The organism is Streptomyces sp. NPDC027663 (assembly GCF_055566415.1).
Window position 1 is genome coordinate 546,809 of the sequence record NZ_JBVHSK010000001.1, and the last position, 230,686, is coordinate 777,494.

The following is a 230,686-nucleotide window of genomic DNA, read 5'->3' on the forward strand; positions in this document are numbered from 1 at the left end:
CCGGCTGCCGGGACCGGCGCTGTCGAGGCTGCTCCGGCCGTTCAGGAGCCGTCGGAAGGGGTCGCCGAGGAGGCTGCCGTCGAGGAGGCCGCTCCGCGCCGTACCCGCCGCCGTGCCACCCGCCGGGTCTCCGCGCCCGCCGGTGCCCCTGTGACCGAGGAGGCCGCCGTGGCCGACGAGAACGCCGGCGAGGCGGAGGAGTCCGCGCGCGCCCACACCCCGGAGGTCCCCGCGACCACGCACACCACCGAGCCCGCCCCCGCCGCGCAGACCCCTGCCGCCGAGCCCGCCCCCACCGCCGAGGCCGGCGCGCCGCGCCGTGCCCGGCGCCGGGCGGTGCGGGCCGCGTCCGGGTTCTCCGAGCCCGCCCGCTCCGCCGAGGCCGGCGAGTCCGCCGAGGGCGATGCCCCACGCCGGCCCGCCCGCCCCGCCGTCGCCGTCTTCCAGGCGCCGGTGTTCGCCGAGCCCCGGTTCCAGACCCCGGAGCGCGCCGCTGCCGAGGCCGCCGCTGAGGCCGCCGAGCCGGGGGAGCCCGAGGAGACCGAGGAGTACGCGGAGGAGCGCGCCGAGACCGGTTCGCGCCGCCGCCGACGCCGCCGTGGTGCCGCCGCGGAGGAGTACCGGCCGGCCGAGACCGCCGCCGGGACCGCGGAGACGGAGGAGGCCGCCGAGGCCGTCGAGTCCGCCGAGGACCTCGCCGAGGGCGAGGAGGGCGACGAGACCGAGGGCGCCGAGGGCTTCGAGGAGGCCGGCTCGCGCCGCCGTCGCCGCCGTGGTGGCCGCCGTCGCCGTCGCGGTGAGTCCGCCGAGGGCGAGGCCGGCGAGGGCGTGGACGCCGAGGCCGAGGACCTGGCCGCCGAGCAGGCCGCGCAGGACGCCGAGGACACCGCCGAGCAGGAGGAAGAGGACTCCGAGGAGGCCCACGGCGAGGAGGGCGCCGGGTCCAGCTCCAGCAGCCGCCGTCGCCGTCGCCGCCGTCGCCGGGCCGGTGACACCTCCGGCGAAACCGAGCCGTCCGCCGACGACCCGGAGCGCACGGTCGTCAAGGTCCGCGAGCCGCGCAAGCCCAGCGAGCCGTCCGACGAGGTGCAGTCCATCAAGGGCTCGACCCGTCTGGAGGCCAAGAAGCAGCGCCGTCGGGAAGGCCGTGAGCAGGGGCGCCGTCGCGTCCCGATCATCACCGAGGCCGAGTTCCTGGCCCGCCGCGAGGCCGTCGAGCGCGTGATGGTCGTGCGTCAGCACGGCGACCGCACGCAGATCGGCGTCCTGGAGGACGGCGTGCTCGTCGAGCACTACGTCAACAAGGAGCAGTCGACCTCGTACGTCGGCAACGTCTACCTGGGCAAGGTCCAGAACGTGCTGCCGTCGATGGAGGCCGCCTTCATCGACATCGGCAAGGGCCGCAACGCCGTGCTGTACGCCGGCGAGGTCAACTTCGAGGCGCTCGGCATGGCCAACGGGCCGCGCCGCATCGAGTCCGCCCTGAAGTCCGGCCAGTCCGTCCTCGTCCAGGTGACGAAGGACCCGATCGGGCACAAGGGTGCGCGTCTGACCAGCCAGGTCTCCCTGCCGGGCCGTTACCTCGTGTACGTCCCCGAGGGCTCCATGACCGGTATCAGCCGCAAGCTGCCCGACACCGAGCGGGCCCGGCTGAAGACCATCCTCAAGAAGATCGTCCCCGAGGACGCGGGCGTCATCGTGCGCACCGCCGCCGAGGGCGCGAGCGAGGACGAGCTGCGCCGCGACGTCGAGCGGCTGCAGGCGCAGTGGGAGGACATCCAGAAGAAGGCCAGGAGCGGCAACGCTCCGACGCTGCTGTACGGCGAGCCGGACATGACCGTCCGGGTCGTGCGCGACATCTTCAACGAGGACTTCTCCAAGGTCGTCGTCAGCGGTGACGACGCCTGGTCGACCATCCACGGGTACGTCGCGCACGTCGCCCCGGACCTGGCCGGCCGGCTGTCGAGGTGGACCTCCGAGGTCGACGTCTTCGCCACCTACCGGATCGACGAGCAGCTCGCCAAGGCGCTGGACCGCAAGGTCTGGCTGCCCAGCGGCGGTTCGCTGGTGATCGACCGGACCGAGGCGATGGTCGTCGTCGACGTCAACACCGGCAAGTTCACCGGCCAGGGCGGCAACCTGGAGGAGACGGTCACCAGGAACAACCTGGAGGCGGCCGAGGAGATCGTGCGCCAGCTGCGGCTGCGCGACCTCGGCGGCATCATCGTGATCGACTTCATCGACATGGTCCTGGAGTCCAACCGCGATCTGGTGCTGCGCCGCCTGCTGGAGTGCCTGGGCCGGGACCGTACGAAGCACCAGGTGGCCGAGGTCACCTCGCTGGGCCTGGTCCAGATGACCCGCAAGCGGGTCGGCCAGGGCCTGCTGGAGTCCTTCTCGGAGACCTGCGTCCACTGCAACGGCCGCGGTGTCATCGTCCACCTGGACCAGGCCACCGTGAACGGCGGTGGCGGCGGTAAGCGCAAGAAGCGCGGCCGGGGCGGTGACGTGCAGGAGCACGTGCACGAGACCGCCGCCGTGGCCGTGGAGACCGGCGAGGCCGTCGAGCCCGAGGCGGAGACCGCCGCGGAGGTGGCCGCCGAGGCCGCCGAGCCGGTCGCGCTGCCCGCGCCCGACTTCGCGCCGGACGAGGAGCTGTACAGCAGCGTCGCCGAGGCGGAGGCGGCGGCCGGCCGTGGCCGTACGCGCCGCCGGGCGAGCCGCCGCGCGTCGGCTCCGGCGGGGGCGCCGAAGGCCGAGGCCCGCAAGGGCGAGAAGGCTTCCCGGGCCGAGCGGGCCGCCGAAGCCGGGCAGCCCGCGGAGGCCGCGCCGGCCGAGGTGCCGACCGCACAGGAGGTCACCGCCGAGGAGGCGGCGGCACGCCCGGTGCAGCCGGAGCCGGCCGCCGAGGCGCTGGCCGAGCCCGTGGCCGCCGAGGACCAGGTGGTTCCGGCGCCGCAGGCCGAGGCCCCGGCCGCCGAGGAGGCCGCGCCCAAGGGCCGTACGCGCCGCCGGGCGACCCGGAAGGTGTCGGCTCCGGCTGGTTCCCCCGAGGGTGCCGAGGCGGCCGTGGTGACGGTGCCCGAGGCTCCCGTGCAGGAGGCTCCGGCCGCCGCCGAGGCCGAGCCTGCCGCCGAGGCCGGGCGGCCCGCCGAGGCGCCGGCCGCCGAGAGCGCCGCTCCGGCCCGTCCGCGTCGCCGTGCCGTGCGCAAGGCCACCGCGCCGACCGCGTCAGAGGAGGCGGCCGTCGTGGTCGTCCCGTCGGCCGCGCCCGAGGCGGCGGAGGCCCCGGCGGGCGAGGTGACGGCCGAGGAGGTGGCCGAGGTGACGGCTCCGGCCAAGAAGGCGGCCCGCAAGACCGCCGCCAAGAAGGCCACGGCGAAGAAGGCCACCGCCAAGAAGACCGCGGCCAAGAAGACCACGGCCAAGAAGACCGCCGCCAAGAAGACGACGGCCAAGAAGGCGACGAAGACCGCCAAGACGGCCGCCGCGAAGTCGACGGCGAAGAAGACCGCCACGGTCCCCGCTGCCGGCGACGAGGGCTGACGCCCGCGGTGTGCGGCCCGTCCCGAGTGACGGGCCGCACACCCCTGGGGCCCGGTTTGACCCCCTCGGCCGTGGCCCCGTAACCTTGACCGTCGGCGTGTCCACTGAACACGCCACATCCCCGTAAACCTCTTCCTCCCGGACGCACGGCTGGCCGGGAGAGGTCGTCCCCGGTGTTCCTGGGCGACTGGCCTGCGGGGGTGCCGTTTCTTCGAGCGAAAGTGAGATCCGCGTGTACGCCATCGTGCGCAGCGGTGGTCGCCAGCACAAGGTTGCTGTCGGCGACATCGTTGAGGTTGACAAGATTTCCACTGCCAAGGTTGGCGACACGGTCGAGCTCTCGACCCTGCTCGTTGTCGACGGCGACTCCGTGACCAGCGACCCGTGGGTGCTGGCCGGCATCAAGGTCCAGGCCGAGGTCGTGGACCACCACAAGGGCCAGAAGATCGACATTCTGCGCTACAAGAACAAGACCGGCTACCGCCGTCGTCAGGGCCACCGCCAGCAGTACACGGCGATCAAGGTCACGTCGATCCCCGCGGCTGCGAAGTAAGGGACTGAGGAGAAATGGCACACAAGAAGGGCGCATCGTCCACCCGGAACGGTCGCGACTCCAATGCCCAGCGGCTCGGCGTGAAGCGCTTCGGCGGTCAGGTCGTCAACGCGGGTGAGATCCTGGTCCGCCAGCGCGGCACCCACTTCCACCCCGGCGCCGGTGTCGGCCGTGGCGGCGACGACACGCTGTTCGCGCTGCAGGCCGGTGCGGTGGAGTTCGGTACCCACCGTGGCCGCAAGGTCGTGAACATCGTCCCGGTCGCCTGAATCGTCTGAATTCACGGCGTCGACCGAGCGATTCGTTCGAACCTTTCGCGAGGCGGACCTCACTTCCCGGTCGGGAAGGCGGGTCCGCCTTTCGCGTGTTATGCAGTAGACATTCCCGCATTATCTGGAGGCACTGAACCATGACCACCTTCGTGGACCGCGTCGAACTGCACGTCGCCGCGGGTAGCGGAGGCCACGGCTGTGCCTCCGTCCATCGTGAGAAGTTCAAGCCGCTCGGCGGCCCCGACGGTGGTAACGGCGGCCGTGGCGGTGACGTCATCCTGACCGTGGACCAGTCGGTCACCACGCTTCTGGACTACCACCACTCCCCGCACCGCAAGGCCACCAACGGCAAGCCCGGCGAGGGCGGCAACCGCTCCGGCAAGGACGGCCAGGACCTGATCCTGCCGGTGCCGGACGGCACGGTCGTGCTGGACAAGGCGGGCAACGTGCTCGCCGACCTGGTCGGCCACGGCACCTCGTACATTGCCGCGCAGGGCGGCCGGGGCGGCCTCGGCAACGCGGCGCTGGCGAGCGCCCGCCGCAAGGCGCCCGGCTTCGCGCTGCTCGGCGTGCCCGGGGACCTGCAGGACATCGTCCTGGAGCTGAAGACGGTCGCCGACGTGGCTCTGGTGGGCTACCCGAGCGCCGGCAAGTCCTCGCTGATCTCCGTGCTGAGCGCGGCCAAGCCGAAGATCGCCGACTACCCGTTCACCACGCTGGTCCCGAACCTGGGCGTGGTGACCGCCGGCTCCACCGTCTACACCATCGCCGACGTGCCCGGTCTCATCCCCGGCGCCAGCCAGGGCCGCGGCCTCGGCCTGGAGTTCCTGCGGCACGTGGAGCGGTGCAGCGTACTGGTGCACGTGCTCGACACCGCCACGCTGGAGTCCGACCGTGACCCGGTCTCCGACCTCGACATCATCGAGGAGGAGCTGCGGCAGTACGGCGGCCTCGACAACCGGCCCCGGATCGTCGTCCTGAACAAGGTCGACGTCCCGGACGGCAAGGACCTCGCCGAGATGGTCCGGCCCGACCTGGAGGCCCGCGGCTACCGCGTCTTCGAGGTGTCGGCCGTCGCCCACATCGGCCTGCGCGAGCTGTCCTTCGCGCTCGGCGATCTGGTCGCGAGGGCGCGTGCGGCCAAGCCGAAGGAGGAGGCGACGCGGATCGTCATCCGGCCCAAGGCCGTGGACGACGCGGGCTTCACCGTCGTCCGCGAGGAGGTCGGCGGCGAGCCGCTGTTCCGGGTGCGGGGCGAGAAGCCGGAGCGCTGGGTCCGCCAGACCGACTTCAACAACGACGAGGCCGTCGGCTACCTCGCCGACCGGCTCAACCGCCTCGGCGTGGAGGAACAGCTGATGAAGGCGGGCGCCCGGGCCGGCGACGGCGTCGCCATCGGCCCCGAGGAGAACGCGGTCGTCTTCGACTGGGAGCCGACGGTCATGGCCGGCGCGGAGATGCTCGGCCGACGCGGCGAGGACCACCGCTTCGACGCCCCGCGTCCTGCGGCCCAGCGCCGCAGGGACAAGGAAGCGGAGCGGGACGAGGCACTGCACGCGTACGACGAGTTCGACCCGTTCGAGTAGGAGGCACGGCCGCCGCCTCCCCTCCGGCAAGGTGAACGCCGGGAAAATCGGCGGCGGCTGTGAGGGCAACCCAGCCCCGCCCCGGTGAGTCGAACAGTGCGGCACGAAGAGGATCTTGGTCCTTTTCGTGCCGCATCTCTGTTTCCCGACTTCCGGAGCCGACGTGCCTGACCAGCCCCGTTCCTTCCCCCGTCGCACCCTGGCCCTCGCCACCGGCATCGCCCTGGCCGCCGGTGCCCTGCTGGCGGTTCCCGCGGCGGACGCCGCCCCGCAGCCGCCCGCCGAGCAGGTGCGCGCCGACTTCAACGGCGACGGGTACGGCGACCTGGCCGTCGCCGCGCCGTACGCGACCGTGAGCGGCAAGACCCGCGCCGGGTACGTGGCCGTGCTGTACGGGTCGCCCCAGGGGCTCACCGCCAAGAAGGTGTACACGCAGGCCTCCCCCGGCGTACCCGGAGCAGTGGAGAAGTCCGACCTCTTCGGGACCCGGCTGGTCGACGCCGACCTGGACGGCGACGGCTTCACCGACCTGCTGGTCGGCTCCGGCGGTGAGCGGTGGACGCAGGACGGCATCGACCGCGAGAGCAGCAGCACCGTGCTGTGGGGCGGCCCGAAGGGATTCGTCTCCGGGACGGTGCTGCCCGCCCAGGACACCGGCCGATACCAGGACGCGCTGACGGCCGCCGGTGACTTCGACGGCGACGGACACCAGGACCTCGCGCGCAGCGGGCGGGTCCTGTTCGGCCCGCTCGGCCGGGACGGCCGCCCCGCGCGCACCCAGGAGGGCGCGGAGTTCGGGGACGGCGACGTGAACACGATCGCGGTGGCGGCGGGGGACACCGACGGCGACGGCACCGACGACATCGTGGCGCTGACCCGCTCGTGGGACCGGGACGACGAGGGCGACTACGGCCAGGCCGTGTTCTCCGTGCGCGGCAGCCGCGAGGGACTGCGCACCCCGGTCGGCCTGAGGGACCTGAGCGGACCGGAGGGCGACGACATCGCGCTCGGCGACCTCAACGGCGACGGCCGGGCGGATCTGGTCGTCGGCGGCCGGACCCTGCGGATCGCCTACGCGGGCAAGCAGGGCCTCGGCCCCGGCAGGCCCCAGGTGATCAGCCAGGACACCCCCGGGGTGCCCGGCACCCAGGAGGCCGGGGACGGATTCGGCCACGCCCTGGCCGTCGGTGACGTGACCGGCGACGGCCGCGCCGACATCCTGGCCGGCGTCCCCTTCGAGGGCTTCGGCGGGCTGCGCAGCCCCGGCACCTTCGCCGTCGTACCCGGCGGGCCCTCCGGGGTGACGGGTGCCGGGACCAAGGTGTTCAGCCAGGACAGCGCCGGTGTGCCCGGAACGGCGGAGAAGGACGACTGGTTCGGTGCCGCCGTGCACCTCGTCGACGGCAACGGTGACGGCAGGGCCGAGCCGGTGGTCGGTGCGCCGTTGGAGGACACCCGCGCCGGTGCGTTCTGGGTGTTCCCGGGACGGACGAGCACCAAGGGGTCCTTCACCGTCGGCGCCCGGGCCCTCGGCACGACCGCGACCGGCGCCGAACTCGGCTCCGTCTTCCCCAACTGACTCTTTCGTACTCACGATTCCAGGACATTCATGAACTCCTCCTCCCAGCGCCGCGCTCTGCTGGCGACGGCCACCGGCCTCACCCTCGCCGCCGGCGCCCTCGCGGTTCCCGCCGCCGCGGTCCCCGCGCAGGCGGCCGCGGCCGCGAGCAGCAAGCACCTGCACGACGACTTCAACGGCGACGGCTACGCCGACGTCGCCGTCGGCGCCCCCGGCACCGCCCTCGGAAGTCAGCGCGGCGCGGGCGCCGTCACCGTGCTGTACGGCTCGGCGAAGGGCCTGTCGACCGCCCGCAAGCAGGTGCTGGCCTGGCCGGGCCGGAAGAACGCGGAGTCGCCGGAAGGCGGTTACGGCAGCAGTCTGCGCACCGCGGACCTCGACGAGGACGGCTACGCCGATCTGCTCTCGACCGTGTCGTGGACCCCGATGGACGGCGATCACGGCACTTTCATCGAGGTCAACTGGGGCGGACCGAAGGGCCTTTCGGCAACACCGACGCTGCTGTCGGGACTGCCGGACGCCACCGCGATGAAGGACTTCACCGTCGCCGACGTGGACGGCGACAAGCACCCCGACCTCGTGCGGCTCGGCGTCCACCCCGAGACCGACCCGAAGGCGGACGGAGCCGTGCAGCACGGGCCGTTCACCCGCACCAACCCCGCGGGGACCAGCACGACGTACTTCACCGTCGACCCGGACCGGATGGAACTGACCCAGTCCCTGACCGCCGGCGACGTGAACGGTGACGGCATCGCCGACCTCGCCGTGCGCACCCATTTCATGGACGAGTCGGATTCCCGGGGCGTCGCCCTGCTGCTCGGCGGACCCGGCGGCTTCACGAACAAGGGCTGGCTGTCCGACACCGAGCACCGCTCGATCGGCGGCGAGCAGGTGGTGATCGGCGACCTCAACCACGACCGCTACGGCGACATCGTCGTCGGCCACTCCGCCGACGGCTACGACAGCGACGCCTGGATGCCGACCAAGGGCGGGGCGCTGGGCGTGGTCTACGGCGGCCCGCAGGGCACCTCCACCACGCTGAAGCCGGTGTGGATCAACCAGGACACCGCGGGGGTGCCCGGTGCCGGCGAGTTCCACGACGGCATGGGCGCCGCCCTGTCGATCGGCGACACCGACGGCGACGGATACAACGACCTCGCCACCGGCCTGCCCGGCGAGGACTTCGACGGCCTGACCGACGCGGGCACGGTGCTGGTGCTGCGCGGCAGCGCCAAGGGCCTGACCGCCAAGGGCGCCAAGGTCCTCCACCAGAACACCGCGGGTGTGCCCGGCACCGCCGAGAAGGGCGACCGGTTCGGCCGGGCGACCGCACTGGTCGACGCCGGCGGCGACAAGAAGGCCGAGCTGATCGTCGGCGACCCCGACGAGAACACGGGCGAGGGCGCCGTCTGGGCCTTCCCCGCGGCGACCGGCGGCATCACCACGAAGGGTGCCTTCTCCTTCGGTCCCGCCACCGCCGCCCTGCCCATGTGGCAGGCCTTCTTCGGCACGTCGCTCGGCGACTGATCCACCGGAACGGTCAAGGAAGCGTGAGCGGAAAGAAGGGGCTGTCCGGCGGGGCGACGCCGGGAGGCGGGGCCCGGTACGACGGGCTCGGCGACCGGGGGCACCTGACGGTCGGGGACGTGAACGGGGCGTGGCGCTTCCGTGCGGTCCGGCTTCGGTTTCTGAGGTGTGGGCGGACGGCTGGGGCCCGTTTCGCCTCCTGAGGCGTAGGCGGCGGGACGGATTCCGATCTACCGTCAGACCCGTTGTGGCGCAAAGGTTTTGCCGTGCCGCAACGGGTCTTCTGTTGTCTGCCCACTTGTCATGCCCTTGATGGAGGTCGTTCAGCAGGCGGACCGTCCGGCCGTGGGAACTTCCGAATGTCCGACAGACCAGTCCAAGTGGCCACTGTGGCAAGGGAGTCAGCGCATGACCGCACCATCGCCCGACCGCCGCCGCATCCTGACCGCCGGAGCCGCCCTGCTCGGCGCGGCCGCCTCCGCCCAGCTGTGGCTGCCCGGCACCGCCCGCGCCGCCGACACCCCGCTGCCCGACGGGGTGTTCACGCTCGGCGTCACCTCCGGCGATCCGCTGCCCGACGGCATCGTGCTGTGGACCAGACTCGCGCCCGACCCGCTGAACGGCGGCGGCATGCCCGACGCGGTCTTCCCCGTGGAGTGGGAGATCGCCGAGGACGAGCGGTTCCGCAGGATCGCCCGCAGCGGCACCGCCCAGGCCCGCCCGGAACTCGGCCACAGCGTCCACGTCGACGTCCGCGGCCTGCGCCCGGACCGCTCGTACTGGTACCGCTTCCGGGCCGGCGGCCAGCTCTCACCCACCGGCCGCACCCGCACCGCACCCCACCCGCACCGGCGCGGCGGCTCGCTGCGCGTCGCCCTCGCCTCCTGCCAGAACTGGCAGCACGGCTACTTCACGCCGTACGCCGACATGCTCGCCCAGGACCCCGACTTCGTCCTCTTCGTCGGCGACTACATCTACGAGTCCGGGCCGTCCGCCACCGCCGTACGGCGGCACGAGGGCAAGGGCGAGCCGTACACCCTCGCGCAGTACCGCAACCGGTACGCCCAGTACCGCACCGACCCCGACCTCGCCGCGATGCACGCGAACGCCCCCTGGGTGGTCACCTTCGACGACCACGAGGTGGACAACGACTGGGCCGGCGAGATCCCGCAGGACCCGGACAAGCAGCCGCACGACAAGTTCGTGGCGCGGCTGACCGCGGCCTTCCAGGCGTACTACGAGCACATGCCGGTGCGCGCCGCCTCGGTCCCCACGGGTCCGCACATCCAGATGTACCGTCGCCTGGAGTTCGGCCGGCTGGCCCGGCTGAACGTCCTGGACACCCGGCAGTTCCGCAGCGACCAGGCCACCACCCAGGAAGGTGCCGAGGCGCCCTCGCAGACCATGCTGGGAGCCGAGCAGAAGCAGTGGCTGCTGGACGGGCTGTACGACTCCCCGGCCCGCTGGAACCTCATCGCCTCACAGATCATGATGGCCGAGACCGACCTGCTGCCCGGCGACGGCAAGCTCTGGTACTACGACGCCTGGGACGGCTACCAGGTCGAACGCAACGCCCTGCTGGAGGAGTTCGCCGACGTCCGCAACCCGGTCGTGCTCAGCGGCGACCGCCACCTGACGATGATCAGCGACCTGAAGACGGACTACGCCGACCCGGACTCCGACGTGGTCGGCGCCGAGTTCGTCGGCACCTCCATCTCCAGCAGCGGCGACCAGGACCAGGACGAGTTCCACCGGCAGTGGGACCCGCTGAAGGCGGACAACCCGCACTGGAAGTTCATCGACGCCCACCGCGGCTACCACCTGTTCGACATCCGGCGCGACGGCATCGACGCACGGGTCCGGGGCGTCGACACCGTGCTGAGGCCGCAGGCGACGGCGAGCACCCTGGCCCGGCTGCGGGTGGAGTCCGACGAACCGGGCGTCCGGCTCGTGTGATGCCCGAGGAAGCCCCGGACCGCCGGCTCGTGCGCTGATCGCCCGGCTCGCGGAGCGGCTCGGTGGCGGTTCGTACACGTCTGGTCACGTTGCGTTCACGCATGTTCGCGTGGTGGCCGGGGTCCTGGTCCACGACCCCGGCCACGACCGGGGCGGCCGATGCGCATCTTCGAGACACTGCTCGGCCTGCCCGGGAATCCCCTTCGGTCGCCCCCGGACACCGCAAATCGGTCACTCGCCCTGGCCGAGACCGAAATGCTGCGGAATCTTTATGTGGAATTCCGTGACAATGGACTCACGGACGAGCTGCATTCCCGTCTCGTCCGGTGCGGTGCCGCACCGGATATGAAGAACACGTGCAGCGAGCAGCCGGCGTGACCCCGGTGTGCCGCGTGCACCGGACGTCGCCGAAGGGTCCGGTGCGGGTACCGGGGCGCCGGTGCCCGAAGCGGCTGCGGCGGCGCTGGCACCCCGCTCGCGGGGACCTGTGGACTTACTCACAGCAAATTCACGGGGGTTCACACCGCCCCCCGCCAATCACCAGGAGCGCAAGGTGAATGACAGGTTGCGCTCACATATGCATGGGACGTCACTCACCTTGCACTGCGGTTACCCGAGGTGGGACCATTTCACGGTTCCCTGTCGCCGCAAGGTAGGTCAGCCTGTGTCCCAGCACATAGCCAAGCCCCGAACCACCGCAGTGATCCTGGCCGGTGGCACCGGTCAGCGGGTGGGTCTGTCGATCCCCAAGCAGCTGCTGAAGATCGCCGGCAAGGCAGTCATCGAGCACACCCTGACCACCTTCGAGAACGCCGACTCGATCGACGACATCATCGTGCTGATGGCCCCAGGCTATGTGCCGGACGTCGAGAAGATCGTCGCCAAGGCCGGCTTCACCAAGGTGAAGAAGGTCATCGAGGGCGGCTCGACCCGGAACGAGACCACCGAGCGCGCCATCTCCGCGCTGCGTGAGGGCCTGGCCGAGGGCGAGGACCTCAACGTCCTCTTCCACGACGCGGTGCGTCCGCTGCTCTCGCAGCGCGTCATCGACGACTGCGTGACCGCGCTGGAGCGCTACCAGGCGGTGGACGTCGCCATCCCGTCCGCGGACACGATCATCGTGACCCGCACGCACGGCGAGGACGGCGAGTTCATCACCGAGATCCCGGACCGCTCCCGGCTGCGCCGCGGCCAGACCCCGCAGGCCTTCAAGCTGTCCACGATCCGCCGCGCCTACGAGGTCGCCTCCGGCGACCCCAACTTCCAGGCCACGGACGACTGCTCGGTGGTCCTCAAGTACCTGCCGGACGTGCCGATCCACGTAGTCGCGGGTGACGAGTACAACATGAAGGTGACCCAGCCGGTCGACGTCTTCATCGCCGACAAGCTCTTCCAGCTCGCCTCCACCGCTGCGCCCGAGCAGAACGGTGAGGAGGCCTACCGCGAGCTGCTGACCGGCAAGACGATCGTCATCTTCGGCGGCTCCTACGGCATCGGCAAGGACATCGCCGAACTCGCCGGGTCCTACGGCGCGAACGTCTACGCCCTGGGCCGCTCCACCACCGGCACCCACGTGGAGAATCCGGAGGAGGTCGACGACGCGCTGTCCAAGGCGTACGCCGAGACCGGCCGGATCGACTACGTCGTCAACACCGCGGGCGTGCTGCGCATCGGCAAGCTCGCCGAGACCGACAACGCCACCATCGAGGAGGCACTGAAGGTCAACTACCTGGCCCCGGTGCAGATCGCGCGCTCCTCCTACAAGTACCTGTCCGAGACCAAGGGCCAGCTGCTGCTGTACACCTCCAGCAGCTACACCCGCGGCCGTGCCGAGTACTCCCTCTACTCCTCCACCAAGGCCGCCATGGTGAATCTCACCCAGGCGCTGTCCGACGAGTGGGCCGGCGACGGCATCCGCGTCAACTGCATCAACCCCGAGCGCACCGCCACCCCGATGCGCACCAAGGCCTTCGGTCAGGAGCCGGCGGGCTCGCTGCTCTCCTCCGAGGCCGTGGCCCGTACCTCCCTCGACGTGCTGCTGTCGGAGCTGACCGGCCACGTCATCGACGTTCGCCAGCAGGACCCGACCGCGGGTGCCGCCCAGGCCTCCGGCTTCGAGCAGGCGCTGGCCGCGGTGCTGGACCGTCAGGACGGCGTGTAATAATCGGGAGTCATTAAGACTTTGGGAATTCAGGCCTCTGTGGGTGCCCGTTCACCGGGCATTCGCAGAGGCCTGAATCCGTACCCCGCATAAATTTCCGGTGCCTTCCGGCATTTCTGTACAAAACCGGCACTCCCCCTCCCAGAGCAGGTTCTCCGTGATATCCACCGCTATTCGCGTCGCCCGGGTGGGCAGCGCGGCCGAGCTGGCCGCGGCGGCCCTCGTGATGCTGGGCTTCCCGGCGCTCATGCTGGCCGCGCTCGTCCCGAGCGTTCCCGCCTTCGCGGCCCTGGCCGCCGTGACGTACCTGGCGGACCACTATCTGCACCGCAAGGGCAGCTACCTGATCAACCGCCTGAGCAAGGTCCGGGCGGGGCTGTCGATCCGCTTCCTGATCCGGCAGCTGCTGCTGATCCTGCTGCTGGCCCGCCTCTCTCTCGCGGGCGACCTGATCTTCTACGGCGCGGTCGCCTGCTTCATAGCCTTCTACGGCCTGCAGGCCCCGCACGGTGCCCTGGTCACCCTCATCCGCAACCGCCGCCGGATGCCGGTCGCCACCCGCAACATCGACCTGAAGTCCCGCATCCGTATCCCGGACGCCCCGCCGCGCCGCCTGCTGCACCGCTCCGCGGAGAAGATGCTGCACCTCGACCTGTTCGCGGTCGTCGGCATCCTGGTCTCCGCGGAGCTGGAGTCGGCCGGCTTCGGCTTCCTCGGCATCGGTCTCACCGTGGGCCTGGGCACGGGGTACGTCCTGCGCCTCCTGCCGTACGTCCGCAGCAAGAAGATCCCGCCGCGGGCCGACGCCGTCCTCGCCGCCGTCGACGACTGGCTGGCCGTCTACCAGCCCGAGACGGTCCTGTACTTCTCCGGCTCCAAGGACTCCGCCTACCAGGTCAACATGTGGCTGGAGACGATGGAGCAGCTGGACACCCGGCCGCTGATCATCCTCCGCGAGCGCGCCATCCTGAACAACCTCGCGCCCACCACGGTCCCCGTCATCTGCGTGCCCGGAGGGGTGCACCTGATGAACCTGGACCTGTCGACCGTGCGCGTCGCCCTGTACGCGGCCAACGTCGGCAAGAACATCCACCTGCTGCGCGTGCCCACCATGAAGCACGTCTTCATCGGCCACGGCGACAGCGACAAGCTGGCCAGCGTCAACCCGTACAGCAAGGTGTACGACGAGGTGTGGACCGCCGGCCGGGCCGGCCGCGACCGCTACGCCATCGCAGACGTCGGCGTCCGCGACGAAGACATCGTCGAGGTCGGCCGCCCGCAGCTCGCGCCCATCCAGACCTGGCAGGGCGTGCCCGAGGACCGTGTCCCCACGGTCCTGTACGCCCCGACCTGGGAGGGCTGGGACGGCAACCCGGGCAACACCTCGATCGTGCTCGCCGGCGAGAACATCGTCACCCAGCTGATGAGCGCCGACCCGCCGGTCCGTGTCCTGTACAAGCCGCACCCGTTCACCGGCACCGTCAGCAAGGAGGCCGGCGCCGCCCACAAGCGGATCACCGCGCTCGTCGAGAAGGCCGCCGCCGAGCGCGCCGCCGACCCCCGCTTCACCGTCGACACCGCCTCCCAGGAGGCGGCCAAGGCCGAACTCGCCCGCATCGAGGGCCGCCTGGCGGAGCTGGCCGGCACCGGCGGCACCCGGCGCGACGAGGCCGAGGCCACCCGCGACGGCATGGTGGACGTGCACAAGCACGAGGAGATCGCCCGCCTGCGCGCCGAGTGGAACACCGCCTACTGGCGCTCCTTCCCGTCGTACGAGCACCGCGTCATCACGGGCGCCCAGCCGCGCCTGTACGACTGCTTCAACGTCTCCGACGCGATGGTCTCCGACATCTCCTCGGTGGTCTCCGACTTCATCGCGAGCGGCAAGCCGTACGCCGTCACCGACTCCGCCGAGGTGGGTGCCGAGGAGTTCAAGCGGCACAACACCGCCGTGCGCGCCGCGGTGATCCTGTCCAACAGCGCCGCCGAGCTGGGCGGGGTGCTGGACGCCGTGCGCGATCCGTCCGGTGACCCCCTCGCGGACGCCCGCAAGGAGCTGAAGCAGTACCTGCTGGGTCCGGACGAGCCGAAGTCGATCGACCAGTTCAACACCGCGGTCGCCGACCTGGCCCGCAAGGCCGAGACCCGCAACGTCGGCCAGCAGGCCCGGCTGGGCGCGGCGAACGCCGACCCCGCCGAGGCGGCCGAGCTGACCAACGCCCTGCCGGGCCAGCGCACCGCGTCGGCCGGTGACACGGCCGGTGACACGGACGGCGTGAGCGCGGGCTGACCGACAGGCGTCCGTCCGGCCAGGTCCAGTGAAGGGCCCCCGAGGAGCAGTTCCTCGGGGGCCCTTTCTCGTGCGCCCTCTCTTGCCCCCCTCTCAACCGGACCTGAACGGCTCTTACCCACGCCGCGTACTGTCGGTGACATTCGCGTGTGAGGTACGCCACTCATTACGGTGGGTGAGGCAACCGCTTCCCCTGGGTGTCCGTCTAACACATTGCGATTGAGGCGATAACGGGGGAAATAGTCCGTGGACAAGGGGGAAGAGTGACCGTCGTGACGCAGCCTGATGTCAGTGTGATCATCGGGGCGTACGAAGCGATGCCGTACCTGGTCGAATGCCTGGCATCCGTCGAGGCGCAGACCATCGACCCGGCCCGCATGGAGGTCATCGCAGTCGACGACGGCTCGACCGACGGCACGGGGGAGTGCCTGGAGGAGTTCGCGGCCCGCGTCGCCATGCCGGTCACCGTCATCCGCCAGCAGAACTCCGGTGGCCCCAGCGGCCCCCGCAACGTCGGTCTGGCCACAGCGACCGGCCGCTACGTCTTCTTCCTCGACGCCGACGACAGACTCGGCCCCGAGGCTCTCGAGCGCATGGTCGCCATGGCCGACAAGAACGGCACGGACGTCGTCCTCGGCCGGGTCGAGGGCGTCAACCGCACCGCTCCCAAGTCCATGTGGGGCAAGACGCTCGACCGGACCGACCTCTACACGTCCAACATCAAGTTCACGCTGAGCGCGCAGAAGCTGTTCCGCCGCGCCCTGCTGGACGAGCACGGCATGCGCTTCGACGAGTCGCTGTGGACCGGCGAGGACGCGCTGTTCACGATGGAGGCGTACCTGCGGGCGAACGGCGTCTCCGTGATCGCCGACTACACCTGCTACTACCTGGTCGGCCGCGACGACGGCAAGCACGTCACCAAGACCGGCGGCTACACCCTGCGCTTCGACTCCGCCCGCGCCCTGATGAAGCTGATCGCCGACATGGTCCCGGCCGGCGACCAGCGCGACCTCCTCATGGTCCGGCCGTTCCTCATCACGCTGCTGCCGCAGTTCGGGCCGAAGTTCCTCACCGACAGCGAAGAGGTGCGCCGCCACAAGCTCGAGCTGGCCAAGCCGCTGATGGAGACGTACTGGACGCCCGGTGTGGCCCACCGGCTGAAGGTCCACGAGCGGCTGCGGCTGCACCTGGTCGCCATGCAGCGGTCCGACCTGCTGCTCGACGTCGTCAAGTTCGTCAAGGCGAAGAAGCAGGCCGCCGCCGTCCTGGAGAAGCGCGGCACGCGTCTGTACCTCGTCTACCCGCACTTCCGGTCCAAGGCGGCCCGCATCCCCGACGAGATCTACCTCGCCGAGGCGCGCGAGGCCCGCGCCTTCGACGGCTACCGCGAGGCGGCCGCCAACTCCTTCCTGCGCCGCGCCCTGCGCAAGATCCGGCGGACGCTGCGGGCCAAGGGCTTCGGGACGGCCGCGGCCTGAGCCGCCCGCCCGGCGCGGTCACGGGTCCCGGCGGGTGCGCCCCGAACCCGCGGCCACAGCAGACCACTGCCTGCATGACGGGTCCCGGCCGGATGAGCCCGGGACCCGTTGCCGCCGGAGGCTACTGCCGGCCGGACTGCAGCGCGCGCCGCAGGGGACGGCCCACCACGCGCCGCGCGCGGCGGTAGACGGACGCGGCGGGGGCCGGTATCGCCGCCGCGGCCTTCTGCCGCACCTTCTGCGCCTTCGCCAGCTCACGCCGCAACTGGGCGTTGTCCTGGGTGAGTTCGCTCACCTGGGTGTGCAGCCAGCCGAACCGGCTGCTCAGCGAGGCGAGGTCGGTGTCGTTCCACGGCCGGATGCCCGGCGGGAACGCCAGCGACCGCATGCGCTCGTCGAAGTCCGCGCCACCGTCTCCGTGCGTGAAGGTGTTCCGCAGTCCGTTCTTGTCCAGGAACCCCACGAACCGGTCGAAGCGTTCCTGGTGTCCCCCGACCAGCCCGCTCAGGTCCGCCTGCTCGTACAGCCGGACCGGATCCGCCGCTTCCGGGTCCTTCGCGACCTCGTTCAGCCGCCGGTGCGGGATCTCGAAGTAGCGGCACAGCTCCAGCGTGCGCGAGTCCCCGCACAGCACCGTCGCGGGCGTCCCCGCGAGCAGCGCCGCGATGTTGCCGTGGATGCGGGAGCCGAAGGAGAAGTCGTAGGACCGCAGGTCGTCGATCCAGGTGACCGGATCGACGTACACCCGCACCTTGCCCTCCCGGTACATCGGGTGTTCCGGGTGCGTCGGAATCACCGTCACACGGGCGTTCGGGTCGCTGAGGTCGCGCCAGTGCAGCTGCCGTGCGTCGCTGAGGTTCTGGCCGATGAAGCACAGGTTCGGGTGGCGGGCGTGGGCACGGGCGATGATCCGGTCCAGGCCCTGCTTCTGCACCGCACTGTGTGAACCGTTCACCGCGATCCGCGCGTCCGCGGTCAGCTCGGGCACCCGCTTGCGTACGTCGAGCTCGCGGCCGTACAGGAACAGGGACGGGCAGCCGATGACCTCCACATCGCGGAAGCCCATGTCACGCAGGTACTGCTCGGTGAACTCACCGCGCACCCCGATGGAGGCGCTGTGGTCCAGCACCGCCGCACAGAACTCGCGCACGGTCTGTTCCATCGGCTTCAGCCGCGCCGGATCGTAGCTCAGCCCGGTCTGCGCACCGACGCCCAGCACCACCACGGGGATCCGCAGTTTGCCGATCAACCGGGTCAGCCGCTTCAGCCGGCCCTCGAACGACGGCCGGAAGGCGTTGGCGAGCGGCACGACGAACGCGTCGAACTCCTCGTTGATCCGCGCCGCGGCCGACAGATCCGTACCGATGCCGTTGGAGACGACCTCGGTGTCCGGCGTCTGCAGGATCTTGTGCGCGGCATCACTGAAGATCAGGTTGCCGGAGTTGGTGGCGATGACGTCCCGGTGGAGTGCCTCCTCGGTGGACAGCACGTCGTACGGGCTCTTGCCCGAGCGCAGCAGGATGCGCTGCACGGGGCGAACGGGGCGAACGGTAGGTGACACAAAGTTCAACTTATGTTGGGACAGGTTTTAATTTCTACAAGCAACCAATACAACCTTTTTGCCGTATGCGAACGGTGAGCGAACAACTACGCACCGCCTGTCCGGGAACTGGACCGGCGCGCACCGGCCGATCCACTTCGCGTAGATTGCCGGACAGGCAGCCGGCAGCGCACGCGAGGGGACAGAGGACACGGTGGCAAGGGCAAGGCAGGCCGTGGGCGAGGCCCGCAGGATCGTCGTCAAGGTGGGCTCGTCATCGCTGACAACCGCCGCGGGCGGCCTGGACGCCGACCGCGTCGACGCGCTGGTCGACGTCCTCGCCAAGCTGCGCAGCGGAGGAGAGAAGGAGATCGTCCTGGTCTCCTCCGGCGCCATCGCCGCCGGTCTCGCCCCGCTGGGCCTGCGCCGCCGCCCCAAGGACCTCGCCCGCCAGCAGGCCGCCGCCAGCGTCGGCCAGGGCCTGCTCGTCGCCCGCTACACCGCCTCCTTCGCCCGGTACGGCGTCCGCGTCGGCCAAGTCCTGCTCACCAGCGACGACATGAGCCGCCGCGCCCACCACCGCAACGCCTCCCGCACCCTCGACAAGCTGCTCGCCATGGGTGCTTTCCCGATCGTCAACGAGAACGACACCGTCGCCACCGACGAGATCCGCTTCGGTGACAACGACCGGCTCGCCGCCCTCGTCGCCCACCTCGTCCACGCCGAGCTGCTGGTCCTCCTCTCCGACGTCGACGGCGTGTACGACGGCGACCCCAGCAAGCCCGGCACCTCCCGGATAGCGGAAGTGAAGAGCCCGGAGGACCTCGCCGGCGTCGAGATCGGCAGCGCCGGCAAGGCGGGCGTCGGCACCGGCGGCATGGCCACCAAGGTCGAGGCCGCCGCCATCGCCGCCGCCGCCGGCATCCCGGTGGTGCTGACCAGTGCCGTCCACGCCGCCGACGCGCTCGCCGGCGGCGACACCGGCACCTACTTCCACCCCACCGGCAAACGCTCCGCCGACCGCCTCCTCTGGCTCCAGCACGCCTCCACCCCGCAGGGCGCCCTGACCCTGGACGACGGGGCGGTGAATGCGGTCGTGAAGGGCCGCAAATCGCTGCTGCCCGCCGGGATCGCCGCCGTCGAGGGCGAGTTCAGCGCCGGCGACCCCGTCGAGCTGCGGGACGCGACGGGCCGCCCGGTGGCCCGGGGGCTCGTCAACTTCGACGCCAAGGAGATCCCCCGGCTGATCGGGCGTTCGACCCGGGAGCTGGCACGCGAGCTGGGCCCCGCGTACGAACGCGAGGTCGTACACAGGGACGACCTGGTCCTGCTGCACTCGCAACTCTCGCAAGACCACTCGCAAAACGGGACCCGAGGAACGCCTCCGGTGGGGGACGTTCCGTAAAACCGCCACGCGGAGCCCTGCGGCCTGCTCAACTTTGTCTCAGGGACATGTTGAAGGGACACGTTCCGTCAAGGGGCCATGCGAGGGCATGCGAGGCATGCGTGAAGGAGGCCGTCGTGAGACGAGTGCGCCCTGGGGCGACGTCCCGCGGTGCTCTGACGAGCGTCGCGGCCGGGGACACCTATGAGGAGCCCAAGGACCTGCCCCGGCTGTGGCACGTCACCCTCAGCGTCTCCGGAAGGAAGGTCCCCCTGCCGGAGCTGCGGAGGGCCCTGGAACAGCTCGCCCACGACCACCCCTTCCTGCTGACCAGCAGATACGCGACCGACCACGCGGAGATCCGGTACTGGGAAGAGGCCCGCGACCTGCACGATGCCGCCGCCGTTGCGCTGCGACTGTGGGGCGAGCACCGGCAGAGCGCCGGCCTGCCGCCCTGGGAGATCGTCGGCCTGGAGGTCATCGACCGCGAGACCTACCACCACCGCATCGCGGAGGGCTACGGGCCACGGCCGGCTACGCCGGTGGGCGTGCATCCCTTCTGAGCCCGGGGAGGACGAGGGGCACCGGGGACGGGAAGAGCAAGGTCACGAGGGCGGGCGCCGCCCCCGCCCCGGGAGGTTCACCCCTTTTGTGGTGTCTCGGGGTGTGGGACGACCGCTGAACCGCCACGCCCCGCGCACTACCCTTCCCTCATGACCTCGCTCTCGCCGTACGACTCGATGTCCCCGGTCACCCAGGCCGCCTACCGGGCCAAGGCCGCCGCCGCCGACCTCGCGCCGCTCCCGCGCGCCGTGAAGGACGACGCGCTGCTCGCCATCGCCGACGCCCTGGAGGTCCGGACCGCCGAGATCGTCGACGCCAACGCCAAGGACGTGGCCAAGGCCCGGGAGAGCGGCACCAGCGAGGCCATCGTCGACCGGCTCACCCTCACCCCCGAGCGGGTCCGCGCCATCGCCTCCGACGTCCGCGACGTCGCGAAGCTGCCCGACCCGGTCGGCGAGGTCGTCCGCGGCTCGACCCTCCCCAACGGCATCGACCTGCGGCAGGTCCGCGTCCCGCTCGGCGTCGTCGGCATCATCTACGAGGCCCGCCCGAACGTCACCGTCGACGCCGCCGCCCTCTGCCTGAAGTCGGGCAACGCCGCCCTGCTGCGCGGCTCCGCCTCCGCCTACGAGTCGAACACCGCCCTGGTCCGGGTGATCCGGGACGCCGTCGGCGGCGCCGGGCTCCCCGCCGACGCCGTCCAGCTGGTCCCCGGCGAGAGCCGCGACTCGGTGCGCGAGCTGATGCGCGCCCGCGGTCTGGTCGACGTCCTCATCCCGCGCGGTGGCGCCTCCCTGATCCGGACCGTGGTCAACGAGTCCACCGTCCCCGTGATCGAGACCGGCACCGGCAACTGCCACGTCTACGTCGACGCCCGGGCCGACATCGACATGGCCATCGAGATCCTGATCAACTCCAAGGCCCAGCGGGTCAGCGTCTGCAACGCCGCCGAGACCCTCCTGGTCCACCAGGACATCGCCGCCGAGTTCCTCCCGCGCGCCCTGGACGCCCTCGCCGAGGCCGGCGTCACCGTCCACGCCGACGAGCGGGTCATGGCCTACGCCAAGGACTCCAAGGCCACCGTGGTCGAGGCGACCGCCGAGGACTGGGAGACCGAGTACCTTTCGTACGACATCGCCGCCGCCGTCGTCGACTCCCTCGACCGGGCCGTCGAGCACATCCGGCTGTGGACCTCCGGCCACACCGAGGCCATCGTCACCACCTCCCAGCAGGCCGCCCGCCGCTTCACCCAGCTGGTCGACTCCACCACCGTGGCCGTGAACGCCTCCACCCGGTTCACCGACGGCGGCCAGTTCGGCTTCGGCGCCGAGATCGGCATCTCCACCCAGAAGCTGCACGCCCGCGGCCCGATGGGCCTGCCGGAGCTGACCAGCACGAAGTACATCGTCACCGGCGACGGGCACGTACGCCACTGATCGTCACCCGTCCGGCCGCCCGCCCGGTGCCCGCACGCCCTGCGCCCGGCGCCGCGGCCGAAAGGTGTCTCACCAGTCAGACGAATTTCCATACCGTCTGCCCAAATTGACCCCCCAGGTCTACTCTGGACCCGTGCCGGAGGACGTGGGGGGCACGCCGTTCCCTGACGGCTGGGAGCCCGACGACGACCACGACCGCGGGGTGTCGGACGAAGAGTTCGCCTCCGTGGTCTTCGACGAGGCCTTCGTGCAGGCGGCCACGGTCCACGAGCCGACCGCCGTCGAACGCCTCCTGGCCGCCGCGCAGGCCAGAGCCGAGGCCTCCGAGGCGGAGGCCCGCCGCTCCCACGCGCGGGGCGAGCGCTACGAGGACGGCTACGGCCCCGAGGGCAGCGCATTCGGCCAAGATCCGGACGACGACGAACTGGACGACACCTACGTCCTCGGTGACCACCGCGGACCCTTCGGCAAGCAGGTCCGCTGGCACCGTCCCGTGGCCTGGGTCCTCGCCGTCGTGATGGGTATCGGCATGGTCGCCCTGGCCTTCGCCGCCGTCTACCGGGGAGGCTCCTCGGGCACCCGCGACCGGGTCCCCGCCACCACCTCGACCGGCCTGGAACAGGGCAGCGCCTCCGCACCCGGCGCCTCCGCGGACCACCCCCGGCCGGCCGTCTCGGCCACCCCGCCCTCCCCCTGAGAGCGCCGCGGCGCTTGGTGAGAACCTGTCAGAAGTTGTCGCACAGCAGGGCGTTTACCGGGGGCCCACGAGACCTACTCTGAAAGTATGGGCGGGCCTGGAGACCCACCGGAGGGGACACCCGAGGGCGGCCCCGGCGGTGCGGAGGACGAATACCGATCCGTCGTCTTCGACGAGTCGTTCGTTCGCGCTGCCCGCCTCCAGGAGTACTCCGCCGCGGAGCGGATGACCGACCACGCCCCCGCCGTACGCCGCCGCCCGCCCCTGTACCGCGGACTCACCCGGCAGCTCCTGATCCTCGCCGTGCTGATCGTCGTCGCCTTCGGCACCGCGATCTACCTGGGCGTCCGCCAGAACTACAACAGCTCCCCGCAGGCCCGGCGCGCCGTGGAGCCCCTGCGGATGACCGTCATCCCGCTCGCCCCGCAGGGCAAGGTGCCCGGCGCGGCCGATGCCGAGAGGCTGTACGCCCGCAGCCCCGCCGCCCCGTACGAGATCGGCGCCGAAGGCATACCGCTGCCCGCCTCCCGCAGCACCGCCCACTTCTCCGACAGCCAGGTGGTGACCGCACTCACCACCGTCAAGGACTACCTCGTCCGCTCCTCGCTCGACCCCGAGGTGCTGACCGGCCGTGAGGTGCACCCCGCCCGGGCCCTGCTCGACCCCGACCAGCTCGACCAGTTCGACCAGAGCTTCGACCACCCCGCGGCGGACGGCCGGCACGCCCCCACGGGCTGGGTCGTCCGCCTCGACCCCGCCCGGGCCCAGCTCGCCGACCGCAGGATCCGCGTCCAGGGCAGCATGCACGTGGCCGAGACCGGCCCGGCGCTGCTCGAGGTCACCGCCGACCACACCTTCGTCTACGCCCTGCGCCCCACCGGCGCCGCCTCCGACGCCCCCGCCTCCCTGTTCACGGTCCGCCGCGAGCTGACGTTCCGCTTCGACCGCGACGATCTGCGCACCCACCAGGTCCAGCTGGTCTCGTCCTACGTCCAGGCGGGCCCCCTCACCTGCTCCGAGGACTCCACGTCCTACCTCCGCCCCCTCCTGGCCGGCCAGACAGCCAGGTCGGGCGGCCCCGCAGGCACCGACCCGTACGAGGCGGACAGCGCGACGGCCCTGTGCGGGACGCTGGCCACGGGGGCCCAGCCGAAGGTGTGAGCGCGGGCCTTTCCGGGTGAGGTGCTCCGGTCCTTGCCGGCCGGCTCCTACTCGCCGTCCCCGTCGGGTGTGGCCCCCTTGCCGGGCGGGGTGTTGCGAAAGCCGTCGAAGCCTCGCCGGACCCGGCCGCCCAGGTCCCCCGCGCCGCCCGCGAGGTCGGTGACCAGCTTCATCAGCGGGTCCTTGGAGGTCGTCACATCGCTCGCGTAGCTGGCCGCCGACTCGCGGAAGGAGTCGCTGACGGAGGCGTCCTTGTCCTCGCTGCGCCGCGGGTAGTGCCCGTCCATGATCCGCTGGTAGTCCCGGGACTCGGCCCACTTCTTCAGCTCGGCCGCCCGGATGGTGGCGAACGGGTGCGAGCGGGGCAGTACGTTCAGGATCTTCAGCACCGAGTCCCGCAGGTCACCCCCGGACTCGTACTCCTCGGCCTGCTCCAGGAACGCGTCCACGTTCATCTCGTGCAGATGGTTGCCGCCCGCCATCTTCATCAGGCCCCGCATCGAGGCACGGACGTCCTGGCCCACCAGCAGCCCGGCCCGGTCGGCGGACAGCTCGGACTTGCGGAACCACTCCCGCAGCGCCGTGACGATCGCCATGATCGCCAGATTGCCCAGCGGGATCCAGGCGACCTTCAGCGCTAGGCTCGTCAGGAACAGCAGGACCGTGCGGTAGACCGAGTGCCCGGACAGGGCGTGCCCCACCTCGTGCCCCACGACCGCCCGCATCTCCTCCTCGTCGAGAAGCTCCACCAGCCCGGTGGTGACCACGATGATCGGCTCGTCCAGGCCGATGCACATCGCGTTCGGCTGCGGGTCCTGCGTGACGTACATCGGCGGGACCTTCTCCAGGTCCAGGATGTAACAGGAGTCCAGCAGCATGTCGTGCAGATGCGAGAACTGCCGCTCGGAGACGCGCACCGAGTCGGACAGGAACAGCAGCCTGAGACTCCGCTCCGGCAGCAGCCCGCTGAGCGCCTTGAAGACGGTGTCGAACCCGCTCAGCTTGCGCAGCGCGACCAGAGCCGAGCGGTCGGCCGGGTGCTCGTAGGCACGTGAGGAGATACCGGGGAAGCGCCTGCGCTGCCTGCTGGGTACGCGCTCGTACCCCGTGTGCTGGTGGCCGTCGTCGGACATGTCTTCCCCCATGTGCGTGTGAGTGCCCTGTGCTCCCGAGGCGGGGCCCAGCCTAGGCCGAGATACCGTGGACGAGCAGTACACCCCAAGGAGTCCGCGTCATGGAGCACCACCCCACAGCCTCCTGGCTGAGCGAGGCCGCCACCAGTGCCGTCCAGCAGCACGGGGCGGGAAACCTGCTCCGCGTCGTCCTCGTCGTCATGGTCCTCGGCTGTGTACTGACCGCATGGTTCCTGCTGCGCGGCTACAAGCGGAAGGACGACTGACGGGCGGCGAAAGTTCCCCGCCGGCCGGTGAGGAACAGGCGCCGCCCACGGGCGGCCCCCGGCGCCGCCCGTCCCAACGGCGGAGTCGGCGTGATCGCCGCAGTGCCGTCCGCTTACGATGAGCCGACATCTTTATCCCGCCCACACGCGATAGGTCCTGACGAGATGAGCTTCCACAGCGCCGCAGCCCAGTTGGTCACCCTTGCCGCCGAGGGCGAGGAGCACGGCGGAAACCACAACAGCCTGAACCCGGCCCTCACCGGCGGCGGCGCCCTGGTCATCCTGCTCCTGCTGCTGTGGATCACCACCCGCTTCAACCGCGACCGCTGAGCGGGAGCCCGTCCCCGGCCGGACGCCCGAGACCGGGCCGGTAGGGTCTGCACGCATGGGAGAGCAGGACATGCCTACCGGTCCGGCGCACGAGGCCGACGACGCGGTGAAGCACCGGCAGTACGGACCGGGCAACGGCCCTGCCCACACGGGCAAGCGGCGCCTGGGCGTCATGGGCGGGACGTTCGACCCGATCCACCACGGGCACCTCGTGGCGGCCAGCGAGGTCGCCGCGCACTTCCAGCTGGACGAGGTCGTGTTCGTGCCGACCGGCCAGCCGTGGCAGAAGTCCCACCGCAAGGTCTCCCTGGCCGAGGACCGCTACCTGATGACGGTCATCGCGACCGCCGAGAACCCGCAGTTCTCCGTCAGCCGCATCGACATCGACCGCGGCGGCCCCACCTACACCGTGGACACCCTGCGCGACCTGCGCGCCCTCAACCCCGACACCGATCTGTTCTTCATCACCGGTGCGGACGCCCTCGCCCAGCTGCTGACCTGGCGCGACTCGGAAGAACTGTTCTCCCTCGCGCACTTCATCGGCGTCACCCGCCCCGGCCACCAGCTGACCGACCCGGGCCTTCCGGAGGGCGGCGTCTCGCTCGTCGAGGTGCCGGCGCTCGCCATCTCCTCCACGGGCTGCCGTGCGAGAGTCGCCAAGGGAGACCCCATCTGGTACATGGTGCCGGACGGAGTCGTGCGCTACATCGACAAGCGCGAGCTGTACCGCGGCGAGTGAGCCGAGAGGGGCACCGGTGAACGACCGATACGACGCGGGGGACGCCAGCTACGGCGCCGGCCCGTACGAACTCGTCGGCTACGACGAGTACGGCCGGCCCGTGTACCGGCAGGTCCCGGCGCAACAGGCTCCGGTCCAGCAGAACCCGCAGGCTCAGCAGGCGGCCTACGACCCGTACGCCCAGCAGCAGGGCTACGGCTACGACCCCTACGCCACCGGCCAGCAGCCGCCGGCGCCCTCCTACGACTCCGCGCAGCAGCCGGCCGCGTACGACCCGTACGGCTCCCCGGCGCCGTACGACCCGTATGCCGGCGGCAGCCAGGGCGCCACGGGCTACGACCCCTACGGGCAGGCGGCCAGCAGCGGGCAGCAACCCCGGGTCGCCGAGCAGACCGCCTACATCCCGCAGCAGGCCGGCCCGGCCGAGGACCGGCGGACTGCGGAGGACACCGAGCCCGTCGCGGATGAACGGGACCACCGCAGCGAGCAGTTCGCCTTCGTCGAGGAACCGGACGGCGACTCCGAGGACGTCATCGACTGGCTGAAGTTCACGGAGAACCGCACCGAGCGCCGCGAGGAGGCCCGCCGCCGTGCCCGCAGCCGGGTCATCGCCCTCCTCGTCGTCCTCGCCCTCGTCGCGGTCGGCGGTGTCGGCTACCTCTGGTACGCCGGAAAACTGCCCGGTCTGTCATCCTCCGGCGGCAAGGCCGGCACCGGCACACCCGTCGGCGCCCAGAAACGCGACGTGATCGTCGTCCACCTGCACAACACCGCCAAGGGCGGCACCTCCACGGCGCTGCTGGTCGACAACACCACCACTGAGCAGGGCACCACCGTCCTGCTGCCCAACTCCCTCGGACTGACCGGCGACGACGGTTCCGCCACGACGCTCGCCAAGTCCGTGGACGACGACGGCGCCTCCGGCACCCGCGACCAGCTCGACACCGTCCTCGGCACCCGCATCCAGGGCACCTGGCGGCTCGACACCCCCTACCTGCAGAACCTCGTCGACCTCGTCGGCAACATCGAGATCGACACCAACGCCGATGTTCCCGACCCCGGCTCCAAGAAGAAGGGCAGCGCGCCTCTCGTCCACAAGGGCCAGGACCAGACCCTCAGCGGCAAGATGGCCGTCGCCTACGCGACCCACCGCGCCGCCGGCGAGGCGCAGAACGCCCAGCTGGAGCGGTTCGGCCAGGTCATGCAGGGCGTGCTGCGCAAGATCTCCTCCGACGCGTCCTCGGCCACGGTCACCGTGCAGACGCTCGCCCAGATCCTGGACCCGCCGCTCACCGACAAGGATCTCGGCGCCTTCCTCGCCAAGCTCGCCGACCTCGCCAAGAGCGGCGACTACAGGACCGCCCTGCTGCCCGTGCAGTCCGACGGCACGCTGAGCGCGCAGACCAGCGACAGCGTGGTCAAGGACATCCTCGGCGGCACCGCCAAGAGCCCCGACGCGGGCTCCGCGGTCCGGGTCTCCGTGCAGAACGCCACCGGGGTGAAGGACGACACCGAGAAGGCCCGCGTCGTGCTCCTCAACGGCGGCTTCACCTTCCTGGAGGGCGGCAGCGCCTCCGGCTCCCGGGCCACCTCGAAGGTGATCTACGCGGACGCCGCCCACAAGGCGACCGCCGCCGAGGTCGCCAAGACCCTCGGCCTGCCCGCAGGCTCCGTGACCAAGGGCACCGTCTCCTCCGGTGCCGATGTCTCGGTGGTCCTCGGCCTCGACTACAAGCCGTCCTCCTCCTGAGCGGACCGCCTTCGCGCCGGAGGGACCGGGCACCCCGCGTAATCACGTGGGGTGTGCCGGGCGGTCCGTGAGACCCTTGGTGTCAAAGTCCGCCGACGGAAAGCCATGTAGTGACCGCCACCGACCGTTCCCTTGAGCTCATCAACACCGCCGCCCAGGCGGCGGCCGACAAGCTCGCCCACGACGTCATCGCCTACGACGTCAGCGACGTGCTGTCGATCACGGACGCCTTCCTGCTGGCATCCGCGCCGAACGACCGCCAGGTCAAGGCCATCGTCGACGAGATCGAGGAGCGCCTGCAGAAGGAACTCGGCGCCAAGCCGGTCCGCCGCGAGGGCGACCGCGAGGCCCGCTGGGTGCTGCTCGACTACGTCGACATCGTCGTCCACGTACAGCACAGCGAGGAGCGGGTCTTCTACGCCCTGGAGCGGCTGTGGAAGGACTGCCCGGAGATCGAGCTGCCCGCCGACGCCAAGGCCACCCGTGGCAAGGGCGAGGAGCACGCCCGGCTGCAGGAGGCCGAGGCCGACCAGGAGCCTGGCGGGGTGTGGTGATGAGCGCCACAGGAGAGGTGACCGACCGCAAGGGCCGGGACCGCCGCATCATCCTGTGGCGGCACGGCCAGACCGCCTGGAACGTGGAACGCCGCTTCCAGGGCTCCACGGACGTCGCACTGACCGAGACCGGCATCGGCCAGGCCCGCCGCGCCGCCCGGCTGCTCGCCTCCCTGCGGCCCGACGCGATCATCTCCTCGGACCTGCAGCGCGCCGCGCACACGGCCGCCGAGCTGGCCACCCTCACCGGCCTCGACGTCACCCGCGAGGAGGGCCTGCGCGAGACCTACGCGGGCGTCTGGCAGGGGCTGACCCACGACGAGATCATCGCCCGCCACGGCGAGGAGTACGCGGCCTGGAAGCGCGGCGAGGCCGTCCGCCGCGGCGGCGGTGAACTGGAGACCGAGGTCGCCGACCGTGCCGCTCCCGTCGTGCTGCGGCACGCCGAGAAGCTGCCCGAGGACGGCACCCTCGTCGTCGTCAGTCACGGCGGCACCATCCGCACCACCATCGGCCGGCTCCTCGGCCTGGAGGCCCGGAACTGGGAGAGCCTCGGCGGCCTGTCCAACTGCTGCTGGTCCGTGCTCGGCGAGGGCGCCCGTGGCTGGCGCCTGCTGGAGCACAACGCGGGCACCCTCCCGGAGCCCGTCCTCGGTGACGACGACTGACCGTCCCGACCGCCCCCGGGGCCCCGGATTTCACTTTCCGGCAGGTCACAGGCTAAAGTTCTTCTTGTTCGCCCCGCCGAGCGGGAAGAACACCAGGGGCTATAGCTCAGTTGGTAGAGCGCCTGCATGGCATGCAGGAGGTCAGGAGTTCAATTCTCCTTAGCTCCACTGATCGACACTCTGTTGAGTTGTCAAAGATCGGTGAGGAAGATCCCGCCCCCTCAGGGGCGGGATCTTCCGTTTCTACCGGAGGATGCCTGCGGCGGCGGCCTCCTCCTCCGTCGGCGGCCACAGTCGCTGTCTGCGCTCCCTGAGCGCCGCGATCTTCTCGCCCGTCTCCACGTCCTCCGGGGTGTAGACCACGATCCGGCACTCGGGCATCCCATCGACGGACAGCGACTGCGAGGTCATCCGCATCTCGCCCACCGCCGGGTGCCGGAAGGTCTTCACCCGCGGCCCCGGAGGCGTCACCTCACCGCTCGCCCACAGCGCGGCGAAGCAGGGGCTGACCGCGGACAGCGCGCGTATGTACTCCTCCCAGGCCGGCTCACCCACGTGTCTGCCGTAGGCGGACCGGAGCGTCGCCACCATGACGGGCAGCTCACGCTCCCGGTGCACCACCGGGCAGTCCTCCTCGGCCAGCGTGAACAGGGTCCACAGCACGTTCGGAACGCCGAGCCCGCGCGTCCTGGGCACCACGAACAGGTCCCGGTAGGCCGGGTTGGCGGCCAGGACGTCGTACCGCGCGTTGTAGACCACCGCCAGCAGGGGGTCCAGGGCGTCGATGATCCTCTGCACCTCCGGGCCGGTCTGCCGCGTCAGGCCCTCGGGAGCCGGCTCGAACGGCACCTCCGCCAGCCGGTACAGGTGCTCCCGCTCCGGCGGATCGAGTCGCAGCGTGCGCGCGACCGCGTCCAGCACCTGCGGCGAGGCGTTGATCGGCCGGCCCTGTTCCAGCCAGGTGTACCAGGTCACGCCCACGCCCGAGAGCTGTGCGACCTCCTCCCGGCGCAGGCCGGGCGTGCGCCGCCGCAATCCCGGCGGCATCCCCACGTCGGCCGGTGTCACCCGCGCCCGCCTGCCGCGCAGGAAGGAAGCCAGCTCGGGCCTGCGTCGCTGTGTCCCCGTCCCCATCGTCCTGCCCCCCGTCGTCCCCGTCTCATCGTCGGCACCCGGGCCCGCCCCTGCCAGGTGCTGGCAGTACCAGCATCGGCGGGCACTCGGCACTGGTACCGCACCCTCGCCAGGCTCGACGCCATGACGACGACATCCCGAACCCGGCCGGGCGCCGAGCCCGGTCCCCTTCCTGCGATCAGTGAAGCATCCGCCACTGACAGTGACGCCCGAGGCGCCGTCCGTGCGGATTCCTCCGTCACCCACAGTGAAGCACCCGCCACTGACAATCCGCCCCGGCTGCTGCTCGGCGTCCTGCTCGCCGCCCTGTTCATGGCGGCGCTCGACGTCTTCATCGTGAACGTCGCGGCCCCCTCGATCGGTTCCGGTCTGCACGCCTCCGGCGCCGACCTGCAGCTGGTGATCGCCGGCTACACCGTCACGTACTCCGTGCTGATGATCACCGGGGCCCGGCTCGGTGACCGGCTGGGCCATGGCCGGGTCCACGTGGCCGGCCTGGCCCTGTTCACCGCGGCCTCGCTCGCCTGCGGGCTGGCGCAGGGCTCGACCGAGCTGATCGTGTTCCGGCTGGCGCAGGGCGCGGGCTCGGCGCTGATGATCCCGCAGGTGCTCAGCCTCATCCAGCGTTCCTTCACCGGAGAGGCCCGGGCGCGGGCGCTGGGCGCCTACTCGGCCGTCCTGGCCGTCGGCGCGGCGGCCGGGCAGGTCGCCGGCGGGGTGCTGGTCAGCGCCGACCTGTTCGGTACCGGCTGGCGGCCGGTGTTCCTGGTCAACGTGCCGGTGGGAGCCCTGCTGCTGGTGCTGGGCCGACGGGTGCTGCCGCTCGGCCGTACGGGCGGGCGGGAGCGGGGCCGGGCGCTCGACCTGCCCGGACTGGTGCTGCTCGGTGCCGCCGTCTCACTGCTGACGGTGCCGCTGGTGCTCGGACAGGAGGAGGACTGGCCGCTGTGGTCCTGGCTGTCGCTGGCCGCTGCCGCGGTGCTGTTCGCACTGTTCTGCGGCTACGAGGCCGGGCAGGCCCGGCGCGGCGGCACCCCGCTCATCACGCCCCGCGTGCTGCGCCACCCCGGCATCGGGACCGCCGTCTTCCGGATCCTCGCCGTGATGTCGGTCAACGCCGGCTTCCTGTTCGCGCTGACCCTGCACGCCCAGGGCGGCCTCGGCTACAGCGCCCTGCGGGCCGGACTGAGCTTCGCGCCCACCGCTGCCGTCTTCGGAGCCGTCAGCCTCACCTGGCGCAAGTGGCCCGCCGCCTGGCAGCGGGTCCTCGCCCCGGCCGGGTTCACGCTCACCGCGCTGTCCGTCGCCGTCGTGGGGCTCGCGTTCCACGGCGGCGGTGACGGGGGAGTGGCCCTGTACGCGGGGTACGCGGGCACGGGCGCGGGTCTGGCGCTCGCCTTCAGCCCTACGCTGACCGGAGCGCTTGCTACGGTGCGCCCCGAGGACGCGGCGGACGCCAGCGGGCTGCTGGCCACGGTCGCGCAACTGGGTCAGCTGATCGGCGTGGCGGCTTTCGGCACACTGTTCCTGAACCGGCTTGAGTCATTCGGGGCGCCGGGGTCGTATACCTCCGCGGAGGCGTTCTCGGTGTGCGCCTGGGCGCTGGCCGGAACCGCTGCGCTGGGGGCCGTGTCCGGAATGGTACTGAGGCGTCGCTGACCGTATTGGTCCGGGCGTGGCAGAATCAAACGGCCGGAAGGGGGCGCGGCCCGACGGGAGGAGTAGCGATGCCTGCGAGCATCCGCGAGGAGGTCGGCCACCTCCTCGGTGCGGCGTTGATACGGGACACGACCACCCGGCTGAGCTGCCCTTCCTGCGGTTCCGCGCATGTGGCGCAAGTTCTCGGCGACAACGGCGGAATCTCCTACGTGTGCACGGCCTGCGGCCACAGCTGGAGCTGATCGATGGGTGCACACAGGCGAAAGTGCGACTGGTGCGGGAGCGGTACCCCGATCGTCCGCGACATGGAGCCGATCAATCCCGATTACCAGTACTGGTGCGAGGAATGCGCGCGGGCGCTGATCATAAAAGGCGACCCGATCGAGACGTACCGGGAACTGGAGGGCGAGCCGATCTACGGCCGGCTCCTGGAGGAGCACTGCACGCTCAAGCGGTTCTACCAGTTCGTCACGGCTTGACGCGGAGCGCCGCGGAGCGGGTCCTCGGCAACGATGTCCGGGGCAGCGCCAGGAAGAGGGCACCGGCTCCTGCGTAGAGGGCCGAAAGCGGCAATTCCACCGCTCCGAGGTGCAGTTCGGGCCGCCCGGCGCCGTGCGGCACCCCCCACGGGGCGTACGAGCAGAAGACCAGCAGCGTGCCCAGGGCCGCCGTGCGGTGCCCGCGCGTCCACAGGAGGAGCACCAGTGGCACGCACCACACCCAGTGGTGGGTCCAGGACACCGGGCTGATCAGCAGGGCGGTGATCGCACAGGCGCACACCGCCCACGCCCGGCGCCCCCGCAACTCCGCCCGTACGGCCACCCCGAGGCCCAGGACGGCCGCCAGGGCCGCGCAGACGACCCAGAGGGCACCCGGGTCGGGTGTGTGCAGAACGCGGGCCAGGACACCGCGCAGGGCCTGGTTGGCGGTGTCCTCGGGGCGGCCCACCCGAGCCGCACGGAACACCACGTCCGTCCAGAACCGCCGGGAGTCGTACGGCAGGACGGTCGCCGCGAGCAGCGTCGCTCCGGCGAACGCGACGGCCGCCCCGCGCGCGTGCCGCAGCCACGGCCGCCCGTCCCGTCCCGCCAGCCGGGCCGCGAGGCCCGTGGCGAGCAGGAACGCCGGGAACAGCGCGGGCGTCAGCTTGACGGCCGTGGCCAGCCCCAGCCCCAGCCCTGTCCAGCGGTCGTACCCGCCGGCGGGGCGGCGGGTCAGGTCCCACAGCACCAGGACGGCCAGCAGCAGGTTGACCTGGCCGTAGCGCAGCGTCGTCCACACCGGCTCGCACCAGACGGCCGCCGCCGCGGCCCACCAGACGCTCTCCACGCGCGCGTGGCCGACGAGTTTCAGCGACAGCCGCACGAACAGCACCAGCAGCACGAGATTGGCTGCCGTCGCCAGCGCGCGCAGGAGCGCGACGTCCAGCAGGGGCAGCGGGGTGAACAGCAGGGCCGCGAACGGCGGGTAGGTCGGGGGCAGCCGGGCCGCCGTCGCCCGCAGGGCGTACAGGTCGCCGCCGGCGCGCACGGCGGCGCCCTCGGCCCGGTAGACCATCAGGTCGATCATCGACACGTGCGCGGCCCGCTGAGCGGCCCAGAACGCCGTGAACGACACCAGGCAGACCAGCAGGGCGACCGAGACCCGGCGGTGGGCTGCGGGCGGCACGATCACGGTCATGAAACCGACATTAGCTGTCATACCGACGCGAGGCTGAAACCGATTTGGTGCTGCGTCCCCGGGCCTGTAATGTTTACGTCGTCGCCGGGGGAACCGGGCGGAACAACAAAACAAGGGGCTATAGCTCAGTTGGTAGAGCGCTTGCATGGCATGCAAGAGGTCAGGAGTTCAATTCTCCTTAGCTCCACAGAAGTCGAAGGCGGATCATCCGATGGATGGTCCGCCTTCGGCGTGTTGTACGAGAAGTCACAGGGAAACGCGGGGGCGGGTCACCCGGTCCGGGTGACCCGCCGTACTGGTGGGCTCAGCGGCCCAGAGCGCGCCGGCCGCGGCCCTGGGAGAGGACCGGCAGATTGCGCGTCGGCGCCTGCCCGCGCGTGTCCTCCTCGATGCGCAGGGCCAGTGCCGGGCAGCGGCGCACCGCGCGCAGCGCCTTCGCCTCCGCATAGCGCGGCACCTGCGCCTGGGCGACGGTCGGGAAGCCGTCGGCGCCCAGTTCGAACACCTCCGGGAGGATGTCCGCGCACAGTCCGTGGCCCCGGCACAGCGTCCAGTCGACGTAGATCTTCTGGCGGCTGCCGCCGGTCTCCTCGGGCTCCGAGCCGCCCGCGATGCCTGCTGGGGCCCTGCCCCCCTCGAAGAGCGGCAGAACGCCTTCCACGGGCCTTCCGCAGCCGTTTCCGAGGACGTGGGCGGCCAGGTCGTCGGTGAACGCCTTGATGGTCGACTCCAGGAACATCGCCGAGCCGTCGGGGTGCGAACACGCCCCGCGCCGCTTGACGTTCTTCGCGACCTGCTTCAGCGCCTCCAGGGCGGCCGGTCCGCCACCGTTGAGGATGTCCTCCAGCCCGCGCGCGGCGGCGGGCAGTCCGAGGTAGCAGGGCCCGCACTGGCCGGCGCTCTCCTCGGCCAGCCACTGCGCCACCCGCAGCGACTCGCCCAGCGGGCAGGTCTCCTGGCTGATCGGCAGGATGGCGCCCGCACCCAGCGAACCGCCCACCGCGTCGAGCGAGTTACGGGAGACGACCGCCTCGTCGACGGTCGCCGCATCGATCCACTTGCCGTGATAGCCGCCGGTCAGCACGCCCTGCGGCATCGGCGGGGCACCCGCCAGCTGCAGTACGTAGCGCAGCGGCACGCCCGTGGGGACCTCGAGCACCATCGGGCGGGCGACCGCGCCGGACACGGTGAGCATGACGGTGCCCGGCTCGTCGTACAGGCCGGTGTTGCCGTAGCGCTCCGGGCCGATCCGGGCGGCGATGGCCAGCTGCGCGAACGTCTCCGCGTTCGACAGCAGAGTGGGCGCCCCGCCGACGCCGGTCTGCGAGGCGCTGATCTTGCGGCCGGGCGGGATCGCCGGGCCGCCGTCGATCGAGCGGATCAGGGAGGCGGCGGCGCCGGTGACCATGCGTACGGGATTGCGCTGCACCCACGCGCGCAGCGCCGATCTACGGCTGTTGCTCAGACCTCGTTCGGCGAGCGCGGCCTCCATCGAGCGCTGCGTGGACTCCCGGGTGACGCCGATGACGAGCGTGCGGGCGCCGAGCGCCTCGGCGCACAGCAGCGCGCCGTCCAGGATCAGGTGCGGGGCGCGGTTGATGAGCACCGTGTCCTTGCGGCAGGCCGGTTCGTCCTCGCTGCCGTTGACCACGACGACCGGCCGCACCCCGCGCTTGATCGCCGACTCGGCGACCGAGCGCAGTTTCTTGTGAAAGGGGAAGCCGGCGCCGCCGCGGCCCTTGAGGTTGATGCGTTCGGCGAGCTGGGCGAGCTGCTCGCCGCCGAGCGGGTCGAGTGGCCCGTGCACCTTCAGGTGCATGGGCAGGTCGAGTCGCTCCACAAGGTCGAAGCCCGACGTGAGCTGGGGAAGTCCGACCACACGGACTTCTGGGACGTCGGGCAGGGCCTCGTTCACTTAAAGCCTCCGGAAGGCGTGTTCCAAGGTTCGCCCGAACCCGGTGCCTCGTAGGACGAGCCGGGCAGCGTTTCGGTGGCGGGACCGCTGTTGTACGTGTCACTCGGGTTGTACGTGCTGTAGAAGCCGTTTGTCTCACCGGTGTCGTACACGTCACTTCCGGCGTATCCGGCGGCGCCCGGATTGCCGTAGGCAGGGATGGTGTATCCGGTGTCCTGCAGCGGGTCGTACGCGGACGGCGGGGCCTCGCCGACCGGCGGCGGAGACGGGATCGGCCAGCTGCCCGAGGTGCTGGAGGGGCCGTCCACGCGCGGGATCGCCTCCGTGGCCTGGAGGTCCAGTGGCAGGTCCATCCGGGTGGTCGGGGCAGCCGCGAAGGACTGCTGGGGGCGGCCCGGCGTCGACACCGCGCGGTAGGCCGCCGCGAAGCCGGAGGGGGGCTCGGCGGCCGGGGTCTGGTAGAGGGGGTTGGAGGCCGTCTCGGCGGGGCCCGGCCTCGGCTCCCGCCGGGCCTCGAAACCGGACAGTCCCGCATCGGCCACCCGGGAGCGGCTCGCGTCCAGCTCGTCGAGCCCGGGCCGCTCGGAGCTGCCGAACAGCGCCACCAGCCGGTCGGCGACCTTGCGCTTGACCGGGCGCGGGGCCGCGCGCAGGGCGAGGGCGCCCATCACACCGAGCAGGGAGAGGCTGTAGAGGATCACGAAGACCGGCTTGGCCGAGCGACCCGCGTAGAGGCCGTGGATCAGCGCCGCACACCAGGCCGGGTAGGCCAGCATGTGCATGGCCCGCCAGCGGGCCGCGACCGGGGCCGGCGTGGCGAAGTTGCTGCGCAGGGCCCCGGTGATGCCCACGAAGATCATCAGCAGGCCGGCCAGCGAGCCCAGTCCGATCAGACCGCCGAGTCCGGTGAGGCCGAGCGAGAACGGGATGATCGCGGCGATCAGCTGGGTGTGGTCCAGCGCGATCTTGGTGGTGATGTGCAGCAACAGGAACGCGATCGAGGCGACCGCGGTCGTCCGGTGCACCGCCTGGCCGATGATCCGCTGGCGTGTGTTCAGGAAGATCCGGTCCTGGGCGAACAGGCCCCAGATCACCGAGCAGCTCAGCGAGACGAGGGACAGCACGCCCGCGCCGAAGTTGAGGAACTCGCGGAACTGGCTGCCTCCGACCAGCACGATCACGGGTATCAGCAGCAGGACGACAGCGGACGCAACCCCATAGGCCGACCGGCCGGGTTTGGGGAGCGAGCTGGTACTACGACGAGGGTTCATGGGGGCAACTCCGAGCAGTTTCGGGAAAGCGGTCCCGCTGCCGCACTCTAAGTGGCGCCATACCGATCAGTACGGGGTTTGAGTTATTGCGTTGTTATCAACAGACAATGCGACTGGGGCGGTGTCCCTTAGGGGACGGTACGCGAAGTAATTGTTGACCTCTGTTCAGTTCCGGCGGGCTTCGTGACATGTCCATCAGGGATACGGAAGCGCGTCGCGGCTTGCTCAAGGGCTGCGGTACCCTACCGACATGCGTGCCGTACGCCTTCTGCTTAGCGGGCCGCGCTGATCAGTACCGACCCTCCGGTCAGCCGTGAGGTCGGCATCGGCGCGGCGTCCCCTCCTGTGCGAGGGGATTTTTCGTTTCCGCAGGCAGAGACGATCGATGGAGCTTTGAGGATCATGAGCGAGACGAACCCCGCTGCCACCGCCGAGGTGGCGGCGCCGCACCGCTACACGGCCGCCATGGCAGCCGACATCGAGGCACGCTGGCAGGACTTCTGGGACGTCGACGGCACCTACGCGGCGCCGAACCCCACGGGCGACCTGGCGGGCGACGCCGATCTGGTCGCCAAGCCCAAGAAGTTCATCATGGACATGTTCCCGTACCCCTCCGGTGCGGGCCTGCACGTCGGCCACCCGCTGGGCTACATCGCCACCGACGTCTACGCCCGGTTCCAGCGCATGACCGGCCACAACGTCCTGCACACCCTGGGCTTCGACGCCTTCGGCCTGCCCGCCGAGCAGTACGCCGTGCAGACCGGCACGCACCCGCGCGTGTCCACCGAGGCCAACATCGAGAACATGAAGGCCCAGCTGCGCCGGCTGGGCCTGGGCCACGACAAGCGCCGGTCGTTCGCCACGATCGACCCGGAGTACTACAAGTGGACCCAGTGGATCTTCCTGCAGATCTTCAACTCCTGGTACGACGAAGAGGCGAAGAAGGCCCGCCCGGTCTCCGCGCTGATCGCCCAGTTCGAGTCCGGTGAGCGCGCGATTCCGGGCTCCACGCGCGCGTGGAACGAGCTGACCGCCGCCGAGCGTGCCGACGTCCTGGGCGAGTACCGCCTGGCCTACGCCTCCGACGCGCCCGTCAACTGGTGCCCCGGCCTGGGCACCGTGCTGGCCAACGAGGAGGTCACCGCCGACGGCCGTTCCGAGCGCGGCAACTTCCCGGTCTTCAAGGCCAAGCTGCGCCAGTGGAACATGCGCATCACCGCCTACGCCGACCGGCTGCTGGAGGACCTGGAGGAGCTGGACTGGCCCGAGGCCATCAAGCTGCAGCAGCGCAACTGGATCGGCCGCAGCGAGGGCGCCCGCGTCGACTTCCCGATCGACGGCGAGCGCATCACGGTCTTCACCACCCGCCCGGACACCCTGTTCGGCGCGACCTACATGGTGCTGGCGCCGGAGCACCCGCTGGTCGACAAGTTCACCCCCGAGGCGTGGCCCGAGGGCACGCACGAGGTGTGGACCGGCGGCCACGCCACCCCCGCCGAAGCCGTCGCCGCGTACCGCGCGCAGGCCGCCTCGAAGTCCGACGTCGAGCGGCAGGCCGAGGCCAAGGACAAGACCGGCGTCTTCACCGGCACGTTCGCGACCAACCCGGTCAACGGCGAGCAGGTCCCCGTCTTCATCGCCGACTACGTCCTGATGGGCTACGGCACCGGCGCGATCATGGCCGTCCCCGGGCACGACAGCCGCGACTTCGCCTTCGCGCGCGCCTTCGAGTTGCCGATCCGCTGCGTGGTCGAGCCCACGGACGGCCGCGGCACCGATCCGGCCGGCTGGGACGACGCGTTCGTGTCGTACGACGCGAAGATCGTCAACTCCGACAGCGACGACGTGAGGCTGAACGGCCTGGGCGTGGTCGACGCCAAGGCGCGCATCACCGAATGGCTGGAGCGCAAGGGCATCGGCGAGGGCACCGTCAACTTCCGGCTGCGTGACTGGCTGTTCAGCCGCCAGCGCTACTGGGGCGAGCCCTTCCCGATCGTCTACGACGAGGACGGCACCGCCCACGCGCTGCCCGAGTCGATGCTGCCGCTGGAGCTGCCCGAGGTCGAGGACTACAGCCCGCGCACCTTCGACCCGGACGACGCCGACACCCAGCCCGAGACCCCGCTGTCGCGCAACGAGGAATGGGTCAACGTCACCCTGGACCTGGGCGACGGCCCCAAGAAGTACCGCCGCGAGACCAACACCATGCCCAACTGGGCCGGTTCCTGCTGGTACGAGTTCCGCTACCTGGACCCGCACAACGACCGGCAGCTGGTCGACCCGGAGATCGAGCGGTACTGGATGGGCCCGCGCGAGGGTCTGCCGCACGGCGGTGTCGACCTGTACGTCGGCGGCGCCGAGCACGCCGTGCTGCACCTGCTGTACGCGCGCTTCTGGTCCAAGGTCCTGTTCGACCTGGGCCACGTCTCCTCCGCGGAGCCGTTCCACAAGCTGTTCAACCAGGGCATGATCCAGGCCTACGTCTACCGCGACAGCCGGGGCATCGCGGTGCCCGCCGCCGAGGTGGAGGAGCGCGACGGCGCCTACTACCACGAGGGCGAGCAGGTCAGCCGCCTGCTGGGCAAGATGGGCAAGTCCCTGAAGAACGCGGTGACTCCGGACGAGATCGCCGCCGAGTACGGCGCCGACACGCTGCGCCTGTACGAGATGGCCATGGGCCCGCTGGACGTCTCCCGGCCGTGGGACACGCGCGCGGTGGTCGGCCAGTTCCGGCTGCTGCAGCGGCTGTGGCGCAACATCGTCGACGAGAACACCGGCGAGGTCACCGTCACCGACGCCGAGGCCGACGACGACACCCTGCGCGCCCTGCACAAGGCCATCGACGGCGTGCGCCAGGACCTGGAGGGCCTGCGCTTCAACACCGCCATCGCCAAGGTCACCGAGCTGAACAACCACCTGACCAAGGCCGGCGGCGCGGTGCCGCGGTCCGTGGCCGAGCCGCTGGTGCTGATGGTCGCGCCGCTGGCCCCGCACATCGCCGAGGAACTGTGGCGCAAGCTGGGCCACACCGACTCGGTGGTCCACCGGGACTTCCCGGTCGCCGACCCGGCCTACGTGGTCGACGAGACCGTGACCTGCGTCGTGCAGATCAAGGGCAAGGTCAAGGCCCGGCTGGAGGTGCCGCCCGCCATCTCCGAGGAGGAGCTGGAGAAGGTGGCGCTGGCCGACGAGAAGGTCGTCGCGGCGCTGGGCGGCGCGGGCATCCGCAAGGTGATCGTGCGGGCGCCGAAGCTGGTGAACATCGTCCCGGCCTGATCATCGGGTGCCGGGTGCCGGGTGCCGGGTGCCGTCGGCGTCGGGTGCCGGGTGCCGTCGGCGTCGGGGTCGGGGTAGTCCCCTACGGGCAGGTTCGGGGTTCAGCTGGAACTCCGGGCCTGCCCGGTGCGTTTACCGTGGAGAGCGCAGCGGCTCGGGCCGTACCGGAATCGGAGGATGAGCGTCATGGAGGTAGTGCTGACCGTGTTCGCCCTGCTCTTCCTGGTCTTCGTCGTCCTGGGGGCGTACGCCACGGTCAAGGCCGTCGGCGCCGCCAAGCGCGGTGTGGACCGGACCGTCGCGCAGGCCCGCCGCACGGTCGAGGACCACACCCTGCGCGCCAAGTCCTTCGCCCAGGTAGGACCGGCCGGCGAGATCGCCCAGCTGCGGCTCGCGCTGCGCACCTCGATGCGCGCCACTCAGGACGCGTTGCACGCCGGCGCGGCCGAGGACGAGTCCCTGAAGGAGTCCCTCGGCCTCTTCGAACGGCTCAGCGCACATGGTCACGAGCTGGACGCCGACCTCAAGCGCCTGGAGTCCGAGCCGGACCGGGCCACGCTCGCCGCGCGTCTGCCCGAGCTGCGCAGCCGCACCGAGCGCATCACCAAGTCCGCGGACTCCCTGCGCTGGGCCGTCCGCGACCGCGCCCACCGCTTCGCCGACGACGACCTCGGCACCCTCAGCGCACAGATCGACATCGAAGCGGACGCTCTGCGCCACTGGACCGATTCCGCCCAGGCCTCCCCGCAGCAGCCCGGCGCTTCCGCCGCGCACACCGCAAACGCCCAGGCTGCGCAGGAGAAGCGGCCGAAGGCCCCCGGTCCCCGGCCCGCCGAGGAGCCGCCCCCCGAGGCGATCGCCCCGCCGTCCTGGCGCCCCACCTCTCCCTGGCAGAAGAAACCCCGCCCAGAGAGCACCACATGAGCAGGCCGCTCCAGGGCTGCACATCAGGGGCCGGGCTGCCGCGCGAGCAGTACGCCAGGTAACCTCCAGGTCATGTCCCGCCATGTCGCGATCGTCACCGATTCAACGGCCTACCTGCCGCCCCGGACGATGGAGCGCCACGGCATCACCACGGTCCCGTTGACCGTGGTGCTCGGCGACCGGGCCCTGGAAGAGGGCACCGAGATCTCGACCCGCTCCCTCGCCCAGGCGCTGCAGAAGCGGCGCTCCGTCACCACCTCCCGCCCCAGCCCCCAGGTGTTCGCCGAGACCTACCGCCGGGTCGCCGAGTCCGGCGCGGGCGGCATCGTCTCCCTGCACCTGTCGGCCGAGCTGTCCGGCACCTACGACGCCGCGGTCCTCGCCGCACGGGAGGCACCGGTGCCCGTGCGGGTGGTGGACACCGGGATGGTCGCGATGGCGCTCGGTTTCTGCGCGCTCGCCGCGGCCGAGACCGCGGAGGCCGGCGGAACGGTCGACGAGGCCGTCACGGCCGCCGAGAAGCGAGCCGCGGGCACGTCCGCCTTCTTCTACGTCGACACCCTCGACTATCTGCGCCGCGGCGGCCGCATCGGAGCCGCTCAAGCCTTGCTCGGCTCCGCCCTGGCCGTCAAACCCCTGCTCCAGCTGGACGGCGGACGCATCGAGTTGCTCGAGAAGGTCCGTACGGCCTCCAAGGCGATCGCACGCCTGGAGGAACTGGCCGCCGAGCGGGCGGGCAGCGGTGAGGTCGACATCGCCGTCCACCACCTCGCGGCCCCGGACCGTGCCGCCGCACTCGCGGACCGGCTGCGGGAACGCGTTCCGGGCCTGACCGACCTTCATGTCAGTGAGGTCGGAGCGGTGATCGGGGCGCACACCGGGCCGGGGCTGCTGGGCGCGGTCGTCTCACCTCGCTGACGCGGGGGTTGCCGGCTTTGGCCGTCCGTCGGGTTCCGTCGTGCCCGGGGGCTGCGTCAGCTTACTGCCGTGGCGGCCCTCGCTCGTTCGGGTGGCGGAGTTTTCCACAACTCTGGGACTCTCCACCGGAATTGACCAAGATCATCGCCATTCGGTGGAATGATCCATCCTCGTCCTATGGCTCTTCGATCACGTTCACGCACAGCAATTCCCACCAGCGGCCCGGGCCGTGGGCCTGCCTCCGACAGCCGGTCCCGTCACCGTCGGTCCACCGAGCACCGCCGGTTCGCCGCACATCGTCGGTCCACCGAGCGGGGCCGGTCCACCGAGCGGGGCCGGTCCACCGAGCGGGGCCGGTCCACCGAGCAGGGCCGGCCCACCGAGCAGGGCCGGTCCACCGACCGCCGCGCCCGGCACCGCTCGCCCGCAGCCGGGGACGAACTGCGCCGACGGGCGGAACTCCTCTTCGGTGAACGCGCCGTGCAGTGGCGGGAGTCGGGGAACGCGCCGCCGGACATCGACGGTTGCCCCGAGCCGGCCATGACACCGGCCGAGGCGACCACACACACCTCGGCACACGGCAGCACACCAGAACCGCAACGGGCCGGTGAGGTGTGGTCCCGGAAGTCGCGAGGACCCGGGATCCCGGACTGGCGGGAGCGGGCCGGACTGGCGCTGCGCGAGCGGATGCCGGTGTGGCTGCATGCACGGTGCGGGGTGGAGCGGCGGGGCGCCCTGGCCCTCGCCGTGGTGCTCGTGGCCGCCGCCGCCTTCGCCGTGCAGCACTTCTGGACGGGGCGGCCCCAGCCCGTGAGCGCTCCTCAGGTGGTGCGCGCCGGGGCCCCGTCGGCCAAGGAGAACGAAGTACGCAGGGGCGGTGCGGCGGTCGGCCCGTCGGCGACACCGGGCGCGTCGGTCGTCGTGGACGTCAGCGGCAAGGTCCGGAAACCGGGGATCCGGCAGCTGCCGGCCGGCGCACGGGTGGCCGACGCGCTGCGGGCGGCGGGCGGAGTCCGGCCGGGCACGAGCACGGAAGGACTCAACCGCGCCCGCTTCCTGGTCGACGGCGAACAGATCCTCGTCGGCGCCTCCGCCGGAGCCGCCGCTCAGCCCGCCCCCGCGGCGGGACCGCTGTCCGGAGCGGCAGGCGCGGGCCCCACGGCGCCGGTCTCCCTCAACACGGCCACCGCTGAGCAGCTCGACGCTCTGCCCGGAGTCGGCCCGGTGCTGGCCCAGCACATCATCGACTACCGCACCCGGCACGGAGGCTTTCGCTCGGTGGACGAACTACGCCAGGTCAACGGCATCGGCGACCGCCGCTTCACCGATCTGCGTGACCTGGTACAGCCGTGAACCGCGCGTGGGACGAGACGGCCCCGCGCTCGGACCCCGAGGAGCACGCGACCGCGCGCACCGGCCGCACGGACCCCATGGACCTGCGCCTGGTGCCGCCTGCACTCGCGGCCTGGGCCACGGCGGCCCTGACCCTGGACGCACCGGTGGCCTGGACCGTCGGGATCGTGGTGGTGTGCCTGGCCGGGGGAGTGACCCTGCTGGTGGTGCGGCGGCCGGGAGGGGGCCGGCGGAGCCGCCGGTCCGGGTCGGGTCCGTGGGCGTGCGAAACGGCAGGGGCCGGTGGAGCGGTGCCGCTCCGACGGGCGGCAGGGAGAGCCGCGCCGGACAGCAGGGTGGCGTGGGGCACGTGGGCGCGTGGCCGGTTCGGCTGGGCTCGGGCCGCCGTCGCCGCGATGTTGCTCTGCATCGCCGCGGCAGCCGGCTCCGCAGGGCTGCACGGGGCAGACGTCCGCCGCGGGCCGGTGCCCGAGCTGGCCCGGAGGTTCACGACCGTGGCCGCCGAGGTGGAGGTGACCGGCGACCCCTGGCTGAGCCGGCCGCGGGTGCTCGGCGACCATGCGGCGCCCGTCGCCGTGCTGGTGCGGGTGGAAGTGCGCAGTATCGAGGAGGCCGACGGGAGTCGGGTGCGGACGCGGACTCCCCTGCTGCTGATCGTCGACGCGGACGTGCCGGCGCCCGCGGGCGGTGCCACGGGCATCCGGAGCGCCGAGCCACCAACGGCCGGTGCCGGACAGAAGAGGGCGCACGGGCGTGCGGCCTGGCTCGGACTGGTGCCGTCCACGCGGCTGCACATGGGCGGGCGGCTGGCGCCCGCGCTGACGAGCGGTGACCGGACCGCAGCCGTGCTGCGGGTGCGCGGTCGGCCGCAGCCGCGGATCGTGGCGGGGCCGAACGGGCCGCAACGGCTGGCGGCGCGGCTCAGGGCCGGGCTGAGGGAAGCGACCGAGGACCTGCCGGGAGACGCACGGGCGCTGCTGCCCGGGCTGGTCGTCGGGGACACCTCACGGATCACGCCCGAACTGGACCGCGCCTTCCAGGAGACGGACCTCGCGCACACGCTCGCCGTGTCCGGCAGCAACCTCACCATCCTGCTCGCGCTGCTCATCGGGCCGTCCGGCCTGGCTCAGCGGGCCGAGCGCCGTGGCCTGGCCCCACGCCTGGGCCTCTCCCTACGAGCGACGGCCCTGCTCGCGGGAGCGCTGACGCTGGGATTCGTGGTCGTCTGCCGGCCCGACCCCAGCGTGCTGCGGGCCGCCGCCTGCGGCGCGGTCGCCCTGCTCGCCCTGGCCACGGGACGGCGCAGGTCGCTCGTCCCGGCGTTGGCCACGGCCGTCCTGCTGCTCGTCCTGTACGACCCGTGGCTGGCCCGCAGTTACGGCTTCCTGCTGTCCGTCCTGGCCACCGGCGCGCTGCTGGTGCTGGCGCCGGGCTGGAGCGAGGCGTTGCGACGGCGCCGGGTGCCACCGCGGCTCGCCGAGGCGCTGGCGGCGGCTGCCGCGGCGCAGGCCGTGTGCGCGCCGGTCGTGGCGGTGCTGTCGGCCCGGGTGAGCCTGGTGGCGGTGCCGTGCAACCTGCTGGCCGAGGTGGCGGTGGCACCGGCCACGGTGCTGGGGTTCGCGGCGCTCGCGACGGCACCGGTGGCCATGCCGGTCGCCAAGGCGTTGGCCTGGTGTGCGAGGTGGCCCGCCGGGTGGATCACAGGGGTCGCCCGGACCGGGGCGGCGCTGCCCGGCGCCGGAGTGGACTGGCCGGGGAGCCAGCTCGGCGCCGTGGCGCTCGCGGCGGTCACCGTGGCCTTCGTCCTGGCCGGACGGAGACTGGTGCGGCACCCCTGGTGGTGCGGGGTGCTCGGGGTGCTGCTCGTGCTGCTGGTGACCCGGCCGGCGCCGCTGACCCGGGTGATCACGGGCTGGCCGCCGCCGGGCTGGCGGTTCGCGATGTGCGACGTCGGACAGGGCGACGCGACCGTGCTGGCGGCAGGCGAGGGCACCGGAGTGGTCGTGGACGCCGGACCCGACCCGGCGCTGGTCGACCGGTGTCTGCGGCAGCTGGGCATCACCCGCATCCCTCTCCTGATCCTCACCCACTTCCACGCCGACCATGTGGCGGGCCTGCCCGGTGTTCTGCGGGGACGTTCGGTGGCCGCCATCGAGACCACGGGGTTCGCCGAACCGGCGGACCAGGCAGCGTTCGTCGCGAGAGAGGCCGCCGCACGGCGCATCCCGGTCACGGCGGCAGCCGCGGGGGAGGAGCGGCGCGCCGGACCGCTCGCCTGGCGGGTGCTGTGGCCGCCGCAGGGCGCACCGCCGTCCTCCGGCGCACCGCCGTCCTCCGGCGCGCGGGCGTCCCAGGCCGCGCCCGCGCCCTGGCCGGGCGGCGCCGGCTTCGCGCCGGAAGGGCCGAACGACGCCAGCGTCACGCTGCTGGTGCGCACGGGCGGGCTGCGGCTGCTGTTGCTCGGAGATCTCGAACCTCCCGCCCAGCAGGCACTGTTGCGGTCCCCGGGGGCGGCCGAGCTGACCGGAGTGGATGTGCTGAAGGTGGCCCATCACGGCTCGGCCTACCAGGACCCGGAGCTGATACGCCTCACCGCTCCCCGGGTCGCACTCGTGTCCGTCGGCGCAGACAACCCGTACGGCCACCCGGCGCCGACGACCGTGGCCGCGCTGCGGACAGGTGGCGCGGTGGTCCTGCGCACCGACCGGGACGGGCCGCTCGCGGTGACCGGGACCGGGGGCAGGAACGGCGACATGCAAGTGACGAGAGGGAACTGGCCCGAGCTGGGAGCACCGGAAAGAGAGGGCGGAGAGTAGGGACTGGAGAGAACGGACTGAGAAAGGGACCGGAGAGGAAGGACGGCCGAGAACGGACCGCAGGCGGCTGGGGAGGAAAAAGACCAGGACACGTTCCCCGGCTGCGGCCCAGACTGGGATCATGACATCAGCACAGGTTGACGCCTATCTCCGGCGACTCGGTATCGCCCGCCCGCAGCGGCCCACCAGCGAGGCGCTGCGCGAACTGCACCTGCGCCATCTGCGCACCGTCCCCTTCGAGAACTTGTCGGTCCACCTCGGTGAGGAGATCGCGCTGGAGGAGAAGCGGCTGCTGGACAAGGTGACCGAAGCCCGGCGGGGCGGCTTCTGCTACGAACTGAACGGCGCGTTCGGGACGTTGCTCACCGCCCTCGGTTACGAGGTGGAGCTGCTCGCGGGACGTGTGTACGGCGATGAGGGGCGGCTCGGGATCCCCTACGACCATCTCGCGCTGCGGGTGCGGACGGCGGACGGGGACACCTGGCTCGCCGACGTCGGGTTCGGGGCGCACAGCCACTACCCGCTGGCTTTTGCGGAACGTGGCGAGCAGGACGACCCCGCTGGCACCTTCCGGCTGGTTCAGGCCGGGCCGGATGCGGCCGGGGTACGCGGCGGTGATGTGACGGGCGCCGGGGACCTGGACGTCGTGCGAGATGGCACGCCGCAGTACCGGCTGGAGATCCGCCCCCGGGCGCTCGGAGATTTCGCGGCCGGCGCCTGGTGGCACAGCACCTCGCCGCTGTCGCACTTCACCCGGTCACTGATCTGCTCACGGGTCACCGAGGACGGAGGGAGGATCACGCTCAGCGGACGCAGGCTGAAGACGACTGCCGCGGACGGTACGCACGAGGCGCGGGAACTGGCGACGGACGACGAGGTTCTGACGGTCTACCGGGAGTGCTTCGGTATCGAGCTGAGCCGCGTGCCGACCGTACGAAGCCCCGAGCAGGCCGCGACCTGACGCTGCGAGCCCTGCCCCGGCGCTTCGGGCCACGACCAGCTCCCGGGTCCCGCGATACTGACCAGCCCTGCGAGCCCTGATCCGGGGCATCGGGCCACGACCAGTTCCCGTGAGTCCTGCCCCGGCGCTTCGATCCACGACCGGTCCCCCCGCGAGTCCTGACCTGCCGTTTCGGCCCCGCTGCGGTGCCGGAGAATGGGCGCGTGAGCGATGTGAGACACGTGCTGGTGCTGCCCGACCGCGATGCCGCCGAGGAGGCGGCCGAGGCGCTCGGGCAGCGGTTCGGGATCGACGAGGAGCCCCGGCTCGTCCGGGACGCGCTGGCCGGCGAGGACGACGCCGAGGACGCCCAGTGGCTGGTGGTCCTGCGTGACGAGGCCGAGCGGCTCGATCCCGCCGAACTGGACGCGTTCGCGGGGGAGTGGGACGGCTGGCGCGAGGAGCCCTGACCCCGGGACCGATCCGGGCCGCGCTCCGGGACCGACCCAAGCCGCGCTCCGGGACCGACTCGGGGTGCGCTCCGGGGTCGGTCAGGGTATGTAGGCCGGTTCGTTGTCAGTGTCCCGTGGGATGCTTTGGTCGATGGCCAGGAAGACTGCGAATGACGACCCTCTCGCCCCGGTGACGCTTGCCGTGGGCCAGGAGGACCTCCTGCTCGACCGTGCCGTGCAGGAGGTGGTGGCCGCCGCCAAGGCCGCCGACGCCGACACGGACGTACGTGACCTGACCCCGGACCAGCTGCAGCCCGGCACGCTCGCCGAGCTGACCAGCCCGTCGCTCTTCGCCGAGCGCAAGGTCGTGGTCGTACGCAACGCGCAGGACCTGTCCGCGGACACGATCAAGGACGTGAAGGGGTACCTCGGTTCGCCGGCCGAGGAGATCACGCTCGTGCTGCTGCACGCCGGCGGCGCCAAGGGCAAGGGGCTGCTGGACGCCGCGCGCAAGACGGGGGCGCGGGAGGTGGCCTGCCCGAAGATGACCAAGCCGGCGGACCGGCTGGCCTTCGTCCGGGGGGAGTTCCGCTCGTTCGGCCGGTCGGCGACTCCTGAGGCGTGCCAGGCGCTGTGCGACGCCATCGGCAGTGATCTGCGGGAGCTGGCCTCGGCGGCCTCGCAGCTGGTCGCCGACGTGGAAGGGACCATCGACGAGGCGGTCGTCGGGCGGTACTACACCGGGCGGGCCGAGGCCTCCAGCTTCACGGTGGCCGACCGGGCCGTGGAGGGGCGTACGGCTGAGGCGCTGGAGGCGCTTCGGTGGTCGCTCTCGACCGGGGTGGCACCCGTGATGATCACCAGCGCGCTCGCACAGGGCGTGCGGGCGATCGGGAAGCTGTCCTCGGCGCGGGGCGGGCGGCCGGCGGATCTGGCGCGGGAGCTGGGGATGCCGCCGTGGAAGATCGACCGGGTGCGGCAGCAGATGCGGGGTTGGACGCCGGACGGCGTCGCGGTGGCGCTCAGAGCGGTGGCGGAGGCAGACGCAGGGGTGAAGGGGGGCGGGGACGATCCCGAGTACGCGCTGGAGAAAGCGGTCGTGACGATCGCCCGGGCCGCGCGGTCCAGGGGCCGCGGCTGATCGGGTCGCCCCGCAGCCGTCGGCGAGGAAAATCGTACGTATCAGCCGTACATCGCCGACGCACTGGAAAGGTGGCGATCATCATGGCTGAACACCCGCACGCGACCCTCGTCCGCAGGGGCTACGAGGCTTTCCTCCGCTCCGACATGGACACCCTGCGCGGACTGATGACGGCGGATGTCACCCATCATGTGCCGGGCAGCCACCCATTGTCCGGGGACTTCAAGGGCCAGGACGCGGTCATCGGGATGTACGGCCGGATGTTCCAGGAGACCGGCGGCAGCTTCCGGGTCGAGCTGCGCAGTGTGTACGTCGATGGCCGGGGGCATGCCGTGGCCCTGCACCACGTCACCGCGGAGCGGGAGGGCAGGCGGTTCCGCGGGGACGGCTGTCTCGTCTTCCGGATCGTCGGAGACAAGATCACCGACATCGACGAGTGTGTCGAGGACATCGACAAGCAGGACCGGTTCTGGGGCTGAGTCCGGGCGCATGCCGAAGGCCCCGGCACCTGCCTTGGGGAAAGGAGGGTACCGAGGCCTTCGGATCAAGCTGATGAGCCCGCTCCCGCGTGGCGAACGCAGGCCGCGAACAGGCTCGTGGGTGCCGGACGGGAGCGGATGAGAGAGGGCCCGCTCTGGGTCCTTCCGGCGGTCAGATCAAAAAAGGGGTTCAGCCCTTGAGGGACGTGACCTTGGAAGCAAGCGCCGACTTCTTGTTGGCGGCCTGGTTCTTGTGGATGACGCCCTTGGAGACGGCCTTGTCGAGCGCACGCGCGGCAGCGCGCTGCAGCTCGGTGGCCTTCTCGACGTCACCCGCGGCAGCAGCCTCACGGGCCTTGCGGATCGCGGTCTTCAGGGAAGACTTGACGGCCTTGTTGCGCTGCCGGGCCTTCTCGTTGGTCTTGATCCGCTTGATCTGGGACTTGATGTTCGCCACGAAGGAGCCTTTTCAGGTTCTGGTGCGGGGCCGCACGGGTCCCGTACCGATGATCCAAACTTTCCGGTCGCGCCTCGCGCTGAGAGGGCATGAGGCACAGCCATCTACAGTACCAGTGGCTTTCCGGGCGGCCCAAAACGGTCCCCGGTCCCTCCCCGTGGGACCATGGAGACTACGTAACGATCCGACCCGAGGCATAAGGCGCCTCAAGAGACAGGACCCTGCGTGCCCGCGACCCCTAACCATGTGCCCGAGCCGAGCCGTACCGCCCCGGCTCTGATCCGCAATTTCTGCATCATCGCGCACATCGACCACGGCAAGTCCACTCTCGCCGACCGGATGCTCCAGCTGACCGGTGTGGTCGAGCAGCGGCAGATGCGTGCTCAGTACCTCGACCGGATGGACATCGAGCGCGAGCGCGGCATCACGATCAAGTCCCAGGCGGTGCGTCTGCCCTGGGCCCCGACCGAGGGCCCCGACCAGGGCACGACGCACATCCTCAACATGATCGACACCCCGGGGCACGTCGACTTCACCTATGAGGTCTCGCGGTCGCTGGCCGCCTGCGAGGGGACCATCCTCCTCGTCGACGCCGCCCAGGGCATCGAGGCGCAGACCCTCGCCAACCTCTACCTGGCGATGGAGAACGACCTCACGATCATCCCGGTCCTCAACAAGATCGACCTTCCGGCGGCCCAGCCGGAGAAGTTCGCCGAGGAACTGGCCAACCTGGTCGGATGCGACCCGGACGACGTGCTGAAGGTCTCCGCGAAGACCGGTCTCGGCGTGGACGCGCTGCTGAACAAGGTCGTGAAGGAGATCCCGGCTCCGGTCGGTGTCGCCGACGCCCCCGCCCGCGCGATGATCTTCGACTCGGTCTACGACTCGTACCGCGGTGTCGTGACGTACGTCCGTGTCATCGACGGCCAGCTCAACAAGCGCGAGCGCATCAGGATGATGTCGACCGGCGCCACGCACGAGCTGCTGGAGATCGGCGTCAGCTCTCCGGAGATGCTGCCGGCGGACGGCCTCGGCGTCGGTGAGGTGGGTTACCTCATCACCGGAGTGAAGGACGTCCGCCAGTCCAAGGTCGGTGACACCGTCACCAGCCAGAGCAAGGGCGCGACCGAGGCGCTCGGCGGTTACAAGGACCCGAAGCCGATGGTCTTCTCCGGTCTGTACCCGCTGGACGGCTCCGACTACCCGGAGCTGCGCGAGGCCCTGGACAAGCTGCAGCTCAACGACGCCGCGCTGGTCTACGAGCCGGAGACCTCCGCGGCCCTCGGCTTCGGTTTCCGCGTCGGCTTCCTCGGCCTGCTGCACCTGGACGTGATCCGGGAGCGGCTGGAGCGCGAGTTCGGCCTCGACCTGATCGCCACGGCGCCGAACGTGGTCTACCGCGTGGTCATGGAGGACGGCTCCGAGCACACCGTCACCAACCCGAGCGAGTTCCCCGAGGGGAAGATCAACGAGGTCTACGAGCCGGTCGTGCGTGCCACCATCCTGGCGCCGACCGAGTTCATCGGCTCGATCATGGAGCTGTGCCAGACCCGGCGCGGCACCCTGCTCGGCATGGACTACCTCTCCGAGGACCGGGTCGAGATCCGCTACACCCTCCCGCTCGCCGAGATCGTCTTCGACTTCTTCGACCAGCTGAAGTCCAAGACCCGCGGCTATGCCTCCCTCGACTACGAGCCCACCGGCGAGCAGACCTCCAGCCTGGTCAAGGTCGACATCCTGCTGCACGGCGACAAGGTGGACGCCTTCTCGGCGATCACCCACAAGGACCAGGCCTACGCGTACGGCGTGCGGCTCGTCGCCAAGCTCAAGGAGCTGATCCCGCGGCAGGCGTTCGAGGTGCCGGTGCAGGCCGCCATCGGCTCCCGGGTCATCGCCCGCGAGACCATCCGTGCCATCCGCAAGGACGTCCTCGCCAAGTGCTACGGCGGTGACATCTCCCGTAAGCGGAAGCTGCTGGAGAAGCAGAAGGAAGGCAAGAAGCGGATGAAGATGGTGGGTTCCGTGGAGGTTCCGCAGGAAGCCTTCATCGCCGTCCTGTCCAGTGATGACAGCGCGGGGTCGGCCAAGGGCAAGAAGTAACCAGAGGTAACACCCGGTTACGTCCGCAAATCGGTCATGTGGGGGCCCGTCGTGCGAAAGCGCGGCGGGCCCCCGTGCGCGCGGAGCGTCGCTCCGAGGGGAAAGTGACAGGCCGAAGCCCCTTACGCAGCGGGCGGTCGCGCCTTACCCTGATCCCTGCTCGATAGTTACTCGCGAGTTAAACAAGAAGCCCGAACCCCCACCGTGAGTTAACCCAGCCGCACCGAGTACAGCCGCACTGTCGCGGGCCCCCGGAGGATGTCGTGAGCCACACACAGACCCTGATCGAGAACCGTCCGCCGTCCGTGGCGGCCCTCTTCCTGGAGCGCGTGGCGGCCACACCGGACGCGGAGGCCTACCGCTACCCGGTGCCGCCGTCCCCCGCTGCCGGGAGCGCGGGCGGTGCCCCCGCCGGCCAGGGCCCCGACGGCTGGAAGTCGCTGAGCTGGGCGCAGGCGGCCGACCGGGTGTATGCGATCGCAGCCGGACTCATCGAACTGGGCATCCAGCCCGAGCAGCGGGTGGCGCTCGCCTCCTCCACCCGGGTCGAGTGGATCTTCGCCGACCTCGGCATCATGTGCGCCGGCGGTGCCACGACCACGATCTACCCGCAGACCAACGCGGACGAGTCGGCGTTCATCCTCTCCGACTCCGAGAGCCGGGTGCTGATCGCCGAGGACGCGGCCCAGCTCGCCAAGGCGCAGGAGAAGCGCGCCGAGCTGCCCGGCCTGAGCCACATCGTGGTCGTCGACCCGGCCGGCGTGGTGACCTCCGACGACGTGCTCACCCTCGCCGAGCTGGAGCGGCGCGGCGCCGCCTATCTGGAGCAGCACCCGCAGCTGATCAAGGAGCGGGTCGGCGCGATCACCAAGGAGCAGCTCGCCACCCTCATCTACACCTCCGGCACCACCGGCCGCCCCAAGGGCGTGCGCCTGCCGCACGACAACTGGGCGTACATGGCGAAGGCGATCGCCGCGACCGGGCTGATCAGCGGCGAGGACGTGCAGTACCTGTGGCTGCCGCTCGCGCACGTCTTCGGCAAGGTGCTCACGTCCGGGCAGATCGAGGTCGGGCACGTCACCGCCGTCGACGGCCGCGTCGACAAGATCATCGAGAACCTTCCGGTGGTGCAGCCGACCTACATGGCGGCCGTGCCGCGCATCTTCGAGAAGGTCTACAACGGCGTGGCGGCCAAGGCCCGCGAGGGCGGCGCGGCCAAGTACAAGATCTTCCAGTGGGCCGCCGAGGTCGCCCGCGAGTACGCCAAGGCCAGCCAGGACAACTTCCGCCGCACCGGCACCGCCTCCGTGCCGTTCGGCCTGGCCACCAAGCACAAGGTCGCCGACACGCTCGTGTACGGCAAGCTCCGCGAGGCCTTCGGCGGCCGGCTGCGCGCCTGTGTCTCCGGGGCCTCCGCGCTCTCCCCGGAGATCGGCTACTTCTTCGCCGGCGCCGGCATCCACATCCTGGAGGGCTACGGCCTCACCGAGACCTCCGCAGCCTCCTTCGTGAACCCGGGGGAGGCCTACCGCACCGGCACGGTCGGCAAGCCGCTGCCCGGCACCGAGGTCCGCATCGCCGACGACGGCGAGATCCTGCTGCGCGGCCCCGGCGTCATGGAGGGCTACCACCAGCAGCCGGAGAAGACCGCCGAGGTGCTGGAGTCCGACGGCTGGTTCCACACCGGCGACATCGGCGAGCTGTCACCCGACGGCTACCTGCGCATCACCGACCGCAAGAAGGACCTCATCAAGACCTCCGGCGGCAAGTACGTCGCACCGGCCGAGGTCGAGGGACAGTTCAAGGCGGTGTGCCCGTACGTCTCCAACATCCTCGTGCACGGCGCCGACCGGAACTACTGCACCGCCCTCATCGCCCTGGACGAGCTCGCGATCCAGGACTGGGCGAAGGAGAACGGCCTGGAGGGCCGGCCGTACGCGGAGATCGTCGCCGCCCCGCAGACGGTGGAGATGGTCGACGGCTACGTGCGGCAGCTGAACGCCGGGCTCCAGCGCTGGCAGACCATCAAGAAGTTCCGGCTGCTGCCCCGGGACCTCGACGTGGAGCACGGCGAGATCACGCCGAGCCTGAAGCTGAAGCGACCCGTGGTGGAGCGGGAGTACCGGCACCTCATCGACGAGATGTACGCCGGAGCCAAGGAGGCCTAGCGCCTTTTCGAGCGGGCCGCGCCGACACCAGTGGGGCGGCCGGGGACCGCCGGCGGCTGTGAGCCGTCTGTGGCCCGCCGCGCCCGGTCGGCGGAGCCGCATATCGACAGAGCCCCGCGCCCCTTGGGGAGATTGCGCCCGGCCCCGCTCGAAACGTTCCGACTTCTGTTCACTTCGGTGACTCCTCGCTTCTGGTCGCCTCCTGTCTGTCACCCTGAGCCGCATGGAATGGGCGGCCATACCGACGCAGCGGGAGGGTGAGCCCCGGGGCCGGCAGACCCGGGGGCGGGCCACGCTGCCCGGCAGTCCCCTCGCGCCGGGCTCGGCGCGCGGGCTGCTGCGGGCTGCGCTGGCCGAGGCGCCCGGGGTGTCGGCCCGGCTCGCCGACGACGCCATGGCCGTGGTCAGCGAACTGGTCACCAACGCCGTCGTGCACGCCGGTACGGACGTGGAGGTCGACTGGCGCCTGGAGGAGACCGGCGCGTTCGTCGTGGAGGTGTGCGACCGGCATCCCTCGCGTGCCCCGCGGGACGCGACGAGCGGCGAGGGGACGTACGACACCGCCGAGTACGGGCGCGGCCTGCGCCTGGTCGCCACGCTCGCCGAGGCCTGGGGCGTCACCTACCGCACGGGTGCCAAGACCGTGTGGGCCAGGCTGCCCCCGGGCGGCAGCGAGACCCTGGACGCACCGGCCGCCGACCCCGCCCTGGAGGTCGCCGAGAACCTCGCCCCGCAGCCGCACCGCGCCGAGGGCGACCGGGACTGGCTCGGCCGGGGCGCGCTGTCCTTCCTCGCCGAGGCCTCCGACCTGCTCGCCGGACAGCTGGACGAGAACCTGGTCGCCGCGCTCACCGGCCAGCTCATCGTGCCCCGGCTCGCCGACTGGTGCGCGGTGTGGCTGGAGGACGAGGCGTCCGTGCGCGGCGGCGCCGGCGGCGGGCCGGCGCGCGTGTGGCACGCCAGCGAGGCCCGCATCGAGGATCTGCGGTGCGCCCTGGAGAAGGAACCGCCCTGTCCGCCGGACGGGCTGCGTTCCGGCCCCGAGCCGTACACCTGGCCCGGCCATGCGCTCGGCCCGCAGGGCGCCCACGGGACGGCGCTGTCGTACCGCCTGATCGCCGGCGGCCGGCCGCTCGGCACGCTGGTCATCGGCCGGTGCGGGCCGGCCGGCTTCCCCGACGAGGTCACCGGGCTGGTCGAGGACCTCGGCCGGCGGGTCGCCCTGGCCATCGGCGCGGCCCGCCAGTACGCCCGCCAGGCCACCATCAGCGCCGTCCTGCAGCGCGGTCTGCTGCCCGGAGCGGTCGCCGAGATCCCCGGGATGTGCAGCGCGCTCGTCTACGAACCCTGCGACAAGGGCGGCCCCAGCGGCGACTTCTACGACCTGTTCCCGGCCGGCGACGGCCGCTGGTGCTTCGCCGTCGGCGACGTCCAGGGCAAGGGCCCGGAGGCGGCCGTGGTGATCGGCCTCGCCCGGCCCTGGCTGCGCCTCCTCGCCCGCGAGGGCTACGGCGTCGCGGACGTCCTGGACCGCCTCAACCAGCTCCTCCTGGACGACGCCACCGAGGCGGCCGACGCCGCCGCGCGGGCCCTGGTGGCCGCCGGCGGCCGGGCGCTGGCCTCCGCGGACGGCACCCAGACCCGCTTCCTGTCCCTCCTGTACGGCGAGCTGACGCCCCACGACGGCGGGGTGCGCTGCACGCTGGCCTCCGCCGGCCACCCGCTGCCGCTGCTCCTCAGCCCCGACGGCACCGTGCGCACGGCCGCGCGCCCGCAGACCCTGCTCGGCGTGGTCGAGGACGAGACCTACACCAGCGAGACCGTCGACCTGCTCCCCGGCGACAGCCTGCTGTGCGTCACCGACGGGGTCACGGAGCGGCGCTCCGGATCCCGCCAGTTCGACGACGGGGACGGGCTGGCCCGCGCCCTGTCCGGCTGCGCCGGGCTCGGCGCCGAGCTGATCGCTGAAAGGATCCGCCGCCTGGTCCACGAGTTCGGCGGCGGGCTGCCCGACGACGACCTGGCCCTGCTGGTGCTCCAGGCGGAGTGACCTCCGCGGTACGGGACAATGGGGGCATGCCTTCCGCACTCCCCGACGGCGAGCCCGTCCCCGCCGACGGTGCGCTGCCCGCGCACGCGCTCGCCGGGGCCGCAGGCCGCCCGCTCGGCTTCTACCTGCACGTCCCGTACTGCGCGACCCGCTGCGGCTACTGCGACTTCAACACGTACACCGCGACCGAGCTGCGCGGCACGGGCGGGGTGCTCGCCTCCCGGGACAACTACGCGGACACGCTGGCGGACGAGATCCGGCTGGCACGGAAGGTGCTGGGCGACGACCCGCGCGAGGTCCGCACGGTCTTCGTCGGCGGCGGTACGCCGACGCTGCTGGCCGCCGAGGACCTGGTGCGGATGCTGGGCGTGATCCGCGACGAGTTCGGGCTCGCGCGGGACGCCGAGGTCACCACAGAGGCGAACCCGGAGTCCGTCGGCCCGGCGTATCTCGCCACTCTCCGCGAGGGCGGCTTCAACCGGATCTCCTTCGGCATGCAGAGCGCGAAGCAGCACGTGCTGAAGGTCCTCGACCGCACCCACACCCCCGGCCGCCCCGAAGCGTGCGTCGCGGAGGCGAAGGCGGCGGGGTTCGAGCACGTCAACCTGGATCTGATCTACGGCACGCCCGGGGAGTCGGACGACGACTGGCGGGCCTCCCTCCAGGCCGCCCTGAGCGCCGGCCCCGACCACGTCAGCGCCTATGCGCTCATCGTGGAGGAGGGCACCCAGCTCGCCCGCCGGATCCGCCGGGGCGAGATCCCGATGACCGACGACGACGTGCACGCCGACCGGTACCTGATCGCCGAGGAACTGCTGACCGAGGCGGGCTTCGACTGGTACGAGGTCTCCAACTGGGCCACCTCCGCGGCGGGCCGCTGCCTGCACAACGAGCTGTACTGGCGGGGCGCCGACTGGTGGGGCGCCGGACCGGGCGCGCACTCGCACGTCGGCGGGGTGCGCTGGTGGAACGTCAAGCACCCGGGCGCCTACGCGGCCGCCCTCGCCTCCGGCCGCTCCCCGGGCGCCGGCCGCGAGCTGCTGTCGGACGAGGACCGGCGAGTGGAGCGGATCCTGCTGGAGCTGCGGCTGCGGGAGGGGGTGCCGCTGGCCCTGCTGAAGGAGGAGGGCCTCGCGGCTTCCCGGCGGGCGCTGGCGGACGGGCTGCTCCAGCAGGGCCCGTACGAGGAGGGACGGGCCGTGCTGACACTGCGCGGGCGGCTGCTGGCGGACGCGGTGGTACGGGACCTGGTGGACTGAACCGGCCACCGGGGGCAACGGCCTCGTGGCCCGGCGTGCCGGCCACCGGGGTCAGCGCCTGCTGGCCCGACGTGCCGGCGATCGAGGGCAGCGCCTGGTGGACTGAACCGGCCACAAGGGCAGCGCCTGGGTGCTGAACCGCCACGAGGGCAGCGCCTGCTGGCATGACGTGCCGGCCGCGGGGGCGGCGGACGCCACGTGGGTCAGGCCGCGCCGCCGCCCGTGACGAAATCGATCAGTTCCTCCACCCGCCCGAGCAGCTCGGGCTCCAGGTCCTTGTAGGACCCCACCCGCTGCAGGATCGCCTGCCAGACCGCCCCGGTGTTCTCCGCCGGCCACCCCAGGGCCCGGCAGACGCCCGTCTTCCAGTCCTGGCCCTTCGGGACGGCCGGCCAGCCCGGGATGCCGAGCGAGGCCGGCTTCACCGCCTGCCAGACGTCGATGTACGGATGGCCGACCACCAGCGCGTGCTCGCTCGTCACCGACTGTGCGATGCGCCACTCCTTCGTGCCCGGAACCAGATGGTCCACGAGCACGCCCAGACGGGCGTCCGGCCCGGGGGCGAACTCGGTCACGATCGCCGGCAGGTCGTCCACGCCCTCCAGGTACTCCACGACCACGCCCTCGATGCGCAGGTCGTCGCCCCACACCTTCTCGACCAGCTCGGCGTCGTGCCGGCCCTCGACGTAGATACGGCCGGCGCGGGCCACGCGCGCGCGTGCGCCGGGGACGGCGACCGAACCGGAGGCCGTGCGGGCGGGCCGCGCCGGGCCGCCGGACGAGGGCCGGACCAGCGTCACGACCCGTCCCTCCAGCAGGAAGCCGCGCGGTTCCAGCGGGAACACCCGGTGCTTGCCGAAGCGGTCCTCCAGGGTGACCGTGCCCGCCTCGCAGCGGATCACCGCCCCGCAGAACCCGGTGCCGGGCTCCTCCACGACCAGGCCCGGCTCGGCCGGTACCTCCGGCACGGACTGCGGCTTCTTCCAGGGCGGGGTCAGGTCGGCGGAGTACACACGAGGGCGCGGGCCCGAAGGGCCCTCGTGGGAAGGGCGGCGGCGGGAGGCGGGTGGGCGCATTCGGATGACGATAGGAGAAGCCGCACGCCACCGCTCACGACACGCCGTGCAGGAGCCGCCCCGGCGGCTCAGCTCACACCGAACCGCGCTGCCAGGGCGTCCCGTTGGCGACGGACGAACCCCGCGTCCACCACCGCACCGTGACCGGGTACGTAGAGCGCGTCCTCGCCGCCGAGCGCCAGCAGCCGGTCGAGCGCGTCCGGCCAGCGGGACGGGACCGCGTCCGGGCCCGCCTGGGGCTCGCCGGACTCCTCCACCAGGTCGCCGCAGAAGACCACCTCCGGATCCCCCGGCACGAGGACCGCCAAGTCGTACGCGGTGTGACCGGGGCCCACGTTGGCCAGCAGCGCCTGCCGGCCGTCGCCGAGGTCGAGGGTCCACTCGCCGGAGACCAGGTGGCCGGGCGGGACCAGCGTCTCCACCGCCTCCTCCACGGCCGCGGGCGGCAGGCCGTTCCTGAGCGCGTCCAGACGCAGCTCCGCCCGCTCGTACGCCAGCACCGCGTCCAGGCCCACGGCCGCGTACACCTGCGCGCCGGCGAAGGCGGGCGCACCGAAGACGTGGTCGAAGTGGGGGTGGGTCAGCGCGAGATGGGTCACACGGCCGCCGGCCAGTTCCTGGGCCTGCGCCCGCAGCCGCGCCCCCTCGGCCAGGCTCGACCCGGCGTCCACCACCAGCGCCGTACCCGCGCCGACGACCAGCCCTGCGGTGCAGTCCCAGCCGGGCAGCCGGCACCGCCCCACCCCGGCCGCCAGCCGTTCCCAGCCCAGCTCTTCCCAAGTCACGGTCATACCGGCGACGCTAGCGGTACGACCCGGTACGGGGGCCGGACCTTGCCCAGGGTGTACCCGACAGCCGTACACTGGGCCGGGGAACGCTGGCACTCCCAAGGGAAGAGTGCCAGGTGGGCGACCCGAAAGGGACCGAGGGGACGGACGGACGTGCTGGAGGTGCGCGCGAATGCTGAGTGAACGCAGGCTTCAGGTACTGCGCGCCATCGTCCAGGACTACGTGGGCACCGAGGAGCCGGTCGGTTCCAAGGCGCTCACCGAGCGGCACAACCTCGGCGTCTCCCCGGCCACCGTCCGCAACGACATGGCGGCCCTGGAGGACGAGGGGTTCATCGCCCAGCCGCACACCAGTGCCGGGCGCATCCCCACCGACAAGGGCTACCGGCTGTTCGTCGACAAGCTCGCGGGCGTGAAGCCGATGACCGCGCCCGAGCGGCGGGCGATCCAGAACTTCCTGGAGGGCGCCGTCGACCTCGACGACGTCGTCGCGCGGACCGTGCGGCTGCTCGCGCAGCTCACCCGGCAGGTCGCCGTCGTGCAGTACCCGTCCCTGACCCGGTCCACCGTCCGGCATGTGGAGCTTCTCTCACTCGCCCCCGCGCGCGTGATGCTCGTGCTGATCACGGACACCGGCCGGGTCGAGCAGCGGATGGTCGACTGCCCGGCGCCGTTCGGCGAGTCCTCGCTGGCGGATCTGCGGGCGCGGCTCAACAGCCGGGTCGCGGGCCGCCGGTTCACGGACGTGCCGAAGCTGGTCGAGGACCTGCCGGAGGCCTTCGAGCCCGAGGACCGCGGTACGGTCTCCACCGTGCTCTCCACTCTCCTGGAGACACTCGTCGAGGAGAACGAGGAGCGGCTGATGATCGGCGGCACCGCCAATCTCACCCGCTTCGGGCATGACTTTCCCCTCACGATCCGGCCCGTCCTGGAGGCACTGGAGGAGCAGGTCGTGCTCCTCAAGCTCCTGGGCGAGGCGAAGGATCCGGGCGTGACCGTGCGCATCGGCCACGAGAACGCCCACGAAGGACTCAACTCCACCTCCGTGGTGTCGGTGGGCTACGGTTCGGGCGGCGAGGCGGTTGCCAAGCTCGGCGTGGTCGGACCGACCCGCATGGACTACCCGGGAACGATGGGAGCGGTACGCGCAGTGGCACGGTACGTCGGACAGATCCTGGCGGAGTCGTAAGTGGCCACGGACTATTACGCCGTTCTCGGCGTGCGCCGCGACGCGTCGCAGGATGAGATCAAGAAGGCGTTCCGTCGGCTCGCGCGCGAGCTGCACCCGGACGTCAACCCGGACCCGAAGACCCAGGAGCGGTTCAAGGAGATCAACGCCGCTTACGAGGTGCTGTCGGACCCGCAGAAGAAGCAGGTCTACGACCTCGGCGGCGACCCGCTCTCCCAGTCCGGCGGCGCCGGCGCGGGCGGCTTCGGTGCCGGTGGCTTCGGCAACTTCTCCGACATCATGGACGCGTTCTTCGGTACGGCGTCGCAGCGCGGGCCGCGCTCGCGCACCCGGCGCGGCCAGGACGCGATGATCCGGATCGAGGTGGAGCTGGACGAGGCGGCCTTCGGCACGACCAAGGACATTCAGGTCGACACCGCGGTCGTCTGCAACACCTGCAACGGCGAGGGCGCTGCCCCGGGCACGTCCGCCCAGACATGTGACATGTGCCGCGGCCGCGGTGAGGTGTCCCAGGTCACCCGGTCCTTCCTGGGCCAGGTCATGACCTCCCGGCCCTGCCCCCAGTGCCAGGGCTTCGGCACGGTGGTCCCGACCCCGTGCCCGGAGTGCGCCGGCGACGGCCGCGTCCGCTCGCGGCGCACGCTCACCGTGAAGATCCCGGCCGGTGTCGACAACGGCACACGGATCCAGCTCGCCGGCGAGGGCGAGGTCGGCCCGGGCGGCGGTCCGGCCGGTGACCTGTACGTCGAGATCCACGAGCTGCCGCACCCGACGTTCCAGCGGCGCGGTGACGACCTGCACTGCACGGTGACGATCCCGATGACGGCGGCGGCCCTCGGCACCAAGGTGCCGCTGGAGACCCTGGACGGCCTGGAGGAGGTCGACATCCGGCCCGGCACCCAGTCCGGCCAGTCGATCCCGCTGCACGGCCGGGGCGTCACGCATCTGCGCGGCGGCGGCCGGGGCGACCTGATCGTGCACGTCGAGGTCACCACCCCGACCAAGCTCGACCCCGAGCAGGAACGCCTCCTGCGCGAGCTGGCCAAGCTGCGCGGCGAGGAGCGCCCGCAGGGGCAGTTCCAGCCGGGGCAGCAGGGGTTGTTCTCGCGGCTGAAGGACGCGTTCAACGGACGCTGAGGTCACCCTGTCCGGTCGGCCGAGAAGTGGCATGTGCCATGGGGAAGACCCGATTCGGACTTGTTCGGAGGACGTGACACCATGCGGTCATGTCCTCCGCGCTGACCGATCTCTTTCCCCACCCGATCGTGCAGGCCCCCATGGCGGGCGGCGTCTCCGTGCCGCAGCTCGCCGCCGCCGTCTCCGAGGCCGGCGCTCTCGGGTTCCTCGCCGCCGGATACAAGACCGCCGACGGCATGTACCAGGAGATCAAGCAGCTGCGGGGGCTCACGAGCCGTCCCTTCGGCGTGAACGTGTTCATACCGCAGTCCGACCATCCCGGTGCGGGCGCCGACTCCACCGGAGCGGTTGCAGCCGCGCCCCCGGATGCCGGTGCCGTGGAGGTCTACGCCCACCAGCTGGCCGGGGAAGCCGCCTGGTACGAGACCGAGCTGGGCGACCCGGACAGCGGACGGGACGACGGTTACGAGGCCAAGCTCGCCGTCCTCCTCGACAACCCGGTGCCGGTGGTCTCGTTCCACTTCGGTGTGCCGGGCCGCGAGGTGTTCGAGAGATTCCGCCGGGCCGGCACGTTCACCCTGGTCACCGCGACCACCGCCGAGGAGGCCCGCGCGGTCGAGCGGGCCGGGGCGGACGCGGTGATCGCCCAGGGCGTGGAGGCCGGCGGGCACCAGGGCACCCACCGGGACCTGCCGGAGAACGACGGCTCGGGCATCGGACTGCTGTCGCTGGTCGCGCAGATCCGCGAGGCGGTGCGCATCCCGGTCGTGGCCGCCGGCGGCATCATGCGCGGCAGCCAGATCGCCGCCGTCCTCGCCGCCGGTGCGAGCGCGGCCCAGCTGGGCACCGCGTTCCTCGCCACCCACGAGTCCGGCGCCCACGCCCTGCACAAGCAGGCGCTGACCAACCCCCTGTTCGCGCGCACCGAGCTGACCCGCGCCTTCTCCGGCCGCCCGGCGCGCGGCCTGGCCAACCGCTTCCTGCGCGAGCACGGGCCGTACGCCCCCGCCGCCTATCCCGACATCCACCACCTGACCGCACCGCTGCGCAAGGCCGCCGCCAAGGCCGGGGACGCACAGGGCATGGCGCTGTGGGCGGGCCAGGGGCACCGGCTGGCCCGGGAACTGCCGGCCGGGCAGCTGGTGGAGACGCTGGCGGCCGAACTCGCCGCCGCCCGGACAGCGTTGTCGGCCGGGGGTGACGTCCGATGACGGCCCCCGTCTTCGTCGTCGGGCACTTCGACCCGGACGGCCACCGGTACGTCCTGGACGGCCCCGAGGGACGCCACGCGGTCTCCGTGAAGCGGCTGCAGCCCGGCGAGGAGGTCGTACTCACCGATGGCGCCGGGCGCTACGCGGTGTGCGAGGTGATCGGCAGCGAGGGCAAGGACCGGCTGATCGTCCACATGTCGGGTGTGTCCGAGGAGCCGGAGCCCCGCCCCCGGATCACGGTCGTCCAGGCGCTTCCCAAGGGCGACCGGGGAGAGGTCGCCGTCGAGACCATGACCGAGGTCGGTGTCGACGCGATCGTGCCCTGGCAGGCCGCCCGCTGCATCACCCAGTGGAAGGGCGACCGCGGCCTGAAGGCCCTCGGCAAGTGGCGGTCCACCGCCCGGGAGGCCGGCAAGCAGTCGCGCCGGGTCCGCTTCCCCGAGGTCGCGGACGCGGCGACGACCAGACAGGTTGCCGCACTTCTGGCCGAAGCCGACTTCGCCGCCGTACTGCACTCGGACTTCGAGCACGGCAGTGAAGCGCTCGCCACCGCGGAACTGCCCGCCGAGGGTGAGATCATGCTGGTCGTCGGCCCCGAGGGCGGGGTCTCCCGGGACGAGCTGGCGCTCTTCGTGGAGGCGGGCGCCAAGCCGTACGTCCTCGGCCCCACCGTGTTGCGCACATCCACCGCCGGCACCGCCGCCGCGGCCCTGCTCCTGGGCCGCACCGGCCGCTGGTCCTGACCCGTCGGAAGGACATCGTGGAACTCGCTCAAGTCCGGCTCCTCGTCACCGACTTCCCGGCCTGCTACCGCTTCTACGCCGATGTCCTCGGCCTCAAGCCGCAGTCCGGGGCGGCCGTGGGCCCGTACGAGAAGTTCAGCCCGCACACCGGCTCCGCCGGGATCGCGCTGCAGGACCGGGCGATGATGGCACAGGTCCTGAACGAGCTGGAGGAGACCGCCACCGGGCACCGTTCCCTGGTCGTCCTGCGCGTCGACGACCTCGGCTCCTACTGCGCGGAGATCACCTCCCGGGGCGCGGCACTGCTGCACGGCCCGGCCCTGATGACCGACCGCATGCGGGTGGCCCACCTCAAGGACCCCGAGGGCAACCTGGTCGAACTCCAGGAGTGGCTGCTGATGGGCGGCTGACAACGCGCTCCACCGGGGGCGGCGAGACGGTGCCGCTCGGTGTGGCCGGTCGGTGTCGTCGGTCGTCCGCGGTGCCGTCCGTGCTCCGCCGTGGGCAGCGAGGTGTCGTCGGTCGTCCGTGGTGCCGTCGTGGCCGGGCGCGCAGTTGCCCGTGCCCCGTCCGGCGCGCGACCGGTGCCTCGAACGGGTGAGTGGCCGTATGCGGTCTTCCGTGTCGTCCGGGCCGGTGGGACGCTGCTGGTATGGGGGCATGGAGACGGATACCGATACGGATACGGCGTGGGCCGCGGGCGGTGGCCGTGGCGGCGTTCGTCGTGGTGGCCGCGGGGGCCGCGGTGGCGTGCCAGCCGGGCGGTCTCGGATCCGCGACCGTCGCCTACACCACCGACCAGACCGCGACGGCCGCGCTGGAGCGGCGGCACGTGAACGTCGCCTGGCTCACCTGCACCGGCAGTTACGGCGACGACGCGCGCGGCAGCGAGCCCTCGCCGACCGAGACCACGGTCGTGTCGGTCGACTGCCAGGGCGAGACGGACGACCGGCGGAAGATCGTCGTCACCGGGCAGGTCACCAAGGCCGTCGACGGCGCCTGTGTGCGCGGGGACCTGACCGCGAAGGTCGACGGCAGGCAGGTGTTCCATGTCGACGGCCTCGGCAACTGCGATGCCGGTCCGCGACCGACGTACCAACCGCCCACCCCGGGACAGCCGAGGCCCACGGTGACCGTCACCGTCACCCGGACCATCTGGCCCGTGCAGGGCAAGTGATCGGAACCGGGAGCGGGCACGCCGGGGCGCTGCGTAGAGTGACGGCGTGACTCAGGGTGCTTCGACGGGAACCGCGCAATCCGCCGCCTATCTCCGATTTCCGCATCTGCACGGCGACTTGGTGGCCTTCGTCGCCGAGGACGACGTCTGGCTCGCGCCGCTCGACGGCGGCCGGGCCTGGCGGGTCAGCGCCGACAACCGGCCGGTGACCCTGCCCCGCATATCGCCGGACGGCAGACACCTCGCCTGGACCTCCACCCGGGACGGCGCACCCGAGGTGCACGTGGCGCCGCTCGACGGCGGCCCCGCCGAGCGCCTGACGTACTGGGGCAACCGCCGCACGGAGGTGCGCGGTTGGACCGCGGACGGGCGGGTGCTCGTGCTCGGTGCGCAGGGCCGGCACAGCCTCCGGCACACCTGGGCGCACGCCGTCCCGCTGGACGGTGGACCGGCCGAGACCCTGCCGTACGGCCCGGTCGGCGACGTGGCGTTCGGCCCGGCGACCGTGCTGCTGTCCGCACCCATGGGCCGCGAGGCCGCCTACTGGAAGCGCTACCGGGGCGGTACGGCGGGCAAGTTGTGGATCGACCGGGACGGCAGCGGGGAGTTCGTGCGGCTGCACGAGGACCTCGCCGGGAACATCGAGTGCCCCGTGTGGGCGGGTGACCGGATCGCGTTCCTCTCCGACCACGAAGGCACCGGAGCCCTGTACTCCTCCCTCGCCGACGGCTCCGACCTGCGCCGGCACACCCCGCTCGGGGGCACCTCCCGCTCATCGGGGTCCCCCCGCTCTGGTGGAACCGGGAGCGGGGGAGAAGCCGGCAGTGGGGGAGAGGCCGGGAACGGGGGAGGGTTCTACGCCCGGCACGCGGCCGGCGACGGCACCCGGGTCGTCTACAGCTCGGCCGGTGAACTGTGGCTGCTGGACGACCTGGAGGGCGCCGAGCCGCGCCGGCTGGACGTGCGGCTCGGCGGGCCGCGGATCGATCTGCGCCCCCGGCCGGTGAACGCCGCGCACTGGTTCGGTGAGGCGTCCCCCGACCACACCGCCCGTGGCAGCGCCGTGTGCGTGCGGGGCGGCGTCCACTGGGTCACCCACCGCTCCGGGCCCGCCCGCGCCCTCGCCGCCACCCCCGGCGTCCGCGCCCGGATGCCGCGCACCTTCCGTGCCGAGGGCGAGGAGTGGGTGGTGTGGGTGACGGACGCCGAGGGTGACGACGCCCTGGAGTTCGCCCCCGCGACCGGTACCGTCCCCGGTTCCCCGCCCCGCCGGCTCGCCGCCGGACAGCTCGGCCGGGTCCTGGAGCTGGCCATGGCCCCCGACGGCAGCCGGGCCGCCGTCGCCGCGCACGACGGCCGGCTGCTGATCGTCGAGCGGGAGACCGGCGAGGTCCGCGAGGTCGACCGCAGCGACGACGGCGAGGTCTCCGGTCTTGCCTTCTCGCCCGACTCCGCCTGGCTCGCCTGGGCCCATCCCGGACCCCGCCCGCTCTCCCAGCTGCGCATCGCCCACACCACCGACCTCTCGGTCACCGAGGCGACCCCGCTCCGCTTCCAGGACTACGCGCCCGCCTTCACCCTCGACGGCAAGCACCTTGCGTTCCTCTCCAACCGCGCCTTCGACCCGGTCTACGACGAGCACGTCTTCGACCTCGCCTTCGTGGTCGGTGCCCGCCCGCACCTGATCACCCTCGCCGCCGTCACCCCCTCACCGTTCGGCCCGCAACGCCACGGCCGGCCGTTCGAGACGCCCGACAAGGACGAGACGCCCGACAGCGAGGGCACCCCCGCCACCCGCATCGACCTGGAGGGTCTCGCCGACCGGATCGTGCCCTTCCCGGTGGAGGCCGGCCGCCACTCCGGTCTGCGCGCCGCCAAGGACGGCGTGCTCTGGCTGCGCCACCCCGTGCACGGGGTCCTCGGCGCGTCCCGCGCCCACCCCGAGGACCCCGCCCCGCACACCGAGCTGGAGCGCTACGACCTCGCCCAGCGCCGCCTGGAACACCTCGCCTCCGATGCCGACCACTTCGAGGTCAGCGGCGACGGCAAACGCGTCCTGCTGTGGAGTGACGGGCGGCTGCGGGTCGTGCCGAGCGACCGCCGTACCGGCTCCGACGACGACGGCGACACCAGCGTCACCGTCGACCTGGCCCGCGTCCGGCAGACCGTCGACCCGGCCGCCGAGTGGCGGCAGATGTACGACGAGACCGGCCGCCTCATGCGCGACCACTACTGGCGGCCCGACCTCGGCGGCGTCGACTGGGACGGCGTCCTCGCCCGTTACCGCCCGCTGCTCGCCCGGCTCGCCACCCACAGCGACCTGGTCGACGTGCTGTGGGAGGTGCACGGCGAACTCGGCACCTCGCACGCCTACGTCACCCCGGGCGGCGGCTCCGGCGGCGCCCGGCACGGCCTGCTCGGCGCCGATCTGTCCCGTCACCGGGACGGCAGTTGGCGCGTCGACCGCATCCTGCCCGCGGAGACCTCCGACCCGCACGCCCGCTCCCCGCTCGCCGCACCCGGAGTCGCCGTCCGCCCCGGCGACGCGATCATCGCCGTGGCCGGCCACCCCGTCGACCCGGTGACGGGCCCCGGCCCCCTCCTGGCCGGCACGGCGGGCCACCCCGTGGAACTGACCGTCTCCCCGGCCGCCGGCGGCGAACCCCGGTACACGGTCGTCGTCCCCATCGCCGACGAGGAGGCCCTGCGCTACCACGCCTGGGTCGCCGACCGCCGCGCCCACGTCCACGCGGCCTCCGGCGGCCGGCTCGGCTACCTCCACGTCCCCGACATGCAGGCCCCCGGCTGGGCCCAGATCCACCGCGACCTGCGCGTGGAGGTCGCCCGGGAGGGCCTGGTGGTCGACGTCCGCGAGAACCGGGGCGGCCACACCTCCCAGCTCGTGGTCGAGAAGCTGGCCCGCCGGATCATCGGCTGGGACCTGCCGCGCGGCATGCGCCCCACCAGCTACCCCCTGGACGCACCCCGTGGTCCCGTCGTGGCCGTGGCCAACGAGTTCTCAGGCTCCGACGGCGACATCGTCAACGCGGCCATCAAGGCCCTCGGTATCGGCCCGGTCGTCGGCACCCGCACCTGGGGCGGCGTCATCGGCATCGACAGCCGCTACCACCTGGTCGACGGCACCCTGGTCACCCAGCCCAGGTACGCGATCTGGCTGGAGGGGACGGGCTGGGACGTGGAGAACCACGGGGTCGACCCGGACGTGGAGGTGGTGCAGCGGCCGCAGGACTGGGCGGAGGGGAGAGACGCCCAGCTGGACGCGGCGATCGGGCTCGCGCTGGAGGCACTGGAGGAACGGCCTGCGAAGACTCCGCCAGGTATGCCGGTCTAGGAGGGGCGCGGGGCTGCATCCATGTGCGGCTGCGCCGCATGGGCGCGATCAACCACAGACGACCCGCACCCGAACGACTACGATTGCCCCCCGTATTGATCATCGGCGAAAGCGAGCGCACACGCGATGTCAGGCGAACCGCAGGACGACTGCCTGTTCTGCAAGATCGTCGCGGGCACGATCCCGGCGACGATCGTCCGCGAGACCGAGACGACCGTGGCCTTCCGGGACATAAACCCCCAGGCGCCCACCCACGTCCTGGTGATTCCCAAGGCCCACTACGAGAACGCGGCGGCCCTGGCGGCCGGCGCCCCGCAGCTCGCGGCGGACGTCCTCGCGGAGTCCCAGGCCGTCGCCGACGAGGAGAAGCTGGACAGCTACCGCCTCGTCTTCAACACCGGCGCCGGCGCGGGCCAGACCGTCTGGCACGCCCATGCGCACGTCCTCGGTGGCCGTGGCCTCCAGTGGCCGCCCGGATAGCCGGAGATGTCCGTCCGTGAACTGGTGGTCCTCGGCACCGCCAGCCAGGTCCCGACCCGGCACCGCAACCACAACGGCTATCTGCTGCGGTGGGACGGCGAGGGCATCCTGTTCGACCCCGGCGAGGGCACACAGCGGCAGATGGTGCGCGCCGGGGTCGCCGCGCACGACCTGAACCGGATCTGTGTCACGCACTTCCACGGCGACCACTCCCTGGGCCTCGCGGGAGTCATCCAGCGCATCAACCTCGACCAGGTGCCGCACGAGGTCACCGCGCACTACCCGCGCTCCGGGCAGCGCTTCTTCGACCGGCTGCGGTACGCGACGGCCTACCGGGAGACGGTCGGCGTCACCGAGGCGCCGGTCGCCGCCGACGGCATCCTCGCGGTGACCCCCTCGTACACCCTGGAAGCCCGCAGGCTCTCCCACCCCGTGGAGTCCTACGGCTACCGGCTGATCGAGCCCGACGGCCGCCGGATGCTGCCCGGCCGGCTGGCCGCGCACGGCATCACGGGCCCGGACGTCGGCCGCCTCCAGCGCGAGGGCCGGCTCGGGGACGTGACGCTGGAGGACGTCAGCGAGGTGCGCAGCGGGCAACGCTTCGCGTTCGTCATGGACACCCGGCTCTGTGACGGCGTGTACGCGCTCGCGCAGGGCTGCGACCTGCTCGTCATCGAGTCCACGTTCCTCGACGAAGACATCCGGCTCGCCGTCGAGCACGGCCATCTGACTGCCGGTCAGGCGGCCGCGGTCGCGCGGGACGCCGGTGTACGGCACCTCGTCCTCACCCACTTCAGCCAGCGCTACACCGAACCCGAGGAGTTCGAGCGGCAGGCGCGGGCCGCGGGCTTCGAGGGAGAGCTGACCGTGGCGTACGACCTGCTGCGGGTGCCGGTTCCGAAACGGCGATAAAACGCCCGTACGATGCTCTGATGCCCCTCCCGAAAGCTGAACTGCACCTCCATGTCGAAGGCACCCTGGAGCCGGAGCTGGCCTTCGAGCTGGCTGCCCGCAACGGCGTGACCCTTCCGTACGCGGACACCGAGGAACTCCGCACGGCCTACCGGTTCAAGAATCTGCAGTCCTTCCTGAACCTCTACTACCAGCTGATGGCCGTGCTGCGCACCGAGCAGGACTTCGCGGACCTGGCGAACGCCTACCTCGCCCGTGCCGCGGCCCAGGGCGTACGGCACGCGGAGATCTTCTTCGACCCGCAGGCCCACATCGCGCGGGGCCTGAGCCTCGGCACGGTCGTGGAGGGACTGTGGCGGGCGCTGGGCAGCAGTGAGCGGAACCACGGCGTGTCCACGAAGCTGATCATGTGCTTCCTGCGGGACGAGTCCGCCGACTCGGCGCTGGAGACGTTGCAGGCCGCGAGACCGTACCTGGACCGGATCACCGGAATCGGCCTGGACTCCGCCGAGGCCGGGCATCCGCCGCTGAAGTTCCGTGAGGTCTACGAGGCCGCCGCCGCGCTCGGACTGCGCCGCGTCGCGCACGCCGGTGAGGAGGGTCCGCCGGCGTACATCACCGAGGCCCTGGACGTGCTCGGCGTGGAGCGTGTCGACCACGGTCTGCGCTGCATGGAGGACCCGGCGCTGGTCGAGCGGCTGGTCCGGGAGCGCGTTCCGCTCACCCTGTGCCCGCTGTCCAACGTCCGGCTGCGTGCCGTGGACACCCTGGCCGACCACCCGTTGCCGGCCATGCTCGACGCCGGTCTGCTGTGCACGGTCAACTCGGACGACCCGGCCTACTTCGGCGGGTACGCCGGTGACAACTTCGACGCCGTGCAGAAGACCCTGCACCTGAGCGAGGACCGGTTGCGCGAGCTGGCCCGCAACTCCTTCCTCGCCTCCTTCCTGGAGGACGACGAGGAGCGGCGGGCGCGGTACCTGGCCGAGGTGGCGGCGTACGAGTTCTGAGGCGGGGGGCACCCCCTAGGGGGCAGTTGTGGCGGCAGCCTTCCCGTACGCGCGCCGGGCGGGCACAGCAGGGCTGTCCACCGGGATCTCCACCACCGGCGGCACTGCCCGCCCGGCCCGCAGCGCGACCGCGGTCAGCGGTGCCGCGATCACCAGGAGCCCGGCCGCGAGGACCGCGCCCATGACCGGGAAGCCCGCCTGTGCGGCGAGCACGCTGCCGGTCAGCGGGCCCGCCGCCGTGCCCAGCGAGGAGGCCGAGCCCACGAGCACCGCCCAACGGCCCTGCGCGTCCAGCGAGGCGGCGAGGCCGATGAGATATGACAGCACGACCGGGTAGAGCACGTTCCAGGCGATCTCACCCGCGGCGAAGGACGCCAGGCCGGTCGCGGACGCGCTCAGCGCGACGCAGACGGCGATCAGGGCCGTACCTGCGCCGATGGGCAGCGCCCGGCCGAACCGCGGGCCGATCGCCCCCGCGCCCGTCACCCCCAGCAGTCCCGCGCCCAGCGCGACGGCGAACACCGCGCCCACCACCGACTCCGTCAGCTGGGCCTGGGCCAGGCCGATCCGGCCGCTCACCCCCCACAGGGCGTTCTGCGCCAGGGACCAGCAGGGCATCGCGACGGCGAGGACCAGTCCGGAGCCCAGGTGGGGCAGGCGGGCGCCCCGCTGCCGGCCGGGGCCCGGGGCGGCCGTCCGCCGGCCGGCCGGCGCGGCGCCGGCCCTGCGGCCGGGCAGGCGGCCGGTGAGCGGCCACACCGCGCATGCGGTGAGGGCGAGCGCGGCCGGCGGCTGGGCGTGGCCCGGCCCGAGGTGCGGTACCACCAGACAGATCGCACCGGCGAGCGCGGAGACGCCGAGGAGGCCGAGGGTGGTGACCCGTTGCGGGTCCATCCCCCGGGACCCCCGCTCCGCCCGGGCCGGGTACGCCCCCACGGCCGCGATGCCGCTCGCGGCGACCGCCGTGACCGTGCCCGAGCCGAATCCGCCGGTCACCGCGCCCGCCACGACGGCCGGTACGACGTCGGTGAGGGCCGCGCCGCCATAGCCGAGGGCGGCGAGCGTGAGGCCGGCGCGGGCGAGGGTGCGGGGTCCGATGCGGTCGACCCGGGACGCCAGCAGGAAGCCGGCCGTCGCCGAACTCAGCAGCAGCGCACTGCCGATGGCTCCGGCCTGGGTGGCGGTGAGCGGAAGCCCGGTGTCGAGTCTGCCGACGGTGGTCGGCAGGAGGTACGGGGCGAGGTACCCGGCCGTGAACAGGGCGACGAGGGGCCAGGGCAGGGGGCGGGGGGCGGACACGGGCGTTCCCAGGGCAGGCGAAAGGTGCGGCTCGGAAAGGGGGATGGGGCGACGACCGTCGACGGACAGGAACGCGCGAGCAAGTTGTATCAAGCACGCGGTTCCCGAAGAAGGCCGGCAGGGGTGATCCAGGTCACGATTCCGTTTGGAGATGGCAGCAGGGGGTAACAACGTCTAGCTCTGTTCTCATATGTGGACGCTATTCATAAGGGGAGATGGTCAAGTGGGCGGCGACCCAGCTCCGCAGAACGTGGCACGGCGACTGCGGGAGGGGATGGCGCACGGCGTGCTGTCCTTCCCGCTCACCGCGTTCCACGACGACGGCACCCTCGATCCCGACGGCTTCCGGGCCCATGCCGCCGACCGGCTCGCCGCCGGGCCCGGCGCGCTCTTCCCGGCCTGCGGCACCGGCGAGTTCTTCTCGCTGGACGAGGACGAGTACCGGACGGTGGTCACCATCGCCGTCCAGGAGGCGGCCGGAAAAGTGCCCGTCGTGGCCGGCACCGGATACGGCTGGGCGCAGGCCGCGCGGTTCGCACACATCGCCGAGGAGGCCGGCGCCGACGCCCTCCTCGTGCTGCCGCACTACCTGACCGACGCCCCGCAGGACGGCCTCGCCGCCCAGCTGGAGCAGCTCGCCGCCCGCACCCGGCTGCCGCTGATCGCCTACCAGCGCGGCCAAGTCGCCTATACGATCGCCTCGTTGCGGCGCATCGCGCGCGTCCCGAACGTCATCGGCCTCAAGGACGGCCACAGTGACCTCGACCGGCTCCAGCGCCTCACCCTCGCCGCACCCGACGGCTTCCTCTTCTTCAACGGCGCCGCCACCGCCGAGATCCAGGCCCGCGCCTACGCCGCCGTCGGCGTCCCCGCCTACTCGTCCGCCGTGCACGCCTTCGCCCCCGAGATCGCCGGCGCGTTCTTCGCCGCGCTGCGCGACGAGGACCACGGCACCGTGGACAAGCTGCTGCGCGCCTTCTACGTCCCCTTCGTCGAACTCAGGGACCGCGCGCCCGGATACGTCGTGTCCCTGGTGAAGGCGGCGGCCCGGCTGCGCGGACAGCGCGTCGGCCCCGTACGTGCCCCGCTCGCCGACCCCGCACCCGCCGACCTCGCCGGCCTGAAGGCCCTGCTCGCCACCGGACTCGATCTCGTAGGAGCCTCGCTGTGACCCGTGACCTGACCATCGCCGAGGTGTGGCTGACGCCGATCCTGGTGGCCGACGCGCCCCTGCTCAACACCCAGGGCGTGCACCAGCCGTACACCCCCCGGCTGATCGTGGAGGTGGTCACCGCCGACGGGATCACCGGGCTCGGCGAGACGTACGGCGACACCAAGTACCTGGAACTGGCCCGGCCGCTCGCCGGGTGGCTCATCGGACGCTCGGTCATGGATGTGAACCAGATGTTCGGGATCGACCTCGCCGTGGACGCCTCCCGGGTCGAGGGCCAGGCGGACGCCGGCGGACTGCGCGGCGTGCAGAGCGCCGCCAAGCTGCGGCTGTCCGTGCTCTCCGCCTTCGAGGTGGCCTGCCTCGACGCCCAGGGCAAGGCGCTCGGGCTGCCCGTGCACGCCCTGCTCGGCGGCAGGGTCCGGGACGCCGTCGAGTACAGCGCCTACCTCTTCTACAAGTGGGCCGGGCACCCGGCGGGCGTCCCCGCCGAACCCGACAAGTGGGGCGCCGCGCTCGACCCGGCCGGGGTGGTGGCACAGGCGTCGAAGCTCCGGGAACGGCACGGGTTCGGTTCCTTCAAGCTCAAGGGCGGCGTCTTCCCGCCGGACGAGGAGATCGCCGCCGTCCGCGCCCTCGCCGAGGCGTTTCCCGGACACCCGCTGCGGCTCGACCCCAACGGCGCCTGGTCGGTGGAGACCTCGCTGAAGGTGGCGAAGGAACTCGGCGATGTCCTGGAGTACCTGGAGGACCCGACGCTGGGCACCCCCGCGATGGCCGCGGTGGCCGCGGGCACGGACGTCCCCCTCGCCACCAACATGTGCGTGACCACCTTCGGCGAGATCGAGGAGGCGTTCACCAAGGGCGCCGTCCAGGTCGTCCTCTCCGACCACCACTACTGGGGCGGCCTGCGCAACACCCAGCACCTCGCCGCGATCTGCGCCGCCTTCGGGGTCGCGGTGTCCATGCACTCCAACACCCATCTGGGCATCAGCCTCGCCGCGATGACCCAGGTGGCCGCCACGGTCCCCGGCCTGCACCACGCCTGCGACTCCCACTACCCCTGGCAGTTCGAGGACGTCCTCACCGAGCGGATCGCTTTCGCGGACGGCCGGGTGGCCGTGTCCGACGCGCCCGGTCTCGGCGTCGAACTGGACCGGGACGAACTGGCCCGGCTGCACCGGCGGTGGGCCGAGGACGACGGCACCTTCCGGGACCGCGACGACGCGGCGGCGATGCGGGCGGCCGAACCGGGCCGGCGGACACCGGTGATGCCCCGCTGGTGACCGCCGTCGTGGGGGGGCGCTGGTGGTGTGCCGTTGGTGACCGCCGTCGTGCGGAACACCGGTGATGTGCCGCTGGTGACCGCCGGCGTACGGGATCCCGGGGCGCGGCCTGGTGCACACTGGCCAGAACCCGCACCACGTCAGGGAGCGCACCGTGACCCCGTCGCACACCCTCACCGGAGAGGAACCGGAACACCTCACTCAGGCAGCGCGCTGCCAGGCCCAGGTCGACCCGCTCGTCACGCTCCGCGCCCCGGGTGACCCGCCCTGGGACGTCTACCTCACCGGCACGGTCTTCCTCGACATCATCTTCACCGGCCTGGACTCGGCGCCCGTGCGTGGCACCGAGTCCTGGGCCCGGGGCATGGGCTCCAGCCCCGGCGGGGTCGCCAACATGGCCGCCGCCCTGGCCCGGCTCGGCCTCAGGACGTCCCTCGCCGCGGCCTTCGGGGACGACCACTACGGCGAGTACTGCTGGGACGCCCTGGAGCAGGGCGAGGGCATCGATCTGTCGGCCTCGCGGACCGTGCCGGGCTGGCACTCACCGGTGACCGTCTCCATGGCGTACGAGGGGGAGCGGACCATGGTCTCCCACGGGCACGAGCCGCCGCCGGAGGCCGTGCTGCTCCAGGTGGACGCGCAGGAGTGCACGCCCCGCGCACGGGCCGCCGTCGCCTCCCTCACGCCCGGGACGCAGGCGCCGTGGATCGCCCGGGCCGCCCGCGACGGCACCCGGATCTTCGCCGACGTCGGCTGGGACGACACCGGGGCGTGGAGTCTGTCGGGGCTCGCCGACCTGCAGCACTGCGAGGCGTTCCTGCCCAACGCGGAGGAGGCCATGCGGTACACCGGGGCGGACTGCCCGCGGGCGGCTGCGCATGCGCTGACCGAGCACGTGCCGGTGGCCGTGGTGACCCTCGGCGCGGAGGGGGCGTACGCGGTGGACCGGCGGACCGGGGAGACGGCGGAGGTGCCGGCGATCGCGGTGGAGGCGCTGGACCCGACGGGGGCGGGGGACGTGTTCGTCGCCGGGTTCGTGACGGGGACGCTGGCGGGGTGGCCGCTGGCCGACCGGCTGGCGTTCGCGGGGCTCACGGCGGCGCTGTCGGTGCAGGAGTTCGGGGGGTCGCTGTCGGCGCCGGGGTGGTCGGAGATCGGGGCGTGGTGGCGGAAGGTGCAGTCGGTGCAGGAGCCGGCGGCGCTGCGGCGGTACGCCTTTCTGGAAGGGCTTGTTCCGGAGGAGCTGGACCGGCCGTGGCCGTTGCGGCGGGCGGTGCCGACCATCGGGTTCCGGCGGTCCGGCTGACGTCCCAGGGGGCTCCGCCCCCTGGACCCCCGGATGCTTTCCCACCCACCCACCCGACTCGGTCCGCCGAGAAGTGGTCCCCGGGGGGTGCCGGCTCGGTCCGTCGGGAAGTGGTCCCCGGGGGGTGCCGGCTCGGTCCGCCGAGAAGTGGCCCCCCGGGGGGTGCCGGCTCACTCGGCCGGAAAGTGGCCCCCGGGGCGTTGCGGCTCGGGCTGCCGGGAGGGGGACCCGGGGGGTGCCGGCTCGCTCGGACGGGAAGTGGTCCCCCGGGGTGTTGCGGCTCGGTCTGCCGGGAGGGGGACCCTGGGGCGGTAAAAAGGCCTACTGGGTTGTCTGTGGCGCGTCGTACCCTTGAAGCGCGAGGCCGCCGCCCTCAGAGTGCGGCCGTGACGAGGAGGAAGCGCAGGCCTTAGGCGCCGGCCCATGACAGAGACACCCACAGCTCACAGCCCCACGCAGGAGCAGGCGAGAGCGCAGTTGACCGTCCCCGCCCAGCACCCCATGGTCACCGTGCTGGGTTCCGGCGATTCCCTCCTGCGCGTGATCGAAAGGGCCTTCCCGGCGGCCGACATCCATGTCCGGGGTAATGAGATCAGCGCAGTGGGCGACCCCGCGGACGTCGCCCTGATTTCGCGCGTGTTCGACGAGATGATGCTGGTGCTCCGCACCGGGCAGCCGATGACGGAGGACGCAGTGGAACGCTCGATCGCCATGCTCAAGGCGAGCGAGAACGGGACGAGCGACGGGCCGGAGACCCCGGCTCAGGTACTGACGCAGAACATCCTGTCCTCGCGAGGCCGCACCATCCGGCCGAAGACCCTCAACCAGAAGCGGTATGTCGACGCGATCGACAAGCACACGATCGTCTTCGGTATCGGCCCCGCGGGCACCGGCAAGACGTACCTCGCCATGGCCAAGGCCGTGCAGGCCCTGCAGTCCAAGCAGGTCAACCGGATCATTCTGACCCGGCCGGCGGTCGAGGCCGGCGAGCGGCTCGGGTTCCTGCCCGGCACGCTCTACGAGAAGATCGACCCCTACCTGCGCCCGCTGTACGACGCGCTGCACGACATGCTCGACCCGGACTCCATCCCGCGGCTGATGGCGGCGGGGACCATCGAGGTGGCGCCGCTCGCGTACATGCGCGGCCGTACGCTCAACGACGCCTTCATCATCCTGGACGAGGCCCAGAACACGAGCCCCGAGCAGATGAAGATGTTCCTCACCCGGCTGGGCTTCGACTCGAAGATCGTGATCACTGGTGACGTGACGCAGGTCGACCTGCCGAACGGCACCAAGAGCGGTCTGCGGCAGGTGCAGGAGATCCTGGAGGGCGTGGAGGACGTCCACTTCTCCCGGCTGTCGTCCCACGATGTCGTCCGGCACAAGCTGGTGGGCCGTATCGTCGACGCGTACGAGGTGTACGACAGCAAGCACGGAACCGAGAACGGCGGCCACAAGGGCGGCCGGGGCCGGTCCGGGCACAAGGGGAAGTAGAGACACGGCACCACCATGTCGATCGACGTCAACAACGAGTCCGGAACCGAGGTCGACGAGCAGGCGATCCTCGACATCGCCCGCTACGCACTCGCGCGGATGCGCATCCACCCGCTCTCCGAGCTCTCGGTGATCGTCGTGGACGCCGATGCCATGGAGCAGCTCCACATCCAGTGGATGGACCTGCCCGGGCCCACCGATGTCATGTCGTTCCCGATGGACGAGCTGCGGCCGCCGTCGAAGGACGACGACGAGCCGCCGCAGGGTCTGCTCGGCGACATCGTGCTGTGCCCGGAGGTCGCCGCCAAGCAGGGCGCCGAGGCGCCGACGCAGCACTCCATGGACGAGGAGCTGCAGCTGCTCACCGTCCATGGCGTGCTGCACCTGCTCGGGTACGACCACGAGGAGCCCGACGAGAAGGCCGAGATGTTCGGGCTCCAGGCCGCCATCGTGGACGGCTGGCGGGGCGAGCGCGGCCTGACCGGGCCGTCCCCGGCGCCGACCGTCTCGTAAGCGCGTCCATGAGTCCGCAGATCGTGATCGGCGCGATCGCGCTGGTCGTCGTCGCCTGGCTCGCCGCCTGCGCGGAGGCGGGCATCGCGCGGGTCTCCAGTTTCCGCGCCGAGGAGGCGGTCAAGTCCGGCCGCCGGGGCAGCACCCGGCTCGCCCAGATCACCGCCGACCCGACCCGCTATCTCAACGTGGCCCTGCTGGTCCGCGTGACCTGCGAGATGGCCGCCGCGGCCCTGGTGACCTATGCCTGCCTGCAGGAGTTCGACGCCACCTGGCAGGCCCTGCTCGTCGCCATCGGCGTGATGGTGCTCGTGTCGTACGTCGCCGTGGGCGTGTCCCCGCGGACCATCGGCCGCCAGCACCCGCTCAACACGGCGACGGCGGCGGCGTACGTGCTGCTGCCGCTGGCCCGGGTGATGGGGCCGGTCCCGTCCCTGCTGATCCTCATCGGCAACGCGCTCACGCCCGGCAAGGGCTTCCGGCGCGGCCCCTTCGCCTCCGAGGCGGAGCTGCGCGCGCTGGTCGACCTCGCCGAGAAGGAGTCGCTGATCGAGGACGAGGAGCGCCGCATGGTGCACTCGGTCTTCGAGCTGGGCGACACGCTGGTCCGCGAGGTGATGGTCCCGCGGACCGACCTGGTGGTCATCGAGCGGTACAAGACCATCCGGCAGGCCCTCACCCTCGCGCTGCGCTCCGGGTTCTCGCGGATCCCGGTCACCGGCGAGAGCGAGGACGACATCGTCGGGATCGTGTACCTGAAGGACCTGGTCCGCAAGACGCACATCAGCCGGGACGCGGAGGGCGACCTGGTGTCCACGGCGATGCGCCCGGCCGTCTTCGTGCCCGACACCAAGAACGCCGGCGACCTGCTGCGCGAGATGCAGAAGGAACGCAACCACGTCGCCGTCGTCATCGACGAGTACGGCGGCACCGCCGGGATCGTCACCATCGAGGACATCCTGGAGGAGATCGTCGGTGAGATCACCGACGAGTACGACCGGGAACTCCCGCCGGTCGAGGACCTCGGCGACGACCGCTTCCGGGTCACGGCCCGGCTGGACATCACCGACCTCGGCGAGCTGTACGGCCTGGAGGAGTACGACGACGAGGACGTGGAGACCGTCGGCGGACTGCTCGCCAAGGCACTCGGCCGGGTACCCATCGCCGGTGCGTCCGCCGAGGTCGAACTGCCCGACGGACGGCGCCTGCAACTGACGGCGGAGGCCGCGGCCGGCCGCCGGAACAAGATCGTCACTGTGCTGGTGGAACCGGTCCTGGTGCCGGTGGCCGAGGAGGAAGAGCCCGAGTGACCCCCCAGGAGCTGCGCGCTCTCTGCCTGTCCTTCAACGCGGCCGTGGAGGACTTCCCGTTCAACCCGGAGACCTCCGTCTTCAAGGTGCTTGGCAAGATGTTCGCCCTGACGAACCTGGGCGCGCGGCCCCTGACGGTCAACCTCAAGTGCGACCCGGAGGACGCGGTCCGGCTGCGGACCGACCACGAGGGACTGATCGTCCCCGGCTGGCACATGAACAAGCGGCACTGGAACACCGTGACAGCCGACGGCGACCTCCCCGACCGGCTCCTGCGGGAACTGGTCGAGGACTCCTACGACCTCGTCGTCGCCGGCCTGCCGAGAGCGGAGCGACTGCGGCTGGACCGGCCGTAACCGCCTTGCCGGGACGGCCTGACCCCGTGTCAGAATCCGGCATGACTGTTCGATACCCGCGCCCGCTGCGCCCTGGTGACCGCATCGGTGTGACCTCGCCGTCCAGCGGAGTGCACGAGTCGATGAGCGCGCGCCTCGACGTGGCACTGAAGGATCTCGAGGCCCGCGGCTACGAGGTGGTCGTCGGCCGGTGCATGGACGGCTCGACGCACATCAGCGCGCCGGCCGCGGAACGCGCGGCCGAGCTGACCGACATGCTCACCGACCCTTCGATCCGGGCCGTCGTCCCGCCGTGGGGCGGGGAGACCGCGATCGACCTGCTGCATCTGCTCGACTTCGAGCGGATCGGACGGGCCGAGCCGACGTGGATGGCCGGCTGGTCCGACATCTCCACGCTCATCACCCCGCTGACCCTGCTCACCGGTGTCGCGACCGTGCACGGCAACAACCTCATGGACACCCCGTACCGGACGCCCGGGGGCCTGCTGTCCTGGCTGGACATCGTCACCGCCCCGCAGGGCGAGCCGTTCGTCCAGACCCCGCCCGGGCGGTACCGGTCGGGCGGCTTCGACGACTACCGGTCGTATCCGGAGGTGCGCGACTTCACGCTGGACGCCGAGGGCACCTGGACCCGGCTCGACGGGACCGGGGACGTGGACGTCGAGGGCCGGCTGATCGGCGGCTGCATCGAGACGCTCGCCGGCCTTGCGGGCACGCCGTATCTGGACACGTCCGGGTTCGCGGGGCGGGAGCCGCTGCTCGTCTACGTCGAGGCCTGCGAGGACAACGCCTTCACCATCTGCCGCAATCTGCACGGCATGCGCCTCGCCGGGTTCTTCGACCGCGCAGCCGCCGTCCTCGTGGGCCGCACGCATGCGCCCGACGGCCGGACCCTCACCCAGCACGAAGCCGTCCTGGACGTGCTGGGCCCGCTGGGCGTGCCGATCGTCGCCGACGTCGAGTGCGGGCATGTCGCGCCCTACCTCCCGCTGGTGAACGGCGCGCGCGGCCGTGTGGTGCACACGGCCGCGCGGAGCGAGATCGTTCAGGCCCTGGACTGAGCCGGGCGCAGGCCCAGGCCGATCAGGACGGCGGAGGCGAGGACGATCGCCGCGTCCAGGGCGAGGACCGTGTGCACGCCGGTCAGCAGGTCACCGGAGGTGGTGGCCAGGACACCGAGCAGCGGGATGCCGACCGTGAGGCCCACCTGCTGGGTGGACGTCACCAGGCCGGTGGCCAGGCCCTGTTCCTCGTCCGGGACACCGGAGGTGACGGTGACGCCGTACGAGATGATCGCGCCGAGGTGGCACATGCTCGCCAGGGACACCGCGGCGGTGGCGAGCCACACCGACCAGGTGTGCGCGTTCAGCAGGAGCATCGTCGCGACCAGGGCGCCCTGGCCGGTGAGGGCCCCGACCAGGGTGCGGCGGGCGCCGAAGCGGCCGATGACCTTGGCGGCACGGGCGCCGGCGACGGCCGACAGGATGCCCTGGACGCCGAAGACCAGGCCCGTCTCGAAGGCGGACAGGTGCAGGACCTCCTGCAGGTACAGGGTCAGGGCGAAGATCACCGTCGACATCATCGAGAAGGTGACCAGACCGCCCACGTTGCCCCACGCCACCGTGCGGCGGCGCAGCATGGGCAGCGAGACGAGGGGTGCCGCCGAGCGGGACTCGATCACGGCGAACGCGGTGAGCAGCAGCAGGCCCGCGATCAGCGTCGTGATGACGTCGGTACGGCCGAAGCCGTGGTCGGCGGCCGTGGACAGGGCGTAGATCAGCGACAGCAGACCGGTGGTGACGGTGACCGCGCCGGGCACGTCCAGACGCGGGCGGTCCGGGGTGCGGGACTCCGGCAGCAGGCCGGGCGCGAGGGGCAGCACGATCAGCGCGGACACCGCGAGCAACGCCATCGTGGCGCGCCAGCCGAGGACGTCCGTCAGCACACCGCCCGCGATCATGCCGAAGGTGAAGCCCAGTGACAGCAGCGTGCCGGAGATGCCGAGGGCGCGGTCGCGGGCCGGGCCCTCCGCGAAGGTGGTGGTCAGCAGGGACATGCCGGTCGGTACGATCGCTGCCGCGCCGAGGCCCTGCAGCGCCCGCCCGGTGAGGAAGGACGCCGGGTCCCAGGCCAGCGTCGCCAGCAGGGAGGCCGCGCCGAACAGGGCCAGACCGGCGAGGAACAGCTTGCGGCGGCCGTACAGGTCGCCGATGCGGCCGAAGAGGAGCAGGAAGCCGCCGGAGGGCAGCGCGAACGCGGTGATCGCCCACTGCAGGGCGGAGCGGCTCATGCCGAGGTCGGAACCGAGGTCGGGCAGGGCCACGTTGAGGACGGAGAAGTCCAGCGCGACCATGAACTGGGCGGCGCACAGCACGAACAGCACGAGTTTGTCGCGCCTCGACAGCCGCGGGGCGCCGAGGGGTTCGCCGAGCGGTTCGCCCGCGGCGGTGGTGGGTCGGGTGGTGGAGTCGATCGCCATGACAATGAGCTTCGGGCGATCGGAATACGGCTGGGGAGTCGGAACTTATGGTGGTGGTGGTACCACCAGACAGCACGAGGGGGAGCGGTACGTGCCGGTTGTCGACGCGACGAAGAGCCCGCGGCGGAGCGAACTGCGCGAGTTCCTGATGAGCCGGCGGGCCCGGGTGAGCCCCGAGGAGGCCGGACTGCCGGCCGGCGGCGGCCGGCGCAGGACGCCCGGGCTGCGCCGGGAGGAGGTCGCCGTACTCGCCGGTGTGGGCGCCTCCTGGTACCAGTGGCTGGAGCAGGGGCGGGACATCTCGGTCTCCCCGCAGGTCCTCGACGCCGTAGCCCGGGTGCTGCGGCTGAGCGACGCCGAGCGGCGGCACCTGTATCTGCTGGCCGGACTGAACCCGCCCACGCCCCAGGTCGTCCCCGGCCGGCGGGACATGTGCGACGGGCTGCGGCGGCTGATCGACACCTGGATGCCGTATCCGGCGCACATCATGGACATCTACTACAACTGCGTGCTGTACAACGACGCGGCGGCCATGGTGCTCGGCATGCGGCCGGAGATCACGCAGAACTGCCTGATCGACTTCTTCACCGACCCTCTGTACCGCTCGCGCAGCAGCAACTGGGAGCAGAACGCGCGCACGGTCGTGGCGCAGTTCCGGGCCGCGTGTGCCGCGCGGCCGGACGACGAGGGGTTCCGGTCGGTGCTCGCCGAGGTGTCGGCGCGCAGTCCCGAGTTCCTGGCGCTGTGGGCCGAACGGGACATCGAGGACCAGGGGCAGGTGCGCAAGGAGCTGGACCATCCCGTGGTGGGGCTGCTGGCGGTGGAGGCGACGGTGCTGAAGGTGCCGGTCCGGCCGGACCTGATGATCGTGCTGCACGCTCCGCTGGACGAGGCGAACACCGCTGCCAAGCTGGAGTGGCTGGCGTCTCCGGAGGGGCGGCGTGGCGCGATGTACCCCGTGGCCGGGTGAACCTGCCGGGGCTTCGTATGCTCTGGGCATGACCGAGAGCAACGCGCTTGACCCCGAGGACCGCAAGATCGTCACCCTGGCCCGTTCCGCGCGGGCCCGCAACGGTGTGCCCGAGGGGGCGGCCGTACGGGACGACACCGGGCGGACCTATGTCGCCGGGTCGGTGGAACTCGCGTCGCTGAAGCTGAGCGCGTTGCGTACGGCCGTTGCCATGGCCGTGGCGTCGGGGGCGAAGTCCCTGGAGGCGGCGGCTGTGGTGAGTGACGCGGAGTCGGTGCCTGCGGAGGACCTGGCTGCCGTGGCCGACCTCGGTGGTGCGGGGACGCCTGTGCTGCTCGCCGGAGCCGACGGGGTTGTCCGGCTGACCGTTCCCGCAGCCTGACGATTCCGCCCGCCCGCCCACCCGACTCACTCGGCCACGAGGGCACCGCCCGGGCCGGCTCGGTCGGCTGTGAGGGCGCCGTCCGGGGTGGGCTCGGGCGGCTGTGAGGGTGCCGTCCGGAGTGGGCTCGGGCGGATGTGACGGTGCTGTTCGGGGCCGGCTCGGTCGGGTGTGGCGGTGTCGTTCGGGGTGGGCTCGGGCGAATGTGACGGCGCCGTTCGGAGCTGGGGCGGTCGGCTGTGGAGGTGCCGTCCGGGGTCGGGCTCGGTTCATCGGGAGGTGACCGAACAAAAGGTCGGCTGGAATTCAACCTTGTTGGTCTCCCACCCCCGCGCATCAATGGAGCCGTACCATCCGACGGCCCGTCAGATCCGCACCGCCGTGCAGTGTGCCCGCATCCGCCTGCTCGGGCCTCCGCGTCCGTCGGCGTCCCCACATGGCACTCCCCCCACAAGGAAAGGGAAGCGGATCCCCATGAGAGGCAAGCGCACGGCAACAGGCGCGGCGCTGGTCGCCGGGGCCCTCGCGGTCACCGGACTGGCCTTCGCGCCGACCGCGGCCGCCGTCACCCCACAGTCGGCGACCATCACCGCGAGCTGCGGCATCTTCGGTGGCGGCACGGCCACGCTCACCGCCACCCAGAGCGGCACCTCGGCCACCATCACCCTCACCTCCTCGGCGATCAAGGCGCCGGTCGCGGTCGCCCAGGACTCGATCACCTCCACGCTCACCCTGGTCAAGGCCGGCGGCGGCACCACCGTCTTCAGCGGGACCAAGAACCCGGCCATGCCCAGCGGCTCGCCGGTCAGCGTCGGACCGCTGCCCGGCACCGTGGCCTCCGGCGACAGCCTGGAGGCGTACGGCGGCTCGCTGAAGATGGTGATCTTCGGGGTCACCGTGACCTGCAAGGCCACCGCCAAGCAGTCGCCCGGCCCCTTCGTCTTCGACTGAGCCGACCGGCCGACTGAACCGACCGACTGGGCTGACCGGCCGGCTGATTCGGGCGACAGGGCTGACCGGCCGGCCGGACCGACCGAGCCGACCGGTCGGCCGGGCGGTGCTGCTGGGGCGATCCACCGGGAACTGAGCGATCTGTTCCGGATCGTGCCGTAACCCCTGGGATGCCGCAGAAACTGATGATCCGTCAGATTTCTGCGGCATCTCCATTGACTTCTCACCCCCGCTCCACATCAATGCCCCCTGTCGGCGCAGACGAGCCGCTGCGCCAGCAACCCTCAGGAGGGGGCCCATGGGTTCCACACCCCGAAGAGCCCGACGGTGGCGCTGGGCGTCACTGTTCGGGGCGACCGCACTCGCGGTCACCGCGGGCGGCGCGCTGGCCTGTCCGGCCGGCGCCGCCGGCACGAACGTGGACTTCGCCACGCACTGCATTCCGCCGGCCGTCTCGGGTCTACCGCCGATCGACGGCACCACCACCGCGAACGTGTCGGTGGACAAGACCAGTCCCAAGGTCGGCGACACGGTCACCGTGACCTACACCGTGGTCACGGCCGCCGCCAGCAACCCCACCGACCTGGCCCTGCCGGCCGACATCATGACCCCGACCGGCAAGGTCGCCCTCGGCGGCGCCCAGACCGGTGCCGTCACCGTCGCCGGACCGAAGAAGAACCCGCCGGTGCCGGGGAAGGCGGCGTTCCCGTCCTTCTCCATGACCGGCACGTTCACCGTCACCAAGGCCGGGCAGATCACCCTCTCGCCCGGCGACTACAACATCCACACCAGCTACATCCTGGAGCTGGACACCCCCTGCACGGTCATCACCCCGCCCGCCCCGGTCTCGCAGACCGTCACGGCGACCGACGGCACCCCGTCCAACACCCGGGCCATCTCGCTGGGTTCGGCGTCCGGTGACCCCGGCGCCGGCGTCACCGTCAGCGGGACGAACTTCACGCCGGGTGCGACCGTCACGCTGGCCGGACGGGCCGGTGACAAGCAGACCGCGGACACCGCGACCGTGACCGCGAACGCCCAGGGCGCCTTCAGCGGCTCCCTCGTCGTCAACGACAAGACGACGACCGGGATCGTGGCCTACGAGGGTGGCTCCTGGAACCCGGACAAGGGTGCCGGGCCCGCGGCCTACGTCGTCAACGACAACACGCCCGTCCCCGACGGCAGCCAGAAGCTGACCACCACCGTCAAGGCGGGCACCCTGTCCATGTCCCAGGCCGGGGACTCCGTCGCGCTGTCGGCGGTCGACTTCGGCCAGGGCGGGGCCTCGACCGGCAAACTGAACACGGTGACGGTCAAGGACTTCCGCGGCGGACCCGCAGGCTGGTCCCTGACCGGCAAGGTCACCGACTTCACCGGCCCCGGCGCCAAGATCGACGCGGGCAAGCTCGGCTGGACCCCCGCCTGCGCGACCAAGGCGGGCAGCCCCAGCACCTGCAAGGCCGGTTCGGCGGGCACCGTCGGCACCTCGGGAGCGACGCTCGCGTCGACCCCGAACGGCACGCTCACCGGCGGTGAGTTCACCGTCGACGCCGGCCTCTCCCTGGACGTACCGGCGTTCACGCCTCCGGGCTCCTACTCCGGTGTCCTGACCCTCACCCTCACCTGACCGGCCGAACCGACGACACCGGTGGCCGGGCGCCCCGCCGTACGACCGGGGCCGCACCCGCCCGACCGCCACCACCCCGAGCCCATGGGGGGTCCGCACCCATGCGCAAGCCCTACGTCCTCCTCCTGAGCCTGACCGGCCTGCTCCTCGGTCTCACCGCGCTCCCCGCGCGGGCCGCCGACAACGGCAGCTGGTCCGTCTACCCGGTCGCCTCGAAGATCGCCGCGCGGCCCTACTTCACCCTCTCCGCCGAGCCGGGCCAGACCCTCACCGACAAGGTCGCCGTCCAGAACAAGACGGCCCGCCCGCTCACCTTCCGGCTGTACGCGGCCGACGCCTACAACACCGCCCGGGACGGCGGGTTCGCCGTGCGCACCCGGAAGGAGAGGATGCGCGGGGTGGGCGCCTGGGCGAAGCCCGCGAAGTCCCGGATCACCGTGCCCGGGCACAGGACCGTGACCGTGCCCTTCACCCTGCGCGTCCCCGACGGGGCCGAGCCCGGCGACCACCCGGGCGCGATCGTCGCCCTCGACGAACGGGTCGACCCCGGCGGCGGGAAGCTCGCGCTCGGTGTGCAGCGGGCCGTCGGCGCCCGCGTCTATCTGCGCATCAGCGGGCCCACGCTCCCCGCGCTCTCCGTCGAGCAGGTGCGGTTCGGCCATCATCAGCCACTGCTGCCGGGCCTCGGCGACAGCACGGCGACCATCTCCTACACCCTGCGCAACACCGGGAACGTGACGCTCAGCCCCAAGGTGGAGCTGAAGGCGCGCGGGCTGTTCGGCCGGACCCTGCTCGACCGGGACCTGACCCGGGTTCCCTCCGAACTGCTCCCGGGGCAACGGGTGCGGCTCACGGAGACCTGGCACGGAGCGCCCCAGCTCGACCGGGGGAACGTGACCGTGACCGCGACGGCACCGGGCACCCGGCAGTCGGCCGGCGCCTCCTTCCTCGCGCTGTCCTGGCTGCTGGTGGTGCTGGTGTTCGCCGTCGGTGTGCTGACCGGGGCACTGCTGGTCAGAGCGCGTCGGGTCCGCGCTCGCCGGTCCGTACCCGGACGACCGTCTCCACGGGAACGGACCACACCTTCCCGTCCCCGATCTTCCCCGTCTGCGCGGCCCTGACGACCGCGTCGATCACGTCGTCGGCGACCGCGTCCTCCACCACGACCTCGATGCGCACCTTCGGTACCAGATCGACGCGGTACTCGGCCCCCCGGTACACCTCGGTGTGGCCGCGCTGCCTGCCGTAGCCGCTCGCCTCGGTCACGGTCAGACCGTGCACCCCCAGCTCCTGCAGGGCGGTCTTGACCTCGTCCAGACGGTACGGCTTGACGATCGCGGTGATGAGCTTCATGCCTGGGTGTCGACCTTCTGCGTGCCGGCTGCGGTGAGAACGGAATGGGAGACCGGGGCGCCGTGGCCCAGGACGCCGTGATCGTATGCCGTCTCGGCGTGCACCGTAAGGTCCAGGCCGGTGTGCTCCTGCTCCTCGCTCGCCCGGAAGCCCAGCGTCTTGTCGATGAGCTTGCCGAGGCCGTACGTCACCGCGAAGGCGTACAGCGCGACGACGACCACGGCGAGCAGCTGCCTGCCGAGCGGGGCGAGCCCGCCGCCGTAGAACAGGCCCTCGGTGCCGCCGGTCATCGCCTTCTCGGCGAACAGGCCGATCAGCAGGGTGCCGATGATGCCGCCGACCAGATGGACACCGACGACGTCCAGGGAGTCGTCGTAGTTCAGCCGGAACTTCCAGCTCACCGCGTACGAGCAGACGACGCCGGCGGCGAGGCCGACGACGAGGGCGCCGAACAGCGAGACGGTGCCGCAGGACGGGGTGATCGCGACCAGGCCGGCCACCGCGCCGGAGGCGGCACCCAGCGTCGTCGGGTGGCCGTCGCGCCGCTGCTCGACGAAGAGCCAGCCGAGCAGGCCCGTGCAGCCGGCGGCGAGGGTGTTGAGGAAAGCGGCGGCGGCCAGGCCGTTCGCACCGAGCGCGGAGCCCGCGTTGAAGCCGAACCAGCCGAACCAGAGCAGACCGGCGCCGAGCATCACCATGGGCAGGTTGTGCGGGCGCATGGCGTCCTTCTTGAAGCCCAGGCGGGGGCCGAGGACCAGGCAGAGGGCAAGCCCGGACGCACCGGAGGTGATCTCGACGGGCAGACCGCCGGCGAAGTCCAGCGCGCCGAGCCGGTCGAGGATCCAGCCACCCGGACCCCACACCCAGTGGGTGACCGGAACGTATACGAGGAGCGTCCAGACCGGCACGAGGACCAGCCAGGCCGAGAACTTCGTGCGGTCGGCGACCGCACCGCTGATCAGCGCGGCGGTGATGACGGCGAAGGTCAGCTGGAAGGTGGCGAACAGGAGGGTGGGGACCGTGCCGTGGACGCTGCCCGGGCCGATGCCGCGCATCCCGGCGTGCCCGAGCCCGCCGATCAGCCCGCCGCCGGCGTCCTCGCCGAAGGCGAGGGAGTAGCCGGCCGCCAGCCACACCACCGTGACCAGGGCGATCGACACGAAGCTCATCATCAGCATGTTCAGGACGCTCTTCGTGCGGACCATGCCGCCGTAGAACAGGGCGAGGCCCGGGGTCATCAGCAGGACGAGGGCGGTCGCGGCGAGCAGCCAGGCGGTGTCGCCGGTGTCGATGGGGGTTCCCCCTGTCCGAGCGGAGCCGAGAACTTGGGGGAGCGCTGCGGCGAGGGTCACGGGCGCCTCCAACGGTGCGGTGTGTGCGTCAGAGCGTCACGGGTGTGGGTTTCCGGTCGCGTACGGGTGTGTTTCCGTGACGTTTCGTTGCGTGCGGGTTTCCGGAAGCTCACCGGGAGAAGAGGTGGCGGCCGTTGGTACGGCAGGGCTCCGTGGATCAGGGAGAATGGGCGGCATGAGTGTTCGTACCCAGTCATCCGAGCAGCCGGCCGAAACCGTCCACCGCGCCGGCTTCGCCTGCTTCGTGGGCCGCCCCAACGCGGGCAAGTCCACCCTCACGAACGCTCTGGTCGGGCAGAAGGTGGCGATCACGGCGAACCAGCCGCAGACGACGCGGCACACGGTGCGCGGCATCGTGCACCGGCCCGACGCCCAGCTGATCCTGGTGGACACCCCCGGGCTCCACAAGCCGCGCACGCTGCTCGGTGAGCGGCTCAACGAGGTGGTGCGCACGACGTGGGCCGAGGTCGACGTGATCGGTTTCTGTCTGCCGGCGAACGAGAAGATCGGTCCCGGTGACCGCTTCATCGCCAAGGAACTGGCGGGGATCAGGAAGACCCCGAAGATCGCGATCGTCACGAAGACGGACCTGGTCGACTCCAAGACCCTCGCCGAGCAGCTGATCGCGATCGACCAGCTGGGCAAGGACCTGGGCATCGAGTGGGCACAGATCGTGCCGGTCTCGGCGGTCGGCTCCAAGCAGGTCGATCTGCTGGCCGACCTGCTGATCCCCCTTCTGCCCGAGGGCCCGGCGCTCTATCCCGAGGGTGACCTCACGGACGAGCCCGAGCAGGTCATGATCGCGGAACTCATCCGTGAGGCCGCGCTGGAAGGTGTCCGGGACGAGCTGCCGCACTCCATCGCGGTGGTCGTGGAGGAGATGCTTCCGCGCCCGGACCGCCCCGCCGACCGTCCCCTTCTGGACATCCACGCCAACCTCTACATCGAGCGTCCCAGTCAGAAGGGCATCATCATCGGGCCCAAGGGGAAGCGCCTGAAGGACGTCGGCATCAAGTCCCGCAAGCAGATCGAGGCGCTGCTGGGGACGCCGGTCTTCCTGGACCTGCACGTGAAGGTGGCCAAGGACTGGCAGCGCGACCCGAAGCAGCTGCGCAAGCTGGGCTTCTAGACCCCGGCCCACCCACCCACCCGACTCGGTCGGCCAAGAGCCCACCGCCACGGGGCTCCGCCCCGGACCCCGGGGAGTTCGCTTCGCCCCGGGCCCCGGGCAGCCGGTTTCGTCCCGGGCCCCGGGTGGTGTGCTCGGTCGGTCAAATCCTCACTGTCACGGGGCTCCGCCCCGGACCCCGGGAGTTCGCTGTGCCCCCGGCCCCAGGCAGCCCGCTTTGCCCCCGGCCCCGGGCAGGTCACTTCGCCCCCGGCCCCGGCAGGTCACTTAGAACTCCTAACGAAATGATCTTTGTGTTGGTAGGAGCCTTCCAATACTGAGTGCTGAGCTGAGACCGCCCGACGGCACCTGCCGCAAGGAAGTTGGCCAGATCGCCGCTCGGGCACTGAGCATTGGGTTATGTGGTTGCGGTGAGCCCGGTGGGTGGGGCGATGATGCAGCGGTGCGTGCTGAAGCGAATGAGGTCGAAGAGGTAATCAGGGGGGAACTGCGGCTCATGGATCCCACCGTGCGAACGTCGCGGGCGGAGGCCAGGCAGCTGTTGGACCCGGAGTTCGTAGAGGTCGGCGCCTCGGGCCGGCGGTGGTCGTACGAGGAGATGCTGGCCCAGTTGCCGGAGATGCCCGGCAACTCGGAGGAGGGTCCTCGGTACGTGCCTTCAGGTATGACAGGTGTCGTCTTGGCTCCTGGTGTGGTGCACCTGACGTATGAGACCACGATCGAGGGACGGCGGGCGCGCCGGAGCTCGCTGTGGCGGAGGTTGGGCGAGGAGGCGGGTTGGCGCATGTACTACCACCAGGCCACGCCCGTCCCGTCCCAGGGCGACTGACGGTGCGGGTCACCAGCGGCGACGGAGTCCGGATCGCCTTCGAGGTTGTGGGCAGCGGGCCGCCGTTGGTGCTGCTGCACGGTTTCTTCGGGGACCGCACGACGTGGCGGTCGGCTGGCTATGTCGACGCACTTGCCGGGGGCCATCGCCTGGTTCTTATCGATGCCCGTGGCCACGGTGGGAGCGATGCACCCCACGATGTGGACAGCTACCGGATCGACCGTCAGGTGGGTGATGTCGTGGCTGTACTCGACGCACTCGACATCCCCCGGGTGGCCTTCTGGGGTGCGTCGATGGGCGGCATCATCGGCCTCAACCTGCTGGCGGGGCACCCGGAACGGCTTACCGCACTGGTTGTCGGCGGGGCACATGGTGGCCGTGTCGCGGCTTCTCCGGCGGAGGTTCAGCAGGAGGTCGGACTGCTCCGCTCTCGGGGAACGTCTCCCTTCATCGAGATGCTGGAACGTCAAGGACCACTCCCGGCGTGGATGCGCGCGGCGATGCAGGCAGCCGACCCGCATGCGCTGGCAGCGCTGACCGCCGCCCTTGATGCCCGCGACGGCGTCATGGAAAGGCTCGTGCACACTCCTGTACCGGTGCTTCTGCTCGCTGGCGACCGTGATCCCCGGCTACGGTCGATCCAGGACACCGCTACTCGGATCTCGGGCGCGACCTGCGTCGAACTGCCCGGTTGCGGGCACTTCGACACATTCTTGCGTCTCGACCTCGCCCTGCCGGTGGTGCGTCCGTTTCTCGCCGCGTACGCGGCTGGGTGAGCCGGTCAAGGCTTCTTGGTCGGCTGGCCTGCTCAGCGCCATCCACGCCCCCTTGAATGCTGACTCGCGCCTGGCTGCCTGGGCGTCGTCTGAACTGCCGCCAGTCGACGCCAGCAGATCAGCGAGCATCCGAGGCTCAGGAAGGCTTCGTGGATGTCGTCGCGAATCTCCCATCGGATGCGCAGGCGGCGGAACCAGTGCAGGTGAGCGAAGGCGCGTTCCACGCCCCAGCGCTGGGTGCCCAAGCCGGGGCCGTGCCCGGTGCCCCGGCGGGCGATGAGCGGCTTCACGCCGAGGTCCCAGACCAGTCGGCGGTACTTGTCGTGGTCGTAGCCTCGGTCTCCCAGCACCACGTCGGGGCGGCTCCGGGGCCGGCCTCGCCTGCCCCGCACCGGTGGCACTGCCTGGAGGAGCGGGATCAGCTGAGTGACGTCGTTGCGGTTGCCGCCCGTCAGGGTGACGGCGAGCGGAATGCCGGTGGCGTCGGTGATCAGGTGATGCTTGCGGCCCGTCCTGCCCCGGTCAACGGGACTTCGTCCCGTCTTCGAGCCCCCTTTAACGCCCGGATGTGTGAGCAGTCGACCGCCGCACGGGAGAAGTCCAAGACGTTCGCGGTGCGGAGCTTGGCCGGGAGGGCCTCGTGCAGCCGGGGCCAGACTCCAGCCTCGGTCCACCCGGCCAGGCGGCGCCAGCAGGTCATGCCGGAGCCGAAGCCGAGCTCCTGCGGAAGATGTTCCCAGGCGATCCCGGTGTGCAGGACGAACAGGATGCCCTGGAACACCAGCCGGTCCGGATGCCGCTTGCGCCCGGGATGCCGAGTGCGACGCTCCACCTTCGGTAGCAGCGGTTCGATCACCGACCACAGCTCGGCGTCGACTTCCCACGGCTTCGACCGAGTCACCCCACACCCCCGAATCACCAGTCCAGGAGGGATCCAGCCACCTCGAAGATCATTTCGTTAGGAGTTCTTAGCCGCTCGGGGAGTCATGTCCTGCATGCCCACCACCCGTAGCAGCCGGAGTCTCTCGTGGGAGTCCGTGCCCGGGCGGGCCGTGTGGATGATGAGGTGGTGGTGGGCCTCGTGGCTGAGGAGGACCTCGCAGTCCAGTTCCAGCAGGCCCACCACGGGGTGCAGGAAGCGTTTCGTGGCGGGGCGGCGCAGGGACACCTCGTGTGCGTCCCAGAGGCGGGCGAACTCCTCGCTGGCCGCGCGCAGTTCCGACGCCAGCGCGGCCGGCACCGGGTCGGCCGGGCGGGCCGCGGCCACCGCGCGGAGTGAGGCCACGTGATCGCGGGCATGGCCCGGGAGATCCTCGGATGGGAAGAGGGCACGGGCCGTGGGGTCCAGGAAGAAGCGGCGGGTCAGGTTCCGCTCGTGCGGCGGGCGGGCCGACGCGTCGCCGACCAGTGCCTTGGCCAAGGCGTTCTGCGCCAGCACCTCGCCGTAGTCCGTGACCACCTGTGCCGGTGAGTCGTACAGCCGGTCCAGGACCAGCAGCAGGCCGGGCCTGACGTGGGCCGAGGCCATGTCCCGGCGCGGCGGCTCCTCGCCCACCAGGTGGAAGAGATGGTCCCGTTCGTCGTCGGTCAGGCGCAGCGCGCGGGCCAGTGCCGTGAGCATCTGGCGGGACGGGCGCGGGCCGCGGGACTGTTCCAGGCGCGTGTAGTAGTCGACCGACATTCCGGCGAGCGCGGCCACCTCCTCCCGGCGCAGTCCGGGCGTGCGACGGCGGGCGCCCGGTGCCAGGCCCACGTCGGACGGTTCCAGGCGGGCGCGGCCACGGCGCAGGAAGTCGGCAAGTTCGGCTCGGTCCACCTCTCCAGGCTGCGGCAGCGCGGCCCGCTTATCCAGGGACTGTCGATCCCCCGATCAGGAGGTCTCTCCCGCCCTGCCCGCCGGAGGCCGAGGCTGGGTGCACCGAAACGAGTTCGATCGAGAGGAACAGCATCATGCTGACCCTGGTCACCGGTGCCACCGGACAGGTGGGACGCGGCTTCGTCCCCCGGCTGCTCGCCCAGGGCCGACCGGACGAGCGTGTCCGGGTGGTCGTCCGCGACGAGTCCCGCGCCGCCGCCCTCGCCGAGCGCGGCGCCGAGGTCGTCGTGGGTGATCTGCGCGACACCGACGTCCTCGGCAAGGCGCTGACCGGAGTGGACGCCGTCGTCAACATCGCGGCCTCCTTCCGGGGCGTGCCCGACGAGGAGATGCGGGCCGTCAACCGGGACGCCGCGCTGGAGCTGGGCCGCGCCGCCGTCGCCTCCGGGGTACGACGGTTCGTGCAGGCCAGCACGGTCCTGGTGTACGGCGTCGGGCGCGGCCGGCCGCACGTCGAGGACGATCCGACCGTGCCGGGCGGACCGCTGTGGATGACGTACCCGGAGTCCAAGGAGGAGGCCGAGCGCGGGCTGCTGGCGCTGGACGGTCTGGACGTGCGGGTGGGCCGCCTCGGCTTCGTCTACGGCGAGGGCGATCCGCACCTGCCGGGCATCACCCGCTGGACCGTCCGGCAGCCGGCCACCAAGCGGCACCACCTGGTGCATGTCGCCGATGCCGCCCAGGGCCTGCTGCGCCTGCTGTACGCCCCCGGCGCCGACGGCCGGATCTACAACATCGCCGACGACGCCCCGGTCACGGTGCTGGAGATCCACCAGCTCCTCGGCGTGGAGCCGCCGGCGGACGGTCCCGACACCGACCCCTGGTACGGCATCGCCTCCACCGACCGCATCCGCCGCGAACTGGGCTACCGGCCGCTGTACCCGACCCTCTGGTCCGCCCGCGATGCCGGGGCGCTCTGAACCAGGGGATGCCGTTCGGATGAAGCCGGATCAGGCCGTGGCGTCCGGTGCGGTGCACCGCAGGGCGGAGGATCTCGCGCTGGGCGGACTCGGGTGACCCGACTGCGCGGCGAGGTGCCGTGCCGGGCGTCGCGGGCCCGGGCTGATCCGTACGGCGCCCCTTAGTCGACCCCCCTGATCCGGCCCACCAGCACCGACCCGCCGAGCCCGATCACCGCCGCCACCAGGTAGAGCACGCGGTAGCCGCCGAGATGGGTGACGATCGGCGCGGCCAGGGCGGGGGCCGCGACCTGGGGGAGGGCGTTGGCGATGTTGATCACGCCGAGGTCCTTGCCCCGGTCCGCCGCCGTCGGCAGGACGTCCGTCATCAGCGCGAAGTCGACGGACGTGAAGACACCGAAGCCGACACCGAGCAGGGCCGCCGCCACGATCGCCCCCGGCCAGGTCTGCCAGCCGGCCAGGGCCGCCGTCGCCACCGCCATCAGCACGCCCGACCAGACCACGAACGGCTTGCGCCGGCCCACCCGGTCCGACCAGATCCCGCCCACCACCACCGTCGCCGTCAGCGTCAGGCCGTTGACCGCGGTGAGGATCAGCACGCCCCTCTCGGGGTCCGAGTGGTGCAGGCGGTCGCGCAGATAGTAGAGGAGGTACAGCAGGACCAGCGCGTTGCCGAGGTTGATGAGGAACCGGGTCAGCCAGGCCCAGGCCAGGTCGGGGTGGCGGCGCGGGCTGAGCCGGAACCCGGCGAGGAACCCCCGCCAGGACCAGGGCGGCCGGTCCGCTCGGGCCAGCGGCAGATCCGCGTACCGCAGCACGTAGGGCAGCACGCCCACCACCGTGAACACCGCGCACGCCGCGTACCCGGCCCCGGTCCCGCCGGCGACCGTGGCCAGACCGGTGCCGCCGACCACGCCCAGCATCTGTGCCGCGCCCAGCCAGCCGCCCACCGTCCCCCGCTGGAGCCGTGGCACCCGGTCCGGCACGGCCGCGGTGACCGCCGCGAAGGCCGCGTTCAGCGTCAGCTGCACCAGGCACCAGCCCAGCGTCATCGTCCACGGCCCGCCCGCGTCTGCGAGCAGCAGCAGTGACAGCGCACCGCCCGCCGTCCCGGCCACGATCCACGGTGTACGGCGGCCCCGGCGGGCGGTGGTCCGGTCCGAGAGGGCGCCGAAGAGCGGGTTCGCGAGCAGGGAGACCACCGCGCCGGTGCCGGTCACCCACGCCAGCAGCGTCTCCTTGGGCATCCCGGTGCCGGGCGCGAAGTCCTTCGCCTGGGCGGCGAGCAGGATCTGCAGCGGGCCGAACCAGCCCGCCCAGATCGCCCCGTTGGCCAGCGACAGAGCCGCCGTCCAGCCCCGGCCGACGGGTTCGACGGGTTCTGCCAGGGCGGCGGCCGAGGCGCGGGCGGTGGTCATCTGCGGTCCCGCAGCAGATCCCGGAACCAGTGGTAGGAGGCCTTCGGGGTGCGCTCCAGCGTCGCGTGGTCGACGTGCACCAGGCCGAACCGGCGGGCGTACCCTTCCGCCCACTCGAAATTGTCCAGCAGGGACCACACGAAGTAGCCGCGTACGTCGGCCCCGGCCTCGATCGCCCGGTGCAGGGCCCGGATGTGGCCGTCGAGGTAGGCGATCCGCTCCTGGTCGTCGATGCCCTCGTAGGAGCAGCCGTTCTCGGTGATGACGACCGGCGGGAGCCGTTCGCCGTACCGTTCCCGGAACCCGGTGAGCAGCTCGGTCAGCCCCTCGGGCACGACCGGCCAGCCGAAGTCGGTCTTCGGCCTGTCCTCGATCTCCCGAAGTGAGAAGGGAAGTTCGGCGGGGAGCGTCAGTCCCCCGTACTCGGCGTCACCGCCGCCGGGAGCGGCCACGCGGGTCGGGGCGTAGTAATTGATGCCGTACCAGTCGACCGGTTCGGAGATGACCTTGAGGTCGTCCTGCACGTCGCCCGGCATCAAGTCACCCATGCCGTCGGGGTATTCACCCAGGACGACCGGCTCGGCGAACAGCCGGTTGAGCAGGACGTCGTAGAAACCGGCCGCGTCCAGGTCCGCCTGCTCCTGCGAGGCGGCCCAGACCGGGCCGTGGGAGTTGGCGATGCCGATGTCACCGGCGCCGGCCGCGCGCAGCGCCCGTACGGCCAGGCCGTGGGCCAGCAGCTGGTGGTGGGCGACCGGGAGCGCGTCGAAGAGCAGCTGCCGGCCGGGGGCGTGGGCGCCCAGGGCGTGTCCCAGCAGTGTGTGCTCCGCGGGTTCGTTGAGGGTGATCCACTTCTTGACCCGGTCACCGAGCCGCTCGGCCACCACGGACACGTACTCGGCGAACCGGGCCGCGGTGTCGCGTTGCAGCCAGTCCAGGGAGGCGGGCAGGTCCCAGTGGAAGAGGGTCGGCACCGGCCGTACGCCCGCCGCGCACAGCTCGTCCACCAGGCGGTCGTAGAAGTCGAGGCCGCCGGGGGAGTTCACGCGGGGCCAGGAGATCGAGAACCGGTACGCGTCCACGCCGAGGCCCGCGAGGAGGGCCACGTCCTCGGGGTAGCGGTGGTAGTGGTCGCAGGCCACCGCCGCGGTCGAGCCGTCCTTCACCCGCCCGGGCTCGGCCGTGAACGCGTCCCACACGGACGGCTCGCGCACGTCGGCCGCCCCTTCGATCTGATGGGCCGAGGTCGACACACCCCACAGGAAACCGGCCGGGAACCGAGGGATCGGATTGACTGCGTCAGTCGCCATGGCCGGATCATCCGTACCGCCGGTAACGGAAGTCAACGCCCGTGCGGGAACCGCCGGTTGCGGCGCCGGTCTATGATCACCGGGTGATCGAAGGCAAGCTGGTACGACTCCGCGCGCTGCGCGCCGACGACCTGGAGTCCCATCTGCGCTGGCGCAACGACCCCGAGGTGGTGCGCTGGGCCACCGGGGCCCATCCCGGCTTCGGTCCGGTCACCCGGGAGGCGCTGGAGCTCTTCCACGAGGCGCGGCTGCGGGAGGACCCGCGCCAGGGCGGCACGTTCACCGTCGAGGAGCGGGAGGGCGGGCGCCCGATCGGTGTGGCCGACTACCGTGATCTCGACCCCTTCGCCGGCCGGGCGACCGCCGGCATCACCATCGGCGAACGCGACCACTGGGGCGGCGGCTACGGCTCCGAGGCCCTTGGTCTGCTGGTGGACCACCTCTTCGGCGCCTGCCGGCTGCACCGGGTCGACCTGGACACCTGGAGCGGGAACGAGCGCGCCGTGCGGGCGTTCCGCCGTCTCGGCTTCGTGGAGGAGGGGCGCCGGCGGGCCGCCGTGCGGGTGGGGGATGAGTGGTACGACTCCGTGGAGTTCGGCCTGCTGCGCGAGGAGTGGGCGACTGCCGCCCCTCGCCAGGCACCCTGATCCGCCACCCGCCGGGCCCCGCGTCCGGCCACCCGTCGGGCCGCGCATCCGGCCGCCCGCCGGGCCGCGTTCCGGCACCCGCCAGGCCGCTTCTGCCGGGCGGTAGCCAGGGCGCCGGTCCGGCCGTCCGCTAGGCGCCCTCCTTCAGTACCCGCGACACCAACTCGCGTTGTTCCGCGCTCAGTCGGGGGTCCGCCGCGTACACCGTGCGGCCGTCCACCGTGATCTCGTAGGAGAAGCCGTCCGGGACCCCCGCCGGAGGCGTGTCCCGGCCGGACGCGAGGGCGCGTTCGGCCAGGGTCTGCCACTCGTGGGCGTCGGGCCGGCCCGAGGTGTCCACCTCGGCCCGGCGCTCGATGCCCGCGAAACCGCCCGTGCGCCGTACTCGAATACGCATGGGTCTCTGTGTAGTACGGAACTACAGCGTCCGCACCCCGACCTGTTCCCACGCCTTCTGCACGGCCTGGAGTTCGTCCCCGGCGCCGTACCGCTCACGGGCCGCCTTCACCGTCAGTGTGGCGAAGTCGGCGAACAGAGCCTTCTCCTTCAGGTCGCCGCCGGTCAGCACGTCGTACCAGATCTGGCCGGCCTTCTCCCAGGCGTAGCCGCCGAGGGCGGTCGCGGCCAGGTAGAAGGCGTGGTTGGGGATGCCGGAGTTGATGTGCACGCCGCCGTTGTCGCGGCCGGTGCGGACGTAGTCGTCCATGGTCGCCGGCTGCGGGTCCTTGCCGAGGACGTCGTCGTCGTACGCCGTGCCCGGGGCCTTCATCGAGCGCAGGGCGGTGCCGGTGACGCGCGGGGCGAGGAGGCCGGCGCCGATCAGCCAGTCGGCCTCGGCGGCGGTCTGGCCCAGCGTGTACTGCTTGATCAGCGAGCCGAAGACGTCGGAGAGGGACTCGTTGAGCGCGCCGGGCTGGCCGAAGTAGGTCAGGTTGGCGGTGTGCTGGGTGACGCCGTGGGTGAGTTCGTGGCCGATGACGTCGACCGGGATGGTGAAGTCCAGGAAGATCTCGTTGTCGCCGTCCCCGAACACCATCTGCTCGCCGTTCCAGAAGGCGTTGTCGTAGCCCTCGCCGAAGTGCACGGTGGCGTCCAGCGGCAGCCCGCCGTCGTCGATGGAGTGCCGGCCGTACGCCTTCAGGTACAGCTCGAAGGTGGCGCCGAGACCGGCGTAGGCGCGGTTGACGGTGGCGTCTGAGCCGGCCTCGGAGCCCTCCTCGCGGACCTTGGTGCCGGGCAGGTCCTGGGTGTGCCCGGCGTCGTAGATGGTGCGGTGCGGCCGGTCGGCGGCGGCGCCGGCCGGCGGGGCGACGGCGGGCGCACCGATCACCGTGGTCAGGCGGCGCTTGGTGCGCTGGTAGGCGTCGTGCTCCAGGGACCGGCGGGCCGGACCGGAGAGCGCGGGGTCCTCGTCGCGGGCGAGCTTGTCGAGGACGTGCGGCGGCACGATCATGCAGAAGACGGGCTGGGAGCCCCCGTTGGTCGTCATGCCCGGCACCTTCGCACTGTGTGACGCACGTGTCACTAGCTGCCACCATGATTGGTGAAATACCGGGACACGGAACGCGACGCTCCGTGACTCTGTGCTAGAGGGATGTGGTGCGGCGCACTTTTTGTCCCTATTCATCCCCTGGTCCCGCATACTGGGACAGGCCCGCGCACCCGGAACGGCTCGGCTAGGCTGCGGAACATCATGCGTTTCTGGCTGCTTCTTCTTAGCTGCCGCGGCGAGGGCCTGTAGACGAGGCCGACTCCCTCCCCGCGGAGCTCGGCGTTGCGTCGTCGGCCGTCCTTCCGGACATCCTGAGGAGCCTTACGCGTCATGGCCAACCGCCAGCAGCCCAGCCCCATGCCGATCCACAAGTACGGCCGTTACGAGCAGGTCGACATCCCCGACCGCACCTGGCCCGACCAGCGCATCACCGTCGCCCCCCGCTGGCTCTCCACCGACCTGCGCGACGGCAACCAGGCCCTGATCGACCCGATGTCGCCCGAGCGCAAGCGCCGGATGTTCGACCAGCTGGTCGCCCTGGGCTACAAGGAGATCGAGGTCGGCTTCCCCGCCTCCGGCCAGACCGACTTCGACTTCGTGCGCTCGATCATCGAGGAAGAGGGCGCGATCCCGGACGACGTCACGATCTCCGTGCTGACCCAGGCCCGTGAGGACCTGATCGAGCGGACCGTGGAGTCCCTGAAGGGCGCCAAGCGGGCCAACGTCCACCTCTACAACGCCACCGCCCCGGTCTTCCGCCGGGTCGTCTTCCGCGGCTCCAAGGACGACATCAAGCAGATCGCCGTCGACGGCACCCGCCTGGTGATGGAGTACGCCGAGAAGCTGCTGGGCCCCGAGACGGAGTTCGGCTACCAGTACAGCCCCGAGATCTTCACCGACACCGAGCTGGACTTCGCGCTGGAGGTCTGCGAGGCGGTCATGGACGTCTGGCAGCCCGGCCCGGGCCGCGAGATCATCCTCAACCTGCCGGCCACCGTGGAGCGTTCGACGCCGTCGACGCACGCCGACCGCTTCGAGTGGATGCACCGCAACCTCTCCCGCCGTGAGCACGTCTGCCTGTCCGTCCACCCGCACAACGACCGCGGCACGGCCGTCGCAGCCGCCGAGCTGGCCCTGATGGCCGGCGCCGACCGCATCGAGGGCTGCCTGTTCGGGCAGGGCGAGCGCACCGGCAACGTCGACCTGGTCACCCTGGGCATGAACCTGTTCTCGCAGGGCGTCGACCCGCAGATCGACTTCTCCGACATCGACGAGATCCGTCGTACCTGGGAGTACTGCAACCAGATGGAGGTCCACCCGCGCCACCCGTACGTGGGCGACCTGGTCTACACGTCCTTCTCCGGCTCCCACCAGGACGCCATCAAGAAGGGCTTCGACGCCATGGAGGCCGACGCGAAGGCCAAGGGCGTCACGGTCGACGACATCGAGTGGGCGGTGCCGTACCTGCCGATCGACCCGAAGGACGTCGGCCGCTCCTACGAGGCCGTCATCCGCGTCAACTCGCAGTCCGGCAAGGGCGGTGTCTCCTACGTCCTGAAGAACGACCACAAGCTGGACCTGCCGCGCCGGATGCAGATCGAGTTCTCGAAGATCATCCAGGCGAAGACCGACGCCGAGGGCGGCGAGATCACGCCGAAGGACATCTGGGCGGTCTTCCAGGACGAGTACCTGCCGAACCCCCGGAACCCGTGGGGCCGCATCCAGGTCAGGACCGGCCAGTCGACCACGGACACCGACGGCATCGACACCCTGACCGTCGAGGCCACCGTCGACGGCGAGGACACCGTCCTGACCGGCTCCGGCAACGGTCCGATCTCGGCCTTCTTCGACGCCCTGCAGTCCATCGGCATCGACGTACGCCTGCTGGACTACCAGGAGCACACGATGAGCGAGGGCGCCTCCGCACAGGCCGCGTCCTACATCGAATGCGCGATCGACGACAAGGTTCTGTGGGGTATCGGCATCGATGCGAACACGACGCGTGCATCGCTGAAGGCGGTCGTCTCCGCGGTGAACCGCGCCGCCCGCTGACCCTGCCTGACCGGCCCTTTCGGTGCCCTGACCGCTGTACCCGGCGGTCAGGGCACCGTCGCTTATCGGCCATCGTGCCCCTCAGGTCACGGAAAGGTCTCTTACGAGGTACTGACTCAGCCTCCGGGATGTGGCTAACATCACGCCAGCGCGGCGATGTTGCCGTGCGGTTACGGAGGTGCGACGTGCTGCCAGTACGGGGACGAGACGACCGTGCCGCCAGGGCTGCGCGCATCCTGGGCATCCGCACCGCATGGACACCCGTCGGGGACGGCGAGTTCTTCTGCCCCGGCTGCGGCGGAGACCGCAACTACCAGCGGCTCACCGGCCGCCGCCGGCTCACCCTGCTCGGCGTGCCCCTGCTGTCGCGCGGCGCCACCGGACCGGTCGTGGAGTGCGCCGCCTGCCGCCGCCACTACGGCACCGAAATCCTCGACCACCCCACCACCCGCCGCTTCTCCGCGATCCTCCGCGACGCGGTGCACACCGTCGCCCTCGCCGTGCTCGCCGCGGGCGGCACCGGCTCCCGTACGGCCCTGGAGACCGCCGCCACCGCGGTCCGCGCGGCCGGCTTCGCCGACTGCACGGAGGACCAGCTGGCCGCCCTGGTCGAGGCGCTCGCAGCGGACACCGGCCGGTTCTTCGAGCAGCCGGGCGGCGCGAGCCTGACCATAGAGCTGCACGAGGCCCTGGACCCGCTCGCCCCGCACCTCGCCCCGGCCGGCCGAGAGTCCCTGCTCCTGCAGGCCGCCCGCATCGCCCTCGCCGACGGCCCCTACACCCCCGCCGAACGCGACGCCCTGCGGACGGTGGGCGCGGCCCTCACGATCTGCTCCGACGACGTGACCCGCCTGCTGGCGGCGGCACGTACTCCGTCCTGATACTCCCGCGGGAGTAACACCGCGGGCGAGTCACCCCCGGCAGTAGCCCCCGGCTCGCCCCCGAGCCCGACGAACCGGCCCCCGCGCCACGGAAGTCTGGAACCGAACCGGACGACCGACCGTAGGGAGACACGTTCATGGGGGCCGCGAGGACAGACGCACGGCGCAGGCGGGCCGTGCCCTGGGTGGTGTTCGGGCTGTGGGTGGCCGCGCTCGTGCTCGTCGGGCCGTTCGCCGGGAAGTTCGGCGACGTCCAGCAGAACCGGTCGGTGGACTACCTGCCCGACAGCGCCGACTCCACCCGAGTCGCCCGCATCCAGGACGAGTTGCCGGGCGGGCAGGCCACCGACCTGGTCCTCGTGTACCACCGCGACGGCGGGCTGACCGCCGCCGACCGCGCGAAGGCCGCCGGGCAGGTCGCCGAGATCCGGCGGACGTACCGGCTGACGGGCAGCCCCGCCGCCGTGCCGTCCCGGGACGGCAGCACGCTCATGTACCCCGTCTCCAGCACCCTGCCCGGCCAGGACGACGACAAGCGGGACGCCTTCGTCGACGGGGTCCGGGACATCGCGGACGGCGGGGCGGGGCTGAGCGTCCAGGTCGGCGGGTCCGGGGCGCTCAGCGCCGACATGGGCAAGGTGTTCGGCACCATCGACGGCACCCTGCTGTACACCACCCTCGGCGTGGTCACCGTCCTGCTCGTGCTGATCTACCGCAGCCCCTTCCTGTGGCTCGTACCGCTCGCCGTCGCCGGGGTCGCCGCGGGCCTGGCGATGGCCGCCGCCTACGGCCTCCACGAGGCCTTCGGTGTCACCGTCACCGGCCAGAGCGGCGGTGTGATGACGGTCCTCGTGCTCGGCGCGGGCACCGACTACGCCCTGCTGCTCATCTCCCGCTACCGGGAGGAGCTACGGCGCCACGAGCGGCCGTACGACGCCATGCGGGCCGCGCTGCGCGGGTGCGGGCCGGCGATCCTCGCCTCCTCCGGCACCGTGGCGGCCGGGCTGCTCTGCCTGCTCGCCGCCGACCTCAACAGCAGCAGCGGCATGGGCCCGGTCGGCACGGTGGGCGTGCTCGCGGCGCTCGTCGCGATGACCACGCTGCTGCCGGCGCTGCTCGTCCTGCTCGGGCGCCGGGTGTTCTGGCCGCTGGTTCCGGCCTGGGGCAGCGAGCCCAAGGCCCGGCGGTCGCTGTTCGCCGCGATGGGCAGCTCCGCCACCCGGCGGCCCGCCGCCGTTCTGGCCGGCGGCGCCGTGCTCCTCGGCGCGCTCGCCCTGGGCGCGCTCGCCCTGCCCGGCACGCTCCGGCAGGAGGACTCCTTCACCGACAAGCCCGAGTCGATCACCGCCACCCAGACCCTGGGCCGCGCCTACCCCGAGCGCAGCAGCCAGCCCATCACCGTCATCGCCCCCACCGCACAGACCGACGCCGTCCTCGCCGAGGCCCGGGCGACTGCCGGCATGGCACAGGTGAAGGCCGGCCGCAGCGGGTCCGGCTGGACCGAGATCTCCGTCTACGCCACCGCCGCCCCCGAGACGGCGGGCGAGACCCGCACCATCGAGGCCCTGCGCGACGGACTCGACGGCAGCCACGGCGCCTACGTCGGCGGCCCCAGTGCCCAGCAGCTCGACCTGACCGACAGCCAGGCCCGGGACCAGGAGATCGTCGTCCCGCTCGTGCTCGCCGCGGTGTTCGTGATCCTGGTGGGGCTGCTGCGCAGTCTCGTCGCGCCGTTGCTGCTGCTCGCCGCCGTGGTCGCCGTCTGGGGCGCAGCGCTCGGCATCGGAGGGCTGGTCTTCGGGCCCGTGCTCGGCTTCGACGGCACCGACTCGGGGCTCGGACTGCTGTCCTTCGTGTTCCTGGTGGCGCTGGGCGTCGACTACGGCATCTTCCTGATGCACCGCATGCGCGAGGAATCCCTCGCCGGCGCCGAACCGACGACGGCCGCGCTCACCGCCCTGCGCACCACCGGCGGGGTGATCGCGTCGGCGGGGGTCGTCCTCGCGGCCACGTTCGCGGTGCTCGCCACACTGCCGCTGGCCGGGCTCGTCCAGCTCGGGTTCGTCATCGCGGTCGGCGTGCTCCTCGACACCTTCCTCGTGCGGACGTATCTGGTCACGACGGCGAGCGTGCTGCTGGGGCGCAGGGTGTGGTGGCCGGGGCGGCTGTCGCGGACGCCGCAGCCGGTACGGCCCGAGCGGCAGCCGGAGCCGGTGTGAAGCGCCGGGCGCCTGCTGGAGGATGAACCCCGTGCAGCACACCAGGAGACCCGAGCGGATCATGGCCGCGATCAACCGCGACCCGCGGACCGCCCCGCACGGCACCCGTAACGACGCGATCCTGGCCGCCGTCCTCGCGACGGCGGCCGTGGCCCTCGCGCTGCTGACCGACCCCGGCCGCCGCCCCGACGCGCTCGGCTGGGCACTGCTGCTCGCCGCCCACGTGCCGATCGGGTGGCGGCGGCGCCGTCCGCTGCTTGTGCTCGCCGCGGTCGTGGCCCTCGTGCTGCCGTACCACGCCCTCGACAACAACCACCATGCAGCGGCCCCGGTCGCCGTCACCGCCCTCTACACGGTCGCCGTCACCGGCCGCCCCCTGCGCACGATCCTGACCGGCGTCACCGTCCTCACGGCGGCCATCTCCGTGATGCTGCTGGTCGACACCCGCCAGGCCGTGGAACTGCTGCGCATCTCCGGCTGGGTGATCGCGGTGCTCTGCGGCGGCGTCGACGTCCGCTACTACCGGCGCTATGTCGCCGGGATCGTCGAACGCGCCGAACACGCCGAGCGCACCCGCGAGGAGGAGGCCCGCCGCCGGGTCGCCGAGGAACGTCTGCGCGTCGCCCGCGACCTGCACGACCTGCTCGCCCACAGCATCACCCTCATCGGCGTGCAGACCTCGGTCGCCGCGCACGTCCTGGCCGCCGACCCCGAGCGGCTCGACCGCGAGACGGTCGCCAAGGCGCTCGACGACATCGCCGAGACCTGCCGCGCCGCGCGCGGGGAACTGCGCACGACGCTGGAGGTGCTGCGTGCCGACGAACACGGGGACGCCCGCGGCCCCCTCCCCGGCCTCGACGGCCTGCCCGACCTCGTGGAGGCCGCGCGCCTCGCGGGCGCCCGCGTCGAGCAGACCGTGCGCGTCGGGCAGGCCCCGCCCGCCGTGGGCGCCGCCGCCTACCGCATCGTCCAGGAGGCGCTGACCAACGCGGTACGGCACGCCGGACCGGAACCGGGCGTGCGCCTCGACCTGTACGAGGCCGACGGCGCCCTGCATGTGTCGGTGACCGACGACGGCACCGGGCCCACCCCGGGCGGCACCCCCGGATTCGGGCTGGTGGGGATGCGGGAGAGGGTCCGCAGCGTGGGTGGCACACTCGACGCCGGGCCGCGCACGGAGGGCGGCTTCGCGGTGCGTGCCGCACTGCCGCTGACGACCCGGGAAGGGACCCGATGACCATCCGCGTGCTGCTCGCCGACGACCAGACGCTGGTACGGGCCGCGTTCGCGATGCTCGTCGAGTCGGCGCGCGACATGGAGGTCGTCGGGCAGGCGGGCACCGGCCGCGAGGCCGTGGAGCTGGCCCGCGCCGAACGGCCCGACCTGGTGGTGATGGACATCCGCATGCCCGAGCTGGACGGCATCGAGGCGACCCGGCTCATCGCGGCCGACGAAGCGCTCGCCGGGGTGCGGGTCCTCGTCCTCACCACCTACGACACCGACGAGCACATCGTGGAGGCGTTGCGCGCCGGCGCCTCCGGGTTCCTGGTCAAGGACACCCGGCCGGCCGACCTCCTGGACGCCATCCGCACGGTCGCGGCCGGTGAGTCCCTGCTGTCGCCCGGGCCGACGGCACGGCTGATCGAGCGCTTCCTGCGGGCCCCGTCGGTGCCGGCGGCGGGCGGACCCGAGTGCCTGTCGGAGCGTGAGCGCGAGGTGCTCGCACTGGTCGCCCGCGGCCTCAACAACACCGAGGTCGGCGAGGCGCTCGGCCTCAGCCCGCTGACCGCGAAGACCCACGTCAGCCGCATCATGGGGAAGCTGGGGGCACGGGACCGGGCGCAACTGGTCATCGTGGCGTACGAGTCGGGGCTGGTGACACCGGGGACGGTCTGACAGCTGGACGAACGCGGACGGCGGACGAACGCGGACGGCGGACGAACGCGGACGGCGGACGAACGTGGACGGCGGACGAACGCGGGCGGACGTGGACGGCGGACGAACGCGGATCGCTGGACGAACGCGGATGGCTGGACGAACGCGGGCGGACGGACGTGGCGGGCGGGCGTGGACGTACAGGCGGGCGGACGGACGGGTGTTCGGCGGCCCGGGAGGGAGATCGCCCGGACGGAGTAAGAGCGCCCCGGCCGGAGCGGGGAGTATCAGGGCGTGACCCCGCGCAGCCGCTCGCTCCTCACCAGCCTGGCGCTCCTGACCTCGCTCACCGTCCGGATGCCCGCGCACGCGGCGACCGGCGCCTGTACCTCCTCCGTGCCGTACGAGTCGGGCCGCGGCGGCTACGCCACCTACCGGATCCCGGCCGTGGTCGGCACCCGGCACGGCACGGTCCTCGCCTTCGCCGAGGGCCGGCACGACGGCGCCGGCGACACCGGTGACATCGACGTCGTCCTGCGCCGCTCCGCCGACGGCGGCTGCACCTGGGGCCGGATGACCGTGGTGGCCGCCGGGCAGGGGAACACCCGGGGCAACCCGGCACCCGTGATCGAACCGCTCACCGGCACCGTCGTCCTCGTGACGTGCGGCAACAGCGGGGCCGTGACGGAGGGGCAGATCATGCGCGGCGAGGTCACCCCGGAGCAGGGCCGCCGGGTGTTCGTGCAGCGCAGCTGGGACGACGGGCGGCACTTCTCGCCGCCGCGGGAGATCACGGCCGAGGTGCGCCTGCCGGGCTGGCGGTGGTACGCCACCGGACCGGGCCACGCCGTCGCCCTCACACAGGGCCCGCACTCCCCCGCAGCGGGGACCCCCGGCCGCCTGCTGATCCCCGCCAACCACTCCGCCGCCCCGCCCCCCGGCTCCCGCGACACCGGCCAGGAGGCCAGGTACTACGGCGGCCACGTCCTGTACAGCGACGACATCGGCCGCACCTGGCACCTCGGCTTCGTGGACACCACCTACGACGGCAGGACCAACGCCAACGAGACAAGCGCCGCCCAACTCCCCCACGGCCGCGTCTACTTCAGCGCCCGCGACCAGAACGGCACCGCCCCCGGCAACCGCCTCGACACCTACTCCTCCGACGGCGGACGCACCCTCGACCGCCCCTACACCGTGCAGCCGGCCCTGAACGACGTCCCGGTGGTCCAGGGCAGCGTCCTCCAGCTCCGGGGCCCCGACGCCCCGTTGCTGTTCTCCGGGCCCTCGGTGCCCACCTCCCGCCGTGCCCTGGCCCTGTGGTCCAGCACGGACGCCGGCCGCACCTTCACCAGAGTGCTCACCCTCGGGGACCGCCCGGCCGCCTACTCCGACCTGGTCCAGCTCGGCCCCGACACGGTCGGCGTCCTCCACGAGACGGGCACCCGGGGTCCCTACGAGTCGCTGGAGTTCCGCAGGCTGCCGCTGCCCTAGATGTCACAGGCGGGGCCGCCGTCTCGTCGTACGGGGTGCAGACGAACCCCGATCAAGGAGCGGATGATGGCCCTCGTACTGTGGATCGCCGCCGGACTGCTGGCCGCAGTGGCCCTGCTCGGCGGCATCGCCAAGACGTTCGTGCCGATCGAGAGACTGGCCGCCGCGCACGGCGGGGCATGGACGGGGGACGCCGGAGCGGGCTTCGTCAGGACACTCGGTGTCCTCGAACTGCTGGCCGCGGCAGGCCTGGTACTGCCCGCCGCGCTCGGCATCGCGCCGGTCCTGGTGCCGGTGACCGCCGGGTGCTGGGTGCTGCTCATGATCGGTGCGATGATCACCCACGGCCGGCGCGGCGAGTCCGCGTTCGTGCTGCTGAACCTGGTCTATCTCGCCGTTGCGGCATTCATCGCATGGGGGAACCTCGTATGAACAGGACCGAGGAGTTCCAGGAGCTGAGGCCCCTGCTGTTCTCGATCGCCTACCGGATCCTGGGGAGTGTCAGCGAGGCCGAGGACGCCGTCCAGGAGACCTGGCTGCGCTTCGACGCCTCCCCGGCCGAACCCAGATCCGTCAAGGCCTTCCTCTCCGCCACGGTGACCCGGCTCTCGATCGACGTGCTGCGCTCGGCCCGGGTCCGCAGGGAGGAGTACGTCGGGCCCTGGTTCCCCGAGCCGCTGCTCGCCGACCCCTACGAGGATCCGGCGCGCGCCGCGGAGCTGGCCGACTCGGTGTCGATGGCGGCCCTGCTGCTGCTCGAACGGCTCAGCCCGCTGGAGCGGGCGGTGTTCGTGCTGCGGGAGGTGTTCGACTTCGGCTATCCCGAGATCGCCTCGGCGGTGGGGCGCTCGGAGCCGGCCTGCCGCCAGCTGGCGGCCCGGGCACGACAGCACATGACCACGGGCCGGCCCCGCTTCGAGGCGGACCGCTCCGCGCGGGAGGAACTGGCGTCGCGGTTCTTCGACGCCCTCCGCGAAGGTGATGTCACCGGGCTGCAGGACCTGCTCGCCGCCGATGTGTCGATGGTCGGTGACGGCGGCGGCAAGGCACCGCAGCTGGCCCGGGCCGTCATGGGCTCCGCGAACGTGGCCCGGTTGCTCGCCGCCGTCCTTCCGCGACTGGCCCTGGCCGAGGTGACGTTCGAGCGGCACGAGGTCAACGGCCAGCCGGGCGCGGTCTTCCGAGACCGGGACGGCAAGGTGCTCCACACCCTGGCGCTCGACGTGCTCGACGGTCAGGTCCAGGCGATCCGCATGGTGGTCAACCCCGACAAGCTCGGTCACATGGGCCCGGTGGCCGACGCCTGGGCGGTCCACCGGGAACTGCGGGAGTCACGCGGGAACACACGGTGAGCCGTCTCGGAACGAGCACGCGGGAACACGCGGTGACCCGTCTCGGAACGAGCACGCGGGAACACGCGGTGACCCGTCTCGAAGCGACGTCTTCAGCGCCGCTGCTCGCAGGGTCCGAGCAGCCCGGCCCCGGCCAGGAACTTGCCGACCCTCTCGACCTCCTCGCCGGACAGCGGTACCTGCGGCTCGGCCGTCACCGGGCAGTCGATGATCCCGCGCAGATGCAGCGCCGCCTTGAACGCGCCCAGCGCCGCCGAGCTGCCGCCCATCCGCGCGGGGTCCCCGACACCGGTCAGCCCGAACAGGGTGCACAGCCGCTCCTGTTCGGTCCGCGCGCCTTCCAGGTCGCCGGCCCGGCACTGCCGGTAGAGGCGGACGTAGCCGTGCGGGTCGACGTTGGCCAGGCCGGGCACGGCCCCGTCGGCGCCCAGCGCCAGCGCCGCGTCGGTGATCAGCTCGGAGCCGGTCAGCACGCTGAACCCGGGGTGCGCACGGGCGCCGGTGACGAGGCTCCGGAAGGCCGCCAGGTCCCCGCTGGAGTCCTTGATCCCGGCCAGCACCCCGTCCCCGGCGAGCCCCAGCACCAGCTCGGCGGGGAGTTTGGTGTGCACGGCGACCGGGATGTCGTAGGCGATCACCGGGACCGGGCTGGCGGCGGCGATCCGGCGGTAGTGGTGGACGATCTCCGAGGGGTGGGTGCGGGCGTAGAAGGGTGCGGTGACGACGACGGCCCCGGCGCCGGCCGCGGTGACCGCCGCGACGTGGTCCAGGACCCGAGGGGTGGTCATGTCGATGGCGCCCGCGAGGACGGGCAGCTGACCGCCGACGTGCGCGGCCACGGCCCGCACCACCTGGGTGCGCTGCGCGTCCGTCAGGAAGGCGGCCTCCGAGGTCGAGCCGAGCAGGAACAGCCCGTGCACCCCCGCCTCGACCAGATGGTCCACCAGGCGCAGCAGTGACGGCACGTCCACCTCCCGCTCCGGTGTCAGGGGGGTGCACACGGGCGGGACGACACCGGTGAGGGGGGCGGGGAAGGTCATCTAGGGCTCCGGGCGGGCTAGGTCTCGCGTCGACTGGTCCTCCCCCACAGGATGGTGACACCGGTAGCGGTGTCCCGGCTGCGACGCGGCCGAGAAGCCCGGCATCACCTGGGCGCACGTCTCGTCGGCCTTCCAGCAGCGGGTGCGGAACGGGCAGCCGCTCGGCGGGCGGGTCGCCGAGGGCACCGGGCCGCTCAGCGGGATGGGGTCGATGGGGTCCAGCAGCCCGGGCGTGGCCGAGAACAGGGCACGGGTGTACGGGTGCCGGGCGGCGTCGGTGACCCGGCCGGCCGGGGTCTCCTCCACGATCCGGCCCAGGTACATGGTGATCACCCGGTCGCTCATCCGCCGCACGGTCTGGATGTCGTGCGAGACGAACACCAGGGCCAGGCCGAGGCGTTCCTTCAGGTCGAGCAGCAGGTTGAGGATCTGTGCGCGGACCGATACGTCCAGGGCGCTGGTCGGCTCGTCGGCGACGACCAGCGCCGGGTCCAGGGCGAGCGCGCGGGCGATGGCGACGCGCTGCCGCTGGCCACCGGAGAGCTGCCCGGGCAGGGCGTCGGCCAGCGCCCGGGGGAGACCGACGAGGCCCATCAACTCCCGTACCCGCTCCTCCCGTTCCGGCCTGCTGCCGCGCTGGTGGACGTCCAGGGGGTCGCGCAGGATGCGGCGGACGGTCAGCCGGCGGTTCAGGGCGGTCGACGGGTCCTGGAAGATCATGCCGGTGCCCGCGCCGACCGCGGACCGGCGTTCGGCGGGCGGCATCGCCCACAGGTCCCGGCCCCCGAACGCCACCGTCCCGGCGACCGGCCGCTGGATGCCCACCAGCACCTTCGCCAGCGTGGACTTCCCGCACCCCGACTCGCCGACCACGCCGACCGTCTCGCCGGCCGCGACGCAGAGGTCGGCGCCGGTCAGGGCGTACACCCGGTCGCGCCGGAACAGGCCGCCGCTGCGCGCCTTGTGGACTACGTGGGCGCCGCGCACCTCCACGACAGCGGTCACTGCAGGGCCTCCCAGTTCTCCGCGGACGTCAGCTCCACCGCCGGGTGGTGGCAGGCGGCCGTGTGCACGGGGGTGCCGGTGAGGACCGGCGCGGTCGCGTGGCACACCTCGGTGGCGAGCGGGCAGCGGTCCGCGAACCGGCAGCCCGCCGGGAAGTCGGCGGGGGACGGTACGACCCCCTTGATCTGCGTCATCCGCTCCTCGGCCGACTCCAGCGAGAGCACGCTGCCGAGCAGCCCGCGCGTGTAGTGGTGGGCCGGTGCCGCGACCAGGTCGGCGGTCACCCCGGTCTCCACGATCTGCCCGCCGTACATCACCACCACCCGGTCGGTGACGTCGGCGACCAGCGCCAGGTCGTGCGAGACCAGGACCAGCGCGAAGCCCAGTTCCGCGCGCAGCCTGAGGAGCAGCTCCATGACCTGGGCCTGCACGGTGACGTCCAGGGCGGTGGTCGGTTCGTCGGCGACGATCAGCTTGGGGTCGCGGGACAGGGCCATGGCGATGAGCACGCGCTGGCGCTGCCCGCCGGACAGTTCGTGCGGATAGCTGCGCAGGGTGCGTTCCGGGTCGAGCCCGACCAGCGACAGCAGTTCCCGCGGGCTGCGGCGGCCACCGCGCCGGACGAGCTGCTTAAGCTGGGCGCGGATGGTCATGGCCGGGTTCAGGGAGGACAGGGCGTCCTGGTAGACCATGGCCATCTCGTGGCCGAGCAGCCGGCGCCGCACCCGCATGGGCTCGGCGAGCAGGTCCCGCTGGTGGAACCGCACCTGGCCGCGGACCCGGGCGTCCTTCGGCTGCAGGCCCATGACGGTGAGCGCGGTCAGTGACTTGCCGCAGCCCGACTCGCCCACCAGACCGAGGACTTCGCCGGGATACACCTCGAAGCTGACCCCGTCCACGATGTCCACGCCCCGGTGCCGGTCCGGGAAGCCGATGGCGAGGTTCTCCACGGCGAGCACCGGCTGCCCGCCGCGGTCGGGCAGCGGCCGGGCCCGGGAGCGCAGCCGCCGGGCGGCCTCGGCGAGACCGGGCAGCGGCAGCACCTTGCCGGTGCCGGGCTCCGGGGTCTCCAGCCGGTCAGCCGGCGCCCGCACCTCCCGCGGGGCGGGCGCGGCCCACGCGTCCGAGACGCCCTCGGAGAGGATGTTCAGCGACAGCACGGTGAGCAGGATCAGCAGCCCGGGGAAGACGGTCGCCCACCAGCCGCCGGTCAGCACCATGTTCTTGCCGTCGGCGATGACACTGCCCCAGGAGGGGTCCGGAGGCCGGACGCCCGCGCCGATGAAGGACAGCGAGGCCTCGAAGACGATGGCCTCGGCGACCTGGACCGTGCAGAACACCAGCACCGGGGCGGCACAGTTGACGGCCACGTGCCGCAGCACGATGTGCGGGGTGCGGGCGCCGATGACCCGCTCCGCGGTGACGTAGTCCTCGCCGTACTGGTCCAGCACATTGGCCCGCACGACCCGGGCCACCGGCGGCGTGAACAGGAAGGCGATCGCACAGATCAGCACGCCGATCCCGCCGCCGAACACGGCGACCAGCACGGCGGCGAGCGCGATGCCCGGGAACGCCATCACCACGTCCAGGCAGCGCATCAGGGTCTCGTCGACGGCCTTGCGGGAGGTGGCGGCGAGCGCCCCGACGACGGCCCCGACGACGAGCGCCAGCGCGGTCGCGCCCAGTCCGATCGCGAGCGACCACCGGGCGCCGTACATCAGCCGGCTGAGGATGTCCCGGCCCAGGCTGTCCTGCCCCATCCAGTGCGCGGCGGACGGCGCCCCCGTGCCGCCGGCCGGGTCCTGCTGGTCGAGCGGATCGTCCGGGGCCAGCACGGGGGCGAGTACGGCGACCAGGACGACCAGGGCCAGGAAGCAGACGGCGACCTTGGACAGCAGCGGCAGCCGGCGCCGGCCGCGCAGCCGGACGCCGGGCCGGGAGAGCCGCTCGGTGAGGCTCGCGCGCGTGACCATCAGGCAGCCCTCAGTCGTGGGTTGACCAGCAGATACAGGATGTCGATGACGAGGTTGACGACGACGAACCCGGTGGCGGTGGTGAGGACGACGCCCTGCACGACCGCCGGGTCGCCGTTCTGCACGGCATCGATCATCAGCTTCCCCATGCCGGGCAGCGAGAAGATCGTCTCGATGACGACCGCACCGCCGAGCAGGTAGCCGACCCGCAGGCCCAGCACGGTCAGCGGATTGACCAGGGCGTTGCGCAGGACGTTCCGGCCGACCACCACCCGCGGCGGCAGCCCGCTCCCGATCGCCGTCCGGACGTAGTCCTTGTCCAGCTCCTCCACCACCGAGGTCCGCACGATCCGGGTCAGCTGGGCGGCGACCGGCAGGGACAGGGCGAAGGCGGGCAGGGCCATGGTCTTCAGCCAGCCGGTGACCGAGTCGGCGGGGTTGATGTAGCCGCCGGTCGGGAACCAGCCCTGGTCCACGGCCAGGTACTGGATCATCAGCAGCGCCAGCCAGAACCCGGGCGCGGCGACCCCGACCAGCGAGACGACCCGGATGGCCTGGTCCGGCAGCCGGTCCCGGTACACGGCCGCCGTGACCCCGCCTGCCAGAGCCAGCACGACCGCGATGGTGAGGCCGAGGAAGGTCAGCTGGAGGGTGAGCGGCAGGGCGGTGGTGACCTGGTCGACCACCGGCGCGCGGGTCAGGGCGCTGGTGCCGAGGTCGCCGTGGAGCACGTCGCCGACGAAGTGGACGTAGCGCACCGGCAGGGGGTCCAGCAGCCCGTTGCGCTCCCGGAAGTCGTGCAGCTGCTGCGGGGTCGGGTTGGCGCCCTGGAAGAACGCGGAGGCGGGGTCGACGTCCGAGAACCGCATCACCAGGAACACGAACAGCACGATGCCGAGGAGCAGCGGCACGAGCAGGGCGATGCGGCGGAGCAGGATCCGTACGACGGCGGTCATGCCGTCAGATCCACTTGGCCTGGAGGAGATTGACACCGGGGTACGGCTGTGCCCTTATCCCGCTGAGCTTGCGTGCGTCCCAGGCGGTCATCAGCTCGTTGTGGACGACCGGGTAGAGCACGGCCTGCTCCGCGACGACGTCGATGTAGTCCTGGATCATCGCCTTCTTCTTCGCGGGATCCGGTTCCCGGGTCGCCCGGTCCATGTCCTTGAAGAGCTGCCTGGCGACGGGGTCTGCGGCCCACCGGGTGTACTGCATCCACAGGTTCTGCGGGCCGTAGTTGTAGTGCATGATCAGGTCGGCGTCGAGCCCGAACTGGTTGGGGTTGGAGGCCGCCGCCACCACCTGGTAGTCCTGCTTCTGGTCCATCTTGGTGAAGACGGCCGTGGTCTCCTGCGGCGCCAGGGTGGTCTGCACGCCGATCGCGTCCCACGAGGCCTTGACGGTCGGCAGACAGTCGACGATCCAGCTGACGTTGACCGCGAGGATCTCGACCTTCAGGTTCTTCACCCCGGCGGCCTTCAGCAGTGCCTTCGCCTTCGCCGGGTCGTGGTCGTACACGGTCCTGGCCCGGCGGTAGCCCGGATTGTCCTCGTTGAGGAACGAGGACGCGGGCTTGCCGTGGCCCTTGAGTGCGACCTGCACCATCTTCTCGCTGTCGATGGCGTAGTGCAGCGCCTGCCGCACGCGTACGTCGTCGAAGGGCTTGTGCCGGGTGTTGAACATCAGGAACAGGTTGTTCATCCCGGCGCCGCCGGCGACCTCCAGGCCGCCCTGCTCCAGCCGGGGGATGTTGGCGTAGGGGATGTTGTCGGCGATCTGCGCGCCGGCACCGGTTCCGGAGATCTTCGCGACGCGCGGCGCCGCGTCCACGATGGTCAGCCAGTTCATCCTGCGGAAGGCGGGCTTGCGCGGGCCGTTGTAGGCGGCGAACGCCTCGAAGGTGGTGTTCGACTTCGGGTGGTGCGCGGCCTGGCGGTACGGCCCCGAGCCCACGGCCAGCCCCTTGATCGCATCGTCCCAGGCACCGGGCTTCGAGAACACGTGCTTCGGCATGATCTTGGCGAGGGTGAGCCGGGAGAGCCCCTCCGGGAACGGGAACTTGAGCTTCAGCTCGACGGTCCGCGCGTCGACCTTCCGCACGGACTCGAGCCAGGAGACGAAGAAGCCCTTGACGAGGGTCTGCGTCTTCGGGTCCAGGATCCTGTCGAAGACGAACACGACGTCGTCGGCGGTGACGGGCTTGCCGTCGTGGAAGGTGGCCCCGGAGCGGAGCGTGAACCGCCAGGTGGTGGCGTTCGGGTCCTTCGGCACCTCGGTGCCCAGCGCCGGATACGCCGCCCGGGTGATCGGGTCGGTGTCCAGCAGGCCCTCGTAGACGTGGTTGTTGGCGGCCATCGCGAACGCCGACGCGGTCTGGGTCGGGTCCCAGCTGCCGTCGTTGCCGTAGCCGATCACGGCGGTCAGTGTCCGGTCCTTGCCGGTGCCGCCGTCCCCGGTGTCGTTCGTGGACTCCGGGCCTGCGGAACAGCCCGCCAGCGCGGCCGGGAGGGCGGTGGCCGCGCCCAGCACACCGGTGTACTTCAGGAACGACCGGCGGCGCGGTGCCGGTACGTCGGGGGTCACGTCGTCGCGCACGGGTCCTCCAGCAAGTCGGTGGGGGGAGGGGGTGGGAGATACGACGTCCTACGTCCTACGTCCGGTCGGTAGCGCGACCATAGGAGGGCCCCCGGGGGCGGTCAAGACGGCACACACGAATGGCCGAGCCGCCACAGGTCGCACCAATGACGCCGACATGCGAGCGCCGGACCTGGCCCTGACGATGATGAGCAACAGGATCATCGACCCTTTGGACGGCCCCATGTCCGTGACCCGAATCGACGGTTCCCGAAGAGCCGGACGCCGGATCGCCCTGGTCGGCGCTCTCGGCGGCCTCCTCCTCGCCGGCTGCGCCGACGGAAGCAGCCAGGATGGACGTACCTCGGCCTCGGCCAGCGGTCCCGGTACGCCGAACGCCTCGTCCTTCTCGGGGCAGCCGCCGTCGGCGCTGGAGTCCGCGGCGTCCGCGGCGATCAGCTCCGCCCAGGCCGCAGCCTCCGCGGCGGCGCAGTCCGCCTCGGCCCGCGCCTCCGAGTTCGCGGCCTCGGTGGATGCCGAGACGCACCGCAGAAGCGCGACGGCGGAGAAGGAACTGAAGAACGTCGAGGGCCGGGGCAACGCGCTCTCCGAGGTCGGCATGACCGGGATGCCCAGAGCCCAGACCGGCGGAGTGCTCGCCGTCCTGGTCACGATCACCAACAAGACCCGTGAGGAAGCGTCCTACGCCGTGCAGATCGACTTCAAGGACGCCTCCGGCAAGGTGGTGGAGACGCGGTACGTCGGCGCGGAGCACCTGAAGCCGGGGCGCAAGGAACAGCCCATCGCGTTCAGCCACCAGCCACCGGAGCCGAGGCTGACGCCGGTCCTCGCGAAGGCCCAGCGGTACTAGCGCCCCACGGCGCGGACGAACTCCGTCCAGGCGGCGGCCCCGATCACGAGCACGGCACCGTCGGCCACCTTGCTGTCCCGGACGGGCACGACACCGGGGACTCCGTCGGCGACCTCGACGCAGTCCTCCCCGCCGCTGCCGCCGCTGTAGGTGCTCCTGCGCCAGGCGGCGCCGGGGAAGTCGTGGCCGACCTCGACGCAGCTGCCGCCCTCGCCGTTGCTGTAAGTGCTCTTGAACCAGCTGGCGTTGCTCAGGTCGTACTGGTGCATCGTCTGTGATCCTCAGCCGCCGACTCGACCAGGGAGAGGGACGCCTCCGGCGACAGCGCGGCGCCCCTGAGCAGATCGTATGCGCGCGCTGCCCGCTTCACCACAGCCGGATCATCCATCAACATTCCCGAAAACGACGTCTCTGTATAGGCGACCGGCGGCGCGTCCTCGAAGTCCATCAGCTGGAGCAGCCCGTTCACCGTTCCGTATGCTCCGGCCGCGTACGGCATCACCGTCACCCACACCGTCCGCTCGCGCATCAGCCCGGCGATCTGGTCCAGTTGGGCGGCCATGGCCTGCGGGCCGCCCACCGGGACGCGCAGTGCGTTCTCGTGCAGGATCACCCAGTACTCGGCCTTGTAGCGTCCTTGAGGATCCGCCCTCGCTCCATCCTGGCCGTGACGATCTCCTCTACGTACTCGTCCGTCACGAACGGGTTGGCCGCAATGGTCACCGCCTCCGCGTACGCCTTGGTCTGCAACAGACCCGGCACCGCGGTGGGCGCGAACTCGCAGATCTTCGTGGCGACCCGCTCCAGCTCCACGACCTCCGCGAAGTACTCCGCATACCGTCGGTCGTCAATCAACTTCCTGCACAGGCGCTCGAAAATACCGTCGGTTTGCAGGACTTCGTCGATCCGCTGGGCGATATCCAGCTGAGGTTTTCGAATTGCCTGCTCGAACTGTCCGATGTAGGCACCGGAGACGAACACCCGCGCCCCCAGCTCCACCTGCGTGATTCCCGCATCTTCCCGGCGCCTCTTCAGCTCCGTGCCGAAGAACTCCCAGACCGCCTGCCGTGAACCGCTGGCCATAGCCAACCCCCTTTACCAGCCATGCACTTGTAGGGCGCAGACAGCTGCCGAGTGTAGAGGCGGAGCGTCACTCTTGGTGCACGAAGAGTGAAACTCGGAAAGGAAGGGGAGCAGGGTGAAGGCGCGACGTAGCACCCACGCGGCGCTGTGTGTCGAAGAGGCGGAGGAGACCTTGAAGGAATTGCGGTCGGCGCTCGGAAAAGCCGGAGTCGTTCTCCCGTCGCTGGGGCTCGATCCGGTGAGCCTCGCGAGGGAGGCGCCCTGCCCGCTCGTGGAATTGGGGCGCTGTTCCGTGGCGACCGCGCGCCGGCTCGCTGTGGTGCTCGCGGGGGTGGCGCGGTGAAGCCTGCCGTCGGCAGCCATGTGATGGACACCGACACCGGCAGGGTCGGCATCGTCATGGGGCACGAGGGGCCGTACGTGCAGCTGAGACCGTACGGCGGAGGGCGGGAGTGGGACGCCGAGCCGGGCGCGCTGCGCAGTGCCACCGACGCCGAGCGGCTGAGCGCGGCGACCGCGCACGCCAACGCCCGCAGCCGCGGAGAGGCGCTCTGACCCTTCTGTGCCCGCAGTCGCTCCATGGTGCCAGATTTCAAGACATGGGCGCCGAGTGCGCCCTACCCTGGGCCGGTCGCGGACGTTCGCGGCCAAGAGGGGGGTCCTCACATGGAGTTACGAATCAGAGTTGCGCGGATCCGGCCGTCCGGTGACGGCTCGACCGGCGAGCGGGCAGACACCGAGGGGTGGACGGAGTCGTTCGCCGAGTGGATGACCGAGGACCGCAGGCTGGGCCGGTCCGTCCGCGAGCGGCAGGAGCGGGTCTCGCCCGGCGACGGCGGGATGTCACCGGACCCGGTGGCGTGGATCAGCCTCGCCGTCGCCTCCGCCTCGCTGCTCACCGACCTGATCGGCCTGTTCGGTGACTTCCGCGCCTCGCTGCCCCGCCGGGAACAGCAGTCCGCGGGACTGGTGGTGGAACGCGGGGGCACGCGCGTCACCGTGCACGGGGAGACGGCGGAGGATGCCGCCCGCGCGGCACGGGAGCTGGGCCTGCTGCCGGGGGACGACGGGGAGGCGCCCGGCCGTGCCGCTTCCTGACCCGTCACGAAGCCACGCCGTCCTCATCGGCGTGCACGACTACCGTCACCTGGCTCCCCTCCCGGGTGTGGAAGCAGGCGTCAGCAGACTGGCCGAGCTGCTGCGCGACCCGACGGTCTGGGGCCTGCCCCATGGCAATGTCACCGTTCTCCCCGGTGACGCCTCCGCCGACGACGTCCTCAGGGCGGTGCGCGGCGCCGGGCGCGCGGCGACCGACACGCTTCTCGTCTACTTCGCGGGGCACGGACAGCGGGAACCCAGAAGCGAGCAGCTGTACCTGGCGCTGGCCGACGCCGACAGGTACGACGTGACGATCGGGGCGCTGCCGGAACGCGAACTGCGCCGCATGGTCAGGCGGGAGGGGCGGTACGCACGCCGTCACATCACGCTCATCGACTCCTGCTACAGCGGCCTGGCCATCCCCATGGGCGGCTCCGCGGCCGTCCTGGCACGCCCGGACCAGGTCCGGCTGCTGGTCGAGCCGAGGGCGGGGGACGCCCGCGGCCCGGACGACGGCGAGGACTTCGGCGGCTATGTGCTGACGTCGGCGTCGGGCACCCAGCGCTCGTTCACCCTGCCCGGTGGCTACCCGGAGTTCACCGGTGCGCTGATCGAGGTCCTCGAGAAGGGCATCGCCGGGGCGGGCCCCACGCTGAGCGTCCCCCGCGTCTGGCTGCGCGTCCGGGAGCAGCGAGCCAGAGCCACGCCCCAGCTGAACGGGCTCAACATCGCGGAGGACGAACCCTGGGTCCGCAACCGCGCCCACGAGGCAGGGCGGGACGCCGTGCCGCCCCGGCCCGTCGTCCGCGCCGAAACGGCCCCGGCGTCCCCTGTGGCCGCCCCCGCCGCGGGCTTCCCGTTCGACACCGTCCAGGGCGGCGGATACCGGATCAGGGCGGTCAAGGAGCAGCTGGACGACGTCCTCGCGAAGGTGAGGGATCCCCGCCGCGGATGGCAGGCCCAGTCACCCCATTTCCGCACCGTGTCCGGCAGGTGGTTCTGGGGGTACGACACGCGGCAGGTCGACGCCCACATCGAGCGGCAGCGCGCCGAGCCCACGGAGCCGGCCGATGCCCTTCGCCTGCTGCTGGCGCGTCAGGGCATCACCGTCGTACCCGGCGCCGAAGGCAGCAGCCGGGTGAGGGAGAAATGCGGTGTCCTCGGAACGGAGCCGCTGATCGGGCATCACCCGTCCCGCTTCGCCAAGTCGGGGACGATCGCCTTCACGGACACCCACCTGTGTCTGTACTCCTCCGACCTGCTGAGGATCCCCTACTCCGCGCTGGACAGCATGGTCGTGGACACCTCGTACAAGGAGGTCGACACCGGTGTCGTCAATGATCAGGCCGTGATCCTGGACAAGACCTGGGTCGGCGTCACCCAGGTCACCTTCGGACACCGCACCCTGAGGTTCACAGGGGGACGCCCGGAGCCGGTACAGGCGGCACTGTGCGCCTTCCGGCCGGCGATGGCCGATCTGCGCAGGCGCCACCCCGAGTGGTTCCGTTAGGCGGCCCGAGCGCCCCTTCGGCATGGGCGAGAATGGTGCCATGAGTCTGTTCCGCGACGACGGCATCGTGCTGCGCACCCAGAAGCTGGGTGAGGCGGACCGGATCATCACCCTGCTCACGCGCGGTCACGGGCGGGTACGGGCCGTGGCGCGCGGGGTGCGGCGCACCAAGTCGAAGTTCGGGGCCCGGCTGGAGCCCTTCTCCCACGTCGACGTGCAGTTCTTCGCGCGCGGGAGCGAGCTGGTCGGGCGCGGACTGCCGCTGTGCACACAGAGCGAGACCATCGCTCCGTACGGTGGCGGGATCGTCACCGACTACGCGCGGTACACCGCCGGGACCGCCATGCTGGAGACGGCCGAGCGGTTCACGGACCACGAGGGCGAGCCGGCCGTCCAGCAGTACCTGCTGCTGGTCGGGGCCCTGCGCACGCTCGCCCGCGGGGAGCACGCACCCCACCTCGTCCTCGACGCCTTCCTGCTGCGCTCCCTCGCCGTGAACGGGTACGCGCCCAGCTTCGGCGACTGCGCGAAGTGCGGGATGCCCGGTCCGAACCGGTTCTTCTCGGTCGCCTCCGGCGGCTCCGTCTGCGTCGACTGCCGGGTGCCCGGCAGCGTCGTACCGTCCCCGCAGACCCTGGTACTGCTGGGCGCGCTGCTTACGGGAGACTGGGAGACGGCGGACGCGTGCGAGGCGCGGTACGTCCGCGAGGGCAGCGGGCTGGTGTCCGCCTACCTGCACTGGCATCTGGAGCGCGGGCTGCGCTCCCTGCGGTACGTAGAGAAGTAAGCACGGCACGGTCGAGGAGACGAGAAGGACATGGTCGTACGCGGGATCCTGGGGCGCCAGCGGCGCGAGTACAAGGCGCCGGAGCCGCATCCGTCCGGTGCCCGCGCACCCAAGCTCCCGGGCGAGCTGGTGCCGAACCACGTCGCGATCGTCATGGACGGCAACGGGCGGTGGGCGAAGGAGCGCGGCCTGCCCCGTACCGAGGGCCACAAGGTCGGTGCCGAGCGGGTGCTGGACGTCCTCCAGGGCTCGATCGAGATGGGTGTGCGCAACATCTCGCTGTACGCCTTCTCCACCGAGAACTGGAAGCGGTCGCCCGACGAGGTCCGCTTCCTGATGAACTTCAACCGCGACTTCATCCGCAAGACCCGCGACCAGCTCGACGAACTCGGCATCCGGGTGCGCTGGGTGGGCCGCATGCCCAAGCTGTGGAAGTCGGTCGCCAAGGAGCTGCAGATCGCCCAGGAGCAGACCAAGGGCAACGACCTGCTCACCCTGTACTTCTGCATGAACTACGGCGGCCGTGCCGAGCTCGCCGACGCGGCACAGGCCATCGCCGAGGACGTGAAGGCGGGCCGGCTCGACCCGTCCAAGGTCTCCGAGAAGACCATCCAGAAGTACCTGTACTACCCGGACATGCCGGACGTGGACCTGTTCCTGCGCCCCAGCGGGGAGCAGCGCACCTCCAACTACCTGCTCTGGCAGAGCGCGTACGCCGAGATGGTCTTCCAGGACGTGCTGTGGCCCGACTTCGACCGCCGTGACCTGTGGCGGGCCTGCATGGAGTTCGCCTCCCGGGACCGGCGGTTCGGCGGGGCGGTCCCGAACGAGGAACTGCTCGCGATGGAGGCCGCGATGAAGGGCAAGTCCACCTCGTAGCCATCGCGGGTTCACGCGGGGCGCCGAGTATGCGGGACTCATGAGACGTCTGACCCCTGTCCTCGCCCTCGGCGCCCTGCTGCTCACCGCGCTGCCCGCGCACGCGGCCGACGGCCCCGCGCACCGCGAGAGCTACGGCACCAAGGCGCCGTACGCGCCCCAGCAGCACCCGCACGGCTACCAGAAGGTCCCGGCGGGCTTCGTTCCCGTCTTCACCGAGAACGTCTCCCGGCACGGGTCGCGCTCGGCCACCGACAGCGAGGACGGGGACCTGATCCTCGCGCTGTGGGACAAGGCCGTGGCGGACGGCGAACTCACCCGGCGTGGCGAGGAGTTCGGGCCGAAGGTCCGCGCCCTGCAGGCCGCCATGGCGAAGGTCGGCTACGGCAACCTCAGCGGGCGCGGCAAGCAGGAGATGGCGGACACGGCCGTACGCATGGAGCGGCGGCTGCCGTCGCTGTTCGAGAAGATCGCCGACGACGGGCAGAAGATCGACGTCGTCAGCTCCGGGCAGGGGCGGGCCGTGGACAGCGGCAACGTGTTCGCGGGCGCCCTCGCCGAGGCCGAGCCCGAGCTGGAGCCGCTGATCGGGCCGACCCGCACCGACAAGGACCTGCTGTACTTCCACAAGGCGGCGGGCGGTGCCGCGTACCGCGACTACATCGAGAACGACCAGCGCCTCAAGGACACCCTGAAGGGCATCACCGATCAGCCCCGGACGCAGCGGGCCGCGCACAGCGTGCTGCGCCGGATCTTCACGGAGTCCTTCGTCGCACAGATCCCCGACCAGGCCGGCGCCGCCCAGGCCGTCTACAACCTGTACGCCATCGCCCCCGCGATGACCGAGGAGAGCCCCGAGGGCGCGGGCTGGGGGATGGAACGCTTCATCTCCCGCAAGGACGCGGCCTGGTTCGGCTACCTGTCCGACGCCGAGGACTTCTACGAGAAGGGCCCCGGCTTCGCGGACAGCGACATCACCTACAAGATGGCGGGCGTTCTGCTCGACGACCTCTTCCAGCAGGTCGAGGCCAAGCGGGCCGGCACCAGCGGCCTCGGCGCCGAACTCCGCTTCACCCACGCCGAGGAGATCATCCCGCTGGCCGCGCTGATGGGCCTGCCGGGCAGCACGCGGCCGGCGACGCCGGGTGAGCCGTACACCTACGCCGACAACACCTGGCGAGGGTCCTCGGTGGCACCCCTCGGCGCGAACATCCAGTGGGACGTCTTCAAGAAGGGCAACCGCTACCTGGTCCGCATGCTCTACAACGAGAAGGAGACGGCCTTCAAGGCAGGCTGCCGCCCCCTCACCAAGGGCAGCGCCTTCTACGACCTGGACGAACTGGAGCGCTGCTTCGGCCGGGCCTGACCTGGAGCGGAGCCGGAGCTGGGGATCGGGGCTGCAGGGGTGGGGCCGGGGGCTTGCCCGCGCCGGCGGGGTGCCGCTGCGCCCACCCGTGCCGCCCCAGCGGCACGACTGCCCGCAGCGGCGGCGGTGCCTCGAAGCGGACGGCGCTGCAGTTCCCCAGGGGCGCGGGGAACTGCGCGACCGGCCACGACGGACCCGCACCGGGCGACGGCGGCCGGCGCCGTGAAGGGGCGCGGGGAACTGCGCGACGGGCCACGGCGCACCCGCAGCCGGCCCGCAGCCGTACGGCGCTAACCGGCCGGGCTCTCCGCGCAGTCGGAACACGTGCCGAAGATCTCCACCGTGTGGGCCACGTTGACGTAGCCGTGCTCCGCGGCGATGGCCTCCGCCCACGTCTCGACGGCCGGGCCCTCCACCTCCACCGCCTTGCCGCAGGCGCGGCAGACCAGGTGGTGGTGATGGTCGCCGGTGGAGCAGCGGCGGTAGACGGACTCCCCGTCGGACGTGCGCAGGACGTCGACCTCACCGGCCTCGGCGAGGGACTGGAGCGTGCGGTAGACCGTGGTGAGCCCGACCGAGTCGCCCTTGTGCTTGAGCATGTCGTGCAGTTCCTGCGCGCTGCGGAACTCCTCGACCTCGTCCAGGGCCGCCGCCACGGCTGCACGCTGGCGGGTCGCGCGGCCCTTCACGGGCGGTCCAGCGGTCGTCACCGGTTGCCTCCTCACGTCTCGCTACTGCCCGGGCCATTGTGCCAGCCCGGACTGTGAGCGGTCAGACGCCGACCTCGTCCCCGGCCCCGCGCGAGGCCGGAATCGAGCACTCCGCCGGATCCCCGGCAGGCTGTGCCGCGACCGCCGCGCGGGCGCGTCGCCGGGCCAGCGGAGCGGCCAGAGCCGTCAGCGCGATGAACGCGCCGATCGTCAGCAGGACGATCGTGGCTCCGGGCGGGACGTCCTGGTAGTAGGACGTGATCGTGCCGCTGACGGTCACGGCCACCCCGATCGCCACCGCGATCACGAACGTCACGGCGAAACTGCGGGTGAGCTGCTGCGCCGCCGCCACCGGCACGACCATCAGCGCGGACACCAGCAGCAGACCCACGACCCGCATGGCGACCGTCACCGTCACGGCCGCGGTGACCGCCGTCAGCAGGTTCAGGGCGCGCACCGGCAGCCCCGTGACCCGCGCGAACTCCTCGTCCTGGCTGACCGCGAACAGCTGCCGGCGCAGGCCCAGCGTGACCAGCAGCACGAAGGCGGCCAGGACACAGATCGCGGTCACGTCGGACTCGGACACCGTCGAGAGCGAGCCGAACAGGTACGACGTCAGGTTGGCGTTGGAGCCGCCCGGCGCGAGGTTGATCAGCATCACACCGCCGGCCATGCCGCCGTAGAAGAGCATGGCGAGCGCGATGTCGCCGCGCGTCCTGCCGTACCAGCGGATCAGTTCCATCAGGACCGCACCGAGCACGGAGACGGCCGTCGCCATCCACACCGGGGACGTGGACAGCAGGAAGCCGAGGCCGACGCCCGTCATGGCCACGTGGCCGATGCCGTCGCCCAGCAGGGCCTGGCGGCGCTGGACCAGGTAGATGCCGACCGCGGGGGCGGTGATGCCGACCAGGACGGCCGCGAGCAGCGCCCGCCGCATGAATTCGTAGTCGAGGATGTCCATCAGCTCAGCAGTCCCGTGCGGATCGGTTCGGCGCCCGCCGGTGCGTGCGGGTGTACGTGGTCGTGGCCGGGCAGTGCGTGCTGGCCGACCGCCTGCGGGGGTGGGCCGTCGTGCAGCACGCAGCCGTCGCGCAGGACGACCGCCCGGTCGATCAGGGGCTCCAGCGGGCCCAGTTCGTGCAGCACCAGCAGGACCGTCGTACCGGCCTCGACCTGCTGCCGCAGGGTCCGCGCGAGCACCTCCTGGCTGCCCAGGTCGACGCCCGCCATCGGCTCGTCCATGATCAGCAGCTCGGGCTCGGCGACCAGCGCGCGGGCGATCAGCACCCGCTGGTGCTGGCCGCCGGAGAGCGCGTCCACCGAGTCCTTGGCCCGGTCGGCCATGCCGACCAGCTGCAGGGCCCGGTGCACGGCCTCCCGGTCCGCCTTGCGGAAGACGCCGAAGCGGGTGCGGGACAGACGGCCCGAGGAGACGATCTCGGTCACCGTCGCCGGGACCCCGCCCGCGGCCGTCGTGCGCTGCGGTACGTAGCCCACGCGCGCCCAGTCCCTGAAGGACCGGCGCGGGGTGCCGAACAACTCGATCGTGCCCCCGCTCACCGGCACCTGGCCGATGATCGAGCGGATCGCCGTGGACTTGCCGGAGCCGTTGGCGCCGAGCAGCGCGACGACCTCGCCGCGGCCGACGGTGAGATCGATGCCCCGCAGCACGGGACGGGCGCCGAGTTCGGCGGTCACCCCGCGCAGGGATATGACAGGCTCACTGATCTCGTGGGTCATCTCGTCTCCCGTCACTTGGCGCCCAGGGCCTGCTGGAGTGCCTTGAGGTTGGCCTCCTGGACGGCGAAGTAGTCCCTGCCACGGGACCTGTCGGTGATGCCCTCGATCGGGTCGAGGACGTCTGTCTTCAGGCCCGTGTCGTGCGCGATGGTCTTCGCGGTCTTGTCGCTCACGAGCGTCTCGTAGAAGACGGTGCTGACGCCGTCGGCCTCGGCCATCTTCTCCAGGTCCCTGACCCGGGCGGCGCTCGGCTCCGACTCGGGGTCGAGGCCGCTCACCGCCTCCTCGGTGAGGCCGTAGCGCTCGGCGAGGTAGCCGAAGGCGGCGTGCGTGGTGATGAAGACCTTGTTCCGGGTGTGCGCGAGGCTCTGCTGGAACGCGAAGTTCAGCGCGTCCAGCTTCCCGGCCAGCGCCGCGGTGTTCTTCCGGTAGTCGGCCGCGTGCTCGGGGTCGGCCTTCGCGAAGGCCTCGCCGACGCCCGCGGCGACCTGGCCGTACTTCACCGGGTCGAGCCAGATGTGCGGGTCCGCGCCCTCCTCCTCCCCGTGCTCGTGGCCGTCGTGCTCGGCCGCGTGGCCGCCGACCTCGGTGCCGTGGTCCTCCAGTGTGGTCAGCGAGGCCGCGTCGATCTTGGTCTTGACCGGGGACTGGGCCACCGCGTTGTCGACGGAGGGCTGCAGGCCCTTCAGGTACAGGACCGCCTCGGACTTCTCCATCGAGGCGATCTGCTGCGGGCTGATCTCCAGGTCGTGCGGCTCCTGGCCAGGGGAGGTGAGGGTGGTGACGTGGACGTGTTTCCCGCCGATCTGCTCGGCGAGGAAGGCCATCGGGTAGAACGACGCGACGACGTCGAACTTGCTCGTGCCGGCCGCGGCGGCCGTGTCGCCGGAGCAGGCGGAGAGCATGCCGATCCCGAGGCTGGTGGCCGCGGCGACCGCGGCGGCGGGTATGAGGCGCCGCGCGCGGGGCCGGGTGGGTCGTCGTACGTTCATGACAGTCATTTTCAACAAATATGGAAACCGTTGTCAACAACGCTCATCAGGTGGTCTGAGCGGGGGCCGATTTGGTTGTGGGGGAGCCTGCGCCGGTAACCTGAATCATTCGCTGGAAGCATCTCGCTTCAACGCCCGTCGTCGTAATGAAGAGAGCACCGTGGCCGCCGACAAGATCGACACCATCGTCAGCCTGAGCAAGCGCCGTGGCTTCGTTTTCCCGTGCAGTGAGATCTACGGCGGACAGCGTGCCGCCTGGGACTACGGACCGCTGGGTGTCGAGCTCAAGGAGAACATCAAGCGTCAGTGGTGGCGCTACATGGTGACGTCGCGCGAGGACGTGGTCGGTATCGACTCGTCCGTCATCCTGGCCTCCGAGGTCTGGGTCGCATCCGGCCACGTCGCCACGTTCACGGACCCGCTGACCGAGTGCACCGCGTGTCACAAGCGGTTCCGCGCCGACCATCTGGAAGAGGCGTACGAGGAGAAGAAGGGCCACGCCCCGGCGAACGGCCTGGCCGACATCAACTGCCCGAACTGCGGCAACAAGGGCCAGTTCACCGAGCCCAAGCAGTTCTCCGGCCTCCTCTCCACCCACCTCGGCCCGACCCAGGACTCCGGCTCCGTCGCCTACCTGCGTCCCGAGACCGCCCAGGGCATCTTCACCAACTTCGCCCAGGTCCAGACCACCTCGCGCCGCAAGCCGCCGTTCGGCATCGCCCAGATGGGCAAGTCGTTCCGCAACGAGATCACGCCGGGCAACTTCATCTTCCGCACCCGCGAGTTCGAGCAGATGGAGATGGAGTTCTTCGTCAAGCCGGGCGAGGACGAGCAGTGGCAGGAATACTGGATGGAGCAGCGCTGGAACTGGTACCGGGGCCTGGGTCTCCGTGAGGAGAACATGCGCTGGTACGAGCACCCGAAGGAGAAGCTCTCCCACTACTCCAAGCGCACCGCCGACATCGAGTACCGCTTCCGGTTCGGCGGCAGCGAGTGGGGCGAGCTGGAGGGTGTCGCGAACCGGACGGACTACGACCTCGGTGCGCACTCGAAGGCTTCGGGCCAGGACCTGTCCTACTTCGACCAGGAGGCCGGCGAGCGCTGGACCCCGTACGTCATCGAGCCCGCGGCCGGTGTCGGCCGCACCATGCTGGCCTTCCTGCTCGACGCCTACGTCGAGGACGAGGCGCCGAACGCCAAGGGCAAGATGGAGAAGCGGACCGTGCTGCGGCTGGACCACCGCCTCGCCCCGGTGAAGGTGGCCGTCCTCCCGCTGTCCCGCAACCCGGAGCTGTCCCCGAAGGCCAAGGGTCTCGCCCAGGCGCTGCGGCAGAACTGGAACATCGAGTTCGACGACGCCGGTGCGATCGGGCGTCGCTACCGTCGGCAGGACGAGATCGGTACGCCGTACTGTGTGACCGTCGACTTCGACACGCTCGAGGACAATGCGGTGACCGTGCGCGAGCGGGACTCGATGAAGCAGGAGCGGGTGTCTCTCGACCAGATCGAGGGGTACCTGGCCGGGCGCCTGCTGGGCTGCTGACGCCGGCTGCCGGAGCCGTACCAGGGGGCTCCGCCCCCTGGACCCCCGAAAACCCCGCCCACCCACCACCCGACTCGATCGGCTGGTGGGTGGGCGTTCTGGTGGGCTCGGTCGGCCGTATCTCGCCTGCCCGTCACCGGACTCGGTCGGTTGGGCCGGTTGCATCTCGCCTGCCCGTCACCCGACTCGGTCGGCTGGTGGGTGGGCGTTCTGGTGGGCTCGACCGGCCTCGGGGCGGGTGTGTGGGGCTCCGGTGGCGGGGCGGGTGTGCTGGTGGGTGGGGCTCGGGCGGGTGTCGGGTGGGCGTGGTTGTCATGCCTCTATGTCCAGGTCCACGTACAGCGCCGCGTGGTCCGAGGCCTCATCGGTCTTTCCGTGCACGCTCGCGAAGTGGTTCGCGTGTGCGGAGATGCCCCGTGTCTCCAGGCCGACCCTCCGCACCTTGTCCCACAGTGCGGGCGGCAGCATGAGGTAGTCGAGCTTGTCCCGCTTCTCCTTGCAGTCCCCGTGGGTGCCGGGGTCACCGTGGTAGGCGGGGTGGCTCATCACGTCGCGAAGACCGGTGTCCAGCAGTACGCCGACCGGCTTGCTGTCCGGGAAGTCGTTGAGGTCGCCGGCGACCACGACGTTCTCGGTGCGCTCCAGTGCCGTCCGGTAGATCTCCGCGACTCGCTCCGCCTGGGCCAGGCGCAGGTCCGGGTCGTCGCCGGACTTGCTCTTGAGGTGGTTGCCGAGGACCACCAGGCTCTCCCGGCCGAGCTGGATCTCGTACTCCGGGCAGTCGCGGCTGAACAGTGGCTTCGTCGGGTCCGCCGGGTGCGGGTCGAAGATGTGCGTCCGGACCGAGGTGATCGCGAAGCGGCTGAGGATCCCGATGTCGATGCCCCGCGGGTCGTTGCCGTCGATCAGCAGATTGAAGGGGAACGGCTGCCAGCCCAGGCTCAGGACCTGCTGGTTGAAGCGGTCCAGGGTCAGCCGGTCCTCGACCTCGGGCACCAGCAGGACGTCGGCGTTGACTTCCCTGACCACCCGTCCGGTGTTGTGGACGGCGGCCATGTCCAGGTCGTCCTGCCCGAGTTCGGCCCAGCCGGCCCACGCCCTCCGGCCCTCGGCGAGGATCGGCAGCTCCGTCGGCGTCGTCCCCGGCGGAGGCGTGGGGAAGAGCCCGCTCGACTTGCCGGGCCGGTTCTGGTTGACGTAGATCAGCGGCGGGTTCTCGGGATCGCTGCTGTATGCCCGGTGCTTCAGGACGAGCGCCGAGATCTGCTGCTTGTCCCTGGGGGTGTACGTCTCCTTGTCCAGGAGGGTGACCAAGTCGTTGAAGTCCTTGAGGACTCCCTTGCGTGTCGCCGGTTCCGGGAGGCGGAAGACGGAGGGACGACGGAAGAGGTTCTCGGTGTTGAAGGTGCCGATACGGACGGCCATCGCGGCCTCCTCGGGCGGCGCTGGAACACCGCGCGGCCGACGGCAGGCGCCGCCTGGGAGACTGCGCGCCGGCACATCCATTCTCCGAGCGGTCACGCTCGGTGTCCAACGGAGCGGCCCGGTCAACGGCCCTGCAGCGCCCTGACGTTGTCACCGAAGGTCCAGTTCTTGGCGCCGTCCCAGTTGACCGACCAGGTCATCAGGCCCTTGAGTGACGTGCCGTAGTGCCTCCAGGCCTGGGAGACCAGGGACGGGGACATGTAGCCGCCGCCGGCGCCGGACTGGGCGGGCAGGCCCGGTACCTGCTTGTCGTACGGCACCTTGATCGTCGTACCCTGCACCACCAGGCCCTTGGCGAGGCAGTCGGTCTGTGCGGTGAAACCCTGGACCGTGCCGGCCGAGTAGGAGTCGCCGGAGCAGCCGTACATGCTGCCGTTGTAGTACTGCATGTTCAGCCACCACAGCCGGCCGTTGTCCGCGTACTTCTTGATGACCGGCAGGTAGGCGCCCCAGATGGATCCGTAGGTGATGCTGCCGCCGGTGACGTACGCCGTCTCGGGGGCCATCGTCAGGCCGAAGCCGGACGGCATCCGGGCGAGGATCCCGTCGATGATGCGGATCAGGTTGGCCTGGGACGTGGACAGTTGGCCGATGCTGCCGCTGCCGACCAGGCCGGTCTCGATGTCGATGTCGATGCCGTCGAAGTTGTACTTCTTCAGGATCGGGACGATCGTCGCGATGAAACGGTCCGCCACGGCCGAGGAGTTGAGGTCGATGCCGGCCGCGGCGCCGCCGATCGACAGCAGGATGGTCTGGCCGGAGGCCTTGGCCGCGCACATCTCCGACGGCGTGGCCACCTTCACTCCACTGTCCATGCCGTCCTCCCAGAGGGCCGTCCCGTCCGAACGGATCACGGGGAAGGCCGCGTTGATCACGTTGTAGCCGTGCGCGGCGATGCGGGAGTCCGTGATCGGGGTCCAGCCGAAGGGCGGGTGGACGCCATTGGCGGAGCCGTCCCAGTTCTCCCAGTACCCCTGGAGCACCTTGCCCGCGGGGCGTGACTTCACGGCGCAGGTCTCGGCGGCGGAGGCGGTGGGGGCGGTGGCGATCGCGAGCGGGGCGGCCAGGGCGGCCGTGGTGAGGGCTGCGGTGAGCAGGCGCAGGGTACGGCGGAGCATGCGGGCCTCCCGGTGGGGGTGCGGTGAGGTGTCGTAGGCATGACAGTTCGCGTCCCCACACGGTGCTCTGGTCCAGACCTCTCGTCAATAGGTCTGGACCAATACGTTTCCGCTGGCAGTATGCCGCACTGACATATATGGAATGACAGATATTGAAATCTGTCAGCTACCATGGCAGTCTTGAAGTCATGACGATGCGAACCCGAACCCTCGGAACCACCGGCCCCCAGGTCTCCGCCCTCGGCCTCGGCTGCATGGGCATGTCCGCGCTGTACGGCGACGCCGACCGCGCGGAGTCCGTGGCGACCGTCCACGCCGCCCTGGACGCGGGCGTGACCCTGCTCGACACCGGCGACTTCTACGCCATGGGGCACAACGAGATGCTGATCGGCGAGGCCCTGCGCACCGCGCCGCCGGCCCTGCGCGAGAAGGCGCTGACCAGCGTCAAGTTCGGCGCCCTGCGCGACCCGGAAGGCAACTGGAGCGGCTACGACGGCCGCCCGGCCGCCGTGAAGAACTTCGCCTCCTACTCCCTGCAACGCCTCGGCGTCGACCACATCGACGTCTACCGGATCGCCCGCCTCGACCCGGACGTCCCGATCGAGGAGACCGTCGGCGCGATCGCCGAACTGATCGAGAAGGGGTACGTACGGCACGTCGGCCTCAGCGAGGTCGGCGCCGAGACCATCCGCCGGGCCGCCGCCACCGCCCCGATCGCCGACCTCCAGATCGAGTACTCGCTGATCTCCCGGGGCATCGAGCGCGAGATCCTGCCGGCCACCCGCGAACTGGGCATCGGCATCACCGCGTACGGCGTCCTCTCCCGCGGTCTGATCTCCGGCCACTTCTCCCGCGACCGGCAGCTGGCCGCGAACGACTTCCGCGCCCACTCGCCCCGCTTCCAGGGCGAGAACCTCCGGCACAACCTGGACCTGGTCGAGGCGCTGCGCAAGATCGCCGAGCAGAAGGGCGTGACCGTCGCGCAGACCGCCATCGCCTGGGTGCTCGCCCGTGGCGAGGACATCGTGCCGCTGATCGGCGCCCGCACCCGCGAGCGGCTCGACGAGTCGCTGGGCGCGCTGGACGTGACCCTGGACGCGGCCGACCTGGCGGCGATCGAGGAGGCCGTGCCGGCGGACGCGGCGGCCGGCGAGCGCTACCCGACGGGGCAGATGGCACACCTCGACAGCGAGCGCTGATCCCGCCCCCGGGTACGGTCTATGGCATGGCACCGACCACCGAGACCCTGACCGCCGAGCGCATCCTCGAAGCCACCGAGGAGGTGCTGCGCCGCCACGGCCCGGCCAAGGCCACCGTGGTCGACGTGGCCCGCGCGCTCGGCGTCAGCCACGGCAGCGTCTACCGCCACTTCCGCACCAAGGCGGCGCTGCGCGAGGCGGTCACCAAACGCTGGCTGGACCGCACGGCGGAGAAACTGGCCGGCATCGTCACCGGCGACGGCGACCCGGAGACCCGGCTGCGGGCCTGGCTCGCGGCCCTGTTCGAGGCCAAGCGGCACAAGGCGGCCGACGACCCCGAGCTGTTCGCCACCTACACGGTGCTGACCGGCGAACTCGGCGGCGTGGTCCACGAGCACGTCGCCGACCTGACCGGGCAGCTGACCCGGATCATCGCCGAGGGCACCGGGTCCGGCGCCTTCTCGGCACCCGACCCGGCCACCGCGGCCCGCGCCGTCTTCCAGGCCACCGGCCGCTTCCACGACCCCGGTCACGCCCACGAGTGGACCGCCCCCGGCATCGAGGAAGAGTTCACGGCGGTGGTGGACCTGCTGGTCCGCGGCCTCACGACGCCACGGTAGCCCCCGACAGGCACACGGAACCCCTCACGCCCCCCCGCGCACGGCGCTGCACCCCCTCCAGGAGCGCGACGAACCACGCGCCCAACCCCCACGCACCGAGAGCCGGGTACGGCGCTGCACCCCTCCAGGGGCGCGGGGAACTGCGCGACCAACCACCGTGCACCCGCGGTCGAGCATGGCGCGGCACCCCCCGAGGGGAGCGGGGAACTGCGTGACCAACCACCGTGCACCCGCGGTCGAGCATGGCGCGGCCCCCCCCCGAGGGGCGCGAGCCGCCGCGCACCCGCGGATGAACACGGCGCCCGACCCGCCACGGCGCTACCTCACCGCCCCGCCGGATCGACCGTCGCCTGATGGGCCAAGACCAGATGCTCCTCCGCCTTCAGCCACGGCAGAAACTGCGCGCCCTGCCGCCAGCCGCAGGTGTCGCAGCGGATCGTCCGCTGGACCCCCCTGCGCAGCACCTGGACCACGTGTTCCCGGCCGTGCTGGTCCCAGCGGCTGACCTTGCTCGTACCTCCCGGCATCGCGCCCTCCCTCCCCACGCCGGTCCACCCGGCCGCAAGGAGTGTGCAGCAGGACCGGCGCCCACGGGGCACATTTCACGCCGAGTTGGGCAAGCCGTGCCCTCGGCTCAGCCGACCGTGCGGGGCAGCCGCAGGCTCAGCAGGCCGGTCAGCACGATCCCGGCCAGCTGCACCAGCAGCGTGGTGACCAGCGCGTCCCGCATGCCCAAGTGCGGTACGAGGGTCAGGAACAGCGTGCCGAGGGTGGCCACTCCCAGGGCCAGCGCCGACTGCTGGGTGGTCACCATCACACCGCCGCCGACACCTGCCCGGGCGGGCGGCACTTCGGACAGCACGAGCCGCATGATGTTGGGCAGCTGGAGCGCCTGGCCCGCGCCGGCCACGGCCGCACCCGGCAGCAGCGAAGCGAGGTCCAGGTGCGGCCAGTCCCGCCACGCGGCCAGCACGATCAGCAGGATGCCCGCGCCCTGGACGACGGACCCGGCGGTGATCACCCGGGTGCCGTACCGGGCGATCAGCCGGGGCCCGGCGAGCGAGACGAACAGGAACGCCACGGCCATCGGCGCGAGCGCGAGCCCGGCCGGCACCGGACCGAGCCCGGCCCCCTGCTGCAGCGCCAGCGCGATCACGAACATGAACCCGCTGAAACCGATGGAGAACGGCACCATCAGCACCAGACCGCGCCGCATCGACGCCACCGCGAACAGACTCGGGGGCACCAGCGGGGTCCGCCCCGCCCGGTCCGCCCGCCGCTCCACCGTCCAGAACGCGCCCGCAGCGAACGGGAACGCGGCCAGCGACAGCCACGTCCACAGCGGCCAGCCCGCGGCCCGCCCCTCGGTCAGCGGCGCGAGCAGGGTCAGCAGCGACACCGCGAGCAGCACCGTCCCCGGCCCGTCGACCGGCTCGGGGTGGTGCGACCGCGTCTCCGGCACGTACCGCGCGGCGAGCACGAGCCCCAGCACGACCACCGGCACGTTGACGAGGAAGATCGACCGCCACCCGGTCCCGGCGACATCGGCCGCGACCAGCACGCCGCCGAGTATCTGCCCGGCCACCATGGCCAGCCCGGCCGTGGCGCCGTACAGGCTCATGGCCTTCGCCCGCCGGCCGCCGCTCGTGGCGGCCTGGATGGTGGCGAGCACCTGCGGCAGCATCGCGGCGGCCGAGGCACCCTGCGCCACCCGGGCCGCGACCAGGCTCCAGGCGCCGGGCGCGAGCCCGCACGCCAGCGAGGTGAGCCCGAAGGCGGCCATGCCCCCGAGGAACAGCCGCCGCCGGCCGAACAGGTCACCGAGCCGTCCGCCGAGCACGAGCAGGACGGCGTAGGCGACGCCGTACCCGGCGACGACCAGCTCCAGCACGGCCTCGCCCGCGGCGAGGTCCGTGCCGATGGTCGGCAGGGCCACGTTGACGATGAAGAAGTCGACCAGCGGCAGTGCCGCGGCCAGGAGAACGGTGAACAGCCCGAGCCCGCCGAGTGCGGGCGGCGCGGCCGTCGTGGGAACGACGCGGGTGGCGACGGTTTCACTCATGCCGTCGAGCCTGCACCCACCCTCAGGCTGGTACCAGAGTCTCCTCATCCTGGTAGAAGAACTACCTGGCAACAGGATGAAGATGCGGGCAGTCTGGAACCATGACGACCACGGCCACCGCCCGGGAGACCGCCCAGCAGCCGGCCCGGGACGCGGAGATCCGTCGGCACGAGCTGGCCGCGTTCTTGCGCAGCAGGCGGGAGCGGATCACGCCGGAGCAGGTCGGGCTGCCCCGCGGCGCCCGCCGCCGCACCCCCGGCCTGCGCCGGGAGGAGGTCGCCCAGCTCTCCGCGGTCGGGGTCACCTGGTACACCTGGCTCGAACAGGCCCGCGACATCCAGGTCTCCGTGCAGGTCCTGGACGCCCTCGCGCGCGCCCTGCGGCTGGACGCCGGCGAACGGGCCCACCTCTTCCAGCTGGCCGGCGCGATCGATCCGACCCCCGCCGCGAGGTGCCCGGACATCACCCCCGCGCTGAGCGAGATGCTGCACCGCCTGGGGCCGATCCCGGCCTGCATCCAGAACAGCCGGTACGACATCCTCGCCTACAACCGCACCTACGGCCGCCTCCTGGGCGACCTGGACGCGGTCCCGCCCGAGGACCGCAACTGCATGCTCCTCATCCACACCGACAAGGACTGGCAGGCGGCGGTCGTCCACCTCCAGGAGACCCGACGGCTGATGGCCGCCCGGCTGCGCGCGAGCCTCGCCGGCCATCTCGGCGAGCCGGCCTGGAAGATGCTGGTCAAACGCCTGGAGGCGGAATCCCCGGAGTTCCGCGAGAACTGGCGGCGCTACGAGGTGGTCGGCACCCGCACCAAGATCAAGGAGTTCCTCAACCCCTACGTCGGCCATCTCACCCTGGAACACACGGACCTGTGGCTCGGCCCCGGGACGGGCGCCCGCATGGTGACGTACACCCCGGTGAACGACGAGACCCGGGAGCGGCTGGACCGGCTCTACGAGATCGCGTCCGGCGTACCGGCGCGCTGACCCTCAGCCCTCCACTCCCGTGGCGGTGTGCGGGGCGCCGACCGGCTTGGACTCCGGGGAGCCGCGCTGGCGCAGATAGACCGAGAGGATGGCCATCGAGGCGACGGCCAGCAGCTCGGACTGCCAGTTCTGCAGGGTGCGGCTCCAGAAGTCGGCGGAGCCCAGGTACGCCCCCCAGGAGATGGGCGCCTGGAGCTGACGCAGGTGTTCCTCGTTGTAGGCGGCGACGCCGTTGATCGACTGGGCCAGCCAGGACCAGGCGAAGACGACGCCCATGACGAGGCCCAGGGAACGGGAGTAGAGCCGCTGCCGCCAGCCCTTGTCGGCGGCCCAGCGCGGCGAGGACGGCTCGGCGTGGTCGCCGACCTTCTGCTCCCGGTCGCTCTCCACACCGGCCCTGTGCAGCTCCTTCGACTCGGGGGAACCGCGCTGGAGCAGCCAGATGGTGCCGAAGATGTACAAGGAGAACTGCAGGTACTCGGACTGCCAGTTCTCGGTGACGTCCACGGCGAAGTCGGAGGTCGCGAGGTAGGGCAGGAAGCCGACCGGGTGCAGGCCGTCGGTGACGAGCTGGTTGTTGAAGTCGGCGTGGCCGGCCACCGCCTGCCCGGCGAGCGTGATCAGGAAACCGGTGTAGAAGGCGAGGGTCAGGCCGTTGTTCCGCAGGAAGCGGGCGGGGCGGGTCACCGGTGCATCAGCCCCACGGCGGTGAAGTAGCCGAGGCCGGCGCCGACGGTCAGCAGCACCACGGTGAACAGGGTGCGCACGGCCTGCTCAACCCCCTTTGACCTTGCACTGGTACGGCTGCCGGGGCTGCGGCACACAGCCCGCCGCGGTGACCAGCCATCCGGCCGGGAAGGCCGAGAGGAACAAGGTGTCGCCGTCCAGCACCACCTGCGCCTGCCGCCCGTAGACCTGGACCTGCCGCACGGCACCTCCGTGCGGGAGGTGCTCCTCGCGGAGGGCCTCGGCACAGGCCGATCCGGCCGACTCCTCGACCTCACGCCGCGTCTGCGGCGCGAGCCCCGCGCACGCGTGCGGCCCGTCGTCCCGCCGGACGCTGGCCTCGAAGCGCATGGCGGCCCGGGACGCGGCCGTCTCCCGCTCACCGAGCGTGCTGCACCCGGCCAGGCAGACGGCACAGACCAGAACGGCCGGGCCGGTACGCCTCCAGCACGGCAAGAAGACCTCCACGGGTACGGCGAGTCCACTGCCGCACATGCTGGAGCCGGGCCCACCCGGGACGCGGCAGCCGCGCCGTGTCCCGGCCGGAGACCGGGCGTTCGGGCTATCCGCGCGCCGGACGGAGTGCTTCGCGGCCGGGCCGGGATCCGCCGAGGACGAGTTGCTCTTCCACAGCTGACGCGCCGCTTGCGCCGCGCGCTCTAGGCCCGCCCCGACACTCCCACGGTCTGGCGTACTTCCGACGACTCCAGCTGCCCGGCCGTCCGCTCGGCGGTGCGGCGCGCCCAGCGGCCGCTGGTCAGCAGGCCGAGGAGCAGGACGGCCAGACCGCACGCGGTGAGGATCCACCAGCCCGGGCGTGCCGCCGGGACGAACACCTGCCGGTACGAGGACGAGCCGACGCCGGATGCCAGGACCGCGCCGACCACCGCGACACCGAGCGTCTGGCCCAGCTGCCTGCTGGTGGAGGCGACGGCCGCGGCGACACCGGCCTGGGCCCGGGGCATGCCCGACACGGCCGTGTTGGTGATCGGCGCGTTCACGAAGCCGAAGCCGATGCCGAACAGGACGTAGCCGAGCAGGAGGGTGGCATTCGACGTCTCCGCCTCGAAGGCCGCGAACAGGACGCCGCTCGCCGTCATCGCGGTGCCGGCCACCAGCAGGGGAAGACGCGGGCCGCGGCTGCCGACCAGGCGGCCGGACAGCGGCGCGCACAGGAACGTCGGCACGGCCATCGGCAGCATCCACAGGCCCGCGTGCAGGGCGTCGAGTCCCCGCACGTTCTGCAGGTACAGGGTGGAAAGGAACAGGAAGCCGCCCAGCGCCGCGAACGCGCTGACCGCGATCACCGTGGCCCCGCTGAACGGCGCCGAGCGGAAGAAGCGCAGCTCGATCAGGGGCTCGTCGCGCCGGGGCTCGTACCGGAGGAGGCCGAGCAGGGCGGCAGCGGCGATCACGGCGAACGGCACCACCGGGCCGGCGCCCGACTCCGGCGCCTCGATGATCGCGTACGTCAGCGATCCGAACAGGGCGATGACCAGCAGCTGGCCGACCGGGTCGGGGCGGCGGGCCCTGGGCGCGCGGGACTCGGGGACGAAGCGGAGGGTGAGCAGCAGGGCGGCGAGGCCGACCGGCAGGTTGACCCAGAAGATCGCGCGCCAGCTCACCGACTGCACCAGCAGGCCGCCGACCAGCGGGCCCGCCGCCATGGAGATGCCGACCACCGCGCCCCAGACGCCGATCGCGCGGGCACGCTCCCGGGCGTCGGTGAAGGTGTTGGTGATGATCGACATGGCGACGGGGTTGAGCATCGAACCGCCGACCGCCTGGACCATGCGGAACACGATCAGCAGTTTCAGATCGGGGGCGAGGGAGCACAGCAGCGAGCCGGCGGAGAACACCACCAGACCGGCGATGAAGACCCGCTTGCGGCCGATCCGGTCGGCGGTGGAGCCCGCGAGCATCAGCAGCGAGGCCAGGACCAGCGTGTAGGCGTCGATCGTCCACTGCAGGCCGGAGGTGGTGGCGTGCAGATCGCGCTGCATGGAGGGCAGCGCCACGTTCAGCGCGGTGACGTCGAGGCTCACGATCAGCAGGCTCATGCAGCAGATCGCGAGCACCAGCATGCGTCTGCGGTGACTCGGCTCGGGCATGCGTTTCATCGTACGCCGATTTCAATAGTGCGTCTAACTAATGAGTGATACATGATCTTTGCCGATGGGTGACAATGGGGCAATGCCCATGCCCGAGTCCTCTTTGCAGATCGGCCCGCACACCGTGCAGCCGCCCGTCGTGCTCGCACCCATGGCCGGGATCACCAACGCACCCTTCCGCACCCTGTGCAGGGAGTTCAGCGGCGGCAAGGGGCTGTTCGTCAGCGAGATGATCACGACCCGGGCGCTGGTCGAACGCAACGACAAGACCATGCAGCTGATCAAGTTCGACGCGACCGAGCAGCCCCGCTCGATCCAGCTGTACGGCGTCGACCCCGCGACCGTCGGCAAGGCCGTCCGCATGATCGCGGAGGAGGGCCTGGCCGACCACATCGACCTCAACTTCGGCTGCCCGGTGCCGAAGGTGACGCGCAAGGGCGGCGGATCCGCGCTGCCGTACAAGCGGAACCTGCTGCGGGCGATCCTGCAGGAAGCCGTGTCCGGCGCCGGTGACCTGCCGGTGACGATGAAGATGCGCAAGGGCATCGACGACGATCACATCACCTACCTCGACGCCGGCCGCATCGCCGTCGAGGAGGGCGTCACGGCGATCGCGCTGCACGGCCGTACCGCCGCCCAGCACTACGGCGGCACCGCCGACTGGGACGCCATCGCGCGGCTGAAGGAGCACGTGCCGGAGATCCCCGTGCTCGGCAACGGCGACATCTGGTCGGCCGAGGACGCGCTGCGGATGGTGCGGGAGACCGGCTGTGACGGGGTGGTCGTGGGCCGCGGCTGTCTGGGCCGGCCGTGGCTGTTCGCGGACCTCGTGGCGGCGTTCGAGGGGCGGGCGTCCTTTGCCCGGCCGACTCTCCGGGAGGTCGCCGATGTCATGGTCCGGCACGCCGGTCTGCTCGGCGAGTGGATCGGCGACGAGTCCAAGGGCGTGGTCGACTTCCGCAAGCACGTCGCCTGGTACCTGAAGGGCTTCGCGGTCGGCTCCGAGATGCGCAAGCGGCTCGCGATCACGTCGTCGCTGGCGGAGCTGCGGGCAGGGCTGGACGAGCTGGACCTCGACCAGCCGTGGCCGGCCGGTGCGGACGGGCCGCGTGGGCGGACGTCCGGCAACAACCGGGTGGTGCTGCCGGACGGCTGGCTCAAGGATCCGTACGACTGTGCGGGCGTGAGCGAGGACGCGGAACTGGACACGTCCGGAGGCTGAGCCGCGCCTCCTCGCCCGCCCGCCGCCCGGCTCGGTGGGTTGGGTGGTCGCCGCCGCGGGGCTCCGCCCCGGACCCCGGCCTTGCCCGCCCGCCGCCCGGCTCGGTGGGTTGGAAGGTCGCCGCCGCGGGGCTCCGCCCCGGGCCCCGTGGGGTTTGCGGGCTTCTCCTCGGACCCCGTGGGGCTTGCGGGCTTCTCCTCGGGCCCCGTGGGGTTTGGGGGCTTCGGCTCGGGTGTCGGGGGGTTGCTCAGTTTTTCTTCGGGTGGGGTGTGGAGCCGTATGCCGTCAGGAAGCGGTCGCGGAAGGAACTCATCTTCCAGACCGGGGCGTCGTGCGCGGGGCGCAGGCCGTCCGTCCAGTTCCAGTCGGCGATCTTGTCCAGCACCTTGGGATCCTTGGCCACGATCGACACCGGGACGTCACGGCTGGCGTGGTTGCCGCTGACCCGGGCGATCGGCTGGTGGTCGCCGAGGAAGACCAGCACGGTGTCCTTGCTGCCGTACCGCTCCAGCCACTGTGTCAGCGCGGTCACCGAGTACTGGATCGACTTGCCGTACTCCTCGCGGGACTTGGTGGTGTCGGCGATGACGTCGGCCGGGTCGTTGCCCGCCGCCTCGATGGGCTTGAAGACCGAGCCGTCACCCAGTTCGTCCCAGCCCACCATCTTGGGGACGGGCGCCCACGGCTGGTGGCTCGAGGTCAGGATGAGCAGCGACATCCGCGACTTGCCGCCGGCGGGCTGCTTGCTGTGCACCCGCTCCTGGTACTGCTGGAGCGCGTACTGGTCCGGCATGGTCGACCAGCTGAACTTCGGCCCCCGGTAGCCGAGCTGGAAGGCGTTGTACACCTTGTCGAGGCCGTACCACTTCTGCTCCGGCCAGCCCTTCTGCACACCCGGCATGACACCGACCGTGTCGAACGCGCCGGTCTTCTCGAACGCCTCCGTCAGGCTCATGTGGTCGCTGGCCATGACCGTGCGGTAGCGCTGCTGGTTGCTGATCCACAGGCCCGACATGGTGGTGGAGTGACCGAGCCAGCTGCTGCCGCCGTACGTCGCCGACGTCAGCCAGCCGCTCTTCGCGTGGAAGCCCGCCTTCGCCAGCGCCTCGGTGCGCGCGTCGAGGGTCGCGTCGACGCCCGGGGCCATGATCGGGTCCTCGATCGCGCTACGGCCGTAGCTCTCGATGAACGTGAAGATCATGTCCTTGCCCCGCAGGTCGGGCACCAGCTGACTGCCCGGAGTGCCCCCGAACGCGTCGGTCCGGGCCACCTTCCGGAACTCCGCCTCGTCCTTGAGTGTGTCCGAGACCCGCCGGGCCTGGACCTTCAGCGCGGTCGCGGTGCGGTCGGCGGCGATCGGCACACCGAACATCTGCAGGCCCAGTGAGGAACAGGTGATCCAGACGACCCCGGCGACCAGGGTGCCGCGGGTCGCCGTGGCGGGGTGCCGGGCGAGCACGTTGCTCAACCGGACCATGGACAGCGCCAGCAGCGTGAAGAGCAGCAGGACGAGGGCGACCAGCCCGGCAGCGGCGGCCAGCGTGGTCGTACGGCCGAGGGAGTCCTCCAGGTACGACTCCGCGTCGCCGATCAGACTCCAGTCGAGCACGACGTTGAAGCCACGCCCGAGGTACTGGTTGAAGCCCATGTCCAACGCGTTCAGCACGGTCATCGCCCCGAGCAGGACCCCCGACACCGCAGCCACGGCCACCCGGGGCCGGCGCGGCAGCGCGAGCAGCACGGCGGCCCCCACGACGGCTTCCGCCGGTATGCGCAGAAACTTCTCGGGCCCGAGCCGGACGACCGTGTTGGGCATCACCAGCGCGGCGACGACGAGCGCGGCGGCGAGCAGGGTCACGGTGACGGACAGGACCCGGGCGCCCTGCGGGTGCCGCTCCTGCCATCCCCGCCGCCATTGCGACCAGACGGTCCACGGCGCCCGGCGAGAGCGACGCGGGACGGACACGGGGCCGGAAGCCTCCTCCGGCTCAGCTTCCCCAGCCCCGGCTCCGGCGCCGGCCTTTGCGGCCCCGGCCGCTTCCGCTCCAGCTCCGGCTTCGGCCTCTGCGGCCCCGGCCGCTTCCGCTCCAGCTCCGGCTTCGGCCTCTGCGGCCCCGGCCGCTTCCGCTCCAGCTCCGGCTTCTTCGGCTCCGGCTTCGGCCTTTTCGGCTTCTTCCGCCCCGGCTCCGGCCTCTTCCGCTTCGGCCTCCTCCACTTCCACCATTGCCGGCTGGCGCGTGCTCGTGTCCTGAGACAACCCGGCGTCCTTCCCTGCGAGACCCGTTCCGCGCTCCGGTACGGCTCACCGGCGGGCAGCGTTCACGCCCGCTGGGCAAACACCTGGTCAATACAGCCGAGGGCAGGATGAGAAGGGGCGCGGGGAACTGCGCGACCAGCCACAGACGGCCCGCGCTTCCGGTACGGCCCGCGCTTCCGGTACGGCCCGCGCTTCCGGTACGGCCCGCCTTCCGGTACGGCCCGCGCTTCCGGTACGACAGGACCTGCACGGCGCCCCACGGAGTGCTACGCGCCCCCGACCGCCGTCAGCAGAGCGAGCGGCGCAGCGGCAGACCGCGCCTCCCGCCCGCACGCATGCGGATACGGCACCGGCTCCCCGTGCGGAGCACGCCCGTACCCGGCCAGCACCTCCGGCAGCCGGTGCCCCGCCGCCGTCGCCGCGTCGACCAGCCCGTGCGCGACCGTACGGGCCTCGTCGTGCAGCCCGTACCGCGCAAGACCCAGCGTGATCAGCGCGTTGTCGTGCGGCCAGACGGAGCCACGGTGATAGGAGAGCGGATGGTAGGCAGCCTGGCCGGAGGCCACCGTGCGGACGCCCCAGCCGGAGAAGAAGTCCGGCTCCAGCAGCCGTCGGCCCACCACCTCGCCGTACTCCTTGTCCAGCAGTCCCGACCACAGCAGGTGCCCGGCGTCGGAGGCCAGCGCGTCGATCTGCCGGCCCCGCCCGTCCAGGGCCAGCGCCGGGAAGGAGCGCTCCGGCATCCAGAAGTCCCGCTGGAACCGGTCCCGCAGGTCGGCCGCCGCCTGTTCGAGCAGGGCGGCGTACGTCTCGTCGGCCCACACCGCACGCGCCACGGCCGCCGTGCGGCGCAGCGCGTCGTACGCGTAGCCCTGGGCACCGGCCGCCATCACCGCACCCGTGGGCCGGGTGCCGTCGGCGCAGCAGATCGCGCCGGGGGAGTCCTTCCAGTTCTGGTTGGCGAGGCCGCCCTCGTCGGCGCGGTAGACGAGGTAGCCGCGCGAGGTCAGTCCGCCGTGGTCGAGCATCCAGCCGACGGCGGCCCGGGCGTGCGGTTCCAGACGGCGGGCCAGGGCCGTGTCGCCGGTCTGCTCGACGTACGCACCCAGCAGGATCAGGAACAGCGGGGTGGCGTCGACCGAGCCGTAGTAGCGGCGGAACGGCACCTGGCCGAAGTGGGCCAGCTCGCCCTGCCGTACCTCGTGCACGATCTTGCCGGGCTGGGCGACCGGGGACCCGCCGGTGCCGGTGGCCTGGGTGGCGGCCAGGGCGAGGAGGGTGGCGGCGGCCGGCCCGGGACGGTAGGGGAGGGCGAAGAGCGAGGTGAGCAGGGCGTCGCGGCCGATGAGGGTGAGGAACCAGGGGGCGCCGGCCGCCGGTACCCGCAGCTCCTCGCCGTCCGGTCCGGTGGCCACGACCTGGAGCGCCGCCAGGTCGGCGAGCCCGCGGGCGCACGCGGCGGCCAGCTCCGGCCAGCCGGTCGGGAAGGCCACGCCCTCCACGAACTCGCCCTCCAGGGCGATGAGCTGCCGCTGCACGGCGGCCGGGTCGCGGGGCACGCGCACAGCGCGCTTCTCACCGTGCGGGCGGGCGATCACCCGCAGCAGCAGCTCCGTCGTGGCATGCGGCGCGAGGTCGAGGGTCCACACCAGGCGGCGGGCTCCGGTGCCGGTCTCCTCCACGGCGTCGGGGGCCGGGTCGGCCGTGATCGTCGTACAGGACCGCCATTCGGCGCGCCGGTAGGTGAACTCGATGCCGTCGTCGAGGACGTTGCGGGAGCGCAGGGCGCCGGCCTTGACGTAGGTGCGGTAGTCGGAGCGGAGTTCGAACTGGTCGGTGAAGTCGGCGTCGACGGTGAGCGCGAGCCGGACGGTGGTGGGCACCGGGCGGTTGCTGGTCACCTTCAGGGACTCGGTGAACGAGCTGTCCGCGACGGCCTGTTCCCGGAAGAGGGTGTGGGCCGGCGGCTCCTGCCGGCCGCCGCGCGGGACCAGCACACACCGTGCCGCGTCCCCGTCCGTGACCGGGGTGAGCACCTCGGGCACCGCGCCGTCCACTGTGAGCTGCCAGCGGCTGAGGTGCCGGGCGTCCCGCACGAACAGTCCGTCCGGCAGGCTGTTGCCCCGCACCCCGCTGATGTCGCCCCGGTCGCCCACGGCGGCGAAAGTGGCGCCGTACACGAGCAGATGATGCCGGTCCGTCATCCCCGGTCCCCTCCTTTGTCACTCCTGTCGAACGTGCCGGTGTCCGCGGGGGACACGCCCTTTTGGCGGCTCTTGTCCAGCGTTTGACGATCGCGGGGCGTGGGCCGCTGGTGGAGCAGATCGAGCGCGAGCGCCGCCGTCCAGCTGAAGCCGGTCGCGCCACAGGCCTCGCCGGTGAACGGGTCGACGTACTCGGCGAAACCGCTCGCCTCGGCCAGCTGCAGCACCGCCGCGCGCAGGGCGTCGGCCGCCGCCGGCTCGCCCTGCACCCGCAGCCCCCGCTCCACCAGCCAGTTCGTGTTGAACCAGGCCGGGCCGCGCCAGTACCGGTGCGGGTCGAAGGCCTCGCCGAGCAGGTCGTAGCTCGGGACCAGCCGGGTGCGGTCGCCGAGCGAGAAGTGAGGACCGCGCAGGGTGCGCAGGAGTGCGGCGGCGATGCCGCGCGGGAGTCCGGGCAGGAGCAGCGGGACCAGCCCGGAGACGCTGCGTTCGGGCACCAGGCCCCCGCCCCGCAGGTCCCGGCACAGGAACATCCCGGCCTCCGCGTCCCACAGCCGCGCCACCAGGGCAGCCGTGAGCTGCTCGGCGCGGGCCCGCCGGGCGGTGCCGGCCGCGCCCAGTTCCCCGACGATCCGTGCGAGGGCGTGCTCGGAGGCGATGAGCAGGGCGTTGAACGCCGGGTCCTCCACGGCGAATCCCCCGTCACCGTCCCCCGGCCTCCCGCCCGGTCCGTCCCCGTGCCTCCCGCCCGGCTCGTCCCCGTGCCGCTCGCCTGTCCCGTCCCCGTGCCGCTCGCTCGGCCCGTCCCGGTATCCGCGGTCCCGGTAGTCGGCCGCCAGTCGCACGTACCGCCCGTAGTCCAGATCCGTCGGCCGGTCCTCCGGTGCGCTGTGGTCGAGGTCGGCGCGGCGGAAGGAGCGGGCCGGGGCGGGAGTGATCCGGGCGAGCGGGGCGTCCCAGCAGGGGCTGTTGTCCATACCCTGTTCCCAGGGGTGGACGACGGACGCCAGACCGCCGCCGCCCAGGTCCCGCCGGTGCAGCAGATACCGGTGCCAGGCGGCCAGCCGCGGGTACACCCGGGCCAGGAACCCCCGGGCCCGGGAGAGCCCGGGGTCGGCGCGGTGCACCAGCCAGGCCGCCAGCGCATGCACCGGTGGCTGCACGATCCCGGACGTCTGTACGGTGCGCGGAGCGCCCACGGTGCGGCCGGACGTGGCGGAGCGCCAGAAGTCGGGGCTCGGGAAGTACGCGTCGAGCGGTACGGAGGGGTTGAAGACGATGTGCGGGATCCGCCCGTCCGCCCACTGGGCCGCCAGCAGCGTCTCCAGCTCGGTCTGGGCCCGCAGCGGCGAGACGTGCCGCAGACCGATGGCGATGAACGCGGAGTCCCAGGACCACTGGTGCGGATACAGGTTCCGGGAGGGGACCGTCGAGCTGCCCGTCCAGTTCGCGTCCAGCACCCGGGCCGCCCCGGCGTGCAGGGACGTCGTCGTGTCCGGTGGATCGTATGCGATCTCGTACTCCGTACCTCGGACACTGAGCTGGGCAGAGCGATCCACTCGGGGCTCCCCGGAGACGTCCGGCCGACCGGCTTCGCCGGCGACCACCGTAGGGTTACGTCTATTTAACACGCAAAACTCACTATGTAATGCAGACTTGAGGAACACAAGGGGGTGCGCATGAGCGGGCGTCCGGGAAGATCGGGCAGAAGCGGGAGCCAGGCCGGCGCCGGCGATCTGCTCGAACTGGTGCGCAGCGGCCGGGCGGTGACGCGCGGTGCGCTCCAGCAGGCGACCGGACTGTCCCGGGCCACCGTCGGCCAGCGCCTGGACCGGCTGTTCCGGGCCGGCTGGCTGCGCGAGGGCGCCGGCGGCCCGGTCGGTTCGCCGCTCGGCGGCCGCCCCTCCATCACCCTGGAGTTCGACGACTCCCACGCGGTGGTCCTCGCAGCCGACCTGGACACCCGGCACGCCCGCGCGGCCGTCCTCACCCTGACCGGCGAGATCCTCGCCGAGCACTCCGGCACCCTGGTGGTCGAGGACGGTCCGGAGACCGTCCTCGGCGAACTGGGCCGCTGGTTCGCCGAGCTGCTGACCAAGGCCGGGCGCCGGGCCGGTGAGGTGTGCGGGATCGGGCTCGCGGTGCCGGGCCCGGTGGACAGCGAGACCGGCCGGGTGGTCCAGCCGCCGATGATGCCGGGCTGGGACGGCTACGACATCCGGGGGCGCCTGTCCCGTGCCTTCACCGAGCACACCGGAGCCGCCGCGGTACCGGTCCTGGTCGACAACGACGCCAACCTCATGGCCTACGGCGAACAGCGCACCGGTCACCCCGGCTGCAGGGCCTTCGTCCTGGTCAAGGTGTCCACCGGCATCGGCGCCGGGGTGGTCGTGGACGGCTCTGTCTACCGGGGCGTGGACGGCGGGGCCGGCGACATCGGGCACATCCGGGTCGGCGCCGACGCGCTGTGCCGGTGCGGCTCGTACGGCTGCCTCGCCGCCGTCGCGAGCGGTGGTGCCGTGGCCCGGCGGCTGGCCGAGTCCGGAGTGCCGGCCGCCTCCGGAGCGGACGTACGGGACCTGCTGGCGGCCGGGCATCCGGAGGCCGCCGCGCTGGCCCGGGAGGCCGGCCGGCAGGTCGGGGACGTGCTGGCGACGGTCGTGACGTTGCTCAACCCGGGCGTGCTGATGATCGCGGGCGACCTGGCGGGAACGCCCTTCCTCACCGGCGTACGCGAACTGCTCTACCAGCGGGCGCTGCCCCGCTCCACGGCTCACCTGGACATCGTCACCTCCCGGCTCGGCGAGCGGGCCGGGCTGACCGGCGCGGGAGCGCTCGTGGTGGAGCACTTGTACGCGCCGGAACGGGCCGAGGAGCGGCTCTCGGCCATGGGCGTGTGACAGGCGCGTTTCCCTCTCGGAGCGTGCCCGGAAGAGGGTCCGCAGAGGGTCCGCATGGTGGAACACGGCGGTCTGTGGCAGCGTGATTCTCGCCACCCTTGATAAGGGTTGCGCTCAGATGAGCGGATCTTGGGCGACTGCACTTCTCCAAGGGGTGGCACTGGGTGCCACCCCTTGATCGTTCATCGATCGAAATCAGACGTGCCGAGGTCTGCTCATCTGAGCGAAAAACCGCACCGGTGGGCGGTCATGTCTTCAAGAAGTGAAAACATAAACGCCGCTTCGCTTGCCAAGCTTTGACTTTCGATCCGCTGGCGGACGAGTGGTTACAGGCGCATGACGGGCAAGTGGACATACCCATAGACCTTCGATCTGGGTATGTTCCTGGCCGTCAGGGCAGCCACCGTGGCCTCAAGGAGTCGAGACCCGTGTCGGAAAACAAAGAACCCCACGTAGCGAAGTTCGTTTACGACTTCACCGAGGGCAACAAGGACCTCAAGGACCTTCTCGGCGGCAAGGGTGCCAATCTCGCCGAGATGACCAACCTCGGTCTGCCGGTCCCTCCCGGCTTCACCATCACCACGGAGGCCTGCAAGGTCTACCTGGAGAGCGGTGCGGAGCCCGCGGCACTGCGTGACGAGGTGAGCGCGCACCTGGACGCCCTCGAGCAGAAGATGGGCAAGAAGCTCGGCCAGGCCGACGACCCGCTGCTGGTCTCCGTCCGCTCCGGCGCCAAGTTCTCCATGCCGGGCATGATGGACACGGTCCTCAACATCGGCCTCTCCGACAAGTCGGTGCAGGGCCTGGCCAAGCAGGCCGGCGACGACCGGTTCGCCTGGGACTCCTACCGCCGCCTCATCCAGATGTTCGGCAAGACCGTCCTCGGTGTCGACGGCGAGCTGTTCGAGGAGGCCCTCGATGCGGCCAAGGAGGCCAAGAAGGTCACCGTCGACACGGACCTCGAAGCGGCCGACCTGAAGAAGCTGGTCACCAAGTTCAAGAAGATCGTCAAGACCGAGGCCGGCCGGGACTTCCCGCAGGACCCGCGCGAGCAGATGGACCTCGCCATCAAGGCGGTCTTCGACTCCTGGAACGGCGACCGCGCCAAGCTGTACCGCCGCCAGGAGCGCATCCCGCACGACCTGGGCACGGCCGTCAACGTCTGCTCGATGGTCTTCGGCAACCTCGGTCCCGACTCCGGCACCGGCGTCGCCTTCACCCGCGACCCCGCCTCCGGTCACCAGGGCGTCTACGGCGACTACCTGCAGAACGCCCAGGGCGAGGACGTCGTCGCGGGCATCCGCAACACGGTTCCGCTCGCGGAGCTGGAGCAGATCGACAAGAAGTCGTACGACCAGCTCATGCAGATCATGGAGACGCTGGAGAACCACTACAAGGACCTCTGCGACATCGAGTTCACGATCGAGCGCGGCCAGCTGTGGATGCTCCAGACCCGGGTCGGCAAGCGCACCGCCGGCGCGGCCTTCCGCATCGCCACGCAGCTGGTGGACCAGGGCCTGATCGACGAGACGGAGGCGCTCCAGCGCGTCACCGGCGCCCAGCTGGCCCAGCTGATGTTCCCGCGCTTCGACGACAGCGCCAGGACCGAGCAGGTCGGCCGGGGCATCGCGGCCTCGCCGGGTGCGGCGGTCGGCAAGGCGGTCTTCGACTCGTACACCGCCGTGAAGTGGTCCCGCTCCGGCGAGAAGGTCATCCTCGTCCGCCGTGAGACCAACCCCGACGACCTGGACGGCATGATCGCCGCCGAGGGCATCCTCACCTCCCGCGGCGGCAAGACCTCCCACGCGGCCGTCGTCGCGCGCGGCATGGGCAAGACCTGTGTCTGCGGCGCCGAGGAGCTGGAGGTCGACACCAAGCGCCGCCGGATGACGGTCCCCGGCGGACACGTCGTCGAAGAGGGCGACCTGATCTCCATCGACGGCTCGTCCGGCAAGGTCTACCTGGGCGAGGTCCCGGTCGTCCCGTCCCCCGTCGTGGAGTACTTCGAGGGCCGGATGCACCCGGGTGCCGACGACGCGGACGAGCTGGTCGAGGCGGTCCACCGCATGATGGCCTTCGCCGACCGCAAGCGCCGCCTGCGGGTGCGCGCCAACGCCGACAACGCCGAGGACGCGCTGCGCGCCCGTCGCTTCGGCGCCCAGGGCATCGGCCTGTGCCGCACCGAGCACATGTTCCTCGGTGAGCGCCGCGAGATGGTCGAGAAGCTGATCCTCGCCGACACCGAGGAGGAGCGCGAGGCCGCCCTGCGGGAGCTGCTGCCCAAGCAGAAGACGGACTTCGTGGAGCTGTTCGAGGCGATGGACGGCCTGCCCGTCACCGTCCGTCTCCTCGACCCGCCGCTGCACGAGTTCCTGCCCGACATCACGGAGCTGTCGGTCCGCGTGGCCCTGGCGGAGTCCCGTCAGGAGCCGCACGAGAACGACCTGCGCCTGCTCCAGGCGGTGCACCGCCTGCACGAGCAGAACCCGATGCTGGGTCTGCGCGGTGTGCGCCTCGGCCTGGTCATCCCCGGCCTGTTCACCATGCAGGTCCGCGCCATCGCGGAGGCCGCGGCCGAGCGCAAGTCGGCCAAGGGCGACCCGCGCGCGGAGATCATGATCCCGCTCGTCGGCACGGTCCAGGAGCTGGAGATCGTCCGCGAGGAGGCGGACCAGGTCATCGCCGAGGTCGAGGCGGCGACCGGTACGCAGCTCAAGCTCGCGATCGGCACGATGATCGAGCTGCCACGCGCCGCGCTGACGGCGGGCCAGATCGCCGAGGCGGCGGAGTTCTTCTCCTTCGGCACCAACGACCTGACCCAGACGGTGTGGGGCTTCTCCCGCGACGACGTCGAGGCCTCGTTCTTCACGGCGTACCTGGAGAAGGGCATCTTCGGTGTGTCGCCCTTCGAGACGATCGACAAGGACGGCGTCGGCTCCCTGGTGAAGGCCGCGGCGGAAGCGGGCCGGCGTACCCGCCCCGACCTCAAGCTCGGCGTCTGCGGCGAGCACGGCGGTGACCCGGAGTCGGTCCACTTCTTCCACCAGGTGGGTCTGGACTACGTCTCCTGCTCCCCGTTCCGCATCCCGGTCGCCCGCCTGGAGGCCGGCCGTGCGGCGACCCAGTCGGAGGGCAGCGACCACCGCTGACCCACCCGGAACCCCGGAGCCGCCGTTGGTCCCCGACCCTCACCGATCGGCGGCGGCTCCGGCGCACGAAAGAGAAGGGGCGGCACCCTGTGCGGGGGTGCCGCCCCTTCGGGCATCATCTGCGGAGACTGTCACGGTACGTCGCTGACCAGGCGAGTGGCACGCTGTGGACTGCCCGCAGTTGTGAGAGTCGGTGAGCGGGGACCGAGCCGGCCGCCGGGTCTGAGGAACGGACGCAGGACCAGACAGATCGTTCCCGGCTACGCGCCCCCGGACTGTTGAGGCGGGATACTCCCGCGGCGCAGCGCATCAGCAGCAATCGACGGCCGGGAGTCCGCTGCCGGTGGAGGCGCCAGACTGATGCCGGCATCCGTCAGGATGGACAGGTCCAGCTCGTAGCTGCGCTCGGAACGGGCCCTCCAGACTGTGAAGGCCTCGGCAACGTGCGCGCGGGCCTGCTCTTCCGTCATGCCAGTGACGTCCATCAGATGCAGCAGCGCATCTGGAGCCAGCCCACGAAGCTGGGCCAGCCCGAAGTGGGTGACTGTGTGACAGTCAGTACACAGGCAGATCAGCCGGCCCAGCCTCTGTACGAGCCGGTCCTCGTCGTACACCCACCGCTCGTGCGCTTCCAACCAGCGCTTCACATCACGGTCCTGCGTGGCGCCGCACACCTCGCACCGCTGGCCTGCCCTACCAGTGATCATTCGGCGGAGACGTTCCCAGTCCCTTGGCGAGACGCAGGAGCGGACGTTGGTGAACCAGCAGGAAGACGGCACCAGGTCGACGAACAGGCCCTGTCCCAGTGTCCGGTCCTCACCTGGGAGAAGTTCCGGTACGGCGGGGCCGGCGAGCCAGCGCTCCAGGGTGGTTTCGCGACCCGGCGGGGCGTACCAGCGCCGTGCAGTGGCGTCCCATCGGGCGCCGGCCGCCTTGGCCTCGTCCTTCTCCTGGTAGCTCACGTCCAGCCACGTACGCGAGACCCCCATGTCCCCTCCCCCTGCCGCAAGTTGCTGACTTCGGGATCTTATGGGGCGTCAGAGGGCGTAAGCGGGCTTGTTTCAAGAATTACGACAACCGGATCGTGAGGCTGTCGTACCTGTGCGAGGCAGAGGAAGACCGGACCGCCGCCATGATGGATGCCGCGCTGAGCGATGTGCCCCAAGAGTGCCTTCTGAGGGGCGGCAGACCCCGAGTTCCCTGTGCGGGGCGTTGGTCTTGCAGCCTGTGCGGGGGTGCCGCCCCTTCGCGTAGTCCGGCGCGGTCGAGCCGGCGGATCAGTCGTCCCTCCTCGGGTGGAGGGCCGCGTATCGCGTGCTCCCCCGGTCCAGCAGATCCCGGAGTTCGGGGCCGCTATCCCGACGCGGGATACAGAAGCCCGTTCAGCAGCGCCCGCAGTCCCCGTTCGTAGGTGTCCTCCGCCGTGAGGGGTGCCCAGCGGGCGGCGGCCCGGGACAGGTGGGGGAGTTCGGCCGGGTCGAGGCCGGCGAAGACCTGGTCGCGGTAGGTGGGGCGGTCGTCGGTCGTGCGGCGGCGGGCCGAGGTCGCGCGGACCAGGATCTCCCCGGCCGTGTAGTACCAGATCGCCCGGTAGCCGTGCACGGCCTGTTCGAGGGTGAGCCCGCAGTCCGTCAGGCCGGCGACGATCTGCTCAACGAACCAGAGGGCGGAGGCGGACATGAGGTCGTCCGCCGTCAGGACCTCCACGATCCAGGGGCACGCGGCGAGTACGTCGTGGATGGCCAGAGCCGCTGTGAGGATCCGTTCGCTCGGGTCCGTGGGCGCAGCTTCCGGGCGGTGCAGGGACTGGGCCGCGTAGTCGTCCAGCAGGAGGATCAGCAACTCCTCCTTGTCACGGACGTGGTGGTACAGGGCCATCGGCGTGCTGCCGATCTCCGTGGCGAGCCTGCGCATCGTCAGCCGGCCCACCCCCTCCTGCGCCACGATCCCGCGCGCCGTCCGGATGATCTCCTCGCGGGAGATACGGGCAGGTCGGCCGGTGGTTCTGCGGGGGGCGGGCGGCTGTGGCATGGGGTCATCATCCCTCAGCCGGCGAGGAGTTCGGGCGGCGGGTGTCGACATCGGCCACCGGCGCCCGCTAGTTTTCTTACATGTATAAAAACTTACGAGGCCGTCCTGGGGCGGTGCTGGCCGCGGCTGCCGTCGCCCAGTTCGTCGTCGCCCTCGACATGGCCATCGTCAATGTCGCGCTCCCCGCGGTCCGCTCCGCACTCGGATTCGCCCCGCTCGACCTGTCCTGGGTCGTCCACGTCTACGCGCTCACCTTCGGCGGGTTTCTGCTGCTCGGCGGCAGGGCCTGTGACCTGTACGGCCGGCGGCGGCTGTTCGTGGCGGGTCTGGCCGTCTTCGGGCTCTGCTCGCTCGCGGGCGGACTGGCCCAGGAGCCCTGGCAGTTGGTGGCCGCCCGTGCGGGACAGGGGGCCGGGGCGGCCGCGACCGCGCCGGCCGCACTCACCTTGCTGACCAGAACGTTCACCGAGGGCCCCGGGCGCGTGCGTGCCCTCGGGGTGTGGAGCGGGATGAACGCCGCGGGCGGTGCGCTGGGGGTACTGGCCGGCGGCGTGCTGACCGAGTACGCCGGCTGGCGCTGGGTGATGCTGGTCAGCCTGCCCATCGTGGCGGTGGCGCTCACGCTCGCGTACGCGGCCGTACCCGCCGATGTGCCACCGGCCCGGCGGGGGCGGCCGGACGTGCTCGGCGCCCTCCTCGCCACCGGCGGCATCGGGCTGCTGGTCCTCGGGGTCGTACGCACCGATGCCAGGGGGTGGGCGTCCGCCGCCACATGGGGAACGCTCGCTCTCGCGGGTCTCCTGCTCGGTGCCTTCGCCGCCGTCGAAGCGAGGGCCCCGGCCCCGCTGCTGCGGCTCGGCCTGCTGCGCAGCCGCTGGGTCGCCGGTGCTGGTCTGCTGGTGTTCCTGGCGGCGGCCGGGCAGTTCACCGCGTTCTACTTCGTCTCGCTGTACCTCCAGCAGGTGCTGGGCCTCGGTGCAGCCGCGACCGGCGCCGCCTTCCTGCCGTTCTGCGCGGGCTCGGTGGCGGCCACCGTCGTCGCGACCCGCATCACCGCGAGACGGTCGCCGCGCGCCGCGCTGGTGCCCGGCGCGCTGTTCGCCGCCGCGGGCATGGCCTGGTTCGCCGGTATCAGCCCGCACGGCAGCTTCCTCACCGACGTGCTCGGCCCGTCCGTCCTCACCAGCCTCGGCATCGGGCTGATCTTCGCTCCGGCGGCCACCGCCGCGACGACAGGCGTCCGGCCCGGCGAGGCCGGCATGGCCTCGGGCGTGTTCAACAGCGCCCGGCAACTCGGCGGCTGCATCGGCCTGGCCGGCCTGGCCACGGTCGCCGCGCACCGCACCAGCACGGCCGCCGACCCCACCGGCTCCGCCGCGCTCACCGACGGCTACGCACTGGGCCTCGCCGTCGCCACGGCTCTCTTCGTGCTCGCGGCGGCGGTCGCGATCGGTGTCCTGCCCCGCCGCCGGGCCGCCGGAGCCACGGCACCCACACCTACCGAACAACCCCGGCTGGAAGGAACCCCGTCATGACCATCGCCCCCGTCGATCTGTTCGGCTCGGCGCTGCAGTTCCTGCCCGACGGTGACGTCCGGGCCGCTGCGCGGCGGATGGCCGACGGCGACCCCGGTGTCTGGCAGATCGCCACCTTCCACGTGGAGACCGACGCCGACGTGCACGCCGACCACTGGGAGACGCACCCCGACGGAGAGGAGGCCGTGTGCTGTCTGTCCGGTGGTGTGCGCCTGTACCTCCGGCCCGCCGTCGAGGGCGGCACGGAGGAGATGGTGCGGCTGCCGGCCGGTACTGCGGTGATCGTGCCGCGCGGCCGCGCACACCGGCTGGAACTGGACGGCCCCAGCGACCTCATGTCGGTCACCCGCCGCCGCGGCACCCGCCAGGAGCGGCGCGCCGAGCCGCGCTGAGGGCGGCTCGGGTACGGCACCGGCCGCGGTGCCGTACCCGGAGCCTCGGTCTCCTCCGCTCAGAAGGCGCCCTGGACGTTCACCGGGCCGACCTGGAAGGTGCTGGAGCAGATCGTCCAGGGGGCCGGGACCAGGACCGCGGTGCGGGACGCCGGGGGGTAGACCTGGAGATAGGCGCCGGTGCGCAGGCAGGGGCCGCCCACCGGGCCGTTGGTGGTGCGGACGACCGCCGAGGCCGAGCGGGCGGGGTTCAGTGTGACGGTGCCGTAGGTCCGGCCGCTGTGGGTGGCGGCCGGGCCGATCCGGTGGTGCGCGCTGTCCAGGACGCTGACGCCCGGGTAGCCGCGCAGGGCACAGCTGGTCGTACTGGTGTTGGTGAACCGGATCGGCCAGTACAGCGAGCCTGCCGCGCCCTCCTTGGTGCCCATGGACAGATACAGGTCGCTCACCGCGCAGGTCCGTACGGCGGCCGTGGTCCGGGCCGCCGCCGGCGTCGCGCTCCACGCGGCTCCGGCGGCCGTGACGCCCACGAGGGCGGCGCCCAGCACGGCCGCCGGGCCACGCCTGCGGAGTGTCCGGAGGAACCTCGGGGATTTCGGATTCGGATACGGGAACATGGCGCATCCCCCTCCATCGGGCGAATGGGTGGATGAAGGTCACTGGATTGGATGCGTCCCGCCCGGGAAAAGTTGTGCATCGCCGCCAGGAAAATCGCGTACGGCCGCACGCCGCTGCCTGACACACGGCTGCAATGCCCCTTTCGTAATCACCGTGCAGGGTTGATCGTTGGGCTGTGCATCGATGACGAACGTCAGGGGGCACATGATGGGGAGTTTCCGGCGCAGGACGCTGCTGGCCGCGGGCGCGGGTGCCGCGTTCCTCACCGCCTGCGGGTCGAACACGGGCCGCGGGGGCGGCGGTTCGGGGCCGCAGCTGTCCCACTGGTACCACCAGTACGGCGAGGCCGGCACCGAGCAGGCCGTGCAACGGTACGCCGCCGCCTACAAGAAGGCCCAGGTCAGGATCGAGTGGCGGCCGGGCAACTACGACCAGCAGACCGCCGCCGCACTCCTCACCGACTCCGGGCCCGACGTCTTCGAGGTCAACGGGCCCACCCTCGATCAGATCCAGGGCGGCCAGGTGCTCGACCTCACCGACCTGGTGGCCGGGGTGAAGGACGACTTCTCCGCGGCGGTGCTCGGCCCGAAGACGTACGACGGGAGGGTGTGGGGCATCCCGCAGGTCATCGACATGCAGCTGCTCTACTACCGCAGGAGTCTCCTGAAGGACGCGGGAGCCGAGCCGCCCACCACCCTGGACGCCCTGGTCGATGCCGCGAAGAGGCTCACCGACGACAAGGTCAAGGGGCTCTTCCTGGGCAACGACGGGGGAGCGGGCGTACTCGGCGGAACGCCGCTGTACGCGGCCGGACTTCAGCTCGTGACCGACGACGGCAAGGTCGGTTTCGACGATCCCGCGGCCGCCCGCACCCTCGGCAAGCTGCACCGGCTGTACGCCGACGGCTCCCTGCTGCTCGGCGCCCCCACCGACTGGTCCGACCCGGCCGCCTTCGTCCAGGGGCTGACCGCGATGCAGTGGTCCGGGCTGTGGGCGCTGCCGCAGGTGAGGAAGGAACTCGGCGACGATTTCGGGGTGTTGCCGTTCCCCGGGGACGGCGGCGGCGGCCGGCCCGCCGTACTCGTCGGCGCGTACGGGGCCGCCGTCAGCGCGCGCAGCCGGAACAAGGAGGCCGCCAAGGAGTACGTCCGCTGGCTGTGGGTCGAACGCAAGGACTACCAGCGGGACTTCGCGCTGTCCTACGGCTTCCACGTCCCCGCCCGGATCTCCCTCGCCGAGCAGGCGGCCGAGCTGCGTGAAGGCCCGGCCGCGGACGCGGTGCGGTTCAGCACCGAACACGGGTACGCGCAGCCGTTGCTGTGGACCCCGGCCGGCCAGACGGCCTACCAGGACGCGCTCAGCCGGATCATCAGGAGCGGGGCGAGTCCGGAGAGGGAACTGCGGTCCGTCGTACGGAAGGTGTCGGCCGAACTCGACCGTGTGAAGAACGCGAAGAGGACCTCGTGAGGCGCCGCCGAACCCTGTGGTTCTGGGTGTTCGTCGGGCCGTTCGCGCTCGGGCTGGCCCTGTTCACCTACGTCCCGCTGCTGTGGAGCCTGGCGCTCAGCTTCTTCGACGCGCACAACACCGTCACGCCCACGGACTTCGCCGGACTCGACAACTACACGGCGATGCTGCGGGACGACGCGTTCACCGACAGCCTGCGGACCTTCCTCGTCTTCACCGCCTTCATCGTGCCCGTCACCTACGTGTTCTCCCTCGCCCTCGCCCTGATGGTCAACCGGGTGCGGCGGGCCCGGGCCTTCTTCCGGTCGGTGTTCTTCCTCCCGGCCGCGTGCAGCTATGTCGTGGCCGCGCTGATCTGGAAGATGTCCATCTTCAGCGGGGTGCGGTTCGGGCTGGCCAACACGGTGCTGGGATGGTTCGGCGCGGATCCCGTCGCCTGGCTGGCCACCCCGGACCCGCCCTGGTACTGGCTGGTCATCGTGACCGTACGGCTGTGGCTGCAAGCCGGGTTCTACATGATCCTCTTCCTTGCGGGGCTCCAGCGGATCGACCCGGTGCTGTACGAGGCGGCGGCCGTGGACGGGGCCCGGCCCGGCTGGACGGTGCTGCGGCACATCACCCTGCCGCAGCTGCGGGCCACCTCGGTCGCGGTGGTGCTGCTGCTCGTCGTCAACGCCTTCCAGGCCTTCGACGAGTTCTACAACCTGCTCTCCGACGCCAGGGGCTATCCGCCGTACGCCCGGCCGCCTCTTGTCTACCTCTACTACACCGCACTCGGGCAGGGGCAGAACCTGGGGCTCGGCAGCGCGGGAGCGGTGATCCTCGCGCTGGTCATCGCCGTGGTCACGGCCGGGCAGGCGCGCTGGCTGAAGCTCGGGAGGACGGACGGCGATGGATGACGCCCTGGTGCGGGCCGGGAGGGCGCTGCGGCTGGTGCTGCTGATCGTGCTCGCCCTGTTCTTCCTGATCCCCTTCTACCTGCTCGTGCGCAACGGACTGGCGAGCGAGCAGGACATCACCTCGCCCGAATGGACCTTCTTCCCGGCCGAGTTGCGGTGGGGGAACGTCCGGGAGCTGTTCGACGACCCGTCCGTGCCGTTCGCCCGGTCCCTGCTCAACTCCGCGCTGATCGCGGTCGCGACGACGCTGGGCACCCTGTTCCTGGCGTCCCTGGCCGGGTACGGCCTCGCCCGCATCCCCTACCGGCACGCGAACAAGGTCTTCTACGGCATCCTCGCCACCCTGCTGGTCCCGGCGGCCGTCACCTTCGTGCCGAGCTTCGTGCTGGTCTCGTCGCTGGGGTGGATCTCCACGCTCCGGGGACTGATCGTCCCGACGCTGTTCCCGGCGTTCGCCTGCTTCGTCTTCCGTCAGTACTTCCTGGGCTTCCCGCGGGAGCTGGAGGACGCGGCGCAGGTGGACGGGCTCGGGTACTGGCGGACGTACTGGTATGTCGTCGTGCCGGGTGCCCGCCCGGTGTTCGCGGCCGTCGGGACGATCGTGTTCCTGGGCGCCTGGAACTCCTTCCTGTGGCCGCTGGTGATCGGGCAGGACCGGAACGCCTGGACGGTGCAGGTGGCGCTGTCGTCCTTCACCACCTCCCAGGTCGTCCGGCTGCACGAGCTGTTCGTCGCGGCGGCCGTGTCGATCCTGCCGCTGCTGCTGGTGTTCCTGTGCTTCCAGCGGTGGATCGTGGCCGGGGTGGAGCGGTCCGGGATCGACTGACGCGGCGGCCGGACCGGTTCAGGCCGTGGAGCCGCCGTCGATCACCAGGTCCGCGCCGATCACCGAGGCCGCGTCGTCCGAGGCCAGGTACAGCACCGCGGCGGCCGGCGACGACGACCCGGGCGCCCTCCCGGGCCAGGGCGAGGGCCACCCCGCGGCCGATGCCGGAGCCGGCGCCGGTGACGAGAGCGGTACGGCCGCAGAAGCGGTGCGTCATGGTGAAGTCCCTTTTTTCTTGACCGATCGGTTCAGTATGAGGGCCGCGAAAACGCGCCTCCGCAGAGGCGCGTTCTCAGTCCAGCAGGGCCAGGGCCGCTTCCGCCGCGCCCCGGACCCGGGCCGGGTCGGCGGACGCCTTGCCGACCACCCGCAGGCCCTGGAGCAGGACCAGCAGCAGTCGCGCGAGGGCCAGTGGGTCGCGGTCCGCGGGCAGCTCACCCTGGGCCCGGGCGCGCACGAGGGCGGAGTGCAGCAGGGTCTCCAGGGTGTCCCAGCTGCGCTCCACCCGGCGGGCGGCGTCCCGGTCGTGCGGGGCCAGTTCGACCGCCGTGTTGGTGACCAGGCAGCCCTGCTCCCGGGTCGTCTCGGCGGCGGCCTCGGCGGCGAACCGGCGGACCAGTGCACGCACGGCCGGGAGCACCGGACCGGGCGCGGACAGCTCCCGCGTCAGCCGCGGGTCCCGCGTCCGTCCGTACCGGTCCAGCGCCCTCAGGTACAGCTCGTGCTTGCTGCCGAAGGTGGCGTACAGGCTTGCCTTGCCGATGCCCAGGTGCTCGACCAGGTCGGCCATCGACGTCGCCTCGTAGCCGCGCCGCCAGAACAGCTCCAGGGCTGACTGCAGTGCCGCGTCGGGGTCGAACGCCTTGGTCCTGGCCATGTGAGGCAGCCTAGGTTTTTCTGGAACGATCAGTCAAGCAATGGTGCGCGTGTCAGGCCGTACGGATCTCGTACGCGGCGATCCGCACCGACTCGTCGTCCAGGCACTGCCCGCCGGCCAGGTCGAAGCGCTGCTTCAGCAGCGGGGACGCCACGAACGGGCGGCCCCGGTCGGTGCCGGTCAGACCGCGGGACAGGACGGCCGCGCCGGTGAAGGGGTCGCGGTTGTCGACGGCGAACAGACGGTCGGAGCGGTCGCGGAAGACGGCCACCTGCCGGCCGTCCGGCAGCAGGGCGGCCACCCCGCGACCCGGCACCAGCGCGCTCAGGTCGCAGACCGTGAACCAGCCGTCCGCCAGCTGGAGCTGGACCTTCAGGTCGGTGGTCTCGAGTGCCAGGGTCATCGCTGGGCGCTCCCTTCCAGGACGTCGTCGGCGGGCCGCAGACCGATGTTCAGCAGCGGCAGGTCGGGCTTGATCTGGTCGCGCTCGGGGACGAAGGAGACGACCGGGTCCGGGGTGTCCGGGGCGTTCACGAAGGACACGAACCGGGCCAGCTTCGCGGGGTCGTTCACGGTCTCCGCCCACTCGTCGCGGTAGTGCGCGACATGGGCCGCCATCAGCGACTCCAGCTCGTCGCAGATGCCGAGCGAGTCGTGCACCACCACGTCCCGTACGTGCTCCAGGCCGCCCGGGATCCTCTCCAGCCAGGTGCTGGTGCGCTCCAGCCGGTCGGCCGTACGGATGTAGAACATCAGGAACCGGTCGATCAGCCGGACCAGTTCGGCGTCGGACAGGTCCTGGGCCAGCAGGTCGGCGTGGCGCGGGGTCGCGCCGCCGTTGCCGCCGACATACAGGTTCCAGCCGTTCGCGGTGGCGATCACCCCGAAGTCCTTCGACTGCGCCTCCGCGCACTCGCGCTGGCAGCCGGAGACCGCCGACTTCAGCTTGTGCGGCGACCTCAGGCCCCGGTAGCGCAGTTCCAGGTCGATCGCCATCCGGACCGAGTCCTGCACGCCGTAGCGGCACCAGGTGGAGCCGACACAGGACTTCACCGTGCGCAGCGACTTGCCGTACGCGTGCCCCGACTCGAAGCCGGCGTCCACCAGCCGCGCCCAGATCAGCGGAAGCTGCTCGACGCGGGCGCCGAACATGTCGATCCGCTGGCCTCCGGTGATCTTCGTGTAGAGGCCGAAGTCACGGGCGATCTCGCCGATCACGATGAGCTTCTCGGGCGCGATCTCGCCGCCGGGGATCCGCGGGACCACCGAGTACGAGCCGTTCTTCTGCAGGTTGGCGAGGAAGTGGTCGTTGGTGTCCTGCAGGGCCGCCTGCTCGCCGTCCAGGACATAGCCGCTCGCGCCGATCGACGGGGCGAGCGAGGCGATGATGGAGCCGACGGCCGGCTTGCACACCTCACAGCCGTCACCCCCGCGGGCGCCCTCACGGCCGTGGCGGTCGAGCAGCTCACGGTACGACGTGATGCGCAGGGCCAGGACGATCTCGTACAGCTCCTCGCGGGTCTGCTCGAAGCATCCGCACAGGCCCTTGTCGACCTCGACGCCGGACGCCTCCAGTTCGGCGGTGACCAGCTGGCCCAGCACCTTGACGCAACTGCCGCAGCCGGTACCGGCCTTGGTGCACTTCTTCACCTCGGGCACGGTCACGCAACTGTGCTCGGTGACCGCGCCGCGGATCGTGCCCTTGCTGACGTTGTGGCAGGAGCAGATGATCGCCTCGTCCGGCAGGGCGGACGGGCCGAGCTGGGCCCCCGAGCCCGCTCCGACGGGCAGGACGAGCGACTCGGGGGAGACGGGGGGCACCGAACCGGTGAGCGCACGCAGAGTGCCGTACGCCTCCGCGTCACCGACCAGGACACCGCCGAGGAGCGTGCCGTCCGGGCCGATGACCAGCTTCTTGTACAGACCGGCGCGCGAGTCCGCGTAGACGACGTCCAGGCAGTTCTCGGTGGTGCCGTGGGCGTCACCGAAGGACGCGACGTCCACGCCGAGCAGCTTCAGCTTGGTGGAGAGGTCGGCACCGGTGAACGTCGGCTGATCGGTCTCGTCCGCGGCGATGGCCGCGGCCGCGGTCTCGGCCTGCTCGTAGCCGGGCGCCACCAGGCCGTACACCCGGCCGTCCGCCGCCAGCGCGCACTCGCCGATCGCGAACACGTGCGGGTCGCCGACCGTACGGCACTGCTCGTCCACGGTGATGCCGCCGCGCTCGCCGACCGTCAGCCCGCAGTCCCGGGCCAGCTGGTCGCGCGGGCGGACTCCGGCGCTGAACACCACCATGTCGGTGGCGAGCGCGGAGCCGTCGGACAGCTTCATGCCGGTGACGGCACCGTCGTCGCCGGTGATGATCTCCTGCGTGCCCACCCCGGTGTGGACGCTCAGGCCCATGTTCTCGATGGTGCGCAGCAGGGCCGCGCCGCCGCCCTCGTCGACCTGCACCGGCATCAGCCGCGGCGCGAACTCCACGATGTGGGTGTCGAGTCCGAGCCCCTTCAGCGCGCCCGCGGCCTCCAGCCCGAGCAGACCGCCGCCGACGACGGCACCCGTGGTGGCCCTCGTCCGTGCGTACTCCTCGATCGCGAGCAGGTCCTCGATCGTGCGGTAGACGAAGCAGCCGGTGGCGTCCTTGTTCGGGACCGGCGGCACGAACGGGTAGGAGCCGGTGGCCAGGACGAGGATGTCGTAGCCGACGACGAGTCCGGAGCGGGCGGTCACCTTCCTCGCCTCGCGGTCGACCGTCTCGGCCGGGTCGCCGAGGTGCAGCTCGATGCCGTGGTCCTTGATGAACTCCAGGTCCGTGAGGGAGAGGTCCTCCGCGGTCCTGCCGGAGAAGTACGAGGTCAGCTGCACGCGGTCGTATGCCGGACGCGGCTCCTCGCACAGCACGACCACGCGGTGCGTGGCGGTCAGGCCGCGTTCGGCGAGCGCCTCCAGGAAGCGCTGGCCGACCATGCCGTGGCCGACGAGCACGATCGTGGGGGTGGCCCCCGGGGTGGCGGTCATTCAGGAGCCTCCATCGTTGGTGAGCAGGTGGAGCAGGGGGCCGTCGTCGGGGAGCGGCTCTGCTCCCTCCCAGGCACGGGCGAGCGCGCCGACGGTGCCGAGTTCGCCGACGAGGACCCCGCCGACCAGGCGGTCGTCGCGGACGACGACCTTGCGGTAGGTGCCCCGGGTGGCGTCGGCGAGCCGCACCACGTCGTCGCCGGGGCGCGCCTCGGTCTCGCCGAACGCGGCGAGGTCGAAGGGGGAGCCCGGGCCCGTGAGGGTCAGCCGGGTCAGGGAACGGGTGCCCGAGTAGCGGGCGCCCGAGTCGCCCGCGAGCAGCTCGGCGAGGGCGTCGGCCTGTTCCAGTGCGGGGGCGGCCAGGCCGTAGACCGTGCCGTCGTGCTGGGCGCAGTCGCCGACGGCGTGGATGTGCGGGTCGGAGGTGCGCAGCGCGTCGTCGACCAGGACGCCCTTGCGGACGGCGAGCCCGGCCTGCTCGGCGAGGCCGGTCCGGGGGCGCACCCCGCAGGCGACCACCACGAGGTCGGCGTCCAGGGCGTAGCCGTCGGCCAGCTCCACCGAGCGGACCGCGCCCGCGACACAGCGCACGTCCCGCACCCGGCACTCGGTGTGCACCTCGACGCCCAGATCGGTCAGGTGCCGCAGGACCAGCCGGGACGCGTCCGGGTCGAGCTGACGCTCCATGAGCCGCTCGGCCTGCTGGGCGAGGACCACCTGTGCGCCGCGTACGGCGAGCGCACGGGCGGCGGAGACGCCGAGCAGCCCGCCGCCGATGACGACCACGCGCACCCCCGGCCGGACCGCCTCGGCAAGGCCCAGGCAGTCGTCCATGGTGCGGAACGCGTGGACGCCCTCGGGGAGGCGGTGGTCCGGGGTGCCGTACCTCCCCTTGGGGTGACCCCCGGACCCCCGGCCGGACGAGCGGGGCCCGGCCGCCCGGCGTGCGGATGCGGGGTAGGCGTCCGGGAACAAGCCGCGCAGCGGGGGCAGCACCGGGTTGGAGCCGGTGGCCAGCACCAGCGTGCCGTAGGCGATCGAGGTGCCGTCGGCGCAGGTGACGGTCCGGGCGGCCCGGTCGATGCCGGTGACCCGGGTGCGCAGCAGGCCGGGCGGTGGCGGGAGGGCGATCACCTCCGGGGCGTACCGGCCGGCCAGTACCTCGGCGAGCAGGACCCGGTTGTACGGCGCGTGCTCCTCCTCGCCGACGAGCAGCGCGGGCGTGCCCAGCTCGCCGAGCCGCCGGGCGAGCCGCACGCCCGCGAGGCCGGCGCCGATCACCACCACACGCGTATTCGAGGTCATGCCCTTGAGCGTGCGGCCAGGAGGTTACCCGGCAGCATCACCTCTGTTTCCCATGAGGAACGCTGCCCTCAGCGGGCGGGAGGCGGAGGTGTGAGGGGTTGTCACCGGCCGGCGGCAGTCCTGTGCGCCGCAGGCAGCGGCCGTGCCCGCCGCAGGCCGTGCCCGCCTCAGCCGGGCCTGTGGTCACCCGGCGCGCAGCAGGTCCACCAGGCCGCTGGTGTCCTCCTCGCCGTGGCCGTCGGCCAGGCGGCGCTGCATGAGGTCCAGGAACGGGGCGAGCAGCTCGGTGCTCACACCCTGCTCCGCGGCCGTGCGCAGCAGGGTGCCGGCGCCCGCGACCTGCATCGCCAGGTTGGACACCACCCCGGTCGTGTGGTCGCCGGACACCAGCCGTTCGGCCGTGGAATGCGCCGCGCCGGCCATCGCGTCGAGCCACGGCACGAGCAGCGCGGCGAACTCGTCGAGGGCCACGTCCGCCCCGCGCACCAGCGCGAAGGCGTGCGTGATGCCCGCGAACATGCCGTACATCCCGCTCAGCAGCGCCACGTCGTGCAGCGCGGCGAGGCCGGCGTCGGAGCCGACGTACCGGGTGGCGGCCGGAACGGCGAGCGTCTCCCCGTGTTCCTCGAACATTTCCGGGTGACCGCTGTAGAGGACGAGGGCGCCGGGTGTGCCGATCATCGGCGGTACGGCCATGATCCCGCCGTCGAGGAAACGGGCGCCCCGCTTCTCGGCCCAGGTGGCGCGGGCCCGGGCGTCGTCCGGGGTGCCCGTGGTGAGGTTCACCAGGTCCCGGCCGGCCAGGTCGGCGCCCTCCAGGGCCGTGCCCACCGAGTCGTCGTCCAGCAGGCAGGCCACGACGAGCCGGTTCGCGGCCACCGCGTCGGCCGCGCTCTCGGCGGCCACCGCCCCTTCGGCGGTCAGCGCGGCCGTGCGCTCCGGCGTGCGGTTCCAGACGGTCAGCGGGTGCCCGGCGGCGAGCCAGGCCCGCCCGAGCGCGGTGCCCATGGCACCGGTGCCGAGCAGGGTCAGGGGCGTACGGGAGTCACGGGGAAGGGAGTTGTCGGTCATGGCGACTAGGCTCGCCCGTGGAACCGCCGGGCAGAAGTACGTACTTCCGAGTGGGTGGCTTCCGGCGGGTAAGAGTGCAGGTCGGAAGGGGGAACACCATGCCGGTGGGACGACGGCCGGGGGCGTACGTCTGCGGGACCGATGCGGCCATGGACATCATCGACGGCAAGTGGAAGGTGTCGATCCTGTGGGCGCTGGGCCGGCGCACGTGCCGCTTCGGCGCGCTGCGGCGCGAGCTGCCGGGCGTCACCGAGAAGGTGCTCGCCGCGCAGCTGCGCGAACTGGAGGCCGACGGCATCGTGCACCGCGAGGAGTACGACGAGGTGCCGCCCCGCGTCGAGTACTCGCTGACCGAGATCGGCACCCAGCTGAACGAGGCCCTGGCGCCGCTCGGGGTCTGGGGGGAACGGCACGTCCTGGGTGGGGTCCCGGCAGCGCACTGAGCTTCAGCGGCTCCCGGTCAGATGGGCGAACACCACCACGTTGCCCTGGTAGCCGGTCGTCTTCGAATAGCCGCCGCCGCAGGTGATGACCCGGAGTTCGGGGCGGGGGGCGGCGCCGTAGACCTTGTCGTCGGGGAAGTCCCGGGCCGCGTACACCTCCACCGCGTCCACGGTGAACACGGCCACCGTGCCGTCCCGGCGGTCCACCTCGATGGTGGCGCCCCGCTTCAGCGCACCGAGGTCGTAGAAGACGGCGGGGCCCTCGGTGTTGTCGACATGTCCGGCGACGACGGCGGTGCCGGTCTCGCCGGGCAGGGTGCCGGCCTGGTACCAGCCGGCCAGGTTCTTCTCCTTGGCGGGCGGCACGTCCAGGCTGCCGGAGGGGGTGAGGGCCAGGCCCATCAGGGGGGCGTTCACGTGGATCACGGGGATGCGGATGCGGACCGGCGGGGACGGCGCGAGGGCGGCGGCCGCGAGCCGTCCACCGCCCGGCTCGAAACGGCTCTCGGCGACCGACGGCTGCGGTGGCGTGTGCTTCCCGGCACCGCTGCCGAGCAGCCACACCCCCGCACCGAGGGCCACGACGGTGACTGCGGCTATGGCGGTGTCGCCGAGCCTGCTGCGCCTGGCGCTCCTGCGCATACGAACCCCTCTCCCGGGGGCGCACCCCCGAACGGGACGCTTCGAGCGGGCCGGCCTTCTGGGGCCGGCCCCCTCCCCCTCCGGGCCGCGAGGGGCATCGGACCCGGAGGGGGCGGGACGTGCGGTACCGGCGGACGGACAGCGGAGGGTGTCCGTCAGATCCCGTCGCCTCTCGCCCGGCGATGCAGGAGCCAGGTACCGCCCGCGGCGGCGACGGCCAGTGCCGTCACGCCCGCCGCGGTCTGCACGGGGTCGGGGCCGAGTCCGCCGCCGACCCCCGTCTTCACGCTGCCCCGCGGCTGCACCTGGTCGTGCACCGCGGTCAACGCCACCACGAGATCGCCCGTCACCTGCTTGTCGCCCTCGGCGCACCGGGCGACGATCTCGTACGTCCCCGGCTGCGCGCTCGGCGGCACCCGGAACTGGCCGATCGCCTCGCCGGCGTGTGCGCTGGGCGCCAGCGTGAAGGTGCCGGCACCAACCGCGCCCGCGTCCCCGGTCGCGGAGCCCTTCTCCCCGCAGGCGGCCGTGTTCACCGTGACCTGGCCGCCGGGCGCCACGGTGGAGGGGTACACGTCCAGGCGGCCGGCCGTGGCCGCGGCGGCGACCGCGTGGGCGGGTGCCGCGGCTGCCACGGCGAGCGCCGTGCCGGTCAGCAGACGGGCGGTGCGTCGCATGGTGCTCCCCAGAGCTTGTCCGAACTCGTGCTCTACCGAGGTAAGTGGCTCCGGGGCACGCCCGCTTCCTGACCGACCGTCAGAATTGCGGAGAACGGGTGTCGGCCGCGCCCCCCACACGGGCTAGCGGCTGCCGGGTTCCGGCAGGTCACGGACGCGTGCAGGGGTGCAGGCGGATAGTCGTACGAAGAGAACACGAATGGAGCGGTGGCCGCCGGTGAACGGGTGACGGCACGTCACCGGGCCGCCGGCCGCCCGGTCCGGGAACGGAGAAGGCCGGTGCCCGCCCGGGGCACCGGCCTTCCGCTTTCACCGCAAGGTCAGTTGACGTTGACCGCGCTCCAGGCCGCGGCCACCGCGTTGTACTCCGTGCTGCCCGCGCCGTAGAGGTCCTTCGCCGCGTTCAGGGTGGCCGTCCGCGCCCCCTTGTAGTTCGTCGAGGACGTCATGTAGACGGTCAGCGCCCGGTACCAGATCTTGCCGACCTTGTCCCGGCCGATCCCGGTGACCGTGGAGCCGTTGGACGTCGGCGAGTCGTAGCCGACCCCGTTGATGGTCTTCGGGCCGCTGCCCTCGGCGAGGAGGTACGCGAAGTGGTTGGCGACACCCGAGGAGTAGTGGACGTCCAGGTTGCCGACCGAGCTGCTCCAGTAGTCCGCGGAGCTGCCGTCCTTGGACGGCTTGTCCATGAAGCGCAGGGCCGCCTTGCCGAAGCCGGGTTTCACGATCTTCTCGCCGATGAGGTAGTCACCGGTGTCGGAGGAGTTGTCCGCGTACCACTCGACCATCGTGCCGAGGATGTCGGACGTGGCCTCGTTCAGCCCGCCGGACTCGCCCGAGTAGGTCAGCGCCGCCGTCTTGGACGTCACGCCGTGGGACATCTCGTGCCCGGCGACGTCGAGGGCGACCAGGGGTCCGAACGTGGTGCCGTCACCGTCGCCGTACGTCATGCAGAAGCAACTGTCGTCCCAGAAGGCGTTGTTGTACTTGTTGCCGTAGTGGACGCGGTTGTACGAGCCCTTGCCGTCGCCGGCGATGCCGCTGCGGCCGTGGACGTTCTTGTAGTAGTCCCAGGTCTCGTCGGTGCCGTACTGGGCGTCGACGGCGGCCGAGGCGCGGTCCGCGGTGGTGCCCGACCCCCAGTGGTTGTCGGCGTCCGTGAACAGGGTCGCGGGGGCCCGGCTGAAGCAGATGCCGAAGATGCACAGGTCGGTCTTGTTCTCGGCGTCGCCGGTGTAGGTGTTGCCGCGCGTCGGGTCCTTGAGCTGGTACGACGCCCCCGACTGGGTGGCCTCCAGCGGTACCGTCCCGCTGTAGAGCGACTTTCCGTCGCCGGTGGCCGTCTCGATGCTGTCCCAGGCGTCGATCTGGACGCCGGTGCGGGCGTCGGTCAGCACGGTGCGGGCGACCGGGTTGCCGAGCGAGTCCAGGCCGACGGCGTTGGTGCGCCAGGCCAGCTTCGGGCTGCCGTGCAGGGCGTCGACCACCAGCTCCGGCCGGGCCTTGACCTGCTTCAGCTTCGTGCCGAGGTTGGCCGCGCGGAGCGCGTTCAGGGCGAGGCCGGCGGCCTTGGGGGCGGAGACCTCCGGGGTGACGGAGGGAACGGAGATCGCCTGCCGGGTGGCCCGGTCGGCGCTGCGGTAGCTGCCGTCCTTGGCCAGGTGGACGACGAAGTCGCCGCCCAGGACCGGAAGTCGGTGATAGGTGCGGTCGTAGCGGACGTGCTGGGTGCCGTCCTTGTCGACGATCACGTCCCGGACGCCGGCCTCCTGGACGGAGGTGAGGCCCAGGCCGGTGGCGTGGGCGAGAAGTGCCGACGCCGCGTTCTCGATCGCGGTGGCCCGGGTCGGTCTGCCGTCGGCGTGGGCGGCGGGGGAGAGGCTGACGGCCAGCAGGGTCGCGGTGGTGACGGCGACCCCGGCTGTGGCTGTGCGGCGGGTTCCTCGGACGTGCTGCCGTATCCGGCTCATCTGTCTCCTCGGGGAGGCGCCAGGCTAGGCGTGGGGGTGGCGCGCTGATGCCGAAGATTTAAGGGGCCATGACATGTCATGTCCATAGCTTGTTCATGGAGATGTGTGGGGAGGCGGAGGGGGTACAGAATCGTTTCCGTGATCGCCGAGGACCCCCGACCCCTGCCCTTCTTCGTCTACGGCACGCTCCGCCCCGGCGAGGTGAACCACGACCTCTTCCTGCGCGGCCGCACCCTCGCCGAGGAACCGGGCCGCCTCCCGGACGCCGAGCTGTACGACGGGCCCGGCTATCCGTACGCCGTCGAGCGGCCCGGAGGAGAGGTGCGCGGCGAGCTGGTGACCGCCCGGCCCGAGGGATACGCCGGACTGCTCGCGGAACTCGACCGGCTGGAGGAGTACGTGCCGGACGACCCCCGCAACCTGTACGTACGCGTCGCCCGGGACGTCGTACGCGCCGACGGCAGCGCCGTCCGGGCCTGGGTGTACCTGGCAGCGCCGGACGTCACCGCCCGGCTGCGCACGGCCGGCACCCGGATCGAGGGCGGCGACTGGCTCGCCCGCCGCTGAGCCGGCCCGGCAGCGCCAGCCCCTCGGGCACCTCGGTCCCGGACTCCTCCGTCACCCGCCGGCGCGCCTCCCTCTCGTCCGCCGGCCCCGCCGCCCCGGCTGCGCACCGGGGACCGAACCGCACTACCGCGCCGGTCCCAGGACCTCCACCCGTACCGCGCACGACTTGAACTCCGGCATCCGTGAGGTCGGATCGAGGGCCGGGTTGGTGAGGGTGTTGGCGCGGCCCTCGCCCGGCCAGTGGAACGGCATGAAGACGGTGTCCGGGCGGATCGCGCCGGTGATCCGCGCGGGCGCCACGGCCCGGCCCCGCCGGGACACCACCGCCACCGGGTCGCCGTCGGCCGCCCCGAGGCGGGCCGCCAGCCGCGGATGCAGCTCCACGAACGGACCGGGCGCCGCCGCGTTCAGCTCCGGCACCCGCCGGGTCTGCGCGCCCGACTGGTACTGGGCCACCACCCGGCCGGTGGTCAGCAGCAGCGGGTACTCCGCGTCCGGCTCCTCCGCCGACTCCCGGTGGGCCACGGCCACGAACCGGGCCCGGCCGTCGGCGGTCGCGAAACGGTCCAGGAAGAGCCGCGGCGTGCCGGGGTGGACGGCCGTCCCGGCCGGCGCCTCCGGGTCCTCCGGGCACGGCCAGAAGACGCCGTTCTCCTCCGCCAGCCGGCGATAGGTGAGGCCCGAGTAGTCGGCGGGCCCGCCCGCGCTCGCCCGGCGCAGCTCCCCGAAGACCTCCTCCGGGTCGGTCGGGAAACCCTTTTCCACCCCGAGCCGGCCGGCCAGCTCGTGCAGGACGTACAGGTCGCTGCGGACGCCCGGCGGGGGAGCGACCGCCCGGCGGCGCAGCAGCACCCTGCCCTCCAGGCTGGTCGTCGTGCCCGTCTCCTCCGCCCACTGGGTGACCGGCAGCACGACGTCCGCCAGTTCCGCCGTCTCGGAGAGGACGACATCGGCCACGGCCAGGAAGTCCAGCGACCGCAGCCGTTCCTCGACATGGGCCGCCCGCGGAGCGGACACCACCGGGTTGGAGCCCATCAGCAGCAGCGCCCGCACGTCCGTGCCGAGCGAGTCGAGGAGCTCGTACGCACTGCGGCCGGGCCCCGGCAGGCTGTCCGGGTCCACGCCCCACACCCCCGCCACGTGCCGCCGCGCCTCCGGGTCGTCCAGCTTGCGGTAGCCCGGCAGCTGGTCGGCCTTCTGGCCGTGCTCGCGCCCGCCCTGCCCGTTGCCCTGCCCGGTCAGACAGCCGTACCCGGACAGCGGACGGCCCGCCCGGCCGGTGGCCAGGCACAGGTTGATCCACGCGCCCACCGTGTCGGTGCCCTTGGACTGCTGCTCCGGCCCGCGCGCGGTGAGCACCATCGCAGCCTCCGGCTCGCAGAACATCCGTACCGCTTCCCGCAGGTCCGGAACGGACACCCCCGTGATCCGCTCCACGTACTCCGGCCAGTGCGCCATCGCCGCGGCCCGGGCCTCGGACCACCCCGTGGTCCGCGCCCGGATGAACTCCTCGTCCGTCCGCCCCTCGGCCACCACCAGGTGCAACAGGCCCAGCGCGAGGGCGAGATCGGTGCCCGGCCGCGGTGCCAGATGCAGATCGGCCTGCTCGGCGGTGCGGGTCCGGCGCGGGTCCACGACGATCAAAGTGCCGCCGTTCTCCCGCAGTTCCGTGAAGAAACGCAGCGACGGAGGCATGGTCTCGGCCAGGTTGGAGCCGACGAGGATCACACAGCCGGTCCTCGGGACGTCCTCCAGCGGGAACGGCAGCCCCCTGTCCAGCCCGAACGCCTTCGTGCCCGCCGCCGCGGCCGACGACATGCAGAACCGGCCGTTGTAGTCGATCTGCGAGGTACCCAGCACCACCCGCGCGAACTTCCCGAGCGCGTACGCCTTCTCGTTGGTCAGCCCGCCCCCGCCGAACACCCCGACCGCATCCGGGCCGTACCGCTCCCGCGTCGCCCCGAGCCGCCCGGCTATCCGGTCCAGCGCCTCGGCCCAGCTCGCCTCCACCAGCCGGCCGTCCTCCCGCACCAGCGGCGCGGTCAGCCGCACCCCCGGCGACAGCACCTGGGCCGCCGTCCGGCCCTTTCCGCACAGCGCGCCCCGGTTGACGGGGAAGTCCGGGCGCTCGGTGACCTCGACGCCCCCCTGGGGCAGGGGCGTGATGTTCATCCCGCACTGCAAGGCGCAGTACGGGCAGTGGGTGGGCGTCGAGGTCGTCTCCATACCGTCCAGCGTGCGCCGGGCGTGTTACGGCACCGGGCAGCCTCCGGTTACACGCCCGGCACGGCGACCTCCCCGCGCCCCCGCGGGCGCCGTGAGGCGGTGTCGCACCGCCCGGCCGGCGGCCTCCGCGCCGCCCCGCCCGTGGTGAGGCGGCGCGTCACCGCCCGGCGGCCAGCGCCCGCGCCACCCCCGGCTCCTTCGGGCCGAGGAACCGCGGATCCGGCCTGAGCACCGCGTCCAGCGCCGCCTTGCCCGCCGCGAACACCTCGCGCGTCCCGCCGTAGTACCAGGTCGCATCGTGCTTGGCGTCGACCCCGACCCCGTACGAGTCCACCCCCGCCGCCTCGCACAGCGCCACCGCCCGCCGGATGTGGAAGCCCTGGCTGATCAGCACCGCCCGGTCCACCCCGAAGATCTTCTTGGCCCGCACACAGGAGTCCCAGGTGTCGAACCCGGCGTAGTCGCTGACGATCCGCGCGTCCGGCACCCCGTGCTTCGTGAGATAGGCGCGCATGGCGTCGGGCTCGTCGTACTCCTCACGGCTGTTGTCACCGGTGACCAGGACCACCTCGATCCGCCCCGTCCGGTACAGCTTCGCCGCCGCGTCCAGCCGGTGCGCGAGATACGGCGACGGCTCCCCGTTCCACAGCCCGGCCCCGAACACCATGGCGACCTGCGTCCGCGGGACGTCCGCCGTCGTGCGCAGCCGGTCCGCCGTGGACACGTACAGCCAGGTCGACGGCAGCAGCGCCAGCACGCAGCCGGCCATCACGGCCTGCACCAGCCGCCGCTGCCCGGCACGCGTGCGCGGCAGCCGCGGTCGACGGATCTTCATACGGTCCCCCAGTGGTCGGTTCCGACCAAGGAGGACGCCGCCGGCACCGGTCCGGTTCGCTCACCACCCCCACCCGCCCGCGGTGAAGGCGTGGAAAACACCCGTGACGGCCCGGCAACGGCGGCGCAATATCCGGCCGCCAGGATCCTTCCATGACGGCGTCCCACCCCAGCGGCGACGAGCCCCGCATCCACCTCGGCAGCACGGCGCAGCTCATGCACGGCATCAGCAGCCGCCTCGCCGGGCAGCTCCGGCTGGTCACCCCGCCCGGCCGCCGCCCGGCCCGGCCCGCCCTCGTCCTGGTCGCCCACGGCAGCCGCGACCCCCGGGCGCTCACCACCGTACGGGCCCTCATGGCACGGGTACGGGAGCTGCGCCCCGCCCTCCCCGTCCAGCTGGGTCACATCGAGCTGAACGAGCCCCTGCTCCCCGGCACCCTCGCCGCCCTCGGCGACAGCCCCGCCGTGCTCGTCCCCCTCCTCCTCGGCCGCGGCTACCACGTCAGACAGGACATCCCCGCGATGGCCGCAGCCGCACCGGCACGCGCGCGCGTGGCCGCCCCGCTCGGCCCGCACCCGCTCCTCGTGGAGACCCTGTACGACCGGCTGCTGGAGGCCGGATGGCCCCCGGCCACGGACACCGCCGTCCGCCGCACCGGCGCGGTCGTCCTCGCCGCGGCCGGCTCCCGCGACCCCGACTCGGCCACCGACACCCGCCGCACCGCCCGCCTCCTGTCCGACCGCCTGGGCGTCCCGGTCGTCCCCGCGTACGCCTCGGCGGCGACGCCCACCGTCCCCACGGCAGTGCGCGCCCTCATGGCACGCGGCAGGCACCGGGTGGCGATCGCGTCGTACTTCACCGCGCCGGGGCGTTTCGCCACGCAGTGCGCGGCACAGGCCCCCTGGATCGCCTCGGCCCCGCTGGGAGCCCACGAGGCGATGGCCCGCCTGGTGCTGCATCGCTACGACCAGGCGCAGACGGAAGCGGCGCTGGCCTCGGCGTGAGCCCAGGGGTGACGGCGGCACCGCAGCGGCGCGGGCCTGTGCCGCCGTGCGGCTCCGCCGGGCGGGCGCGACCGGCCACGTGCCCCGCGCACTCGCCCGGAAGCAGAACCCGGCGGACGACCGGGCGCACCGCCGCCACCCGATTGTCACTGCCGACCCGTACTGTCGAATCATGGAAGGCACCGCACTCCTCGACAGCTACGACCCGGCTGCCCTCGAACGATGGGCCCCCGAACCCGACAAACGCCCAGGCCGCACCGCCTTCCAACGCGACCGCGCTCGCATCCTGCACTCCGCGGCCCTGCGCCGCCTCGCCGGCAAGACCCAGGTCGTCACCCCCGGCACCCGCAGTCGCGTCTGGGACGCCAGCCCCCGCACCCGGCTCACCCACTCCCTGGAATGCGCCCAGGTGGGCCGGGAACTGGGCGCGGCCCTCGGCTGCGACCCGGACCTGGTGGAGGCGGCCTGCCTCGCACACGACCTCGGCCACCCCCCCTTCGGCCACAACGGCGAAACCGCGCTGAACGAGTTCGCCGACGACTGCGGCGGCTTCGAGGGCAACGCCCAGTCCCTCAGACTCCTCACCCGCATCGAGCCCAAGCGGTTCACGCCGGAGGGCTCCGTCGGCCTCAACCTCACCCGCGCCACCCTCGACGCCGCCACCAAGTACCCCTGGCCGCGCGGCGCCCACCCCACGGACCCGGCGTCCCGGAAGTTCGGCGTGTACGAGGACGACCGCCCGGTGTTCGACTGGGTCCGGGCCCACGCCCCCGGCACCCGCACCTGCTTCGAGGCACAGGTCATGGACTGGTCCGACGACGTGGCCTACTCGGTGCACGACGTCGAGGACGGCCTGCACGCCGGCCACATCGACCCCGACTGCCTGCACGCCGCGCCCGAACGGCAAGCGGTGTTCGCGGTCGCCATCGGGCGGTACGTGCCCGCGGACACCGACCCGGCCGAACTCGCCGCGGCCCTGGACCGGCTCCAGCACCAGGAGTGGTGGCCGCACGGCTACGACGGCACGGCGGTCGCCCAGTCCCGCCTGAAGGACGCCACCAGCCAGCTCATCGGCCGGTTCTGCCTGGCCGCCGAGGGCGCCACACGCGCCGCGTGGGGCACTGGCCGGCTCACCCGGTACGGCGCCGAACTCGTCGTACCCCGCGAGACCCGCATGGAGTGCGCGGTCCTCAAGGCGGTCGCCGACCGGTACGTGATGCAGCGCGCCGAGCAGGAGCAGCTGCGCGCCGACCAGCGGGTGATCGTCGTGGAGCTGGCGCAGGCGCTCACCGCCCGCGCGCCGGACGGGCTCGACCCGCAGTTCCGGGCGCTGTTCGACGAGGCGGCCGGCGACCATGACCGCAAGCGGGTGATCGTCGACCAGATCGCCTCCCTCACCGACGCCTCCGCCCTGTCCCTGCACGCGAGACTGACGGAATTCGACCGCTCCGCTCCCTGACCGGAGGGGATCGCCGGCCCGGACGGCCTCCGGGAGCAGCGCACGCCGGACGGTGCCCCGGAAACGGGCCGGGAGCGGGGCATACTCCGGGATGACTCGTGCGAGGAATATGCCCCCGGCTGGCCTGATCGGGTCACACCCTCTTCCCGCAGCACGCCGGGTGCGGGACGCTCGCATGTGGCGGCACCCTTACGAGGAGGCATCAAGTGGTCGACGCGGATCAGACATTCGTCATCGTCGGAGGCGGTCTCGCCGGTGCGAAGGCGGCCGAGACGCTCCGTGCGGAGGGCTTCAGCGGCCGCGTGATACTGATCTGCGACGAACGCGACCACCCGTACGAGCGCCCGCCGCTGTCCAAGGGTTACCTGCTCGGCAAGGAAGAACGCGACAGCGTCTTCGCGCACGAGCCCGCCTGGTACGCGCAGAACGACATCGAGCTGCATCTCGGCCAGACCGTCGACCGCATCGACCGTACGGCGAAGACGGTCCGCTTCGGCGACGACGGCACCCTCGTCCGCTACGACAAACTGCTCCTGGCCACCGGCTCCGAACCGCGCCGCCTCGACATCCCGGGCACCGACCTGGCCGGCGTGCACCATCTGCGCCGGCTCGCCCACGCCGAACGGCTCAAGGGCGTGCTCACGGCACTCGGCCGGGACAACGGGCACATCGTGATCGCCGGCGCCGGCTGGATCGGCCTGGAGGTCGCGGCGGCGGCCCGCGAGTACGGCGCGGAGGTCACGGTGATCGAACCGGCGCCGACCCCGCTGCACGGCGTCCTCGGCCCCGAGCTGGGCAACGTCTTCGCCCAGCTGCACCGCGAGCACGGCGTCCGCTTCCACTTCGGCGTCCAGCTCACCGAGATCATCGGCCAGGACGGCATGGTCCTCGCGGCCCGCACGAACGACGGCGAGGAACATCCGGCGCACGACGTCCTCGCCGCCATCGGCGCGGCGCCGCGCGCCGCTCTCGCCGAGGCGGCGGGGCTGGAGATCGCCGACCGGGCGCACGGCGGCGGGGTCGTGGTGGACGAACGGCTGCGGACCTCCGACCCGGACATCTACGCGGCCGGTGACGTGGCGTCCTTCCCGCTCGCCCGGTTCGGCACCCGGGTCCGCGTCGAGCACTGGGCCAACGCGCTGAACGGCGGCCCGGCCGCGGCCCGCTCGATGCTCGGCCAGGACGCCGTCTACGACCGCGTGCCGTACTTCTTCACCGACCAGTACGACCTGGGCATGGAGTACAGCGGGTGGGCGCCGCCCGGGTCGTACGACGAGGTCGTGATCAGGGGGGACGCGGGCAAGCGTGAGTTCATCGCGTTCTGGGTGAAGGAGGGACGCGTGCTGGCCGGGATGAACGTGAACGTGTGGGATGTCACAGAGCAGATCCAGAAGCTGGTGCGGGCCGCGGCGCCGGTGGATCTCGAAGCCCTTGCCGATCCGCATGTCCCTCTGGATTCGCTCGCCTAGGCGCCGGCCGGATCGTGCCGTCCCGCGGCCGCGGGACGCTCGTGGCCGCTCGCGCAGCTCCCCGCGCCCCTTCCGGGGCGCCGCACGTGCCCCATGAGTGTCGGTCGGCCCCCGTAGAATTCACTCGTGGCAGGACGGATCAACGACGAGGACGTGAAGGCGGTACGGGACGCGGTCCCGATCGACGCCGTGGTCTCCGAGTACCTCCAGCTGCGCAACGCGGGCGGCGGCAACCTCAAGGGCCTGTGCCCGTTCCATGACGAGAAGTCGCCGTCCTTCCAGGTCAGCCCCGGCAAGGGGCTCTTCCACTGCTTCGGCTGCCAGGAGGGCGGCGACACCATCACCTTCGTGATGAAGGTGGACCACCTCTCCTTCTCGGAGGCGGTGGAGCGGCTGGCCGCCCAGGCCGGGATCACGCTGCGGTACGAGGAGGGCGGGTACAACCCGGCCCACCAGCGCGGCGAGCGCATCCGCTTGGTCGAGGCGCACAAGATCGCCGCGCAGTGGTACGCCGAGCAGCTCGCCACCAGCCCCGAGGCCGACACCGGCCGGATCTTCCTCGCCGAGCGCGGCTTCGACCAGGCCGCCGCCGTCCACTTCGGCGTCGGCTACAGCCCCCAGGGCTGGGACCACCTCACGCGTTTCCTGCGCGGCAAGGGCTTCACCGACAAGGAGCTGATCCTCTCCGGACTGTCCCAGGAGGGCCGCCGCGGCCCCATCGACCGGTTCCGGGGCCGCCTGATGTGGCCCATCCGCGACATCGGCGGCGAGGTCGTCGGTTTCGGCGCCCGCAAGCTGTACGAGGCGGACAACGGTCCGAAGTACCTGAACACGCCCGAGACGGCGATCTACAAGAAGAGCCAGGTGCTGTACGGCATCGACCTGGCGAAGAAGGACATCGCCAAGGCCAGCCGGGCCGTCGTCGTCGAGGGCTACACCGACGTCATGGCCTGCCATCTGGCCGGTGTGACGACGGCCATCGCGACCTGCGGTACGGCCTTCGGCGGCGAGCACATCAAGATCCTGCGCCGGCTGCTGATGGACAACGGCTCGGCCCGTGTGATCTTCACCTTCGACGGAGACGCGGCCGGGCAGAAGGCTGCCCTGCGCGCCTTCGAGGACGACCAGAAGTTCGCCGCCGAGACGTACATCGCGATCGCGCCCGACGGCATGGACCCCTGCGACCTGCGCCTGGCCAAGGGCGACGAGGCGGTCGCCGACCTGGCCGAACCCCGCACCCCGCTCTTCGAGTTCGCGCTCCGCCAGATCGTCGACCGGTACGACCTGGACACCCCGGCGGGCCGCGCGGCGGCTTTGGACGAGGCCGCCCCGATCGTCGCCCGCATCAAGAACAGCGGCGCCCAGCACGAGGTCGCCGTCGAACTGGCCGGCATGCTCGGCATCCTCGACACCCAGTTCGTGGTCCGGCGGGTGGCCCAACTGGCCCGCTGGGCCCGCGACCGCGGCGGAAAGGCACCCCAGCAGGACCGGCCGCGCGGCGCCGACCAGCAGTGGGCCACCACCCCGCGCCCCGCGAACTCCGGCCCGGCCCTCACCCTGCGCAACCCCGTCCACGCCGCCGAACGCGAACTCCTCAAACTCGCCCTGCAGCGGCCCGAACTGGTCTCCCCGGCCTTCGACGCATACGGCATGGACGAGTTCACGGCCCCGCCCTACGCCGCCGTACGCCAGGCCGTCGCGGAGGCGGGCGGTGCCGAGTACGGCGTCCCGGACCCGCAGGAGTACCTGGTCCGGGTGCGCGAGGCCGCGCCCGACGACACCGTCCGCGCGATGGTCACCGAGCTGGCCGTCGAGCCGATCCTGCGCCGCACGGTCGACGAGGTGTATGCCGGCACGGTCCTGGTGCAGATCCGCCGCCGGGCCGTGGAGCGCCGCATCCGTGACATCCAGTCCCAGCTGACCCGCCTCGCCGCCGGCGGCGACCCGGCCCGACTGGCCGCCGTGCAGAACGAGCTGTGGGTGCTCCAGCAGTACGACCAGGCACTGCGGGAGCGGGGCGCGGAGGCACTCTGACCGGGCCGGCCCTCTTCGCCGGGCTGCTCGGGGGGCGTGCTGCCGAGGTGGCCGGTGATGGCTCCGGCCTGTGGGGCGAGCGACCCCGGCCGTTCCATCCCGTCCCCCCTATTCTGCGGCGACCTCATGGCCCGCAGTTGCCGATCGCACGGTCCAGCGAGCCGGGTAACCGCCCCGTCACGGACCGGACGCAAAAAGTCACCGCACGCCCCTCGTGGCGGAGTTGTGTCGTACCCCACACTGGGGGCGGTGCCCGAGTCCTCGGAGCGCAGGCCGTCGACTCTCCACTCCCGAAGTACCGCTGCCGCCACACCTTCGGCAGCGATCATCCTGGAGGTCGCCCTCGTGCAGACCCAGACCCTCGCCCAGACCGACAGCAGCACCAGCGCCACCAGCACCAGCGCGGACGAGCCGGACGCGGAGACGAGTGTCCTGGAGGCCGTGCCGCCGCAGAGCCGAGCCGTCCTGCAGCCGGAGGCGGTGACCGTGGAGCCGACGGAACCGCCCGCCGAGGCGCTCGAGGCGGAACCCGAGGAGGCCGCCGAGCCCGTCGAGGCGCCGGTCGCCGCCCGGGCCGACTCCGGGGGACCCTCCGCCGACCTGTTCCGGCAGTACCTGCGCGAGATCGGCCGCATCCCGCTGCTCACCGCCGCCGAGGAGGTCGAGCTGGCCCGCCGGGTCGAGGCCGGCCTGTTCGCGGAGGAGAAACTGAGCAGCACCCCCGACGTGGACAGCCAGCTGGCGCTCGACCTGGACCGGCTCGTGGTCATGGGCCGGATGGCCAAGCGGCGGCTCATCGAGGCGAACCTGCGGCTGGTGGTGTCCGTCGCCAAGCGGTACGTCGGCCGCGGCCTGACCATGCTCGACCTCGTCCAGGAGGGCAACCTCGGGCTCATCCGGGCCGTGGAGAAGTTCGACTACGCACGCGGCTACAAGTTCTCCACGTACGCCACCTGGTGGATCCGCCAGGCCATGTCCCGGGCCCTGGCCGACCAGGCCCGCACCATCCGTGTCCCGGTCCATGTCGTGGAACTGATCAACCGGGTCGTCCGCGTGCAGCGGCGGATGCTCCAGGAACGCGGGTACGAGCCGACGCCGGAGGAGGTCGCCGCGCACCTCGACCTGCCGCCGGAGCGGGTCGGCGAGGTGCTGCGGCTGGCCCAGGAACCGGTGTCCCTGCACGCCCCGGTGGGCGAGGAGGACGACGTCGCCCTCGGCGACCTCATCGAGGACGGCGACGCGGCGAGCCCCGTCGAGTCCGCCGCGTTCCTCCTGCTCAGGGAGCACCTGGAGGCGGTCCTGTCCACACTCGGTGAACGGGAACGCAAGGTCGTCCAACTCCGCTACGGCCTGGCCGACGGCCGCCCGCGCACGCTGGAGGAGATCGGCCGCATCTTCGGGGTCACCCGGGAACGGATACGGCAGATCGAGTCCAAGACGCTGAACAAGCTCCGGGATCACGCGTTCGCGGACCAGCTGAGGGGCTATCTGGACTGATGCCGGCCGCGGGTGCGTGGGACCCGGTCGCACCCGCGCGCGGAGCCGTACGTCGATACGGCCCCGCGCGCCTTACGGGGCGCTGCCCGCCCCGGCCGGTCCCCGGCCTCGGGCAGCGGACTCAGTCGACCTCGGCCACCGCCTGCGCGAACTGCGCGTTGTACAGCCGCGCATACGCCCCGTCCGCCGCCAACAGCTCCGCATGCGCGCCCTGTTCGACGATGGACCCGTTCTCCATCACCAGGATCGTGTCCGCGTCCCGGATCGTCGACAGCCGGTGCGCGATCACGAACGACGTCCGGCCGGCCGCGAGCTTGGCCATCGCCTTCTGGATCAGCACCTCGGTGCGGGTGTCGACGGAGCTGGTCGCCTCGTCCAGCACCAGGATCACCGGGTCGGACAGGAACGCCCGCGCGATGGTGATGAGCTGCTTCTCGCCCGCGCTGACCCCCGTGCCCTCGTCGTCGAGCACGGTGTCGTAGCCGTCGGGGAGCGTACGCACGAACCGGTCGGCGTGCGCGGCCCGCGCGGCCTCCTCGATCTCCCCGCGGGTGACCTCCCTGGACGCGCCGTACGCGATGTTCTCCGCGATGGTGCCGCCGAACAGCCAGGTGTCCTGCAGCACCATGCCGATCCCCGACCGGAGTTCGTCCCTGGTCATGCTGCGGATGTCCACCCCGTCGAGGGTGATCCGGCCGCCGGAGACGTCGTAGAACCGCATCAGCAGGTTGACGAGCGTGGTCTTGCCCGCGCCGGTCGGGCCGACGATCGCCACCGTGTGCCCGGGTTCGACCGTGAGCGACAGGTCCTCGATCAGCGGCTTCTCGGGGTCGTAACGGAACGACACGTGCTCGAGCCGCACCCGGCCGCTCAGCTCCTCCGGACGCCGGCCCGGCACCGGATCGGCCTCCTGCTCCTCCGCGTCGAGGAGTTCGAAGACGCGCTCGGCCGAGGCGACACCGGACTGCACCAGGTTGGCCATCGAGGCGACCTGGGTCAGCGGCATCGAGAACTGCCGCGAGTACTGGATGAAGGCCTGGACGTCGCCGATGGACAGGGCACCGGACGCGACCCGCAGACCGCCAACGACCGCCACCAGCACGTAGTTGAGGTTCGACACGAACATCATCAGCGGCTGCATGATGCCGCTGTTGAACTGCGCCTTGAACGCGGCCTCGTACAGCGCCTCGTTCTGCTCGGCGAACTGCTTCGCCGACTCCTCCTGCCGGCCGAACACCCTCACCAGCGTGTGCCCGGTGTACATCTCCTCCACGTGCGCGTTCAGCTTGCCGGTGGAGCGCCACTGCTGCACGAAGTGCGGCTGCGACCGCTTGCCGACCCGGGTGGCGACCACGAACGACAGCGGCACGGTGACGAGCGCGACCAGCGCCAGCAGCCAGGAGACCCAGAACATCATCACGAGGACGCCGATGATGGTCAGCACCGAGTTGATCAGCTGGCCCATCGACTGCTGCAGCGTCTGCCCGATGTTGTCGATGTCGTTGGTCGCCCGGGACAGCACCTCACCGCGCTGGCGCTTGTCGAAGTACGACAGCGGCAGCCGGGACAGCTTCGTCTGCACGTCCTCCCGCAGCCGGTACATCGTGCGGTTCACGGCCCGGTTGACCAGCCGGGTCGCGATGGCCATCAGCAGGCCGGCGACCAGGAAGGTGCCGAGCGCGAGCAGCAGGACGTCACCGACGGCGTCGAAGTCGATGCCCTTGCCGGGGGTGAAGTCGGTGCTCCCCAGCATGTCGGCGATCCGGCCCTGGCCGCGTTCGCGCATGGAGGCGAGGACCTGTTCCTTGGTGGCCCCCTCCGGCATCTGCCGGCCGATGATGCCGGCGAACACCAGGTCGGTGGCCTTGCCGAGGATCTTCGGGCCGATCACGCTCAGGCCCACGCTGACCACCACGCACATGAGCAGGGCGTAGATGGTGAGCCGTTCCGGTTTGAACTGGGCGACGAGCCGTTTGCCCGACCCCTTGAAGTCCATCGAGCGCTGGTCGGGCCCCCCGGCCATCATGCGTCCCATGGGCCCGGCCATCAGGCTGCCTCCGCTTCCGTCAGCTGGGAGAGCACGATCTCCCGGTAGGTCTCGTTGGTCGCCATCAGCTCGGCGTGCCGGCCGGAGCCGACCACCAGGCCCTCGTCCAGCACGACGATCCGGTCGGCGTCCCGGATGGTCGCCACCCGCTGGGCGACGATGACGACGGTCGCCTCGGCGGTCTCCCGGGCGAGTGCGCCGCGCAGGGCCGCGTCGGTGGCGTAGTCGAGGGCCGAGAAGGAGTCGTCGAAGAGATAGATCTCCGGGCGCTGCACCAGCGTGCGGGCGATGGCGAGCCGCTGCCGCTGACCGCCGGAGACGTTGGTGCCGCCCTGTGCGATCGGTGCGTTCAGGCCGCCCTCCAGCTTCTGCACGAAGTCCTTGGCCTGCGCCACCTCCAGCGCGTGCCACAGCTCCTCGTCGGTGGCGTCGGGATTGCCGTAGCGCAGGTTGGTGGCGACCGTACCGGCGAACAGGTACGGCTTCTGCGGCACGAGCCCGACCGTCCGCGCGAGCAGCTGCGGATCGACCTCCTGCACGTTCACGCCGTTCACCAGGACCTCACCCTCGGTGGCGTCGAACAGCCTGGGGACGAGTCCGAGCAGCGTGGACTTGCCGCTGCCGGTGGAGCCGATCACGGCGGTCGTCTCACCCGGCCGGGCCACCAGCTCGACGGACTTCAGCACCGGCTCCTCGGCACCCGGATAGCGGAAGCCGGCGCCCCGGATCTCCAGACGGCCGTGCGACCGCAGTTCGGAGACCGGCGCGAGCGGCGGCACGACGCTCGAGTCGGTGTCCAGGACCTCCCGGATGCGCTCGGCGCAGACCTCCGCGCGCGGCACCATCATGAACATGAAGGTGGCCATCATCACGGACATGACGATCTGCATGAGGTAGGCGAGGAACGCGGTCAGGTCGCCGATCGCCATCCCGTTGCTGTCGATCCGGTGGGCGCCGAACCACACCACCGCGATGGACGACAGGTTCACCACCGTCATGACGATCGGGAACATCAGGGCGAGCATCCGGCCCGTGGCCATCTGCATCTCGGTCAGCTCGGCGTTCGCCTTCCCGAACCTGCCCTGCTCGTACTCGTCCCGGACGAACGCGCGGATCACCCGGTTGCCGGTGATCTGCTCGCGCAGCACCCGGTTCACCGTGTCCAGCCGGACCTGCATCGCCCGGAACAGCGGGCGCAGCCGGCGCACGATGAGCGTCACGGAGACGCCGAGCACCGGCACGACCGCGACCAGCACCGTGGACAGCGGCACGTCCAGGCCGAGCGCCAGCACGATGCCGCCCACGCACATGATGGGCGCCGACACCATCAGCGTGAACGTCATCAGGGCCAGCATCTGGATCTGCTGCACGTCGTTGGTCGTACGGGTGATGAGCGAGGGCGCCCCGAAGTGACCCACTTCACGCGCGGAGAAGGACTGGACCCGGTCGAAGACGGCGCCGCGCACGTCCCGGCCGAACGCGGAGGCGGTCCGGGCGCCGTAGTAGACGGCGCCGATGTTGCACACGACCTGCGCCAGCGAGATGCCGATCATCAGGCCGCCGAAGGACATGATGTAACCCGTGTCACCCTTCACGACACCGTTGTCGATGATGTGCGCGTTCAGGGTGGGCAGGTAGAGGGTGGCGCAGGTCTGCAGGAACTGCAGCACCACCAGGATGGCTATGGGTTTTTTGTAGGCACGGAGATAGGTCCGCAGGATTCGTATGAGCACGCTACGTCTCTCGGGTGGTCGGCAGGGGCCGGTCGGTTGCCCTTGGCCCCCATCGTCGAACACTCCACCCGCGTTACCTCAACCGAATAACCCGACGGCGCCGCTTCCAGGAGCCGTTTCGGTATGCGGTGTTGCTCCGAACGAGTCACCTACGACCTGAACGCACCCGGGTGGGTCTGCTCCCGCACCGCCGTGAACTGCTGCCGCACCGCCTGGCCCACGGCCAGCTCCTCGCCCGGCTCCAGCACCTGCGCCGCCGCACCCTGCCAGGCCGGCGGGGTCCGCGGATCGAGGGTGCCCTGCGACACGCCGAGCGCCCAGGCCGCCTGCCGTGCCGCGCCGATCGCCGCGTAGTCCGCGGGCTGCGGTACGACGACCTGCGCGCCGAACAGCGAGGGCGCCGCGGCCTGCACGGCGGGCAGCTCGGCGGCCGGGCCGAGCAGGAAGATCCGCCGGACGTCCACGCCCCGCCCGCGCAGCACGTCCAGTGCGTCCGCGAGCCCGCACAGCATGCCCTCGAACGCGGCCCGCGCCAGATGCTCCGGCTTCATCGACTCGCGCCGCAGACCCGCGAGCGTCCCCGCGGTGTGCGGCAGGTTCGGTGTCCGCTCGCCCTCCAGATAGGGGAGCAGGACCAGCCCGTGGGAGCCCGGCGTGGACTTCATCGCCAGGTCGGACAGGCTCTCCAGATCCGCCAGGCCGAGGAGTTCGGCGGTGCCGCGCAGGGTGCGTACGGCGTTCAGGGTGGTGACGACCGGCAGGTGCATGCCGGTGGCGTCGGCGAGCGAGGTGATCATTCCGGACTGGTCGGCGAGCGCCTCCGGATGCACGGCCATCACGGACCCGGAGGCACCGAGCGAGACGACGGCGTCCCCCAGCCCGATGCCGAGTCCGAACGCGGCGGCCATGGTCTCCCCGGTCCCGGCGGAGATCAGCAGTCCTTCCGGGGTGGTGCCGGCCGCGTCCGACGGGCCGATCACCTCGGGCAGCATCGCCTGGTGCCCGAGGGCCAGCTCGACCAGGTCGGGGCGGTAGGCGCCGGTGGCCGCCGACCAGTAGCCGGTGCCGGAGGCGCCGCCCCGGTCGGTGGTCCGGCGCACCGGCCGCCCGAGCAGCTGCCAGACGAGCCAGTCGTGAGCCTGGAGCAGGACGGCCGTGCGCCGCGCGTTCTCCGGCTCGCTCTTCGCGAGCCAGCGCAGCTTCGTGACGGGCTGGGCCGCCTGCGGCGCACAGCCGACCGCCTGTGCCCAGGCCTCCCGGCCGCCGAGCGCATCCACGAGATCGGCCGCCGCGACCTGGGCGCGCTTGTCGGCGCCGACCATGGCCGGGCGGACGGTGTTGCCCTGGGCGTCCAGCGGGATCACCGCGTTCTGCTGCGCGGACACGCCGATGGCCTGCACGCCCTCCAGCAGACCGCCCCCCGCGGCCTCGCCCAGGGACAGCAGCCAGGCCTGCGGGTCGACATCGCTCGGGCGTACGCCGTCCGGCGTCTCGACCGGGTGCGGTGCGTATCCCTGCCGCAGTACGGCACCGGTGTCTGCGTCGCAGACCACGATGCGAGTGAAATCGGACGAGCTGTCCAAGCCGGCGACTATCCCCATGCGGAGAATTTTGCCGCATCGCTGCGGTGGGTTCGGCCGACGGTGCTCAGTCGACGCGGGGGCCTGCGGTGCGGCGGGTGCGGATGGGGGCGGGCGGCGGGTCGCTCGCGCCCCCGGCGGCGGAGCCGCACCTCGGCACGGTCCCGCGTCCCGGTGCCGGACAGGCCGCCCGGCACCGGAAAGTCCGCTTACGTGTTGCTCGTGCCCCAGTCGTCCTCGGGTGTGCCGTTCAGGTTCCGTTCCCGAAGTGAGCGCACACGCTGGGCCACGGACTCCGGGACGCGGTCGCCGACCTTGTCACTGACCGTGTGGAAGGCCTTGCCGGCGTAGACGCGGCCCTGCTGGGCGGCCGACTCGGCGGTGTTGCGGACCGCGGGGTTCTGCGCGATCTGGCGGGCCGATTTCTTCAGCTGCTCGTAGCGCTCGCGTCCGGCCCGTGTGCCGAGGACGTAACCGAGGGCCACTCCGGCGAGGAACGTGAGCCGGTAGCGCATGGCTGCCACCCTTCCCGTGCGTAGGTATCTGGTGCGGCGCTGGCGTCGAGGGATACCGATTGGCGGAGCACCCCCCTGCTTGCGCTAATGTATGTGTCGCAGCGAGCGCCCGCCCCCTGGCGAATACCCAGGTAGGTACGTTCGATGCAACGAGGCGATCCTCCGTAGCTCAATTGGCAGAGCAGCCGGCTGTTAACCGGCAGGTTACTGGTTCGAGTCCAGTCGGGGGAGCTTCGGTCCTCCGTAGCTCAATTGGCAGAGCAGCCGGCTGTTAACCGGCAGGTTACTGGTTCGAGTCCAGTCGGGGGAGCGCTGAACGAGGACCCCTCAGGGGTCCTTTTTCATGTCCGGGGAACCGTCGCGCCTGCGGTGATGTCCTCAAGGTCATGAGCAGCGCAGAAGCCGACCATCCGAAGCAGGAGATCGTATGAGCGGCTATGCTGCGGCAGACGGCGCGCACACATGTACGCGACACGCCGCTATGGGGCGGTAGCTCAGCCGGTTAGAGCAGCGGACTCATAATCCGTCGGCCGTGGGTTCGAGTCCCACCCGCCCCACCAAGCGCAGGTCAGAGAAACGTTCTGACCTGCGGAAACGTCTCTTCGGGTGGCCGGATTCGGCGCTCTGGGGCAACGGATTCCACTCCGTTGGCCGTTACTTCGATGAACGCATGGGGCTGGGGGCGCATCTGTGCTGTGACCTGCGGTGATGAAGTGACTGGAGAGGCAGTGGGATCGCATGGAGCCGAGGCCAGGGGACACTCAGGGGACACGAGGCTTCGGGAACTTCAGCTCGGTTCGTCGTGCAGTGCCCGGCGGTAGGCCTCTTCTTGTGACCGGTCGGCTTCCATCGGATCTGTCGTGACGGAACAAGCCGTCGAAGCGGGCGGGGCCTACAGTCAGGCGGCAGGGGGCGCGTCAGGTCGCTGGCAGAGGCGGAGAGCATCGTTCGGTCCGCCTCGGCGCGCAGGCTCGCTTCGTGGGCCGGGCTCACCTCGACGGGGCGGATCTCGAACCGCAGCGTGTGTGTTCTCGCGCGCTGGGCTGCCGCAGTTCTGGGGGCGTCGCCTCAGCGTTATGCGCGCTTCGGGACCGGCGAAGGCTCTTCGGGCTGTGTCAGTAGTGGTATCGAGCCTGGACGATGATCAACTCATCGTCGGTCGGCCTGTACACGAGCCGGTGGGTGTCGTCGATTCTCCGTGACCAGTAGCCCGACAGGTCCCCTTTCAAGGGCTCCGGCTTGCCGATGCCCTTGAAGGGGTCGCGCGTGGTGTCGTCGATCAGCTTGTTGATGCGCTTGACCATCTTGCGGTCGTTCTCGGCCCAGTAGGTGTAGTCCTCCCAGGCGTGCGACGTGAACGAGATCTTCACGCACGCTCCGCGTCGGGGTCGATCAGCTCACGATGCCGGGCCTCGCCGGCCTCGGCCTCGGCGATCGAGTCGAGCAGGCGGCGGGCGTTCTTGGGGGAGCGCAGGAGGTGCACTGTCTCGGTCCAGGAGCTGAAGTCCTCTTCGGACATCAGGACGGCGTTCCCCTTGCGGGAGGTGATGTGAACCGGTGCGTGATCCTCGTTGACCTGTTCGATCAGCGGGAACAGGTTCTGGCGCGCCTCGCTGGCGGTGATGGACATGCTTGCCGCCTCCCTTCTCGACTTGTACAAGATATAGTACGAGTCTTGAGCGAGTCCACAAAGCAGCCCCTGTCGAGCCCGAGGCACGTCAGCTCGGAATGGGGAGCCGAGGGCATCGCTTGCGGCCCCTCATAGGGGGACGACCGAGATCTTCGGGCTCCCCAACCCGCCTTCCGCGGTTGAATGCCGATGTGGCACGGAAAGTGGTGGGTTTCGGCGAGGACGATCTGAGGGCGCTGGCCGGGACTCGGTCCTTCGAGCGAGGGCTGGGGTATCTGAACGCGGTCACCGGCGGCGTGGTGTTGCACATGCGCGTCCGTTGGCCGCCGCCCGCTGCGACGCGTCGCCGCCTGTGGGTCTGATCCCAGGCTCCGGTTCCTCCCCCGCGACCCGCTAGGCGCCGGAGGCATGGCCGGTCTGCGCCGCCGCCTCACCCAGGCCGCCGAGGCATCCGCCCGCCTCTGCCGGTTGCCCCACATACAACGCTCCGAGGACAGGGTTACCGCCTGGAGTGTGGCTCCTCGTGTCCTGGTCTCGAGGTCTGGTTTCGCCACGTGAGTCGTGTTGTTCCAGATCATGGTTTCGGTGGGCGTGGTAGCTGACGCGGTCCTCAGCGGCAGCGAGGCCGCCGTCCAGGATCTGCAGGGCGCTGACCGCGAGTTCCCGTGTGAGGTGCCCTTTGGTCACAGCTTCCTGGGGCAGATGCGCGTCACACGTGGGCGGTGCTGATACGGGCTCGCCGCAGTGGCGCTCCTGCTCGGTGGAGGCTGGCGAGTGCTTGCCGGTAGGAGGTGATCAGTCCGGTTTCCAGGTAGTCCACGCCCAGGTCCTGGCAGTAGTGGCGGACGATGGACCGGGCCTTGCGCAGGTGGGGGCTGGGCATGCTGGGGAACAGGTGGTGTTCGATCTGGTGGTTCAGTCCGCCCAGGGCGAGGTCGGTGAACCAGCTGCCGCGTACGTTGCGTGCGGTGAGGACCTGGCGGCGCAGGAAGTCGGGGCGGTCGTTGCCGGTCAGGATGGGCATGCCTTTGTGGTTGGGGGCGAAGAGGCAGCCGAGGTAGAGGCCGAACAGGCCCTGGTTGACGGCCAGGAACACGATCGCCATGCCGGGCGGGAGGACGAGGAACACTGCGGTCAGGTAGGAGGCGATGTGCCCGTAGAGCAGCGTGCCGTCCAGGGCGCGGTTCTTCAGGGCGCGGTTGCCCAGTGCCCGCGCGCTCGAGACGTGCAGGTTGACTCCTTCCAGAGCGAGCAGGGGGAAGAAGAGGAACGCCTGCCAGTGGCCGATGACCCTCGGCAGTCCGGTCGCGGCGCGGGCCTGGTCCTGGGACCACACCAGCAGGTCGGGGGCGATGTCGGGGTCGAGGTCCTCGTGGTTGGGGTTGGCGTGGTGGCGGGTGTGTTTGTCCTGCCACCATCCATAGCCCATCCCGATCGCGGCCCCGGCGATGCGGCCGGACGTCTCGCTGGGCCGGCGCCGGCGGAAGACCTGGCGGTGGGCGACGTCGTGGGCGAGCAGAGCGACCTGCCCGAACATCACGGCGAGGAACGCGGCGACCGCCAAAGTCCACCAGCCGGCGCCGATGAGGACGAACGCGCACCAGCCACTGGCGTAGGCGACGGCCACGGCGATGGAGCGGACGGTGTAGTAGCCGGGGCGCCTGTTCATCAGGCCGGCCTCGGCGATCTTCTTGGACAGGCGGGCGAAATCACTGCCGCCTGCGGGGGGAGGCGGGCGACGGGGCGGGGTATGCGTGGTCATGCTGTCGGTGTGTCCTTCCCGGCCGATGGGCCGCGTCCGTCCGTGTGCCGGATGCGAGGCGGCAGTCGGGTACCCACATCCCTGCGGCCGGCACACCAGCCGGGGTGCTTGTCAGAGTTTGCGGGCGTCGCGGGGCTCGACGTAGGGGTTTTCCCCGGGCGGGTGGCCGCTGTCGATGGCCCGGGCGCGTTCGAGTTCGGCGTTGGATTCGAGGCCGAGCAGGATGGCGATGTCGGAGATCCACATCCGGACCAGGTAGATGATGATCGCGGCAAGCAGGGCGATGATCGCGGAGCAGGATCATCCCGGGCCGTTTGGCGATGCTGTGGCCCCGAGGATCCACGACGTGGTGGTTACGCCACTCACGTTATCGGCTTCCTGGATCATGGCCTCGTCCTGAGCCGTTCGGGAAGCTGCGTCGCGCCCTCGCGGGCCGCCGGTGTCGACCGTGGCAGTCGACAGGCATGCCGATGCAGACCCCGGGTGCCGCAGGCCGTTCCTCTCTGTTCGAACGGCTGGGCCGCGTGATCAGCCATTCATTAGTCGCACGCGGATGGCGGCGGAGCAGCGACCTGGGGTTGGGGCAGCGTTCGCTGGGTTTAGCGGCGCTGGGGTTCCTCACACTGGTGCCGCTGCTGATCATCGTCTCCTCGGCCGATCCAAAGCATGGGCGGGGATTCGCGCAGTGGCTGGGGGAAGGACTCGGCGTGTCGACGACCTCCAGGGAACATGTGGAGCAGTTGTTTATTCGTCCCGGTCAGGCTCTGCGGACCACGACCGCGTTCGGAGTCGCCGTCCTCGCCGCTTTCGGCCTGGCCTTCGGGGTAGCGGTGCAGTCCGGCTATGAGAAGGTCTGGGATTTGCCCCCGGCCCGCTGGTGGGCCAGGTGGCGCCATGTGGTGTGGCTCGGCGTACTCATCGGCTACCTCTTCGCTTCCGCCACCACCACGCTGCGACCTGAATCCCTGGCCGGCGCGTTCGTCGCATCGCTGAGCGCCGTCCTGTTCTTCTGGTGGTCGCAGCGCATACTGCTGGGCGGGCGGGTTCGCTGGCGCGCCCTGGTGCCCGGCGCGGTGGCTACCATGGTCGGTCTGCTCGGTCTCAGGGTCTTCTCCCGGCTCGTCTACTCGCCGCTGATCGTGTCCAACGCCGTCACCTACGGCCCCGTCGGAACCGTCCTGGTCATCCAGTCCTGGCTGGTCGGTGTGGGCGTCGTCGTATTCGGCGGTGCCCTGGTCGGCCGGCTGCTGCACGAGGAGCTCCCACGCGTGGCACGTGCACTGAAACGGCGAGGATGAGACGGGAACCTCGGAGCCCGGAGCTGCTCACGCCCGAACGACGCCGGGGGCGTGCGCCTGATCAGCGTGCATCAGACCCCATCCTCGCGTGGACGACGGCCATACCCGGCGAGCAGTAGCGTTCGGCCAGCGTGTCATCGAGGACCGGTCTGGCGCGCACGGTATGACCCCGGCACCGGTCGTTGCAGGGGCGGGTCGGTGACCGCTCGGTATCAGGGCCTGCGCGGTGTTGTTGGTAGACCGCCGCTTTCCGCTGCCCGCTGGGGTTCGTCGGTCACTGCGGGTCCGGTCCCGGGACCTGCGTCTGCTTCGCTGGGCTCCGCTGCTGCCTCCGTCGCCGTCCAGGCGGTGCAGTACAGCAGCAGCCTGGCCATGAGGTTGATCCACAGCACGACGGCGACCGGGACGGCGAAGGCGCCGTACATGCTCTTTCCCGCGACGCCCTGGAAATAGCCGGTCAGCAGCAGCTTGAGCAGTTCGAAGCCGACCGCACCGATCAGACCGGCGACCACGACCGCACGTCGGCCGGGATGCACCCGCGGCAGCCGGGTGAGCAGGTAGACCAGGAGCAGGAAGTCGACAAGCAGGGCAATGGCCAAGCCCGCGAAGAACAGCAGCACCCGTCCCGCCCCGCCCTCGATCCCGACCTTGTCGGCTGCCCGGCCGACCGCGCTGTTCGCGAACACCGAACTGCCCATCGCGACCAGCCCGACCACGCCGAGACCGACCAGTACCCCGGTGTCCTTGATCCTTAGCAGGATCGGATTTCCCGGGTCCTGCTCCTTCTCCCAGACCGCACGCAGGCTCCCGCGAAGGGCGCCGACCCAGTTGATGCCGATCACGAGCAGCAGCGCGCCCGCAATGAGCCCGACGGTTCCGGCGTGCGCGACGAGGCCCTTCAGGTTCAGCAGGTTGGAAAGGCCCGGCGCCTGGCCGGCAATCTTGTCCTCAAGCTTGCTGAGCTGGTCCTTGCTCAGCAGCTTGGCGCCGATCGCCGCGCCCGCAGTGATCAGCGGAAAGAGCGCGACGAAACTGATGTAGGTGATGGCAGCGGCGAGCCGGGCCCAGTGGGTCTTGGCCAGCCGCTCGTACGCCCGCCACACGTGCGTACGCATCAGCCGTGCGATGCCAGGAAGCCTTGTCAGCCAGTCCATGGTGAACACCTACTCTCAGCGTACCGACGGCGGGAGAAGAGGCATGTGGCGGCGAAACCCGCTATTCCGTGCTGAGACTGTTTGGCCGCCAGTTCAGGGACAGGGCAGTCGCGCTGACCGACTTGCTTGCACGGCGAACCCGCTGGAGCGCCCGGGTTGTCGACGGAAACCTTGATCTCCCTGGTGGTGGAAACGATCACCCACCCACGGGCGGACACCAAAACTCCCCGCAGACAGCAAAAGTCCCCACTCTGCAGGGCTTCCACCCCTGGCGGAACGGCCCAACTGGAACCATCGACCCGTACTTCGCCCGGGCCGGGGTGGAGTGGTCAGTGCTTGAAGACGTCCTTGATCTTCGCTCCGGCCTGCTTGATGTTGCCCTTGACTTGGTCTCCGCGGCCTTCGGCCTGCAGGCGCCGACTGCCGGTGGCGCGGCCGGCCGTCTTCTTGGCGCCGCCTTTCATCGCTTCGGCTTTGTGCGCGATCTTCTTCGAAATACTCATGGGTTACCACCCGGGGTGAGTAGTCTGCTGGGGCTCGGTGGCAGGAAGATCCGTGGCGCTGGCCGGCCACCGATCTGCGCGTGGGGGCGGTCTACCGGGGGGCGGATCGGTGCCCGCACAAGTGCAGTCTGCTCCGACGACCGCCGTCCGGGGCGGGAGCGCGATCGCCGTGGGGTGAGTCCCCCCGCGCGTTCGTGTTCTCCGCGCGGGCGGGCTCGCGTTGGTCGCCCCGGTCGTCGCGGCCCGTCCCGGCAGAGGTCGTCTCGCGGCGCGACTGCTTGACTCCGCGGGCGCGATGCGCTGCCTCGGCGAGAAGAGCGGCGGCGTGCACCGGTCAAGAGCAGGCTCAGCCCGAACAGGCCCGCAGCCCCGATGATGATGCCGTACAGGAACAGCATGCCGGTGGAGCCGGTCATGCCGTGGCCCAATACCGAGAACCCGCCCTTGAGTTCATGCCCGCTGCCGCGGTTGGTGAGAACACCGGCCACGCCGACGACTACCGCGGCGATCAAGACGATGAGTCCGAGGACGGCGATCATGACCCGCTCCAAGGATCTACCTGCTTCCCCCACGGTAGAACCGCACCGTCCACGAAGCCACCGCGGCAGGATTCCCCGGGGCCGGCGGCTCACTCGGTGGAGACCAACGACCGCGACACCACTCGATCTTCTCGGTGGCCGTTGGTCGAGCGAGTGCTTGGTGAGTCGCGCCGTATTGCCGCTCGAAGAGCACCCCAGCCGGGGCGGCCCTGGTGAACCGGCCAGCGAACTACTCCCTGCTGCCAGTCAGCACCTCCTCGGATGGCATTCCGAAATGCCACATGGCCTCGGCGAACGCCGCCGGGGGCCGCCCGGCCCAAACGGCTCCGCCGCGACCTTGGCGATCACGACAAAACGAGAATGATCATCGATCCCCGTGATCAGCTTGCACTCCCGGCCTCCGGCCGGGAAAACGGTTCCACACCCGGAGGCCGGCGACCGCCGCAGCGAAGACATCTCGCCCGGACGGCCTGAAACATCAGGAGGCAGCGGATTCGGAAGCGGTTGCCGTGGGGGGGGGTATGTGAGCGCCACAGTGGGAGGGAGAGCATTGTGCGAGATCGGAGGATACCGTGATCGCCCTGGGAGTCATTCTGCTCGTCATCGGGTTCCTGGCCAAGATCGCCATATTGTGGACGATCGGGATCATTCTGCTCGTCATCGGACTGATCTTGTTGCTCCTGGGTGCTCTCGGGCATGGGGTCCGCGGGAGACGGCACTACTGGTAGAGGGCCCCGACGCCCGCACGGCGATGAAGTCCCGCGCGTGTAGAGCCGACGGCCGGCGGTGTAGCGACGACCGTGTGCGGCACGGATCGCTGCGTGCTCACCTGTGAGATCAAGATCGTGCGGGGAAGCCCCGATGCGGATCACCCCGACACCCGTGAGCCGAGTGCGATGCCGCGATTCCCGTGTCTGTCCTGTAGATCATGTCGGCAGGACCTGACCCGGCTCCACCGCTGTCACGAGGACGGCGACGGTCACCGGACCAGGGGCGTCCCCTTCCGCTGCTGCGGCCACCGTCCCACGGACGGCCACGGAGACATCAAGGGCGCGATGAGTCTCGGCGACCGCCAGATGGATCTGGACGTGTCTGCCTGGGGGCTCGTCGCTGTCCTCGATCCGGACGGGGCGAGCAAGTCCTCCCCCGGCCACGGGCTCGGGCGGTCCTGGAACGGGGGCGAGGCGGGTCACGCCGGGGACAGCCATGGCAACGGTGGCCAGCTCCGCCGCGGGGTCCCGCACAGGCACCGGCCCGGGCGACAGGTGCCCGGGCTTGGTGGCCGCGACATGCGAGGCACTGGTTTCTCCCGCTGCCCTGTCGCAGGCCTCGGCCGCGGTCGGCCGCTGCGCCGACGCCGGAACCTCCAGCAGGTCCGTCACATGCAGAGCGACCTCGGCCACCACCAGCCCGAGACGTTCGACAGCCGCTGTGAACAGCGTCTGCCGCAGATGCTCCGCGACCTGGGGCAGGGGCTGCCGCGCCGGCGCCGAGAACTCCGCCTCGATCCGCAGCGGTCCCGGCGGCAATGCGGTCCAGGGCACCGGGACACTTGGCTCCGGCGCGGTTTCCGGGTCGGCCAGGCGGATCCGAAGCGCGCCGGGCCGAATCCCGGATACTCCGGAGGCTGCGCGGCTCAGTGTTCCGCTGGCGGCTTGTTCGGTGATCCAGGACCCGTCCTCGGGCCCGCCGAGCGGTAGTAGTCGGCCCAGGCCGAGTTGCTGCCGTACGGCCTGGGGCCATCCGTCATCCGTCATCGGCTCTCACCCCTTCTCTTACCGCGTTCTTTCGCTGCCGTGCTGTGCCCAGACTGCCGGAGCCACTCTGTTGCGGCTGCTCGTGCCACCTGTTCGGTGGGGCGGTCCCACGTCTGCCGTATCCCTGGAGCAGTCCCAGCCAAACGGACCTGAGGTGGAAAGGCGGGCGGCGGTCTCCTCTTTCTTAAAAGGGGCGACCGGCTATGACCGCGAGCCGACAGCAGAACCGGCCCGAGGTCTCCGGTGTGGCGTCCATGAGTGAGGCTGTCAGGAAGAACGCCAGGGTGAAAGCGCGGCGACCCGGGCACGCGGGGGCGGGGACGGATCGGAAGATCAGAGAAGGACTCATAATCCGTCGGCCGTGGGTTCGAGTCCTACCCGTCCCACCAGCGCAGGTCTCTGAACTGCGGAAACGTCTCTTCCTGGCAGGAAGATCAGGGACTCTGACTCAACGGAGAGAATCCGCTGCTCAGGGGTACTGTCGGAAGCCGCAGAGAGTGACCTGACTGATTCAGACATGGCTCTGACCTGGAGTGATGCGAGCGATCGGGTGCGCTGGAAACCACCTCGCGGTCTCCGTGCTCCAAGATCCAGTGGACGCATAGTGTACGCGAGGGCCTGGAGCTGAGTGCAGAGCGGCATGGCTGGTTCGAGCAGGAAACGGAGCACGCGGCTGGTACTGGTACCCGTCCCTGAGCCGCCACGCCGCCCGGCGCAGCCCGAGCGGTGCGGCCTGCAGGTCGTCGGGTAGGAGCCGGAAGGCGGGATGGCCGGTCAGGGGACGGACCATGCGGAAGTGATGGTCGATGGTGAGCAGGGCGTCGGTGCGGTAGGCGGCGGCCAGGGCGACGTTCATTGCTCCATGTGGACAACGGCTTCACTGCTGTGGCGGCGGCCGTGAAGGAAGTGCAGCAGCGGGACGCAGGTGCCTGACGACGGCGACCGCTGCGGAAGAGCTCCGTCCGTCGAGGCGGTGTCATGCCGATGCGCCGAGCACGGATCACTTGACCGGCGGTGCGGTGGAGGAGGCCACCAACCACGCGACGTCAGGCTCCTGGTGTCGACCCTCCGGGATGGGTACGGCCGCCTCGCACGCCCTGGCCCGCCGCCCGGGCGTTACGCCGGGGGCATCACCCCGTGGATCCGCGACAGGGTGAACACCCGCTCCGCATCGCGCAGATGACACCAGGCATACAGATACGGAGGGTCGAGGTCGAGGCCGCTGATGGTGCGGATCGTGCGGCTGCCCGTGGTGGCGACGTACTCGATGGTGATCGCCCTACCGTCGTCGACGGCGTGGGCGAGTTGACGGACATCGGTGTGGGAGATCTGGGTCGCCGATCCGGCGATGATTTCCTCGGTATCGGTGGCGAAGGGGACGCCGTTGTACGGGTCGGGGGCGGGATGGGCGAGTGGGGCGCCCGCGAGTCGGGCGGCCAGCGCGCTCAGCTCGGCCTGCTTCGGGGCGGCGGTCATCCGGGATGGGGTGCTGGGCCTGCTGACCGCTCTGCGCGGGGGCGGTACCGGCGCGGTCGCCCGGGGGCTGCCGGGTCGTTCGACGCGCACGGTTCCGTCGGCCGTCTCCGCGACCGGCGCGTATCCCTCGGTCCGCAGTGCGGCGAGGGTTTCCTCCAGCGGGGTGCGGCTGACGAGGACGGTCGGGGCGAGGTGCCGCAGGCCCAGTTTGGAGAGTTTGCGGTGGGCGGCGATCTCGGTGAGGAGGGCGGGTTCCTCGCCGTGGACGACGCAGGCGGCCGAGGCGATGCGGATCCGGCCGTGGCTGTGTGTCGTGTCCATGATCAGGTAGGACAGGGGCTGGGGCAGAGGGTTGGCGGCGACGGCGGCCAACTCGGCCTCGATGGAGTCCGGGCTACGGCCGGCGTCCAGGGCGCGGCGGACGCTCGCCGGGCTGAACCGCCACACTGAGGCGTTGCCGCTGGTCTCCCGATCGGCGACCGAGTCCAGCAGCACGACCAGCCGTGCGGCGGGTGTGCCGGTGACGACGGCGGTCAGGTCGCCGCCGAAGCGGGCCGTCGCGGTGGCGGCGGGAAGCAGGCGGTGGCAGGCGGTGGCCAGTCCTTCGGTGCTGTCGGCCAGCAGAGCGGCGCCGATCGGGGACAGCGCGCCGCGGGCGAGCACGCCGAGGCATTCCGCCTCCCGGATCACGGTGGCGAACGGCGTCGCATCCTGTGGCAGCACCTCGGCGAGCGGCCGTGACCAGTGGGTGAGAGGACCCAGTTCGGCCGAGTTCTTCGCGCCCTGCCCGGCCGGGAGACGGGAAGCGGCGGTGAGCAGCCCCTTCCGGGCCTGGAGGCAGCCGGCACAGGGCGGGGCCCCGGCCAGGGCGGGCAGCGCTTTGTTGTCGTCGTCGCGGGCCTGCGAGGGGGTGAGCCCAAGTGTCCACCAGGCGTGCAGCAATACCGGGAGCCGCTCTGCGGGCTCCGACTCGGCCCAGGTGTCGTAGGCGTCCGTCGTCGCGACCCGGTCACCGTCACGGGCCATGAGACCGGCCTCGTACGCCATCTCGAGGGTGAGGCGCACGACGCTCTCCTCGCAGCGTGCCGCCCTGCCGATCCTGGCCAGTTCGCGGGCTCCGACGCCGCCGGACTTCAACCGGGCGGGCGGAGCCGTCGCACACACCGACAGGACCGAGGCGGCGTGGGCGGCGAACGCCGTGGCCGCGGCGGACGCCTCACTGTCGACCTCCGCCGGGCTGACGGGTACGAGCAGCGTGACGGGCGGCGCGGGGGCGAACGGAGCATGCCAGCCCGGCCCGCGCAGCGCGAGCCCCACCTCGGCGGGCATCCGTACGGTGCCGTAGCTGTACCGCCCCTGGACCAGCAGCCCCCGCTCCAGCGCCCAGCGCGCACCCGGTTCAGGGGCGGACTGGCCCCCGATGAGGACGAATGCCTGCGGCCGGTACGCGGGGTCCGCCCTGCGTTCCAGCAGTTTCCGGGCGTCGGCCGGTGCCCGCGCGACCACCGCGGCGACACGTGCCGGGTCGCTGTGGTGTTCCACGAGCGTCGCGAGACGCTGCGGTTTGGTGCCGGGAGGCCGCACGCCCAGAGCCGTGAGCATGCGGCGCAACTCCTCGGAGGTCGTGTCCTTCAACAGCGTCGCCAGCGGCTGGTCCAGTCCGAGCGGCGTGTCCCACGCCTGCCGCAGGGGCGCGGCCATGCGCAGTGTTCCCTCGCTGTCCGGCCAGACCAGCGCATATGCGGACAGCGTCTGGAGCGCCGCTTCCAGGCCGTGTGCGGTCTCGTCCTCCATCGCGTCCAGCAGGTCCGCCAGGACGTCCCGAGAGGCCGGCGCACTCAGCGCCGCCAGGGCCTCGGCTGCCTGCAGGGCGGGCAGTGCGAGCCGGGGCAGCGCGAGCGCGACCGAGCCCGGGCGTTGCAGGCGTTCGGCCAGTTCGCTCACCGAGCGGGGTTCCGGCGGGGACACGGCGTCCGGCCGTGCCGCGAGTACCTGCTCCAAGTGTTCGGCGTCGAGGCGGTGGAGCCATGCTGCGAGGGCCGACTTACCGGACTTCACTGATCAGTGCACCTCGTCGAGGGAAACGCCACGCTTCGCGCCGGCAGGCCGGGCGAGACGCGCTGTGCCGTACGGCCTCCAAGCATGGCGCATCCGGCGGGTGCCGTAGGTGCCGTCGTCAGAGATTCGCGGACGGGCCGCACTGGTTCTTCCCCGCGAAGTCGCCGCCGTGTGGCAGCTGGAGAAGCCGGAGGGGGAACGGTTCCGAAGGGCGAGAGGGATCATGGTGGCCGCGGCGTCGACCGGGCTTGCGGAGCCAGTCGGCCCAGTTGCTGCTCGTCCCGGAGGTAGTGGGACAGGGCGGCTCGCAGACCGTCGCGCCCTGCTCCCATGCCGGGAGCATGCATGGGTGCGAAACGAGCGAAGATCTTGTGCTGGGAGATGAGTCCGGCGAAGACCGGGAGAATACGGGTGAGCACCTCGAGCCCGCGGGTGATGTAGTCACGGAGGTTGTCCTCGACGGTGCTCCGACCGGCCACCGGCGGTTCACCGGCGCCAGTCATGACGGTCGTGACGTGCGCGTGCAGGGCTTCGGCGAGGAGGCGGCGGCGATCACCACGGCGTACATGGCCGGCATGACGCGCCACCCCACAGAGGCAGCAGGCCGTCCTTCACTCGTGGGCCCTCGACAGGTTGCGTACTGATCGCGTTCGGTAGGCACCGGGGGTCGCACCGGTCCACCGGCGGAAAGCGCGGATGAATGCCGCTGCGTCGGCGTACCCGAGACGTACGGCGATCTGGTCGACCCCGAGTCCGAGGGTGCACAGCATCTCGACAGCACGAGTGTGCCGCGCTGCGTCGACCAGACGCCGGTAGGACGTGCCCTCCACTGCCAGACGCCGGCGCAGAGTGCGGGTGGAGACGTGCAGCGCGGCTGCGGCAACGCCCATGTCGGGGATGCCGTCCGGCCACTGCATGAGCAGTTCCCGTACCCGCGCTGCGAATCCGGTGTCGGTGCGCCGGGCCAGCAGGAGCCTGCACTCGCGTTCGCACACCTGCATGGTGTGCTGGTCCGCCTGCGGCAGCGACTGCTCCAGCACCGCCGCGAGGGTGACGATCGCGTTGCGCGGCGCCCCGAAGGCGATGGGCACGTCGTCAAACGTCTCGTACGGCGCGGACGTTTCAGGCCGTGGAAAGCGCAGATCCAGCCGGAGGGGGGTGAAGGGCCGGCCCACAATAGTGTCGAGGATGGCCCGGATATTGGCTATTTCCCGCTCGATGAAGAAGTGCCGGACGGGCGGGGGCACCAGCCCGTCGTCAAGGACGAGACGGACCTCGTTTCCGTCCTCCTGAAGGTGGATCCCGACCATGGCGAAGGTGAGTTCCAGGTAGCGCAGTCCCACAGCCGCGGCCTCGCGCAGCGTCGGGCTGGCGAGCAGTGCGAAGCCCAACACGCTGTACGTACGCAGCGGAATCCGGCTGCCGACCTCGAGCCCCAGGCCAGGAGCGTCGCCCGTGGCGCGGACCAGGTTCTGCGCCACAGTGAGCTCCTGCCAGGCCCGGACATGTGCGGCATCGTCGGCAAGAGCGTTCTCGTCCACACCACTGCCGTCGAGGCATGCCGGTACGGGCACTCCACGCTCGACGCCCACGTCCACCATCGCGCGCACACCTGCGATGCCTCGGTTGAACAGCCGTGGAGCTGTGGAGACTTCGTCGGCCGCCACCCTGTGGCCGGAACGGCCAACATCATGGCCGCCATTGCCTGGAACCAGCACTGCCAATCCCCCTAGCATCGGAAGGGATCGATGCGGCGGATCCCGCCGTAGGCTCCCATTCAGCCTAGTCGGGATGTGCGTGCGGGCCAGGGGGGCGCACGCGTTATCAGCCACCGCTGTCTGGAGCGCTCGGCGCGGCCCGCGGTCCTCACGTGCGCGACCGCTGCACCGGAAAACATTCTCGAGCACAGCCAGTGAAACGCACAGTTCCGGTTGCTGGTTACCGGAGGCAACGGGGGCACTTCCGAATTGCACGGGAGGAACGAATGATGGACGACTTCAGCACGTTGGAAGTAATGCTGATCGACAATGAGGATCTCGTGCGCCGCGGATTTCGGCAGGCCCTCGGGGAGGAGCCGGATATTACGGTGGTCGCCGATACGAGGGTCGGTGAGGAAGCATTACGCATGGCCGAGCTGCGGCGACCGCAGGTCGTCCTCGTGGATGCCGAATGCGAATTTGTCCGGAAACTCGCCCGGCCCTTGGGGACGGCAGTACCCGGAGTCGCGCCGGGGATAATTGTCCTGACCAGCAACGCCCTTGACAGCCATCTGCTCGGGTCGCTGAAGGCGGGCGCACGTGGTTTTCTGCTCAAAAGTGCCAGCCAGGACGAGCTGATCTCAGCTGTCCGTGCGGTTGCTGACGGCGCGGCCTTCTTGTGCCCCACGATGACCCGACGGCTGATCGATCGGTTCGAGATTCTGCCGCCGCCACATGAGCGGTCTCACGCGGTCGCCCTGGCGAGCCTGAGCGGCCGCGAGACCCAAGTTCTCTGCGGTATAGCCATGGGCAGGTCGAACCAGGAGATCGCCCACGAGCTGCATGTCACGCTCGCCACCGTGAAGTCCCACGTCTCGCGCATCCTCGCCAAGCTCGAGTTGCCGAACCGGATGCACGCGGCGCTGATGGCCCAGCGGAGCGGTCTCGTGCACCCGCCCCCGCCACCGCGGGCCAAACAGGCCGCGGTAGGCCCCCTGTCCTCCTGCCGCCCGTCCCAAGCCCGTGGTCAGGCGGGCTTGGTGAACGCGAGGACCACGTTGTGACCGCCGAAACCGAAGGAGTTCGAGATGGCCGCGGTGACCCTGATGCGCTGCTGGGTTCCCGTGACGATTTCCACCTTCACCTCGGGATCCTTGTCGTCGAGGTTCCTGGTCGCGGGAATCACGTCGGTGAAGACGCTCAGGACCGTGAAGATGGCCTCGATCGCGCCGGCCCCGCCTATGAGATGGCCGGTGATCGACTTGGTCGCCGTCACAAGAGCATGCGGACCGAGCGATTCCAGCAATGCCGCCGCCTCGATACGGTCACCGACGGGCGTACCGGGAGCGTGGGCGTTGACGTGAACAATGTCCTGCGGGCCGAGACCGCCGGAGCGCAAGGCCTCGCGGATCGCACTGATCTGACCGTCCGCTGACGGAGATGTCATGGTGTGCGCGTCGGAGCTCATCCCCGTACCGGCGAGCGTGGCATACATCCGTGCGCCACGAGCTTTCGCGAACTGGGTCCGCTCCAGCACGACGGCGCCGCCGCCCTCGGACATGACGAAGCCGTCACGGGCACTGTCGAACGGCCGCGATGCGTTCTGAGGGTCCTCATGACGGCCGGACAAGGCTCCCATGCGGGCGAAAGCCGCCATGGACAGCCGGCCGATGCATGCCTCGGTGCCGCCGGCGACAACGACATCGGCCCGCCCGTCACGCAGTAAGGCGAGCCCCATGGCTATTGCCTCCGCTCCGGAGGCGCAGGCGCTGGTCGGCGCGTGGGCGCCGGCCCGGGCGCCGAGAGCCAGACTGACTGCGGCGGCCGAACCGTTGGGCATCAGCATCGTCACCGCGAACGGCGACACGCGGCCCGGCCCCTTGGCCAACGACAGGTCGTGCTGGTCGACCAGTGTCCCTCCGCCGCCGAGACCGGTGCCGATCACCACGGCCAGCCGCTCCGGCGCCACCTCGGGCGCGCCGGCGTCGGCCCATGCCTGCCGGGCGGCCACCATCGCGATCTGCTGGCAGCGGTCCATCCGTCGGGCCTCGACCCGGTCCAGTACCTCGGTCGGTTCCTGACTCAGCCGGCCTGCCAGTCGTACGGGCAGATCGCGAGACCACGGTTCGTCGAGCACGGTGATCGGGGATTCGCCGGCGAGCAGCGCCTTCCAGGTGGAGTGGACGTTGCCGCCCAGCGGCGTGGTCATTCCCAAACCGGTGACCACCACGCCGGTCGTACCCAGGACCTCCCCGTCCGGGCGACCGGGGAGATCGGGGAGTTCGGGGAGCTTCGGATAACCCAAGAAGTAGTCGTCAGATGCGTCGTAGGACATCTAGGTTCCCTTTCTGAAGCCTTCTGGGGAAATGTTCTCCCTTGGATACGGGCCATTCGTCGTCCACTGGCCGTCGTCATGACGGTATCCAGTACGAGGCACTTTCCGTAACGGCCGACGGACCGAACTGTGACGGCGACCGGAGGATGGCTTTCATCCGTCTTCCGGCCTACTCGAAGCTCGCCTCCGGTAGGACGATGGACCCATCCCGCGGCGGATACCCGATATTTCTCTGCCGACTTAGCATCTCTTCGAGTGGAACCACCAAGACGCACACGTACAGCAATGGCTGGATACGTGATCAATTCCCGACGGGTCAGCGGGGAAATGGCAGGGGCAATGCCAATGGCCGAGTCGAACAGGAGGACCACGATGTCAGAGGATGCCGTCACACAATCCCGACCGGAGCCGACGACCTTGGTCGAACTCTGCAGGTATCGCGCGTCCAGGGAGCCGGATCGACGGATGTTCGCCTTCCTGGAGAACGGCCTCGAAGAGTCCGACTCGCTCACCCTCGCCCAACTGGACACCCGGGCCAGGGCAATCGCGGCGCGTCTGAGCAGGCAAGCCCCGCAGGGCGCCCGCGCCGTGCTGAGTTACCCGCCTGGCCTGGACTTCGTGTCCGCCTTCTTCGGCTGCCTGTATGCCGGCCTGATCGCGGTGCCGGCTCCTCCGGTGCTGCGCGTCGGTGTCGACGACCGGTATACGCGCTTCCGGGCAATCGTCAACAGCTGCCAGCCGGATGTGCTGCTGTCGAACGGGTCAAGGCTGAACCGTGTCGACGCGTTGCTGAAGGACATCTCCACACCACGCCGGCCGACCTCTGTGGCGACCGACGAGATCAGTGAGACGGACGCGTACGGCTGGAATGCCCCCGACATCGGCGAGGACACGATCGCGTACCTGCAGTACACCTCCGGTACGACCGGTCCGCCCCGGGGTGTCGAGCTCACCCATGGCAACGTTCTGCACAACCTCTCGTTGATCTTGGCCAACGGTACCCGCGCCACGGACGACTTCGACCGGCTGCCGCCTGTTGTGTCCTGGCTGCCCGTGTTCCACGACATGGGACTGATCACCGGGGTCCTGCAGCCGATCTACGTCGGGTACGACGCCGTACTGATGCCGCCCTCGGCGTTCAGCCAGCATCCGGTCAACTGGCTCCGCGCGATGTCGGACCGCGGGGCGGGCATCAGTTCAGCACCCGGTTTCGGGTACGAGTTGTGCCTGCGGCGCGTCTCCGAGGAGCAGTTGCGTCCCCTCGATCTCAGCGCCTGGCGGATCGCGGTGGTCGGCGACGAGCCTGTGCGTGCAGAGATGATTGACCAGTTCAGTGCCATGCTCGCCCCGTTCGGCTTCCGCCGCGAGGCGTTCTTCCCGAGTTACGGCATCGCCGAGTCCACTGTCATGCTCAGCGGCGGGCCGGTGGAGCCCGAACCGGTGATCCGCCGGTTCGACGCGGTGGCGCTGGCGAAAGGCAAGGTGCAGCGAGCCGGTCGCGAGGACGAGGTGCGCCGGCTGGTCGGCCTGGGCCAGGTGCACCCGTCCATGACCATCGCGGTGGTGGATCCGGTCACCGGCGATCCGTGCGCCCCGGACGAGACAGGGGAGATCCTGGCGTCCGGACCGAGTATCGGTGCCGCGTACTGGAACGCCCCGAAGGAGACAGCGCGTACGTTCAACGCCACCGTGCGCGGCCACGAGGGCCGCCGGTTCCTGCGCACCGGCAGCCTGGGCTTCCTGGACGGCGGTCAGCTCTTCGTCACCTGCCGTGTGGACGACCTCATCGTCGTGGAGGGCATGCAGCACTACCCGTACGACATCGAGGCGACCGCGGCAGCAAGCCATCCCGCCATACGGGAGGGCTGCTGCTGCGCCTTCACCGCCGAGGACGGCGGACGCACACGCCTCGTCGTCCTGGCTGAGATCAACAGCCGGTACCGCGTCATGACCGGCCCCGTCCCGGACACTCCGCCAGGTGCCCGCGCGACCCACGCGGCGGATGAGGTCGAAGAAGCCGTCCGGGAGGCCGTCTTCGCCGGGCACGGCCTCCGGGCCGACGACGTCCTCCTGGTCAAGGCCGGTGCGCTGCCGTTCACCACCAGCGGCAAGTTGCAGCGCGCACAGTGCCGGTCCAGGTACCGGGCGCGGGCATTCGCGACAGTCTGAACCTCGCTCCATGCAGGGGCGCGCGAACTGTCCGCCGCCTTCTTCCTCTTCCTCCGTTTGGAGTGGTCATATGCGAACCAATCCCGAGCACGGTGTTCGACTGCCCGAGGCGGTGGCCGGCGAGCACGGCGCACTGCCGACGCTGATCGACCTGTGCCGCACTCGTGCGGCAGCCGAGCCCGACCGGAAGAACTTTGTGTTCCTGGGCGACGGTGTCGAGGAATCAGAATCACTGACCCTGGCCGAACTCGACCGCCGGGCGCGAGCGGTCGCCGTGACGCTGCGACACCAGGTTCCTGCCGCGCGCGCACGCGTGCTGCTGAGTTACCCGCCGGGACTGGACTTCCACGTCGCCTTCCTGGGCTGCATCTATGCCGGTCTGATCCCGGTGCCGGTGGCTCCGCTCGACGGGACGCGGAGCAATGCCAAATGGACCCGGGTGGAGTCGATCGCCGCGAGTTCCGAGCCCTCGCTGTTCCTGTCGACCGGTCCCATGCTTGCCGCCGCGGAGCACGTCCTCACCGACACCGACGGGCTCGCCCAACTCAACCGGGTGGCGACCGACGAGGTACCCCTGGACCTGGCCCGGGAGTGGACCCCACCGGTGGCCACCGCTGAGATGGTCGCCTATCTCCAGTACTCCTCGGGATCGACCGGTGTGCCGAAAGGCGTCGCGATCAGTCACGGCAATGTGCTGAACAATCTGTCGTTGATATACGACAATACGCGCCGGTCTGCCGACGACGCCGGGCTACCCCGACCGTCGGCGGTGTCGTGGCTGCCGCCGCACCACAACATGGGCCTCATCTGCAATGTCCTCGACCCCCTCTTCTCCGGCCGGGATGCCACCCTGCTGCCGACGATGACCTTCGTGCAGCGTCCGCTCACGTGGCTGCGGGCCATCTCCCGGCTCGGACGCGCGGACAGCTGCGCACCGAACTTCGCCTACGACCTGTGCGTCCGCCGGGTGACGGACGCACAGCGCCGGGAACTCGACCTCAGCCGCTGGGAGATGGCGCTGGTCGGAGGCGAGCCCGTCCGCTCCGATACGCTCGACCGCTTCAGCGCGGCATTCGCGGAGGCCGGCTTCCGGCGCGAGGCGCTGTCCCCCGCGTACGGCCTCGCCGAGGCGACAGTGATGGTCACGGCCGTACCGGTCGGCCAGGCCCCGGAAGTCCTGCGGCTGGACTCCGAGTCGCTCGCCGCCGGAAAGGTGCGCCCAGCCGCGTCGGCACAGGACAGCCGGGAGTTGGTCGGCTGCGGCCCGATCCATCCGTTGAGCACGGCTATAAGCGTAGACCTGGAGACAGGCAAGCCCTGCGGGGAGGACGAGGTGGGTGAGATCTTCGTATCCGGCCCGAGCGTCGCAACGGGGTATCTGAACGCTCCCAAGGAGACTGCCGAGACCTTCATGGGGTCCATTCCCGACCAGCCGGGGGAGCGGTTTCTCCGTACTGGTGACCTCGGATTCGTGCAGAACGGGGAGCTGTTCATCACCGGCCGGGCAAAGGATGTCATCATCATCGCCGGTGCCAACCACTACCCGCAGGACATCGAGGCCACCGTTGAGGCCAGCCACCCGGCAGTCCGCGAGTTCGGCACCTGCGCGGTGTCGGTCGACGACGGCGCACACGAACGGCTCATCGTGCTCGCCGAGACGACGATGGCAGCCGGAAGCGAGACCGGTGATCAAGTGACCGCCCAGGAGATCAAGCAGGAGATCAGGCGCGCGGTCCATGCCGGACACCGCATCCAGGTACACGATGTCGTCCTCCTCAAGCCGGGGACGCTGCCGCTCACGACGACCGGCAAGCTGCAACGGCGCGACAGCCGGGACCGGTACCTCGGGGGTTCCTTCGAGGCGGCCCTCATCGAATGACGGTGCGTCCTCTGCGCATCCGGTGCCCTGGCGGCCCTTGCCCGGCCAGGGCACCGTGCAGGTACGCCGACGCAGGATCCCGGCGCCGGGTAACCGGTGCCGGTCGGCACTCTGCTCTCAGGCCGCAGGCCCGTCCCTTCCTCCTTCGGCATGTGGTGATCGACATGCACCGGCGGTGTCGGTGTGTCTTGCAACGGCTGAACGCAGTGAGATGAATCGGCGCTGCTGGTCATTCATGAGCCCCGTGAGCGGTAGCAGTCTCGGCAAGCCGTCGGCCGTGGGTTCGAGTCGCACCCGCCCCCACTAGTAGTGCGCCCTGACCTGCGGAAACGCGTCTTCGGCGGCTCTGAGTCACAACTCGAGCCGTCCGGCATCGGACACCACACGTAATGGGCGTCGAGCGCCGCCTTCAAGCGTTCGCGGTCTCCGGCCGAGCGGGCGGAGTAGAGGACTTCGAGTTCCGTGAGGTCGCAGATCGCGACGAGACCGGCGGCGATCCGCTCCTCGGGCGAAGAGGCGGAGCCGTTTTCACTTCATCCCTCACGCAGCGGAGGGTCGAGGCGTCGCTCTCGGGTACGAGGAACGGGCGGCTTCCGGCCGTCCGCCGGACCATGTTGAGGGCTATGCTGCTGTACGGACGTCCCAGACCCCGGCGGCTTGTCGTTGCTCGATACAGATGGCTGCGGGGAGCGGAGCTTTCGTCCGTCACCCGGCGCATCCCTGGAGGGAACTGGGTGGGTCCGCTGTCCTGTCGCACAGGCTGCCGGGCCGGCCGTTGCTCCGTCTCCGTCGAACGTACGCCCCTGTCAGGAGCGCGCCTGGAGGCCCGGGAATGCCGGCGTCACCGCGTGCGCTGCCGGATGGTCTTCTGAACCGAGGCGTCATGCCCTTCCCACAGCTCACCATCTACCGCCGTGATCGACGGAACGGGGCGCTGATCACCCTGGCCGGTGAGATCGACCTGGAATCGGCCCCGCTGGTCCGCACGGCACTGGCGCGGTGCCTGAGCGACGGCATTCGCACCGTCGATGTCGACCTCACCCCCGTCACCTTCTGCGACTGCAGCGGCCTCAACGCCTTCCTGTACGCCGCGCAGAAGGCCGCCGAGGCCGGTGGGACCCTGCGACTGCACCACCCGCCACCGACCCTGGGCCGGATACTCGACCTCACCGGCTCCGGGTTCCTGCTCCTCGGCCCTCCGCCCGGGCATCTGGCACCTCCTCTCGGGGATGTCGCAGCCCCGACCACCCAAGCCCCGCCACATCGGCTCGTTCCGCTGGACTCCGTCCTCTCGGGTGATGCGCGGTGACGGCCCGGTCGGAGCGGGGGCAGCAACGAGAGCCCCGTGGCAGTGAGTCGGCCACCATGGACGCGGTCCTGTTGCGTCGGGTGAACCGCTGGCAGGCGCAGGCCGTGAGCGGGGAGCTCGCGGATCTGTACGTGGACCCCCGCGAGACGTCTCCCCGTGAGCCGTACCGCCCTCCCGGCCGCCAGGACTTTCTGAACCGTCTCACCACCGAGATCCGTCGGCCGAGGTTCGCCATGGTGATCGCGGAGACGGACGGCCTGGTGGGATGCGCTTTCGGATTTCCGGTGCGCGGCGACGCCTTCTGGTGGCTCGGCTTCGAAGGAGCACTGCCGTGCGGCATCGAGCAACCCACCGAGCCGGGCGGGGTTTTCGACATCTTGGTCCGCCCGCACCCGCGAAACCAGGAGCATGACGTGGCCCGCCGGTTGCAGGAGCGGCTGCTGACCGACCACCAGGCGTCACTCGGCGCCACCTTGGTGCACCGGGCCGATCACCTCGTCCTCGCTGCGCTCCGTTCCTGGGGATGGCTGGACGTGGGAGAGATCTGGAGGCCGATCAGCGCCACGCTGCTCCGGGTGCTGGTCCTTCCGGTCGGGGAGCGAACCGCGGCGCGGCTGGCGGGACTTGCGCACGATGCCTGGACACGGTGGCCCGGATGAGGTCCGACAGCCGCTCGGCCCGCATTCAGGTGCTGGTGGCCGAGCAGGCGGCCCGGCGCGGTGTTCGGGTCGGTGTGGTGGACGTGTGCACCGCGGCCGTGGCCGCGCTGCCGGTCGGCGGGGCCGGGCTGTCGGCGATGTCCAAGGCCGCGCCGAGCCATCCGCTGTGCAGCACCGACGACATCAGCGAACAACTGGAAGAGCTCCAGCTCACACTGGGTGAGGGGCCCTGTGTGGACGCCTTCCTGCACGGCTCGGCTGTCCTGACACCCGATCTGCTCATTCGTGACCTGCAGGACCGTTGGATGGTGTTCGCGGATGCGGCCCTGGAGGCCGGGGCACGCGCGGTGTTCGCGCTCCCTCTGCAGATGGGGGCGATCAGCACGGGAGTCCTGGACCTGTACGCCGACGTGCCGACCGTGCTGGACGCCGAGGAACTGGCCGACGCGCTGGCCTTCGCCGATCTCGCGACGCTGCTTGTGCTCGATGCGCGGATCGACGAGACAGGCGCGCCGGCCGGCGGACCGTCGCCGGACCGCGGCTTCGAGGACCTGGGCGCATACCGGGCGGAGACCGACCAGGCAACCGGCATGGTCACCGTCCAGCTCGGCGTCGGCATCGACGAGGCCTTCGTCCGGCTGCGCGCCTACGCCTTCCTCCAGGGACGCCGGCTCGCCGACGTGGCCGCCGACGTGGTGGCCCGCCGGCTCCGCTTCTCCCCGGACACGGAACCCAGACGGACCGACGAGGAGCCCTGATGTACGGGCGCCATCCGACGAACGTGCCGCACTTCCCACCCATTCCCGGCGGGAATAGTCTCCATCGAGGGTGACACGATGAATCAGCAGCTCCTGGCCAAGACCTTCGTCGAGCTGGCGGACAACCTGGTCGCCGACTTCGACCTCATCGATTTCCTGCGCCTGCTCACTGACCGCTGCGTAGGGCTGCTCGGCGCGAGTGCCGCCGGGGTGCTGCTCGCGGACCGCGACGGCGAACTCCGCGTGATGGCCGCCTCCGACGAACAGGTACGGCTGCTGGAACTCTTCCAGCTCCAGAACGACGAGGGCCCCTGCCTGGAGTGCTTCCGCACCGACACCCCCGTGGTCGTCCCCGACCTGACCCGGGAGATCGACCGCTGGCCGCGCTTCGTCACGGCGGCCCACCGCAGCGGCTTCGGGGCGGTCCAGGCGCTGCCCATGCGCCTGCGGGAGGAGACCGTGGGCGCCCTGAACCTCTTCCGTGCCGCCCCCGGCCCCTTCGACCCGCTCGCCACGCACATCGCCCAGGCCCTGGCCGACGTCGCCACCATCAGCCTCCTGCAACAACGCACCGCTCAGCGCAGCAGCGTCCTCAACGAGCAGTTGCAGACCGCGCTGAACAGCCGCGTGCTGATCGAACAGGCCAAGGGCAAACTCGCCGAACGCCAGGGCATCGACATGGAGCAGGCGTTCACCGCGCTGCGTGGTTACGCCCGCGCGCACAACCGGCGCCTGTCCGACCTGGCCCGCGCCGTCATCGACGACTCCGAACCCCTCCCCGGTCTGGGATCCTGACCCACTCCGCGCCGCACGCGGCCCCTGCACCCGGGTTCGCGGTCCGTACGGCCGCCGCCGCACTGCGGCGGCGGCCGTACGTGGCGCGAGGATGGGAGGCCCCCTCCACCGTGTCCTCGCGCGCTGTCCTCCGTGGCGGCGGGACTTGTTGGGAACACCCCGTCTGGAAATGCCTGGAGGACGGAGGCTGGAGCCGCGCACTGCGGCGATGCGGCTCCGGCCGGGCCTGGTCCGACTCGGGGGCTGGGAGCCTGGATGGGGAGACCTGCTGGTAACTGACACGGCCGCAGCCCGTCTTCCCTGCGTGGAGCCTAGAGCAGATACAGGCGAAGCGGAACAGGACCGTTCGCAGGCGCCGCCCGTGCACCCGGGACGTCGTCAGGCGGTCCTCCTCGGAACACGGGGGTCGGCCATCACCTGGTCGTGCGGGCGTACGGGGAAGGCGACGCGAGCGGCGACACCCGGTAGGCACATTCACCGTCCGATTGCCTGCGCACCGGTGGCCCCGTGTCCCCAACGGGCGCCGGCGCGGAGCTGATCCGGGGACCGCCCACCTGGCCCAACGGCTTTGAGCGTACTGGTTCTTCCTCTTGGCGAGCGCACGGAGGACCATCCGGACGGCCTCGCCCACAACGACCGGACCCAACGGCCCGAATAGCAGCCCGCAGCGGCCGGACACGGCGCGTACCGAGGCGTGGAGGAGCGGGTGGATCTGTCTCCTGAGCAGGAGGCGCGGCGGATCGCCGCGGTGCGTCGTTACGACATCCTGGACACTCCGCCCGATGGTGCCTTCGACCGGATCGCCGCGCTGGCCGCCCGCCTGTCCGACGCTCCGGCCGCCACGGTGACGATCGTGGACACCGACCGGGTCTGGTTCAAGGCCGCGTACGGTCTGGCGGGGGTCACGCAGATCGGCCGGGACCCGGGGCGGTGCACCTCGACGATCCTCACCGGCGGCGCTCTGGTCGTCCCCGACACACTCGACGACCCGGTCGCCCGCGCCCACTCCCCGGTGACCGGTCCGGCCCGGGTGCGCTTCTACGCCGCCGCCCCGATCACCACCAGCGACGGTCACCGCCTGGGCACCATGGACGTCCTGGACACCAGGCCGCGCCGCATCACACGGGCGCTCGCGCGGCAAGGCACAGGCAGCCGCTGGAGAGGTGGACCTGCGTGCCGCGGTGACGAGCAGCCCCAGGCGCTGGGTGTCGCAGGAGGTGACGCCCGACAGGTCGAGGGGCAACTGCACTCCGGGACTGTGACAGGCGCCCAGAAGACCTCGCGCAGTCCCGGAACGGTGGCGCGAGTGAGACGGAAGAGTGTGACGAGCCATGCGCGGCCCGATCCACCCTCGTCCGAGTGGACGGTGAACAGATGGTGCGACAGCCCGAGAGCCGGTTCGCCGTGTCGTGGACCCAGGACACCGTGCTGTTGGCGGCGTTGGCGGTGTTGGCGTCGAGCAGGTGGAGGACGATCCACAGGATCGGGATCAGTCGTCCGTGGCCGGCGAGTGGTGGAGCCAGGCCTGCGTTTGAGTTCCACTACGTGGGCTGCACGACGAGGGCATCCGACGGCCGTCCGGGACGAAGTCGTCGGAGAGTTGAGCGCACAGCTTCCGGTGCCGTCCGCTGGGCGCGTGCGCCGTCATCTCCGGTCCGCCGTGTGGAGGGCGCCTCAGTGCTCGGCACAGCTCCCGCTGTATCGGTTCCGGGAGCGTCCGTTCCTTCGTCGTGGCGAGCAGAGCCTCAGCCACGTCACGGAGCTTGATGTTGCAGTGCTGCGACACGTCCACGAGCAGGTCCCAGGCCCGGTCGCTGGGACAGGGTGCCAGGGCCATCACCATGCCGCGCGCCCGGTCGATCACCGCACGGCTGGCCGCTGCCCGCCCCAACTACTCGTTCGTGGCGCGTAGTTCGAGGACCCCTGCCAGCAAAGCCGCGTCCCCCGCTGGACGCACAGTTCTCAACGGTCGCTGTTCTTCACGGGGCGTGGTCACCTGGTGCATGGTGCGTACCTCACAGGGCAGCCATCCTGTCCGTAGGTGGTCAGCGGCGCGCCAGTTGCCGTTCGCCGGCAGCACCGGGCTGGTAGGGCAGTCCGTAGTGTTTGAAGATCGCTTCCTCCTGTTCGGCGGGCAGGACGTCGTCGGTACCGATCGAAGGGGCCTGCTTCACCAGCGTTCTGACATAGCCGACCTTGAGATAGTCGGGTCCGGCGATCGCGTCCTCGAGGGGGACGAAGACCAGGCGGTGCCGGGTGGGCAGGCCGGTCCGTACCGTGGCCATGGCCGGCTCGTCGGTGGTGGTGTCCACATAGACGGCCTCCAGGACGCCGATCTTGTGCGACTCGGTGTCGAGCACATCGCGGTTGCGCCATTCTCGGACATCGGCTGCGTGAATCATGGCCTCTCCCTACCTGGGCGACTGGCCTGAGGCGCGAGTCGCACCCCTGGTTTTCTGCGTGAAATCGCCGCAGCGTACGTCACATTGCCCGCTGCATGTGCTCCGGGAGCGGCTTGCCTTCCCAGGCAGCGACCAGGGCCGCGGCCACCTCCGGAAGTCCGGCGTCGCACTGCCGTGAGACATCCACCAGAAGCATCCTGGCCCGCCCCGCGGCGGCAGAGGGTCAGGACCATCAGCATGCCGCGGTCCTGGTCGATGACCGCGCGCCCGGCCAGCGCCCGCCGCAGCTGATCGTTCTCGGCGCGCAGTGCGACGACGTCCTCTCCCACGGGTGCGTTCCCCCACGGGGCCTCGGCCCGCAGTACCCACCACTCCTGTTGGATCACGGTCGTGCGTTGCATGGCATGAACGCCTTGGCGATCGCGGCGTGTCCGGCCTGGCGTGAGCCGTCCCGGAAGCCATGGCTGCCGGTCCACTTCACGGTCACCTGTGGTGTTCGTGGTCTCGACGGTCCTCGCGCCGCCAGCGCGCCCGGTTCTCGCGGCTGTAGCGACGGTCCCAGCGTTCGCGACGGTCCCGGCGCTCGCGGTAGTCCCGGTAGTCCCCGAGGTCGGAAGCGCCGCTACGGCTCCGGCCTCCGCCACGATCACGGCCGTAGCGGGTGGCGCCGTAGACCAATACCGCCGCGGCCACCCACCAGATGGGCTGGAGGAAGCCGAAGCCGAACAAGACCGCGATGAGGATGAGGAACAGGACGAACACGGCGGGCCTCCCCGGGAGCGGGACACAGCTTCGATACCGGGGACTGGGGCCTCACCCCACAGCGTAGTCCTGCCCAGAGTTTGCGGATACCGTGCGACGTCAGCGCGTCCTGCCTGCCCGGCATGGATGGCTGCTTGACACCTGTCGGGGAACTGCTGCGAGGGCTAGCGTGCGCCATGCCGCCCCTGCCCCCGGCAGCATCGCACCGCCAGCGCGCTCCCCAGGGGGCGCACTGCGCATCGGTGCCGGAACCTGCCGCGTCACGAGCGAGGCCGTTCCCGCGCGCGCCCATCATCACGATCCCGACGCACCCCGACGCACCCCGAGCGGCCGTCGATCTGCTGCCTGCCGCGTCGCACGTCCCACACCAGGCGGTACACATGTATGCGCTGATCATTCCCGCTTCGACCCCCTTCGTCCTGCTCGCCACCGTGCTGGGCCTGTCCTGGTGGGAGGACCACATCCTGCCGACACCACCGCGCGGGCCGGTCGAAGCCCTTGCCGAGGCTCCGTTCACCCCGGTGGCCCCAGTGCAGCTCCCAGAACCCGTCAGTGTCGACGCTGCGTTGACAAGGGAGGATGCCGGGCGTTGACTGGCAACACGGCGTAGGGCTATGCCACTCCGGACCATTCGGGCGCAGCATTCCACCTTCCCGCTTCGCCCGGACCCCGCGGAACCAGGAAATCCCCGCGATCTGGAGGCCCGGCAATGATCTGGATTCTTCTCCTTCTGCTGATCCTGGTGGTCTTCGGGTTCGGCTTCACGATGCAGATCCTGTGGTGGGTCGCGGCCGTTCTGCTGGTCGTCTGGATCGTCGGCTTCGCCAAGCGCGGGCGCAGCGGTGGCCGCCGCCGCTACAGCCGAGGTCGCAGGTAATCCGCACCACGCCCGATCTCACCCCGCGGGAACGACGGCCTGTACGGCGATCACGCGGGAGCCCTTCCTGTCGACATGCAGAGGACCGCCATGAGCGTCGGACAGACGATCAAGCACAAAACACAGGAATTCAAGGGCCGGATCACCGCACGCATCGGCCGTACCACCCGCGATCGGCGACTGCAGCGCGAAGGCAGGGCCGACCGGGTCTCCGGGAGCCTGAAGCAGGCCGGAGACAAGGTCAAGGACGCCTTCAGGCATTGACCAGCGAGCCCCTGGGTGGAGCCCGGTTCGCGTGCGCCACCCGGCAGGCCACCGCGGAATTGGTCCGACGGGATCACCGGATGAGCGGCGTGGCGGCCAGCGTGACTTGTGACGACTGACGGCCAGTCGACCCGGCCGTCACACTCCTTGACGAACAGCTACAGACCGCACTGAGCAGCCGCGTACTGATCGAACGAACCAAGGGGGCAGCACTCGTGAGCTGACGGCAACCGCGGCAGGAACCGGGGAACCCCTGCTGTCCGCTTGTGGGTTGGTCCGCTGTGAGTCGGCGGGCAAGGCCGAGCGGCAATGGTGGAATCCCGGTGGAGTACTAGGGCGTGTTTCGAAAGTGCTGGTCACAGCCATGCGTAGCGAAAGCACTGGTGCCAGCGCACCGGTTTCGACAAGCTGCGACACATGGACTGGACGCCCCTGCTCTCCACACTGACCGGTGCCGTCATCGGCATCGCAGCCACTCTGCTCGCCGATCCCAACCGGTGGCGGCGGGAGGAAGCCAGGCACGCTCTGGAAGTAGCCTGGCAGCCGTAGCAGCCCTCGACCGGGGGCCGCTGGGAGAAGACGAGCCGGCCCCCGGGCGCAGCCGCTCACGGATGGCGGGCAGCAGCACCGCCGGGTCGGTGAACCGGACAGCGCCGTACACCGAGTACACAGCGTCGAAGCCTTCCTGGTCCTCCTGCAGGAAGCGGGCGGCCTCTGCGCGCTGAAGCTCCAGCCCCGGCGACTGTCCCCACCGCTCGCGCGCCGCGGCCAGCTGCCGGGGCGGGACGTCAATGCCGACGACCCGCATGCCGAGCGCGGCCAAGTGCGCGGCGTTGCCGCCCTTACCGCAGCCGAGATCCACGATCCGGCCGCCGTCTGGGGGCTCGAGGAGTTCGGCGCCCGGCCCGTGGTCGGGGTACCGCGTCCAGTTGAACCAGGTCGTCTCGCCGCGGGCGTTCGTCGGCCGGCGCTCGGGCCGCTGCTGTGAGTAGGCGTCCCAGGCGATCGCCGTGTCTGTCACGTGGTGCTCCGCTCATAGGGCCAGCCGCCCGGCTGTGACGCCGGACGGCTGGAGTGTCGTACAGGTGATGCCGGTGTGTCAGCCGTTCTTGGGGCTGTCGTGGCATCCGGCGTGGCACTGGTTGCAGTTGGCGTAGTCGACGGTGTGGAGGATGAATGCGTGCCAGCCGTGGTCGACCAGCTCGCTGGGCGCGAGGGACTGCCCGGGCTGGTGGCCGGACGCGGCGATGAACGCTGCGGCCTGGCCGACGATGCGGCGCGCGGTCGGCGCGTCGATCTCCGGGTGATCCGCGGTGATGCGCCGGGTGAGCCGGGCGGTCACCTCGGGGGTGACCAGGGTGAGTGCGTCGGTGGTGCTCACGGGACGCTCTGACGTGACGGTCACGTCTACCTCCTGTTGTGGATGGGCGCCCTCGGCGTCGAGGGCGTGGCCCGGCGCGTCTCCTCGGTGCTGAGGCCGTAAGGCGTGCGGGCGATTGTGGGGGCGGCGCAGTCCGGGCAGGCGTAGACCTCGACGTCGAGGACGTGGGTGCCGAGCCTGCCGAGGGCGATGCCCGCGCTTGTGCCGCCGCAGTCGAGCAGGGACTTGCCGCACCAGCAGCAGGTCCAGCCGGATCGCATGGGATCCATGCGCTGAAGCGTCCGGCCCACCGGAGGACCGGCGACCGTCCCGGCGCCGCATCGGCTCACCCGGCGCCCGCCGCGCACCTGCGGCCCCGACCCACCACGACCGCTGCGGACCCGTGCAGCCCGCGCTGCCTCGTGACCGCCGGGCAGGGCCTCGGCGTGGACGGGTCGGTCCCGGTGGCCATACTTGTCCGCATGGAACACATCGGGGGGTACCTCGTCGAGCGTCGGCTCGGCGAGGGCGGCATGGGCATCGTCTATCTCGCGCGCACGCGCGGCGGGCGGGCCGTCGCGCTGAAGGTCGCCAAGGCCGAGCTGGCGGCCGACCCGGTCTTCCGGGAGCGGTTCCGCAGCGAGGTCGAGGCGGCCCGTGCGGTGGGCGGCTTCCACACCGCGCCGGTGGTCGACGCCGACGTCGACGGCGAGACGCTGTGGCTGGCCACCGCCTACATCCCCGGACCGACCCTCGCCGAGCGGCTCGCCGCCGAGGGCGCCATGGACGAGCCGCAGTTGCGGTCCCTGGGCGCCGCGCTCGCCGAGGCGCTGGAGTCCATCCACTCCTGCGGCCTGGTGCACCGCGATCTGAAGCCGGGCAACATCATCATGGCCGTCGACGGGCCGCGCGTCCTGGACTTCGGCATCTCCCGGGCCGTCGAGTCCAACCGCCTCACCGCCACCGGCACCGCCTTCGGCACACCGGGCTTCCTCGCGCCCGAACAGGCCCTCGGCCACGATGTGACCGGCGCCGCCGACGTGTTCGCCCTCGGTGCCGTGCTGGTCGCGGCGGCGGGCGGCAGCGCCTGGGGCGAGGGCACGCCGATGGGGCTGATGTACCGGTCCGTGCACGAGCCGCCGGACCTGGACGCCGTACCGGCCGGGCTGGTGGAGATCGTTGCGGCCTGCCTGGCCAAGGAGCCCGCGGACCGGCCGACGCCCACCGCGCTGCTGGACCGGCTGACGGACCCCGCAGCGGCACCGGCCGGCCAGGACACACCGCCGTATCCACCGACGGCCGTCGAGCCCCCGCCGGCGACCCCCGACCCGGCGCCGGCGTCCGCCGCTCCTGCGCCGGCGTCCTCCGCCCCCGCGCCCGTGACCCCGGCCTCCGCGCCGGCGTTCACTCCACCCCCGCCGCCCGCAACGCCCCCGTACCAGCAGCCCGTACAGACCACGCCGCACCCGCACCCCCTTGCGCAGCCGGCCGCGCCCCCGCACGCGCCCGCGACGCCCCCGCACCTCCCCGCGCAGCTCACCACGCCCCCGCACCTGCCGGCACAGCCCGCCGCCACCCCGGTCCCCTACGGCTTCGGGCCGCCGCCGGTGCCGTACGGCAGTCCGGAAGCCGTGCTCGCCGACGCGCAGGCCGGCGTGGTCGTCAGCGCCTCCGGCGTGCTCCTCGAACTCGCGGGCACCACCGCGGACTTCGGCTGGGACGAGATCGCGCACGTCGAACGGCACTGGCGCGGCAACCGTCTCACCATCACCGTGCGGCTGTGGGACGGCACCGTGTACTCCTGCGAGCTGAACGCCCGCCGCAGGGCCCGGCTGAACGCCTGGCTGGCCCAGCTCGACCCGGTTCTCGTCCGGTACCTGACCCGGTAGGCACGACCGGCACAACCGGCATGACGTGGGCACGACTTGAGCCCGTCCAGGCTTGAACCGGTCATGTCGTGGGCACGCACCCCCTACCGGCGTCCAGCCGGGCGGTGTCGGCAGGAGGAGGGCCTCATGGACCGTCGGATCCGGGTACGTGTCAGCCGGCGGCCCGCCGCGCCGCGCGGGCAGGAGATCGATCGCAGGACCCCGTCGGGGCGTGTCCTGCCGTACTGACAGGCGGGACCCCACGGCGGCCGGCGCCGTGTGCCGTGCGCCGTGGCTCCGGCGGTGCCGGGCCGCCGGCGGCGGTCGCCCGGTGTGCCCAGGCAGCGTGCCCCAGGCAGCCTGCCCAGGACCGCCGTCGCCGCCGTGTCCGGGTAAATACCCCTGTTGCATGGTTTGTTCCCTCGTCCGCCCCCTGCGCAGGGACATGCTCCTTCGAACCCGGGTGCGCGCCCAGGCATACTGGGCAGCCGTGTATCCGTGCGTCCGGGAGAAGGCATGAGTGGACCTGAGCCGGCGCGGCCCGTGCGGGCCGGCGCCGTGCCGATGCCCGCGGTGCCGCGGCTCGACGTGTACCCGCTGACCGGGCGGACCGGGCTCCGGGCGGCGGGCGAGGTCAGCCTGCCCACGCGTGGCATCTGGGAACGCGCACTGGAGCGGGCCGTTCGCGAGGGCGAGGACGTGTACTACTTGGAGCTATCCGCGCTGACCTTCGTCGACGTCGCGGGCGCCGGCGCACTGGCGGACGCAGCCCGGCGCTTCGGCGGGCGGCGGCTGGTGCTGGCCCGGCCGCCGGCCTCCCTGCCGCGCGTGCTGGACCTGCTCTGGCCCGGCCTCCCGAAGGTCGAGGTGTCGACGTCATGACCATGGCGGCCGAACCCGTGGACACGTTCGCGCATCCCGCGCTGTTCTACGCCGATGCTCAGCAGTACCTGGCCGGCACCGTCCCGTTCGTGCGCGCGGCGCTGGCGGCGGACGAGCCGGTCGCGGTCGCCGTCCCGGGCGAGAACCTGCGGCTGATCCAGGGCGAACTGGGCGCCGACGGCGCCGCCGTGCGGTTCCTGGACATGCGGGAGGCCGGCCGCAACCCCGGCCGGATCATCCCCGGCGTGCTGCGCGCCTTCGCCGACGCCCAGCCCGCCGGCCGGCGGGTACGGATCATCGGCGAGCCGGTCTGGGCGGGCCGGAGCCCGGCCGAGTACCCCGCCTGTGCCCAGCACGAGGCACTGATCAACGCGGCGTTCCAGGGCCGCGAGGTCACCATCCTGTGCCCGTACGACACCGCCCGCCTGGATGCGCGGGCGCTCGAGGACGCGCACGCCACCCACCCCGTCGTCATCCCGGCAGGCTCCGCCACCGAGCGGAGCAGCACGGCCTACGACCCCGAGGGTGTGGTCGCCCGGTACAACGAGCCGCTGCCGCCCGCCCCCGACACCGGTCCCGAGGTGCTCTCCGTCGGCTTCGACGAGAACGCGCTCTCCGCGGTCCGCCATCTGGCCACCGGCCACGGCGCCCGGCTCGGCCTGACCGGGTTGGCCCTGGAGAACCTGGCGCTGATCACCGCCGAGCTGACCACCAACAGCGTCGTGCACGGCGGCGGCACGGGTGTGCTCACGGTGTGGCCCGAGGACGGGTACGTGCTGTGCGAGGTCCGCGACCGGGGCCGCATCACCGACCCGCTGGCCGGCCGCCGGCCCGCCGCCCGCGACCAGCGCGGCGGACGCGGGTTGCTGCTGGTGAACCTGGTGGCCGACCTGGTGCGCATCCACACCGGCCCGGAGGGCACGACCGTCCGCTCCCACCTGGCTCGCTGAGCCGTTCCACGGAGGGGTTCGCCGAGTCGCCCCGCGGAGCGTCCTGCTGAACCTCCCTACAGAGGGGTTGGGCCGTCCTGCGGCGGGGTTCTGCCGGACTGTCCTGCGGCGGGTTTCTGCGGAGGGATTCCGCTGAGCCGTCCCGCGGAGGCACTCTGCTGAGCCGTCCTGCGCAGGAGTTGGGCCGTCCTACTGTGGGGCCCCGCCGAGTCGTGCCGCGGCGAGGTCCCGCATGCCGGTGAGCTGCCCGCTCGCCTGCAACGGCGGCATCAGCGGTGGAAGACACCGGACCGGATCGCCGGTCGTACCGCGGATCCGGGCCGGCTCAGGCGGCCGGTGCGTCCAGCGCCAGCGGCTCGATCCGGCCCTCCAGCATGGCACCCAGGCCCTGGGCCGCGCACACGTCGGGCCGCTCGGCGATGTGCACCGGCATCCCGGTGGCCTGCCGCAGCATCTGGTCGAACCCGGGCAGCAGCGCGGACCCGCCGACCATCATGATGCCGCGGTCGGCGAGGTCGGCCACCAGGTCGGGCGGGCAGGCGCGCAGCACCTTGCCGATGCCGTCGAGCACGGCGGTCAGCGGGGTCTGAATCGCGTCCCGGACGGCGGCGGTGTCCACGCGCACGCTGCGGGCGAGCCCGGTCGCCACGTCCCGGCCGTGGATCTCGGTCGACGCCGGGCCGTGCGGGGTGAGCCCGTTGCCCGACAGGGCGAGCTGCAGCGGTCGTACCGACTGGCTGGGCAGCAACAGCTTGTGCTGGTGCCGCAGATGCTGCACGACCGCGTGGTCCACGGCCTCGCCGCCCACCGGGATCCGCTGCGCGGTCACGATGGAGCCCAGCGAGAGCACCGCGACCTGAGTGGCCGCCGCCCCGCACACCATGATCATGGTGGCCTCGGGCCGCTCCACCGGCAGCCCGCAGCCGACGGCCGCGGCGATCATCGTGTCCACCAGCTCGACCTTCCTGGCGCCCAGCCCGACCAGCGTCTCGATCGTCGCCCGCGTGGCCAGCGGATCGGCGTCGTGCGGGGTGCAGGCCGCCGCACGCAGCCGGGGCTTGCGGCGCAGCGCCCGGCGCATCTTGTCACCGAGCAGATGCCGCAGCATGCGCTGGGCCATCTCGATGTCCACCACCGTGCCACCGGAGATGGGCCGGACGACCCTGATGTAGTCCGGGGTCCGCCCCGTCATCTTCTCCGCGAACTCGCCGACGGCGATGAGCGCGCCCGTGTGGGTGTTCACGGCCGCGACCGAGGGCTGGTCGACGACGAGGCCGGTGCCCTTCACGTACACGCGGGTACGGGCCGCACCCAGGTCGACGGCGAAGTGACAGCGGCGCAACTGCTCCAGGCTGACGGTCACGGCGGATCCTCCCGAGTGCGCGGGGCTTGACGGTCCCCACCTGTTCGGCGGGCTCACTGGCATCCTGCGCGGGGGCGGAAGCGGGCGCCTTTCCTGGGCGACCGGGCGGGGCGCGGCTGAACGGGCGTATTTCGCGGCCGTCCCGGAGTGTCGGCGGGCTCAGAGCGACCGGACGGCCTCCAGCAGCGGCTCCAGGGACGACACGGTGACCTCGCTGCCGTCCTCGCGCAGGCTCCGGCGTCCGGCGGCGGAGGGGGAGTACCCGATGACGCGCAGGCCGAGTTGCTGGGCCGCGGTGAGTTCGGCGACCGACGAGCTGATCAGGACGCCGGTGCGGGCGGCGGCGCCGAGCGCGTCCAGGGCGCGCAGCAGGCAGTCGGGGTGGGGCATCAGCAGACCCAGGTCGTCGCGGCGGCCGTGGAGGCCCGCGAAAGGAAGACGGTAGGGCTCCAGACAGCGGTGGACGGCCGGGGTGCCCACGTCCGTCACCACGCTGACCCGGCGGCCTGCCCGGTGCAGGGCGCGGACGAGCGCGAGGGACCGGTGCGTGGTGGGCGCGTCGGGTACGGCAGCCAGTTCGAGTTCGTCCAGGCGCGCCCGCAGCAGCGGGCCGAGCCGGTCGTGGGCGAAGGCCCGCAGCAGGTCCAGTGGATGCGCGAACGCCTCCCGGCCGGCCGCGCTCACCACCGGCAGCGGGCGGCCCGTCAGCGCGTCCTGCGGATCGCGGTGGTCGGCCATGAGCGCCAGCAGGTCGAGCAGGGCCTCCCGGGCGGTCTGGGCCGGGAACAGCCGGGCGAGTGGCCCGTCGAAGCCGATCAGTACCGTGTCGCTGCCGGCGAGGAGGGACGCCAGCCGCCGACGCGACGGGACCGGCGGTTCCGCCGCCGGCGCGGGCGCCCACTCCGGGACCAGCTGCACGGTGTACGACACCGCGAGCCCGGGCACCGGCCAGTCGTCCACCCCTGCGTTCACCGCCCGCTGAGCCGCGCCCGCGCGGCGCAGCGGATGGCGGCGCGTGACCGGGGCCGCCGCCGCGCACAGGTGCTTCAGCAGCAGTCCGGACACACCGGTGGTCTCGCCGCGGACGAAGGCGACCGGATCGTCCACACGCCAGGACAGCATCACCGCGGCCTTGAAGGCGCCCTTGCCGGAACTCGGCAGGGACACGATGTGCCGGGCCTCGTGCGGGGTCAGATCGACCGAGTAGTACGTCTCGGGACGCGGCGGCCGGGTGCCGTACGGCTGGATCGGGTCGAGCAGCGTGAGCGGGCCGTCGGCGCGGGTGTGCACCACGGCCGTGCGGCCCGGAACGGGGACGCCCAGCTCGTGCAGGTCCTGCGTGATGAACGGGCCCTGCACCAGCTCGCGTTCGCCGGGCTCCGGGGTCCGCGGCCCGAGCAGGCAGTACCAGGCGGCCGGCGGGCTGTCCGGGGCGCTGTCACAAAAGAGCGGCCGGAATGGCCGGGAGCGCTGGGCGGCGGAGCTGGCGGCGAAGTCGTCGTACAGCGCGGGCGGTACGACGACCACGGCGTCCGCGGCGGTCTCCGGCGGCCGGCCGAACGGCTCCCCGAACGTCACCCGCAGCCGCGGCGGATCGGTCAGCCGGGCGAGCGCATGAGGGAGTTCCCGCAGGACGGCGACCAGGACGGGCAGGAGATAGGCGCCGGGCTCGGTGCGCACCAGGTAGCCGTCCGGGCGGACGTCCACCTCGTACTGGCGGGGAGTGAGGGAGCCGCGCGCGAGGATCTCGTGCACGGCGGCCTCCAGGGTGATGCGGGCCTCGGGGCGGCCGGTGAGTTCGTCGGCCACGAAGCGGATCCCGGACCGTCCCACGGAGGCGTCCGGCCCGGCGGACTGCTCCCCGTCGGCGGTCGCCGGCAGCTCTCCGTCCGCCGTCGTCGGCAGCTCTCCGTTTGCGGTTGCCGACAGCGCTCCGTCCGCCGTTGTCGGCGGTTCTCCGTCGGCGGTTGCCGGCGGTTCTCCGTCGGCGGTCGTCGGCCGCTGACCGTTCGCGGTTGCCGGCGGTTCTCCGTCCGCCGTCGCCGACAGCTCTACGTCCGCCGTCGTCGGCGGTTCCCCGTCCGCCGTGGCCGACAGCCGTCGCACGCTGTCCTCGCTGACCGTCGCGAACGGATCGCCCTCCCCGGCCGCCCCCGCGCCCCGCGCGGAAGGCACCGACGCCCGGAACTCGCCCGGTGCCCGTCCCGCCCTGCGGTCGATGAACTCGCCGATCCGGGCGAGAAGTTCGGTGGTGCGGTGGCGGGCGGTACGCGGCAGGCCGAGCAGGAGCAGTTCGCGGACGCCGTCCCGGAAGGCGTAGGAGCCGGGCGGGCCGTCCGGGACCGCGGTGAGCATGCCGCTGAGAACGACCTCGGCCAGGTGACGGGGGCGCGGATCCGGCTCCACCGCGGCCTGCACCAGGCGCATGACCGGCAGGTCGGGACGCCCCACCGCGAGATGCCCGGCCAGCCGGACCGCCTCGGGCGATGCGGTCGCCCGGAACCGCAGGACCAGCTCCTCGGCGGTCAGCAGACCGATGTCCGTGCGGTCCTCGGCGTCCGCCGGCAGCGGACGGCCCAGCCGGGCGACCGCACCGGGGAATTCCGCCCCTCCCGGCGTGGCGAGCAGCGCGGCCCAGTGCGCCAGCCACCGCGGCTCCGGCTCCAGCACGGGCAGCGGGACCGTGCCGCCGGCCCCGGTGGACTCGTCCTGCTCGTACGGGGTGAACGCGAGCGCCGTCGTGGGGGCCGCGGGGTGCGGGGCCGCGAGCCGGCCCGGGGTGGCGGGCAGCGCCGTGTCCCGCCACAGGTGTTCCGGCAGCGGCTGTACGACGGCCAGGGGCATCCGGCGGGCCCAGCGGTGCAGGGTGGCGTACCAGAGGGTGCCGGCCGGGCCCTCCCGCCACTGCGGTCCCATGCAGTCGCTGATCAGAAGGGTGACGGTGCGGCCGTCGGTGGGGGCGTGCGCGTCGGGGCCGCGGACGGTGCCGTCGGCGGCGGCGCGGTACACGGCGACCGTGCGGAAGGTCCCCGACTGGCCGAGCGCCGTGTGCAGCTCGCGGATCAGGGGCCGCCAGACCGGCATGGTGGGCCCGGCGTCGTACACCAGGTTCAGCCGCAGCCAGCGTTCCCGTGCCGGGCGCAGCACCGGCAGCCACCACTCGGGGCCGGCACCGAGGCGGGCGATGCGGTCGGCGGTAGCCGGCTCGTCCAGCTCGTGGCCCACGGGCGCGTCGACACGGCGCCGCAGCGGGCGCAGCGAACGCTGGAGCGCCAGCGGATGACGCAGCATCGGGGGCGCCGGGGCCAGGAGGCCGGCGTGGGGCCGGTCCGCGGTGGGGTCCGGGCGGTGGGAGGGGAGGTGGAGGGGGACGCGGGCCGGCTGCCGGGAGGCCGGGGCGGCCTCGGGCGCCCGGGCGGGCTCCGGCTCCCGTGCCGCTGGAGGGTAGGGCCGGGGCGGCTGGTCCGGGGGCGGGGGTGCGGGCTGTTCCGGCACCGGTGCCGGAACAGAGACCTCCGGTCCGCCCGGGCCGGAGCCGAGGGCGGGGCCGGCACTGTCTGCGCCGGGTGTCATGTGGCCCGCCAGCCAGAGCAGTTCGGCCAGTTCGAGCGGGCTCGGACGCACCCCGTGGGCCGCCTCGGCCAGGACGTCGGCCAGGCGGACCACCGGGTCCGGGGAGCCGGGGCGCGCGGTGGGGGAGTCGGGGCTGCCGGAAGTGGAGCTGGGGCGGCCGGCAGGGGAGCTGGGGCGGCCGGCAGGGGAGCTGGGAAGGCCGGAAGTGGAGTCCGGGACGTCAGGAGGGGAGGCGGGGTGCTCAGAAGACATCGTTCTGCGCGGCCTGTCCCAGGTACGGCATCAGCTTTTCGGCCAGCCGGTCCAGGGAGTCGGTGTCCAGGTCGGCGGAGCGGGCCAGGTAGATGGCGTTGAGGAGCTGGTCGGTGGCCAGGTCGCCGACGCCCGAACGGGACAGGAAGCGGTCGATCAACGTCCGTGCGTAGGCGTCCGGTTCGCCCAGGTGGGCGCGGACGATCTCGGCGAGGTGCCGGTCGTCCGGCTGCCGCAGATGCAGCGTGACACAGCGGCGCAGGAAGGCGGGCGGGAACTCGCGCTCGCCGTTGCTGGTGAGGACGACGAAGGGGAAGGAGCGGCAGCGGACCCGGCCGTGTGCCACCGGGACCCGCTCGTCGGTGCCGTCGGCCGGCACCTCGGCGACACCGTCCGGCGCGAGCCGCGCGGCGCGCACCAGCTCGGGGATCTCGTACTGGCCCTCCTCCAGCACGTTCAGCAGGTCGTTGGGCAGGTCCAGGTCGCTCTTGTCGATCTCGTCGATGAGCAGTGCGCGGGGCCGGTCGTAGGGCAGGAGGGCGGTGCCGAGCGGCCCCAGGCGCAGATGGTGCTCGATGCCCGAGCGGTCGTCCGTGTCCTGCGGCCGGTCCTGCCGGGCCGCGTACAGCCGTGACAGCGGGTCGTACTGGTAGAGGCCGTCGTGGAGCGTGCTGCGGCTGGTGATGTTCCAGCGCAGCACCGGACCGAGCCGCAGCTCGCGGGCGACGGCGTACACGAGCGAGGACTTGCCGGTGCCCGGCGGCCCGGTGACCAGCAGCGGGCGGCGCAGATACAGGGCCGCGTTGACCAGTTGGACCGTCTGTTCCGTGGCCTGGTAGGTCTCGGCGCGGTGCGTACGGTCCGGGGAGACGGCGGAGGCGCCGGCCCCCTCGTCCGGCGCCGTGAGCACCGGACCGCCGTCGAAGGCCCGCCAGGGCGGCGGCGGGGGCAGCTGCGCGATGCCGTCGTGCGGCTCGTTCGTACCGGTGTAGACGGGCCACAGGGGCATGGGCTCTTCTTCTCCGTGGGGGCGGTCGGTCGTGCGGGCGGTCAGGCGACGGGTGAGTGGAGGGACGCGGCCGGTTCGGGGAAGCAGCGCGGGTCGTCCCAGAGCAGCTGCAGGTCTCTTGCCCAGTGCAGGTCCGGCTCATCGGCGGCGCCCGCGGTCAGCCGCAGTGACAGGACGTGCCGGGGCAGTTCGGCGGGCGGTACGTCGGCGACCGAGGCGGTGAGCTGGTCGAGGAACGCGGTGCCGGGGCAGGGCGGATCGCCCTCCCGGGCGCCGGTGCGGAGCCGGCAGTTCTCCGGGGCGCCGGTGCGGGGCGGATCGTTCTCGGGGGCGCCGGTGCGGAGCGGACCGCCCTCCGGGGCGCCGGTGCCGAACGGATTCCCTTCCGGGGCGCAGGTGCAGGGCGCGTCCCCGTGGCCGGCGCAGGAGCAGCCGGTCCGGGACCACAGCAGGACCGGCACGGGCACGGTGAGGCCGACCTCGAAGTGCTCCCGTGCCGTGGTGGGCGGGAAGGCGAAGCCCGCCAGTCCGGCGTCGCCGTCCCACAGCCGTTTGCGCAGGCTCGGCGGGCGCTCCCGGCTGCCGCACTCGACACGGTGCACCTCGACCCCGCCTCCGGTGTCCAGCTTCTGCCACTTCTTGCGCAGCTGGTGGCGGAGCCGGCCACTGTGGTGGCGGGCCCGGTCGGTCACCACGAGGGGATAGGCGCAGCCGAGGGGCGTGCTGTCGTCCGCGCCGCACTCCCACTGCGCCACCGCTTCGTTGAGCCACTCGCGCGGCAGCACGAACGTCACCAGCTCGTCGGCGTCCGGGGCGAGATGCGAGACGGCTTCGTCGATGCGGCCCTGGACGTAGGCCCGTACCCCTGACCGGGACAGCCGGCGTGCGCCCACCGGCCGGCGCTGTCCGTCGCGGTACGCGGACACCTCCACCGTCACCTGGTCGGGGCCGGCGCCGCTGTGGTCGATCTCGACGACGACCGGGGACCAGGCCGGCGGGGCCTCGGCCGCCGCGGCCGCCGGGGTCTGTAACGCCTGTCCTCCGTCGAGCAGTTCCCGCAGCCGGTCGGCGAACCGGCCCACCGCCTCCGGGTCCGGGACCTCCCACTGCACATACGCGGCGGCCGCCCACAGGGTGGGGAAACCGCCCGGGGGCAGGGGCGGCCCGAAGGCCTCCACCGCGTCCACGTACAGCCGGTTCGGATCGCAGGGCCGGCCGGCGCCGTCCGTGGCCCGGCGCAGCAGGGCGTACAGCCGTCGGCGGGCGTCGTCCCGGTGACCGGGGGTGGGCACCAGCTCGCCCAGCTCGGGCCAGTACCGGGCCATCACGTCCAACGGCAGCATCCGGCCCTTGCGTACGTCCGGCGAGTCCGAGGCCGCGGTGACCATGCCGGCGACCCTGCCGTCCGGAAGGGTCGCCGCCGCCCCGCTGAACCCGGCCACGAGCGGCTGCCCGTGCCCGTTCCAGGCCACCAGTTCCAGCCACTGGTCGGCGATCAACTGGCCCGAGACGGCCTGGTACTCGGCGAGCGTGCCCTCGTCGTAGCCCTCGGGGAAGCCGTACGCGATCAGCTTGGGGTACGGCTCGGTGTACGCGGCGTCGGGCGGTGCGAAGCCGGCCGGGGCGAGCGGGACGTCGCGGTCCAGTTCCAGCACGGCCACATCGCCGGGGTCGGTGGCCGCACCCGACCAGCCGCCGTGGGCGACGACCGACGCGGACAGCTCGCCCAACTGCCTGGCGTGCGGGAAGGAGACGGTCACCGCGGACCGGTCGCTCCACCTGACGACGTGCGCGCAGGTGAGCACCCGGCGGCCGGCCACCAGGAACCCGGCCCCCACCTCGTGGCCGCAGACGATCCGGGCATGCCAGGCAGCGCTGCTCATCACCGGTCGGCGGAATCCGGGCCGGGTGCGCTCTGGCCCGGAACGGTCCGCACCGGCACGCTCCGGCCGGGCGCGGCCTGCTCCGGCTGTCCGGGGGACCAGCTGAGCTTGACGACCAGGTGGCCCTCGGCCGACCCCTTCGCGATGATCGCACCGGCCTCCGCGGACATCCGCACGCCGAACTCGATCTCCACCGCGTCGGGGCGCAGGCTGCCGTCCCGGAAGACCCGCAGTGCGGCCTCCGCCGCAGCCCGTACGCCGTCCAGCGCTCCCTCGAAGGTGCGCGTGGCCTGTGCCGGTCCGTCGCCGCGCGAGACGAGCCGGGCACCGGATCTGGTGGGTACGTCCTCCACCACCACGAGCGCGCCGTCCTCGGTCCTGAACTCGACCAATCCGTCCATGGCGTCGCTGACTCCCCGTCGTTCCCGGTCTCGTGACAACTCCCATGTTACGGACGGTGCTTCGGGTGTCACATCTTCGAACGGGTGTGCGTGGCGGGAGCGGAGGTCGGGGGGATCCCGCCAGGGCGCCTTTCCGTCGGCTTCGGTCAATTTCCGTGCGGGCGACGGGACATCACACTCGTCTCAGCACGCGACCCGCTCGACACCGAACGAGAAGAGGCGTGGATGAGTACAGGACCAGTCAGACGGGGGGCGGCACTGGCGGTGACGGTGCTGGTCGGCGCCCTGCTCCCGGCCGGCCCGGCGGTCGCGCGGGGGACCGCCGCGCACGCCCCGGCCCCCGCCGCCGGCACGACCGTCACCCTCGTCACCGGCGACGAGGTGACCGTCACCGGCCTGGGGCACGGCAGGAAGACCGTCACCGTGCGACGGCCCCGCGGGGCCACGGGCGCCGTACGGACGCAGCGGAGCAACGGTCACCTCACCGTCGTACCGGACGAGGCGCTGCCGTATCTGCGCGCCGGGACGCTGGACCGGCGGCTGTTCGACGTGAGCGGGCTGATCCGGCAGGGGCTCACCGACGCCAGGACCGGCGCGCTGCCGCTGATCGTGACCTACGACAGGGGCGCGCGGGCCGTCGTACCGGCCGGTGCCGAGCGGACCCGGGCGCTGCCGAGTGTGCGCGGGGCGGCGGTCGAGGCGGACAAGGGGCGCACCTTCTGGCTGTCGTTCACACGGGCGTCCGGCATCCGCAAGGTGTGGCTGGACGGGCGGGTCACGGCCGGCCTGGCCGAGAGCAACGCCCAGATCGGCACACGGGCCGCCTGGGACGCCGGGCTGACCGGCAAGGGTGTCACGGTCGCCGTCCTGGACACCGGCGCCGACCTCGGCCACCCCGACCTGGCGGGCCGGGTGAGCGCGTCCAGGAGCTTCGTCGAAGGGCAGGACGTCGCCGACCGCAACGGGCACGGCACCCATGTCACCTCCACCGTCGGCGGCAGCGGCGCCGCCTCCGGCGGCACGGAGCAGGGGGTGGCGCCCGGCGCGACCCTCGCCGTCGGCAAGGTGCTCGGCGACCAGGGCTCGGGCAGCGAGTCGCAGATCATCGCCGGCATGGAGTGGGCGGCACGGGACGTGCACGCCAGGATCGTCTCCATGAGCCTGGGGTCTACGGAGGCCGGCGACGGCACCGACCCCATGGCGCAGGCGGTGAACACGCTCTCCCGGGAGACCGGCGCACTGTTCGTCGTCTCGGCCGGCAACACCGGCGCACCCTCCTCCATCAGCTCGCCCGGCGCCGCCGACGCCGCCCTGACCGTCGGCGCCGTCGACTCCGGCGACCATGCGGCCGACTTCACCTCCGCGGGCCCCCGGTACGGCGACAACGCGCTCAAGCCGGACATCTCCGCGCCCGGCGTCGGCATCCTCGCCGCCCGCTCCCAACTGCTGTCCGGTGACGGTTACTACACCTCCATGAGCGGTACGTCGATGGCCACCCCGCAGGTGGCGGGGGCCGCCGCGCTGCTCGCCGGACAGCACCCCGACTGGAGCGGCGGCCGGCTGAAGGACGCGCTGATGTCCAGCTCCGCGCAGCTCGACGCCTCCGCCTACCTGCTGGGTGCGGGCCGGGTGAGCGTGCCGGACGCGGTGCACACCACGGTCACCGCCACCGGCAGCGCCGACCTCGGCTTCGTCAGCTGGCCGTACGAGGCGAACGAGCCCGTCACCCGGACCCTCACCTACACCAACTCCTCGGACGCACCGGCCGAGTTGAAGCTGTCGGTACGGGGCGCCCCGGACGGGGTCGCCACCCTCGCCCGGAACACCCTCACCGTCCCGGCCCACGACACCGCGACGACCACCGTCACCGGCGACGGCTCGAAGGCGCCGGCCGGGGAGACCAGCGGGCGGATCGTGGCCGTGGACCAGACCGGGAAGACCGTCGCGCACACCGCCTTCGGGCTGGTCAAGGAGGACGAGCGGTACACGCTCACCGTCCACGTCAAGGACCGCGCGGGTGCGCCCGCCGCTGCCGACCTCACCGTGCAGCGGCTCGCCGGGGGCGCGGACGCCCAGCCCGCCCGCGTCGGCGACTCCGGCACGCTCAGGCTGCGCCTGACGCCCGGCACCTACTCTCTCACCTCCTTCCTCGACGTGCCCGGCAGCCACGGCGCCGACTCCCTCGGCCTCGGCTTCCTCGCGGCCCCCGGGATCGGCCTCGACCGGGACCGCGAAGTCACCCTCGACGCACGGAGGCTGCGCGAGGTCGCGGCCCGGGTCGACCGGCGCACGGAGACCCACCAGCTCGTCATGGAGTACGACCGGCAGGCGAACGGCGCCGACCTCTTCGGCGCCGTCCAGGTACCCCTCACCTACGACAGCGTCCTCGCCGCGCCCACCCCGGACGTCGCAGAGGGCACCTTCGAGTACCGGACCGTGTGGCGGCTGGCCAAGCCCCTGCTGACGGTCAAGGGCATCGGCGAGGCCACCGTCCAGCCGGGCGGCACACTCCTCACCGGCCACAGCAGACTGCCGCTGGTGGACGTCGGTGACGGGCCCGTCACCGGGGTGTCCGGCAAGGCGGTGCTCGCCCGCCTCGCCGACGGCGCCGACCCGGCCGCGCTCGCCCGGGCCGCGCAGGACGCGGGTGCCGCGGCCCTGTTCGTGACCGACGACGCGCCCGGCCGGCTGATGGCCTGGTGGGGCACCGACGACAACGCCGACCGGCCGCTGCAGATCGCCACCGTGAACCAAGCGGACGCGGCACGCCTCAGGGCGGCCGGCCGCGTCGACATGACCGGCACCGCCGACCCGCCGTACGTCTACGACCTCTCCGAGGGCCACCGGGGCGCGATCCCGGACCGGGACCTCACCTACGCACCCGGCCGCGGTGAACTCGCCGCCGTCCACGTCCGGTTCCACTCCGACCGGCCGCGAAACGGCGGCGAGTTCCGGTACTCCCTCACCGGATCCTTCCCCGTCGGCCTCGGCTTCCAGGAGCGCGTCGCCCTGCCCGCCGAGCGCACCGACTACGTCTCCACCGGCCCCGGCCAGCTCTGGCACGAGTCCGTCACGGCCGCCGACGGCGCCCTGGAGGAGCGCGGCGGGCTCGTCCGCTACGACGGCGGCAGCAGGCCGGAGCTGAACTGGTTCCGGCCCGTGTGGCACCCGTGGCTGGGCACCGGACTCGGCTGGTGCGGGCAACGCGCCGGAAACCGGATCCAGTTGAACACCCCTGGCTGGGGCGACTCCGGGCCCGACCACACCGGCTTCGGCGACGTGTGGAGCGAGGGCAGCGGGATGAGCCAGACCACCGCCGTCCACCTGGACGGCACACTGGTCGACCGGCGCACCGGCTCCGGCGTCGACGTCCTGGACGCGCCCGCCGACGAGCACACGTACAAGGTGGTCACCGACACCGCCCTGGACCCCGCCCACTGGCAGCCCGCGACGCGGGGCCACACCGAGTGGGCCTTCCGCTCCGCGGCCACCCCGGAGGACCACTGGACCTGCCTGCCGCTCATCAACCTCGCCTTCGACGTCGACACCGACCTCGCGGGCCGGGTGCGGGGCGAACAGCGGCTGCCGATCGCGATCGGCGCCGAGTACGTCACGGGTGCGGCCGGCACCGGCACCCTCGACGGCGGCCGTCTGGAGGTGTCGTACGACGACGGCACCACCTGGCGGACGGTCCCCCTGACCGCCGGCCGGGGCGCCTCCTGGCGCGGCACGCCGACCGTGCCCCGCGACGCCGCCCATGTCTCCCTGCGGGCCTCGGCCCACGACGACAAGGACGGCTCGGTGACCCAGGAGATCATCCGGGCGGTGGCGGTGCGGTAGCTCGGCCCGTGGGCCGGTTCGCGGTGGCCGCGTGGTGGGCCGGTTCACGGTGGCCGTGTGCTGGCTCGCGGGGGCCGTGTGGTGGGCCGGTTCACGGGCCGTGTGCTGGTTCGCGGTGGCAGTGTGTTGGCCAGGTCCGTGTGCCGGTTCTTGGTGGCCGTGTGCTGGTTCAGTCCGGGGGCCGGTCCGCGGTGGCTGCGCCGTCGACGATGCCGCGGACCACCCCCAGCTCCACCAGATCCTGCGGCCGGATGCGCAGCTGGTCCGCGGTCGCCTCCACCTCCTCCGGCGTCCGCTTGAGGATCGCCGCCGCGAGCTCGGGGGCGATCACCGAGAAGTAACTGTCCGGCGTGACCCAGGTGTTGCCGGGCGCGGCCAGCGCGAGCGCTCCGCCGGAGCCGCCCTCGCCGACGACCAGCGTGGTGACCGGCACCCGCGCGGCGGCCACCGCCCCGAACACCTCGGCGATCGCCGCCCCGGCGCCCTGCCGCTCCGCCTCCGCCCCATTGGCCGCGCCCGGGGTGTCCACCAGCGTCAGCACCGGGATGTCCAGCCGGTCCGCGAGCCGGATCAGCCGGGCCGCGGTCCGGTACCCGGCGGGCCGGGTCGCCGCCCCGGTCTGTGCCGCGTACGCCACGGTACGGCCGTCACGCTCACCGAACCCGCACAGCATGCCGTCGGGGTCCGTGCCGCCGCAGCGGTCGCCGCTGACCGGCACCCGGCGGGTGAAGTACGCGTCCAGATAGGCGTGGGCGCGGGGGCGTTCGGCCGAACGGGCCCGGCGGACGGCCGCCCAGCCGGTGCCGGGGAGGCCGCAGGCGCCGAGGGCGTGCGGGACCGGGGCCTCCTGCGCCGGATGGGTGAGCAGCCGCAGCCACACCCCGAGCGTTTCCCGCAACTCCTCGGGACG

193 protein-coding genes, 6 tRNA genes and 4 pseudogenes (1 of these 203 only partly in view) are annotated in these 230,686 nt (G+C 71.6%); 122 read left to right on the plus strand and 81 right to left on the minus strand.

Annotated elements, in window-relative coordinates:
- From ACZ4SF_RS02415 to ACZ4SF_RS02460, 10 genes are all read left to right on the plus strand, one after another.
- Positions 1-3,546 (plus strand): Rne/Rng family ribonuclease (locus ACZ4SF_RS02415; protein ID WP_468377114.1); only part of this gene is annotated, 3,546 nt, incomplete at its 5' end.
- A 232-nt stretch (positions 3,547-3,778) separates the two neighbouring features.
- Positions 3,779-4,099, plus strand: coding sequence for a 50S ribosomal protein L21 (gene rplU / locus ACZ4SF_RS02420; protein ID WP_030653874.1), 321 nt, complete (start codon positions 3,779-3,781; stop codon positions 4,097-4,099).
- A 14-nt stretch (positions 4,100-4,113) separates the two neighbouring features.
- A complete protein-coding gene (gene rpmA / locus ACZ4SF_RS02425) occupies positions 4,114-4,368 on the plus strand; it encodes a 50S ribosomal protein L27 (protein ID WP_023550764.1) in 255 nt (84 codons plus the stop codon).
- A 140-nt stretch (positions 4,369-4,508) separates the two neighbouring features.
- Complete coding sequence (obgE, locus tag ACZ4SF_RS02430; protein ID WP_468377117.1) at positions 4,509-5,957, plus strand: GTPase ObgE; 1,449 nt, start codon at positions 4,509-4,511, stop codon at positions 5,955-5,957.
- A gap of 163 nt (positions 5,958-6,120) precedes the next feature.
- Positions 6,121-7,536, plus strand: a complete 1,416-nt coding sequence (locus ACZ4SF_RS02435) for a VCBS repeat-containing protein (RefSeq protein ID WP_468377120.1) — start codon at positions 6,121-6,123, stop codon at positions 7,534-7,536.
- A gap of 30 nt (positions 7,537-7,566) precedes the next feature.
- Positions 7,567-9,063, plus strand: a complete 1,497-nt coding sequence (locus ACZ4SF_RS02440) for an FG-GAP-like repeat-containing protein (RefSeq protein ID WP_468377123.1) — start codon at positions 7,567-7,569, stop codon at positions 9,061-9,063.
- A gap of 408 nt (positions 9,064-9,471) precedes the next feature.
- Entirely contained in the window at positions 9,472-11,019 is a 1,548-nt protein-coding gene (locus ACZ4SF_RS02445; RefSeq protein ID WP_468377125.1) for an alkaline phosphatase D family protein, read from the plus strand.
- Positions 11,020-11,683: 664 nt separating this feature from the next.
- The gene (locus ACZ4SF_RS02450; RefSeq protein ID WP_468377127.1) at positions 11,684-13,180 is read left to right on the plus strand and encodes a D-ribitol-5-phosphate cytidylyltransferase; all 1,497 of its coding nucleotides are present in this window, start codon (positions 11,684-11,686) and stop codon (positions 13,178-13,180) included.
- A 157-nt stretch (positions 13,181-13,337) separates the two neighbouring features.
- Positions 13,338-15,470, plus strand: coding sequence for a hypothetical protein (locus tag ACZ4SF_RS02455; protein WP_468377130.1), 2,133 nt, complete (start codon positions 13,338-13,340; stop codon positions 15,468-15,470).
- Positions 15,471-15,742: 272 nt separating this feature from the next.
- Positions 15,743-16,948, plus strand: a complete 1,206-nt coding sequence (locus ACZ4SF_RS02460; protein WP_468377133.1) for a glycosyltransferase family 2 protein — start codon at positions 15,743-15,745, stop codon at positions 16,946-16,948.
- Between the two features lie 121 nt (positions 16,949-17,069).
- Here the strand turns inward: ACZ4SF_RS02460 and ACZ4SF_RS02465 are convergent, their stop codons facing one another.
- Positions 17,070-18,479 (minus strand): polysaccharide pyruvyl transferase family protein, encoded by a 1,410-nt coding sequence (locus tag ACZ4SF_RS02465; protein WP_468377135.1) that lies wholly within the window; start codon positions 18,477-18,479, stop codon positions 17,070-17,072.
- Positions 18,480-18,723: 244 nt separating this feature from the next.
- Here ACZ4SF_RS02465 and proB point away from each other — a divergent pair.
- From proB to ACZ4SF_RS02490, 5 genes and pseudogenes are all read left to right on the plus strand, one after another.
- A pseudogene (gene proB / locus ACZ4SF_RS02470) lies at positions 18,724-19,824 on the plus strand (glutamate 5-kinase); the annotation flags it as partial.
- Positions 19,825-20,009: 185 nt separating this feature from the next.
- Positions 20,010-20,435 (plus strand): hypothetical protein, encoded by a 426-nt coding sequence (locus ACZ4SF_RS02475; RefSeq protein WP_468377138.1) that lies wholly within the window; start codon positions 20,010-20,012, stop codon positions 20,433-20,435.
- A 150-nt stretch (positions 20,436-20,585) separates the two neighbouring features.
- The gene (locus ACZ4SF_RS02480; protein WP_468377141.1) at positions 20,586-21,872 is read left to right on the plus strand and encodes a glutamate-5-semialdehyde dehydrogenase; all 1,287 of its coding nucleotides are present in this window, start codon (positions 20,586-20,588) and stop codon (positions 21,870-21,872) included.
- 133 nt (positions 21,873-22,005) lie between these two features.
- Complete coding sequence (locus tag ACZ4SF_RS02485) at positions 22,006-22,569, plus strand: SCO2584 family spore wall biosynthesis protein (RefSeq protein WP_468377144.1); 564 nt, start codon at positions 22,006-22,008, stop codon at positions 22,567-22,569.
- Between the two features lie 87 nt (positions 22,570-22,656).
- Complete coding sequence (locus tag ACZ4SF_RS02490; protein ID WP_468377147.1) at positions 22,657-23,730, plus strand: SCO2583 family membrane protein; 1,074 nt, start codon at positions 22,657-22,659, stop codon at positions 23,728-23,730.
- Positions 23,731-23,777: 47 nt separating this feature from the next.
- Here the strand turns inward: ACZ4SF_RS02490 and ACZ4SF_RS02495 are convergent, their stop codons facing one another.
- Complete coding sequence (locus ACZ4SF_RS02495; protein ID WP_468377149.1) at positions 23,778-24,863, minus strand: M48 family metallopeptidase; 1,086 nt, start codon at positions 24,861-24,863, stop codon at positions 23,778-23,780.
- Positions 24,864-24,964: 101 nt separating this feature from the next.
- On the opposite strand from ACZ4SF_RS02495, the gene ACZ4SF_RS02500 reads away from it, so the two are divergent.
- The 7 genes from ACZ4SF_RS02500 (at position 24,965) to ACZ4SF_RS02530 (ending at position 29,338) form a co-directional block, all read left to right on the plus strand.
- Positions 24,965-25,129 carry a hypothetical protein gene (locus ACZ4SF_RS02500; protein ID WP_468377152.1) on the plus strand — a complete coding sequence of 55 codons (165 nt, stop codon included), beginning with the start codon at positions 24,965-24,967 and terminating at the stop codon, positions 25,127-25,129.
- Positions 25,130-25,294: 165 nt separating this feature from the next.
- Positions 25,295-25,459, plus strand: a complete 165-nt coding sequence (locus tag ACZ4SF_RS02505) for a hypothetical protein (protein WP_468377154.1) — start codon at positions 25,295-25,297, stop codon at positions 25,457-25,459.
- Positions 25,460-25,514: 55 nt separating this feature from the next.
- Positions 25,515-26,198 carry a nicotinate-nucleotide adenylyltransferase gene (nadD, locus tag ACZ4SF_RS02510; RefSeq protein ID WP_468377156.1) on the plus strand — a complete coding sequence of 228 codons (684 nt, stop codon included), beginning with the start codon at positions 25,515-25,517 and terminating at the stop codon, positions 26,196-26,198.
- A 16-nt stretch (positions 26,199-26,214) separates the two neighbouring features.
- Positions 26,215-27,948 carry an LCP family protein gene (locus tag ACZ4SF_RS02515; protein WP_468377159.1) on the plus strand — a complete coding sequence of 578 codons (1,734 nt, stop codon included), beginning with the start codon at positions 26,215-26,217 and terminating at the stop codon, positions 27,946-27,948.
- Between the two features lie 110 nt (positions 27,949-28,058).
- Entirely contained in the window at positions 28,059-28,502 is a 444-nt protein-coding gene (rsfS, locus tag ACZ4SF_RS02520; RefSeq protein ID WP_201830933.1) for a ribosome silencing factor, read from the plus strand.
- Entirely contained in the window at positions 28,502-29,170 is a 669-nt protein-coding gene (locus ACZ4SF_RS02525; protein ID WP_468377163.1) for a histidine phosphatase family protein, read from the plus strand. Before rsfS ends, ACZ4SF_RS02525 begins: the two co-directional genes overlap by 1 nt.
- A gap of 95 nt (positions 29,171-29,265) precedes the next feature.
- Positions 29,266-29,338: transfer RNA gene (locus ACZ4SF_RS02530), tRNA-Ala, on the plus strand.
- Positions 29,339-29,413: 75 nt separating this feature from the next.
- Here the strand turns inward: ACZ4SF_RS02530 and ACZ4SF_RS02535 are convergent.
- Positions 29,414-30,304: a helix-turn-helix transcriptional regulator gene (locus tag ACZ4SF_RS02535; protein WP_468377165.1), complete on the minus strand. Its 891-nt coding sequence runs from the start codon at positions 30,302-30,304 to the stop codon at positions 29,414-29,416.
- Between the two features lie 294 nt (positions 30,305-30,598).
- Here ACZ4SF_RS02535 and ACZ4SF_RS02540 point away from each other — a divergent pair, with 294 nt between their 5' ends.
- The 3 genes from ACZ4SF_RS02540 to ACZ4SF_RS02550 all read left to right on the plus strand — a co-directional run bounded on the left by ACZ4SF_RS02540 (position 30,599) and on the right by ACZ4SF_RS02550 (position 32,442).
- Entirely contained in the window at positions 30,599-31,963 is a 1,365-nt protein-coding gene (locus tag ACZ4SF_RS02540; RefSeq protein ID WP_468378278.1) for an MFS transporter, read from the plus strand.
- Between the two features lie 68 nt (positions 31,964-32,031).
- Positions 32,032-32,205 carry a hypothetical protein gene (locus tag ACZ4SF_RS02545; protein WP_107051395.1) on the plus strand — a complete coding sequence of 58 codons (174 nt, stop codon included), beginning with the start codon at positions 32,032-32,034 and terminating at the stop codon, positions 32,203-32,205.
- A gap of 3 nt (positions 32,206-32,208) precedes the next feature.
- A complete protein-coding gene (locus ACZ4SF_RS02550; RefSeq protein ID WP_030653820.1) occupies positions 32,209-32,442 on the plus strand; it encodes a hypothetical protein in 234 nt (77 codons plus the stop codon).
- On the opposite strand, the gene ACZ4SF_RS02555 is transcribed toward ACZ4SF_RS02550, so the two are convergent.
- A complete protein-coding gene (locus ACZ4SF_RS02555; RefSeq protein ID WP_468377168.1) occupies positions 32,432-33,643 on the minus strand; it encodes a glycosyltransferase 87 family protein in 1,212 nt (403 codons plus the stop codon). The genes ACZ4SF_RS02550 and ACZ4SF_RS02555 overlap by 11 nt on opposite strands.
- A 114-nt stretch (positions 33,644-33,757) precedes the next feature.
- Here ACZ4SF_RS02555 and ACZ4SF_RS02560 point away from each other — a divergent pair.
- Positions 33,758-33,830 (plus strand) — tRNA-Ala (locus ACZ4SF_RS02560).
- 117 nt (positions 33,831-33,947) lie between these two features.
- On the opposite strand, the gene ACZ4SF_RS02565 is transcribed toward ACZ4SF_RS02560, so the two are convergent.
- A complete protein-coding gene (locus ACZ4SF_RS02565) occupies positions 33,948-35,558 on the minus strand; it encodes an NADH-ubiquinone oxidoreductase-F iron-sulfur binding region domain-containing protein (RefSeq protein WP_468377170.1) in 1,611 nt (536 codons plus the stop codon).
- Positions 35,555-36,829 carry a cytochrome b/b6 domain-containing protein gene (locus tag ACZ4SF_RS02570; protein WP_468377173.1) on the minus strand — a complete coding sequence of 425 codons (1,275 nt, stop codon included), beginning with the start codon at positions 36,827-36,829 and terminating at the stop codon, positions 35,555-35,557. The genes ACZ4SF_RS02565 and ACZ4SF_RS02570 overlap by 4 nt, the downstream gene beginning before the upstream one ends.
- 402 nt (positions 36,830-37,231) lie before the next feature.
- Here ACZ4SF_RS02570 and leuS point away from each other — a divergent pair, with 402 nt between their 5' ends.
- From leuS to ACZ4SF_RS02615, 9 genes are all read left to right on the plus strand, one after another.
- Positions 37,232-40,105: a leucine--tRNA ligase gene (leuS, locus tag ACZ4SF_RS02575; protein ID WP_468377176.1), complete on the plus strand. Its 2,874-nt coding sequence runs from the start codon at positions 37,232-37,234 to the stop codon at positions 40,103-40,105.
- Positions 40,106-40,291: 186 nt separating this feature from the next.
- Complete coding sequence (locus tag ACZ4SF_RS02580; RefSeq protein WP_468377179.1) at positions 40,292-41,029, plus strand: hypothetical protein; 738 nt, start codon at positions 40,292-40,294, stop codon at positions 41,027-41,029.
- Between the two features lie 72 nt (positions 41,030-41,101).
- Positions 41,102-41,947, plus strand: coding sequence for a DegV family protein (locus ACZ4SF_RS02585; RefSeq protein WP_468377182.1), 846 nt, complete (start codon positions 41,102-41,104; stop codon positions 41,945-41,947).
- A 177-nt stretch (positions 41,948-42,124) separates the two neighbouring features.
- Complete coding sequence (locus ACZ4SF_RS02590) at positions 42,125-43,300, plus strand: ComEA family DNA-binding protein (protein WP_468377185.1); 1,176 nt, start codon at positions 42,125-42,127, stop codon at positions 43,298-43,300.
- Positions 43,297-46,116 (plus strand): ComEC/Rec2 family competence protein, encoded by a 2,820-nt coding sequence (locus ACZ4SF_RS02595; RefSeq protein ID WP_468377188.1) that lies wholly within the window; start codon positions 43,297-43,299, stop codon positions 46,114-46,116. The genes ACZ4SF_RS02590 and ACZ4SF_RS02595 overlap by 4 nt, the downstream gene beginning before the upstream one ends.
- Before the next feature lie 121 nt (positions 46,117-46,237).
- Positions 46,238-47,077, plus strand: a complete 840-nt coding sequence (locus ACZ4SF_RS02600) for an arylamine N-acetyltransferase family protein (protein ID WP_468377191.1) — start codon at positions 46,238-46,240, stop codon at positions 47,075-47,077.
- A gap of 203 nt (positions 47,078-47,280) precedes the next feature.
- On the plus strand, positions 47,281-47,526 hold the full coding sequence (locus tag ACZ4SF_RS02605; RefSeq protein WP_468377194.1) for a hypothetical protein: 246 nt from the start codon (positions 47,281-47,283) through the stop codon (positions 47,524-47,526).
- A gap of 133 nt (positions 47,527-47,659) precedes the next feature.
- Positions 47,660-48,649, plus strand: a complete 990-nt coding sequence (holA, locus tag ACZ4SF_RS02610) for a DNA polymerase III subunit delta (RefSeq protein ID WP_468377197.1) — start codon at positions 47,660-47,662, stop codon at positions 48,647-48,649.
- Positions 48,650-48,732: 83 nt separating this feature from the next.
- Entirely contained in the window at positions 48,733-49,128 is a 396-nt protein-coding gene (locus ACZ4SF_RS02615; protein ID WP_468377199.1) for a nuclear transport factor 2 family protein, read from the plus strand.
- A 190-nt stretch (positions 49,129-49,318) separates the two neighbouring features.
- On the opposite strand, the gene rpsT is transcribed toward ACZ4SF_RS02615, so the two are convergent.
- Positions 49,319-49,585, minus strand: a complete 267-nt coding sequence (gene rpsT, locus ACZ4SF_RS02620) for a 30S ribosomal protein S20 (protein ID WP_468377202.1) — start codon at positions 49,583-49,585, stop codon at positions 49,319-49,321.
- A gap of 225 nt (positions 49,586-49,810) precedes the next feature.
- Here rpsT and lepA point away from each other — a divergent pair, with 225 nt between their 5' ends.
- The 4 genes from lepA to hemW all read left to right on the plus strand — a co-directional run bounded on the left by lepA (position 49,811) and on the right by hemW (position 57,162).
- Complete coding sequence (gene lepA / locus ACZ4SF_RS02625) at positions 49,811-51,685, plus strand: translation elongation factor 4 (protein WP_361244164.1); 1,875 nt, start codon at positions 49,811-49,813, stop codon at positions 51,683-51,685.
- Between the two features lie 263 nt (positions 51,686-51,948).
- Positions 51,949-53,853 (plus strand): AMP-dependent synthetase/ligase, encoded by a 1,905-nt coding sequence (locus tag ACZ4SF_RS02630; protein ID WP_468377204.1) that lies wholly within the window; start codon positions 51,949-51,951, stop codon positions 53,851-53,853.
- A 223-nt stretch (positions 53,854-54,076) separates the two neighbouring features.
- Positions 54,077-55,903 (plus strand): SpoIIE family protein phosphatase, encoded by a 1,827-nt coding sequence (locus ACZ4SF_RS02635; protein ID WP_468377207.1) that lies wholly within the window; start codon positions 54,077-54,079, stop codon positions 55,901-55,903.
- A 26-nt stretch (positions 55,904-55,929) separates the two neighbouring features.
- Complete coding sequence (gene hemW / locus ACZ4SF_RS02640) at positions 55,930-57,162, plus strand: radical SAM family heme chaperone HemW (protein WP_468377210.1); 1,233 nt, start codon at positions 55,930-55,932, stop codon at positions 57,160-57,162.
- Between the two features lie 203 nt (positions 57,163-57,365).
- On the opposite strand, the gene ACZ4SF_RS02645 is transcribed toward hemW, so the two are convergent.
- The gene (locus ACZ4SF_RS02645; protein ID WP_468377213.1) at positions 57,366-58,238 is read right to left on the minus strand and encodes a DUF3097 domain-containing protein; all 873 of its coding nucleotides are present in this window, start codon (positions 58,236-58,238) and stop codon (positions 57,366-57,368) included.
- Positions 58,239-58,306: 68 nt separating this feature from the next.
- Positions 58,307-59,029 carry an MBL fold metallo-hydrolase gene (locus ACZ4SF_RS02650; protein WP_468377216.1) on the minus strand — a complete coding sequence of 241 codons (723 nt, stop codon included), beginning with the start codon at positions 59,027-59,029 and terminating at the stop codon, positions 58,307-58,309.
- A gap of 169 nt (positions 59,030-59,198) precedes the next feature.
- Here ACZ4SF_RS02650 and hrcA point away from each other — a divergent pair, with 169 nt between their 5' ends.
- The 10 genes from hrcA to ACZ4SF_RS02700 all read left to right on the plus strand — a co-directional run bounded on the left by hrcA (position 59,199) and on the right by ACZ4SF_RS02700 (position 70,237).
- A complete protein-coding gene (gene hrcA / locus ACZ4SF_RS02655) occupies positions 59,199-60,215 on the plus strand; it encodes a heat-inducible transcriptional repressor HrcA (protein ID WP_468377219.1) in 1,017 nt (338 codons plus the stop codon).
- Positions 60,216-61,352 (plus strand): molecular chaperone DnaJ, encoded by a 1,137-nt coding sequence (dnaJ, locus tag ACZ4SF_RS02660; protein WP_030653759.1) that lies wholly within the window; start codon positions 60,216-60,218, stop codon positions 61,350-61,352. It begins immediately after the preceding gene.
- 89 nt (positions 61,353-61,441) lie between these two features.
- Entirely contained in the window at positions 61,442-62,563 is a 1,122-nt protein-coding gene (locus ACZ4SF_RS02665) for a nitronate monooxygenase (protein WP_468377221.1), read from the plus strand.
- Positions 62,560-63,306 (plus strand): 16S rRNA (uracil(1498)-N(3))-methyltransferase, encoded by a 747-nt coding sequence (locus tag ACZ4SF_RS02670; protein ID WP_468377224.1) that lies wholly within the window; start codon positions 62,560-62,562, stop codon positions 63,304-63,306. Before ACZ4SF_RS02665 ends, ACZ4SF_RS02670 begins: the two co-directional genes overlap by 4 nt.
- 17 nt (positions 63,307-63,323) lie before the next feature.
- Positions 63,324-63,716, plus strand: a complete 393-nt coding sequence (locus ACZ4SF_RS02675) for a VOC family protein (protein WP_468377227.1) — start codon at positions 63,324-63,326, stop codon at positions 63,714-63,716.
- A 242-nt stretch (positions 63,717-63,958) separates the two neighbouring features.
- On the plus strand, positions 63,959-64,483 hold the full coding sequence (locus ACZ4SF_RS02680) for a hypothetical protein (protein ID WP_468377229.1): 525 nt from the start codon (positions 63,959-63,961) through the stop codon (positions 64,481-64,483).
- Between the two features lie 46 nt (positions 64,484-64,529).
- Positions 64,530-67,835 (plus strand): S41 family peptidase, encoded by a 3,306-nt coding sequence (locus ACZ4SF_RS02685; RefSeq protein WP_468377232.1) that lies wholly within the window; start codon positions 64,530-64,532, stop codon positions 67,833-67,835.
- A 126-nt stretch (positions 67,836-67,961) separates the two neighbouring features.
- On the plus strand, positions 67,962-68,315 hold the full coding sequence (locus tag ACZ4SF_RS02690; RefSeq protein WP_468377234.1) for a histidine triad nucleotide-binding protein: 354 nt from the start codon (positions 67,962-67,964) through the stop codon (positions 68,313-68,315).
- A gap of 6 nt (positions 68,316-68,321) precedes the next feature.
- The gene (locus ACZ4SF_RS02695) at positions 68,322-69,227 is read left to right on the plus strand and encodes a ribonuclease Z (RefSeq protein ID WP_468377237.1); all 906 of its coding nucleotides are present in this window, start codon (positions 68,322-68,324) and stop codon (positions 69,225-69,227) included.
- A 20-nt stretch (positions 69,228-69,247) separates the two neighbouring features.
- Positions 69,248-70,237 (plus strand): adenosine deaminase, encoded by a 990-nt coding sequence (locus tag ACZ4SF_RS02700; protein ID WP_468377240.1) that lies wholly within the window; start codon positions 69,248-69,250, stop codon positions 70,235-70,237.
- Positions 70,238-70,252: 15 nt separating this feature from the next.
- Here the strand turns inward: ACZ4SF_RS02700 and ACZ4SF_RS02705 are convergent, their stop codons facing one another.
- Complete coding sequence (locus ACZ4SF_RS02705; RefSeq protein ID WP_468377243.1) at positions 70,253-71,536, minus strand: MFS transporter; 1,284 nt, start codon at positions 71,534-71,536, stop codon at positions 70,253-70,255.
- Positions 71,537-71,726: 190 nt separating this feature from the next.
- On the opposite strand from ACZ4SF_RS02705, the gene ACZ4SF_RS02710 reads away from it, so the two are divergent.
- From ACZ4SF_RS02710 to ACZ4SF_RS02745, 8 genes are all read left to right on the plus strand, one after another.
- Entirely contained in the window at positions 71,727-72,707 is a 981-nt protein-coding gene (locus ACZ4SF_RS02710) for a 5-dehydro-4-deoxyglucarate dehydratase (RefSeq protein WP_468377246.1), read from the plus strand.
- Complete coding sequence (locus ACZ4SF_RS02715) at positions 72,704-73,993, plus strand: glucarate dehydratase family protein (RefSeq protein ID WP_468377248.1); 1,290 nt, start codon at positions 72,704-72,706, stop codon at positions 73,991-73,993. Before ACZ4SF_RS02710 ends, ACZ4SF_RS02715 begins: the two co-directional genes overlap by 4 nt.
- 154 nt (positions 73,994-74,147) lie before the next feature.
- Positions 74,148-75,299 (plus strand): carbohydrate kinase family protein, encoded by a 1,152-nt coding sequence (locus ACZ4SF_RS02720; protein ID WP_468377251.1) that lies wholly within the window; start codon positions 74,148-74,150, stop codon positions 75,297-75,299.
- Positions 75,300-75,722: 423 nt separating this feature from the next.
- Positions 75,723-76,793, plus strand: coding sequence for a PhoH family protein (locus ACZ4SF_RS02725; RefSeq protein WP_468377253.1), 1,071 nt, complete (start codon positions 75,723-75,725; stop codon positions 76,791-76,793).
- A gap of 15 nt (positions 76,794-76,808) precedes the next feature.
- Positions 76,809-77,306 (plus strand): rRNA maturation RNase YbeY, encoded by a 498-nt coding sequence (ybeY, locus tag ACZ4SF_RS02730; protein ID WP_100826151.1) that lies wholly within the window; start codon positions 76,809-76,811, stop codon positions 77,304-77,306.
- Between the two features lie 8 nt (positions 77,307-77,314).
- Entirely contained in the window at positions 77,315-78,616 is a 1,302-nt protein-coding gene (locus ACZ4SF_RS02735; RefSeq protein ID WP_468377257.1) for a hemolysin family protein, read from the plus strand.
- Complete coding sequence (locus ACZ4SF_RS02740; RefSeq protein ID WP_468377260.1) at positions 78,613-78,972, plus strand: MmcQ/YjbR family DNA-binding protein; 360 nt, start codon at positions 78,613-78,615, stop codon at positions 78,970-78,972. Before ACZ4SF_RS02735 ends, ACZ4SF_RS02740 begins: the two co-directional genes overlap by 4 nt.
- 41 nt (positions 78,973-79,013) lie before the next feature.
- Complete coding sequence (locus ACZ4SF_RS02745; RefSeq protein WP_468377262.1) at positions 79,014-80,033, plus strand: S66 family peptidase; 1,020 nt, start codon at positions 79,014-79,016, stop codon at positions 80,031-80,033.
- Here ACZ4SF_RS02745 and ACZ4SF_RS02750 read toward each other — a convergent pair.
- Entirely contained in the window at positions 80,018-81,451 is a 1,434-nt protein-coding gene (locus ACZ4SF_RS02750; protein WP_468377265.1) for an MFS transporter, read from the minus strand. The two genes, ACZ4SF_RS02745 and ACZ4SF_RS02750, sit on opposite strands and share 16 nt — an antisense overlap.
- A 148-nt stretch (positions 81,452-81,599) precedes the next feature.
- On the opposite strand from ACZ4SF_RS02750, the gene ACZ4SF_RS02755 reads away from it, so the two are divergent.
- From ACZ4SF_RS02755 to ACZ4SF_RS02775, 5 genes are all read left to right on the plus strand, one after another.
- Positions 81,600-82,421 carry a helix-turn-helix transcriptional regulator gene (locus ACZ4SF_RS02755; protein WP_468378281.1) on the plus strand — a complete coding sequence of 274 codons (822 nt, stop codon included), beginning with the start codon at positions 81,600-81,602 and terminating at the stop codon, positions 82,419-82,421.
- A 28-nt stretch (positions 82,422-82,449) separates the two neighbouring features.
- Entirely contained in the window at positions 82,450-82,803 is a 354-nt protein-coding gene (locus tag ACZ4SF_RS02760; RefSeq protein WP_468377268.1) for a cytidine deaminase, read from the plus strand.
- A gap of 474 nt (positions 82,804-83,277) precedes the next feature.
- Positions 83,278-83,754 carry a hypothetical protein gene (locus ACZ4SF_RS02765; RefSeq protein WP_468377271.1) on the plus strand — a complete coding sequence of 159 codons (477 nt, stop codon included), beginning with the start codon at positions 83,278-83,280 and terminating at the stop codon, positions 83,752-83,754.
- A gap of 298 nt (positions 83,755-84,052) precedes the next feature.
- Entirely contained in the window at positions 84,053-85,381 is a 1,329-nt protein-coding gene (locus ACZ4SF_RS02770; protein WP_468377274.1) for a WxL domain-containing protein, read from the plus strand.
- Positions 85,382-85,482: 101 nt separating this feature from the next.
- Positions 85,483-86,502 (plus strand): WxL protein peptidoglycan domain-containing protein, encoded by a 1,020-nt coding sequence (locus tag ACZ4SF_RS02775; protein ID WP_468377277.1) that lies wholly within the window; start codon positions 85,483-85,485, stop codon positions 86,500-86,502.
- Here the strand turns inward: ACZ4SF_RS02775 and ACZ4SF_RS02780 are convergent.
- On the minus strand, positions 86,396-86,734 hold the full coding sequence (locus ACZ4SF_RS02780) for a P-II family nitrogen regulator (protein ID WP_201830995.1): 339 nt from the start codon (positions 86,732-86,734) through the stop codon (positions 86,396-86,398). The genes ACZ4SF_RS02775 and ACZ4SF_RS02780 overlap by 107 nt on opposite strands.
- Positions 86,731-88,086: an ammonium transporter gene (locus ACZ4SF_RS02785; RefSeq protein WP_468377281.1), complete on the minus strand. Its 1,356-nt coding sequence runs from the start codon at positions 88,084-88,086 to the stop codon at positions 86,731-86,733. The genes ACZ4SF_RS02780 and ACZ4SF_RS02785 overlap by 4 nt, the downstream gene beginning before the upstream one ends.
- Positions 88,087-88,261: 175 nt before the next feature.
- Between ACZ4SF_RS02785 and era the strand changes: the two genes are divergently transcribed.
- The 3 genes from era (at position 88,262) to ACZ4SF_RS02800 (ending at position 90,820) form a co-directional block, all read left to right on the plus strand.
- Entirely contained in the window at positions 88,262-89,215 is a 954-nt protein-coding gene (gene era / locus ACZ4SF_RS02790) for a GTPase Era (RefSeq protein WP_468377283.1), read from the plus strand.
- Between the two features lie 496 nt (positions 89,216-89,711).
- Complete coding sequence (locus tag ACZ4SF_RS02795; RefSeq protein WP_468377285.1) at positions 89,712-90,044, plus strand: nuclear transport factor 2 family protein; 333 nt, start codon at positions 89,712-89,714, stop codon at positions 90,042-90,044.
- A gap of 2 nt (positions 90,045-90,046) precedes the next feature.
- Complete coding sequence (locus ACZ4SF_RS02800; protein WP_468377288.1) at positions 90,047-90,820, plus strand: alpha/beta fold hydrolase; 774 nt, start codon at positions 90,047-90,049, stop codon at positions 90,818-90,820.
- Between the two features lie 32 nt (positions 90,821-90,852).
- On the opposite strand, the gene ACZ4SF_RS02805 is transcribed toward ACZ4SF_RS02800, so the two are convergent.
- Together ACZ4SF_RS02805 and ACZ4SF_RS02810 are read right to left on the minus strand one after the other, a co-directional pair.
- A protein-coding gene (locus ACZ4SF_RS02805; RefSeq protein WP_468377291.1) for an IS5 family transposase occupies positions 90,853-91,721 on the minus strand; the annotation gives its coding sequence in 2 pieces (ribosomal slippage) (positions 90,853-91,392 and positions 91,395-91,721; 867 coding nt in all).
- 57 nt (positions 91,722-91,778) lie between these two features.
- Complete coding sequence (locus tag ACZ4SF_RS02810; protein WP_468377293.1) at positions 91,779-92,636, minus strand: helix-turn-helix transcriptional regulator; 858 nt, start codon at positions 92,634-92,636, stop codon at positions 91,779-91,781.
- 134 nt (positions 92,637-92,770) lie between these two features.
- Between ACZ4SF_RS02810 and ACZ4SF_RS02815 the strand changes: the two genes are divergently transcribed.
- Entirely contained in the window at positions 92,771-93,616 is an 846-nt protein-coding gene (locus ACZ4SF_RS02815) for an NAD-dependent epimerase/dehydratase family protein (RefSeq protein WP_468377295.1), read from the plus strand.
- A 161-nt stretch (positions 93,617-93,777) separates the two neighbouring features.
- Here ACZ4SF_RS02815 and ACZ4SF_RS02820 read toward each other — a convergent pair whose 3' ends face one another.
- Positions 93,778-95,034: an MFS transporter gene (locus ACZ4SF_RS02820; protein WP_468377298.1), complete on the minus strand. Its 1,257-nt coding sequence runs from the start codon at positions 95,032-95,034 to the stop codon at positions 93,778-93,780.
- Positions 95,031-96,344: a GH1 family beta-glucosidase gene (locus tag ACZ4SF_RS02825; RefSeq protein ID WP_468377301.1), complete on the minus strand. Its 1,314-nt coding sequence runs from the start codon at positions 96,342-96,344 to the stop codon at positions 95,031-95,033. The genes ACZ4SF_RS02820 and ACZ4SF_RS02825 overlap by 4 nt, the downstream gene beginning before the upstream one ends.
- An 83-nt stretch (positions 96,345-96,427) precedes the next feature.
- On the opposite strand from ACZ4SF_RS02825, the gene ACZ4SF_RS02830 reads away from it, so the two are divergent.
- On the plus strand, positions 96,428-96,991 hold the full coding sequence (locus tag ACZ4SF_RS02830) for a GNAT family N-acetyltransferase (protein WP_468377303.1): 564 nt from the start codon (positions 96,428-96,430) through the stop codon (positions 96,989-96,991).
- A 130-nt stretch (positions 96,992-97,121) separates the two neighbouring features.
- On the opposite strand, the gene ACZ4SF_RS02835 is transcribed toward ACZ4SF_RS02830, so the two are convergent.
- A complete protein-coding gene (locus tag ACZ4SF_RS02835) occupies positions 97,122-97,388 on the minus strand; it encodes a protealysin inhibitor emfourin (protein WP_468377305.1) in 267 nt (88 codons plus the stop codon).
- A gap of 21 nt (positions 97,389-97,409) precedes the next feature.
- On the minus strand, positions 97,410-98,480 hold the full coding sequence (locus tag ACZ4SF_RS02840) for a M4 family metallopeptidase (protein ID WP_468377308.1): 1,071 nt from the start codon (positions 98,478-98,480) through the stop codon (positions 97,410-97,412).
- Positions 98,481-98,813: 333 nt separating this feature from the next.
- On the opposite strand from ACZ4SF_RS02840, the gene leuA reads away from it, so the two are divergent.
- The 8 genes from leuA to ACZ4SF_RS02880 all read left to right on the plus strand — a co-directional run bounded on the left by leuA (position 98,814) and on the right by ACZ4SF_RS02880 (position 108,356).
- Positions 98,814-100,535, plus strand: a complete 1,722-nt coding sequence (gene leuA / locus ACZ4SF_RS02845; RefSeq protein ID WP_468377311.1) for a 2-isopropylmalate synthase — start codon at positions 98,814-98,816, stop codon at positions 100,533-100,535.
- A gap of 185 nt (positions 100,536-100,720) precedes the next feature.
- On the plus strand, positions 100,721-101,416 hold the full coding sequence (locus ACZ4SF_RS02850) for a TerB family tellurite resistance protein (protein WP_468377314.1): 696 nt from the start codon (positions 100,721-100,723) through the stop codon (positions 101,414-101,416).
- Between the two features lie 137 nt (positions 101,417-101,553).
- A complete protein-coding gene (locus ACZ4SF_RS02855; RefSeq protein WP_468377317.1) occupies positions 101,554-103,635 on the plus strand; it encodes an MMPL family transporter in 2,082 nt (693 codons plus the stop codon).
- Positions 103,636-103,657: 22 nt separating this feature from the next.
- Entirely contained in the window at positions 103,658-104,872 is a 1,215-nt protein-coding gene (locus ACZ4SF_RS02860) for a sensor histidine kinase (protein WP_468377320.1), read from the plus strand.
- Entirely contained in the window at positions 104,869-105,531 is a 663-nt protein-coding gene (locus ACZ4SF_RS02865) for a response regulator transcription factor (protein WP_468377323.1), read from the plus strand. The genes ACZ4SF_RS02860 and ACZ4SF_RS02865 overlap by 4 nt, the downstream gene beginning before the upstream one ends.
- A gap of 273 nt (positions 105,532-105,804) precedes the next feature.
- Positions 105,805-107,004: a sialidase family protein gene (locus tag ACZ4SF_RS02870; protein ID WP_468377326.1), complete on the plus strand. Its 1,200-nt coding sequence runs from the start codon at positions 105,805-105,807 to the stop codon at positions 107,002-107,004.
- Positions 107,005-107,070: 66 nt separating this feature from the next.
- Complete coding sequence (locus tag ACZ4SF_RS02875) at positions 107,071-107,436, plus strand: DoxX family protein (protein WP_468377329.1); 366 nt, start codon at positions 107,071-107,073, stop codon at positions 107,434-107,436.
- The gene (locus ACZ4SF_RS02880) at positions 107,433-108,356 is read left to right on the plus strand and encodes an RNA polymerase sigma-70 factor (RefSeq protein WP_468377332.1); all 924 of its coding nucleotides are present in this window, start codon (positions 107,433-107,435) and stop codon (positions 108,354-108,356) included. The genes ACZ4SF_RS02875 and ACZ4SF_RS02880 overlap by 4 nt, the downstream gene beginning before the upstream one ends.
- Before the next feature lie 92 nt (positions 108,357-108,448).
- Here the strand turns inward: ACZ4SF_RS02880 and ACZ4SF_RS02885 are convergent, their stop codons facing one another.
- Genes ACZ4SF_RS02885 through ACZ4SF_RS02905 form a run of 5 tightly spaced genes read right to left on the minus strand, consistent with a single transcriptional unit; the run spans position 108,449 to position 114,969 of the window.
- Complete coding sequence (locus tag ACZ4SF_RS02885; RefSeq protein WP_468377335.1) at positions 108,449-109,396, minus strand: dihydrodipicolinate synthase family protein; 948 nt, start codon at positions 109,394-109,396, stop codon at positions 108,449-108,451.
- Positions 109,397-110,401: an oligopeptide/dipeptide ABC transporter ATP-binding protein gene (locus ACZ4SF_RS02890; RefSeq protein WP_468377338.1), complete on the minus strand. Its 1,005-nt coding sequence runs from the start codon at positions 110,399-110,401 to the stop codon at positions 109,397-109,399. It abuts the gene before it with no gap.
- Positions 110,398-112,374, minus strand: coding sequence for a dipeptide/oligopeptide/nickel ABC transporter permease/ATP-binding protein (locus tag ACZ4SF_RS02895; RefSeq protein WP_468377341.1), 1,977 nt, complete (start codon positions 112,372-112,374; stop codon positions 110,398-110,400). The genes ACZ4SF_RS02890 and ACZ4SF_RS02895 overlap by 4 nt, the downstream gene beginning before the upstream one ends.
- Positions 112,374-113,330 (minus strand): ABC transporter permease, encoded by a 957-nt coding sequence (locus ACZ4SF_RS02900; RefSeq protein WP_468377344.1) that lies wholly within the window; start codon positions 113,328-113,330, stop codon positions 112,374-112,376. The genes ACZ4SF_RS02895 and ACZ4SF_RS02900 overlap by 1 nt, the downstream gene beginning before the upstream one ends.
- Positions 113,331-113,334: 4 nt before the next feature.
- On the minus strand, positions 113,335-114,969 hold the full coding sequence (locus tag ACZ4SF_RS02905) for an ABC transporter substrate-binding protein (RefSeq protein ID WP_468377347.1): 1,635 nt from the start codon (positions 114,967-114,969) through the stop codon (positions 113,335-113,337).
- Positions 114,970-115,192: 223 nt separating this feature from the next.
- Between ACZ4SF_RS02905 and ACZ4SF_RS02910 the strand changes: the two genes are divergently transcribed.
- On the plus strand, positions 115,193-115,819 hold the full coding sequence (locus ACZ4SF_RS02910; protein ID WP_468378283.1) for a hypothetical protein: 627 nt from the start codon (positions 115,193-115,195) through the stop codon (positions 115,817-115,819).
- On the opposite strand, the gene ACZ4SF_RS02915 is transcribed toward ACZ4SF_RS02910, so the two are convergent.
- Together ACZ4SF_RS02915 and ACZ4SF_RS02920 are read right to left on the minus strand one after the other, a co-directional pair.
- Positions 115,816-116,088 carry a DUF397 domain-containing protein gene (locus ACZ4SF_RS02915; protein WP_468377350.1) on the minus strand — a complete coding sequence of 91 codons (273 nt, stop codon included), beginning with the start codon at positions 116,086-116,088 and terminating at the stop codon, positions 115,816-115,818. The genes ACZ4SF_RS02910 and ACZ4SF_RS02915 overlap by 4 nt on opposite strands.
- A pseudogene (locus tag ACZ4SF_RS02920) lies at positions 116,070-116,902 on the minus strand (helix-turn-helix domain-containing protein). The gene ACZ4SF_RS02915 and the pseudogene ACZ4SF_RS02920 overlap by 19 nt, the downstream one beginning before the upstream one ends.
- 339 nt (positions 116,903-117,241) lie before the next feature.
- Between ACZ4SF_RS02920 and ACZ4SF_RS02925 the strand changes: the two are divergent.
- The 6 genes from ACZ4SF_RS02925 (at position 117,242) to ACZ4SF_RS02950 (ending at position 122,542) form a co-directional block, all read left to right on the plus strand.
- On the plus strand, positions 117,242-117,457 hold the full coding sequence (locus tag ACZ4SF_RS02925) for a hypothetical protein (RefSeq protein WP_468377352.1): 216 nt from the start codon (positions 117,242-117,244) through the stop codon (positions 117,455-117,457).
- Between the two features lie 111 nt (positions 117,458-117,568).
- Positions 117,569-118,000 (plus strand): effector-associated constant component EACC1, encoded by a 432-nt coding sequence (locus tag ACZ4SF_RS02930; RefSeq protein ID WP_468377355.1) that lies wholly within the window; start codon positions 117,569-117,571, stop codon positions 117,998-118,000.
- Entirely contained in the window at positions 117,924-119,510 is a 1,587-nt protein-coding gene (locus tag ACZ4SF_RS02935; RefSeq protein ID WP_468377357.1) for a caspase family protein, read from the plus strand. Before ACZ4SF_RS02930 ends, ACZ4SF_RS02935 begins: the two co-directional genes overlap by 77 nt.
- Positions 119,511-119,550: 40 nt before the next feature.
- Positions 119,551-120,297 (plus strand): DNA repair protein RecO, encoded by a 747-nt coding sequence (recO, locus tag ACZ4SF_RS02940; protein ID WP_014672589.1) that lies wholly within the window; start codon positions 119,551-119,553, stop codon positions 120,295-120,297.
- 30 nt (positions 120,298-120,327) lie between these two features.
- On the plus strand, positions 120,328-121,176 hold the full coding sequence (locus ACZ4SF_RS02945; protein WP_468377361.1) for an isoprenyl transferase: 849 nt from the start codon (positions 120,328-120,330) through the stop codon (positions 121,174-121,176).
- 40 nt (positions 121,177-121,216) lie between these two features.
- The gene (locus ACZ4SF_RS02950) at positions 121,217-122,542 is read left to right on the plus strand and encodes a histidine-type phosphatase (RefSeq protein ID WP_468377364.1); all 1,326 of its coding nucleotides are present in this window, start codon (positions 121,217-121,219) and stop codon (positions 122,540-122,542) included.
- Positions 122,543-122,832: 290 nt separating this feature from the next.
- Here the strand turns inward: ACZ4SF_RS02950 and ACZ4SF_RS02955 are convergent, their stop codons facing one another.
- The 4 genes from ACZ4SF_RS02955 to ACZ4SF_RS02970 all read right to left on the minus strand — a co-directional run bounded on the left by ACZ4SF_RS02955 (position 122,833) and on the right by ACZ4SF_RS02970 (position 125,987).
- Entirely contained in the window at positions 122,833-123,252 is a 420-nt protein-coding gene (locus ACZ4SF_RS02955; protein WP_468377367.1) for a Fur family transcriptional regulator, read from the minus strand.
- Positions 123,253-123,313: 61 nt separating this feature from the next.
- Positions 123,314-124,216, minus strand: coding sequence for a metal ABC transporter permease (locus tag ACZ4SF_RS02960; protein ID WP_468377370.1), 903 nt, complete (start codon positions 124,214-124,216; stop codon positions 123,314-123,316).
- A complete protein-coding gene (locus tag ACZ4SF_RS02965) occupies positions 124,216-124,995 on the minus strand; it encodes a metal ABC transporter ATP-binding protein (protein WP_468377372.1) in 780 nt (259 codons plus the stop codon). Before ACZ4SF_RS02965 ends, ACZ4SF_RS02960 begins: the two co-directional genes overlap by 1 nt.
- 11 nt (positions 124,996-125,006) lie before the next feature.
- A complete protein-coding gene (locus tag ACZ4SF_RS02970) occupies positions 125,007-125,987 on the minus strand; it encodes a metal ABC transporter substrate-binding protein (RefSeq protein WP_468377375.1) in 981 nt (326 codons plus the stop codon).
- Positions 125,988-126,147: 160 nt separating this feature from the next.
- Here ACZ4SF_RS02970 and ACZ4SF_RS02975 point away from each other — a divergent pair, with 160 nt between their 5' ends.
- Positions 126,148-127,530 (plus strand): glycine--tRNA ligase, encoded by a 1,383-nt coding sequence (locus ACZ4SF_RS02975; protein WP_468377378.1) that lies wholly within the window; start codon positions 126,148-126,150, stop codon positions 127,528-127,530.
- A 312-nt stretch (positions 127,531-127,842) separates the two neighbouring features.
- Here ACZ4SF_RS02975 and ACZ4SF_RS02980 read toward each other — a convergent pair whose 3' ends face one another.
- Complete coding sequence (locus ACZ4SF_RS02980; RefSeq protein WP_468377380.1) at positions 127,843-128,955, minus strand: endonuclease/exonuclease/phosphatase family protein; 1,113 nt, start codon at positions 128,953-128,955, stop codon at positions 127,843-127,845.
- 122 nt (positions 128,956-129,077) lie between these two features.
- Positions 129,078-130,133 (minus strand): chitinase, encoded by a 1,056-nt coding sequence (locus ACZ4SF_RS02985; RefSeq protein ID WP_468377383.1) that lies wholly within the window; start codon positions 130,131-130,133, stop codon positions 129,078-129,080.
- 188 nt (positions 130,134-130,321) lie between these two features.
- On the opposite strand from ACZ4SF_RS02985, the gene ACZ4SF_RS02990 reads away from it, so the two are divergent.
- Both ACZ4SF_RS02990 and ACZ4SF_RS02995 read left to right on the plus strand, forming a co-directional pair.
- Positions 130,322-131,332, plus strand: coding sequence for an aldo/keto reductase (locus ACZ4SF_RS02990; RefSeq protein WP_468377385.1), 1,011 nt, complete (start codon positions 130,322-130,324; stop codon positions 131,330-131,332).
- A gap of 26 nt (positions 131,333-131,358) precedes the next feature.
- Positions 131,359-131,952, plus strand: a complete 594-nt coding sequence (locus tag ACZ4SF_RS02995; protein WP_468377388.1) for a TetR/AcrR family transcriptional regulator — start codon at positions 131,359-131,361, stop codon at positions 131,950-131,952.
- Between the two features lie 323 nt (positions 131,953-132,275).
- Here ACZ4SF_RS02995 and ACZ4SF_RS03000 read toward each other — a convergent pair whose 3' ends face one another.
- The gene (locus ACZ4SF_RS03000; RefSeq protein WP_468377391.1) at positions 132,276-132,479 is read right to left on the minus strand and encodes a hypothetical protein; all 204 of its coding nucleotides are present in this window, start codon (positions 132,477-132,479) and stop codon (positions 132,276-132,278) included.
- A 107-nt stretch (positions 132,480-132,586) separates the two neighbouring features.
- On the minus strand, positions 132,587-134,014 hold the full coding sequence (locus tag ACZ4SF_RS03005; RefSeq protein ID WP_468377394.1) for an MFS transporter: 1,428 nt from the start codon (positions 134,012-134,014) through the stop codon (positions 132,587-132,589).
- A 101-nt stretch (positions 134,015-134,115) separates the two neighbouring features.
- Here ACZ4SF_RS03005 and ACZ4SF_RS03010 point away from each other — a divergent pair, with 101 nt between their 5' ends.
- The gene (locus ACZ4SF_RS03010) at positions 134,116-135,006 is read left to right on the plus strand and encodes a helix-turn-helix transcriptional regulator (protein ID WP_468377396.1); all 891 of its coding nucleotides are present in this window, start codon (positions 134,116-134,118) and stop codon (positions 135,004-135,006) included.
- A gap of 3 nt (positions 135,007-135,009) precedes the next feature.
- On the opposite strand, the gene ACZ4SF_RS03015 is transcribed toward ACZ4SF_RS03010, so the two are convergent.
- The 3 genes from ACZ4SF_RS03015 to ACZ4SF_RS03025 form a co-directional block, all read right to left on the minus strand.
- Positions 135,010-135,693 (minus strand): DUF6766 family protein, encoded by a 684-nt coding sequence (locus tag ACZ4SF_RS03015; RefSeq protein ID WP_468377398.1) that lies wholly within the window; start codon positions 135,691-135,693, stop codon positions 135,010-135,012.
- Between the two features lie 87 nt (positions 135,694-135,780).
- The gene (locus ACZ4SF_RS03020; protein WP_468377400.1) at positions 135,781-136,188 is read right to left on the minus strand and encodes a hypothetical protein; all 408 of its coding nucleotides are present in this window, start codon (positions 136,186-136,188) and stop codon (positions 135,781-135,783) included.
- Between the two features lie 203 nt (positions 136,189-136,391).
- On the minus strand, positions 136,392-137,843 hold the full coding sequence (locus tag ACZ4SF_RS03025; RefSeq protein WP_468377402.1) for an MFS transporter: 1,452 nt from the start codon (positions 137,841-137,843) through the stop codon (positions 136,392-136,394).
- Positions 137,844-137,925: 82 nt separating this feature from the next.
- Here ACZ4SF_RS03025 and dusB point away from each other — a divergent pair, with 82 nt between their 5' ends.
- Positions 137,926-139,065, plus strand: coding sequence for a tRNA dihydrouridine synthase DusB (gene dusB, locus ACZ4SF_RS03030; protein ID WP_468377405.1), 1,140 nt, complete (start codon positions 137,926-137,928; stop codon positions 139,063-139,065).
- A gap of 247 nt (positions 139,066-139,312) precedes the next feature.
- Here dusB and ACZ4SF_RS03035 read toward each other — a convergent pair whose 3' ends face one another.
- The 3 genes from ACZ4SF_RS03035 to ACZ4SF_RS03045 form a co-directional block, all read right to left on the minus strand.
- On the minus strand, positions 139,313-140,881 hold the full coding sequence (locus ACZ4SF_RS03035; protein ID WP_468378286.1) for an alkaline phosphatase family protein: 1,569 nt from the start codon (positions 140,879-140,881) through the stop codon (positions 139,313-139,315).
- Between the two features lie 707 nt (positions 140,882-141,588).
- Positions 141,589-143,526, minus strand: a complete 1,938-nt coding sequence (locus ACZ4SF_RS03040) for an amylo-alpha-1,6-glucosidase (protein WP_468377408.1) — start codon at positions 143,524-143,526, stop codon at positions 141,589-141,591.
- Positions 143,523-145,085, minus strand: coding sequence for an MGH1-like glycoside hydrolase domain-containing protein (locus ACZ4SF_RS03045; protein WP_468377410.1), 1,563 nt, complete (start codon positions 145,083-145,085; stop codon positions 143,523-143,525). The genes ACZ4SF_RS03040 and ACZ4SF_RS03045 overlap by 4 nt, the downstream gene beginning before the upstream one ends.
- A gap of 120 nt (positions 145,086-145,205) precedes the next feature.
- Between ACZ4SF_RS03045 and ACZ4SF_RS03050 the strand changes: the two genes are divergently transcribed.
- Together ACZ4SF_RS03050 and ppdK are read left to right on the plus strand one after the other, a co-directional pair.
- Positions 145,206-146,426: an ROK family transcriptional regulator gene (locus ACZ4SF_RS03050; protein WP_468377413.1), complete on the plus strand. Its 1,221-nt coding sequence runs from the start codon at positions 145,206-145,208 to the stop codon at positions 146,424-146,426.
- 428 nt (positions 146,427-146,854) lie between these two features.
- Entirely contained in the window at positions 146,855-149,575 is a 2,721-nt protein-coding gene (gene ppdK / locus ACZ4SF_RS03055; RefSeq protein ID WP_468377416.1) for a pyruvate, phosphate dikinase, read from the plus strand.
- A 260-nt stretch (positions 149,576-149,835) separates the two neighbouring features.
- On the opposite strand, the gene ACZ4SF_RS03060 is transcribed toward ppdK, so the two are convergent.
- Complete coding sequence (locus ACZ4SF_RS03060) at positions 149,836-150,564, minus strand: DUF5710 domain-containing protein (RefSeq protein ID WP_468377418.1); 729 nt, start codon at positions 150,562-150,564, stop codon at positions 149,836-149,838.
- Positions 150,565-150,928: 364 nt separating this feature from the next.
- The gene (locus tag ACZ4SF_RS03065) at positions 150,929-151,606 is read right to left on the minus strand and encodes a TetR/AcrR family transcriptional regulator (RefSeq protein WP_468377421.1); all 678 of its coding nucleotides are present in this window, start codon (positions 151,604-151,606) and stop codon (positions 150,929-150,931) included.
- An 80-nt stretch (positions 151,607-151,686) separates the two neighbouring features.
- Here ACZ4SF_RS03065 and ACZ4SF_RS03070 point away from each other — a divergent pair, with 80 nt between their 5' ends.
- Together ACZ4SF_RS03070 and ACZ4SF_RS03075 are read left to right on the plus strand one after the other, a co-directional pair.
- Complete coding sequence (locus ACZ4SF_RS03070; protein WP_468377424.1) at positions 151,687-153,141, plus strand: MFS transporter; 1,455 nt, start codon at positions 151,687-151,689, stop codon at positions 153,139-153,141.
- Positions 153,138-153,533, plus strand: coding sequence for a cupin domain-containing protein (locus ACZ4SF_RS03075; protein WP_468377427.1), 396 nt, complete (start codon positions 153,138-153,140; stop codon positions 153,531-153,533). Before ACZ4SF_RS03070 ends, ACZ4SF_RS03075 begins: the two co-directional genes overlap by 4 nt.
- A 59-nt stretch (positions 153,534-153,592) precedes the next feature.
- Here the strand turns inward: ACZ4SF_RS03075 and ACZ4SF_RS03080 are convergent, their stop codons facing one another.
- Entirely contained in the window at positions 153,593-154,150 is a 558-nt protein-coding gene (locus ACZ4SF_RS03080) for a DUF4232 domain-containing protein (protein ID WP_468377429.1), read from the minus strand.
- A 208-nt stretch (positions 154,151-154,358) separates the two neighbouring features.
- Here ACZ4SF_RS03080 and ACZ4SF_RS03085 point away from each other — a divergent pair, with 208 nt between their 5' ends.
- The 3 genes from ACZ4SF_RS03085 to ACZ4SF_RS03095 are packed head-to-tail and all read left to right on the plus strand — an operon-like array spanning position 154,359 to position 157,343.
- The gene (locus ACZ4SF_RS03085) at positions 154,359-155,618 is read left to right on the plus strand and encodes an ABC transporter substrate-binding protein (RefSeq protein ID WP_468378288.1); all 1,260 of its coding nucleotides are present in this window, start codon (positions 154,359-154,361) and stop codon (positions 155,616-155,618) included.
- On the plus strand, positions 155,615-156,517 hold the full coding sequence (locus ACZ4SF_RS03090; protein WP_468377432.1) for a carbohydrate ABC transporter permease: 903 nt from the start codon (positions 155,615-155,617) through the stop codon (positions 156,515-156,517). The genes ACZ4SF_RS03085 and ACZ4SF_RS03090 overlap by 4 nt, the downstream gene beginning before the upstream one ends.
- On the plus strand, positions 156,510-157,343 hold the full coding sequence (locus tag ACZ4SF_RS03095) for a carbohydrate ABC transporter permease (protein ID WP_468377433.1): 834 nt from the start codon (positions 156,510-156,512) through the stop codon (positions 157,341-157,343). The genes ACZ4SF_RS03090 and ACZ4SF_RS03095 overlap by 8 nt, the downstream gene beginning before the upstream one ends.
- Before the next feature lie 97 nt (positions 157,344-157,440).
- Here the strand turns inward: ACZ4SF_RS03095 and ACZ4SF_RS03100 are convergent.
- The 6 genes and pseudogenes from ACZ4SF_RS03100 to ACZ4SF_RS03125 all read right to left on the minus strand — a co-directional run.
- A pseudogene (locus ACZ4SF_RS03100) lies at positions 157,441-157,560 on the minus strand (SDR family NAD(P)-dependent oxidoreductase); the annotation flags it as partial.
- Between the two features lie 75 nt (positions 157,561-157,635).
- Positions 157,636-158,220: a TetR/AcrR family transcriptional regulator gene (locus tag ACZ4SF_RS03105; protein WP_468377436.1), complete on the minus strand. Its 585-nt coding sequence runs from the start codon at positions 158,218-158,220 to the stop codon at positions 157,636-157,638.
- A 52-nt stretch (positions 158,221-158,272) separates the two neighbouring features.
- The gene (gene nirD / locus ACZ4SF_RS03110) at positions 158,273-158,623 is read right to left on the minus strand and encodes a nitrite reductase small subunit NirD (RefSeq protein ID WP_468377439.1); all 351 of its coding nucleotides are present in this window, start codon (positions 158,621-158,623) and stop codon (positions 158,273-158,275) included.
- Positions 158,620-161,238 (minus strand): nitrite reductase large subunit NirB, encoded by a 2,619-nt coding sequence (gene nirB, locus ACZ4SF_RS03115; protein WP_468377442.1) that lies wholly within the window; start codon positions 161,236-161,238, stop codon positions 158,620-158,622. The genes nirD and nirB overlap by 4 nt, the downstream gene beginning before the upstream one ends.
- Complete coding sequence (locus tag ACZ4SF_RS03120) at positions 161,239-162,543, minus strand: NAD(P)/FAD-dependent oxidoreductase (RefSeq protein WP_468377444.1); 1,305 nt, start codon at positions 162,541-162,543, stop codon at positions 161,239-161,241.
- 183 nt (positions 162,544-162,726) lie between these two features.
- On the minus strand, positions 162,727-163,614 hold the full coding sequence (locus ACZ4SF_RS03125) for an NAD(P)-dependent oxidoreductase (protein ID WP_468377447.1): 888 nt from the start codon (positions 163,612-163,614) through the stop codon (positions 162,727-162,729).
- A 98-nt stretch (positions 163,615-163,712) separates the two neighbouring features.
- On the opposite strand from ACZ4SF_RS03125, the gene ACZ4SF_RS03130 reads away from it, so the two are divergent.
- Positions 163,713-164,057: a winged helix-turn-helix transcriptional regulator gene (locus tag ACZ4SF_RS03130; RefSeq protein WP_468377450.1), complete on the plus strand. Its 345-nt coding sequence runs from the start codon at positions 163,713-163,715 to the stop codon at positions 164,055-164,057.
- A 3-nt stretch (positions 164,058-164,060) separates the two neighbouring features.
- On the opposite strand, the gene ACZ4SF_RS03135 is transcribed toward ACZ4SF_RS03130, so the two are convergent.
- The 3 genes from ACZ4SF_RS03135 to ACZ4SF_RS03145 all read right to left on the minus strand — a co-directional run bounded on the left by ACZ4SF_RS03135 (position 164,061) and on the right by ACZ4SF_RS03145 (position 167,346).
- Positions 164,061-164,699 (minus strand): class F sortase, encoded by a 639-nt coding sequence (locus ACZ4SF_RS03135; protein ID WP_468377452.1) that lies wholly within the window; start codon positions 164,697-164,699, stop codon positions 164,061-164,063.
- Between the two features lie 155 nt (positions 164,700-164,854).
- On the minus strand, positions 164,855-165,376 hold the full coding sequence (locus ACZ4SF_RS03140; protein ID WP_468377455.1) for a hypothetical protein: 522 nt from the start codon (positions 165,374-165,376) through the stop codon (positions 164,855-164,857).
- Between the two features lie 320 nt (positions 165,377-165,696).
- Entirely contained in the window at positions 165,697-167,346 is a 1,650-nt protein-coding gene (locus ACZ4SF_RS03145) for a M4 family metallopeptidase (protein ID WP_468377457.1), read from the minus strand.
- A 138-nt stretch (positions 167,347-167,484) separates the two neighbouring features.
- Between ACZ4SF_RS03145 and ACZ4SF_RS03150 the strand changes: the two genes are divergently transcribed.
- Positions 167,485-167,913 (plus strand): gamma-glutamylcyclotransferase family protein, encoded by a 429-nt coding sequence (locus tag ACZ4SF_RS03150; protein WP_468377460.1) that lies wholly within the window; start codon positions 167,485-167,487, stop codon positions 167,911-167,913.
- Positions 167,914-168,036: 123 nt separating this feature from the next.
- Here the strand turns inward: ACZ4SF_RS03150 and ACZ4SF_RS03155 are convergent, their stop codons facing one another.
- Together ACZ4SF_RS03155 and ACZ4SF_RS03160 are read right to left on the minus strand one after the other, a co-directional pair.
- On the minus strand, positions 168,037-170,139 hold the full coding sequence (locus tag ACZ4SF_RS03155) for a molybdopterin oxidoreductase family protein (protein WP_468377463.1): 2,103 nt from the start codon (positions 170,137-170,139) through the stop codon (positions 168,037-168,039).
- 157 nt (positions 170,140-170,296) lie between these two features.
- On the minus strand, positions 170,297-170,974 hold the full coding sequence (locus ACZ4SF_RS03160) for a SanA/YdcF family protein (RefSeq protein WP_468377465.1): 678 nt from the start codon (positions 170,972-170,974) through the stop codon (positions 170,297-170,299).
- Between the two features lie 152 nt (positions 170,975-171,126).
- Here ACZ4SF_RS03160 and ACZ4SF_RS03165 point away from each other — a divergent pair, with 152 nt between their 5' ends.
- The 5 genes from ACZ4SF_RS03165 (at position 171,127) to ACZ4SF_RS03185 (ending at position 178,437) form a co-directional block, all read left to right on the plus strand.
- On the plus strand, positions 171,127-171,978 hold the full coding sequence (locus ACZ4SF_RS03165) for a sirohydrochlorin chelatase (protein WP_468377468.1): 852 nt from the start codon (positions 171,127-171,129) through the stop codon (positions 171,976-171,978).
- A 172-nt stretch (positions 171,979-172,150) separates the two neighbouring features.
- The gene (locus ACZ4SF_RS03170) at positions 172,151-173,437 is read left to right on the plus strand and encodes a deoxyguanosinetriphosphate triphosphohydrolase (RefSeq protein WP_468377470.1); all 1,287 of its coding nucleotides are present in this window, start codon (positions 172,151-172,153) and stop codon (positions 173,435-173,437) included.
- Between the two features lie 206 nt (positions 173,438-173,643).
- Positions 173,644-174,906, plus strand: coding sequence for an NAD(P)/FAD-dependent oxidoreductase (locus ACZ4SF_RS03175; protein WP_468377472.1), 1,263 nt, complete (start codon positions 173,644-173,646; stop codon positions 174,904-174,906).
- 126 nt (positions 174,907-175,032) lie between these two features.
- On the plus strand, positions 175,033-176,940 hold the full coding sequence (dnaG, locus tag ACZ4SF_RS03180; RefSeq protein WP_468377474.1) for a DNA primase: 1,908 nt from the start codon (positions 175,033-175,035) through the stop codon (positions 176,938-176,940).
- A 249-nt stretch (positions 176,941-177,189) separates the two neighbouring features.
- On the plus strand, positions 177,190-178,437 hold the full coding sequence (locus ACZ4SF_RS03185) for an RNA polymerase sigma factor (protein ID WP_468377476.1): 1,248 nt from the start codon (positions 177,190-177,192) through the stop codon (positions 178,435-178,437).
- 121 nt (positions 178,438-178,558) lie between these two features.
- Here ACZ4SF_RS03185 and ACZ4SF_RS03190 read toward each other — a convergent pair whose 3' ends face one another.
- The 4 genes from ACZ4SF_RS03190 to ACZ4SF_RS03205 form a co-directional block, all read right to left on the minus strand.
- Entirely contained in the window at positions 178,559-180,484 is a 1,926-nt protein-coding gene (locus ACZ4SF_RS03190; protein ID WP_468377478.1) for an ABC transporter ATP-binding protein, read from the minus strand.
- Positions 180,484-182,217 carry an ABC transporter ATP-binding protein gene (locus ACZ4SF_RS03195; RefSeq protein WP_468377481.1) on the minus strand — a complete coding sequence of 578 codons (1,734 nt, stop codon included), beginning with the start codon at positions 182,215-182,217 and terminating at the stop codon, positions 180,484-180,486. The genes ACZ4SF_RS03190 and ACZ4SF_RS03195 overlap by 1 nt, the downstream gene beginning before the upstream one ends.
- A 149-nt stretch (positions 182,218-182,366) precedes the next feature.
- Positions 182,367-183,818, minus strand: a complete 1,452-nt coding sequence (locus ACZ4SF_RS03200) for a xylulokinase (protein WP_468377484.1) — start codon at positions 183,816-183,818, stop codon at positions 182,367-182,369.
- Between the two features lie 188 nt (positions 183,819-184,006).
- Entirely contained in the window at positions 184,007-184,312 is a 306-nt protein-coding gene (locus ACZ4SF_RS03205; protein WP_468377487.1) for a YtxH domain-containing protein, read from the minus strand.
- A 158-nt stretch (positions 184,313-184,470) separates the two neighbouring features.
- On the opposite strand from ACZ4SF_RS03205, the gene ACZ4SF_RS03210 reads away from it, so the two are divergent.
- From ACZ4SF_RS03210 to ACZ4SF_RS03220, 3 genes are all read left to right on the plus strand, one after another.
- Positions 184,471-184,543: transfer RNA gene (locus tag ACZ4SF_RS03210), tRNA-Asn, on the plus strand.
- A 6-nt stretch (positions 184,544-184,549) separates the two neighbouring features.
- Positions 184,550-184,622 (plus strand) — tRNA-Asn (locus tag ACZ4SF_RS03215).
- A gap of 173 nt (positions 184,623-184,795) precedes the next feature.
- Positions 184,796-184,872, plus strand: a tRNA-Ile gene (locus ACZ4SF_RS03220).
- Positions 184,873-185,427: 555 nt separating this feature from the next.
- On the opposite strand, the gene ACZ4SF_RS03225 is transcribed toward ACZ4SF_RS03220, so the two are convergent.
- From ACZ4SF_RS03225 to ACZ4SF_RS03240, 4 genes are all read right to left on the minus strand, one after another.
- The gene (locus tag ACZ4SF_RS03225) at positions 185,428-185,682 is read right to left on the minus strand and encodes a Txe/YoeB family addiction module toxin (RefSeq protein WP_453273392.1); all 255 of its coding nucleotides are present in this window, start codon (positions 185,680-185,682) and stop codon (positions 185,428-185,430) included.
- On the minus strand, positions 185,679-185,942 hold the full coding sequence (locus tag ACZ4SF_RS03230; protein WP_453273391.1) for a type II toxin-antitoxin system Phd/YefM family antitoxin: 264 nt from the start codon (positions 185,940-185,942) through the stop codon (positions 185,679-185,681). Before ACZ4SF_RS03230 ends, ACZ4SF_RS03225 begins: the two co-directional genes overlap by 4 nt.
- Before the next feature lie 709 nt (positions 185,943-186,651).
- A complete protein-coding gene (locus ACZ4SF_RS03235) occupies positions 186,652-187,704 on the minus strand; it encodes a fatty acid desaturase family protein (RefSeq protein WP_468377491.1) in 1,053 nt (350 codons plus the stop codon).
- A 111-nt stretch (positions 187,705-187,815) separates the two neighbouring features.
- Positions 187,816-187,950, minus strand: a complete 135-nt coding sequence (locus ACZ4SF_RS03240; RefSeq protein ID WP_468377494.1) for a hypothetical protein — start codon at positions 187,948-187,950, stop codon at positions 187,816-187,818.
- Between the two features lie 218 nt (positions 187,951-188,168).
- Here ACZ4SF_RS03240 and ACZ4SF_RS03245 point away from each other — a divergent pair, with 218 nt between their 5' ends.
- Complete coding sequence (locus ACZ4SF_RS03245; RefSeq protein ID WP_468377497.1) at positions 188,169-189,002, plus strand: YhjD/YihY/BrkB family envelope integrity protein; 834 nt, start codon at positions 188,169-188,171, stop codon at positions 189,000-189,002.
- A 212-nt stretch (positions 189,003-189,214) separates the two neighbouring features.
- On the opposite strand, the gene ACZ4SF_RS03250 is transcribed toward ACZ4SF_RS03245, so the two are convergent.
- Together ACZ4SF_RS03250 and ACZ4SF_RS03255 are read right to left on the minus strand one after the other, a co-directional pair.
- On the minus strand, positions 189,215-190,156 hold the full coding sequence (locus ACZ4SF_RS03250) for a YihY/virulence factor BrkB family protein (protein WP_453273388.1): 942 nt from the start codon (positions 190,154-190,156) through the stop codon (positions 189,215-189,217).
- Between the two features lie 329 nt (positions 190,157-190,485).
- Positions 190,486-190,659 (minus strand): CsbD family protein, encoded by a 174-nt coding sequence (locus ACZ4SF_RS03255; protein WP_453273387.1) that lies wholly within the window; start codon positions 190,657-190,659, stop codon positions 190,486-190,488.
- Between the two features lie 1,111 nt (positions 190,660-191,770).
- On the opposite strand from ACZ4SF_RS03255, the gene ACZ4SF_RS03260 reads away from it, so the two are divergent.
- Positions 191,771-191,926 carry a DUF6131 family protein gene (locus ACZ4SF_RS03260; protein ID WP_093695096.1) on the plus strand — a complete coding sequence of 52 codons (156 nt, stop codon included), beginning with the start codon at positions 191,771-191,773 and terminating at the stop codon, positions 191,924-191,926.
- A 198-nt stretch (positions 191,927-192,124) separates the two neighbouring features.
- On the opposite strand, the gene ACZ4SF_RS03265 is transcribed toward ACZ4SF_RS03260, so the two are convergent.
- Positions 192,125-192,955 carry a hypothetical protein gene (locus tag ACZ4SF_RS03265; RefSeq protein WP_468377500.1) on the minus strand — a complete coding sequence of 277 codons (831 nt, stop codon included), beginning with the start codon at positions 192,953-192,955 and terminating at the stop codon, positions 192,125-192,127.
- A gap of 317 nt (positions 192,956-193,272) precedes the next feature.
- On the opposite strand from ACZ4SF_RS03265, the gene ACZ4SF_RS03270 reads away from it, so the two are divergent.
- Positions 193,273-193,344 (plus strand) — tRNA-Ile (locus tag ACZ4SF_RS03270).
- Positions 193,345-194,071: 727 nt separating this feature from the next.
- On the opposite strand, the gene ACZ4SF_RS03275 is transcribed toward ACZ4SF_RS03270, so the two are convergent.
- The 3 genes from ACZ4SF_RS03275 to ACZ4SF_RS03285 all read right to left on the minus strand — a co-directional run bounded on the left by ACZ4SF_RS03275 (position 194,072) and on the right by ACZ4SF_RS03285 (position 198,090).
- Complete coding sequence (locus ACZ4SF_RS03275) at positions 194,072-196,489, minus strand: helicase C-terminal domain-containing protein (protein ID WP_468377502.1); 2,418 nt, start codon at positions 196,487-196,489, stop codon at positions 194,072-194,074.
- A 221-nt stretch (positions 196,490-196,710) separates the two neighbouring features.
- Positions 196,711-196,968, minus strand: coding sequence for a hypothetical protein (locus ACZ4SF_RS03280; protein ID WP_468377505.1), 258 nt, complete (start codon positions 196,966-196,968; stop codon positions 196,711-196,713).
- A gap of 132 nt (positions 196,969-197,100) precedes the next feature.
- Positions 197,101-198,090, minus strand: coding sequence for an AraC family transcriptional regulator (locus ACZ4SF_RS03285; protein WP_468377507.1), 990 nt, complete (start codon positions 198,088-198,090; stop codon positions 197,101-197,103).
- A gap of 383 nt (positions 198,091-198,473) precedes the next feature.
- Between ACZ4SF_RS03285 and ACZ4SF_RS03290 the strand changes: the two genes are divergently transcribed.
- Entirely contained in the window at positions 198,474-199,250 is a 777-nt protein-coding gene (locus tag ACZ4SF_RS03290; protein ID WP_468377510.1) for a LuxR C-terminal-related transcriptional regulator, read from the plus strand.
- Here the strand turns inward: ACZ4SF_RS03290 and ACZ4SF_RS03295 are convergent.
- On the minus strand, positions 199,214-200,521 hold the full coding sequence (locus ACZ4SF_RS03295) for a beta-ketoacyl-[acyl-carrier-protein] synthase family protein (protein WP_453273383.1): 1,308 nt from the start codon (positions 200,519-200,521) through the stop codon (positions 199,214-199,216). The genes ACZ4SF_RS03290 and ACZ4SF_RS03295 overlap by 37 nt on opposite strands.
- Before the next feature lie 372 nt (positions 200,522-200,893).
- On the opposite strand from ACZ4SF_RS03295, the gene ACZ4SF_RS03300 reads away from it, so the two are divergent.
- The 7 genes and pseudogenes from ACZ4SF_RS03300 to ACZ4SF_RS03330 all read left to right on the plus strand — a co-directional run.
- Positions 200,894-202,690 carry a fatty acyl-AMP ligase gene (locus ACZ4SF_RS03300; protein ID WP_468377513.1) on the plus strand — a complete coding sequence of 599 codons (1,797 nt, stop codon included), beginning with the start codon at positions 200,894-200,896 and terminating at the stop codon, positions 202,688-202,690.
- A 70-nt stretch (positions 202,691-202,760) separates the two neighbouring features.
- Positions 202,761-204,569 carry a fatty acyl-AMP ligase gene (locus ACZ4SF_RS03305; protein WP_468377515.1) on the plus strand — a complete coding sequence of 603 codons (1,809 nt, stop codon included), beginning with the start codon at positions 202,761-202,763 and terminating at the stop codon, positions 204,567-204,569.
- Positions 204,570-205,452: 883 nt separating this feature from the next.
- Entirely contained in the window at positions 205,453-205,878 is a 426-nt protein-coding gene (locus ACZ4SF_RS03310) for an STAS domain-containing protein (RefSeq protein ID WP_468377518.1), read from the plus strand.
- Positions 205,879-205,934: 56 nt separating this feature from the next.
- On the plus strand, positions 205,935-206,537 hold the full coding sequence (locus ACZ4SF_RS03315; protein WP_468377520.1) for a hypothetical protein: 603 nt from the start codon (positions 205,935-205,937) through the stop codon (positions 206,535-206,537).
- The gene (locus tag ACZ4SF_RS03320; RefSeq protein ID WP_468377523.1) at positions 206,534-207,295 is read left to right on the plus strand and encodes an ANTAR domain-containing protein; all 762 of its coding nucleotides are present in this window, start codon (positions 206,534-206,536) and stop codon (positions 207,293-207,295) included. The genes ACZ4SF_RS03315 and ACZ4SF_RS03320 overlap by 4 nt, the downstream gene beginning before the upstream one ends.
- Positions 207,296-207,373: 78 nt before the next feature.
- The gene (locus tag ACZ4SF_RS03325) at positions 207,374-208,090 is read left to right on the plus strand and encodes an ANTAR domain-containing protein (protein WP_468377526.1); all 717 of its coding nucleotides are present in this window, start codon (positions 207,374-207,376) and stop codon (positions 208,088-208,090) included.
- 748 nt (positions 208,091-208,838) lie between these two features.
- Positions 208,839-209,201 (plus strand): annotated as a pseudogene (locus ACZ4SF_RS03330) (GAF domain-containing protein); the annotation flags it as partial.
- 378 nt (positions 209,202-209,579) lie between these two features.
- Here the strand turns inward: ACZ4SF_RS03330 and ACZ4SF_RS03335 are convergent.
- The 3 genes from ACZ4SF_RS03335 to ACZ4SF_RS03345 all read right to left on the minus strand — a co-directional run bounded on the left by ACZ4SF_RS03335 (position 209,580) and on the right by ACZ4SF_RS03345 (position 211,254).
- Positions 209,580-209,933, minus strand: a complete 354-nt coding sequence (locus ACZ4SF_RS03335) for an ANTAR domain-containing protein (protein ID WP_468378291.1) — start codon at positions 209,931-209,933, stop codon at positions 209,580-209,582.
- A 202-nt stretch (positions 209,934-210,135) separates the two neighbouring features.
- The gene (locus tag ACZ4SF_RS03340; protein WP_100824858.1) at positions 210,136-210,492 is read right to left on the minus strand and encodes a PRC-barrel domain-containing protein; all 357 of its coding nucleotides are present in this window, start codon (positions 210,490-210,492) and stop codon (positions 210,136-210,138) included.
- A 483-nt stretch (positions 210,493-210,975) separates the two neighbouring features.
- Positions 210,976-211,254: a hypothetical protein gene (locus ACZ4SF_RS03345; RefSeq protein ID WP_468377529.1), complete on the minus strand. Its 279-nt coding sequence runs from the start codon at positions 211,252-211,254 to the stop codon at positions 210,976-210,978.
- A 380-nt stretch (positions 211,255-211,634) separates the two neighbouring features.
- Between ACZ4SF_RS03345 and ACZ4SF_RS03350 the strand changes: the two genes are divergently transcribed.
- From ACZ4SF_RS03350 to ACZ4SF_RS03360, 3 genes are all read left to right on the plus strand, one after another.
- Complete coding sequence (locus ACZ4SF_RS03350; RefSeq protein ID WP_468377532.1) at positions 211,635-211,847, plus strand: hypothetical protein; 213 nt, start codon at positions 211,635-211,637, stop codon at positions 211,845-211,847.
- Between the two features lie 116 nt (positions 211,848-211,963).
- Entirely contained in the window at positions 211,964-212,131 is a 168-nt protein-coding gene (locus tag ACZ4SF_RS03355; protein ID WP_100824855.1) for a hydrophobic protein, read from the plus strand.
- A 90-nt stretch (positions 212,132-212,221) separates the two neighbouring features.
- On the plus strand, positions 212,222-212,395 hold the full coding sequence (locus ACZ4SF_RS03360; RefSeq protein WP_468377535.1) for a CsbD family protein: 174 nt from the start codon (positions 212,222-212,224) through the stop codon (positions 212,393-212,395).
- A gap of 457 nt (positions 212,396-212,852) precedes the next feature.
- Here the strand turns inward: ACZ4SF_RS03360 and ACZ4SF_RS03365 are convergent, their stop codons facing one another.
- From ACZ4SF_RS03365 to ACZ4SF_RS03375, 3 genes are all read right to left on the minus strand, one after another.
- Positions 212,853-213,416, minus strand: coding sequence for a class I SAM-dependent methyltransferase (locus ACZ4SF_RS03365; protein ID WP_468377537.1), 564 nt, complete (start codon positions 213,414-213,416; stop codon positions 212,853-212,855).
- A 78-nt stretch (positions 213,417-213,494) separates the two neighbouring features.
- Positions 213,495-213,800, minus strand: coding sequence for a glycine-rich domain-containing protein (locus tag ACZ4SF_RS03370; protein ID WP_468377540.1), 306 nt, complete (start codon positions 213,798-213,800; stop codon positions 213,495-213,497).
- Between the two features lie 2 nt (positions 213,801-213,802).
- The gene (locus ACZ4SF_RS03375; protein ID WP_468377542.1) at positions 213,803-214,045 is read right to left on the minus strand and encodes a hypothetical protein; all 243 of its coding nucleotides are present in this window, start codon (positions 214,043-214,045) and stop codon (positions 213,803-213,805) included.
- 192 nt (positions 214,046-214,237) lie between these two features.
- Between ACZ4SF_RS03375 and ACZ4SF_RS03380 the strand changes: the two genes are divergently transcribed.
- The 3 genes from ACZ4SF_RS03380 to ACZ4SF_RS03390 all read left to right on the plus strand — a co-directional run bounded on the left by ACZ4SF_RS03380 (position 214,238) and on the right by ACZ4SF_RS03390 (position 217,455).
- Complete coding sequence (locus ACZ4SF_RS03380; protein WP_468377545.1) at positions 214,238-215,644, plus strand: serine/threonine-protein kinase; 1,407 nt, start codon at positions 214,238-214,240, stop codon at positions 215,642-215,644.
- A 495-nt stretch (positions 215,645-216,139) separates the two neighbouring features.
- Positions 216,140-216,505: an STAS domain-containing protein gene (locus tag ACZ4SF_RS03385; RefSeq protein ID WP_468377548.1), complete on the plus strand. Its 366-nt coding sequence runs from the start codon at positions 216,140-216,142 to the stop codon at positions 216,503-216,505.
- Positions 216,502-217,455 (plus strand): anti-sigma factor RsbA family regulatory protein, encoded by a 954-nt coding sequence (locus tag ACZ4SF_RS03390; RefSeq protein WP_468377551.1) that lies wholly within the window; start codon positions 216,502-216,504, stop codon positions 217,453-217,455. Before ACZ4SF_RS03385 ends, ACZ4SF_RS03390 begins: the two co-directional genes overlap by 4 nt.
- Before the next feature lie 325 nt (positions 217,456-217,780).
- Here the strand turns inward: ACZ4SF_RS03390 and ACZ4SF_RS03395 are convergent, their stop codons facing one another.
- From ACZ4SF_RS03395 to ACZ4SF_RS03415, 5 genes are all read right to left on the minus strand, one after another.
- Entirely contained in the window at positions 217,781-218,818 is a 1,038-nt protein-coding gene (locus ACZ4SF_RS03395) for a rod shape-determining protein (RefSeq protein ID WP_468377553.1), read from the minus strand.
- A 159-nt stretch (positions 218,819-218,977) separates the two neighbouring features.
- Positions 218,978-222,484 carry an SAV_2336 N-terminal domain-related protein gene (locus ACZ4SF_RS03400; RefSeq protein WP_468377556.1) on the minus strand — a complete coding sequence of 1,169 codons (3,507 nt, stop codon included), beginning with the start codon at positions 222,482-222,484 and terminating at the stop codon, positions 218,978-218,980.
- 148 nt (positions 222,485-222,632) lie between these two features.
- Positions 222,633-223,652, minus strand: a complete 1,020-nt coding sequence (locus ACZ4SF_RS03405; RefSeq protein WP_468377559.1) for an AAA family ATPase — start codon at positions 223,650-223,652, stop codon at positions 222,633-222,635.
- Positions 223,653-223,693: 41 nt separating this feature from the next.
- The gene (locus ACZ4SF_RS03410) at positions 223,694-225,535 is read right to left on the minus strand and encodes a VMAP-C domain-containing protein (protein WP_468377561.1); all 1,842 of its coding nucleotides are present in this window, start codon (positions 225,533-225,535) and stop codon (positions 223,694-223,696) included.
- Entirely contained in the window at positions 225,535-225,936 is a 402-nt protein-coding gene (locus ACZ4SF_RS03415) for a CU044_2847 family protein (protein ID WP_468377564.1), read from the minus strand. Before ACZ4SF_RS03415 ends, ACZ4SF_RS03410 begins: the two co-directional genes overlap by 1 nt.
- Positions 225,937-226,161: 225 nt before the next feature.
- On the opposite strand from ACZ4SF_RS03415, the gene ACZ4SF_RS03420 reads away from it, so the two are divergent.
- The gene (locus ACZ4SF_RS03420; RefSeq protein WP_468377566.1) at positions 226,162-229,776 is read left to right on the plus strand and encodes a S8 family serine peptidase; all 3,615 of its coding nucleotides are present in this window, start codon (positions 226,162-226,164) and stop codon (positions 229,774-229,776) included.
- Positions 229,777-229,945: 169 nt separating this feature from the next.
- On the opposite strand, the gene ACZ4SF_RS03425 is transcribed toward ACZ4SF_RS03420, so the two are convergent.
- Positions 229,946-230,686 carry the 3' portion of a carboxyl transferase domain-containing protein gene (locus tag ACZ4SF_RS03425; RefSeq protein WP_468377569.1) on the minus strand. 621 nt of this gene lie beyond the right edge of the window, so the window shows 741 of its 1,362 coding nt (coding positions 622-1,362); its start codon lies beyond the right edge, outside the window; it ends in the stop codon at positions 229,946-229,948.

Coding starts and splice junctions, on each gene's coding strand:
- rpmA (WP_023550764.1), top strand. CDS start 4,114: ATGGCACACAAGAAGGGCGCATCGTCCACCCGGAACGGTCGCGACTCC.
- obgE (WP_468377117.1), top strand. CDS start 4,509: ATGACCACCTTCGTGGACCGCGTCGAACTGCACGTCGCCGCGGGTAGC.
- ACZ4SF_RS02440 (WP_468377123.1), top strand. CDS start 7,567: ATGAACTCCTCCTCCCAGCGCCGCGCTCTGCTGGCGACGGCCACCGGC.
- ACZ4SF_RS02445 (WP_468377125.1), top strand. CDS start 9,472: ATGACCGCACCATCGCCCGACCGCCGCCGCATCCTGACCGCCGGAGCC.
- ACZ4SF_RS02480 (WP_468377141.1), top strand. CDS start 20,586: ATGACCTCGCTCTCGCCGTACGACTCGATGTCCCCGGTCACCCAGGCC.
- ACZ4SF_RS02490 (WP_468377147.1), top strand. CDS start 22,657: ATGGGCGGGCCTGGAGACCCACCGGAGGGGACACCCGAGGGCGGCCCC.
- ACZ4SF_RS02495 (WP_468377149.1), bottom strand. CDS start 24,863: ATGTCCGACGACGGCCACCAGCACACGGGGTACGAGCGCGTACCCAGC.
- ACZ4SF_RS02500 (WP_468377152.1), top strand. CDS start 24,965: ATGGAGCACCACCCCACAGCCTCCTGGCTGAGCGAGGCCGCCACCAGT.
- ACZ4SF_RS02505 (WP_468377154.1), top strand. CDS start 25,295: ATGAGCTTCCACAGCGCCGCAGCCCAGTTGGTCACCCTTGCCGCCGAG.
- nadD (WP_468377156.1), top strand. CDS start 25,515: ATGGGAGAGCAGGACATGCCTACCGGTCCGGCGCACGAGGCCGACGAC.
- ACZ4SF_RS02525 (WP_468377163.1), top strand. CDS start 28,502: ATGAGCGCCACAGGAGAGGTGACCGACCGCAAGGGCCGGGACCGCCGC.
- ACZ4SF_RS02535 (WP_468377165.1), bottom strand. CDS start 30,304: ATGGGGACGGGGACACAGCGACGCAGGCCCGAGCTGGCTTCCTTCCTG.
- ACZ4SF_RS02545 (WP_107051395.1), top strand. CDS start 32,032: ATGCCTGCGAGCATCCGCGAGGAGGTCGGCCACCTCCTCGGTGCGGCG.
- ACZ4SF_RS02550 (WP_030653820.1), top strand. CDS start 32,209: ATGGGTGCACACAGGCGAAAGTGCGACTGGTGCGGGAGCGGTACCCCG.
- ACZ4SF_RS02555 (WP_468377168.1), bottom strand. CDS start 33,643: ATGACCGTGATCGTGCCGCCCGCAGCCCACCGCCGGGTCTCGGTCGCC.
- ACZ4SF_RS02570 (WP_468377173.1), bottom strand. CDS start 36,829: ATGAACCCTCGTCGTAGTACCAGCTCGCTCCCCAAACCCGGCCGGTCG.
- leuS (WP_468377176.1), top strand. CDS start 37,232: ATGAGCGAGACGAACCCCGCTGCCACCGCCGAGGTGGCGGCGCCGCAC.
- ACZ4SF_RS02580 (WP_468377179.1), top strand. CDS start 40,292: ATGGAGGTAGTGCTGACCGTGTTCGCCCTGCTCTTCCTGGTCTTCGTC.
- ACZ4SF_RS02585 (WP_468377182.1), top strand. CDS start 41,102: ATGTCCCGCCATGTCGCGATCGTCACCGATTCAACGGCCTACCTGCCG.
- ACZ4SF_RS02590 (WP_468377185.1), top strand. CDS start 42,125: ATGGCTCTTCGATCACGTTCACGCACAGCAATTCCCACCAGCGGCCCG.
- ACZ4SF_RS02600 (WP_468377191.1), top strand. CDS start 46,238: ATGACATCAGCACAGGTTGACGCCTATCTCCGGCGACTCGGTATCGCC.
- holA (WP_468377197.1), top strand. CDS start 47,660: ATGGCCAGGAAGACTGCGAATGACGACCCTCTCGCCCCGGTGACGCTT.
- ACZ4SF_RS02615 (WP_468377199.1), top strand. CDS start 48,733: ATGGCTGAACACCCGCACGCGACCCTCGTCCGCAGGGGCTACGAGGCT.
- ACZ4SF_RS02635 (WP_468377207.1), top strand. CDS start 54,077: ATGGAATGGGCGGCCATACCGACGCAGCGGGAGGGTGAGCCCCGGGGC.
- hemW (WP_468377210.1), top strand. CDS start 55,930: ATGCCTTCCGCACTCCCCGACGGCGAGCCCGTCCCCGCCGACGGTGCG.
- ACZ4SF_RS02645 (WP_468377213.1), bottom strand. CDS start 58,238: ATGCGCCCACCCGCCTCCCGCCGCCGCCCTTCCCACGAGGGCCCTTCG.
- ACZ4SF_RS02650 (WP_468377216.1), bottom strand. CDS start 59,029: ATGACCGTGACTTGGGAAGAGCTGGGCTGGGAACGGCTGGCGGCCGGG.
- hrcA (WP_468377219.1), top strand. CDS start 59,199: ATGCTGAGTGAACGCAGGCTTCAGGTACTGCGCGCCATCGTCCAGGAC.
- ACZ4SF_RS02665 (WP_468377221.1), top strand. CDS start 61,442: ATGTCCTCCGCGCTGACCGATCTCTTTCCCCACCCGATCGTGCAGGCC.
- ACZ4SF_RS02670 (WP_468377224.1), top strand. CDS start 62,560: ATGACGGCCCCCGTCTTCGTCGTCGGGCACTTCGACCCGGACGGCCAC.
- ACZ4SF_RS02680 (WP_468377229.1), top strand. CDS start 63,959: ATGGGGGCATGGAGACGGATACCGATACGGATACGGCGTGGGCCGCGG.
- ACZ4SF_RS02690 (WP_468377234.1), top strand. CDS start 67,962: ATGTCAGGCGAACCGCAGGACGACTGCCTGTTCTGCAAGATCGTCGCG.
- ACZ4SF_RS02695 (WP_468377237.1), top strand. CDS start 68,322: ATGTCCGTCCGTGAACTGGTGGTCCTCGGCACCGCCAGCCAGGTCCCG.
- ACZ4SF_RS02700 (WP_468377240.1), top strand. CDS start 69,248: ATGCCCCTCCCGAAAGCTGAACTGCACCTCCATGTCGAAGGCACCCTG.
- ACZ4SF_RS02710 (WP_468377246.1), top strand. CDS start 71,727: ATGTGGACGCTATTCATAAGGGGAGATGGTCAAGTGGGCGGCGACCCA.
- ACZ4SF_RS02725 (WP_468377253.1), top strand. CDS start 75,723: ATGACAGAGACACCCACAGCTCACAGCCCCACGCAGGAGCAGGCGAGA.
- ybeY (WP_100826151.1), top strand. CDS start 76,809: ATGTCGATCGACGTCAACAACGAGTCCGGAACCGAGGTCGACGAGCAG.
- ACZ4SF_RS02735 (WP_468377257.1), top strand. CDS start 77,315: ATGAGTCCGCAGATCGTGATCGGCGCGATCGCGCTGGTCGTCGTCGCC.
- ACZ4SF_RS02745 (WP_468377262.1), top strand. CDS start 79,014: ATGACTGTTCGATACCCGCGCCCGCTGCGCCCTGGTGACCGCATCGGT.
- ACZ4SF_RS02750 (WP_468377265.1), bottom strand. CDS start 81,451: ATGGCGATCGACTCCACCACCCGACCCACCACCGCCGCGGGCGAACCG.
- ACZ4SF_RS02755 (WP_468378281.1), top strand. CDS start 81,600: ATGAGCCGGCGGGCCCGGGTGAGCCCCGAGGAGGCCGGACTGCCGGCC.
- ACZ4SF_RS02760 (WP_468377268.1), top strand. CDS start 82,450: ATGACCGAGAGCAACGCGCTTGACCCCGAGGACCGCAAGATCGTCACC.
- ACZ4SF_RS02765 (WP_468377271.1), top strand. CDS start 83,278: ATGAGAGGCAAGCGCACGGCAACAGGCGCGGCGCTGGTCGCCGGGGCC.
- ACZ4SF_RS02770 (WP_468377274.1), top strand. CDS start 84,053: ATGGGTTCCACACCCCGAAGAGCCCGACGGTGGCGCTGGGCGTCACTG.
- ACZ4SF_RS02775 (WP_468377277.1), top strand. CDS start 85,483: ATGCGCAAGCCCTACGTCCTCCTCCTGAGCCTGACCGGCCTGCTCCTC.
- ACZ4SF_RS02780 (WP_201830995.1), bottom strand. CDS start 86,734: ATGAAGCTCATCACCGCGATCGTCAAGCCGTACCGTCTGGACGAGGTC.
- era (WP_468377283.1), top strand. CDS start 88,262: ATGAGTGTTCGTACCCAGTCATCCGAGCAGCCGGCCGAAACCGTCCAC.
- ACZ4SF_RS02795 (WP_468377285.1), top strand. CDS start 89,712: ATGGATCCCACCGTGCGAACGTCGCGGGCGGAGGCCAGGCAGCTGTTG.
- ACZ4SF_RS02815 (WP_468377295.1), top strand. CDS start 92,771: ATGCTGACCCTGGTCACCGGTGCCACCGGACAGGTGGGACGCGGCTTC.
- ACZ4SF_RS02820 (WP_468377298.1), bottom strand. CDS start 95,034: ATGACCACCGCCCGCGCCTCGGCCGCCGCCCTGGCAGAACCCGTCGAA.
- ACZ4SF_RS02825 (WP_468377301.1), bottom strand. CDS start 96,344: ATGGCGACTGACGCAGTCAATCCGATCCCTCGGTTCCCGGCCGGTTTC.
- ACZ4SF_RS02835 (WP_468377305.1), bottom strand. CDS start 97,388: ATGCGTATTCGAGTACGGCGCACGGGCGGTTTCGCGGGCATCGAGCGC.
- ACZ4SF_RS02840 (WP_468377308.1), bottom strand. CDS start 98,480: ATGACGACCAACGGGGGCTCCCAGCCCGTCTTCTGCATGATCGTGCCG.
- leuA (WP_468377311.1), top strand. CDS start 98,814: ATGGCCAACCGCCAGCAGCCCAGCCCCATGCCGATCCACAAGTACGGC.
- ACZ4SF_RS02855 (WP_468377317.1), top strand. CDS start 101,554: ATGGGGGCCGCGAGGACAGACGCACGGCGCAGGCGGGCCGTGCCCTGG.
- ACZ4SF_RS02860 (WP_468377320.1), top strand. CDS start 103,658: ATGAACCCCGTGCAGCACACCAGGAGACCCGAGCGGATCATGGCCGCG.
- ACZ4SF_RS02865 (WP_468377323.1), top strand. CDS start 104,869: ATGACCATCCGCGTGCTGCTCGCCGACGACCAGACGCTGGTACGGGCC.
- ACZ4SF_RS02875 (WP_468377329.1), top strand. CDS start 107,071: ATGGCCCTCGTACTGTGGATCGCCGCCGGACTGCTGGCCGCAGTGGCC.
- ACZ4SF_RS02880 (WP_468377332.1), top strand. CDS start 107,433: ATGAACAGGACCGAGGAGTTCCAGGAGCTGAGGCCCCTGCTGTTCTCG.
- ACZ4SF_RS02885 (WP_468377335.1), bottom strand. CDS start 109,396: ATGACCTTCCCCGCCCCCCTCACCGGTGTCGTCCCGCCCGTGTGCACC.
- ACZ4SF_RS02895 (WP_468377341.1), bottom strand. CDS start 112,374: ATGGTCACGCGCGCGAGCCTCACCGAGCGGCTCTCCCGGCCCGGCGTC.
- ACZ4SF_RS02900 (WP_468377344.1), bottom strand. CDS start 113,330: ATGACCGCCGTCGTACGGATCCTGCTCCGCCGCATCGCCCTGCTCGTG.
- ACZ4SF_RS02910 (WP_468378283.1), top strand. CDS start 115,193: ATGTCCGTGACCCGAATCGACGGTTCCCGAAGAGCCGGACGCCGGATC.
- ACZ4SF_RS02915 (WP_468377350.1), bottom strand. CDS start 116,088: ATGCACCAGTACGACCTGAGCAACGCCAGCTGGTTCAAGAGCACTTAC.
- ACZ4SF_RS02930 (WP_468377355.1), top strand. CDS start 117,569: ATGGAGTTACGAATCAGAGTTGCGCGGATCCGGCCGTCCGGTGACGGC.
- ACZ4SF_RS02935 (WP_468377357.1), top strand. CDS start 117,924: ATGCCGCCCGCGCGGCACGGGAGCTGGGCCTGCTGCCGGGGGACGACG.
- recO (WP_014672589.1), top strand. CDS start 119,551: ATGAGTCTGTTCCGCGACGACGGCATCGTGCTGCGCACCCAGAAGCTG.
- ACZ4SF_RS02945 (WP_468377361.1), top strand. CDS start 120,328: ATGGTCGTACGCGGGATCCTGGGGCGCCAGCGGCGCGAGTACAAGGCG.
- ACZ4SF_RS02950 (WP_468377364.1), top strand. CDS start 121,217: ATGAGACGTCTGACCCCTGTCCTCGCCCTCGGCGCCCTGCTGCTCACC.
- ACZ4SF_RS02960 (WP_468377370.1), bottom strand. CDS start 124,216: ATGGACATCCTCGACTACGAATTCATGCGGCGGGCGCTGCTCGCGGCC.
- ACZ4SF_RS02965 (WP_468377372.1), bottom strand. CDS start 124,995: ATGACCCACGAGATCAGTGAGCCTGTCATATCCCTGCGCGGGGTGACC.
- ACZ4SF_RS02970 (WP_468377375.1), bottom strand. CDS start 125,987: ATGAACGTACGACGACCCACCCGGCCCCGCGCGCGGCGCCTCATACCC.
- ACZ4SF_RS02980 (WP_468377380.1), bottom strand. CDS start 128,955: ATGGCCGTCCGTATCGGCACCTTCAACACCGAGAACCTCTTCCGTCGT.
- ACZ4SF_RS02985 (WP_468377383.1), bottom strand. CDS start 130,133: ATGCTCCGCCGTACCCTGCGCCTGCTCACCGCAGCCCTCACCACGGCC.
- ACZ4SF_RS02990 (WP_468377385.1), top strand. CDS start 130,322: ATGACGATGCGAACCCGAACCCTCGGAACCACCGGCCCCCAGGTCTCC.
- ACZ4SF_RS02995 (WP_468377388.1), top strand. CDS start 131,359: ATGGCACCGACCACCGAGACCCTGACCGCCGAGCGCATCCTCGAAGCC.
- ACZ4SF_RS03000 (WP_468377391.1), bottom strand. CDS start 132,479: ATGCCGGGAGGTACGAGCAAGGTCAGCCGCTGGGACCAGCACGGCCGG.
- ACZ4SF_RS03005 (WP_468377394.1), bottom strand. CDS start 134,014: ATGAGTGAAACCGTCGCCACCCGCGTCGTTCCCACGACGGCCGCGCCG.
- ACZ4SF_RS03010 (WP_468377396.1), top strand. CDS start 134,116: ATGACGACCACGGCCACCGCCCGGGAGACCGCCCAGCAGCCGGCCCGG.
- ACZ4SF_RS03025 (WP_468377402.1), bottom strand. CDS start 137,843: ATGCCCGAGCCGAGTCACCGCAGACGCATGCTGGTGCTCGCGATCTGC.
- dusB (WP_468377405.1), top strand. CDS start 137,926: ATGCCCATGCCCGAGTCCTCTTTGCAGATCGGCCCGCACACCGTGCAG.
- ACZ4SF_RS03035 (WP_468378286.1), bottom strand. CDS start 140,881: ATGCCCAACACGGTCGTCCGGCTCGGGCCCGAGAAGTTTCTGCGCATA.
- ACZ4SF_RS03040 (WP_468377408.1), bottom strand. CDS start 143,526: ATGACGGACCGGCATCATCTGCTCGTGTACGGCGCCACTTTCGCCGCC.
- ACZ4SF_RS03050 (WP_468377413.1), top strand. CDS start 145,206: ATGAGCGGGCGTCCGGGAAGATCGGGCAGAAGCGGGAGCCAGGCCGGC.
- ACZ4SF_RS03060 (WP_468377418.1), bottom strand. CDS start 150,564: ATGGGGGTCTCGCGTACGTGGCTGGACGTGAGCTACCAGGAGAAGGAC.
- ACZ4SF_RS03065 (WP_468377421.1), bottom strand. CDS start 151,606: ATGCCACAGCCGCCCGCCCCCCGCAGAACCACCGGCCGACCTGCCCGT.
- ACZ4SF_RS03070 (WP_468377424.1), top strand. CDS start 151,687: ATGTATAAAAACTTACGAGGCCGTCCTGGGGCGGTGCTGGCCGCGGCT.
- ACZ4SF_RS03075 (WP_468377427.1), top strand. CDS start 153,138: ATGACCATCGCCCCCGTCGATCTGTTCGGCTCGGCGCTGCAGTTCCTG.
- ACZ4SF_RS03080 (WP_468377429.1), bottom strand. CDS start 154,150: ATGTTCCCGTATCCGAATCCGAAATCCCCGAGGTTCCTCCGGACACTC.
- ACZ4SF_RS03085 (WP_468378288.1), top strand. CDS start 154,359: ATGGGGAGTTTCCGGCGCAGGACGCTGCTGGCCGCGGGCGCGGGTGCC.
- ACZ4SF_RS03095 (WP_468377433.1), top strand. CDS start 156,510: ATGGATGACGCCCTGGTGCGGGCCGGGAGGGCGCTGCGGCTGGTGCTG.
- ACZ4SF_RS03105 (WP_468377436.1), bottom strand. CDS start 158,220: ATGGCCAGGACCAAGGCGTTCGACCCCGACGCGGCACTGCAGTCAGCC.
- nirD (WP_468377439.1), bottom strand. CDS start 158,623: ATGACCCTGGCACTCGAGACCACCGACCTGAAGGTCCAGCTCCAGCTG.
- nirB (WP_468377442.1), bottom strand. CDS start 161,238: ATGACCGCCACCCCGGGGGCCACCCCCACGATCGTGCTCGTCGGCCAC.
- ACZ4SF_RS03120 (WP_468377444.1), bottom strand. CDS start 162,543: ATGACCTCGAATACGCGTGTGGTGGTGATCGGCGCCGGCCTCGCGGGC.
- ACZ4SF_RS03125 (WP_468377447.1), bottom strand. CDS start 163,614: ATGACCGACAACTCCCTTCCCCGTGACTCCCGTACGCCCCTGACCCTG.
- ACZ4SF_RS03130 (WP_468377450.1), top strand. CDS start 163,713: ATGCCGGTGGGACGACGGCCGGGGGCGTACGTCTGCGGGACCGATGCG.
- ACZ4SF_RS03135 (WP_468377452.1), bottom strand. CDS start 164,699: ATGCGCAGGAGCGCCAGGCGCAGCAGGCTCGGCGACACCGCCATAGCC.
- ACZ4SF_RS03140 (WP_468377455.1), bottom strand. CDS start 165,376: ATGCGACGCACCGCCCGTCTGCTGACCGGCACGGCGCTCGCCGTGGCA.
- ACZ4SF_RS03145 (WP_468377457.1), bottom strand. CDS start 167,346: ATGAGCCGGATACGGCAGCACGTCCGAGGAACCCGCCGCACAGCCACA.
- ACZ4SF_RS03155 (WP_468377463.1), bottom strand. CDS start 170,139: ATGGAGACGACCTCGACGCCCACCCACTGCCCGTACTGCGCCTTGCAG.
- ACZ4SF_RS03160 (WP_468377465.1), bottom strand. CDS start 170,974: ATGAAGATCCGTCGACCGCGGCTGCCGCGCACGCGTGCCGGGCAGCGG.
- ACZ4SF_RS03165 (WP_468377468.1), top strand. CDS start 171,127: ATGACGGCGTCCCACCCCAGCGGCGACGAGCCCCGCATCCACCTCGGC.
- ACZ4SF_RS03170 (WP_468377470.1), top strand. CDS start 172,151: ATGGAAGGCACCGCACTCCTCGACAGCTACGACCCGGCTGCCCTCGAA.
- ACZ4SF_RS03190 (WP_468377478.1), bottom strand. CDS start 180,484: ATGGCCGGGCCCATGGGACGCATGATGGCCGGGGGGCCCGACCAGCGC.
- ACZ4SF_RS03200 (WP_468377484.1), bottom strand. CDS start 183,818: ATGGGGATAGTCGCCGGCTTGGACAGCTCGTCCGATTTCACTCGCATC.
- ACZ4SF_RS03205 (WP_468377487.1), bottom strand. CDS start 184,312: ATGCGCTACCGGCTCACGTTCCTCGCCGGAGTGGCCCTCGGTTACGTC.
- ACZ4SF_RS03230 (WP_453273391.1), bottom strand. CDS start 185,942: ATGTCCATCACCGCCAGCGAGGCGCGCCAGAACCTGTTCCCGCTGATC.
- ACZ4SF_RS03235 (WP_468377491.1), bottom strand. CDS start 187,704: ATGACCACGCATACCCCGCCCCGTCGCCCGCCTCCCCCCGCAGGCGGC.
- ACZ4SF_RS03240 (WP_468377494.1), bottom strand. CDS start 187,950: ATGTGGATCTCCGACATCGCCATCCTGCTCGGCCTCGAATCCAACGCC.
- ACZ4SF_RS03245 (WP_468377497.1), top strand. CDS start 188,169: ATGCCGATGCAGACCCCGGGTGCCGCAGGCCGTTCCTCTCTGTTCGAA.
- ACZ4SF_RS03250 (WP_453273388.1), bottom strand. CDS start 190,156: ATGGACTGGCTGACAAGGCTTCCTGGCATCGCACGGCTGATGCGTACG.
- ACZ4SF_RS03255 (WP_453273387.1), bottom strand. CDS start 190,659: ATGAGTATTTCGAAGAAGATCGCGCACAAAGCCGAAGCGATGAAAGGC.
- ACZ4SF_RS03265 (WP_468377500.1), bottom strand. CDS start 192,955: ATGACGGATGACGGATGGCCCCAGGCCGTACGGCAGCAACTCGGCCTG.
- ACZ4SF_RS03285 (WP_468377507.1), bottom strand. CDS start 198,090: ATGGTGGACGTGGGCGTCGAGCGTGGAGTGCCCGTACCGGCATGCCTC.
- ACZ4SF_RS03290 (WP_468377510.1), top strand. CDS start 198,474: ATGATGGACGACTTCAGCACGTTGGAAGTAATGCTGATCGACAATGAG.
- ACZ4SF_RS03295 (WP_453273383.1), bottom strand. CDS start 200,521: ATGTCCTACGACGCATCTGACGACTACTTCTTGGGTTATCCGAAGCTC.
- ACZ4SF_RS03300 (WP_468377513.1), top strand. CDS start 200,894: ATGTCAGAGGATGCCGTCACACAATCCCGACCGGAGCCGACGACCTTG.
- ACZ4SF_RS03305 (WP_468377515.1), top strand. CDS start 202,761: ATGCGAACCAATCCCGAGCACGGTGTTCGACTGCCCGAGGCGGTGGCC.
- ACZ4SF_RS03310 (WP_468377518.1), top strand. CDS start 205,453: ATGCCCTTCCCACAGCTCACCATCTACCGCCGTGATCGACGGAACGGG.
- ACZ4SF_RS03315 (WP_468377520.1), top strand. CDS start 205,935: ATGGACGCGGTCCTGTTGCGTCGGGTGAACCGCTGGCAGGCGCAGGCC.
- ACZ4SF_RS03320 (WP_468377523.1), top strand. CDS start 206,534: ATGAGGTCCGACAGCCGCTCGGCCCGCATTCAGGTGCTGGTGGCCGAG.
- ACZ4SF_RS03325 (WP_468377526.1), top strand. CDS start 207,374: ATGAATCAGCAGCTCCTGGCCAAGACCTTCGTCGAGCTGGCGGACAAC.
- ACZ4SF_RS03335 (WP_468378291.1), bottom strand. CDS start 209,933: ATGGTGATGGCCCTGGCACCCTGTCCCAGCGACCGGGCCTGGGACCTG.
- ACZ4SF_RS03340 (WP_100824858.1), bottom strand. CDS start 210,492: ATGATTCACGCAGCCGATGTCCGAGAATGGCGCAACCGCGATGTGCTC.
- ACZ4SF_RS03350 (WP_468377532.1), top strand. CDS start 211,635: ATGTATGCGCTGATCATTCCCGCTTCGACCCCCTTCGTCCTGCTCGCC.
- ACZ4SF_RS03355 (WP_100824855.1), top strand. CDS start 211,964: ATGATCTGGATTCTTCTCCTTCTGCTGATCCTGGTGGTCTTCGGGTTC.
- ACZ4SF_RS03360 (WP_468377535.1), top strand. CDS start 212,222: ATGAGCGTCGGACAGACGATCAAGCACAAAACACAGGAATTCAAGGGC.
- ACZ4SF_RS03375 (WP_468377542.1), bottom strand. CDS start 214,045: ATGGATCCCATGCGATCCGGCTGGACCTGCTGCTGGTGCGGCAAGTCC.
- ACZ4SF_RS03380 (WP_468377545.1), top strand. CDS start 214,238: ATGGAACACATCGGGGGGTACCTCGTCGAGCGTCGGCTCGGCGAGGGC.
- ACZ4SF_RS03385 (WP_468377548.1), top strand. CDS start 216,140: ATGAGTGGACCTGAGCCGGCGCGGCCCGTGCGGGCCGGCGCCGTGCCG.
- ACZ4SF_RS03390 (WP_468377551.1), top strand. CDS start 216,502: ATGACCATGGCGGCCGAACCCGTGGACACGTTCGCGCATCCCGCGCTG.
- ACZ4SF_RS03405 (WP_468377559.1), bottom strand. CDS start 223,652: ATGCCCCTGTGGCCCGTCTACACCGGTACGAACGAGCCGCACGACGGC.
- ACZ4SF_RS03410 (WP_468377561.1), bottom strand. CDS start 225,535: ATGAGCAGCGCTGCCTGGCATGCCCGGATCGTCTGCGGCCACGAGGTG.
- ACZ4SF_RS03415 (WP_468377564.1), bottom strand. CDS start 225,936: ATGGACGGATTGGTCGAGTTCAGGACCGAGGACGGCGCGCTCGTGGTG.
- ACZ4SF_RS03420 (WP_468377566.1), top strand. CDS start 226,162: ATGAGTACAGGACCAGTCAGACGGGGGGCGGCACTGGCGGTGACGGTG.